The organism is Salinicola aestuarinus (assembly GCF_003206645.1).
Classification (GTDB): domain Bacteria; phylum Pseudomonadota; class Gammaproteobacteria; order Pseudomonadales; family Halomonadaceae; genus Salinicola; species Salinicola aestuarinus.
In genome coordinates, this window is the sequence record NZ_PZJP01000001.1 from 57,672 (window position 1) to 286,959 (window position 229,288).

The 229,288-nt window shown below is 64.9% G+C and carries 203 protein-coding genes and 2 pseudogenes (2 of these 205 only partly in view); 82 read left to right on the forward strand and 123 right to left on the reverse strand.

Translation table 11 applies throughout. The features are described 5' to 3' along the window. Positions 1–316 carry the 5' portion of an NAD-dependent protein deacetylase gene (locus DOM41_RS00260; protein WP_223160891.1) on the reverse strand. The gene continues 596 nt to the left of window position 1, outside the view, so 316 of the gene's 912 nt are visible here — the first part of the coding sequence; it begins with the start codon at positions 314–316; the stop codon falls past the left edge of the window. Between the two features lie 89 nt (positions 317–405). On the opposite strand from DOM41_RS00260, the gene DOM41_RS00265 reads away from it, so the two are divergent. Genes DOM41_RS00265 through DOM41_RS00275 form a run of 3 tightly spaced genes read left to right on the forward strand, consistent with a single transcriptional unit; the run spans position 406 to position 3,482 of the window. Then, positions 406–1,491, forward strand: coding sequence for a diguanylate cyclase (locus DOM41_RS00265; RefSeq protein WP_110684843.1), 1,086 nt, complete (start codon positions 406–408; stop codon positions 1,489–1,491). Positions 1,492–1,543: 52 nt separating this feature from the next. Beyond that, the gene (locus DOM41_RS00270; RefSeq protein ID WP_110684844.1) at positions 1,544–2,461 is read left to right on the forward strand and encodes a nuclease-related domain-containing protein; all 918 of its coding nucleotides are present in this window, start codon (positions 1,544–1,546) and stop codon (positions 2,459–2,461) included. A gap of 52 nt (positions 2,462–2,513) precedes the next feature. After that, complete coding sequence (locus tag DOM41_RS00275; protein ID WP_110684845.1) at positions 2,514–3,482, forward strand: sugar kinase; 969 nt, start codon at positions 2,514–2,516, stop codon at positions 3,480–3,482. 20 nt (positions 3,483–3,502) lie between these two features. Here the strand turns inward: DOM41_RS00275 and DOM41_RS00280 are convergent, their stop codons facing one another. From DOM41_RS00280 to DOM41_RS00300, 5 genes are all read right to left on the reverse strand, one after another. Next, entirely contained in the window at positions 3,503–4,039 is a 537-nt protein-coding gene (locus DOM41_RS00280) for a hypothetical protein (RefSeq protein WP_110684846.1), read from the reverse strand. A gap of 29 nt (positions 4,040–4,068) precedes the next feature. After that, a complete protein-coding gene (locus DOM41_RS00285) occupies positions 4,069–5,697 on the reverse strand; it encodes a sodium:solute symporter family protein (protein ID WP_110684847.1) in 1,629 nt (542 codons plus the stop codon). A 135-nt stretch (positions 5,698–5,832) separates the two neighbouring features. Beyond that, positions 5,833–7,896: a choline BCCT transporter BetT gene (betT, locus tag DOM41_RS00290; protein WP_110684848.1), complete on the reverse strand. Its 2,064-nt coding sequence runs from the start codon at positions 7,894–7,896 to the stop codon at positions 5,833–5,835. Positions 7,897–8,333: 437 nt separating this feature from the next. After that, complete coding sequence (locus tag DOM41_RS00295; protein WP_110684849.1) at positions 8,334–9,668, reverse strand: deoxyguanosinetriphosphate triphosphohydrolase; 1,335 nt, start codon at positions 9,666–9,668, stop codon at positions 8,334–8,336. A gap of 139 nt (positions 9,669–9,807) precedes the next feature. Then, on the reverse strand, positions 9,808–10,671 hold the full coding sequence (locus DOM41_RS00300) for an isocitrate lyase/PEP mutase family protein (RefSeq protein ID WP_110684850.1): 864 nt from the start codon (positions 10,669–10,671) through the stop codon (positions 9,808–9,810). Between the two features lie 387 nt (positions 10,672–11,058). On the opposite strand from DOM41_RS00300, the gene DOM41_RS00305 reads away from it, so the two are divergent. Continuing rightward, positions 11,059–12,168, forward strand: a complete 1,110-nt coding sequence (locus DOM41_RS00305) for a cobalamin-independent methionine synthase II family protein (RefSeq protein WP_110685197.1) — start codon at positions 11,059–11,061, stop codon at positions 12,166–12,168. Positions 12,169–12,290: 122 nt separating this feature from the next. Here DOM41_RS00305 and DOM41_RS00310 read toward each other — a convergent pair whose 3' ends face one another. From DOM41_RS00310 to glnA, 5 genes are all read right to left on the reverse strand, one after another. Then, a complete protein-coding gene (locus DOM41_RS00310) occupies positions 12,291–14,033 on the reverse strand; it encodes an alpha-glucosidase (protein ID WP_110684851.1) in 1,743 nt (580 codons plus the stop codon). 115 nt (positions 14,034–14,148) lie between these two features. Beyond that, positions 14,149–15,558 carry a nitrogen regulation protein NR(I) gene (gene glnG / locus DOM41_RS00315; RefSeq protein ID WP_110684852.1) on the reverse strand — a complete coding sequence of 470 codons (1,410 nt, stop codon included), beginning with the start codon at positions 15,556–15,558 and terminating at the stop codon, positions 14,149–14,151. A 52-nt stretch (positions 15,559–15,610) separates the two neighbouring features. Continuing rightward, positions 15,611–16,654 (reverse strand): nitrogen regulation protein NR(II), encoded by a 1,044-nt coding sequence (gene glnL, locus DOM41_RS00320; protein ID WP_110684853.1) that lies wholly within the window; start codon positions 16,652–16,654, stop codon positions 15,611–15,613. A gap of 276 nt (positions 16,655–16,930) precedes the next feature. Then, positions 16,931–17,524, reverse strand: coding sequence for a DUF4124 domain-containing protein (locus tag DOM41_RS00325; protein ID WP_110684854.1), 594 nt, complete (start codon positions 17,522–17,524; stop codon positions 16,931–16,933). Positions 17,525–17,770: 246 nt separating this feature from the next. Continuing rightward, positions 17,771–19,177 (reverse strand): glutamate--ammonia ligase, encoded by a 1,407-nt coding sequence (glnA, locus tag DOM41_RS00330; protein WP_110684855.1) that lies wholly within the window; start codon positions 19,175–19,177, stop codon positions 17,771–17,773. Positions 19,178–19,704: 527 nt separating this feature from the next. Here glnA and DOM41_RS00335 point away from each other — a divergent pair. Beyond that, positions 19,705–20,640: a polysaccharide deacetylase family protein gene (locus DOM41_RS00335; protein WP_157956803.1), complete on the forward strand. Its 936-nt coding sequence runs from the start codon at positions 19,705–19,707 to the stop codon at positions 20,638–20,640. Here DOM41_RS00335 and DOM41_RS00340 read toward each other — a convergent pair. Next, entirely contained in the window at positions 20,637–22,289 is a 1,653-nt protein-coding gene (locus DOM41_RS00340) for a methyl-accepting chemotaxis protein (protein ID WP_188112340.1), read from the reverse strand. The two genes, DOM41_RS00335 and DOM41_RS00340, sit on opposite strands and share 4 nt — an antisense overlap. Before the next feature lie 171 nt (positions 22,290–22,460). Further along, a complete protein-coding gene (locus DOM41_RS00345) occupies positions 22,461–23,015 on the reverse strand; it encodes a nucleotidyltransferase family protein (protein WP_188112341.1) in 555 nt (184 codons plus the stop codon). A gap of 266 nt (positions 23,016–23,281) precedes the next feature. On the opposite strand from DOM41_RS00345, the gene typA reads away from it, so the two are divergent. The 5 genes from typA (at position 23,282) to DOM41_RS00370 (ending at position 29,515) form a co-directional block, all read left to right on the forward strand. Next, positions 23,282–25,132 (forward strand): translational GTPase TypA, encoded by a 1,851-nt coding sequence (gene typA / locus DOM41_RS00350; protein WP_110684858.1) that lies wholly within the window; start codon positions 23,282–23,284, stop codon positions 25,130–25,132. A gap of 424 nt (positions 25,133–25,556) precedes the next feature. Beyond that, positions 25,557–26,345 (forward strand): ABC transporter ATP-binding protein, encoded by a 789-nt coding sequence (locus DOM41_RS00355; protein ID WP_110684859.1) that lies wholly within the window; start codon positions 25,557–25,559, stop codon positions 26,343–26,345. A gap of 84 nt (positions 26,346–26,429) precedes the next feature. Further along, positions 26,430–27,134, forward strand: coding sequence for an ABC transporter ATP-binding protein (locus tag DOM41_RS00360; RefSeq protein ID WP_110684860.1), 705 nt, complete (start codon positions 26,430–26,432; stop codon positions 27,132–27,134). 90 nt (positions 27,135–27,224) lie between these two features. After that, positions 27,225–28,223: a branched-chain amino acid ABC transporter permease gene (locus tag DOM41_RS00365; RefSeq protein ID WP_110684861.1), complete on the forward strand. Its 999-nt coding sequence runs from the start codon at positions 27,225–27,227 to the stop codon at positions 28,221–28,223. Continuing rightward, on the forward strand, positions 28,223–29,515 hold the full coding sequence (locus DOM41_RS00370) for a branched-chain amino acid ABC transporter permease (protein ID WP_110684862.1): 1,293 nt from the start codon (positions 28,223–28,225) through the stop codon (positions 29,513–29,515). Before DOM41_RS00365 ends, DOM41_RS00370 begins: the two co-directional genes overlap by 1 nt. A gap of 129 nt (positions 29,516–29,644) precedes the next feature. Here DOM41_RS00370 and DOM41_RS00375 read toward each other — a convergent pair whose 3' ends face one another. Then, a complete protein-coding gene (locus tag DOM41_RS00375) occupies positions 29,645–30,847 on the reverse strand; it encodes an ABC transporter substrate-binding protein (RefSeq protein ID WP_110684863.1) in 1,203 nt (400 codons plus the stop codon). A gap of 242 nt (positions 30,848–31,089) precedes the next feature. Here DOM41_RS00375 and DOM41_RS00380 point away from each other — a divergent pair, with 242 nt between their 5' ends. Continuing rightward, positions 31,090–31,389 (forward strand): hypothetical protein, encoded by a 300-nt coding sequence (locus DOM41_RS00380; protein WP_110684864.1) that lies wholly within the window; start codon positions 31,090–31,092, stop codon positions 31,387–31,389. A gap of 167 nt (positions 31,390–31,556) precedes the next feature. Here DOM41_RS00380 and DOM41_RS00385 read toward each other — a convergent pair whose 3' ends face one another. Then, entirely contained in the window at positions 31,557–31,928 is a 372-nt protein-coding gene (locus tag DOM41_RS00385) for a hypothetical protein (RefSeq protein ID WP_110684865.1), read from the reverse strand. 472 nt (positions 31,929–32,400) lie between these two features. On the opposite strand from DOM41_RS00385, the gene katG reads away from it, so the two are divergent. Next, a complete protein-coding gene (katG, locus tag DOM41_RS00390; RefSeq protein WP_110684866.1) occupies positions 32,401–34,689 on the forward strand; it encodes a catalase/peroxidase HPI in 2,289 nt (762 codons plus the stop codon). A 166-nt stretch (positions 34,690–34,855) separates the two neighbouring features. Here katG and DOM41_RS00395 read toward each other — a convergent pair whose 3' ends face one another. Further along, positions 34,856–35,749: a LysR substrate-binding domain-containing protein gene (locus DOM41_RS00395; RefSeq protein ID WP_110684867.1), complete on the reverse strand. Its 894-nt coding sequence runs from the start codon at positions 35,747–35,749 to the stop codon at positions 34,856–34,858. Between the two features lie 149 nt (positions 35,750–35,898). On the opposite strand from DOM41_RS00395, the gene DOM41_RS00400 reads away from it, so the two are divergent. The 5 genes from DOM41_RS00400 to DOM41_RS00420 all read left to right on the forward strand — a co-directional run bounded on the left by DOM41_RS00400 (position 35,899) and on the right by DOM41_RS00420 (position 41,250). Next, positions 35,899–36,612, forward strand: a complete 714-nt coding sequence (locus DOM41_RS00400) for an FMN-dependent NADH-azoreductase (RefSeq protein ID WP_110684868.1) — start codon at positions 35,899–35,901, stop codon at positions 36,610–36,612. A 386-nt stretch (positions 36,613–36,998) separates the two neighbouring features. After that, on the forward strand, positions 36,999–37,739 hold the full coding sequence (locus tag DOM41_RS00405) for a metal ABC transporter ATP-binding protein (RefSeq protein WP_110684869.1): 741 nt from the start codon (positions 36,999–37,001) through the stop codon (positions 37,737–37,739). Further along, entirely contained in the window at positions 37,736–38,620 is an 885-nt protein-coding gene (locus DOM41_RS00410; RefSeq protein WP_110684870.1) for a metal ABC transporter permease, read from the forward strand. The genes DOM41_RS00405 and DOM41_RS00410 overlap by 4 nt, the downstream gene beginning before the upstream one ends. Before the next feature lie 61 nt (positions 38,621–38,681). Further along, positions 38,682–39,869 carry a metal ABC transporter solute-binding protein, Zn/Mn family gene (locus DOM41_RS00415; protein ID WP_188112342.1) on the forward strand — a complete coding sequence of 396 codons (1,188 nt, stop codon included), beginning with the start codon at positions 38,682–38,684 and terminating at the stop codon, positions 39,867–39,869. Positions 39,870–40,029: 160 nt separating this feature from the next. After that, positions 40,030–41,250, forward strand: a complete 1,221-nt coding sequence (locus DOM41_RS00420; RefSeq protein ID WP_110684871.1) for a winged helix-turn-helix domain-containing protein — start codon at positions 40,030–40,032, stop codon at positions 41,248–41,250. 19 nt (positions 41,251–41,269) lie between these two features. Here DOM41_RS00420 and DOM41_RS00425 read toward each other — a convergent pair whose 3' ends face one another. The 8 genes and pseudogenes from DOM41_RS00425 to DOM41_RS00455 all read right to left on the reverse strand — a co-directional run bounded on the left by DOM41_RS00425 (position 41,270) and on the right by DOM41_RS00455 (position 49,186). Beyond that, entirely contained in the window at positions 41,270–43,054 is a 1,785-nt protein-coding gene (locus tag DOM41_RS00425; protein WP_110684872.1) for an ABC transporter ATP-binding protein, read from the reverse strand. A gap of 8 nt (positions 43,055–43,062) precedes the next feature. Then, positions 43,063–44,013: an acetamidase/formamidase family protein gene (locus tag DOM41_RS00430; protein WP_245391683.1), complete on the reverse strand. Its 951-nt coding sequence runs from the start codon at positions 44,011–44,013 to the stop codon at positions 43,063–43,065. Further along, positions 44,010–45,626 (reverse strand): ABC transporter substrate-binding protein, encoded by a 1,617-nt coding sequence (locus DOM41_RS00435; protein WP_110684874.1) that lies wholly within the window; start codon positions 45,624–45,626, stop codon positions 44,010–44,012. Before DOM41_RS00435 ends, DOM41_RS00430 begins: the two co-directional genes overlap by 4 nt. Positions 45,627–45,686: 60 nt before the next feature. Next, positions 45,687–46,613, reverse strand: coding sequence for an ABC transporter permease (locus tag DOM41_RS00440; protein ID WP_110684875.1), 927 nt, complete (start codon positions 46,611–46,613; stop codon positions 45,687–45,689). Position 46,614: 1 nt separating this feature from the next. Next, the gene (locus DOM41_RS17900; protein ID WP_425353262.1) at positions 46,615–47,121 is read right to left on the reverse strand and encodes an ABC transporter permease; all 507 of its coding nucleotides are present in this window, start codon (positions 47,119–47,121) and stop codon (positions 46,615–46,617) included. 222 nt (positions 47,122–47,343) lie between these two features. Beyond that, a pseudogene (locus tag DOM41_RS17905) lies at positions 47,344–47,463 on the reverse strand (ABC transporter permease); the annotation flags it as partial. Continuing rightward, entirely contained in the window at positions 47,460–48,050 is a 591-nt protein-coding gene (locus DOM41_RS00450) for an ANTAR domain-containing response regulator (RefSeq protein WP_110684877.1), read from the reverse strand. The gene DOM41_RS00450 and the pseudogene DOM41_RS17905, both read right to left, overlap by 4 nt. Further along, a complete protein-coding gene (locus DOM41_RS00455; protein ID WP_110684878.1) occupies positions 48,047–49,186 on the reverse strand; it encodes a transporter substrate-binding protein in 1,140 nt (379 codons plus the stop codon). The genes DOM41_RS00450 and DOM41_RS00455 overlap by 4 nt, the downstream gene beginning before the upstream one ends. A gap of 398 nt (positions 49,187–49,584) precedes the next feature. Between DOM41_RS00455 and DOM41_RS00460 the strand changes: the two genes are divergently transcribed. The 4 genes from DOM41_RS00460 to DOM41_RS00475 all read left to right on the forward strand — a co-directional run bounded on the left by DOM41_RS00460 (position 49,585) and on the right by DOM41_RS00475 (position 53,856). After that, the gene (locus tag DOM41_RS00460) at positions 49,585–50,229 is read left to right on the forward strand and encodes an OmpW/AlkL family protein (protein WP_110684879.1); all 645 of its coding nucleotides are present in this window, start codon (positions 49,585–49,587) and stop codon (positions 50,227–50,229) included. Positions 50,230–50,600: 371 nt separating this feature from the next. Continuing rightward, on the forward strand, positions 50,601–52,679 hold the full coding sequence (locus DOM41_RS00465; protein WP_110684880.1) for an FUSC family protein: 2,079 nt from the start codon (positions 50,601–50,603) through the stop codon (positions 52,677–52,679). Then, positions 52,669–52,884 (forward strand): DUF1656 domain-containing protein, encoded by a 216-nt coding sequence (locus DOM41_RS00470; protein ID WP_110684881.1) that lies wholly within the window; start codon positions 52,669–52,671, stop codon positions 52,882–52,884. The genes DOM41_RS00465 and DOM41_RS00470 overlap by 11 nt, the downstream gene beginning before the upstream one ends. A gap of 27 nt (positions 52,885–52,911) precedes the next feature. Continuing rightward, positions 52,912–53,856 (forward strand): efflux RND transporter periplasmic adaptor subunit, encoded by a 945-nt coding sequence (locus tag DOM41_RS00475; protein ID WP_110684882.1) that lies wholly within the window; start codon positions 52,912–52,914, stop codon positions 53,854–53,856. A gap of 38 nt (positions 53,857–53,894) precedes the next feature. On the opposite strand, the gene chrA is transcribed toward DOM41_RS00475, so the two are convergent. From chrA to DOM41_RS00500, 5 genes are all read right to left on the reverse strand, one after another. Continuing rightward, positions 53,895–55,094, reverse strand: coding sequence for a chromate efflux transporter (gene chrA, locus DOM41_RS00480; protein ID WP_280951193.1), 1,200 nt, complete (start codon positions 55,092–55,094; stop codon positions 53,895–53,897). Between the two features lie 216 nt (positions 55,095–55,310). Further along, the gene (locus DOM41_RS00485) at positions 55,311–56,621 is read right to left on the reverse strand and encodes an arsenic transporter (protein WP_110684883.1); all 1,311 of its coding nucleotides are present in this window, start codon (positions 56,619–56,621) and stop codon (positions 55,311–55,313) included. A 14-nt stretch (positions 56,622–56,635) separates the two neighbouring features. Further along, positions 56,636–57,388: an arsenical resistance protein ArsH gene (gene arsH / locus DOM41_RS00490; protein WP_110684884.1), complete on the reverse strand. Its 753-nt coding sequence runs from the start codon at positions 57,386–57,388 to the stop codon at positions 56,636–56,638. After that, positions 57,381–57,797, reverse strand: coding sequence for an arsenate reductase (glutaredoxin) (arsC, locus tag DOM41_RS00495; RefSeq protein WP_110684885.1), 417 nt, complete (start codon positions 57,795–57,797; stop codon positions 57,381–57,383). Before arsC ends, arsH begins: the two co-directional genes overlap by 8 nt. 4 nt (positions 57,798–57,801) lie before the next feature. Continuing rightward, a complete protein-coding gene (locus DOM41_RS00500; protein ID WP_110684886.1) occupies positions 57,802–58,170 on the reverse strand; it encodes an ArsR/SmtB family transcription factor in 369 nt (122 codons plus the stop codon). Positions 58,171–58,424: 254 nt separating this feature from the next. Between DOM41_RS00500 and DOM41_RS00505 the strand changes: the two genes are divergently transcribed. Then, entirely contained in the window at positions 58,425–60,110 is a 1,686-nt protein-coding gene (locus tag DOM41_RS00505) for a BCCT family transporter (RefSeq protein WP_110684887.1), read from the forward strand. 131 nt (positions 60,111–60,241) lie between these two features. On the opposite strand, the gene DOM41_RS00510 is transcribed toward DOM41_RS00505, so the two are convergent. Further along, complete coding sequence (locus tag DOM41_RS00510; RefSeq protein ID WP_110684888.1) at positions 60,242–61,450, reverse strand: pyridoxal phosphate-dependent aminotransferase; 1,209 nt, start codon at positions 61,448–61,450, stop codon at positions 60,242–60,244. 45 nt (positions 61,451–61,495) lie between these two features. Next, complete coding sequence (locus tag DOM41_RS00515; RefSeq protein WP_110684889.1) at positions 61,496–62,278, reverse strand: LamB/YcsF family protein; 783 nt, start codon at positions 62,276–62,278, stop codon at positions 61,496–61,498. Between the two features lie 192 nt (positions 62,279–62,470). On the opposite strand from DOM41_RS00515, the gene DOM41_RS00520 reads away from it, so the two are divergent. Then, positions 62,471–63,478 carry a hydroxyacid dehydrogenase gene (locus tag DOM41_RS00520; protein WP_157956805.1) on the forward strand — a complete coding sequence of 336 codons (1,008 nt, stop codon included), beginning with the start codon at positions 62,471–62,473 and terminating at the stop codon, positions 63,476–63,478. Continuing rightward, positions 63,475–64,743, forward strand: coding sequence for a Zn-dependent hydrolase (locus DOM41_RS00525; protein WP_110684891.1), 1,269 nt, complete (start codon positions 63,475–63,477; stop codon positions 64,741–64,743). The genes DOM41_RS00520 and DOM41_RS00525 overlap by 4 nt, the downstream gene beginning before the upstream one ends. Positions 64,744–64,780: 37 nt before the next feature. On the opposite strand, the gene DOM41_RS00530 is transcribed toward DOM41_RS00525, so the two are convergent. The 7 genes from DOM41_RS00530 to DOM41_RS00560 all read right to left on the reverse strand — a co-directional run bounded on the left by DOM41_RS00530 (position 64,781) and on the right by DOM41_RS00560 (position 71,630). Continuing rightward, positions 64,781–65,458, reverse strand: a complete 678-nt coding sequence (locus DOM41_RS00530; protein ID WP_110684892.1) for a GntR family transcriptional regulator — start codon at positions 65,456–65,458, stop codon at positions 64,781–64,783. Between the two features lie 65 nt (positions 65,459–65,523). Then, a complete protein-coding gene (locus DOM41_RS00535; protein WP_223160892.1) occupies positions 65,524–66,492 on the reverse strand; it encodes a 5-oxoprolinase subunit C family protein in 969 nt (322 codons plus the stop codon). After that, positions 66,489–67,259, reverse strand: coding sequence for a 5-oxoprolinase subunit PxpB (gene pxpB / locus DOM41_RS00540; protein WP_110684894.1), 771 nt, complete (start codon positions 67,257–67,259; stop codon positions 66,489–66,491). The genes DOM41_RS00535 and pxpB overlap by 4 nt, the downstream gene beginning before the upstream one ends. Positions 67,260–67,283: 24 nt before the next feature. Then, entirely contained in the window at positions 67,284–68,588 is a 1,305-nt protein-coding gene (locus DOM41_RS00545; RefSeq protein ID WP_110684895.1) for a TRAP transporter large permease, read from the reverse strand. Beyond that, a complete protein-coding gene (locus DOM41_RS00550) occupies positions 68,585–69,124 on the reverse strand; it encodes a TRAP transporter small permease subunit (protein WP_110684896.1) in 540 nt (179 codons plus the stop codon). The genes DOM41_RS00545 and DOM41_RS00550 overlap by 4 nt, the downstream gene beginning before the upstream one ends. Positions 69,125–69,201: 77 nt before the next feature. Further along, the gene (locus tag DOM41_RS00555) at positions 69,202–70,203 is read right to left on the reverse strand and encodes a TRAP transporter substrate-binding protein (protein WP_110684897.1); all 1,002 of its coding nucleotides are present in this window, start codon (positions 70,201–70,203) and stop codon (positions 69,202–69,204) included. A gap of 284 nt (positions 70,204–70,487) precedes the next feature. Beyond that, the gene (locus tag DOM41_RS00560; RefSeq protein ID WP_245391684.1) at positions 70,488–71,630 is read right to left on the reverse strand and encodes a M42 family metallopeptidase; all 1,143 of its coding nucleotides are present in this window, start codon (positions 71,628–71,630) and stop codon (positions 70,488–70,490) included. Positions 71,631–71,826: 196 nt separating this feature from the next. Here DOM41_RS00560 and DOM41_RS00565 point away from each other — a divergent pair, with 196 nt between their 5' ends. Next, positions 71,827–72,780: a polysaccharide deacetylase family protein gene (locus DOM41_RS00565; protein ID WP_110684898.1), complete on the forward strand. Its 954-nt coding sequence runs from the start codon at positions 71,827–71,829 to the stop codon at positions 72,778–72,780. A 22-nt stretch (positions 72,781–72,802) separates the two neighbouring features. Then, a complete protein-coding gene (locus DOM41_RS00570) occupies positions 72,803–73,483 on the forward strand; it encodes a YoaK family protein (protein ID WP_110684899.1) in 681 nt (226 codons plus the stop codon). Between the two features lies 1 nt (position 73,484). On the opposite strand, the gene DOM41_RS00575 is transcribed toward DOM41_RS00570, so the two are convergent. Both DOM41_RS00575 and DOM41_RS00580 read right to left on the reverse strand, forming a co-directional pair. Further along, positions 73,485–74,837, reverse strand: coding sequence for a Na+/H+ antiporter family protein (locus DOM41_RS00575; protein ID WP_110684900.1), 1,353 nt, complete (start codon positions 74,835–74,837; stop codon positions 73,485–73,487). A gap of 305 nt (positions 74,838–75,142) precedes the next feature. Further along, positions 75,143–76,798: an OpgD/OpgG family glucan biosynthesis protein gene (locus DOM41_RS00580; RefSeq protein WP_110684901.1), complete on the reverse strand. Its 1,656-nt coding sequence runs from the start codon at positions 76,796–76,798 to the stop codon at positions 75,143–75,145. Positions 76,799–77,021: 223 nt separating this feature from the next. Between DOM41_RS00580 and DOM41_RS00585 the strand changes: the two genes are divergently transcribed. After that, complete coding sequence (locus tag DOM41_RS00585; RefSeq protein ID WP_245391685.1) at positions 77,022–78,278, forward strand: alpha-hydroxy acid oxidase; 1,257 nt, start codon at positions 77,022–77,024, stop codon at positions 78,276–78,278. Between the two features lie 36 nt (positions 78,279–78,314). Here the strand turns inward: DOM41_RS00585 and gloA are convergent, their stop codons facing one another. Next, positions 78,315–78,845 carry a lactoylglutathione lyase gene (gene gloA, locus DOM41_RS00590; protein WP_110684902.1) on the reverse strand — a complete coding sequence of 177 codons (531 nt, stop codon included), beginning with the start codon at positions 78,843–78,845 and terminating at the stop codon, positions 78,315–78,317. A gap of 149 nt (positions 78,846–78,994) precedes the next feature. Between gloA and DOM41_RS00595 the strand changes: the two genes are divergently transcribed. The 4 genes from DOM41_RS00595 (at position 78,995) to DOM41_RS00610 (ending at position 84,436) form a co-directional block, all read left to right on the forward strand. Beyond that, positions 78,995–79,534 (forward strand): C40 family peptidase, encoded by a 540-nt coding sequence (locus DOM41_RS00595; protein WP_110684903.1) that lies wholly within the window; start codon positions 78,995–78,997, stop codon positions 79,532–79,534. A gap of 51 nt (positions 79,535–79,585) precedes the next feature. Then, positions 79,586–80,860 (forward strand): DUF445 domain-containing protein, encoded by a 1,275-nt coding sequence (locus tag DOM41_RS00600; protein ID WP_110684904.1) that lies wholly within the window; start codon positions 79,586–79,588, stop codon positions 80,858–80,860. A 212-nt stretch (positions 80,861–81,072) separates the two neighbouring features. Continuing rightward, positions 81,073–81,708, forward strand: coding sequence for a peroxiredoxin (locus DOM41_RS00605; RefSeq protein ID WP_110684905.1), 636 nt, complete (start codon positions 81,073–81,075; stop codon positions 81,706–81,708). Between the two features lie 184 nt (positions 81,709–81,892). Next, complete coding sequence (locus DOM41_RS00610; protein WP_110684906.1) at positions 81,893–84,436, forward strand: EAL domain-containing protein; 2,544 nt, start codon at positions 81,893–81,895, stop codon at positions 84,434–84,436. A gap of 61 nt (positions 84,437–84,497) precedes the next feature. On the opposite strand, the gene DOM41_RS00615 is transcribed toward DOM41_RS00610, so the two are convergent. From DOM41_RS00615 to DOM41_RS00650, 8 genes are all read right to left on the reverse strand, one after another. Continuing rightward, complete coding sequence (locus DOM41_RS00615; protein WP_110684907.1) at positions 84,498–84,680, reverse strand: hypothetical protein; 183 nt, start codon at positions 84,678–84,680, stop codon at positions 84,498–84,500. Positions 84,681–84,935: 255 nt separating this feature from the next. Next, complete coding sequence (locus DOM41_RS00620; RefSeq protein ID WP_110684908.1) at positions 84,936–85,955, reverse strand: histone deacetylase family protein; 1,020 nt, start codon at positions 85,953–85,955, stop codon at positions 84,936–84,938. A 132-nt stretch (positions 85,956–86,087) separates the two neighbouring features. Then, entirely contained in the window at positions 86,088–87,101 is a 1,014-nt protein-coding gene (locus DOM41_RS00625) for a 2-hydroxyacid dehydrogenase (protein WP_245391686.1), read from the reverse strand. 61 nt (positions 87,102–87,162) lie between these two features. Beyond that, entirely contained in the window at positions 87,163–88,800 is a 1,638-nt protein-coding gene (locus DOM41_RS00630) for an ABC transporter ATP-binding protein (protein WP_110684909.1), read from the reverse strand. Positions 88,801–88,818: 18 nt separating this feature from the next. Then, a complete protein-coding gene (locus DOM41_RS00635) occupies positions 88,819–89,652 on the reverse strand; it encodes an ABC transporter permease (RefSeq protein ID WP_110684910.1) in 834 nt (277 codons plus the stop codon). Between the two features lie 10 nt (positions 89,653–89,662). Next, positions 89,663–90,643: an ABC transporter permease gene (locus DOM41_RS00640; protein ID WP_110684911.1), complete on the reverse strand. Its 981-nt coding sequence runs from the start codon at positions 90,641–90,643 to the stop codon at positions 89,663–89,665. Positions 90,644–90,717: 74 nt separating this feature from the next. Beyond that, positions 90,718–92,286: an ABC transporter substrate-binding protein gene (locus tag DOM41_RS00645; protein WP_110684912.1), complete on the reverse strand. Its 1,569-nt coding sequence runs from the start codon at positions 92,284–92,286 to the stop codon at positions 90,718–90,720. Positions 92,287–92,427: 141 nt separating this feature from the next. Beyond that, positions 92,428–93,189, reverse strand: coding sequence for a class II aldolase/adducin family protein (locus DOM41_RS00650; protein WP_223160893.1), 762 nt, complete (start codon positions 93,187–93,189; stop codon positions 92,428–92,430). A 222-nt stretch (positions 93,190–93,411) separates the two neighbouring features. On the opposite strand from DOM41_RS00650, the gene DOM41_RS00655 reads away from it, so the two are divergent. The 8 genes from DOM41_RS00655 to folE2 all read left to right on the forward strand — a co-directional run bounded on the left by DOM41_RS00655 (position 93,412) and on the right by folE2 (position 101,591). Continuing rightward, complete coding sequence (locus tag DOM41_RS00655) at positions 93,412–94,113, forward strand: GntR family transcriptional regulator (RefSeq protein ID WP_110685204.1); 702 nt, start codon at positions 93,412–93,414, stop codon at positions 94,111–94,113. Between the two features lie 83 nt (positions 94,114–94,196). Beyond that, on the forward strand, positions 94,197–94,808 hold the full coding sequence (locus tag DOM41_RS00660) for an HAD family hydrolase (RefSeq protein WP_110684914.1): 612 nt from the start codon (positions 94,197–94,199) through the stop codon (positions 94,806–94,808). 131 nt (positions 94,809–94,939) lie between these two features. After that, positions 94,940–96,025, forward strand: coding sequence for a metal ABC transporter solute-binding protein, Zn/Mn family (locus tag DOM41_RS00665; RefSeq protein WP_110684915.1), 1,086 nt, complete (start codon positions 94,940–94,942; stop codon positions 96,023–96,025). 64 nt (positions 96,026–96,089) lie between these two features. Beyond that, entirely contained in the window at positions 96,090–96,926 is an 837-nt protein-coding gene (locus DOM41_RS00670; protein WP_110684916.1) for a metal ABC transporter ATP-binding protein, read from the forward strand. Further along, entirely contained in the window at positions 96,923–98,059 is a 1,137-nt protein-coding gene (locus DOM41_RS00675; RefSeq protein WP_110684917.1) for a metal ABC transporter permease, read from the forward strand. The genes DOM41_RS00670 and DOM41_RS00675 overlap by 4 nt, the downstream gene beginning before the upstream one ends. A 1-nt stretch (position 98,060) precedes the next feature. Beyond that, positions 98,061–99,191 carry a metal ABC transporter permease gene (locus DOM41_RS00680; RefSeq protein WP_110684918.1) on the forward strand — a complete coding sequence of 377 codons (1,131 nt, stop codon included), beginning with the start codon at positions 98,061–98,063 and terminating at the stop codon, positions 99,189–99,191. Between the two features lie 131 nt (positions 99,192–99,322). Beyond that, a complete protein-coding gene (locus tag DOM41_RS00685) occupies positions 99,323–100,441 on the forward strand; it encodes an N-acetylmuramoyl-L-alanine amidase (protein ID WP_188112343.1) in 1,119 nt (372 codons plus the stop codon). 238 nt (positions 100,442–100,679) lie between these two features. Further along, positions 100,680–101,591, forward strand: a complete 912-nt coding sequence (folE2, locus tag DOM41_RS00690) for a GTP cyclohydrolase FolE2 (protein WP_110684920.1) — start codon at positions 100,680–100,682, stop codon at positions 101,589–101,591. Positions 101,592–101,635: 44 nt separating this feature from the next. Here folE2 and DOM41_RS00695 read toward each other — a convergent pair whose 3' ends face one another. After that, complete coding sequence (locus DOM41_RS00695; RefSeq protein WP_110684921.1) at positions 101,636–102,313, reverse strand: GntR family transcriptional regulator; 678 nt, start codon at positions 102,311–102,313, stop codon at positions 101,636–101,638. A 146-nt stretch (positions 102,314–102,459) separates the two neighbouring features. Between DOM41_RS00695 and DOM41_RS00700 the strand changes: the two genes are divergently transcribed. The 4 genes from DOM41_RS00700 to DOM41_RS00715 all read left to right on the forward strand — a co-directional run bounded on the left by DOM41_RS00700 (position 102,460) and on the right by DOM41_RS00715 (position 106,658). Further along, a complete protein-coding gene (locus DOM41_RS00700) occupies positions 102,460–103,482 on the forward strand; it encodes a histone deacetylase family protein (RefSeq protein ID WP_110684922.1) in 1,023 nt (340 codons plus the stop codon). Beyond that, positions 103,479–104,567, forward strand: a complete 1,089-nt coding sequence (locus DOM41_RS00705) for a phosphotransferase (protein WP_110684923.1) — start codon at positions 103,479–103,481, stop codon at positions 104,565–104,567. The genes DOM41_RS00700 and DOM41_RS00705 overlap by 4 nt, the downstream gene beginning before the upstream one ends. A 2-nt stretch (positions 104,568–104,569) precedes the next feature. Further along, positions 104,570–105,868 (forward strand): aspartate aminotransferase family protein, encoded by a 1,299-nt coding sequence (locus DOM41_RS00710; protein ID WP_110684924.1) that lies wholly within the window; start codon positions 104,570–104,572, stop codon positions 105,866–105,868. Positions 105,869–105,962: 94 nt separating this feature from the next. Continuing rightward, positions 105,963–106,658, forward strand: coding sequence for an SDR family NAD(P)-dependent oxidoreductase (locus tag DOM41_RS00715; protein WP_110684925.1), 696 nt, complete (start codon positions 105,963–105,965; stop codon positions 106,656–106,658). A 42-nt stretch (positions 106,659–106,700) separates the two neighbouring features. Here DOM41_RS00715 and DOM41_RS00720 read toward each other — a convergent pair whose 3' ends face one another. Then, complete coding sequence (locus DOM41_RS00720) at positions 106,701–107,186, reverse strand: Lrp/AsnC family transcriptional regulator (protein WP_110684926.1); 486 nt, start codon at positions 107,184–107,186, stop codon at positions 106,701–106,703. A 246-nt stretch (positions 107,187–107,432) separates the two neighbouring features. On the opposite strand from DOM41_RS00720, the gene DOM41_RS00725 reads away from it, so the two are divergent. Further along, on the forward strand, positions 107,433–107,924 hold the full coding sequence (locus DOM41_RS00725; protein ID WP_110684927.1) for an Lrp/AsnC family transcriptional regulator: 492 nt from the start codon (positions 107,433–107,435) through the stop codon (positions 107,922–107,924). Between the two features lies 1 nt (position 107,925). Here DOM41_RS00725 and DOM41_RS00730 read toward each other — a convergent pair whose 3' ends face one another. After that, a complete protein-coding gene (locus tag DOM41_RS00730) occupies positions 107,926–108,813 on the reverse strand; it encodes a GNAT family N-acetyltransferase (protein ID WP_110684928.1) in 888 nt (295 codons plus the stop codon). 289 nt (positions 108,814–109,102) lie between these two features. On the opposite strand from DOM41_RS00730, the gene DOM41_RS00735 reads away from it, so the two are divergent. Continuing rightward, the gene (locus DOM41_RS00735; RefSeq protein ID WP_110684929.1) at positions 109,103–110,029 is read left to right on the forward strand and encodes a 2-hydroxyacid dehydrogenase; all 927 of its coding nucleotides are present in this window, start codon (positions 109,103–109,105) and stop codon (positions 110,027–110,029) included. 40 nt (positions 110,030–110,069) lie between these two features. Here DOM41_RS00735 and DOM41_RS00740 read toward each other — a convergent pair whose 3' ends face one another. From DOM41_RS00740 to DOM41_RS00775, 8 genes are all read right to left on the reverse strand, one after another. Then, on the reverse strand, positions 110,070–111,716 hold the full coding sequence (locus DOM41_RS00740) for an ABC transporter ATP-binding protein (protein WP_110684930.1): 1,647 nt from the start codon (positions 111,714–111,716) through the stop codon (positions 110,070–110,072). A 4-nt stretch (positions 111,717–111,720) separates the two neighbouring features. Continuing rightward, positions 111,721–112,578, reverse strand: coding sequence for an ABC transporter permease (locus DOM41_RS00745; protein ID WP_110684931.1), 858 nt, complete (start codon positions 112,576–112,578; stop codon positions 111,721–111,723). Positions 112,579–112,661: 83 nt separating this feature from the next. Next, positions 112,662–113,618 (reverse strand): ABC transporter permease, encoded by a 957-nt coding sequence (locus DOM41_RS00750; RefSeq protein ID WP_110684932.1) that lies wholly within the window; start codon positions 113,616–113,618, stop codon positions 112,662–112,664. Positions 113,619–113,721: 103 nt separating this feature from the next. Continuing rightward, a complete protein-coding gene (locus DOM41_RS00755) occupies positions 113,722–115,362 on the reverse strand; it encodes an ABC transporter substrate-binding protein (protein ID WP_110684933.1) in 1,641 nt (546 codons plus the stop codon). Positions 115,363–115,533: 171 nt separating this feature from the next. Beyond that, positions 115,534–116,808, reverse strand: coding sequence for an NAD(P)/FAD-dependent oxidoreductase (locus tag DOM41_RS00760; RefSeq protein WP_110684934.1), 1,275 nt, complete (start codon positions 116,806–116,808; stop codon positions 115,534–115,536). Between the two features lie 32 nt (positions 116,809–116,840). After that, positions 116,841–117,515, reverse strand: a complete 675-nt coding sequence (locus DOM41_RS00765) for a haloacid dehalogenase type II (RefSeq protein ID WP_110684935.1) — start codon at positions 117,513–117,515, stop codon at positions 116,841–116,843. Between the two features lie 180 nt (positions 117,516–117,695). After that, on the reverse strand, positions 117,696–119,027 hold the full coding sequence (locus tag DOM41_RS00770) for an NAD(P)/FAD-dependent oxidoreductase (RefSeq protein ID WP_110684936.1): 1,332 nt from the start codon (positions 119,025–119,027) through the stop codon (positions 117,696–117,698). A 67-nt stretch (positions 119,028–119,094) separates the two neighbouring features. Next, entirely contained in the window at positions 119,095–120,567 is a 1,473-nt protein-coding gene (locus tag DOM41_RS00775; protein WP_110684937.1) for an aldehyde dehydrogenase family protein, read from the reverse strand. A 265-nt stretch (positions 120,568–120,832) separates the two neighbouring features. Here DOM41_RS00775 and DOM41_RS00780 point away from each other — a divergent pair, with 265 nt between their 5' ends. Both DOM41_RS00780 and DOM41_RS00785 read left to right on the forward strand, forming a co-directional pair. Beyond that, positions 120,833–121,690 (forward strand): GNAT family N-acetyltransferase, encoded by an 858-nt coding sequence (locus tag DOM41_RS00780; RefSeq protein ID WP_110684938.1) that lies wholly within the window; start codon positions 120,833–120,835, stop codon positions 121,688–121,690. Positions 121,691–121,694: 4 nt separating this feature from the next. Further along, positions 121,695–123,014: an amidohydrolase gene (locus DOM41_RS00785; protein ID WP_110684939.1), complete on the forward strand. Its 1,320-nt coding sequence runs from the start codon at positions 121,695–121,697 to the stop codon at positions 123,012–123,014. A gap of 40 nt (positions 123,015–123,054) precedes the next feature. Here DOM41_RS00785 and DOM41_RS00790 read toward each other — a convergent pair whose 3' ends face one another. The 3 genes from DOM41_RS00790 to DOM41_RS00800 all read right to left on the reverse strand — a co-directional run bounded on the left by DOM41_RS00790 (position 123,055) and on the right by DOM41_RS00800 (position 126,102). After that, entirely contained in the window at positions 123,055–124,155 is a 1,101-nt protein-coding gene (locus DOM41_RS00790) for an NADH:flavin oxidoreductase/NADH oxidase (protein ID WP_110684940.1), read from the reverse strand. A gap of 250 nt (positions 124,156–124,405) precedes the next feature. Continuing rightward, the gene (gene zigA, locus DOM41_RS00795) at positions 124,406–125,605 is read right to left on the reverse strand and encodes a zinc metallochaperone GTPase ZigA (protein ID WP_110684941.1); all 1,200 of its coding nucleotides are present in this window, start codon (positions 125,603–125,605) and stop codon (positions 124,406–124,408) included. A 65-nt stretch (positions 125,606–125,670) separates the two neighbouring features. Further along, positions 125,671–126,102, reverse strand: a complete 432-nt coding sequence (locus tag DOM41_RS00800; protein WP_110684942.1) for a TraR/DksA family transcriptional regulator — start codon at positions 126,100–126,102, stop codon at positions 125,671–125,673. Between the two features lie 254 nt (positions 126,103–126,356). Between DOM41_RS00800 and phnD the strand changes: the two genes are divergently transcribed. From phnD to phnE (DOM41_RS00820), 4 genes are read left to right on the forward strand one after another with little or no spacing between them, the layout of a single operon-like run. Continuing rightward, complete coding sequence (phnD, locus tag DOM41_RS00805; protein WP_110685205.1) at positions 126,357–127,403, forward strand: phosphate/phosphite/phosphonate ABC transporter substrate-binding protein; 1,047 nt, start codon at positions 126,357–126,359, stop codon at positions 127,401–127,403. Positions 127,404–127,426: 23 nt separating this feature from the next. After that, on the forward strand, positions 127,427–128,218 hold the full coding sequence (gene phnC / locus DOM41_RS00810; protein WP_110684943.1) for a phosphonate ABC transporter ATP-binding protein: 792 nt from the start codon (positions 127,427–127,429) through the stop codon (positions 128,216–128,218). After that, the gene (phnE, locus tag DOM41_RS00815) at positions 128,215–129,033 is read left to right on the forward strand and encodes a phosphonate ABC transporter, permease protein PhnE (protein WP_110684944.1); all 819 of its coding nucleotides are present in this window, start codon (positions 128,215–128,217) and stop codon (positions 129,031–129,033) included. Before phnC ends, phnE (DOM41_RS00815) begins: the two co-directional genes overlap by 4 nt. Next, positions 129,030–129,842 (forward strand): phosphonate ABC transporter, permease protein PhnE, encoded by an 813-nt coding sequence (gene phnE / locus DOM41_RS00820; RefSeq protein ID WP_110684945.1) that lies wholly within the window; start codon positions 129,030–129,032, stop codon positions 129,840–129,842. The genes phnE (DOM41_RS00815) and phnE (DOM41_RS00820) overlap by 4 nt, the downstream gene beginning before the upstream one ends. A 205-nt stretch (positions 129,843–130,047) precedes the next feature. On the opposite strand, the gene DOM41_RS00825 is transcribed toward phnE (DOM41_RS00820), so the two are convergent. Both DOM41_RS00825 and DOM41_RS00830 read right to left on the reverse strand, forming a co-directional pair. Beyond that, entirely contained in the window at positions 130,048–131,079 is a 1,032-nt protein-coding gene (locus DOM41_RS00825; RefSeq protein WP_110684946.1) for a CNNM domain-containing protein, read from the reverse strand. A gap of 225 nt (positions 131,080–131,304) precedes the next feature. Next, a complete protein-coding gene (locus DOM41_RS00830; RefSeq protein ID WP_110684947.1) occupies positions 131,305–131,793 on the reverse strand; it encodes a pyridoxamine 5'-phosphate oxidase family protein in 489 nt (162 codons plus the stop codon). A gap of 197 nt (positions 131,794–131,990) precedes the next feature. Here DOM41_RS00830 and stpA point away from each other — a divergent pair, with 197 nt between their 5' ends. Beyond that, positions 131,991–133,268, forward strand: coding sequence for a glucosylglycerol 3-phosphatase (gene stpA / locus DOM41_RS00835; RefSeq protein WP_110684948.1), 1,278 nt, complete (start codon positions 131,991–131,993; stop codon positions 133,266–133,268). 36 nt (positions 133,269–133,304) lie between these two features. Here stpA and DOM41_RS17700 read toward each other — a convergent pair whose 3' ends face one another. The 6 genes from DOM41_RS17700 to DOM41_RS00860 form a co-directional block, all read right to left on the reverse strand. Then, positions 133,305–133,988: a methyl-accepting chemotaxis protein gene (locus DOM41_RS17700; RefSeq protein WP_245391687.1), complete on the reverse strand. Its 684-nt coding sequence runs from the start codon at positions 133,986–133,988 to the stop codon at positions 133,305–133,307. Beyond that, the gene (locus DOM41_RS00840; protein ID WP_245391688.1) at positions 133,972–135,339 is read right to left on the reverse strand and encodes a methyl-accepting chemotaxis protein; all 1,368 of its coding nucleotides are present in this window, start codon (positions 135,337–135,339) and stop codon (positions 133,972–133,974) included. The genes DOM41_RS17700 and DOM41_RS00840 overlap by 17 nt, the downstream gene beginning before the upstream one ends. A gap of 221 nt (positions 135,340–135,560) precedes the next feature. Continuing rightward, positions 135,561–137,594, reverse strand: a complete 2,034-nt coding sequence (locus DOM41_RS00845) for a methyl-accepting chemotaxis protein (RefSeq protein ID WP_110684949.1) — start codon at positions 137,592–137,594, stop codon at positions 135,561–135,563. 146 nt (positions 137,595–137,740) lie between these two features. After that, a complete protein-coding gene (gene pgm, locus DOM41_RS00850; RefSeq protein WP_110684950.1) occupies positions 137,741–139,405 on the reverse strand; it encodes a phosphoglucomutase (alpha-D-glucose-1,6-bisphosphate-dependent) in 1,665 nt (554 codons plus the stop codon). 158 nt (positions 139,406–139,563) lie between these two features. Next, the gene (locus DOM41_RS00855) at positions 139,564–139,881 is read right to left on the reverse strand and encodes an antibiotic biosynthesis monooxygenase family protein (RefSeq protein WP_110684951.1); all 318 of its coding nucleotides are present in this window, start codon (positions 139,879–139,881) and stop codon (positions 139,564–139,566) included. Positions 139,882–140,066: 185 nt separating this feature from the next. Then, entirely contained in the window at positions 140,067–141,332 is a 1,266-nt protein-coding gene (locus DOM41_RS00860; RefSeq protein ID WP_110684952.1) for a Zn-dependent hydrolase, read from the reverse strand. A gap of 227 nt (positions 141,333–141,559) precedes the next feature. Between DOM41_RS00860 and DOM41_RS00865 the strand changes: the two genes are divergently transcribed. The 6 genes from DOM41_RS00865 to DOM41_RS00890 all read left to right on the forward strand — a co-directional run bounded on the left by DOM41_RS00865 (position 141,560) and on the right by DOM41_RS00890 (position 147,564). Further along, positions 141,560–141,835: a hypothetical protein gene (locus DOM41_RS00865; protein ID WP_110684953.1), complete on the forward strand. Its 276-nt coding sequence runs from the start codon at positions 141,560–141,562 to the stop codon at positions 141,833–141,835. An 89-nt stretch (positions 141,836–141,924) separates the two neighbouring features. Beyond that, complete coding sequence (locus DOM41_RS00870; RefSeq protein WP_110684954.1) at positions 141,925–142,374, forward strand: YkvA family protein; 450 nt, start codon at positions 141,925–141,927, stop codon at positions 142,372–142,374. 482 nt (positions 142,375–142,856) lie between these two features. Further along, positions 142,857–143,591: a gluconate 2-dehydrogenase subunit 3 family protein gene (locus tag DOM41_RS00875; RefSeq protein ID WP_110684955.1), complete on the forward strand. Its 735-nt coding sequence runs from the start codon at positions 142,857–142,859 to the stop codon at positions 143,589–143,591. Between the two features lie 90 nt (positions 143,592–143,681). Then, on the forward strand, positions 143,682–145,031 hold the full coding sequence (locus DOM41_RS00880; protein WP_110684956.1) for a cytochrome c: 1,350 nt from the start codon (positions 143,682–143,684) through the stop codon (positions 145,029–145,031). A 75-nt stretch (positions 145,032–145,106) separates the two neighbouring features. Beyond that, positions 145,107–146,876, forward strand: a complete 1,770-nt coding sequence (locus DOM41_RS00885) for a GMC family oxidoreductase (protein ID WP_110684957.1) — start codon at positions 145,107–145,109, stop codon at positions 146,874–146,876. Positions 146,877–147,006: 130 nt separating this feature from the next. Continuing rightward, positions 147,007–147,564 (forward strand): gamma-glutamylcyclotransferase, encoded by a 558-nt coding sequence (locus tag DOM41_RS00890; RefSeq protein WP_110684958.1) that lies wholly within the window; start codon positions 147,007–147,009, stop codon positions 147,562–147,564. 65 nt (positions 147,565–147,629) lie between these two features. Here DOM41_RS00890 and DOM41_RS00895 read toward each other — a convergent pair whose 3' ends face one another. The 4 genes from DOM41_RS00895 to DOM41_RS17335 all read right to left on the reverse strand — a co-directional run bounded on the left by DOM41_RS00895 (position 147,630) and on the right by DOM41_RS17335 (position 150,007). Then, positions 147,630–148,556: a DUF808 domain-containing protein gene (locus tag DOM41_RS00895; RefSeq protein WP_110684959.1), complete on the reverse strand. Its 927-nt coding sequence runs from the start codon at positions 148,554–148,556 to the stop codon at positions 147,630–147,632. A gap of 121 nt (positions 148,557–148,677) precedes the next feature. Next, positions 148,678–148,998 carry a thioredoxin family protein gene (locus tag DOM41_RS00900; protein ID WP_245391689.1) on the reverse strand — a complete coding sequence of 107 codons (321 nt, stop codon included), beginning with the start codon at positions 148,996–148,998 and terminating at the stop codon, positions 148,678–148,680. Positions 148,999–149,061: 63 nt separating this feature from the next. Continuing rightward, the gene (locus tag DOM41_RS00905; protein ID WP_110684961.1) at positions 149,062–149,601 is read right to left on the reverse strand and encodes a gamma carbonic anhydrase family protein; all 540 of its coding nucleotides are present in this window, start codon (positions 149,599–149,601) and stop codon (positions 149,062–149,064) included. A 229-nt stretch (positions 149,602–149,830) separates the two neighbouring features. Continuing rightward, positions 149,831–150,007 (reverse strand): hypothetical protein, encoded by a 177-nt coding sequence (locus DOM41_RS17335; protein ID WP_157956806.1) that lies wholly within the window; start codon positions 150,005–150,007, stop codon positions 149,831–149,833. Between the two features lie 299 nt (positions 150,008–150,306). Here DOM41_RS17335 and mqo point away from each other — a divergent pair, with 299 nt between their 5' ends. Both mqo and DOM41_RS00915 read left to right on the forward strand, forming a co-directional pair. Next, entirely contained in the window at positions 150,307–151,905 is a 1,599-nt protein-coding gene (mqo, locus tag DOM41_RS00910; RefSeq protein WP_110684962.1) for a malate dehydrogenase (quinone), read from the forward strand. A 188-nt stretch (positions 151,906–152,093) separates the two neighbouring features. Then, positions 152,094–153,218 carry an SMP-30/gluconolactonase/LRE family protein gene (locus tag DOM41_RS00915; RefSeq protein WP_110684963.1) on the forward strand — a complete coding sequence of 375 codons (1,125 nt, stop codon included), beginning with the start codon at positions 152,094–152,096 and terminating at the stop codon, positions 153,216–153,218. An 83-nt stretch (positions 153,219–153,301) separates the two neighbouring features. Here DOM41_RS00915 and DOM41_RS00920 read toward each other — a convergent pair whose 3' ends face one another. Beyond that, positions 153,302–154,909, reverse strand: coding sequence for an inorganic phosphate transporter (locus DOM41_RS00920; RefSeq protein WP_110684964.1), 1,608 nt, complete (start codon positions 154,907–154,909; stop codon positions 153,302–153,304). 223 nt (positions 154,910–155,132) lie between these two features. On the opposite strand from DOM41_RS00920, the gene rhtA reads away from it, so the two are divergent. Beyond that, positions 155,133–156,026 carry a threonine/homoserine exporter RhtA gene (gene rhtA / locus DOM41_RS00925; RefSeq protein ID WP_110684965.1) on the forward strand — a complete coding sequence of 298 codons (894 nt, stop codon included), beginning with the start codon at positions 155,133–155,135 and terminating at the stop codon, positions 156,024–156,026. Positions 156,027–156,042: 16 nt separating this feature from the next. On the opposite strand, the gene DOM41_RS00930 is transcribed toward rhtA, so the two are convergent. The 4 genes from DOM41_RS00930 to DOM41_RS00945 all read right to left on the reverse strand — a co-directional run bounded on the left by DOM41_RS00930 (position 156,043) and on the right by DOM41_RS00945 (position 158,548). Further along, positions 156,043–156,645: a cyclodeaminase/cyclohydrolase family protein gene (locus tag DOM41_RS00930; protein WP_110684966.1), complete on the reverse strand. Its 603-nt coding sequence runs from the start codon at positions 156,643–156,645 to the stop codon at positions 156,043–156,045. Positions 156,646–156,830: 185 nt separating this feature from the next. Next, positions 156,831–156,983, reverse strand: coding sequence for an alternative ribosome rescue factor ArfA (gene arfA, locus DOM41_RS00935; protein ID WP_110684967.1), 153 nt, complete (start codon positions 156,981–156,983; stop codon positions 156,831–156,833). A gap of 98 nt (positions 156,984–157,081) precedes the next feature. Next, on the reverse strand, positions 157,082–157,657 hold the full coding sequence (gene mntP / locus DOM41_RS00940; RefSeq protein ID WP_110685206.1) for a manganese efflux pump MntP: 576 nt from the start codon (positions 157,655–157,657) through the stop codon (positions 157,082–157,084). Between the two features lie 324 nt (positions 157,658–157,981). Continuing rightward, positions 157,982–158,548, reverse strand: a complete 567-nt coding sequence (locus DOM41_RS00945) for a TetR/AcrR family transcriptional regulator (RefSeq protein ID WP_110684968.1) — start codon at positions 158,546–158,548, stop codon at positions 157,982–157,984. Between the two features lie 129 nt (positions 158,549–158,677). On the opposite strand from DOM41_RS00945, the gene DOM41_RS00950 reads away from it, so the two are divergent. Beyond that, positions 158,678–159,892 carry an MFS transporter gene (locus DOM41_RS00950; protein ID WP_110684969.1) on the forward strand — a complete coding sequence of 405 codons (1,215 nt, stop codon included), beginning with the start codon at positions 158,678–158,680 and terminating at the stop codon, positions 159,890–159,892. A 170-nt stretch (positions 159,893–160,062) separates the two neighbouring features. Further along, complete coding sequence (locus tag DOM41_RS00955; protein WP_280951195.1) at positions 160,063–161,367, forward strand: methyl-accepting chemotaxis protein; 1,305 nt, start codon at positions 160,063–160,065, stop codon at positions 161,365–161,367. Positions 161,368–161,740: 373 nt separating this feature from the next. Here the strand turns inward: DOM41_RS00955 and DOM41_RS00960 are convergent, their stop codons facing one another. From DOM41_RS00960 to DOM41_RS00995, 8 genes are all read right to left on the reverse strand, one after another. Continuing rightward, a complete protein-coding gene (locus tag DOM41_RS00960; RefSeq protein ID WP_110684971.1) occupies positions 161,741–162,361 on the reverse strand; it encodes an NUDIX hydrolase in 621 nt (206 codons plus the stop codon). A gap of 291 nt (positions 162,362–162,652) precedes the next feature. Next, positions 162,653–163,633 (reverse strand): class 1b ribonucleoside-diphosphate reductase subunit beta, encoded by a 981-nt coding sequence (gene nrdF / locus DOM41_RS00965; RefSeq protein WP_110685207.1) that lies wholly within the window; start codon positions 163,631–163,633, stop codon positions 162,653–162,655. A gap of 104 nt (positions 163,634–163,737) precedes the next feature. Beyond that, positions 163,738–165,909 carry a class 1b ribonucleoside-diphosphate reductase subunit alpha gene (gene nrdE / locus DOM41_RS00970; RefSeq protein ID WP_245391690.1) on the reverse strand — a complete coding sequence of 724 codons (2,172 nt, stop codon included), beginning with the start codon at positions 165,907–165,909 and terminating at the stop codon, positions 163,738–163,740. Continuing rightward, complete coding sequence (gene nrdI, locus DOM41_RS00975) at positions 165,891–166,295, reverse strand: class Ib ribonucleoside-diphosphate reductase assembly flavoprotein NrdI (protein ID WP_110684973.1); 405 nt, start codon at positions 166,293–166,295, stop codon at positions 165,891–165,893. The genes nrdE and nrdI overlap by 19 nt, the downstream gene beginning before the upstream one ends. A gap of 247 nt (positions 166,296–166,542) precedes the next feature. After that, positions 166,543–166,767: a glutaredoxin-like protein NrdH gene (gene nrdH / locus DOM41_RS00980; protein WP_110684974.1), complete on the reverse strand. Its 225-nt coding sequence runs from the start codon at positions 166,765–166,767 to the stop codon at positions 166,543–166,545. Between the two features lie 343 nt (positions 166,768–167,110). After that, positions 167,111–168,016, reverse strand: coding sequence for a phosphogluconate dehydrogenase (NAD(+)-dependent, decarboxylating) (gene gnd / locus DOM41_RS00985; protein ID WP_110684975.1), 906 nt, complete (start codon positions 168,014–168,016; stop codon positions 167,111–167,113). A 116-nt stretch (positions 168,017–168,132) separates the two neighbouring features. Further along, complete coding sequence (gene ubiM, locus DOM41_RS00990) at positions 168,133–169,353, reverse strand: 5-demethoxyubiquinol-8 5-hydroxylase UbiM (protein WP_110684976.1); 1,221 nt, start codon at positions 169,351–169,353, stop codon at positions 168,133–168,135. Positions 169,354–169,623: 270 nt separating this feature from the next. Next, positions 169,624–169,812, reverse strand: coding sequence for a hypothetical protein (locus DOM41_RS00995; RefSeq protein WP_110684977.1), 189 nt, complete (start codon positions 169,810–169,812; stop codon positions 169,624–169,626). A gap of 258 nt (positions 169,813–170,070) precedes the next feature. On the opposite strand from DOM41_RS00995, the gene DOM41_RS01000 reads away from it, so the two are divergent. The 6 genes from DOM41_RS01000 to DOM41_RS01025 all read left to right on the forward strand — a co-directional run bounded on the left by DOM41_RS01000 (position 170,071) and on the right by DOM41_RS01025 (position 176,489). Continuing rightward, positions 170,071–171,075 carry a serine hydrolase domain-containing protein gene (locus DOM41_RS01000; RefSeq protein WP_110684978.1) on the forward strand — a complete coding sequence of 335 codons (1,005 nt, stop codon included), beginning with the start codon at positions 170,071–170,073 and terminating at the stop codon, positions 171,073–171,075. A 182-nt stretch (positions 171,076–171,257) separates the two neighbouring features. Further along, a complete protein-coding gene (locus DOM41_RS01005) occupies positions 171,258–172,259 on the forward strand; it encodes a TRAP transporter substrate-binding protein (protein WP_110684979.1) in 1,002 nt (333 codons plus the stop codon). An 8-nt stretch (positions 172,260–172,267) separates the two neighbouring features. Beyond that, positions 172,268–172,825: a TRAP transporter small permease gene (locus DOM41_RS01010; protein ID WP_110684980.1), complete on the forward strand. Its 558-nt coding sequence runs from the start codon at positions 172,268–172,270 to the stop codon at positions 172,823–172,825. Further along, positions 172,822–174,105, forward strand: coding sequence for a TRAP transporter large permease (locus DOM41_RS01015; RefSeq protein ID WP_110684981.1), 1,284 nt, complete (start codon positions 172,822–172,824; stop codon positions 174,103–174,105). Before DOM41_RS01010 ends, DOM41_RS01015 begins: the two co-directional genes overlap by 4 nt. A 61-nt stretch (positions 174,106–174,166) precedes the next feature. Continuing rightward, positions 174,167–174,844, forward strand: a complete 678-nt coding sequence (locus DOM41_RS01020; protein ID WP_110684982.1) for an RraA family protein — start codon at positions 174,167–174,169, stop codon at positions 174,842–174,844. Between the two features lie 7 nt (positions 174,845–174,851). Next, positions 174,852–176,489, forward strand: coding sequence for a gamma-glutamyltransferase (locus DOM41_RS01025; RefSeq protein ID WP_110684983.1), 1,638 nt, complete (start codon positions 174,852–174,854; stop codon positions 176,487–176,489). Here the strand turns inward: DOM41_RS01025 and DOM41_RS01030 are convergent. Next, positions 176,454–177,410: a LysR family transcriptional regulator gene (locus DOM41_RS01030; protein ID WP_110684984.1), complete on the reverse strand. Its 957-nt coding sequence runs from the start codon at positions 177,408–177,410 to the stop codon at positions 176,454–176,456. The two genes, DOM41_RS01025 and DOM41_RS01030, sit on opposite strands and share 36 nt — an antisense overlap. Before the next feature lie 42 nt (positions 177,411–177,452). Between DOM41_RS01030 and DOM41_RS01035 the strand changes: the two genes are divergently transcribed. Both DOM41_RS01035 and DOM41_RS01040 read left to right on the forward strand, forming a co-directional pair. Then, the gene (locus tag DOM41_RS01035) at positions 177,453–178,385 is read left to right on the forward strand and encodes a 2-hydroxyacid dehydrogenase (RefSeq protein ID WP_110684985.1); all 933 of its coding nucleotides are present in this window, start codon (positions 177,453–177,455) and stop codon (positions 178,383–178,385) included. A gap of 101 nt (positions 178,386–178,486) precedes the next feature. After that, positions 178,487–179,314, forward strand: a complete 828-nt coding sequence (locus DOM41_RS01040) for an HAD-IIA family hydrolase (RefSeq protein ID WP_110684986.1) — start codon at positions 178,487–178,489, stop codon at positions 179,312–179,314. Positions 179,315–179,346: 32 nt separating this feature from the next. Here the strand turns inward: DOM41_RS01040 and hemG are convergent, their stop codons facing one another. The 11 genes and pseudogenes from hemG to DOM41_RS17910 form a co-directional block, all read right to left on the reverse strand. Further along, positions 179,347–180,756 (reverse strand): protoporphyrinogen oxidase, encoded by a 1,410-nt coding sequence (gene hemG / locus DOM41_RS01045; RefSeq protein WP_110684987.1) that lies wholly within the window; start codon positions 180,754–180,756, stop codon positions 179,347–179,349. Between the two features lie 127 nt (positions 180,757–180,883). Next, positions 180,884–182,233 (reverse strand): aryl-sulfate sulfotransferase, encoded by a 1,350-nt coding sequence (locus DOM41_RS01050; protein WP_110684988.1) that lies wholly within the window; start codon positions 182,231–182,233, stop codon positions 180,884–180,886. Positions 182,234–182,429: 196 nt separating this feature from the next. Continuing rightward, the gene (locus DOM41_RS01055; protein WP_110684989.1) at positions 182,430–183,035 is read right to left on the reverse strand and encodes a cysteine hydrolase family protein; all 606 of its coding nucleotides are present in this window, start codon (positions 183,033–183,035) and stop codon (positions 182,430–182,432) included. Positions 183,036–183,142: 107 nt separating this feature from the next. After that, positions 183,143–184,732, reverse strand: a complete 1,590-nt coding sequence (locus DOM41_RS01060) for an ABC-F family ATPase (protein WP_110684990.1) — start codon at positions 184,730–184,732, stop codon at positions 183,143–183,145. A gap of 266 nt (positions 184,733–184,998) precedes the next feature. Beyond that, positions 184,999–185,763 carry a glutamine amidotransferase gene (locus tag DOM41_RS01065; RefSeq protein WP_110684991.1) on the reverse strand — a complete coding sequence of 255 codons (765 nt, stop codon included), beginning with the start codon at positions 185,761–185,763 and terminating at the stop codon, positions 184,999–185,001. Positions 185,764–185,802: 39 nt separating this feature from the next. Then, the gene (locus tag DOM41_RS01070) at positions 185,803–186,867 is read right to left on the reverse strand and encodes a phosphotriesterase family protein (RefSeq protein ID WP_110684992.1); all 1,065 of its coding nucleotides are present in this window, start codon (positions 186,865–186,867) and stop codon (positions 185,803–185,805) included. Beyond that, a complete protein-coding gene (locus DOM41_RS01075) occupies positions 186,864–187,868 on the reverse strand; it encodes an ABC transporter permease (protein ID WP_110684993.1) in 1,005 nt (334 codons plus the stop codon). The genes DOM41_RS01070 and DOM41_RS01075 overlap by 4 nt, the downstream gene beginning before the upstream one ends. Further along, positions 187,868–188,647 (reverse strand): ATP-binding cassette domain-containing protein, encoded by a 780-nt coding sequence (locus DOM41_RS01080; RefSeq protein ID WP_110684994.1) that lies wholly within the window; start codon positions 188,645–188,647, stop codon positions 187,868–187,870. Before DOM41_RS01080 ends, DOM41_RS01075 begins: the two co-directional genes overlap by 1 nt. Beyond that, the gene (locus DOM41_RS01085) at positions 188,644–189,513 is read right to left on the reverse strand and encodes a substrate-binding domain-containing protein (protein WP_223160894.1); all 870 of its coding nucleotides are present in this window, start codon (positions 189,511–189,513) and stop codon (positions 188,644–188,646) included. Before DOM41_RS01085 ends, DOM41_RS01080 begins: the two co-directional genes overlap by 4 nt. 139 nt (positions 189,514–189,652) lie before the next feature. Beyond that, a complete protein-coding gene (locus DOM41_RS01090) occupies positions 189,653–190,471 on the reverse strand; it encodes a LacI family DNA-binding transcriptional regulator (RefSeq protein WP_280951197.1) in 819 nt (272 codons plus the stop codon). 57 nt (positions 190,472–190,528) lie between these two features. Then, positions 190,529–190,660 (reverse strand): annotated as a pseudogene (locus DOM41_RS17910) (LacI family DNA-binding transcriptional regulator); the annotation flags it as partial. Positions 190,661–191,065: 405 nt separating this feature from the next. Between DOM41_RS17910 and DOM41_RS01095 the strand changes: the two are divergent. Then, positions 191,066–192,025, forward strand: coding sequence for a 2-hydroxyacid dehydrogenase (locus DOM41_RS01095; protein ID WP_110684997.1), 960 nt, complete (start codon positions 191,066–191,068; stop codon positions 192,023–192,025). 242 nt (positions 192,026–192,267) lie between these two features. Here the strand turns inward: DOM41_RS01095 and DOM41_RS01100 are convergent, their stop codons facing one another. From DOM41_RS01100 to DOM41_RS01125, 6 genes are all read right to left on the reverse strand, one after another. Next, a complete protein-coding gene (locus DOM41_RS01100) occupies positions 192,268–193,845 on the reverse strand; it encodes an aldehyde dehydrogenase (NADP(+)) (RefSeq protein ID WP_110684998.1) in 1,578 nt (525 codons plus the stop codon). A 27-nt stretch (positions 193,846–193,872) separates the two neighbouring features. Continuing rightward, on the reverse strand, positions 193,873–194,709 hold the full coding sequence (locus DOM41_RS01105; protein ID WP_110684999.1) for a FadR/GntR family transcriptional regulator: 837 nt from the start codon (positions 194,707–194,709) through the stop codon (positions 193,873–193,875). A gap of 75 nt (positions 194,710–194,784) precedes the next feature. After that, positions 194,785–196,125 (reverse strand): enolase C-terminal domain-like protein, encoded by a 1,341-nt coding sequence (locus DOM41_RS01110; protein WP_110685000.1) that lies wholly within the window; start codon positions 196,123–196,125, stop codon positions 194,785–194,787. A 139-nt stretch (positions 196,126–196,264) separates the two neighbouring features. Further along, complete coding sequence (gene kdgD / locus DOM41_RS01115; protein WP_110685001.1) at positions 196,265–197,182, reverse strand: 5-dehydro-4-deoxyglucarate dehydratase; 918 nt, start codon at positions 197,180–197,182, stop codon at positions 196,265–196,267. Between the two features lie 267 nt (positions 197,183–197,449). Continuing rightward, positions 197,450–198,751, reverse strand: coding sequence for an SLC13 family permease (locus DOM41_RS01120; protein ID WP_110685002.1), 1,302 nt, complete (start codon positions 198,749–198,751; stop codon positions 197,450–197,452). A 40-nt stretch (positions 198,752–198,791) separates the two neighbouring features. Beyond that, positions 198,792–199,625 (reverse strand): amidohydrolase family protein, encoded by an 834-nt coding sequence (locus DOM41_RS01125; RefSeq protein ID WP_110685003.1) that lies wholly within the window; start codon positions 199,623–199,625, stop codon positions 198,792–198,794. Between the two features lie 166 nt (positions 199,626–199,791). Between DOM41_RS01125 and DOM41_RS01130 the strand changes: the two genes are divergently transcribed. Beyond that, positions 199,792–200,529 carry a GntR family transcriptional regulator gene (locus tag DOM41_RS01130; protein WP_110685004.1) on the forward strand — a complete coding sequence of 246 codons (738 nt, stop codon included), beginning with the start codon at positions 199,792–199,794 and terminating at the stop codon, positions 200,527–200,529. A 41-nt stretch (positions 200,530–200,570) separates the two neighbouring features. Here the strand turns inward: DOM41_RS01130 and DOM41_RS01135 are convergent, their stop codons facing one another. The 7 genes from DOM41_RS01135 to lldD form a co-directional block, all read right to left on the reverse strand. Then, positions 200,571–201,029, reverse strand: coding sequence for a universal stress protein (locus DOM41_RS01135; protein ID WP_157956807.1), 459 nt, complete (start codon positions 201,027–201,029; stop codon positions 200,571–200,573). Between the two features lie 178 nt (positions 201,030–201,207). Continuing rightward, positions 201,208–202,218, reverse strand: a complete 1,011-nt coding sequence (locus tag DOM41_RS01140; protein ID WP_110685006.1) for a dipeptide ABC transporter ATP-binding protein — start codon at positions 202,216–202,218, stop codon at positions 201,208–201,210. Beyond that, entirely contained in the window at positions 202,215–203,270 is a 1,056-nt protein-coding gene (locus DOM41_RS01145; RefSeq protein ID WP_110685007.1) for an ABC transporter ATP-binding protein, read from the reverse strand. The genes DOM41_RS01140 and DOM41_RS01145 overlap by 4 nt, the downstream gene beginning before the upstream one ends. A 16-nt stretch (positions 203,271–203,286) precedes the next feature. Then, positions 203,287–204,186: an ABC transporter permease subunit gene (locus tag DOM41_RS01150; RefSeq protein WP_223160895.1), complete on the reverse strand. Its 900-nt coding sequence runs from the start codon at positions 204,184–204,186 to the stop codon at positions 203,287–203,289. A 12-nt stretch (positions 204,187–204,198) separates the two neighbouring features. Then, positions 204,199–205,203, reverse strand: coding sequence for an ABC transporter permease subunit (locus DOM41_RS01155; RefSeq protein WP_110685009.1), 1,005 nt, complete (start codon positions 205,201–205,203; stop codon positions 204,199–204,201). 75 nt (positions 205,204–205,278) lie between these two features. Beyond that, entirely contained in the window at positions 205,279–206,868 is a 1,590-nt protein-coding gene (locus tag DOM41_RS01160; RefSeq protein WP_223160896.1) for an ABC transporter substrate-binding protein, read from the reverse strand. Positions 206,869–207,120: 252 nt separating this feature from the next. Beyond that, positions 207,121–208,257, reverse strand: coding sequence for an FMN-dependent L-lactate dehydrogenase LldD (gene lldD, locus DOM41_RS01165; RefSeq protein WP_110685011.1), 1,137 nt, complete (start codon positions 208,255–208,257; stop codon positions 207,121–207,123). Between the two features lie 299 nt (positions 208,258–208,556). On the opposite strand from lldD, the gene DOM41_RS01170 reads away from it, so the two are divergent. Then, the gene (locus DOM41_RS01170; protein WP_110685012.1) at positions 208,557–209,567 is read left to right on the forward strand and encodes an Ldh family oxidoreductase; all 1,011 of its coding nucleotides are present in this window, start codon (positions 208,557–208,559) and stop codon (positions 209,565–209,567) included. An 86-nt stretch (positions 209,568–209,653) separates the two neighbouring features. On the opposite strand, the gene DOM41_RS01175 is transcribed toward DOM41_RS01170, so the two are convergent. Both DOM41_RS01175 and DOM41_RS01180 read right to left on the reverse strand, forming a co-directional pair. After that, complete coding sequence (locus tag DOM41_RS01175; protein ID WP_110685208.1) at positions 209,654–210,517, reverse strand: glycine betaine ABC transporter substrate-binding protein; 864 nt, start codon at positions 210,515–210,517, stop codon at positions 209,654–209,656. Between the two features lie 83 nt (positions 210,518–210,600). Continuing rightward, entirely contained in the window at positions 210,601–211,506 is a 906-nt protein-coding gene (locus tag DOM41_RS01180; RefSeq protein WP_110685013.1) for a MurR/RpiR family transcriptional regulator, read from the reverse strand. A 220-nt stretch (positions 211,507–211,726) separates the two neighbouring features. Between DOM41_RS01180 and DOM41_RS01185 the strand changes: the two genes are divergently transcribed. From DOM41_RS01185 to DOM41_RS01200, 4 genes are all read left to right on the forward strand, one after another. Beyond that, complete coding sequence (locus DOM41_RS01185) at positions 211,727–213,052, forward strand: aspartate aminotransferase family protein (protein WP_110685014.1); 1,326 nt, start codon at positions 211,727–211,729, stop codon at positions 213,050–213,052. 43 nt (positions 213,053–213,095) lie between these two features. Next, on the forward strand, positions 213,096–213,668 hold the full coding sequence (locus tag DOM41_RS01190; RefSeq protein ID WP_110685015.1) for a carboxymuconolactone decarboxylase family protein: 573 nt from the start codon (positions 213,096–213,098) through the stop codon (positions 213,666–213,668). A gap of 264 nt (positions 213,669–213,932) precedes the next feature. Beyond that, entirely contained in the window at positions 213,933–214,163 is a 231-nt protein-coding gene (locus DOM41_RS01195) for a DUF2835 family protein (RefSeq protein WP_110685016.1), read from the forward strand. A gap of 416 nt (positions 214,164–214,579) precedes the next feature. Continuing rightward, a complete protein-coding gene (locus tag DOM41_RS01200) occupies positions 214,580–216,778 on the forward strand; it encodes an OsmC domain/YcaO domain-containing protein (RefSeq protein ID WP_110685017.1) in 2,199 nt (732 codons plus the stop codon). Positions 216,779–216,862: 84 nt separating this feature from the next. Here DOM41_RS01200 and DOM41_RS01205 read toward each other — a convergent pair whose 3' ends face one another. Further along, a complete protein-coding gene (locus DOM41_RS01205; protein WP_110685018.1) occupies positions 216,863–217,813 on the reverse strand; it encodes a LysR family transcriptional regulator in 951 nt (316 codons plus the stop codon). Positions 217,814–217,924: 111 nt separating this feature from the next. Here DOM41_RS01205 and DOM41_RS01210 point away from each other — a divergent pair, with 111 nt between their 5' ends. Then, complete coding sequence (locus DOM41_RS01210; RefSeq protein ID WP_110685209.1) at positions 217,925–219,097, forward strand: alkene reductase; 1,173 nt, start codon at positions 217,925–217,927, stop codon at positions 219,095–219,097. Between the two features lie 43 nt (positions 219,098–219,140). Here the strand turns inward: DOM41_RS01210 and DOM41_RS01215 are convergent, their stop codons facing one another. After that, positions 219,141–219,536, reverse strand: coding sequence for a GFA family protein (locus DOM41_RS01215; RefSeq protein WP_110685019.1), 396 nt, complete (start codon positions 219,534–219,536; stop codon positions 219,141–219,143). Between the two features lie 189 nt (positions 219,537–219,725). Between DOM41_RS01215 and DOM41_RS01220 the strand changes: the two genes are divergently transcribed. Continuing rightward, entirely contained in the window at positions 219,726–221,309 is a 1,584-nt protein-coding gene (locus tag DOM41_RS01220) for an alkaline phosphatase D family protein (RefSeq protein ID WP_110685020.1), read from the forward strand. A 95-nt stretch (positions 221,310–221,404) separates the two neighbouring features. Here the strand turns inward: DOM41_RS01220 and DOM41_RS01225 are convergent, their stop codons facing one another. From DOM41_RS01225 to DOM41_RS01235, 3 genes are all read right to left on the reverse strand, one after another. Continuing rightward, the gene (locus tag DOM41_RS01225) at positions 221,405–222,904 is read right to left on the reverse strand and encodes a sodium:solute symporter family protein (RefSeq protein WP_110685021.1); all 1,500 of its coding nucleotides are present in this window, start codon (positions 222,902–222,904) and stop codon (positions 221,405–221,407) included. A 3-nt stretch (positions 222,905–222,907) separates the two neighbouring features. Continuing rightward, positions 222,908–223,174: a hypothetical protein gene (locus DOM41_RS01230; RefSeq protein ID WP_110685022.1), complete on the reverse strand. Its 267-nt coding sequence runs from the start codon at positions 223,172–223,174 to the stop codon at positions 222,908–222,910. 218 nt (positions 223,175–223,392) lie between these two features. Further along, on the reverse strand, positions 223,393–224,301 hold the full coding sequence (locus DOM41_RS01235) for a LysR family transcriptional regulator (RefSeq protein WP_110685023.1): 909 nt from the start codon (positions 224,299–224,301) through the stop codon (positions 223,393–223,395). A 223-nt stretch (positions 224,302–224,524) separates the two neighbouring features. Between DOM41_RS01235 and DOM41_RS01240 the strand changes: the two genes are divergently transcribed. Together DOM41_RS01240 and DOM41_RS01245 are read left to right on the forward strand one after the other, a co-directional pair. Further along, on the forward strand, positions 224,525–225,754 hold the full coding sequence (locus DOM41_RS01240) for a CaiB/BaiF CoA transferase family protein (protein ID WP_110685024.1): 1,230 nt from the start codon (positions 224,525–224,527) through the stop codon (positions 225,752–225,754). Continuing rightward, positions 225,751–226,680: a hydroxymethylglutaryl-CoA lyase gene (locus DOM41_RS01245; RefSeq protein ID WP_110685025.1), complete on the forward strand. Its 930-nt coding sequence runs from the start codon at positions 225,751–225,753 to the stop codon at positions 226,678–226,680. Before DOM41_RS01240 ends, DOM41_RS01245 begins: the two co-directional genes overlap by 4 nt. A gap of 11 nt (positions 226,681–226,691) precedes the next feature. On the opposite strand, the gene DOM41_RS17915 is transcribed toward DOM41_RS01245, so the two are convergent. The 3 genes from DOM41_RS17915 to DOM41_RS01255 form a co-directional block, all read right to left on the reverse strand. Continuing rightward, complete coding sequence (locus DOM41_RS17915; protein ID WP_425353263.1) at positions 226,692–226,862, reverse strand: FAD-linked oxidase C-terminal domain-containing protein; 171 nt, start codon at positions 226,860–226,862, stop codon at positions 226,692–226,694. Then, positions 226,859–227,086 (reverse strand): FAD-linked oxidase C-terminal domain-containing protein, encoded by a 228-nt coding sequence (locus tag DOM41_RS17705; protein WP_245391691.1) that lies wholly within the window; start codon positions 227,084–227,086, stop codon positions 226,859–226,861. The genes DOM41_RS17915 and DOM41_RS17705 overlap by 4 nt, the downstream gene beginning before the upstream one ends. A gap of 958 nt (positions 227,087–228,044) precedes the next feature. Further along, a protein-coding gene (locus tag DOM41_RS01255; protein WP_110685026.1) for an FAD-binding oxidoreductase crosses the window boundary here: on the reverse strand, positions 228,045–229,288 show its 3' portion. Its footprint extends 172 nt past the window's final position; only the last 1,244 of its 1,416 coding nucleotides appear in the window; its start codon lies beyond the right edge, outside the window; it ends in the stop codon at positions 228,045–228,047.

The following is a 229,288-nucleotide window of genomic DNA, read 5'->3' on the forward strand; positions in this document are numbered from 1 at the left end:
TCTGGGTCACCAGTCGGGTGATCCGCCCCTCCCGCTCGAGCGTGGCGAGTGCACGGTGCGCCTGCCCCGGGTGAGCGCTCGCCAACGCCCGAAACCCCACCAGACTGCGCGCCCAGTAACGTTTTCGCACCTCGAGGCTGCCCATGAACTTCTGGTGACTGACCGGCGGCGGTCGTTTCCAGTCGCCGCGGGCGTCGCGATAATCGGGAATACCGCAATCAGTGCTGACCCCTGCGCCTGTCAGCACGAAGAGCTTTGGATGGCGCACAACGAAATCAGTGAGCGCCTCGACCCCCACCATCGACTCGTCAGACATGCTTTATCTCATTGATTGAGGTTAAATAACGCCACTTACACCTTCGTAACACTGATCCTTTTGCGCCCCGGCCTTGGGAGCGATGGCGAATGCCGGACACGACACTGGACCCTGAGCAGCGGCGCCGTCAGAGCGGCGCCAAGCTGGCGCGGCGACTCTACCTGCCACGCACGCTGGGCTTGATCGTCGGCGGCACCTGCGTGGCCGGCACCCTCCATACGCTGTCGACGCCGCTCTGGATCTGGATCTCGCTGGGCCTCGAGGTCGCGCTTTGGTCGCATATCGCTTACTGGCGCGCGCGCAGGCATGAATCACCCTATCACGCCGAGCGTCAGAACCTGTGCGTCGACTCGCTGCTGGTGGGCCTGTGGCTGGCGGCGATGCACTTCAGTGTTTTGCCCAGCGTCGCGTCCGCGACAATGGTCAGTCTCGACAACATCGCCGTCGGCGGCCTGCGTCTTCTCGCCATGGGCCTGGGCAGCATGGCGGTCGGCGCGCTGTTCGGCATACTGATGATCCGGCCGGAGTCGATCATTCTCGATGCCTCGCCGGAAGTACTGTTCACCAGCCTACCGCTGGTGCTGATCTATCCGCTGGCGGTGGGCTATGTCAGCTACCGCCAGGCGAGGCAGCTCGTCCGCCAGAAGCGCGCGCTGAGATCACTCAGCCGCACCGACGGCCTGACTGGCCTGCTCAACCGCCGCATCTGGAGAGCCCAGCTCTCCGCGACCCTGCTCAAGCCCTCCAAGGCCACCATCGCGCTGCTCGACATTGATCATTTCAAGCGGATCAACGACGAGCACGGGCACGATGTCGGCGATGCGACGCTTTGCAGCGTCGCCGACGCGCTGACCGAAACGTTCCCGCCACCGGCCGTGGTGTGTCGCTACGGCGGTGAAGAGTTCGGCGTGCTGTTGCCCGACACCGGGCTCGATGAGGCAGTCGCGACGCTAGCCCACTGGCAGCGTCGGTTGGCGCGCCATACGCCGCCCGACGCGCTCATGCGTATGCCCACCTGCAGTATTGGCCTTGCTGTGCGTCATCCGCGCTTCGAAGATCACGATAGCTGGCTGGTCGCCGCCGACCGCGCGCTTTACGCGGCCAAGCATTCTGGACGCGACCGAATTGAAGTATCCAGCCAGTCGGCGTCGCAGTTGGCACTCGACCTCAGCTAGAATTGCGGCATCATTCATGTCGCCTCGCGTCACACTCCAAGGACAATCGCTCATGGCCTGGTTGGAATACCTGCTGCCGCTGATTTTCCTGGCCCCACTGGGTGCCGCCGCGCTGGTCGCGATCTCGCTTCGCGACATCAGTAGTATCGAGCTGCGCTCGCCCCACAGCGGTGAGCCGATCCTCGAGATTGCCCAGCTTCACCGCAACCGGCTGGAGCGCGCTCGGGGAACCTTCTTCCTCGATGCCACGCTCGCCCCCACGCTGACGCTGATGCCGCTGGTCTACGGGATGGGCCGGATTCTCTTCGCCGAAGAGCAGAGCTGGCTCGAGTGGTCGCTCTACGGGGTCGTGAGTACGCTGCTGGCGATGATTTTCGGATTTTTGATCCTGCGGGACGTGCAACGGGTTCGTCGCCTGACCCGAAGCCTCGCCTGCGAGCTGGCCGTCGGTCAGGCGCTCGATCATCTCATCCGTCCTCAGGCAGCCCCCTACTTCGTCTTCCACGACTTCCCCGCGGACAGCTACAGCATCGACAACGTGCTGCTCACGCCACAGGGCGTTTTCGTCATCCAGACCATGGCGCGAGATTTTCCGCTGGAGCTCGACGGCACCCCCAACAAGACCGTGGCGGTGGAGTCCCAGCGGCTGCGGTTTCCCGGCTGGAGCGAGCGCCGCGCGCTCGGCAAGGTACGCATGGCAACGACATGGCTGCGCCACTGGATGGCGCGCCACACGCAGCTGACCGTGCCGGTGTTCGGCGTGCTGGTCCTGCCCGGCTGGTCGATTGACGATGAAACCGACCACCTCGGTCGCGAACGGGACCTCTATGTGCTCGACGGCGTCGACCTCGCGACCAAGCTCACGGCGATGGCCCCCGAGACCCTCGACGACGCCGACCGCCAGCGCCTGGTGGAGCAGCTCGACAAGCGCTCGCGGCGCTATCGCCGCACTCGGACTTCGCCCCGCTGACGTTGTCGCTCACGCCTCATCCTTCCCTTTCGTTTCCCATCAAGGAGAAACCATGTCCGTCTCCGACGCCCCCTTCGACGTGCTGACCTTTGGCGAAGCGATGGCGCTTTTCGTCGCACAGGAGAGCGGCCCGCTCGATGGCGTGAGCCACTTCGAACGGCGCACCGCGGGTGCCGACACCAATGTCGCCATCGGCCTGGCGCGACTCGGCTTCGGCGTTCGCTGGCTCTCCCGCGTGGGCGCAGATCACAACGGCGCCTTTTTGCAGCGCGCGCTGGAAGCCGAAGGCCTCGACTGCCGACACGTCGTCGAGGACGAGGCGCATGCCACCGGCCTGGTGTTCAAGGCGCGCGCCGTCGACGGCGCCGACCCGCATGTCGAGTATGTTCGTCGCCACAGCGCCGCGAGCTGTCTGAACCCGGCGGATGCCGATGACGTCGCTATCGACAGCGCCCGCCACCTTCATGCCACCGGTATTCCGCCGGCGCTCTCCGACAGCGCCCGGGCACTCTCGCTGACGCTGTTCGAGCGCGCCCGAGCGGCGGGACTATCGATCTCCTTCGATCCCAATCTGCGACCCACGCTCTGGCCGAGCGAAGCCGTAATGAAAGAGACCCTCAATGCGCTCGCGGCGAAGGCCGATCTGGTCATGCCGGGACTCGCCGAGGGTCGGATACTGACAGGGCTGGACACCGCCCACGACATCGCGGGTTTCTACCTGGAGCGCGGCGCAAAGGCCGTGGTGGTCAAACTCGGCCCGGAAGGCAGCTACTACCGCACCGCCGATACACAGGGCAGCGTCGAGGGCTCGCCGGTCAAGGAGGTCATCGATACCGTCGGCGCCGGGGACGGCTTCGCCGTCGGGGTCATCAGCGCGCGCCTCGACGGTCTCGACTGGCCCGCAGCCCTGCACCGCGGCAACCTCATCGGCGCGCGTCAGGTTCAGGTGACCGGTGACATGGAAGGCTTGCCGACTCGTGACGAGCTGACGGCCATGGAGCGCAGCGGCGAGGCGATCTAGCGCGGGGCCCTCTGACGGGCCTATCGACTGAATCCCGCCAGCACCGCGGGTTTGAGCGACGCCAGCGGCTCGCCGGAAACGCCGCTCAGGACGATCAGACGCGTATGGCGGCCGTCGTGATAGCCGAGCCACAGCGGCAGCGCGACCGGCCGGCACGTGGCGGGCTGCACGCGCAATCCCCAGCGCCGGGGACGCGCCAGCCGCTCCCAGAGCCAGAGTGTCTCGAAGCTCGCCGCGGTGGGGCAGTCGCCGCCGCAAAGCCAGTTCTCGTCGCCGCAGGCGGCTTCGTCGAACGCCAGTGCCTCGGGCCAGAGCAGCGCGCGGGGCGTCAGCGAGCTGGCCAACAGCCAAGCCGCGGGCGCTGGCTGCGCGGTCTCGCCGGACCGCCCGATGGCGACCGCCCACAGCGAAAGCCAGGCGGGCTCGAAGCGCGCGGCACCGAAGCGGGCAAGCCGTTGGCGAGCCCCCGACTCGTCTAGCCGGCGGGCCAGCCGCTCGGGGGCCGCAACGCTTTCATTCGCCGGGGTCGCCGCCGCCCTCTCGGCGGCGTTGGCCAAGCCGCTTCTCCTCAGGCTCGTCAGCCCCCTCATTGGGCGTTGGCCCATAGCTGCAGCGCGCCGAGGGCGGCGAGGCTGACGAAGAACCAGACGATCAGCCCGATACAGCGACGGCGGGTGACTCTGGCATCGTCGCCGATGATCCGAGCATCAGCGCTGCGCCCCTTGAGCAGGGCCTGCATGTCGGGAGCGGTCTCGTCGATCACCACGTCGGAGAGCTGCTCACGGCTCGGCGCCGGCGCGGTCAAACTCACCGCGTAGCCCACGCCCACCGATACGATTAGCCCGACCGCGTTCTGATAGAGCCAAGAGATGCCGAGCTGCGAGGCGGCCCAGACCGCGGCCATGCCGACGATCATTCCCGCCACCGCGCCCCGCCCGTTGCTGCGGTGGGTCATCACCGCCAGCAGAAAGACCCCCAGCAGCGCGCCATAGAACCAGGAGCCGATGCGGTTCACGGCTTCGATCACCGGCCCGAGGTTGCCGGCAAAAAATGCGAATGCCGTGGCATAGAGCCCCCAGAAAACGGTCGCCCAGCGAGAGGCGCGAAGATAGTGTCGCTCGCTCGCGTCGGGTTTGACGTAGCGCGCGTAAAAGTCGCGGATCGTGACTGCCGAGAGCGAATTCAGCGCGGAGTCGAGACTCGACATTGCCGCGGCGAATACCCCGGCGATCACGAGCCCGGTAATCCCTACCGGAAACGCCTCCACCACATAGCGCGGGAAGAGCTCATTGAGATTCTCCGGCGCGATGAGTCCGTGCTGCTGGTAATAGGTGGCGAGCATGACGCCGATGAACAGGAACAGCAGCATCTGCGGCACCAGCAGATAGCCGCCGATCAGTAGCGAGCGCTGTCCCTCAGCGATGGACGGGCTGGTCAGCACGCGCTGGATCTGGCTCTGATCGGTCCCGAAGTAGGCAACGTGCATCACAACGCCGCCGATCAGGCCGGCCCAGATCGAGTAGGTCACGGTGGGGTCGAGAGAGAAATCGAGCGTATCGAAGAGCCCGTTGGCGGCGCCGTACGCGAAGACGTCGCTCCAGCCGCCGGGCAGGCTGGTGACCATCAGCACCATACTCAGTATCGCGCCGAGCCAGAGCACGAACATCTGCACCACGTCGGTCCAGATAACGGCGCTAATGCCGCCGAGCACGGTATAGCTCACCGCGATCACCGCCATCAGCACGATGGTCACGTTGACGTTCCAGCCGGTGACCACCGCGAGTACGAGTGCCGGGGCGTAGAGCACCACGCCGGTGGCGAGCCCGCGCGCGATGAGAAACAGGAGCGCTGCCAGTGAGCGGGTGAGCGGACCGAACCGACGTTCGAGCAGCTCATAGATGCTGTAAATGCCGGCGCGGTGGAAGATCGGGACCAGCACCACGATCAGCACCGCCATCGCCAGCGGCACGTTGATGAAGGTGGCCAACCGCTCCAGGCCGCCGTCAAAGCCCCACCCCGGCGCCCCGATGAAGGTAATCGCACTGGCCTGGGTCGCCATGACCGACAACCCGATGGCCCAGCCGGGAATCTTCCGCCCACCAAGGAAATAGTCTTGCGTGCTCTCCTGATCCTTGCCGAAGCGCGCGCCCAACCAGGCGATCCCCGCGACGTAGACGATCAGGACGAGGGTATCTACCAGCGTGAAGTCACCCACGGCTCACCTCGCATTGTTGTTATCGACATTGCAAGCGTAGCACGCGGTCGCGTGGCCCAAGGCGGGCCTCGACCAAGGTGGGGCACCCACGAAAAACCCCGGCCAGAGGCCGGGGTGACGGAGTGACGGCGCGGATCAGGCCGGTGGCTGTTCGGGACTGTCAGGCATACTGATTGTGCTTGGGTCCTCCCGGTTCATATGCAGGAACTGCAGGTGGCGTTCGTACTGATCGAGGATGTCATCGATCACCTGTGCCTGCGTATAGCCGGTCAGATCGTAGCCCTGACTCCCCTCCAGCAGATACACCTCCAGGCGATAGTAGCGGTTGCTGCTGCGCGGGGTGCGCATGGCGAACGACGGCGTCGAGAACGGGTGCGTCCAGATCTGATAGGTAAAGTTCTGCTCGCTGCCGAGATCGACGTAGATCGACAGGTAGTCGTCGTCGTTCTGGGTCCCCTCGGAGATATCCACCTCGACGCCCTGTTTGACCAGCTCGTCACGCACCGCTTCCATCGCCGGCCGACCGGTCTCGCCCAAAAAGCGGTTGGCCTCCTTGCGATCCGGGAAGGACATCGCCCGCTTCAAGCGGCGGCGCCAGTCATAGCTCTGCTCGCGACCACCCGCCGCCATGCGCCCGGAGAGCGATCCCGACAGACTCATGCGGTGGCTATCTTCCTTGAACGCCTCGACCTTCAGCGCCTTGTAGAGGCCGGCGATCATGAAGAACAGCACGATCGAGAACGGCAACCCGGTGATCACCACCGCGCTCTGCAACGTCGAGAGCCCCCCGGCGATCAGCAGCGAGAGTGTCAAAATGCCGATGACCGCAGACCACAGAATGCGCATCCAGATCGGCGCATCGCTGTTGACGTCCTTGAGATGCGAGGTGAAGTTCGACAACACCAGCGCCCCGGAGTCGCCGGAGGTGATGAAGAAGACGATCGCCAGAATGCTGACCGCGATGGTGGTGAAGACCGGGAACGGATACGACTCCAGGAACAGGTAGATACCGCCCGGCGGATTGTCCATCACCTGCTGACCGAACTCGGAGGCGCCGTTCATCGCCATGTCGATGGCGCTGTTACCCAGAATCGACATCCAGATCATCATGAACGCGATCGGCAGCGTCAGCGTGCCGGCGACGAAGGTCCGGATGGTGCGCCCCCGAGAGATGCGTGCCAGAAAGAGACCCACGAACGGGCCCCAGGCGATCCACCAGGCCCAGAAGAAGATCGTCCAGGCGTTGAGCCACTCCGTGGGGCGATCGAAAGCATAAGTGTTGAATGACAGCGCGACGAAGTTCGACAGGTAGTCACCGACGTTCATCACCAGCGCGTTGAGCAGGAAAATCGTCTTACCCGCAAACAGCACGAACAGCAGCAGCGCCACCGCCAGCAGAATGTTGAATTCGGACAGCCGCCGGATGCCACGTTCGACCCCGGTCACCGCAGAAATCGTCGCGAAGGCCACGATCATCAGCACCAGTGCCGTCTGCGTCCAGACGCTCTCGGTGATGCCGAACATGAAGTCCAGCCCGAAGTTGAGCTGGATGACACCGATCCCCAGACTCGCGGCGATCCCGAAGACGGTGCCCAGCACCGCAGCGATATCCACCGCATGGCCGATCGGTCCGTAGATCCGCTTGCCGAAGATAGGATAGAGCGCACTCGAAATGGTCAATGGCAGGTTGTGGCGATAGCTGAAAAACGCCAGCGCCATCCCGATCAGCGTGTAGATCCCCCAGCCGGAAATCCCCCAGTGGAGAAAGGTGATCTGCATGGCGTGTCGCGCCGCCGCCACCTGGTCTGCCGGCGCGTTGGGCGCGTTGTAGAACTGGGTCAGCGGTTCGGCGAGAGCGAAGAAGATCACGCCGATGCCGATCCCCGCGGAGAAGAGCATCGCCGACCAGGAGAAGATATTGAAATCGGGTCGCGAGTGTTCGGGCCCGAGTCGAATCTTGCCGAAGCGGGAGACGCCAAGAAAGATCACGAAGACGAGGTAGATGACGACCGTGAGAAAGTAGTACCAGCCGAACGTGTTGGAGATCCAGCCTAGCAGCGCGTTGATGATGCCATTGGCCTGATCGGTGGCAATCATCGCCCACAGCGAGAAGACCACGATCCCTATGACCGAACCGTAGAAGACGACGGGATTGAGTCTGTCTTCGGTTCGGGGCTGATGATCGGGATGGTTTGTCATGCGGCTCCCATCTTGTCGGTTCGTTATTGTGATCGACGTGGCGCTCAATGATCGCGCGACGGTCCGACTGTCGCTCACGACGTCGGCGTCGATCCCGAGTGCCCACTCCGGGGGCCAGTGTCCCCGGACTGAGTTAAGTCGAGTTCCCCCTGGTTATCCAGATAAGGTTGAACGGATCACTCGCCGGGCGTCGCCAATCCTTTTTATTGATTGACCGTTTAATTAAAATACGGCGTTATCGAAATGCTTGCAACGTAGCACTGTGGGTTATCAAGACCGGGAAGAGCGACTGAGGCGAATCACGGCGCCCGAAGACAGCGCCGAGACGCTGACATGACGAGTACAGAGGCCCGGCAGGAGAGAGAGAAGGTCGTTCGACAGAAGAGACCCCGCGAGCGCGGCGCGCGTGAAGAGACAGCGCACGCCGCGCCTCGGGGTTAGTCGCCCTTGAGACGCCCACCCATCTCTTGAGCGAGTTCGACGGCGTAGTGGTCGGTCATGCCGCCGATGAAGTCGAGCATGCGACGGTAGCTTTCGTAGAGTGGCCAGGAGGGCTTGGGCGTGTTCTCGCCGATCAGCGCCAGTACGCGCTGATGCTTGAACGATGACTGCCCGGTGTGATGCAGCTCGTGGGCGGCGCCGATGAAAGCTTCGAGCAGGATGCCGAGGGTGGTGTAGGCGCCGATCTCGAGCTTCGCCTTGCGCTCGTTCTGGAAGATCCGCTCGCGGGCGAGCTGCTTGGCCGAAGCGACCCCCCAGGTCAGATCCGGATGGCAGAGTTCGAGCAGGTCCTCCGTAAGCGCACCATTGAGCAGCGCGGTCTCGTGCTGGACGAAAACCGCGCCCACCTCGTTCACCGCCCGCTCCATCGCCGCGCCACGAAGCGCGGCGATACGCCGGCGCTGGGAGACACCGGCCGCTTCCATGCCGTCGTAGCCCCGGGGCGGCTCGCCGGCAATCTGTAGCAGCACGTCGGCGACCTCTTCATAGCGCAGAATGCCCATCTCCAGGCCATCCTCGAGATCGAGCAGCGCATAGCAGATGTCATCCGCGGCCTCGACCAGATAGGCAAGCGGATGACGGCACCACTTGGAGTCGCCCACCGGCTTCATGCCGAGACGCTCGGTGACCTCGACCAGTAGCGCCTTCTCCGACTGATAGCAGCCGAACTTGCCCATCGCCCCGCCATGTTCGACGGTCCAGGGGTATTTCAGGAGCGTGCCGAGGGTCGCGGCGGAGAGCTTCATGCCACCGCGAAACTGGTTGTACTCGATCTGGGTGACGACGCGAAAGCCTTGGGCGTTGCCCTCGTAGGTGAGCAGATCCTTGCGCTGGGCCTCGTCGAGCCCATCGAGCAGGCCGCTGCCGGCGTGCTCGGTCCACTTGAACCAGTCGCGGATGGCGTACTCGCCGGCGTGGCCGAACGGCGGATTGCCGATGTCGTGCCCGAGGCAAGCGGCCTGAACGATCACCCCGAGATCCGCGGGACTCACCCAGGCGGGCAAGCGGTCACGCAGCTCTTCGCCGACGATCATACCGAGACTCCGTCCCACGCAGCCCACTTCGAGCGAGTGGGTCAACCGGGTGTGGATATGATCGTTGTCGGTGAGCGGATGGACCTGCGTCTTGCGCCCCAGACGGCGAAACGAGCCCGAGAAGACGATCCGGTCGTAATCCTTGTGGAACGGGCTGCGACCGATCTCACCGCGCGATGTCCGGGCATCGTGTAGACGAACGGGATCGAGCAAGTGCTCCCACTGCATGGCGGTCATCGGTCTCTCCAGGTGAACAACATCGGTGGCGAGCATCGACTATGCCGGCCTTGAAGCGCTTTCGAAAGCGCGTCGAGCGACGCCCGGTAAACGCCTATCGACCACCGGGCTGCCTCGTTCTTCTTGTGCCGCGCGGGGCTTACTCTTTCACGTCCATATACTCGCGCGCCCAGATCCGATACTCCTCCAGCGTCGAGTAGCGGGTGGAGAGCTGCGAGGCGTCGAGATCGTTGGTGGCGATGTCGCGCTGCTCGCGCAGGCAGTCGTAGGTCGCTTTGATCGCCGCGAAGTAGGCCGCGTGGCCGTTGACCACGACGCGCACCCCGAGCGCTGCCAAGCGAGCGCGGTCGGCAAGCGCCGGGTTGCCGTAGGTAACCAGCATCAGCGGCACGGTGAGTACCGAGGCGATTGTTTCCAGGTGCTCGAAATCACGCACGCCGACCAGGCAGATGGCATCGACCCCGGCGGCCTGATAGGCCCGCACTCGTTCGACGGCGGACTCATCATCGAGCTGGCCGGCATGCGTGCGCGCGATGACCGACATGGCCGGGTCGATCCGCGCCTCGAGGGCGGCGCGCATCTTGCCGACGCCCTCCTCCACCGGTATCAGGTCGGTGGACTTGTGGCCGTACTGTGCCGGCAGCAGCGTGTCTTCGATGGTCAGCGCCGCAACGCCGGCACGCTCGAGCTCGGTGATGGTTCGCATGACGTTGAGTGCATTGCCGTAGCCGTGGTCGGCATCGGCGATGACCGGCAGCCGGGTGACCCGGCCGATGCGCGTCGCCTGCTCGACGAATTCGCTCAGCGTGATCAAGGCAAAATCCGGTGCCGCCAATACCTGCAGCGAGGCCACGGACCCCCCGAGGATCCCTACCTCGAAGCCGAGATCCGCCGCGATACGTGCCGACATCGGATCGAAGACCGAGGCCGTGTAGTAGCAGGTATCGCTCTCCAGCAGTTCGCGAAAGGCGCAGCGGAGATCGTGCTGAGAGGGTGTCGCCATGAATGACTCCTGCAGTTGTATCAAACGAAACGGCTCTCTCGAGACTCTCACGCCGTGGCGGGTTCGGGGGATCGAAAACGCCAGGGCTGCCACCGACATCGACTCGGTTGGACAGGAAAGCGGCCGCACGGGATTCGGATTCGGCGCGACCGACTCGCGGCATTCGCCGAGACCGTGGATAGCGCCGAACGACGATTCTACCACTAACGTATTAGCCCCGGATCAGACCCGAGAGCGGCCTCCACGGTGAACATGAGTCGACTGCATGTTCGACCTGAGCGCGGTTCATTGGCGCTCGAAGGAGCGAAGCCGCATGATTAGCGGCCTCAGTATCATCATCCCGCCATGGGCGACTCGCGTGTCGCCCTGCACGTCGAGGTTCGAGTCATGTCACAACCGCATCCCCCATTCCGAGCCGATATCGTCGGTAGTTTTCTGCGTCCGGCCGCGCTCAAGCAGGCGCGCACCCAGTTCCAGCAGGGCGAAATCGGGGCGTCAGCGCTGAAATCCGTCGAGGATCGCGAGATTCGACGCGTCGTCGAGCAGCAGGAAGCGGCCGGCCTGAACGTGGTCACCGACGGCGAGTTTCGTCGCGCCTGGTGGCACTTCGACTTTCTCGAGCACCTTGACGGCGTCACCGGCTACGTCGGCGACCAGGGGATCCAGTTCCAGGGCAAGCAGACCTCGGCCAAGCAGATCCGTATCGACGGGAAAGTGGGCTTCGACGCCAACCATCCGATGCTGGAGCACTTTCGCTATCTGGCTGACGTCTCCCGCGTCACGCCCAAGATGACGATCCCCAGTCCGAGCGTTCTGCACTTCCGCGGCGGCCGCAAGAAGATCGACAGTGACGTCTACCCCTCTCTCGATGCGTTTTACGCCGACACGGCGGACGCCTATCGCGACGCGGTGCGCGCCTTCTACGACGCCGGCTGCCGCTATCTACAGCTCGACGATACCGTCTGGGCCTATCTCTGCTCGGAAAAGGAGCTTAAGGCAGCACGCGACCGAGGCGACAACCCGGACTCGCTGCAGTCGATCTACGCCGAGATGCTCAACCACGCACTGGCCGACCGGCCGGACGATCTCCACGTCGGCCTGCACGTCTGCCGGGGCAACTTCCGCTCCACCTGGATCAGCGAGGGGGGCTACGAGCCGGTGGCCGAGACGCTCTTCGGCAAGGTGAACGTCGACGCCTGGTTCCTCGAATACGACAGCGATCGCGCCGGCAGCTTCGACCCGCTGCGCTTCGTGCCCGAGGGCCATCAGCAGGCAGTGCTCGGCCTGATCACTACCAAGACCGGCCAGCTCGAGGACCCGACCGCGGTGCGCGCCCGCCTCGAGGAAGCCACGCGCTACGTCGACAAGCGCCAGCTCTGCCTGAGCCCGCAGTGTGGCTTCGCTTCGACCGAAGAGGGCAACGACCTCGCCGAGCAGGACCAGTGGGAGAAGATCCGTCTCACCGTGGATCTCGCCCGCGACATCTGGGGCGACTGATCTTGCGCATCCGCACCCTGACGCCTGTCGCCCGTATGTCGGCGCCAGAACGCCGAGCGCCGNNGGCGCTCGGCGTTGGTGGGGAGTGTCTGGCGTCATCCCGCAGCGGGTGAGGCCGAGGCTCAGCGCGCGCCGGTGTCGTCCTGGCCCATCAATGAGCCCAGCAGACGGTGCAGGAAGCCTTTGCGCTCCGGGTCGGGCTCCTGCTCGATCAGCGCCTGCGGGTCGATACTCTCGCGGGCGATATCGATGAACGCCGCCTGAAACGCCGGCAGCGTCAGCATGCCCTCGTCGAGCGATGCGGTGAAGCCGTCCTGATAGGCGAAGTCGCCGGCACCGGCGGGCAGCGTGGTAGTGCGCGTCTGGTCGGTGAGGTTGAACACCACCAGAATCGCCTGATCGCGGGAGACCCGCAGCCAGCCGAGAAGCTCGTCGTCGAAGTCGCTCAGGATCAGCGTGCCACCCAGCATCGCCGGCTGCGCCTTGCGCCAGCGCAGGAAGCGCCGCGTGGCGTTGAGCGTGCTACCGGGGTCCTCCGCCTGGCGATCCACGCTGAGCCGGCGATGGTGTACGTCCACCGGCAACCACGGCTCGGCGGTGGAGAAACCGCCACGCTCGCCGGCGGTCCAGGGCATCGGGGTGCGACAGCCGTCACGCCCCTTGTAGTCAGGCCACAGCGCCAGCCCGTAGGGGTCGACGAGGCGCTCGTAGGGCACGTCGCCCTCCGGCAGACCCAGCTCCTCGCCCTGATAGAGACACACGCTGCCATAGAGCGAACAGAGCATCACGGTGGCGAGTCGCGCGACCTGCGGCCCTCGGTGCTCGAGGTGCTCGGCGCTCGTCCAGCGCGAAACCACCCGCATGACGTCGTGATTCGACAGTGCCCAGCAGGGCCAGGCATCGACGGCGTAATACTGGAAGTGCTCGATGATATTGCGAAGCTCTCGGGCCTCGAACTTCGCATCGAAGAGATCGAAGGTGTAGGCCATGTGCAGATGGTCGTCGCCACGGGTGTACTCGACCATGCGCTCGAGGGGGCGGTCGTCGGAGATCTCGCCGACGGTCACCGTATCCGGGTACTCGTTCATCAGCGTTCGCAGCTCGGCAAGAAACCCCAGGTTTTCCGGCTGACTGATATCGAACTGGTGGCGCTGCATCGAGTAGGGATTCGAGTCGGGCACGCTCGGCGTCTTGAGTTCGCCACTCCCCAACGCCGGATTGTTCTGCAGCTCGGCGCTGTGAAAATAGAAGTTGGAAGTATCGAGGCGAAAACCATCGACCCCCATGTCGAGCCAGAAGCGGGCGTTATCCAGCTGCGCCCGGCGCACCGCCGGATTATGGAAATTGAGATCCGGCTGGCACGACAGGAAGTTGTGCAGGTAGTACTGGCGCCGCCGGCTATCGAAGGTCCAGGCGCTGCCGCTGAAGAACGACAGCCAGTTGTTGGGCGGCGTGCCGTCGGGCTTGGGATCCGCCCACACGTACCAGTCGGATTTCTGATTCTCCCGCGAGCTGCGGCTCTGGAGGAACCAGTGGTGCTGGTCCGACGTGTGGCTGAAGACCAGATCGATGATCACCTTCAGCCCCAGCTCGTGGGCCCGCTCGAGCAGCATCTGGAAGTCGTTGAACGAGCCGAACATCGGGTCGACGCCGCGATAATCGGTGACGTCGTAGCCGAAATCCTTCATCGGCGACGGGAAGAACGGCGAAATCCAGATCGCATCGACACCCAGCTCGGCCACGTAGTCGAGATTGGCGGTAATGCCCGGCAGATCGCCGATGCCGTCGCCGCGAGCGTCGAGAAAGCTCCGCGGATAGATCTGATAGATGACACTGCCACGCCACCACTGCGTCATGTCGAGCATGAGCCCTCGCTGTTACCGGTATCTATGGACGCCCGGCACCCCCTTGGCCGGACACGCAGGAACGTTCCAAGGGTAGATGCTCTCGCCGACGAAGTTAACTCAGGTGATTCCGACTTCACTCATCGGCCAGCGCCGGCAGCAGCACCTTCAGTTTACGGGTGAGGGTGTTGCGACCCCAGCCGAGCAGCTCTGCCGCCTCGCCCTTGCGTCCGCCGGTGTGCTTGAGCGCCGTCTCGATGAGGATGCGCTCGAAGTCCGGTACCGCCTCCTCCAACAGGTGCGTCTGCCCGGAGGCCAGCGCGCGATCCGCCCACTCGCGGAAAGCGTGGCGCCAGTCGTTGCTCGGGATGTCGCCTTCCTCGAGCTGGCGAAGCTCCGGCGGCAGGTCATCCACCAGCACCTCGCGGCCGGACGCCATCACCGTCAGCCAGCGACAGGTGTTCTCGAGCTGGCGCACGTTACCGGGCCACGGCAGCCGGGTCAGGTGTGTCTCGGCACTCTCGGTAAGCACCTTGGGCTCGGCGGAGAGCTCCTTGGCCGCCTCGGCGAGAAAATGCTGGGCGAGCCGCGGGATGTCCTCGCGCCGCTCGGCCAGCGTCGGCAGGTGCACGCGGATGACGTTGAGCCGGTGAAAGAGATCCTCGCGAAAGCGACCGTCGTTCACCAGCGATTCGAGGTGCTGATGGGTGGCGGCGATGATGCGCACGTCCACCTTGACCGGAACATGGCCGCCGACCCGGTAGAACTCCCCGTCAGCAAGCACCCGCAGCAGCCGGGTCTGGGTCTCTGCTGGCATGTCGCCGATCTCGTCGAGAAAGAGCGTGCCGCCGTCGGCCTGCTCGAAGCGTCCTCGGCGCTGCGCCGTCGCGCCGGTGAAGGCCCCTTTTTCATGGCCGAACAGCTCCGACTCCATCAGATCCTTGGGAATGGCCGCCATGTTGAGCGCGATGAACGGATTGCCGGAGCGCGGACTGTGCTGATGCAGCGCTTGGGCGACGCGCTCCTTGCCGGTACCGGACTCCCCGTTGATCAGCACGGTAATGTGCGACTGCGAGAGCCGGCCGATGGCGCGAAACACCTCCTGCATCGCCGGCGCCTCACCGATGATCTCGGCCGAGAGCCCCTCCGGCATCGCCGCAGGCGAGCGGCGCTCCCGCGCATGGGCCACGCCGCGGCGCACCAGCGCCAGCGCATCGTCGACATCGAACGGCTTGGGCAGATACTCGAACGCGCCGCCCTGATAGGAGGCGACGGCACTATCCAGATCCGAATGGGCGGTCATCACGATGACCGGGAGATCGGGGTTCTGCTCACGCACCTTGGCCATCAGATCGAGGCCGTCGAGGCCGGGCATGCGGATATCGGTGAGCAACACATCCGGTGGGTGGCGTTCGATCGACTCGAGGGCGATATCGGCACGCTCGAAGCTGGTCACTTCGAGATCCGGCTGAGCGAGCGCCCGCTCGAGCACCCAGCGGATGGCGCGGTCGTCGTCGACGATCACGATACGAGCGACATCTGTCATGACGATTCTCCAGCGGTAGTGGGGGTCGCGTTGCCAGCATCGCAACCGAGGGTCATGGCGACGCCTCGAGCGGTATCAGCAGGCGAAACTCGGTGGCACCTGGGCGCGAGTCGCACTCGATCAACCCCTGATGCTGATGCAGGATCGACTGGGCGATGGAGAGCCCAAGCCCGCTGCCTTCGGCACGCCCGGAGACCATCGGGAAGAACAGCGTCTCGCGAATGGGCTCGGGAATGCCCGGTCCGTTGTCGATGATCGCCACCTCGCAGACCATGCGGTGCCGATCCACGCCAAGCGTGAACTGGCGCCGAACGCGCGTTCGCAGCAGCAGGCGCGGCGACGGCGTGGCGTGCTCCTCCATCGCCTGCACCGCGTTACGGGCAATGTTCAACGTCGCCTGAATGAGCTGGGCCTCGTCACCGATCAGCTCCGGCACGCTGGGGTCGTAATCGCGCTCGAAGACCAGCTTGGCGTGCTCGGCCTCGAGCAGCGCCCGCACCCGCTCCAGCACCTTGTGGACGTTGAGCGGCTCGTGCCGAATGATGGTGTTCGGCCCCAGCATGCGGTCGACCAGATCGCGCAGCCGATCCGCCTCCTCGACGATGATCCGAGTAAACTCCGCCAGCTGCGGATCGGGCAGATCGCGCTCGAGCAACTGCGCCGCCCCGCGGATGCCACCGAGCGGGTTTTTCACCTCGTGGGCGAGCCCCCGCATCAGCGCCTTGACCGTCTCCTGACGCGCGATCAGCGCCTCCTCGCGGGAGATTCGCATCAGCCGGTCGCGCGGTTCGATCTCGACCAGCAGCTCGCGACTGGTCATCGGCGTGGCGGTGAAGTCCACCGTCACCGACTCACCGGTGGCGAACACCAGCGTCGCCTCACGCTGGGTATAGGGATGAAACTCCTCCATCGCCTTTTGCAGTACCACTCGGATCGCATCGTTCTCGCCGGCCAGACACTCGAGCCAGTGGCCGACCACACGGGGGCGACTGGCGGCCAGCAACGCCTCGGCGGCCGGGTTGAGCCAGCGCACGCGGAGGCGTTCGTCGAGCAGCACCACGGCAGTGGTCAGATGCTCCAGCAAACGTTGATACATACGTTGTTCCATCGTGGTGATCCGGCATGTTCTTCTACAGTGCAAAAACCGCGCCAGTGGGGAAAACGGCCACTGCTGCGTCACGGAGGTCAGGCCAGACGATCATGATGCACCAAAATAGCGCACTACGCGTCACCATTGAGGCGGACACGCGCCAATCAATCTCAGCCAAGAGAATGAAGTGAGGCCGGTCGAGCGAGAAACGACGCTTTATGCCGGTGCAACGACGCGTACCGGTCAGGCAGACTGCACCGCATGCGCCTCGGTGGGCGGGGCTCAGGGGCGACCGGAACGATGGGGATTCGAGGGCAGATTGACGCTGGCGCGCTGCACGTAGAGCGTGACCGGGGGCGTTGCCAGACGAACGCGACCGCTGGCGTCAACGAGCTCGGCCACCAGCTGGTATTCACCGCGGTCGAGCCCGGTCAGCGCGAAGACACGCGTATGCAGCGCCGACTGGCGGAGGGTCCCGTTGACACGTAGCTGGACGCGATCTCCCTGATGCAGTGCAGGCTCGATATCGAGCTGGACCTGAACGTTGCCCGCCTGGCCGGTCGGCAGTGTCTGCTCGTCGCTCGGCGAGGCGATGGCGAACCGCGCGTACTCGAACGCCTCCCGCGGGCCCGCGCCGCCGTCGGTTTCAGCGCTGCGTGAGGGCGCGGCAGCCGCCGCCGGGTCGACTACCGTGATGGGATCCAGCGCGAACCGCTCGCCGGCGCGCGGTTCATCGCTGAACACCACGCTGCCGTCGGCGGCGCGATGCTTGTAGACCGTCGCGGCCACCGCCGGCCCGGCCAGCAGTCCCAGGCACAGCAAGGCGATACCCGGCGCGACGATGTTCGAGTGTGCTCGATGTCCGACTCTCCGCATGACCGCTCGCCCCCTGAAGATTTTCCTGACTATCGACCGACGACGCCGTTTTCTTGCGCTGCGGCCAGCTTGCCCTCTCTATAGAGGAGTCTTAACAAAAAGAGCCCTAACAAAAAGAGCCCCGACCCCAATAGCCCTAACGAAAAGCCCTAACGAAAAAGCCCCACCGAAGTGGGGCTTTCGTTGCGCGGCCAGCGTAAGACGACTCGCTCTCACAGGTTGGCCGGCATCAGGCGCTGATCGAACTTAGACGCTGTAGTACAGCTCGAACTCGACCGGGTGGGTCGCCATGCGCAGGCGATCGACTTCTTCGTTCTTCAGCTCGATGTAGCCATCGATCATGCTGTCGGTGAAGACGCCACCCTCGGTGAGGAAGGCGCGATCGGCGTCGAGCGCTTCCAGGGCCTGATCGAGGCTGTTGGCCACGGTCGGGATCTTCTTGCCCTCTTCCGGCGGCAGGTCGTACAGATTCTTGTCCATGGCATCGCCCGGATGAATCTTGTTCTTGATGCCGTCGATACCGGCCATCAGCATCGCCGAGAAGGCGAGGTACGGGTTGGCGGTCGGGTCGGGGAAGCGAGTCTCGACACGCTTGCCTTTCGGGCTCGAGGTGTACGGAATACGGATCGAGGCGGAGCGGTTGCGCGCGCTGTAGGCGAGCATGACCGGCGCTTCGAAGCCCGGCACCAGACGCTTGTAGGAGTTGGTCGACGCGTTGGTGAAGGCGTTCAGGGCACGTGCGTGCTTGATGATGCCGCCGATGTAGTAGAGCGCCATCTCGGACAGGCCCGCGTACTCGTCGCCCGCGAACTGGTTGGTGCCGTCTTTCCAGAAGGACTGGTGCACGTGCATGCCGGAGCCGTTGTCGCCGACCAGGGGCTTGGGCATGAACGTCGCGGTCTTGCCGTAGGCGTGGGCGACGTTGTGGATGACGTACTTCATCTCCTGAACTTCGTCGGCCTTCTTCACCAGCGTGTTGAACTTGACGCCGATCTCGTTCTGGCCGGCGTTCGCCACCTCGTGGTGATGAACTTCGACGCCCTGGCCGATAGCCTGAAGCGTGTTGCACATCGCGCTGCGGATGTCGTGGAAGCTGTCAACCGGCGGGACCGGAAAGTAGCCGCCCTTGACGCGCGGACGGTGCGCCAGGTTGCCGCCTTCGAACTGACGATCCGTGGCCCAGGCGCCCTCTTCCGAGGAGATCTTGTACATCGAGCCTTCGATGTCGGTCTTGAAGTGGACCTCGTCGAAGATGAAGAACTCGGGCTCCGGACCAAAGAAGGCGGTGTCGCCAAGGCCGGTGCTGTTGAGGTAGGCCTCGGCACGCTTGGCGATGGAGCGCGGATCACGCTCGTAGCCCTGCATGGTCGCCGGCTCGATGATGTCACAGCGCAGGATCAGCGTGGCGTCTTCGGTGAACGGGTCGAGAAAGCCGGTGCCGTCTTCCGGGCGCAGAATCATGTCCGACTCGTTGATGCCCTTCCAGCCTTCGATGGAGGAGCCGTCAAACATTTGGCCGTCTTCGAAGAACTCGTCGTCGACGGCGCTGGCCGGGATCGTGACGTGCTGCTCCTTGCCCTTGGTATCGGTAAAGCGCAGATCGATCCACTTGACGTCGTGTTCTTCGATAAGGGCGAGGGTTTTCTCAGACATGTTGTCCTCCACTGTGAGCTGGGGCTCGATTCGTTGGCGAATGTCCAACACCGCTTTTTAGCATGCACCAAAGGCGATTGCCCACGTGCACAACGTTTCCCAGACAAATGCAGAGAATGTGCCAAAATGGCGCAAACCCCATTAAAAGCCTTTTAGGCAACTGATTAAAAAGCACTTTTTTTAATATCGCGAAAAACATAAACGACTGAAATGACGCATCACATCCCAAATCGATAAAGCGAGCCGGCAGACGCGCACCATAAGGACGCCTTTATTCGTTCTTCTGCACCAAAAAAATGCATCCAGACGCCGGCCGTGACGTTCGCTTTCCGCCAAACCAACGAATATCCTCGATCACAGGAATCAGGACACAGGCATTCGATCGATCATCGCTTGGTAATAGCTGCTGTATCGATAAACCGGGGTCGTAGACGCGGCAGAGTCGCGCCGCAAAGGGAGTTGCGATGGCCAGGATAGAACGCCCACAGAGTGTGGTTCAGCGTCTTCGCGGCCATTGGCGGCGCAGCGTGAGCGAACCCCTTTGGGGCCGTAGTGCGATACTTGCGATCAACCGCGTTCTCGCCAGCGAGGATGAGGCGCGCCTGCCGCATCGGCGACATTACTGTCTGGGGCCGGAGAGTCTCGAGCAGCTGATCGCAAGCCTGGCCGAGAGCGCACAGCTCGTCAGCCTGAATCACGCGCTGCAGCTACACCATGACCAGCTTCCGCGGATCGCGCTGACCATCGACGGTGGCTGGCGCGACGTCGCCACGCAGATTCATCCCACCCTCGAGCGGCTAGCCTTTCCCGCCAGCGTGTTCTTGCCCGACCCCAGCCTGCGCCAGCCATGGATGCCGGATCGTCTGTCGATCGCCGAAGCGCTGTGGCATGACGAGAGCGATCACGGACGCATCGCGGCTCGCCTGGCGGATCTGGGGCTGCCGCGCGCGCCCCACGGCGGCTGCGACGAGCGCAAGAGTCACGCCATCGACGAGTATATGGAGGCGCTAACGACGAGCGGGACGATTCCGCTCAGGGAGATCGCCGATCGCCTGTGGCGTGAAGAGTCGAGCGGGGAAGAGGGCTATGCAGGCGCGGCGCTCGATGCCTTCAGCGTGCGCCGGCTGGATCATGGAGGACTACTGCGCTTTGGTCAGCTGACCGATGTCGCGGCGCTCGCCGCCAGCTGCGATGCCCGGCGGGCGCTACAGAGCGGTCGCCAACGGCTGGCGCGGCTCTGTCGCGAGCCGCTGGCGATTCGCGCCTGCACCGACGTCGGCGACATCGGTCGACTGGACCGCTTCACCCCGCTCGACGCCGAGGCGCGCTGGCTGACGCGGACGCCGGGCTGGCTGGAGCCCGGCGTCCATGCGAAGCACCTGCCACGTTTCGTCATCGACCAGCCGCTGGCCAGCAGCTCCGGAAAGCTCTTCGACTGGCTGCTAGGGCACCTGCCGGCCTAGGCCGGCAACGCTCGGGGAGCCTCACCGCGCCGCGACGTCTCAGGCGCCGACGAGGCGGCTGTGGCATTCGACGCATCCGTATCGCCGATCTCGAACGACGCCATGGCGGCCAACAGCTGGTTCGCCTGCTCCCTCAGGGCGTGGGTGGCGCGCTGACTCTGATCCGCCATACCGGCATTCTGCTGCGTCGTGCGGTCCAGCTCGTTGACCGCGTCACCGACCTGACTCACGCCCATGCGCTGCTCCGCACTCGCCTGACTGATCTCCGCCATGAGGCTGCTCACACGGCGAATGGCCGCCAGCACATCGTCGATCGTCGAACCGGCACGATCCACCAGCTGCGTGCCGTCGGTGGTCCGTTTGACGCTGCTGTCGATCAACCCGCGAATGTCGCGTGCCGCTTCAGCGGCGCGCCCCGCCAGATTGCGCACTTCGCTGGCCACCACGGCAAAGCCGCGTCCGTGCTCGCTGGCGCGCGCCGCCTCGACCGAGGCATTCAGCGCCAGAATGTTGGTCTGGAAGGCGATGTCGTCGATCAGGCTGACGATATCGGCGATCCGATTCGACTCCTGATTGATCTCTCGCATCGTCGTGACGACCTCCGAGAAAGCTTCACCGGCGCGCTCGGCAACCGCCGCCGCCTCCGTGGCGAACTGATCCCCCTGCGCCGCGTTGTCGGCATTCTGGCGCACCGTCGAGTCGAGCTCTTCCATTGACGACGACGTCTGTTCGAGCGCCGCAGCCTGAGATTGCGTTCGCGAGGCAAGCAGGCGATTGTCCTCGTCGATCCGCACGCTCGCCGCGGCCACGGCATTGGCCCCCTGGCGCACGTCAGCCACGGTTTCGCGGAGGGTCGCCGCGGTTTTCTCAAGCTCGCCCATGATGCTCCGACCGGGGCGCGCTCGGGAGGCCACGATGTCCAGACGCCCACGCCCGATGGCCGCCGCCAGCGAACGCACCTCAGCGGGCTCGGCACCCAGCGTGCGTTTGAGCCAGAGGGTCAAGCCGGTGGCGAGTGCGATACCCAGCACCAGGGCGACACCGCAAAGGGCGATCATCAACCAGCGGAAGCCGGCCGCGACCCCGCGCACCTCCGCCACTTCCTCTTGATTGAGGGCTCCCTGATAGTCGATGAAGGCGTTGATGGCGCCGAGCCAGTCAATCAGTGCCGGGCGGGCTTCTTCGAGCACCAGCATCTGAGCCGAGTAATTGGCGCCGTTGCCACGGAGTTCGAGCACCCTGGCAATGATCGGTAGCGTTCGCGCCTGGGCGGCTTCGATCCCGGCGTAGAGCGAACTGTCTCGTTCCGTGGTATTGGCCGGCTCGGCGAGAATCGCCTGCATCTTCTGCTCGGCGACGACGAACGTCGCTCCCAGGCGCTCGATCAGCGCGAGCACGTCGGGCACCTCGCTATTGTCGACCAGCGTAAGGTCACGGATGGCGATGGCACGATCGTGGACACTGCCGCGCATATCGACGGCGTAGCGCTGTTTGACGCTATTCACGTCATTGATGTGTGACAGACCGCTGTCGATGGTCTGGACGCGCCAGACCCCGACGGCCGTCACGGTTAGCATCAACCCGAGAATGACGGCAAAACCGCAACCCAGGCGGGCGCCCAGGCTCATGTCACGCAAGATTCTGATCATTGGCGGTACCGGACTTCCTGTCAGTGAGCGAGATCGCCCCCTCACAGGACGATGGAATAGCCTTCGGCCTGCCGGCATCGATCTTGAGATTCCCCGTATTGGACATTGGTCGTACCCAATCGCCCTGCTCACTCACCAACCCGCGCCAACGCTGGCCAGAAGGGGCCATGCTCACGGCACCGGTTTCAGCATCGGCCATCGCTGGCGCCAGCCTTTTCGAGCGACGCGCTCGTGGAATACGGCGGGGTTGGCGTGTCGCGGGTTATGGCTCAGCTGCCCCGCCATCAGTGACACCAGGCCGAGTGGCGCGCTGAGGAGAAGTTCACCGTTGGCTTCCAGACGCACGGCCACGGCCGTCTCGCACTCGACCCAGAAGTGCATCGCGTGGGTCGCCGACTCATAGGGGGCATGACCCTGCCGGTGGTGCATCCTTGCCTGATTCTTTACCGACCAGGGCAGCGCCGAGCGGCGATGAAGTCGCTCGCCCAGCGCGTCGTCGCGTTCAGGGCGGGTATCGTCAGCGTCGAAATAGATCAGATCGATGTCGTTTAGCGGCGTCGACATCCCCCCGTGGAGGTGATCCCAGACCGCGTTGCGCACGAACCCCGCTGCAAGCCACCAGTCCGGCAGCGCCAGCGCTCGCGCTTCGGCAAGACGTGCCATGCGCCAGGCATCGTTGCGCAGGATCCGACGAAGGTCGGCGGCGAGGTCGTCGCGTTCAGTCATGCAGACTCCTGAAGGGGCAGCGGCTTGTCGTGACCCCGCCGGTGGCGCGGGCCAGCCGCGTGGTGACGCGAACTGACGTGAAATGGCCAGCAACCGGATAAACGGTGCTTCGAACGCACCGCACTCGACGAAAGTAGCCAGTCTCGCACCCTTGCCTGTACAATGCGCGCCCGACCCTCCTACCCGTGCCCAGGGTATGCGTCGATTCAGGCAAGAAGACGATCGACAGCCCTCGTGGGCGCACACATTTATATGGACAACGCCCCATGAGTGACAACGCTGACGCTCGCATTCAGAGCATTAGAAACATTGCCATCATCGCCCACGTCGACCACGGCAAGACGACGCTGGTCGACAAGCTCCTGAGCCAGTCCGGCACCCTGGACCGCAAGGCCGAAGGCCAGGAGCGGATCATGGACTCCAATGACCAGGAAAAAGAGCGCGGCATCACCATCCTGGCCAAGAACACCGCGATCCGCTGGAATGACGGCAACGACCGCGACTACCACATCAATATCGTCGACACCCCGGGACACGCCGATTTCGGTGGCGAAGTCGAGCGCGTGATGTCCATGGTCGACTCCGTGCTCCTGCTGGTCGATGCCGTCGACGGCCCGATGCCGCAGACCCGCTTCGTGACCCAGAAGGCGTTCGCCCAGGGCCTCAAGCCGATCGTTGTCGTCAACAAGATCGACCGTCCCGGTGCGCGTCCTGACTGGGTCATCGACCAGATCTTCGATTTGTTCGACAACCTCGGCGCGACCGACGAGCAGCTCGACTTCCCGATCATCTACTGCTCGGCGCTCAACGGCATCGCCGGCATGGAGCCGGATGCCCTCGAAGACGACATGACGCCGATGTTCAAGTCGATCGTCGACATCGTCGAGCCGCCGAAGGTCGAAATCGACGGCCCGTTCCAGATGCAGATCTCGGCGCTCGACTACAACAGCTACGTCGGCGTCATCGGCCTCGGCCGCATCAAGCGCGGCAGCGTCAAGCCGAGCCAGCAGATCAGCGTCATCACCAAGGAAGGCAACGTCCGCAAGGGCAAGGTCGGCCAGGTCATGACCCACCTGGGTCTCGACCGCGTGCAGACCGACGAAGCCACTGCCGGCGATATCGTCTGCATCACCGGTATCGAAGACCTGGCGATTTCCGACACGCTCTGCGAGCAGAGCGCGGTCGAGGCACTGCCGCCGCTATCGGTGGACGAGCCGACGGTCTCCATGACCTTCCAGGTCAACGACTCGCCGTTCGCCGGCAAGGAAGGCAAGTACGTCACCAGTCGTAACATCAAGGATCGCCTCGATCAGGAGCTGATCCACAACGTGGCGCTTCGCGTTGAGCAGGGCGAATCCGCCGAGAAGTTCAAGGTTTCCGGCCGTGGCGAGCTGCACCTGTCGGTGCTGGTCGAATCGATGCGCCGTGAAGGCTTCGAGCTGGCCGTGGGCCGCCCGGAAGTCATCATCCGTGAGATCGACGGCGTCAAACAGGAGCCGTACGAAGAAGTCATCATCGACTGCGAGGAGCAGCATCAGGGCTCGGTCATGGAAGAGCTCGGCTATCGCAAGGGTGAGCTTTCCAACATGAACCCGGACGGCAAGGGTCGTGTGCGTCTGGACTTCATCATCCCGGCGCGCGGCCTGATCGGCTTTCGCGGTCAGTTCCTGACGCTGACGTCGGGTACCGGCATCCTGACCAGCCGTTTCGATCACTACGGCCCGCTCAAGCCCGATGCCGCGGTCAAGCGCCGCAACGGCGTGCTGGTCTCGATGGTCTCCGGCAAGGCACTCGCCTACGCGCTTTTCGCCCTGCAGGATCGCGGCAAGCTGATCGTCGAGCACGGCACCGAGGTCTATGAGGGGATGCTGATCGGCATCAACAACCGGGCCGACGACATGGTGGTCAACCCGACCAAGGGCAAGAAGCTCGATAACATGCGCTCCACCGGCAACGATGAGAACATCGTGCTGACGCCGCCGATCCGCTTCACGCTGGAGCAGGCCGTGGAATTCCTCGATGACGACGAAGTCGTCGAAGTGACGCCGTCGCACATTCGGCTGCGCAAGAAGCACCTCACCGAGAACGAGCGCAAGCGCGCCGGCAAGAAGGGCTGAGTCTTCCCCCTTCCCTGCCGCTTAGTGAGATTCAACGGCCCGCCATTTGGCGGGCCGTTGTCGTTTCCGAGGGGTGTTTCCGGGATCGCCCGGCGCATGACGACCCGCGTCTCTCCCAGCGATATCGATGCCCGGGTCAACGGCCAGCGCTTTGACACGGATTGCACCGCAGCACCCAGTGAGACGGCGGAAGGGGCTGATTCCGGAGACGAAAACGGATTAAGATGAGGTCGAAGAGGGCCGTCGGTGGGGTCGACGCCCGCGTCATCGCGGCTTGCGTACGGCCAGACTGCGATCACAGCCGGCGCGCAGCACCGTACCCGAGCGCCACGCCGGCCCTGACGACTAGCCAAGTCCTAACAACTACCCAAGCCCTAACAACTAGCCAAGCCCTAACAACGAACAACGACACAGGGAAAAGCCGATGACACCCATCATCGACGTCCGCCACGTACGCAAGGCGTTCGGTGGCCTCACGGTTATCGACGACTGCTCGATTCAGGTCGAAAAAGGCTCGATTACCGGCATGATCGGCCCCAACGGTGCGGGCAAGTCGACACTCTTCAACATCATCGCCGGCAGTCTCTCCCCCGACAGCGGTGAGGTCCTGCTCAACGGCGAGGCAATCACTCACCTCTCCGCCAACCGCCGCTTCCACAAGGGCCTGCTGCGCACGTTTCAGATCGCTCATGAATTCAGCCATCTGAGCGCGCTGGAGAATCTCATGATGGTGCCGCCGGGTCAGGAGGGAGAAAACCTCTTCAGCACCTGGTTCAAGCCCGGCGAGGTCAAACGTCAAGAGACCGAGACGCGTCGGCGCGCGCTGGAAGTGCTCGACTTCGTGGGACTCTCCCACGTGCGTAACGAACTTGCCGGCAATCTCTCCGGCGGGCAGAAGAAGCTGCTCGAACTCGGCCGCACCATGATGACCGATGCCCGGGTCGTCCTGCTCGACGAGATCGCCGCCGGCGTCAACCGCACCCTGCTGGGCGACCTGATCAGCAATATCGAACGACTCAACCGAGAGCTCGGCTACACCTTCCTGGTGATCGAACACGACATGGAGATGATCGCCCGACTCTGCGATCCGGTCATCGTGCTCGCCCAGGGGCAGGTCATGAGGCAGGGATCGATCGAGGACATTCAGAACGACCCGGCGGTGATCGAGGCCTACTTCGGCGCCGACCCCGAGTCGGAGGCGGCCTCCGCCTAGCCAGACGCCAACGCCAGGCCCTACCCGACCGCCAGGCGGTCCGCTCATCAGCCAACAAGACAACAACGCAGACACGAGCCAACCATGCCTCTACTCGAAGCGATCGACGTTCACGGCGGCTACGGCGGCATGAACATCCTCAACGGCGTCGACATGACGATCGAGGCCGACGAGATCGGGGTGATCGTCGGCCCCAATGGCGCCGGCAAGTCCACCATGCTCAAGGCAATCTTCGGCCTGCTCACCATCACCGGTGGCGAGATTCGGCTCAGAGGCGAGCCGATCACCAACCTCTCTCCGCACAAGCTGGTCGAGCGCGGCATGGGATTCGTGCCGCAGGAGAAGAACATCTTCCCGAGTCTCTCCGTGGAGGAGAACCTGGAGATGGGCGCCTTTCTCAAGCCCGCCACCGCCTCTCGCCTCAAGCAGCAGATCTACGAGTTCTTTCCCCCGCTGAAGGAGAAACGCCGCCAGCCTGCCGGCGAGCTCTCCGGCGGCCAGCGCCAGATGGTCGCGATGGGCCGGGCGCTGATGAACGAGCCCAGCGTGCTGCTGCTGGACGAACCCACCGCCGGTCTCTCGCCGCGCTACATGAACGAAATCTTCGAGCGGGTGAAAACGATCACTGAGGCCGGCGTCGGCGTGCTGATGGTCGAGCAGAACGCCAAGCAGGCGCTGCGCATTGCCGACAAGGGCTTCGTGCTCGCCGCCGGCCAGAACCGCTTCACCGATACCGGTCAGGCGCTGCTCGACGATCCCGAGGTCGCCAGGAGCTTTCTGGGCGGCTGAGCCCGGGCCAAGGCCCAAGCCGACGATTCCAACGACAACGACGCTTGCAACGACAGCGATGACGCCAATGACAACGATCGAGACTTCGCCGTGAATGAGCTGATTTATTTCTTCAACTATGTGGTCGTAGCGGGCAGCGTCACCGGCAGCATCTACGCCATGGGCGCAATCGGGGTGACGCTGATCTACAGCATTCTGCGTTTCGCCCACTTTGCCCACGCCGACATGATGACCCTTGGCGCCTTTCTGGTGCTGTTGCTGACGCTGCTGTTTCCCCATGCCGGCGAACCGCTCGGCCTCCCGACGGCGGTCGTCATGCTGCCGATCGCCATGGTGCTGACCTCGCTGGCCGCGGTGGGCATCGACCGCGTCTTCTATCAGCCGCTGCGCAACCATGGCGTCAAGCCGATCGTCCTGGTGATCGCCTCGCTCGGCGTCACCCTGATGCTGCAGGGGCTGATCCGGCTCTTCTCCGGCACCGGCGCCCAGAGTCTCTACGTCGATGCGCGCAAGGAGATCTTCCGCCTCGAGGTGCCCGGCGTCACGCGGCCGATCATCCTCACCGAGCCGCAGATCATCCTGTTCGTGGTGACGATCGCCAGCGTCATCGCGCTGCATCTGTTTCTGACCCGCTCGCGGCTAGGCAAGGCGATGCGGGCGATGTCGGACAACCCGGATCTCGCCCGCGCTTCCGGCATCAATACCCGACTCATCGTCACCCTGACCTGGGTGATCGCCGGATCGCTGGCGACGCTCGCCGGCACGCTGCTGTCACTGGACGTTGCCTTCAAGCCGGATCTGAGCTTCTTCCTGCTGCTGCCGATCTTCGCCGCGGCCATCGTCGGCGGCGTCGGCCACCCCTTCGGCGCCGTCGCCGGCGGCTTTCTGGTGGGCTTTGCCGAAACGCTCGCCGTCTTCAACTGGTCGGTCCTCCTGCGCCCGCTGCGCGACAGCCTGCCGAGCTGGATCGAGCTACCCAACAACCTCGCGCTGGTCGGCACCGAGTACAAGATCGTGGTGCCGTTCTTCATCCTGATCGCGGTTTTGATCTGGCGTCCGACCGGTCTGTTCAAAGGGAAGGTGATCTGATGACGACTCCCCAGCATTCATCCTCCCGCCCCACCGTGCCCACCCGCGAGCTGGTTCTGTTCGGGGGCCTGATCGTCGTCGTGCTCGGCGTGTTCTTCGCCATGGGCGGCGCCTACGCCACGCGCATGCTGGTCGAGGCCGCCTGCTACGCGATCCTGGCTCTCGGCCTGACCATCCAGTGGGGCTACGCCGGCCAGTTCAACGCCGGCATCATGGGCTTCGTCGCCCTGGGCGGCTTCTCCGCTACCTTCTTCAGCATCCCGGTCAATCATGACTTCTGGTCAAGCGACCTGCCCGGACGTCTCGGCGGCGTGCTGCTTGCCATCGTCGCGGCGATCGCGCTGGTCGTTGCCGTCAGCCGGATCGACCGGCTCGGCGTCCCCAAGCTGGCGCGGACCCTTATCACGATTCTCGTCGGGCTGATCGCCTACCTGGTGGTCATCAGCTGGCTGCGGGAGGTCACCGGCGACATCGAATCCCAGGTCGACTTCATCGGCGGGCTGGGGCTGCCGGTGTGGGTCGGCTGGATCGTCGGCGGCCTGCTCGCCGGCGGCGTGGGCTATCTGATCGGGCACATCTGCCTCGGGCTGCGGGCGGACTATCTGGTCATCGCCACGCTGGGTATCGCCGAGATCATCAAGGCGTTTCTCAAGAACTCCGACTGGCTGACCCGCGGTACCGCCACCATCTCGCCGCTGCCGTGGCCGGTGCCCTCGCCGGGCGAGGTCGGCTTCATCACCGCCCGGGCGCTCTATCTGTCGGTGACGGTGGTGATGATCGCGGTGATCTTCTTTCTGCTCCACCGTGCCTATCACGCGCCCTGGGGCCGAATGATCCGCGCCATCCGCGACAACGAAGTCTCGGCGGCGGCGATGGGCAAGTCGATCAACCGCCGGCGTCAGGAAATCTTCGTCTTCGGCTGCGTGCTCATGGGCATCGGCGGGGCCGCGCTGACCAGCTTCACCGGCATCTTCGACGCTCAGGGCTATCTGCCGCTCAATCACACCTTCCTGGTGCTGGTGATGGTGATTCTCGGCGGGCCCGGCAATAATCTCGGCACGCTTTTCGGCGCCGTGCTGGTCTACGTGATCTGGATCATGTCCGGACCGATGGCGCTGGCACTGGCGCACTTCGTCGCCGAGCTCGGCGGGATGTGGTTCGACTGGCAACCAGGCAATATGGATAGCCAGGCGCTGCAGGCGCGGGTGTTCGTTATCGGGCTGCTGATCCTGATGGTGCTGCGCTTCGCCCCGCGTGGACTGATTCCAGAGAAAGTGGCGCACCACGACTGAGGTTCGAAACGGCGACGCGCCGACGCAACCGCAACGAAAAAACCCCGGGCCAATGCCCGGGGTTTCTTGTAGCGGCGCCGCGACCGGCAGCGAGTGATCACGCCTCTACCGGCCCTTGGGTGACGCTATTCAGTCACCAATTGGTCCCTTGGTGACGAACTGGCCGTCCTCGACTGCCATCTCGACCACGATGCCCGGTACGTCGCCGTTGTCGTCGAACTCATGGTCGCCGGCGGCGCCCTGATAATCGACCTCGGTGCCTTCGCCGATCAGGCGCTTCGCCTTCTCCCACTCCCCGGGAAGGATCGTCTCGCCCGGCGCGGTGGCCACGTCGCGCAGCGCCTGGGAGAGCCCTTCGCGGTCGGCACTGCCGTTCTTCTCGATCGCCATCGCCAGCAGGAAGGCGGCGTCATAGGACTGCGCCGCGAACACCGCGCTGGGATCGATCCCGGCTTCCTCGGCGAGCTCGGTGAAGGTGTCGGTACCCGGCGAATCCGGCGACCCCGGGCGCGTCGCGATCATCCCCTCGAGTACATCCGAACCCACGGCCTCGACCAGCGAGTTGCCGACCATGCCGTCGGCCCCGGCGAACTGTGAGAAGGCACCGCTTTCATAGGCCTGGCGCAGAATCGTTTGACCGGAGGTGTCGGCATAAGCCAGCACGACCAGTGTCTGCGACCCACTGGCAGAGAGCTGACCGATCTCCGAGCGATAGTCGGCGCGATTGTCCTCATGCGCCAGGTTCGCCGAGATCGAGCCGCCTTCGGCTTCGTAGGTCTCGGTGAAAGCGCTGTCGAGCCCCTGACCATAGTCGTTGTTGACGTAGGTGACCGCGAGGTCCTCGATCCCCTTGGAGAGCAGCAGCTTGGCGAGCTGCTCGCCCTGGAAGGCATCCGATGGCACGGTGCGGAAGACCAGATCGTCGTCATCGAGATCCGTCACCGCCGGCGCGGTGGAGGCCGGCGAAACCATTACCACACCGCCCGGAATCGCCGCGTTGTTGGCCGCAGCGATGGTCGCACCGGTGCAGAGCGCGCCAACGATCGCCGTCACCTGCTCGCTGTTGACCAGCCGGTCGGCCGCGTTGGAGGCTGCCGCCGCGTCCGAACAGGTGGTATCGCCCGACGGCATCGCCATCGTCTCGCCGTCGAGCAGCCCGCCCTGGGCGTTGACCTCCTCGACCGCCAGCTTGGCGCCGTCGAAGATCGGCGGCGTGAGACTTTCGATGCCGCCAGTGAATCCGCCGAGAAAACCGACCTTCACATCCGCCTGCGCTGCGACACCGCAGACTGAGCCGGCCGCGATGGCCAGCGCCAGAACCGTCTTTTTCATGGTGAGCGTCACTCTCTTTGTTGTGGTTCGAGGTTAAGTGTTGCTGGGTGATAATCTTGAAAGATGCATCGGATTGTTATGGATCGACACGTCGCATAGCGACGCTTTCACTCTGCTGTGCCCCCCTGAAAAAGACAAGCCTTCGTCGCCTCACCACTCCGCGATCCGGCGCATCGCGTTCGGCAACAACGCCCAATCCGCGCTACCCTTTCGTCGTCAATCACGTCGACAAGGAGAGAGCCATGCACAAGCACGTCGAATGGGATGCCCCCGGCGGCGAGAGCGTCGATAGCCACTATGCCAAGGATCCCCAGCACCGAGTCGAACCGCACCCCGGCATGATTCTCACCGCGCACTACAAGGGCGCGACGGCCCGGATCAAGGTCGAGGCGTACAAGGATGGCGTCAGCATCGGCGAGATCGCCGCGCTGATCGATGACGGCGGCACCCGCCACGACAGCCATGCCGGGCTCGAGATCGGCGACATGGTCCGCCTGCCCGACGACAAGCGCGCCTTCCAGGCCCCGGGCAACGACGACTGACCGGTCGTCGACAACGCGCTACCGTCAACGTCCCGCCAAACGAAAAAACCCCGGACCTCGAGAGGACCGGGGAAGCTGGAGGTACCGGGAAATATCGGGTACCGCTCAAGACGTTTTGCTGACTGACACCTCTCGCGCCATCAAGCGCGAGCGTGTCCCTGCGTCGATCAGTCGATGCTGGCGACGGACAATTCGACGTTGCCTTGCGGGGCACTGCCACCGTTGACGTTCTCGAGCGCCTGGCCTGCAGCAACGCTATGGCCCTGGCTGACGCGTTCCGCGTTACCGCCGGTGAGGTGCGTGCCGCGCTGAGTCTGCTCGGCCACCTGCGCCAGCGAGCGATCGGCCTCCGCGCTATGGCCGCCGCTGACGGTATCGAGTCGGTACTGTGTGGGTAACGCCTGATAGTCGGCAGTGGCCTGCGTGTTCAACGGTTCACTGAGCGCGTCGAAGGCTTTTTCGGTCATCACACTGTTGGCCTGGGCGGCAGCGGGAACTGCGAGGGCAAGCGCGAGTGCGGCGAGGATGCGATTTTTCATAATGAATCTCCAAAAGCTGTCGTTGGCGTGGCTGGTGCTGCCCAACCGATGACGCCATTTTGGAGCAAACATTATTAGGGTGTTAACGAACCACACCGAAGGCGACTATCGATACCGTTGATAGGTGGCCGTCTACGCCATCGGGATGTCGATACTCAGGAATTCCTCGCCATCATGGTGTTAGTCAGACCACCCTCTCGCACCACCCTGTCGCACTACCCTCTCGCATCGCCCTTTCTCCTCCCGCCGCTGCTGTTGCATAGCGAAAGTCGAACGCCCGCTTAGCCAGAAGTCATCGTCAAATCCCACCGCTGATTCCCAAGTTTACTTATGCTTGGAGTTCGGCCGTGATGCCAGGACGCGGACGGCGCCGCCAGCGCCACGTGGATCCTCTGCGCCTTGTCACGCCGCCTCGTCAGTACCCATGAGAGCTGCAATAGAAGTCGACTCAACGACGTTAAGGACGGACAGCATGAGCGAAGAGATCAAGATTACAGGCAAGTGTCCTTTCGCCGGGAATTCGGTGGGAGGCGTAGCCGGCTCCGAGCCCACCACCGATCACTGGTGGCCCAACCGCCTCAAGGTGGAGCTGCTGAACCAGAATTCCCCAGCCTCCAGCCCCCAGGACCCCGATTTCGATTATTCCGAGGCCTTCAATCAGCTGGATCTCGCCGACATCAAGCGAGAGATCAAGGCGCTGCTGACCTCGTCAGTGGATTGGTGGCCGTCCGACTATGGCAACTACGGGCCGCAGATGATCCGCATGGCGTGGCACTCTGCCGGCACCTACCGCATCGCCGATGGCCGCGGTGGCGCCGGCGAAGCCATGCAGCGCTTCGCCCCGATCAATAGCTGGTGGGACAACGGCAACGTCGACAAGTCCCGCCGTCTGCTCTGGCCCATCAAACAAAAATACGGTGCTGCCATCTCCTGGGCGGATTTGATCGTGCTCACCGGTAACTGCTCGCTGGAGATCATGAACTTCCCGACCTTCGGCTTTGCCGGGGGCCGTATCGACGCCTGGGAACCCGACAATCTGACCTACTGGGGCCCGGAATCCTGGTATGGCAAGAAGATCGAAGACGCGCCGCACGGCCCGTTCGAAGGCCACCCGGACCAGATGGTCAATCGCGATCTGCGCTGGACCGGCGAACCCGGTGACGAACGCTATGATCTCGAAGCCCCGCTGGCAGCCTCCAACTCGAACCTGATCTACGTCGACCCGGAAGGTTCGGCCAAGCAGGGTATCCCGGAAGACTCTGCCGCCGACATCCGTACCACCTTCGGCCGCATGGCGATGAATGACGAAGAGACCGTCGCCCTGATCGCCGGTGGTCACGCCTTCGGCAAGTCTCACGGCATGACCCCGCCGGACCAGATCGGCTTTGCCCCGGAGGGCGCGCCGATGGAAGCCCAGGGTCTGGGCTGGCACAACCCGCGCGGCAAGGGTAATGCCGAAGACACCATGACCAACGGGATCGAAGGCTCCTGGACGCAGAACCCGACCCAGTGGGACAACAGCTATCTCGAGAACCTGTTCAACTTCGAGTGGGAGAAGACGAAGAGTCCCGCCGGGTCGTTGCAGTGGACACCGGTCGACAGAAACGCCCCGCGCACGCCGGACGCGCACCTGACGGGCGTCGATCATCCGCTGATGATGATGACTTCCGACATCGCGCTGAAGGTCGACCCCGCCTATCGTCAGATCTGCGAAAAATTCCTTAACGACTTCGACTACTTCACCGACGCCTTCTCACGCGCCTGGTACAAGCTCACCCACCGCGACATGGGCCCCAAGGCACGCTATCTCGGCCCGGAAGTCCCGCAGGAAGAACTCCTCTGGCAGGACCCGATTCCCGCCGTCGACTTCGAGCTGGTCGATGCGCAGGATATCGCCGATCTCAAGAGTCGTATTCTAAGTTCCGGACCCAGCGTCTCCCAGCTGGCGGCCGTCGCCTGGGGAGCGGCCTCGACCTTCCGCACCTCCGACAAGCGCGGCGGTGCCGACGGTGCCCGCATCCGTCTGGCGCCCATGAAGGACTGGCCGGTCAACAACCCCGACGACCTCTCACAGGTGCTCGACGTACTGGAGGGCATCAAGCGCGACTTCGACGGTGCCCAGGCGGGCAACAAGAGGATCTCGCTGGCGGACCTGATCGTGCTGGGCGGCTGTGCTGCCGTCGAGCAAGCCGCCAAGGATGCCGGCGTCACCGTCGATGTGCCCTTCACACCGGGCCGCAACGATGCCACCCCCGAGCAGACCGACGAGCAGACCTTCCGCTGGCTCGAACCGGTTTCCGACGGCTTCCGGAACTTCCATCGCGACGACATCACGTACAACGTCTCGCCGGAGGAGATATTCCTGGATCGCGCCGCGCTGCTGGGGCTGTCGGCACCGGAGTGGACCGCGCTCACCGGCGGCCTGCGCGTGCTCGACATCAATGCCAAAGGCGCCTACCAGCGGCACGGGGTGTTTACCGACCGCCCCGGCGTACTGACCAACGACTTCTTCGTCAACCTGACCTCGCCGGACTTCGATTGGAAGAAAGTCGACGAAGAGGGCCTGACGTTCACTCTCGACGACCGCCGCAGCGGCCAGACTCACTTCCAGGCGACCCGCTGCGACCTGATCTTCGGCGCCAACTCCCAGCTGCGTCAGCTCAGTGAGTTCTACGCCCAGAAAGGCGGCCACGAGAAGCTCGTCCGCGACTTCGCCGCCGCCTGGAACAAGGTGATGATGCACGACCGCTTCGACGTCTGATCGCGCCTCGCGCACCACGACGTAACCGAACCCGGCGCCAGTGGCGCCGGGTTTTTTTATTCCAGCGATGAGCGCCGGCTGGTGTCGACTTCGTCACATGTATTTCACACCCCGCGAGTGCGGGGAACGGCACTTCACCGGTACCGTCGAAATCGGTATCCACGCTTCATCCCACGTCGCCGGCCAGCGTCAGCACCCACTCCCGCACCGCCTGGATGGCGGACTCGTCGCGTCGCGCCGGGGGATAAACCAGATAGAACGGTTTGCCGGGCAGTACCGGGCCGAAAGGTTCGATCAGACGACCGTCAGCTAGCTCCTCGGCGATCAGTGTCCGGCTCATCAGGGCGACACCCTGTCCGCCAAGCGCGGCGGCAATGGTGTGCGTCTCGTCGGAAAAGACCAGGCCGCCGGTGACGTCGAGAGAGGGCACCCGGGCCAACTTCTGCCACGCCGACCAGCTGAGCAGCGCCCCCGTGTAGTTGGGTGGCTCGTAATGAATCAGCGTTGCGTGGTGCAAATCATCGGAGGTGCGTATGCCCAGCGCGGGACTGCATGCAGGGACGAAGGTGTTGTCGAACAGCTTCTCGGCCATCAGACCCGGCCAGTCGCCAGTGCCATAACGAATCGCCATGTCCGCCGCCACGCCGTCCAGCGCTACCAAGTGATGAGAGATCTGCAGGTTCAAGCTGAGAGTCGGGTGAGCGTCACGCAACTCGCTTACTCGAGGAAGCAACCACCGCGCCGCCACCGCCGGGATGGTGGAGAGCGTCACATTGAAGCGCTCGGGCACGGGATGGAGACGCGCCACGGCGCTCGCCAGGGTGTCGAAAGCTTCGCTGGCCGCGGTAAGCAGTTCCTGCCCCTGAATGGTGAGTCGTAGCTGACGAGGATGGCGAATGAACAGCGCCACACCGAGATGTTCTTCGAGCTGACGAATCTGATGGCTGATGGCAGTCGGTGTCACCGAAAGCTCTGCGGCGGCCCGCTTCGCACTCAGATGACGGGCTGCCGCCTCGAAAGCGCGCAGCGCAGAAAGGGAAGGCAATTGACGGGCGGGCATGGGCTGACTCGATGGATGAGTTTTGTTTTCCGATACTGGCAAGAAATGATCGTTTGTCGCCAGTTTCACCGGGCGCTCTGATAGGCAGCGTGCTGAGGACGAATGAACCGACCTCACTCATCCACGAGTTCTCACCCAGGAGATGAACGATGACCCGACTACTGCACCTCGATGCCAGCCCGCGGCCCGGCCGATCCGGCACACACGAACATGGTTCCTTGAGCCGAAGGCTCACCCACCACTTCGTCGAACGGTGGAAAGCCGCTCGGCCCGAAACCCTGGTGATGCGGCGGGATCTGGGCGCCCAGCCGCCCTCGCTCTTGACCGTCGAGTGGATCGAAGCCGCGTTCACCCCAGAGGAAGCACAGACGCAGACCACCCGCCAGGCGCTGGCCGAGAGCGACCGCTTGGTCGACGAGCTGATCGCCGCCGACGTACTGGTGCTCGGCATACCGCTTTACAACTACAGCTATCCGGCGGCATTCAAGGCGTGGATCGATCAGATCGTCCGCCTGGGGCGGACCGTCTACTTCGACCCTACAGACCCCGAGCATTCGGTAGGCCCGTTGCTGAACGATCGCCCCCGCCATGCCGTGATTCTCTCCTCGCGCGGCGGGCACGGATTCAGCGCTGGCGGAGCGATGGCGCACATGAACCATCTCGAGCCCAGCGTCCGCACCGCCCTGGAGCTGATCGGCATCGAGCATTTCCACGAAATCGCCATCGAGTATCAGGAAGAAGGCGGCGAGCGGCTGCAGCAGTCGACCCATAACGCCCTGTCTCAGGTCGACATGCTGGTGACGGGTCTGCAGGGCATGGGCGAGCCCGCGCCCCATAGCGAGACGACACCCAGCGTAGCGTAACTCCCACTCGAAGGCTTAGGGTCAGCCCCGGTTTAAGAAACGATCAGACGAAGGCGGACGTAACCTGTCTCACCATGGGAACGACGAGCCTTGCGCCGCTTTCGAGGCAATTCTGGCTGCGGCGAGTTATCCACGGTTCGCTCTACTGCCGCCATCGAGCGGGCGATATCGCCCGCTCCTCTTCCCTCCTCATTTGTTATGTTATAACCTCTGCGGCCGATCAAGAGGCTGCTCTCATGTCACACCGTCATCGACACCGCCCCGATGGGCCGTGTCACTTTTCTCTCATGTCTCTGGGTGCCGGGCGGCGAATGCTGCTGACGCTCCCGCCGCTGCTGGCGTTGTGGCTCGCGGCCGCGTGGGCCGGCGGGCTGTTGGGCTGAGCCATGGAGCCGATTCTCACACTCGACTCCGTCTCTCTCGCCCAGGGCAACCGCATGGTGCTCGAATCGGTCGAGGGCACTTTCGCGCCGGGTAGCATCACGGCGCTGGTCGGGCCCAACGGCGCCGGCAAGAGTACGCTGGTGCAGGGCATCATGGGCGTCCTCAAGCCGATCCAGGGAAAGATCCGCTGCGCCGTGCCAAACGACCGCCGGGCCTGGCTGCCCCAGCAGCTGGCGCTGGATCTGACTTTTCCGATGAGCGTCGAGGAGCTGGTGATGACCGGCTGCTGGCCAACCCACGGCAGCTTTCGCGGCTACGGCCCGGAAGAGTACCGGCGCGGTCAGGCCATCATGCACCGCCTCGGGCTTCAGGCGTTCGAGCACCGCCCGCTGGGCGAGCTCTCCGGTGGCCAGCGCCAGCGGGCGCTGCTCGGTCGCACGCTGATGCAGAAGGCACAGTTATTACTGCTCGACGAGCCGTTCGCCAACGTCGACGCCACCACGGTGGATATCCTGATCAACGTGCTGCGTGACATGGCCGCCGAGGGTGTGTCGATCATCATCGTACTGCACGACCACGACCAGATGCGCCGCCTGGCAGATCAGGTGCTGTGGCTCGATCGCGGGCGAGCGACCTGGGTCGCACCGGCATCGCTCGATGCCGCGGAAGGCCCTTCGGCATCGGATCACGCCGAATTGGATGCCGAGTCACACTCCTCTACCGCTAGCAGGCGCCCGGCATGATCGACTGGTTTATCTCTCCGCTGACCGATTTCGGTTTCATGCGTCGTGCGTTGGTCGCTGGGCTCGCGCTGTCGCTGGTTGCGCCGCCGCTGGGCGTCTTTCTCACGCTGCGCGGCATGAGCCTGGTCGGCGATGCCATGGCACACGCGGTGCTGCCGGGCGTTGCGGTCGGTTTCCTGCTGGCGGGGTTCTCGCTGCCGGCGATGAGCGCGGGTGGGCTGGTCGCCGGGCTCGCGGTGGCAGGGCTCGCCGGCGGTGTCTCCCGCCTGACGGGCCACCGAGAGGACTCGGCGATCGCAAGCTTCTATCTCATCTCGCTGGCCGCGGGGGTGATGCTGATCTCGCTGCGCGGCTCGAGCGTCGATCTGACCCACGTGCTGTTCGGCTCGATTCTCGCCGTCGACAGCACCGCGCTGTGGCTGATCGTGGCGGTCTCCAGCGCCACGCTGCTGACGCTGGCGGCGATCTTCCGGATTCTCGTCGTCGAGTGTCTCGACCCGCTCTTTCTGCGCGGCCAGGGCGTTCGCGGCAGCGCGGTCCACGCGCTCTTCCTCGGGCTGATGGTGCTCAACCTCACGGCCGGCTTCCAGACGCTGGGCACGCTGATGGCGGTGGGGCTGATGATGCTACCCGCGACGGCGGCGCGGTTCTGGTCGAAGCGGGTCGAGGGTCTGATGGGCCTGGCGATCGCGATCGGCATTTTCTCGAGCGTGGGCGGCCTGCTGGTCTCCTACCACGCGGGCCTCCCCTCCGGCCCCTGCATCATTCTGCTGGCGGGCGTGGTCTATCTGCTTTCCGCGCTGTTCGGCCGCTACCACAGCGTCTTCGCTCGCTGGCGGCGACGGGTAGAGCCGGTGCTTCCGGCCGATTCTCACGGTTGAGCTGCATTTGAAACACCCGCGCCTTCCCGCGTTCACCACTCCCCAAGAAAAGGAAATGTCGATGTCTCGTTCACCGATTGCCGGCGTCGCACTCAAGAGCCTGATGCTGGGCACCCTGAGCCTCGGCGTTGTCGCCACCGCCAACGCTCAGACACCGCTGAAGGTCGTCACCAGTTTCAGCATTCTCGACGACATGGTTTCGACGGTGGGCGGCGACCACGTTGCGGTTACGTCGCTGGTTGGCCCCAACGGCGATGCCCATACCTTCTCGCCCAAGCCCTCCGACGCCCAGTCGCTGGCGGATGCCGATCTGGTCGTGGTCAACGGGCTGCAGTTCGAGGGTTGGATCGACCGTCTGGTCGAGGCCAGCGGCTACGAAGGCGACGTGGTCGTCGCCAGCGACGGAATCGAGACGCTGGCATTCGACGGCGAGCACGATCATGGCCACGAAGATCACGACCATGACCACGATCATGGCGACGCTCACGACCATGGCGGCGAGCACGATCACGGCGACGCTCACGACCATGACCATGGTGGCGAGCACGACCACGGCAACGATCACGACCATGACCATGGCGACGCGCACGATCATGACCACGGCGACGAGCACGATCATGACCACGGCGACGAGCACGACCACGGCGACGCTCACGGCCATGACCATGGCGACGAGCACGCTCACGAGGGCGGGCATCACCACCACCACGGCGGCACCGATCCGCATGCCTGGCAAAGCCTTGCGAACGGCGAGCAGTACGTGCGCAACATCCGCGATGCGCTGGTTGAGGTCGACCCGGACAATGCCGAGGACTATCGTGACAACGCCGAGGCTTACCTCGACGAGATGGAAGCGCTCGACGCCTCCGCTCACGAGCGTCTTTCTCAGATCCCCGCAGACCAGCGAATGATCATCACCTCCCATGAGGCGTTCGGCTACTTTGCGGATGCCTACGGCCTCACGATGCTTGCGCCGGTCGGTCTCAGCACGCTGGCCGAGCCGAGCGCCAGCGACATGGCAGAGCTGATCCAGCAGATCAACGAAAGCCATGCGCGAGCGCTGTTCCTCGAGAACATGGCCAATCCGGCGCTGATCAACCAGCTTCACGAGGAGACCGGCGTGGCGATCGGCGGCGAGCTCTACGCCGACTCGCTCACCGCGGAGGGCGAAGGCAGCACCTATCTCGGCATGTTCCAGCACAACGTCGACACCCTCGTCGGCGCGCTTCAGGACGCCGATACACAGTAGCCTCCCTCACCTCACGGGCCTCTCTCCCGGCTCGGGTCTATCTGCCAGCGGCGTCATCGCCGCTGGCAGATTGCGTTGACAGCGCGCGGGCAGGTCACGTTGCTCCAATGCTTTTCGTCGACGACACTGCCGGCACTCCTTCCGCCACCCTGTGTCGCCGATGCCCGCTATCGATCGCTCCCCTCAACGCCGACTGTCACTCGCTCAGGCCCGCCGCCTGGCGCTCCAGGCCCAGGGCTTTACCGCCCGTGCCTCGGTTCCGGTCGACCGCGGCCATCTGCGGCGGCTAATCGAGCGCCTCGGCGTGCTGCAGATCGACTCCGTCAACGCGCTGGCCCGCTCGCACTATCTGCCGTTGCAGGCACGACTCGGCGGCTACGATGCCACGCTGCTCGACGAGGCCGCCTGGGGCGGCAACCGCCACCGTGCGCTATTCGAATATTGGGGACACGAGGCCTCGCTGATGCCGCTGCCGCTCTATCCGGCAATGCGCTGGCGAATGCAGCGCGCCCGCGAGGGACACGGCATCTACAAGCATCTGGCCCGCTTCGGCGAATCGCATCGCGACCTCATTGGCCAGGTGCTGCGGCATGTCGAACGCGACGGCGCCATCCGGGCCGGCGCGATCACTACCCGCGAGGGAGCGGCCGGGCAGTGGTGGGACTGGAGCGAGGAGAAAACCGCCCTGGAGTGGCTGTTTGCCGCCGGCGAAGTGACGGTCGCGCGGCGTGTCGGCTTTGAGCGCTACTACGACCTACCCGAGCGGGTACTGCCGCGCACCGTGATCGAGGCGCCGACGCCGTCGCCGCTGGAGGCCCACCGCACGCTGCTGACCCGCGCGGCAAGCGCGCTCGGCGTCGCCACCGAACGCGACCTGCGCGACTACTACCGACTGGCCCCGCAAGCGACACGCGACGCGCTCGCCACGCTGATCGAGGACACAACCCTCACCCCCGTCGGCGTTGAAGGCTGGCGAGAGACCGCTTTTGTCGCCGGCAACCCGCGGGTGCCACGCCGGGTGGAGTCCGACGCCCTGCTCTCGCCGTTCGACTCGCTGATCTGGTACCGCGAGCGGGCCGAGCGCCTCTTCGGCTTTCGCTACCGCCTCGAGTTCTACATACCGGCGCACCGGCGCGTCTACGGCTACTACGTCATGCCGTTTCTCCACGACGGGCGGCTGATCGCCCGGCTCGACCTGCGCGCTCGCCGGCGCGAGGGCAAGCTCGCGGTACTGGCGATCCATCCCGAACCTGATGCCACGATCGATGACGCGGCCATCTTTGGCCTAGCCGACACGCTCGACCGGCTCGCCGATTGGCTGGGGCTTGAAGTGTGGTTGGCATGTCAAAGCCCGCTCTCCCGGCAACTACGCAGCCGATGACAGCGGGCCGGTCACACGCTCACACCAGGGAGAGAGAACCTGCTTCCGTGCGCGCCACGAAATGCCCCGCCTGCGGCTCAAGGTACTCGAGCGGCGTCGCCTGATAGCCGCGCGGTTTGATGGGATCCGGCACCTCACTGGCCTGTAACAGGGCGCGAAAGTCACGTTTGTGATCGACATCCGGCATTGGCACCGCCGACAGGAGCCGCCGGGTATAGGGGTGTCGTGGATCATGCAGCACCTGCTGACAGCTACCGATTTCAACGATCTGTCCACAGTACATGACCGCTACCCGGTGGCAGACCTGTTCGACCACGGCCATATCGTGGGAGATGAACAGATAGCTCAGTCCCAGCCGATCCTGCAGCGATTTCATCAGCGCCAGCACCTGTGCCTGAACCGAGACATCCAATGCCGACACCGGCTCGTCGGCGATGATGACCCGCGGCTCCAGCGACAGTGCCCGAGCGATGCAGATACGCTGGCGCTGGCCGCCGGAGAACTGGTGCGGGTAGCGCGCAGCGGCGTCGGCTGACAGACCGACCTGTTCCAGCAACTCGGCGACCCGCTGGCGTCGGCCGGCACTATCGGCCAACCCGTGGACCAGCAGTGGCTCGCCGATCAGCTCCCCTACGGTCTTGCGCTGATTGAGCGCCGCGAAGGGATCCTGAAAGATCATCTGGATTTCGCGCCGAATCGCCTTAAGTGCACCGCCCTTGAGACCGTTGAGCTCGCGGCCGTCGAGCTTCACGCTGCCGGAATAGGCCAGCATGTTCATCAGGGCCTTACCGGTCGTCGACTTGCCGCAGCCGCTTTCACCCACCAGCCCCAGGGTCTCGCCGGCCCCCAGCGCGAAGCTGACACCCTCGACGGCGCGCACTTCGGTCGCCTTGGCAAATGGCGACTGGCGCTGCACCGGAAAGCGAACATTGAGATCCCCGACCTCAAGCACACGCGGGCGCTGCGCCTGGGAAGCGAGTTCGGGAGCGGTGCCGAGTCGGGGTACCGCCGCCAGTAGCTTGCGCGTGTAGTCGGAACGCGGTGCGCTGAACAGTTCACGCGCGCCTGCCTGCTCCTCGACCACGCCGCGATTCATGACCACCACGTCGTCCGCCATCTCGGCGACCACGCCCATATCGTGCGTAATCATCAACAGCGCCGTACCCAGCTCCTGCTGCAGCTCGCGCATCAGCTCGAGAATCTGGGCCTGGATGGTGACATCGAGCGCCGTGGTGGGCTCGTCGGCAATCAGCACCTTGGGCCGACAGACCATCGCCATGGCGATCATCACCCGCTGGCGCATGCCGCCGGAGAGTTCGTGGGGGTACTGTCGAAGCCGTTTCTCGACGTGCGGCATGCGTACCGCCTCGAGTATCTCCCTCGCCCGGCGTGTTGCCCCGCCGCCTTCATCCAGCTTGTGCCGTCGAATCGTCTCTTCGAGCTGCTTGCCCACACTCATTAGCGGATTGAGCGAGGTCATCGGTTCCTGGAAGATCATCGCGATATCACGCCCGCGTAGCCGCGACATCTGGCGGTCCGGCAGCCCCAGCAGGTCGCGGTCCTGATAGAGGATCGCGCCGCTCGACAACTGCGCCACCTTGGGCAAAAGCCCCATGATCGCCAGCGACGAGAGCGATTTACCGCTCCCGGATTCGCCGGCGATGCAGAGCGTACGGCCGGCCTGCAGGTTGAAGCTGAGATCATCGACGACCCGCTGCGCGTTGCCTGTCCCGTGTGAGATATCGATCGACAGCCGTTCGACGGCCAGCACGGGCGCGTTAAGGGGGGGCTTTGACGAATTCATGGCGTCACTCACTCGAAGACGATGCGCGGCACGTAGAACGACACCACCCAGTTGGGCTGATCGACGATTTCGCTGATGCGCAGGTCGCCGCAGACCGAACAGAGCATGTAGGCCTGCTCGGCCGGCATGTTGCGCGTCTTGACCAGCCAGTCGATCGCGCCCGAAAGCGCCTGGCGCGCGCCGCTCATCAAGTCGCTGCCGATCCCGGTAAAGACCTCGTAACCGGCAGCATCGAGATGCCGCGTGACCGGCCCCGGGGTCGAGAAGCGCGGCATTGCCAGTGGCGTCTGCTTGATGACATCCAGTGTCAGCGTGACGTCCATGGCGCTCTCGAGTGCGGTGCCACACACCTCGCCATCGCCCTGCGCCGCGTGAGTGTCACCGATCGAAAACAGTGCCCCCGCCACCTCCACTGGCAGATAGAGCGTGCAGCCGACGGTGATATCGCGGATATCGAGATTGCCGCCGACACGCCGCGGCGGGACGATCGAGTGCGTTCCGGATTCCGCGGGCGCGACGCCGATCGTCCCGGCGAAGGGCTTGAGCGGTACTCGCGCGTGTTCGCCGAACGCCGCCGGTGCCAGGGTCCGGGTATCGTACTGCCACAGCGCCAGGGCGGGCGTGACGAACTGATCCGCCAGCAGGCCGAAGCCGGGAATGTTGGCCGTCCAGCCGAAGCCGGACGGGGTGAACTCCTCGATCTTGACGCTCAGGATATCGCCCGGCTCCGCGCCATCGACGAAGATCGGCCCCGTGACCGGGTTGATCCGGTCGAACGGCATCGCGGCCACTGACTCCACGGTCGATCTCGCGGTGAAGTGGCCATCGGCGGAGTCCTTGCACTCGAAGCTCAGGGTGGTGCCGGGCGCGACGTGCGCGACCGGCGTGTTGGCGTTGTCCCAACCCAGATGCGAGTGATGACCATGAATGGTCTTGATCAGCCCGTTGTCACACATCATTTCACCCAGATGTAGTCGTAGTTGACTGGCACGTGAACCGGATCGACATAGAGGGCGTCGTCGCCACCCATTCGCGCCGAATGCACGGTGAAGCGTTTCTCGTTGAAGATCGGCACCCAGGGCGCATCGTCCATCGCGGTCGTGAAGATCTCACCCCATATTCTGGCCCGCTCCTCGCGCTGGTCCGGCTCGACCATGGCATTGGCTTCTTCGGCGCGAGCGTCGAGTTCCTCGTTGCAGTACCAGGCCCAGTTCCAGCCGCCCGGCACGGCACCCTCGCAGCCCAGGATCGGCCCCCAGAAGTTGGAGGGATCGGGGAAGTCGGCGATCCAGGCCATGCCGCCGGACCAGATCATCGGTGCCTGGCTCTGCTCACCGCCGGCCGCAATGACATTCGCCTGGGCCAGCGACTTGATCTCGGCCTGGACGCCGATCTGCGATAGATCCTGCTGGATTGCCTGGGCGATGCGCGGCTGCGGATCGGTATTCATCACGTAGAGTTCGGTCTCGAAACCGTCACCGTAACCGGCCTCCTCGAGCAGCGCCCGCGCCTGTTCCACGTCGTAAGAAAGGCCTTCGTAATCGCTGTCGTAGCCCGGCATCGCGGGCGGCAGCGGCTGATTGGTCGGCGCCGCACGGCCATTGATGACCCGCACGATGCGCTCTTTGTTGATCGCCATGTTAATCGCCTGGCGAACCTTCAGATTGTCCAGCGGCGGTATCGTAACGTTCAGCGTCATGTAGCCGGTGTGCAGCTGATCGCCGATGACCATCAGCTTCTGGAACTCGGGGTCCTGTCGTGACTGCAGGAATTGAGCGGGCGGGATGCCGTCGCCGGCGATGTCGACCTCGCCACGCTGTAGCCGCAGCAGGGCCACATTGGGTTCCTGACCGATCTCGAAGTCGATCTGATCGATGTAGGGGATACCGTCGCGGTAGTAGTCCTCGTTTTTGACGAAGGTCAGACGCTGGCCGAGCGCCCAGTCGTCCAGCTTGAAGGCGCCGGTGCCCACCGGATGCTTGCCGAAGTCACGCCCCCACTCCTCGACGGCCTCCTTGGGAACCACCGACGCGAAGTTGAGTGCCATCAGATGCAGGAAGGTGGCGTCCGGGGCGCTCAGCGTGATCTCGACGGTGTAGTCGTCCGGCGTCGTGACCCCACTCAGCGTCGTGGCATCGCCGCTGGACACCGCATCGAAGCCGACGATCGAGGAGAAGAAGCCGGCGCCGGGGCTCTGCGTCTGCGGATTGATCGTGCGCTCCAGCGAGTACTTGACGTCAGCGGCGGTCATTTCACGACCGTTGTGAAACGTCACCCCCTCACGGAGATGGAAGGTGTAGGTCATGCCGTCATCGGAGATCTCGTAGCGCTCTGCGAGATCCGGCACCAGGTTGGTGGTCCCCGGCTCGTAGTCCATCAGGCCGTCGAAGAGCGACTTGATCATCGACCAGTTCTGCCAGTCGTAGCCGATGGCCGGATCCAGCGTCGCGACATCGTTCTGGTAGGTGACGATGACCTCGCCGCCCGGCTTGGGCGTTTCCTGTGCCTGAACGGCTCCGCTGATCGCGACCGCCATTGCCGTTAGTGCAAACCCCTTGAGAACCTTATGCATGTTGGCTTTTCCTTGTTGTGTCGATAGATACGCTTGCTACCGCATTGCCAGACTTCGTTGTTAGCTGTTCTTGACGTCGATGCGCGGATCGACGAGCAGCACGGCCAGATCGGCCACCAGATTGCCCAGCACGATGGCCACCGCCGACAGCGTGGTCACCCCGACGATGATCGGAATGTCCACCTGTTGAATCGCCTGCCAGGCGAGCTGACCGAGCCCCGGCCAGCCGAACACCGACTCCACCACCACCAGCCCGCTCATGAAGATGCCGATATCGATACCGATCATCGGAATCACCGGGATGATCGCGTTGGGCAGTACATGCCGGAGCAGCACGCGAACCCGAGTCAGCCCCTTGGCACGCGCCGTGCGAATAAAGTCCTGATGCAGCACCTCGATCATCGACGAACGCACCATGCGTGAGTACCAGCCGCTGCCCAGCACACCCAGCGTGATCGCCGGAAGCAGCAGGTGCTCGATTCCGCCGTAGCCGCCGAGCGGGAACCAGCCGAGTTTCACCGCAAAGAAGTAGAGCGCGAGCATGGCGGCGATGAAATGCGGCGACGAGACGCCGATGAACGAGAACGCCATCAGTGCACGGTCCAGCCCCGAGTTACGCTTGATCGCCGCGACAAGCCCCAGCGAAATACCGATCAGCAGCTCGAACCCGATACCGGCGGCCATGAGCTGTAGCGTGGGCCCGATACGGGCCGCCATCAGATCGCTGACCTGGGAGCGCTGAACGTAGGAGCGCCCCAGATCGCCATGCAGCAGCTGCCAGAGGTAGCGCAGGTACTGCTCGTAGAAGGGCAGGTCCAGCCCCAGCTGATGGCGAATGTTGGCGACCACCTCCGGCGTGGCACTGCGCCCGGCGATCTGGCGCGCCGGGTCGGCGGGAATCAGGAACAGCAGCAGATAGGTGATGAAGCTCACACCGAGCAGGATCAGTGCCGCGTAGAAAAGTCGCTTGGCGATGTACCAGGCCATGTCAGAGTCTCCCCTTCAACGTTGGGTCGAGCTCGTCGCGCAGGGCGTCGCCCACGAGATTGAAGCTCAGCGACAGTGCGACGATGGCGACACCCGGAAACAGCACCAGCCACAACGCCGAGGTGAAGTAGGTCTGACTCTCGAAGATGATGTTGCCCCAGCTCGGCATCGGCGGCTGCACGCCCACCCCCAGAAACGAGAGCGTGGCTTCCAGCAGCACCGTGGTAGAGATACCGAGTGTTGCCCAGACCAGGATGGTCGGCAGCAGGTGGGGCAGCAGATGGGAAAGCAGGATGCGCAGCGAGCTGGCACCAATGGTCCGCTCTACCGCGACGAAATCCTTGGCCGCGATGGAGATCGTCTCCGAATAGATCACCCGCGCGATCTGCACCCAGTTCACCATGGCGATGACCAGCGCCACGATCCACAGGCTGGGTCGCAGAATGGCGGCTAGCGCAATCGCCAGCAGCAGCGCCGGAAAGGACATCATCAGGTCGGTCAGACGCATTAGGATCGAGCCGGTCCAGCCGCGCACGAATCCCGCCGTGACGCCCACCAGAGTGCCGATAATCACGGCAATGCCGTTGGAGACGACGCCGATGATCAGCGACGTCCGCGCGCCGTAGATGATCCGGGACAGCAGATCACGGCCCAGCAGGTCCGTGCCAAAATAGAAATCGGCGTTGGGCGGCAGCGGCGCCCCCTCAAGGGTCAGGCCGTCGAAGAACTGACGAGTGGGATCGTAGGGGGCCAGCCAGGGGGCAAAGACAGCGGCGACCACCACGATCAGAATGAACAGCAGCGAGGCTGCCACGCTCTTGCGCTTGAGTAGCGCCATCAACAGATTCATGAGGCTGCTCCTTCCTGCGGTCGCCGATCCCGGCACTGCTCTAACAGTCTCTCGGCCGCGTCCTCCAGTGTGAGCTGCGCGTCCATGGCCTCGCCGCGCAGCCGCTCGAAGGCCTGCGACTCATCGCACGACAACGCCACCATCAGCCTGGCCACCGCGCGCGCAATGGCGCCCTGAGCACTGAGGCGCTGCGCCAACTGATGATTCGCCGCCTCCAGTGCCACGGCCTGCTGCCGCAGCGCTTTCGCCATCGCCAGCGTCGTGTAGACCGTGCTTTGAGTGATCGGCTTGTTAAGAATCGCCGTCGCCCCCAGCCGCACCGCGCGCTCAATCTGCGAAAGCGTCTGATGGTGCGTCATGGCGATGATCGGAATCCCCGCGCCGCGGACCCTGGCGAGCAATCGTTCGCTGTTGAAGTGATCGAGTTCGACGATCACGCCGCTGACCGCCTCCAGCGCACAGGGCGCATCGTCGTCGACCGCCAGCGAGCGCAGTCCCAGGCGATCGAGACTTTTATTGAGCATTGTCAGCGAGCGGACCTCGCAATCGATCAGCAGCAGGTGAGGCAGGACGTCGCTGGCGCTCATTTCACTACCTTCAGGTCGGGCACGACCGGCGCGGGTGCCGCCAGATCGTGGAATCGCACCATCGAGGTGCCGGTCAGATAGGGGTCCGCCTCGATCGCGTTCGGCTGGCGATAAACGACCTCGAAGCGTCCCGCCTGCGCCTCGGCGATGTAGTTGGGTAACGTCAGATGATTGTTGTGCGACTGCAGTGCCAGTCTTCCCAGCGGCGTCTCCTGCGGTCCGCGCTGAAGCCAGGTCAGCACCGCTTCGGGGTCATCATCGCCGATCGCTTCACAGGCGCGGGCAAGCAGCATCACCGCGGTATAGGCGCAGGTGTAGCAGCTCGAGAACCGCTGACCGTCGCCGCGCACGCGCTGCTGCGCACTGAAGGCGTTGCCGGGAACGTCAAACCACGGGCCGCTGGAAAGCAGCCGAAGATGGCTCAAATGAGAAATCGCCGGCAGCTCGCATTCGGTGAAGTTGCAGCTGAGAACCGGCAACCGCCGTCCGACCCGGGCACAGGCGGTATTGAGCTGCTCGAGAAAGAAGTAGGAAGATTCGCCAAGCAGATTGTTGAGCACGAAATCGCTATCGCTGGCCAGAATCTGCTCGATCAGAGTGGCGAAGTCGCTATCGCCGAAGTGGTAGTACTTCTCCCCGATGACCTCGCCCGCTGCGGCATCGATCAGTTCACGAGCGATACGGTTGCTTTCCCAGCCCCACACATAGTTGGAGCCGATCAATACGCCCCGTTTGCCGTAGGCCCGCAGCACGTACTCGAGCAGAGGTACCAGGTTCTGATTGGGGCTTCCCCCCAGGTAGACCACACTTTCGCTGCACTCGAAGCCCTCGTAGGGGCTGGCGTACCAGAGCAGCGCCCCCGCCCGCTCAAGATCGGGAACGATATCCTTGCGGCTCGCCGATGTGGTCGTCCCCACCACATGACGAACTCCCCGCCGGAGCAGCGACTCGACGCCATCGTGGTAAGCCTCGAGCTGGCCACGGGGATCGGCTTCATGAACGACCAGGCGGACCCCTCCCGGCTGCCGATTGACCTCTTCCACGGCGCGCAAGGCCCCCTGTCGCGCGTGTCGACTAATGCGCTGGTAGGTGCCTGAAGTGGAGTAGAGCACCCCGATGGGTAATTCCAGTGTCATGATTTTCATCCACAAAAAAAGCCCGGACGTCGAGGAGACATCCAGGCTTCATTGCCAAACGCCAATGGGCGCACTGTGCTGTTCAAGATTTACAGATCTTAGAGACCCGACTTGGTAATTAATCAATGAGAAAATCGGGCCATATTTTAAAAACTACATTAAAAACAGATATTTATTGTAAATAAAGGGCTCAATATGGCGGCGACGCCATCCTTTCATGCACCGTTTTAGATAGTTAATCGGCTCTGTGCACCAAAATAGAGCAATTCCGGATGCATCGAGAGCGACCATTGCGACAAATAACCACATACTCCATAAGGTTATTCCGGCGTAGCCTGATCTCATCGCTACCGGCCAGCGCCGGTCGATAACAACGGGATGATCAAGGAAACGCCGCCATGCCAGCACTGCCCCGCCGCTCTCTCATCGCTCTTTCGACCGTCGCTGCCCTTTTCGCCGCGGGATACCAGACCCCGGCTTTCGCCTACGGCGCGGGCGACTGGTTCACCCACATCGGTGTGGCCAAGGTGTCGCCCAAGAGCGATAACGGCGATTTCGATGCCATCGGCGTCGACAAGATCGACGTCGACGACGAGAGTGGATTCGCCTTTACCCTGGGCTATCGCTTCCTCGACAACTGGGGCGTCGAGCTACTCGCCGCTCAGCGCTTCGAACATCAGGTCAATCTCGACGGCGCCAATATCGCCTCGACCAAGCACCTGCCGCCGACCCTGACGCTCCAGTACTATCCGCTCGGCGGTACCGATGCATGGGTTCAGCCCTACGTCGGCGCCGGGGTCAACTACACCCACTTCTCCGACGAGAAGGTCGATGGCGGCAGCCTCGACATGGACGATTCCTGGGGCGCCGCGGCGCAGCTCGGCGTCGATCTGCTCATCGACGAACACTGGTCGCTCAACGCCGCCGCCTGGTATCTCGACATCGAGTCCGACACCACGGCGACGATCGGTGGTGACTCCTACGACACCACGGTGAATATCGACCCGGTCGTCGTCATGGGCGGCATCGGCTACCGCTTCTAGCCCCGCCCGAGGGCGCCGGTTCCCGGCGTCCTCATCGCGCATTGTCGACTGGCGACGCACAGCTCGACCTGTCGTCGGTCATGACTTGTCAGTGATGAGCGCCCTAGCGCGCTTGCTTTCGGCCACCCCCTGGGGTGGCCTTTTTTCGTTGGCGCTTCGCGATGATCCGGGTAGGCGAGAGAGGCGAGCGTCTCGTCGGCCCCGCTGCCGATCGCACCCCGCTCAAGAGGGCGTCGCGATGGGCGATAACCTTGTTCAGCGCCTGGCACGGCGGTGGACAGCGGCGCGCTTTGATGTAACACTTCGCAGCCTAACTTTTATTCATTTATTGTGTCCCGCGAGTGCTCGTCACTCGCGGGCTTTGGTTATTTATGAGCCGAATCACTGCCGATCACGGGTTACTGGCGCTGAGAACCGTGCTGGCCGTCTGGCTGGCGCTCTTTCTCTCCATGCGTCTGGATCTCTATCAGCCTGCCTGGGCGATCCTGGCCGTGATGATCGTCACCCTTCAGCCGGTCATGTTCACCGGGGGGACGCCGCCCATCGGCATCATCATCGGACGCAGCGTGGCGCGACTCTTCGGCACGCTGTTTGGCGCCATCGTGGGCCTGGTGACGATCGGACTCTTCGGTCAGCAGCCGATGCTCTACCTGCTCTTCTCCGGTGCCTGGCTGGCGTTCTGCCTGTACTGGGTGATCCTCGAGCCAGACGAGTATCTGGCCTATGTGATGATGCTCAGCGGCTATACCTCGACGCTGGTCTCCCTGACGGCCATCGGTACCGGGGTAGAAGACATCTGGTCCATTGCCGTGGGGCGCTTCAGCGAGACGGCCCTGGGCATTGGCTGTGCCCTGATCGTGCACGTGGCGATCGCTCCGCGTTACGGGAGTCGGGCGCTGCCGGGCGCACTGTCGGCGCTCCTCTCGCAGGCCGCTGGCGAAACGCTCGCCTGCCTCGAATCCGCCCGCCCCAGAGAGCGCCGCGATGCCGAACTCAAGACGCTGCTCAATCGGCACCAGCAGTTTGAATCACTGCGCGGCCTGACTCGGCTGGAGACTCGGCGGCTGAGCCACTTCATTCCCGCGCTGGATCGTTTCGCCAGCGACAGCCTGGCGCTGATCACGGCCGTGCGCGAACTCGAGACAGCGCTGGACCGACTGCGCGAGTGCGACGACGGCGAGCACTGGCTCGAGCCGCTCAAGGCGCAGGCGATACCCCGGCTACGCGCCATCGAGTCGGCACCCGACGCCGAACCCGCCGAGCGCCAGGTACTCGACGTGTTGGACTGGGGCGACGAGCCCGTCGAGCCACGAACCCGCGCTCGCGCCGAACTGGTGCGTCAACGGCTGGGCGAGGTGCTCTCCCTGGCCCAGCACGGCCAGCGGCTGCGCCACGCCCTCGACGACCCGGCCTCGACCCGCGTCAGGACGCTGCCGCGCAATCGGCGCCCCCGCGCCAACCACAACGAGCACTTCGTGGCCCGCTTCAATGCCTTTCGCGTCTTTATCGCCTTCGAGGCGCTGGGGGTTTTCTGGATTCACAGCGGCTGGCACTCGGGCTATCTCGCCATGATGCTGCTCGGTGTTTTCACCATGCTGTTCGCCAAGGCGCCGAACCCGGCGGCGGTGGTCTATCAGTTTCTGTGGGGCACACTCTCGGCGGTGTTCTTCGGCGGTATTCTGCTGTTTCTGGTCATGCCGGTCATCAACGGCTTTCCGCTGCTCGCCATCGCCCTTGCCGTGCCCGTGACCATCGGCACGCTGATGACCCCTCACCTGCGCTGGTCGGCGATCGGAATGTCGGGGGCGATCACCATGATGACGCTGCTCAACCTGCACTCGACGTACAATTTTTCGCCGGCGAGCTACATCAACGGGGGGCTTGCCTCGGTCATCGGCACGATCGCGGCGATGCTCACTTACTCGCTGCTGCGCCAGCGAAGCCCGGAAGAGCGCATCGATACGCTGATGCGCGCCTACTGGCGCGGGCTCGGACGGTTGCTTCGTGAACCCAGCCTGCCCAACCGCGCGCGCCTGGAGAGCCGGCTCTACGATCGACTCGGTCGGCTGATCGCCCTCGGTGGCAAGGACGACACCCTGCGCGAAGCGGTGGATCTGCACGCCTTGGCCCTCTGTGTCTGGCGCATCCGGCGACTCCTCCATGAACTGGGCCCGCACCGGCAGGCGCTGGCGGCCTGGCTTGCCGATATCGGCGAGCGGCTGGTGGCCCGGCCGCGCCACGACCCGGTGGTCTGGCGGGCGCTGGCCGATGAAGGCATGGCGTGGGTCGACACGCTGTACCGGGAGGCGAATCTGCCCATCGCCACCATTGGCGAGGTCGCCATGCTCAGCCATTTGATGCGCCAGGCCCCGGGCGCCCGGCTCGAGGCGAGCGGCGATTCGGCTACCGACAACCCTGCCACGCACGGAGAGACGTCACATGCTGGCTGAATGGTCGTTCATGGGATTCTTGCTGCCACCGCTGGCGGTACCGGTGTTACTGGCGCTCGGCGTCTATCTGTTGCTGCGCCGGCTGTTCGTGCGGTTCGGGGTCTATCACTGGTTCTGGCAGCCGGTACTGCTGGATATCGCACTTTACGCACTGCTGCTGTGGGCCGTCCTGATGCTTGGCGGCGCACTACCGATAGCAGGATGAGGATCGCTGGATGAGGACAAATCAACGATGAACTGGCCCACCGGACTTCGCAAAACGGTTCGATTGCTGCTGACGCTGCTGCTTGTCGCCGCGGCCATCGTCGCCGTCGCCGAGATATGGGATCACTACATGCACGATCCCTGGACACGTGACGGGCGCATCCGCGCCGACGTGGTCAACCTCGGCACCGATGTCGCCGGGCTGGTCGACGGTATCGAGACTCATGACAATGACTACGTCGAGAAGGGTGACGTGCTGTTCACCATCGACAAGCGGCGCTACCAGCTCGCCCTCGACGATGCCCAGGCGTCGCTCAACCAGCTCGAGCAGCAGCGCGACGAGGCCCAGGCAGCCAACAGCCGGCGCCAGCGGCTCAACGACTATGTCTCGCAGGAGAACCGTGACAATGCCCGCTTCAGCCAGGCCAGCGCCGAGGCAGCGGTGCGTGCCGCCAGAGTGAAGGTCGAGCGTGCCCAGCTCGACCTGGAACGCGCGACGGTGCGTGCACCGGTCGACGGCTACGTCACCAATCTGCTGCTACGGCCGGGCCAGTACATCAGCGTCGGTACGCAGGCGCTGACGCTGGTGGATGCCAACTCGTTCTATGCGCTCGGCTACTTCGAAGAGACCAAGCTCGACAGCATCGAGATCGGCCAGCCGGTACGAGTCCAGCTGCTCGCGAGCGACGCGCCGATCTGGGGCCATGTCGACAGCTACGCACGCGGCATCAGTGACGGCAGCCTGGGCAATCAGAACAGCGGCCTCGCCAACGTCAACGCCTCCTTCGACTGGGTCCGGCTGTCTCAGCGTATCCCGGTCCGCATCGCCCTCGACGACATCCCCGAAGGGACCAAGCTCTCCGCCGGCCTCACCGCCACCGTCTACGTGGGTAGCGACCGTGAAGCCCGTGAAGAGGCGCCCGACTGGTGGCTGTCGATCAAGCGCTGGTGGGAGAACCTGGTCAGCATGTAATGCTGCGCGTCGTGTCGGCGCCGTCTCGCGGCGCCGGGCTAGCCCCCCGTGCCCGCGCCGACCACGACGCGGGCCATCACCAGCAGGATCACCACGCCCCACGCCGGCCAGCGCCAGACGCTCAGCAGCAGAAAGCCCGTCAGCGCCAGCGCGAAGTCGATCGGGGCGACGACGCCACTGCGCCAGATCGGATCGAACAGCGCCGCGCCCAGAATGCCGACCACGGCGGCGTTGCTGCCCTGGATCAGACGCTGGGCCCGCGAGGACGCGCGGAGCCGCTCCCAGTGGGGCAGCACGCCAATCAGCAGCAGCATCCCCGGCAGGAAGATCATCACCGTGGCCAGCGCCGCCGTCGCCCAGCCCGCCCCGCCGGGTGCCAGCGAGGCACCGAGATAGGCCGCGAAAGTAAAGAGCGGCCCCGGCACCGCCTGTGCCAGGCCATAGCCGGTGATGAAGGTGGGCTCCGAGACCCAACCCGGCGCGACCACCTCGCTCTGCAGCAGCGGCAGCACCACGTGGCCGCCGCCGAACACCAGCGCCCCAGCGCGGTAGAAGGCATCCGCCACGACAACGAACCCACCGCTCCACGCCGCGGCGAGCGGCAGTCCGAGCAGCAGCGCGAGAAAGAACGCCAGCGCCGGGGCGCTCAATCGGGTAGAGAAGCCAATATCCCGGCTTTGGCTGCCCGCCGGCGCCGGCGGGCACCCGCAAAGCCCGACCGCGGCGCCGAGCACGATGGCACTGAGCTGGCCCAGCGTGCCGCCGAGCGTGACGCTGGCGAACACCGCCGCCAGCGCGATGCCTATCCGCAGGCGGTCGGGACAGAGCCGGCCGGCCATCTGCCAGACGGCATGGGCCACTACGGCAACGGCGACGAGCTTCAACCCCTGAATCAGGGCCTGTCCCCATTCGCCGCCGAGATGGGCCGCCCCCGCGGCGGCGGCCACCAACGCGATCGCTGAAGGCAGGGTGAAGGCGCTCCAGGCGATCAGTGCGCCGACCAGTCCGCCGCGGCGCCAGCCCAACGCGAAGCCGACCTGGCTGCTGGCAGGGCCGGGCAGGAACTGGCAAAGCGCAATCAGATCGGCGAAATCGCGATCGTCCAACCAGCCGCGGCGCACAACGAACGCCTCACGAAAATAGCCGAGATGCGCCACCGGCCCACCGAAGGCAGTCATCCCGAGCAGCAGAAAGGCGCGGGCGATCTCAGCCCAGCGGTGGGAACAGGAATCACGCACGGTCGACGACTCCAGGGACGATGGACTTCGCGGGCGGTCTCTTCGAGGGCGACCTTTTGACAGGCGATGTTTGACGGACGGCCCAGGTACAGGCGGATGCCTGCCGAGAATCGCCACGTTGAGGAAACGCTCGCGGCTCCCACTATCGCCTCTCCCTCGTGACGCGCCGATGACGTCCGAGGCGCCACCTTCTCTCGCAGGAAAGTCGGCAAGCCCTCAGGCGCTACCGAGCACCGGCAGCCAGAGCAGCAGCGCCACGAGGGCGGTCAAAAGGACCGGCGGCGTGATCAGCAGGCCGATCTTCATGTACTGCCCCCAGCCGATGCGATAGCCCTTGCCTGCCAGCACGTGCAGCCAGAGCAGCGTTGCCAGACTGCCGATGGGGGTGAATTTCGGTCCCAGGTCATTGCCGATCACGTTGGCGTAGATCATCAGCTCCTGGGTCATCGCCGGCAGCTCGGCGCGGTCGATCGCCAGCGCCCCGACCAGCGTCGACGGCATGTTGTTCATGATTGAGGCGACGAGTGCGGAGAGAAAACCGGTTCCTATCGTTGCCACCGTATTCCCTTGCCCCGCCAGCCACGCGAGCGCGCGAGCACCATAGTCGGTCAGCCCTGCGTTGCCGAGCCCGTAGACCACCAGATACATGCCGATCGAGAAGAGCACGATCTGCCAGGGGGCGCCTCTGAGCGCTGCGCTCACCGAAACGACCGCGCCCCGGCCGCACTGCCACCAGCGCCCGGCAATCGCCATCAACACGAGTGCTCCCGCGCCGGTGACCAGAGCGATGGGGATACCGAGCGGGGCGGTGACGAAATAGGCCAGGAGCAGCACAGCGAGCAGTGGAAAGGCGGCGCGAAAGACCAGCGGGTCGAGAATCGCCGAGCGTGGCGACTCGAGTGCCTCCAGTGCATAGCGCCGTGGAATTCGCCGACCGAAGGCCACCCAGAGCACCCCGAGCGTCGCCGCCAGCGATGCCAGATCGACGGGAATCATCACCGCCGCGTAGCGGTCGAAGCCGATCTCGAAGTAGTTGGCGCTGACGATATTGACCAGGTTGGAGATCACCAGCGGCAGGCTGGTGGTGTCGGCTACAAAGCCCGTGGCAATGATGAAGGCCAGTGCCGCCGGAGGCGGGAAGTCCAGACGCAGCAGGATCGCGATCACGATCGGCGTCAGCAGCAGCGCGGCGCCATCGTTGGCGAAGAACGCGGCGATCACCGCGCCCAGCACCACCACCAGCGGAAACAGCCGATGGCCTCGTCCGCCCCCCCATCGCGCGACGTGCAGCGCCGCCCATGCGAAGAATCCCGCTGCATCAAGAATCAGCGAGATGATGATCAGGGCCACGAAAGTGAAGGTGGCGTCCCACACGATATCCCATACCACGCCGATATCCTCGGGCTGCACGACCCCGACGGCGAGCGCCACCAGCGCCCCACCCAGCGCACTCCAGCCGATGCCCAACCCGCGAGGCTGCCAGATCACCAGAATCAGCGTGACGATGAAAATGCTCAGTGCCAGCATGAATCACGCGCCCCCTAGTGGCGGGTCTGGTTGACGCGTCGAGAGACCGCTTCGGCGCTCTCCACCCGTTCCGAATAGCGATCCGTCAGGTAGGCCGAGCGTCCGCGGGTCAACCACGTGAATTTCACCAGTTCCTCACAGACATCGACCACGCGGTGGTAGAGCGGCGAAGGCTTCATTCGCCCCGCGTCATCGAACTCGTCGAACGCCCGCGGCACCGACGACTGGTTGGGGATGGTGATCATGCGCATCCAGCGCCCGAGGATGCGCAGCTGATTGACCGCGTTGAAACTCTGACTCCCGCCGGAAACTTCCATCACGGCCAGCGTCTTGCCCTGGGTCGGGCGAACGCCGCCGAGGGCCAACGGAATCCAGTCGATCTGCGCCTTCATCACGCCAGTCATGGCGCCATGGCGCTCCGGGCTGACCCAGAGCATGCCATCGCACCACTCGGCCAGCTCGCGCAGCGTTTTCACCCGGGGATGATCCGCCTCGGCATCGTCCGGCAGCGGCAGTCCGGCCGGGTCGAAGCTTTGCACCTCGCAGCCGTACCGGCGCAGCAGACGCCCCGCCTCTTCGGAGAGCAGACGCGAAAAGGAGCGCTCGCGCAGCGAGCCATAGAGCACCAGAATCCGCGGCGGATGAACCGGGTCACCCGCGCCGGCCAGCGCCTCGAACTCGATCGGCGCCAGCGCGCCCTCATCGATATTGGGCAGGTCGTCAGGAGCGCCGGGGTGACTGGCATCGGTCGCTGGCTGATCACTCATGCGTGTCCCCATCGGCGTGCACGATCTCGCCATCTTCCTTGGTGAAGCGGGCGACCGGGTTGTCGAGCAGCGCCAGCACCCGCTCGGAGGGACGGCAGAGCCTCGCGCCCCTGTCGGTGACGACGATCGGGCGGTTGATCAGAATCGGGTGGGCGAGCATGGCGTCAATCAGCGCCTCGTCCGAGCGCGCCGGGTCGTCGAGACCGAGCTCGTCGAAGGGCGTTCCCTTCTGCCGCAACAGCGCCCGGGGCGTGATCCCCATCATCGAGATCAGCTCGACCAGGCGCTCGCGGCTCGGCGGCGTCACGAGATACTCGATCACCTGCGGCGACTCGCCGGAGGCCTCGATCATCGCCAGCGCATTGCGCGAGGTTCCGCAGTCGGGGTTGTGGTAGATCACTGTTGGCATGCCGTCACTCCCGGTTCTCTTGGCGCTCGTCGTTATCAGAAGGAAGACAGCCGCCGAGCGCTGTCAGAAAGGGGTCACAAACCTCGGAGTTGCCGTCGCAGCAGTCGCGAACCAGAAAGTTCAGCGTCTCCCGCATGCAGCCGAGATCCGCACGGTAGACGATCGAACGGCCCTGTCGACGGGACATGACCCACCCTGCCTGCGCAAGGATCGACAGGTGCGAGGAGAGCGTGTTGTGCGGGACCTCGAGATGGCGAGCGATCTCCCCCGCCGGCAGCCCCTCGGGTTCATGGCGCACCAGCAGCCGGAAGGCCTCGAGGCGCGTGGACTGGGAGAGCGCCGCGAAGCGCTCGGTGGCAATTTTCGTTTCCATATGTCGAGAATAATCGACATATATCGGTAATTCAATGCCGGAACCCTCGCCTGCCGACACCTTGACGCAGCGGTCACGATTGGCGCCGAAAGGCCAGTTACGATAGTTTTCGACACTTCGTCCGTCCGCGGCCACGAGCTCGGAGGCCCTCGCGCCTGCGTCACGGCAAGACGCCGCGCTCGCCGGCTCGCCACTCACCCACCCCTCTTCCGCCGCGTCTCGAGACACATTCCTTCATCTTTTGGGAACGAACAATGACAACGACTTCAGACCATCCCCCTTCCGACAGTCACGCCTCCGGTAGATCCGATCCGGAAACGTCAGGCAATGCCGACGGCATCCGCAAGCCCGAAGGCGCGACCAATCTGGCCGACACCGACTACATCATCGGTCAGGACAACATCGAAACCGAGGCCTTCGGCCTGCGCTTCGACCTCCACGGCAAGGTCTTCACGATCTCGGCGCTGGTGGTACTGGCGTTCGTCTTCGTCATGCTGTCGCTGCAGGATCATGTCGAGCCGCTGCTCAATGGCGTACGCAACTATCTCACCGGCAACCTGACCTGGTTCTTTCTGCTCGCGGGCAACGTCTTCCTGCTGCTCTGCATCGGCCTCGCCCTCTCCCCGCTCGGAAGAATCCGCCTCGGCGGCCCGGATGCCCGCCCCGATCACGGCTATCTGGGCTGGTTCTCGATGCTGTTCGCCGCCGGCATGGGCATCGGCCTGGTGTTCTACGGGGTCTCCGAGCCGATGACTCACTTCGCCGCCTCGCTGGAGGGCAGCGCCGCCGCCCCCCTGGCCGGGGCGCCGGGGGACGAGCAGGGGGCGATTTCGCTCGCGCTCGCCTCGACCATTTTCCACTGGACGATGCACGCCTGGGCAGCCTACAGCGTGGTCGCACTGGCGCTGGCGCTGTTCGCCTATAACAAGGGGCTGCCGCTGACCATCCGCTCGATCTTCTATCCGCTGATCGGCGACCGGATCTGGGGCTGGCCGGGGCACGTCGTCGATATCCTGGCGGTGTTCTCGACGCTGTTCGGGCTGGCGACGTCGCTGGGCTACGGCGCCTCTCAGGCAACAGCGGGACTGCACTATCTGTTCGGCACCCCCGACAACAGTCTCAGCATGGTCCTGCTGGTGATGACGATCACCGGTATCGCCCTGTTCTCGGTACTCGCCGGGCTCGACAAGGGCATTCAGCGTCTCTCGATGCTCAACATGGGGCTCGCCCTGATCCTGTTGGTATTCATGATCTCGGTCGGGCCGACCCTGACCATTCTCACGGACTATTTCCGCAACCTCGGCGCCTATGTCGAGCATCTCCCGGCACTGTCGATGCCGTTCGGGCGTGAGGACGAGAGCTTCAGCCAGGGCTGGACGGCCTTCTACTGGGCCTGGTGGTTCTCCTGGACGCCGTTCGTTGGCATGTTCCTCGCCCGCGTCAGCCGGGGCCGCACCGTGCGTGAGTTCCTGTTCTCGGTGCTGCTGGTGCCGACGCTGGTCACCGCACTGTGGATGACGGCGTTCGGCGAGACCGCCATCTACCAGCAGCTGATCACCGGTTTCCAGGGCGTGCAGGAGGCGGCACTCGAGATCAAGCTGTTCGTGATGCTCGATCAGCTACCGCTGGCAACGCTCACCTCGGTGGTCGGTATCGTGCTGGTGATCGTGTTCTTCGTCACCTCCTCGGACTCCGGCTCGCTGGTGATCGACTCCATTACCGCCGGTGGCAAGGTCGATGCGCCGACGTCACAGCGGGTGTTCTGGTGCCTGATCGAAGGCGCGATCGCCATCGCCCTGCTGCTTGGCGGCGGGCTCGGCGGTCTCCAGGCGGCGGCCATCTCCACCGGGTTGCCCTTCACGGTGGTGCTGTTGATCGCCTGTTACGCCGTGGTCAAAGGGCTGATGTCGGAGCCGAGGCCTGCGTCCAAACGGGGCTAATTTCACCTCCGAATGCGCGCGCAAGCCTGCTCGACACGACGCTGCCCNNGCCGGGCAGCGTCGTTTGTGCCAGGGTGTCTTCGACACGCTGAGGGTCTCGCGACGCCCGGCACCGCCGATCTATCGGAGGATTACGCCGCCTGCAGCGAGGCAATGGCCGCAGCGATGCGCCGGCACGCCTCCATGAGCCTCTCGGTATCGGTCGCGAACGAGATCCGGAAGTGGCCCGGCAGACCGAAGGCGCTACCCGGCACCACCGCCACCCGCCCGGCTTCGAGGAGATACCGGGCCAGATCCTGATCGTGCTCGAGAAGCTCGCCTTCCGGCGTTCGCCGCCCCAGCAGCGCCTCGCAGTTGGGGAAGAGATAGAACGCCCCCTCCGGCAGTCGGCAGCTCAGCCCATCGATCGCCGCGAGCGCGGCCAGGCAGCGGTCCCGCCGTTCGCTGAAGATGGCATTGCGCGCACGAATCTCGTCGAGCGGCAGCGCCAGTGCTGCCACGGCTGCCGCCTGCGACACCGCCGCCGGGTTGGAGGTGGTCTGGGACTGCATCACTGCCATGGCCTTGATCAGATCCGCCGGGCCGGCACCGAAACCGATGCGCCAGCCGGTCATCGCATGCCCCTTGGAGACGCCGTTGACCGTCAGCGTGCGCGATTTCAGCGCCGGTTCGACCTGGGCCAGGGTGGTGAAGGCAAAATCATCGAACACCAGATACTCATAGATGTCGTCGCAGATCACGACGACCTGAGGATTGGCGAGCAGCACGTCGGCGATGGCCGCCAGCTCGTCGCGGCGATAGCCGGCCCCGGTCGGATTCCCCGGCGAGTTGAGAATCAGCACCTTGGTCTGCGGCGTGAACGCCTCGGCGAGCTGTGTCGCGCCGAGCTTGAACCCGCACGAAGCGGGGCAGGCCAGCGCCTTCGGCGTGCCCCCGGCCAGGCGCACCATGTCCGGGTAGGAGACCCAGTGCGGCGCCGCGAAGATCACCTCGTCACCGGGATCGACCAGCGCCATCAGCGCATTGAAGATGACCTGCTTGCCGCCGGCGCCGACGCTGATCTCTTCCAGACGGTAATCGAGGCCGTTGTCGCGACGGAACTTGTCGGCGATAGCCTGCTTGAGCGCCGGCGTGCCGTCGACGTCGGTGTAGCGGGTCGTTCCGGCATCCAGCGCGGCCTTGGCAGCGTCGCGGATCGGCTCCGGCGTATCGAAGTCCGGCTCGCCCTGGGAGAGCGAGATCACATCGATGCCATCGCGGCGCAGCTCTGCGGCGCGACGGCTGATCTCGATGGAGGCGGAGGGGCGGACGACGGCGAGCCGCTGGGCGAGTTGAGTCATGGTGTTGCGTTCCCATAAACAAGTGAAGAGCAGGGTGTCGCGCGCTCAGCGCGAGGCGACGAGGTCGGCCATCGGTCGGATGGCGACGCCCGCGCTCTCGAGGCGCCGTCGCAGCGTGTCGGCCATCGCGACCGCACCGGGGGTATCACCGTGGACACAGACACTGTCGATGGCGAGCGGAAACTGCTTGCCGGAGACCGTCGTCACTGCCTGCGCTTCCAGCATGCGCAGTACGCGATCGGCGGCGGCATCCGGATCGTGGATCACCGCCCCGGGCAGCTTGCGCGAGAGCAGGTTGCCGTTGTCGGCGTAGGCGCGGTCCGCGAACACCTCGTTGCCTACCTGCAACCCGAGCGACTGCGCGGTCACGGAGGTCTGCATGCCCGGCATGCAGAGGTGGATCAGGTCAGCGTCGACGGCGCGGATCGCCCGCGAGACCGCCAGCGCCAATTCGCGATCCTCCGCCGCCATGTTGCCCAGCGCGCCGTGCGTCTTGACGTGGCGAATCGGATGGTCGACCGCCTCGGCCATCGCGCGCATCGCCCCGATCTGATAGATCAGCTGCTTTTCGAGATCCTGCGGTGTTTCGCCCTCGATGCGCCGGCGGCCAAAGCCCACCAGATCCATGAAGCTCGGGTGGGCCCCGACCTGGACGCCCCGTTCACGCGCCAGCGTCAGCGTGTCGTGCATCACCATCGGGTCGCCGGCGTGAAAGCCGCAGGCGATGTTGGCCGTGGTCACGATATCGAGCATTGCCCGGTCGTCGCCCATCGTCCATGCGGCGAAGCTCTCGCCCATGTCACAGTTGAGATCCACGCTGAGACTCATGCGTCCTCCTGAAAAATGGTTAGGGGTCAGGTTCTGAAGCGCCGGGCCGCCCACCCGCCGGGTTTCGACTATGCTATCGCCATGGTATACCAATAGTATGCAATACCGCGCCCCGGGTTTGCTGCAACGGGACGTCCACGTTTCCGGCATCATTGCCGGCGACACCGCCAACAATCATCAGGGAGAACCCGCTTGGCCGACTTCACCTGCGTCGTGGCTCAGCCCATCCACCCGGACGGCATCGCCAGCCTGCATCACGCCGATCTTCGTGTGATCGAAGCCCCCGCCCCCGACGAACGCACGTTGACCGAACTGCTGACCGACGCCGAGTCGCTGATCGTGCGCAACGCTGCCGTCACCCGCGAGATGCTCGAGCGCGCCTCGGCCCTCAAGGTGATCGGTGTCCATGGCGTGGGGGTCAACGCCATCGATGTCGACGCAGCCACCGAGCACGGCGTGATGGTGGCCAACACCCCCGGAAGCAACGCCCAGTCGGTCGCCGAGCACGCCATCGCGCTGATGTTCGCCTGCGCACGGCGCCTGCCGCTGGCCGATCGCACCGTGCGCGGGGGGGACTTTTTCGCCTTCAAGTACAACGTGCCGTTGATCGAGCTGGCCGGGCAGACCTTCGGTGTCGTCGGTTTCGGCAATATCGGCCGACGCACGGCAGCGATGGCCAAGGGGCTCGGGATGCAGGTCGTGGTGTACTCCCCCAACGCGCCGGAGGCGGATCTCGCCGCTGCCGGCGTTGGCCGCGCGTCCACACTGGATGCGCTGCTGACCCGCGCCGATGTCGTGTCGGTGCACGTGGGACTCAACGCACGGACCCGTCACCTGATCGGCGCCGCCGAACTGGCCAGGATGAAACCGGGGGCGCTGCTGCTCAATACCGGTCGCGGCGGTACCGTGGACGAGCAGGCGCTGGCCGACGCCCTGGCGTCGGGGCACCTCGGCGGTGCCGGGCTGGATGTCTTCGCCGTCGAACCGATGCCCTATAACCATCCGCTGCTGGCATTCGACAACGTCGTCGTGTCACCCCACAACGGCGGGTCTACCGCCGCCAGCATGTCGCGCACGGCAATCGCGGTCGCGCGCAACATCATCGACGTCAGCCAGGGCGGAAGACCGGCCCACGTCGTCAATGCCGATGCACTGGCCGCCGCTGGCGACGCTTCCCCCTTGCCGAGCCCGACCCCATGACAGCGGTTACCACGCGCCACGATGCCATCGATCTCGCCCTGATCGAGACGCTGTTCGACCGGCTGGCCGCGCCAGACGCCGAACGTATCGGGATTACCCGGGATGCCTACGGGCCCGGCGAGCAGCGCGCCCATGCGCTGTTCGTCGAGACCGCCGAGTCGCTCGATCTGATCATCGAGCGTGATGCCGCCGGCAACCATTTCGCCGTCTACCCGGGGGCGGATCGCGAGCGCCCTGCCTGGGTGATCGGCTCGCACCTGGACTCCGTGCCCCAGGGCGGCAATTTCGATGGTGCCGCCGGAGTCATCGCCGGGCTCAGCGTGATCGCGACATTGCGCCGGCAGAACCTCGTCGCGCCCCGAGACATCATCGTTGCGGTCTTCCGCGCCGAGGAGAGCACCTGGTTCCCCACCTCCTATCTCGGTAGTCGGGCGGCGCTGGGGCGGCTGGCGCCCGAGGTGCTGTCACTGACGCGCGCCGATACCGGTCGCACCCTCGCCGAGCACATGCGCGACTGCGGCGGCGACCCGGAAGCCGTGGCAACGGGGGCGAACTGGCTCGGCCAGCGTGCCCTGCAAGGCATGCTGGAGCTGCACATCGAGCAGGGGCCAACGCTCGATAACGAAGCACTCGCGGTTGGCATCGTCACCGGCATTGCCGGGAGCTTTCGGTATCGCGAAGCGCGCTGCTTCGGCGAGTGGGGACACTCCGGCGCCGTCGCCAAGCCCTACCGTCACGACGCACTGATGGCGTTCGCCGAGCTGGCGATGGCGCTGGAACACACCTGGGAGAAGCTGGAACAGAGGGGCGAACGCGCCACCGTGACGGTCGGACAGATCGCAACACCGCCGGCGCAGCACGCTTTCAGCAAGATTCCTGGCGAGGTCGGCTTTTGCCTCGACGTCCGCAGCGGGAGCCCTGCCGTGCTAGCCGAGCTGGAAGCAACGCTGCATGAGATCGTCGAGCGCATTGGCACCGAACGCGGCGTGCGATTCGATCTCGGGCCGCGCAGCGCAAGCTTACCGGCGCCGATGAGCGAGACCCTGACGCAGCGCTGTCAGCAGCTCGCCGTGGAGCACCGAATATCGCACTGTCTGCTGCCAAGCGGCGCCGGCCACGACGCCGCGACCTTTGCCCAGGCAGGGGTGCCGACCCAGATGCTGTTCGTGCGCAACCAGCACGGCAGCCACAATCCGCAGGAGGCGATGCGCCTGGCGGATTTCGTCGAAGGCGTCAGACTGCTGACCACGCTGGTGCAGGCGTAAGGCGCCGCGTGAGCAGCCGTCGCCAGACGACGCTCGCTCAGATGTGCGCAAGCCGACTGATGATGCTCTGGCGCACGTTGCCGATGTGCGTCTCCATCGCGGCCCTGGCACCCTCGCTGTCGCGCTCACGCAGACAGCCGAGAATAGTCAGATGCTCATGACAGCCGGGTTCGAATCGCTCCGGCACCTGGACCAGATCGAATACCCGCGTCTTCAGGCGCAGGTCGGCGACCATCCGCGCCAGCAGCCGGTTGTCGCTGGCCTCGGCGATGCCGTTGTGCAGGGCGTCGTCGACTCGGTGCATATGCTCCGAGGTGCGCGCCGCTGCCGGGGTGTCCAGCAGGGCGGTGACCTGCTGCTCCAGCACCGCGACCGCCTCCGGGGGGAGTCGTCTGGCCGCCTGTGCCGCCGAGTCGCCCTCGAGCAGCGCGCGCACGCGCAGGATCTCCATGTATTCGTGGACCGACGGCGCCTTGACCGCCAGCTGGCCACGCGCCACGCGAATCGCGAAGCCTTCGTGTTCTAGCCGGCTGAGCGCCTCGCGCACCGGGGTACGCGAAATCTCCAGCGCCTCCGCCAGGTTGCGCTCCTGCAGCAGCGTTCCCGCCGGCAGCTTGCCAAGCTGAATCATTTCGAAAAGCTGCTGGTAGGCCCGCCCCGCCAGGCTCTGGATGCGCGTTCCCTGCAATATCCTGTCGATGTCCAGCGTCTGCATCGCGTCGATTCCCTGACTGTGGATGGTGATCGTGGATGATAATGGTCGTGGCGGCGCCCTGTAACTCAGCCGGTCAGACGATCCAGGTAGGCCTGAAATGCCTCCTGACGCCCGCGCCAGAGCGTCTCGGCGTGGGCAACGTCGACCGCCTCGAAGCGCAGCCGGTCGCCGGGCTTCATCTGCCCCAGGCGCGCCAGATCGGCCCGAATCACGGTGGCGATCTTGGGATAGCCGCCGGTGGTCCCGCGGTCGTTCATGGCGATGATCGGCTGGCCGTCGCCGGGCACCTGCACGCTGCCGGTCAGCAGCGCATCGGAGACGATGTTGTGTCCGCCGGCACTGGCCAGCGCCGGGCCCGTGAGTCGATACCCCATGCGGTCGGCCAGCGTGGAAATCGTCCACTCGGCGGAGAAGAAGCGCGCCTGTTTGGCCCGAGAGAAGTGTCCGGCCTGCGGCCCGGGCACCACACGGATCGCCCGTTTTTCCCGCTGCGGCAGATGCTGCTCGCCACGCCGACCGACGCTCGCTTCACCGCCGCCCGGCGTCGCCAGCCCCAGCTGGTCACCGGCCGCCAGGGGGCGGCCGGCAAAGCCACCGATGCCGGCCCTCGCCAGCGTCGCCACGCTGCCCAGAAACGGCGCAGCGACGAAGCCACCCGCCACCGCCAGATACGCTCTCGCGCCACTGGCGACGCGCCTCACTGTCAGCACGTCGCCCTCGCGCAACCATAGCGAGCAAAAGGGGGCGACGCGACAATCGTTGTGCAGCACCTCAGCGTCGCCGGCCACCGCCACGGCGCAGTCGCCTCCCTTCATCACCAATGTGGGGCCGAGCAGCGTGATCTCGAGCGCGCCGGTATCCGGCGCATTGCCGACCAGCGCATTCGCCAGCGCCAGGCTCATCGTGTCCAGTGCCCCGGAGGGCGGCACGCCGAGATGCCCCTGCCCCTGCCGTCCACCATCCTGAAGGGTGGTCATCATGCCGGGGGCGTCCACCTGGAGCGAAGCCCCCGCTGTCATTGCCGTCTCGCTCACGTTCTCCACTCCCATCTCGGCAGCCAGTCACGTTCGGCCTGCAGGGCATGAAAGCCATCGCCATCGATCGCCTCGAAGCAGATGCTGTCGCCGGCCTCAATCAGGATCGGCGGCTCGCGCCCGGCATCGAAGGTACGCAGCGGCGTGCGCCCCAGCAGATGCCAGCCGCTCGGCGCTTCCACCGAGGACACCGCGGTCTGCTGGCCGCCGATGCTGACGCTGCCAGCCGGCGTCCAGGTTCGCGGCGTCTCCCGCCGTGACGTATGCAGCCGGTCATTCAGCCCCCCGAGGTAGGCGAAGCCCGGCATGAAGCCGATCATGAAGACGCGGTATTCCGGCGCCGTATGCAGCGCGATCAGCTCCTCGCTCGTCAGGGCGTGATGGCGGCAGAGATCGTTGAAATCGACGCCGAATTCGCCCCCGTAGACGACCGGGATGTGGAACCGACGATAGCGCCTTTGAGTGACCTTCAGCCCACCCAGCAACGTCTCCAGCGTCGCGATCAGCTCAGCCTGGGTCATCGCGCGACTGTCGTACTCCACCGCCAGCGACCGATAGGTGGGCACGATGCCGGTCACGCCGCTGAGCTGCGCCGCGGTCACCGCGCGGGCCGCGGCGTCGATCCAGCGGTTGGTCTCGACATCGATGGTCTCGCCGCAGTCGACGAGTACGCCCTGATCCGCCAACGGCACGATCGTGAACGCTGGCGTGTCAGGGCCCGGCGGCGTGTTCTGCGCGACATCGCCTATCGACGCGTTCAATGTCATGGCAGCAGCTCCTTCATGTCGACATCAACCTCGCCCCTGCAGATGATTGGGCAGCCAGGTCACGATCTCCGGCACCACCGCCAGCAGCAGCGTGAACGCCACCATGATCAGGAAAAACGGCAGCACAGCGCGGGCGATCTGGCCGATCTTCATGCCGGTAATGCCGTTGATGACGAACAAATTGAATCCCACCGGGGGCGTGATCTGGGCCATCTCCACCACCAGCACCAGAAAGACGCCGAACCAGATCGGATCGAAGCCGGCCTGGACGATCAGCGGCAGCGTGATCGGCAGCGTCATGACGATGATCGACATGCCCTCGAGCAGCGTCCCCAGCACCACGAAGAACACCAGCAGCAAGGCGATCAGCGCCAGCGGCGCCAGCTCCAGTGACGCGATGGCGTCGGCAATGGTGCGCGGCACGCTGAGAAAGCCCATCGCCACCGACAAAAACATCGCGCCGACGATGATCAGACCGATCATCGAGGTGATCTGGGCCGCGCCCATCAGCGCACTCCAGAGACTCTTCCAGCTCAGGCAGCGCTGTAGCAGGCAGACCACCAGCGCCCCCAGCACGCCCACGGCACCGGCTTCGGTGGGCGTCGCCATGCCGGTGAGCATGCTGCCGATGACGAAGCCGATCAGCAGCGCCACCGGTCCCAGCTGGACCAGTGCGCGCAGATAGTCTCCGGCGCGCAGCCCGCGCTGACGCGGCGGCAGCTGACCGGGGTTGAGCAGCGCGTGAATGCCGATATAGCTCATGAAGGCAGCCGCCAGCAGCAGCCCCGGCACGATACCGGCGATGAACATCTTCAGGATCGAGACCTGCGCCAGCACGCCGTAGATGATCATGATGGTGCTCGGCGGAATCAAAAAGCCGAGCGTGCCGGCTCCAGCCAGCGTACCGGCGGCGACCCGGGGGTCATAGCCGCGCTGGGTCAGTTCACTGGCGGTGATCCGCCCGACGGTAGCGGTGGTCGCAGCGGAGGAGCCCGAGATCGCCGCGAACAGTGTGCAGCCAAGGACGTTGGTGTGCAGCAGCCGGCCGGGAATACGATCGACCCAGGGCGCCAGCCCGTCGAACAGCAGCTGGGTCAGACGGCTGCGAAACAGCAGCTCGCCCATCAGGATGAACAGCGGCAGCGCCACCAGCTCGGCGCTGGTCGTCGAATTCCACACCGTCTGCGCGAGCAGTTTGTCCACCGGCATGAAGCCGCGGAACACTTCCAGCGAGGCGATGCCGACGCCAGCCAGCCCGAGTCCCACCCACACACCGCTGGCGAGCAGGGCCACCAGGAGCGCGGCGACGGTCAACAGGATGGCAGTCATGAGTTGGCCTCGCGTGGCGTCAGATCGTCATCCGGGGTGTGATCGAGCCATGCCGGATCGACCAGCAGCACCACGCCGCGCACGATCAGTGTCAGGGTGAAAACAATCAGCCCCAGCGCCATCAACAGTCGCGGGTAGATCAACGGAATCTGCTGCGGGGTGCTCGAGACGGTGCCGCTATGCCAAGTCTGCAGGCAGAAGCCGATGAAGGCTGCGCTGAAGAACGTGGCGATCACGACACCCAGCAGCGTTGCCAGCAGGTCGAGCCAGCGCACGCCGGCAGCCGGGAGGTTCTCTCGCAGCAGCGTGATACGGATGTGCTTCTCGTTACGCAGCGACCAGCTGCTGGCCATGAAGATGATCAGGCCGAGCAGATAGCCGCTGATCTCCCAGGTAAAGCCGAGGCTGAAACCCAGCAGATTGCGCGCCACGATCTCGGAGAGCATGAGAATGAAAAGCAGCGCCAGGGCGAGAGCGGCCAGCGCCGCACTGGCCCACGCCAGCCGGTCGCTGAGTCGCAGCAAGCGAGAGATCATCGAAGAGTCCTTGGGTCGGGCCAAACGCAACGAGCGATGGCCTTTAGGCCATCGCTCGGGGGAAGGAAGCCGCGCGCCTATTCGGCGTCGCGGGCCTCGAGATAACGCGTCATCAGCGCATCCGCCTCAGTCCCGGCGGCCTCGCGGAACTGCTGCCACTGCGGCTGAGCCGCTTCGGTCAGCTGACGTGACATCGCCGCGTCCGGTGACGACATCTGCATGCCGTGCTCGGCCAGCACCTGGGCGTTGCGCGCGTCTTCATCCTTCGAGACCTGCTGGAACTGCGGTTCCATCTCGCGAGCCAGCGTTTCAATGATCTGCTGCTGCTCGTCGGTCAGCGAGTTCCAGGCGTCGAGGTTGATCGAGACGACGTCGGGTGCGAGCTGCCAGTCAAGCTTGTTGAAGTAGTCGGTGAACTCCCAGAAGTTACCGTCGACGCCGGAGGGCGTGGAGGTGGTCACGCCATCGATGGCGCCGGAAGCCAGTGCCGGCACCACTTCGCCCCAAGGCATCTGGACCGGCGAAGCCCCCAGTGCGTCGAAGAACTCGGTGCCGTTCTTGTCGACGGTGCGCAGTTTCACGCCGGCCAGATCCTCGACCGTCTGTATCGGCTGCTGGGTGAAGACCCCCTGCCCCGGCCATGGCACGGTGTAGAGAAACTTCTGATTGAAGCGGGCGGCGACGTCTTCGTAGTACGGCCAGGCCGTGTCGCGCAGCAGTACGGCATCTTCCTCGTCGCGCGTGAGATAGGGGACGGACTCGATGCCCAGCAGCGGCGCCTCGCCAACCTGCTGAGTGAGGAGCATGTCAGCCCCCTGAACGATACCGTCACGCACGGCGGACAGCAGCTCCGGTCCCTTGAGGCCGAGCTCGCCGCCGGCGTGCACGTCGAGGATGACCTCACCGTCTGTCGCCTCTTCCACCGCCGAGGAGAACGTCTTGAGCGTCTCGGCCTGGAAATTCCCATCCGGCCAGGGGGTCACGATCATCAGCTGGGTAGCGGCGTGGGCGCTGAGCGCGCTCGCGCCGAGAACGGCTGCCGTACCGAGCACGGCAACGCGGGGAAGGATCGGCTTCATTCTGACTCCTGATTTATTGTTGTCGATCATGGGACGAACGCAGCGGTAAACCGCCATTTTTGTCGGTACTTTGGTGGAACATCTTTGGCATACCAGGTCGTCCGAGTCAAACCCCGCGGCGCAATTAGTCATTAGTCTTGGTCGTTACCCCCCTCGCTCGGTTGCGCGGTGGGTATACAAGAAGGCCGCGACTCGCGGTCGCGGCCTTCGTTGATCGGCGCGTCCGCGGCGGCGCTTCGCCCCGTCACACCTCGCCGGCCGGCGGGCGATGCCCGCCCTGGACTTCACTCGAAGTAGCTGAAGGTCTCACCGCTCTTGATGTCCAGCAGGGTGTGATAGATCAGCTCGATCACGTGCTCGACGTCCTGCTTGTGGACCATCTCGACGGTGGTGTGCATGTAGCGCAGCGGCAGCGAGATCAGCGCCGAGGCGACGCCGGAATTCGAGTAGGCGAAGGCGTCGGTGTCGGTGCCGGTCGCCCGCGAGCGCGGCAGACGCTGGAACGGGATGTTCTGGGCCTTGGCGGTCGCGATGAGCCGTTCGCGCAGCTTGTTCTGGATTGCCGGGGCGTAGCAGATCACCGGGCCGTCGCCGATCTTGTTGGCGCCTTCGCGCTTCTGCTCGATCATCGGCGTGGAGGTGTCGTGGCTGACGTCGGTGACGATGGCGACGTTGGGGTCCAGGCGCTCGGCGATCATCTGCGCACCACGCAGGCCGACCTCTTCCTGGACCGCGTTGACGATGTAGAGACCGAAATCGAGCGTCTTGCCGCGGGCCTTCAGCAGGCGCGCGACCTCGGCGATCATGAAACCGCCGATGCGATTGTCGATGGCCCGGCAGACCAGTTTGTCACCGTTGAGCACCATGAACTCGTCGGGATAGGTGATGACGCAGCCGACGTGGACACCCAGCGCCTCGACTTCATCCTTGGAGCTGGCGCCCACGTCGATGAAGATGTTGTCGAGCTCCGGCGGCTTCTCCTGCGGGCCCTGCCGCCGAGTGTGGATTGCCGGCCAGCCGAAGACGCCGGGCACGATGCCATCGTCGGTATGGATATTGACCCGCTTGGAGGGCGCGATCTGGTGGTCGCTGCCGCCGTTGCGCACGACGTAGATCAGGCCGCTGTCCGTGATGTAGTTGACGTACCAGGAGATTTCGTCGGCGTGACCTTCGATCACCACCTTGTAGTCGGCGTCCGGGTTGATCACGCCGACGGCGGTGCCGTAGGTATCGGTGATGAACTCGTCGACGTAGGGGCGCAGGTACTCCATCCACAGTTTCTGACCGCTGGACTCGTAGCCGGTGGGCGAGGCGTTGTTGAGATAGCGCTCGAGAAACGCCATGGCGTCGGCGTTCATCGGCTGGGCTTCGCCTTTGGGTGCGGGCTTGGCATTCTTGCCGGACTGCTTGTCACTACCTTTGCTCATTGCATCTTTCCTTGGCTGACGTCGCGTCGAGTCGCCATCGGGGTGAGCCGCTGACGCGACGATTCGTTGAAAAGCGTCGCTCGTGGACGAGCGAGTGGCACCAGCTTAGCAGGCTCTCGATCGCTCTGGCCCGTCGTTGGCGTCTCGTCATGACCTACGCTGATAGCCTCTTCTCGACACGGCAACGGACTGCATCATGTCTTCAACGTCAGACACCACATCTCCCGTTTCCCCCGCCACGGCGCTGCCGCCGTTGCGCCACCATCAGCGCTTCGACTACCGCCCCATCACCGACCGCGACGACTGGCGCTGGCCGGGGGAGACCGGTCTTGCGGTCTATCTCGGTTTCAACCTGGAGCATTACGCCTTCGGCGAGGGGCGCGGAGTGGGCATCGCGCCGCCGGCCCCCGAGGGTGAGCCGGACGTGCTCAACTATGCCTGGCGCGACTACGGCAACCGGGTGGGGGCCTGGCGCTGTCTCGAGCTCTTCGAGCAGCTCGGTCTGCCGGTCGGCGTGATCGCCAATACCGCGATACTCGACCACTGCCCGGCACTGCTCGATGCCTTCGCCGCGCGCGGCGACGAGATCATCGCCCACGGCCATACCAACGCCGAGCGCCAGGGTCAGATGGACGAGGCTTCGGAGCGCCGGCTGATCGCCGCGTGCCGGGCACGGCTCAAGGCGCGCTACGGCAACGCGCCGCGGGGCTGGCTCTCACCGTGGATTTCGGAGAGCGAAGCGACGCCGGATCGGCTGCGGGAGGCGGGCTTCGACTATCAGCTCAACTGGGCCCACGACGACCGGCCGACGCCGATGCGCACCGACACCGGCACGCTCTGGTCGATCCCCTACCCGCAGGAGGTCAACGACATCCCGACAATCTCCAGCCACCGCGTCTCGATGGCGGAATTCAGCACCATGATCCGCGACCAGTTCCACGAGCTTCACGAGCAGTCTCGGCGCCAGCCGCTGGTCATGGGCATCGCTCTGCATCCCTGGATCGTGGGACAACCGTTCCGCCTGCGCCAGCTACGCCACGTACTGGGCGAGCTGGCCGGCTTCGGCACGGCGGACGGTGTATGGTGGACAACGCCCGGCGGCATTGCCGGCCACATGGCACAACTACCCTCGCCAAGCGCCCGGCGCTGACAACCCAACAAGAGAGCGGACGATGGCGTTCAAGCCCATTCCGATACAGGCCTTCGCACTGCTATTCGTGGTCGCTGGCGCCACCGATGCACTGATCTACCGTCACAGTCGCGACCTGCTGGCGGTGTACATGACCGGCAACACCTCCCACGTGGGCCAGCACCTGGCGACTCAGGACTGGCTGGGTGCCCTGCCGCTACTGGCGGTCATCGCGACCTTTTTCGGTGCGACCGTCGCGGCGGCCTGGATCGGTAACCGGGTCGGGCCGTGGCGTGCCACGTGCGTGATGCTGATCACTGCGGGACTGATTGGGGTGGCGGCCCCCATCGCCATCAACGACGGCTATAGCCTCGCCACCGTGCTGTGGATCGCGGCGGGAATGGGGGCGCTCAACCAGGTGAGCGCAAAGGAGTCGGGGGTGACCTTCCTGACCGGCACGCTGGTGCGTACCGGCCGCGCGCTGGCCGCCGGCGATTGGCTCGCGGGGCGCGACGGCCTGATGCGCTGGGTCGCGCTGGTCGTCGGCGCGGCGATTGCCACCCTGCTCGACGAGTGGATCGCCGAGCGCAGCCTGCTGTTCATCGTGGCGGCGCTGCTGCTCGGCGCCGCCCTCACCGCCTGGAACGCCCTCGCCCACCGCCAGACGGCGCGTCTCCACGCCATCGCGACCGCAAGCGCGGCCGACTCGCACGCGGGGTGCTGAGTCAGAGCACCATCGCCGCGACCCAGCCGAAGACCAGGAGTGGCACGTTGTAGTGCAGGAACGTCGGCACCACGCTGTCCCAGATATGGTCGTGCTGGCCATCGGCGTTGAGACCGGCGGTGGGACCGAGCGTCGAGTCCGATGCCGGCGACCCGGCGTCACCCAGCGCGGCGGCGGCGCCCACCAGGGCGATGGTCGCCATCGGCGAGAAGCCGAAGTTGAGCGCCAGCGGTACGTAAAGCGAGGCAATGATCGGAATGGTCGAGAACGACGAACCGATACCCATGGTGATGAAAAGCCCCACCACCAACATCACCAGCGCCGCCAGCCAGCGGTGATCGCCGATGACTTCGGTGGAGCCGGCGACCAGGCTCTCTACCGCGCCGGTCGCCTGCATCACGCTGGCAAAACCCGCCGCCGCGATCATGATGAAGCCGATCTGCGCCATCATCCGCATGCCTTCGGTGAACACGCCATCCTGTTCGCGCCAGCGAAAGACACCGCTGACCGAGAGCAGCGCGAAGCCGAAGAGCCCGCCCAGCACCATCGACCCGGTGTAGAGCTGCACTCCGACGGTGCCCACCAGCGCCGCGACGAGCGAGAGCTTCTGCCACCTCTTCAGCCGCCCGTCGGCGACGACTTCGGCGACACTCTCCTCGCCTTCCTGGCTCACCGACAGCGGCCGATCGGCGTAAGTCCGCTTGCGTCGATAGCTGAAGAACACCGCCGTCAGCAGCCCCAGCGCCATGCCGCCGATGGGAATCGCCATCGCCAGCGGCACCTGGGCCGCCTGAACGTCGAGGCCGTTGGCGTTGAGATTGGCCAGCAGAATGTCATTGAGAAAGATAGCGCCAAAGCCGACCGGCAGCAGCATGTAGGGCGCGGTGATACCGAAGGTAATAACGCAGGCGACCGCACGACGATCGAGCTCGAGCCGATTCATCAGCGTCAGAAGCGGCGGCACCAGAATCGGAATGAAGGCGATGTGCACCGGAATCAGGTTCTGGGAGCTGACCGCTGCCAACCCCAGTGAACCCAGCAGCGCCAGGATGATGGGACGCCGCTTGAGCTTGCCTCCACCGTCGAGATCGAGCCGCTCGACCGCACCTCGGGCGAGCCACTGGGTAACGCCCGAACGCGACAGCGCGACGGCGAAAGCGCCCAGTACCGCGTAGGCGATGGCGACCGTGGCCCCATTGCCGAGACCGTCGTTGAACGCCTCGAGGATGTCGTCGAGCGGCATGCCGGCATACCAGCCCCCCACCAGCGCCGCCACGATCAGTGCGAACACGACCGATACCCGCGCCAGACTCAGCGTGACCATTACCAGAATGGCCAGAACCACCGCATTCATTCGTTGCCCCTCGTTCCCGTCACTGTTGTTGGGTCGTGACGACCTGCCGTCACGACGTATGGACTCTCGCTCGCCGGTTCACCAACGATGCCAGGCACCGCGTTGTCATCGGTCGCGAATTCACGAAGCCGCCGATGATATCGCCCCCGGCGCTGAACGCCAGGGTTTGTCGCGAAAGTCGCCGCTTGACGGTCCCGGAGGCAAAAAAAACGGGGCGGCCAGGTAGGCCGCCCCGTGGGGACGAAGGGGGGCTGCCCGCTACGCGGCCCCGGTCCTGTCATGCGATCAACCGTCTCGCCTCGCCCTCAGCCGTTGGCGGCCGGATGCGGTGGATACTCACGCTCGCTGGGGGCGGGCGGGAAGTACTGGTAGAGCCAGGTCTCGCTGATGATTTCGTCCTCGGCGTTCAGGCTCAGACGCATGTTGATCGGATCGGTGGAATCCGAGGTCGGATACCAGTCGAACTGAATACGAAAGCCCTCGATCTCCTCGACCCACAGAATCTGGGGCTCCTCCGCCCGCCCTTCAGGGACGTCGAGCTGGGTGTGCACGTTGATCTCGTTGTCGTAGAGGTGCTTGAGATCGCCGCCGACGAAATCCACCGCGATGCGCTGTGCCCACGTCTCCGGGTAGTGCTCACCCGGCGCCCACCCCTCGGGGAAACCGCCGATACCGGTGAAGGTCTTGCGCACGCGAGCCAGATCGGTGCGCGTCGGGGGCAGCGCGCTCCAGTAGAGCTTGTAGGCGTAGTGCAGCGCCTGGCCCGGCTCGACGGCCTTCTCCGGCTTCCAGAACGCGACCACGTTGTCCATGGTCTCGCCCGTGGTCGGTATCTCGAGCATCTGCAGCGCGCCGCGGCCCCACTGCCCCTGTGGCTCGACCCAGAGACTCGGCCGCTTGTGGTAGTTGCCGATGATGTCTTCGTAGCTCTCGAAATCGTGATCGGTCTGCAGCAGGCCGAATCCCTTCGGGCTATCGTCGTCGAACGTGTTGAACTGCACCCGCGGCGGATTGTTCAGCGGCCGGCAGACCCATTCGCCATTGCCGCGCCAGATCGACAGACGGTCGGAGTCGTGAATCTGCGGATGGAAGGTGTGGCACATGTCGCGCTGCTGCGTGCCGCAGCTGAACATGCTGGTCATCGGCGTGATGCCGAGCTGGGTGATCGACTCGCGCGGATAGAGATGCTTGTCGATCTCCATGACCACGCGCTCGTCTTCGCAGTGAATGATGAAACGATAGGCACCGGCGAGGCTCGGCGAATCAAGCAGCGCATAGGCGGTGAAGGTCGTCGATCCCGGCTCGGGGGTCTCGAACCAGAAGCGGGTAAAGGCCGGGAACTCCTCCTGCTTGCCGTCGGCATAGGTGTTGACCGCCACGCCGCGCGCCGAGAGACCGTACTGGTAGGTATCGTCGACGGCGCGGAAATAGCTCGCCCCCAGAAAGGAGAGGATGTCGCGTTCGGTGAGCGAGGGCGCCTTGAAGACGCGAAACCCGGCAAAGCCGAGATCGCTCTGCCCTTCGAGCTGGGAGGCGTCAATCTCGGCGCCGGAGTAGTCGAACAGTTCGGGCCGGAAATGGATCTCCCGCGCCCGGCCCGAGTCGCCGTCGATGGCGTACATTCGCACCGGCTGGTTGAACGCCATGCCGACGTGGAAGAACTGGATATCCAGCGGCCCGTCCATGTCGTGCCACAGCGAGTGATCCGGGTCGTAGCCGATGGCGTTGTACTGCTGCGGCGTGAGATTGGCCAGCGCCGGCGGCAGCTGCTGGACGGTGCTCTGATAAGGCCTCGATCCGAGATCCTGCGCGTACGTCTTGAGCCAGTCGAAGCTGAACGCTTCGGACTCGCCATCGGCGATGTTGCTCGAGGCCTGCGCTGCGGCGAACAGGGGAGCCGACGGCAGGCCATACCAGGCGGCCAGCGCGATGGCGCTTTTCAGAACACGTCTACGATCCATTGACACACATCCTCTGTGAATTGCCGTCGATTTCGCAGCATACCCGATCCCGAAAGGGCAGGCTGCAAGGAAACAAACTCCGCTGTCAGACGCCTGCCACGGCGTAAGGTTCAGCCGTGCCGTCCAGCCAATAGCGCCGCAGGGGCGCTGGCAGAACGTCGTCGCGGAATAGAAAGCATGCTAACGTTGTCGCTCCCTCCGCTGGATTGACGAGAGACGTCCCGTGAAACGCCGTTATCTGTCGCACTATCTTTGGCGTCGTGCACAAAGCATCGACGAACTGGCGGGAATGGCCCGCCGCCGCCTGCCCGCCTTTGCCTGGGAGTACGTTCACGGCGGCGCTGAAGATGAGATCACACTGGGTGACAACCGCCGCGCCTTCTCCGCCTGGGGATTTCAGCCCCGCACGCTGGTCGACGTCGAGGACCGCAACAGCCAGACGACGTTACTTGGCCAGCCGGCGGCAATGCCGCTGGCCATCGCCCCCACCGGCTACAACGGCATGTTGTGGAAAGACGCTGACATTGCCCTGGCCCGGGCGGCCGCCTCACGCAATATCCCCTTCACCCTGAGCACGGTCTCCTGCAACAGCCTCGAGGCGGTCGCGGAGGCGGTACCTGACGCCCGTCTATGGTTCCAGCTCTACGTGCTCGACGATCAAGCCGTGCGCGACGACATGCTGGCGCGAGCGCAGGCCGCCGGGGCCGAAACACTGCTGGTCACCACCGATACGGTCGTGTTGGGCCGTCGCGAGTGGGACGCCCGCAGTTTCGTCAACCCGCGCCGCCTGGGACTGCCGTATCTCGTCGATACGGCGCTGCACCCGCAGTGGGCGTGGCGCGCGCTGTGGCCGCAGGGGCTGCCCACACTCGGCAATCTGATGAAGTATCTGCCGAAGGAGCAGCAGAGTGCCGCCAGCGCCGCCTCCTTTATCAATCAGCGCATGAGCCGCCGGCTGACCTGGGAGACGCTGACGGAGATTCGCGAACGCTGGCCGGGAAAACTGCTGATCAAGGGCATCACCAACGCGACGGACGCCCGGGAGGCGAAGCGAATCGGTGCCGACGGCGTGGTGGTTACCAATCATGGAGGGCGTCAGCTCGACGGCGCGCCGGCGACACTCGACGCCCTGCCGGAAGTCGTCGACGCGGTCGGCGAGGACCTCCACGTCCTGCTCGATAGCGGTATCCGCCGCGGCAGCGACATCGCCAAGGCGGTGGCTCTGGGGGCAGAGGGCGTGCTCTGCGGCCGCGCCACGCTCTACGGGCTGGCACTCGGTGGTGAGGCGGGGGCCGCGCACGCGCTGGATCTGCTGCGCGACCAACTGCATAACCTGATGGCCCAACTGGGCCGGCCGACGCTGGACCAGCTCACGCCGGCATGTCTGCGCCGCACGCCCTACGTGGCCGTCGGTAGCGACGCGCCAAACCGCTCCGGCAGCCGCTCACCCGCGGGCGAGTCGCCGGGCGACCTCCCCTGACCCCGCGAGCGGCCTCGTCGACGGACTCGGGGGCTATTACGCCCCCAGCCCTCTCGACAGCGACGGCTGGACGACCTCGATCCAGTAGCCATCGGGGTCCTTGACGAAGATCACGTTCTTCATCTTGCCGTCGTTCGAGCGCTTTTTGAATTCGACACCATTGTCGTCGAACCAGCGCTCGGCGCTCTCGATGTCCGGGACTGCGAAACAGATGTGTCCAAAGCCCTGAGGCTCGGCATTGCCGTCGTGGTACTGGAGCTCGGGATCGTTCTCGCTGCCCCAGTTATGAGTCAACTCGAGCACGCCGCGACGGCCAAAGGTGTAGGCCGTGCGTTCGCCGTCATCGGCCGGGATCTCCTCAGCATCGGCGTGAGCGAGGAAATAGAGCGTGAACTGCATCTCGGGAAAGTCGAGCTTGCGCAGCAGCTGCATGCCGAAGACCCGGGTATAGAACGCCAGCGATACCTCGGGATTCTTGGCCCGCAGCATGGTGTGGTTGAGCACAAAACCCTGGGTTTCGCTCGGCACGGGCTTCACGCCACTGACCTGCGCTTCGGAGTGCGCCATGGGGAAATCTCCTTGAAGTGATCGTTCGGTCCGCCCCACATGGGGGCGGCGGCCGCGCTCTCAACCCGTCACGGAAGACGCGAGCGCTTTTTCCCTGCCGGGGCCTGCTCTACACTCGAAGCGTATCCGTCGGCCAGGACCTGCGCCTCATGTCGTTAGCCGTGCTCTCCGTTTCTCGTCTGTCGCGACGCTGGCAGACGCCTGACACGCCTCGTTTGTCGATGCTCGCCGTGCTGCTGGGGCTACTGCTGCTCGCCGGCTGCAGCTCGCAGAAGACTATCGTCACCCGCGATGCCGGCCCGGCGATCGACGGCGACAACCTCTCGATCAATCGCATTCTGGTGATGTCGGCGGCGAAAGATGCGCTCGGCACGCCCTATCAGTGGGGCGGCACGTCGCCCGCCGGCTACGACTGCTCGGGGCTGACACAGATGGCCTACGCCAAGATCGGCGTTCAGCTGCCGCGCACCTCCAATGACCAGTATCACTCGCTCGACGAGATCGACGTGGCGCGGCCCGGCGATCTGCTCTTCTTCGGCGCCGGCAGCCGCGCGACCCACGTCGGCATTTACATGGGGGACCGGCAGATGATCCACGCCCCGGGAAGCGGACGCACCGTCACCGTCTCCTCGCTGGACGTGCGCTACTGGAAACGCCACTACCTGGGCGCAGCGGCCCCCACCCAGTAATCGCGTGAACGCCGCGCGAGCACTGCCGACACTGTCAACAAGGCCCATCGCTTGTCCGCATCCGCACCCGATCGCCGGCGCATTGCCGGATTCTGTCTGCTCGCCGCCGCCGTGCTCTACGTGGTTGGCGTGGGCCTCGAACGCACCCACCCCGCCTTCGCCTGGCTGACTGCCTTCGCCGAGGCCGCACTGATCGGCGGCATTGCCGACTGGTTCGCCGTCACCGCGCTCTTTCGCCATCCGCTCGGCTTGAAGATCCCGCATACCGCGATCGTGCCACGCAACCGGGCGCGCCTGGGTCGCAGCCTCTCCACCTTCATTCGGGAGAACTTCCTGGATGAACAGTACGTCCGCGACAGCGTGGCGCGCTTCGACGTCGCCACCGCACTGGTCGACTGGCTGTCGCGCCCCACGCGGCGACAGGCGCTCGCCCAGCGCCTCGCCGCGGCGATCGCCAGTGCCCTCTCCGCCATGCGTCAGGACGCGGCGCGGGGGTTTCTCACCCAGGCACTGCGTCATCAGCTGGGGCGGCTGGATACCTCTCGCGTGCTGGCGTCCTCGCTCCAGGTGCTGGTCGCGGAGCGCCGTCACCAGGCGCTGCTCGACGACAGTCTGGCGCGGCTGTCCGCCTGGCTTGCCGTGGAGGAGAATCAGGAACGGGTCAAACACTTCATCACCGACACGGTCTTCCGACTGTTCAACCCGCGGGTAATGGGTCGGGAAGTGAGCCTCAACCGGCTGGCCGGCTGGCTGATCCGCGAGCGGATCGTCGAGCAGAGTGCGCAGCTGATCCAGGCGGTGAGCGACGACCCGGATCACCCGCTGCGCCGCCACTTGGATACCCAATTCGCGCGTCTGATCGAGGAGGTGCGCAGCGACCCGGCGCTACGCGATCGACTCGACCGCCTGCGTGACGATCTGCTGGCCAACGAGCGTCTGGCCGACTGGCTCGGTGCCGTCTGGGAAGACGTGATGACGTGGGTATCGCGGGATCTGGCGAGCAGCGACTCGGAGATCGAGGACTACCTCGAGCGCTTCATCGGCTGGTACACCGATTCGCTCGCCGAGGACGCCGCCGCGCGCCAGTGGCTCAATGACCAGGCGCAGGCGGTGATTCCGCCGCTGGTCCAGCGCAGCGGGCCTCACGTCGATGCCTGGATCGAACGCTACCTCGACAGTCTCGACAGCGACGAGATCGTTGCCCAGATCGAGAAGAACGTCGGCAACGACCTGCAGTACATCCGTATCAACGGCACCCTCGTCGGCGGGCTGATCGGCGTCATCATTCACGGTCTCACCACGCTTTCACTGCTGGCCGTCGGCTGAAGGCAGCCCTCGGCCCGACCGTTTCCGAGACAGCCCCTGCGCGAGAAGCGCCACCGCAGCGACGGCTACCCTTGAGAAATGCCGACGCGGGCACCACGTTGAGAGACGTGGCATCGCAAGCCCTGCGGCTGACGATGCAAACCGACGCCTACCCGGCCGATCGACGCAGACGCACGGCCAGGTCAGTCCAACTGCGTTACAAGGAGAGAGTCATGGCGCTTCAGCTTGGCGATACCGCCCCGGATTTCACGCAAGAGAGCACCGAGGGCAAGATCGATTTCCATCAGTGGGCCGGCGACAGCTGGGTCATTCTCTTCTCCCACCCGGCGGATTTCACACCGGTCTGCACCACCGAGCTCGGTGAAGTTTCCCGGCTCAAGCCGGAATTCGACCGGCGTAATACCAAGGCGATCGGGCTCTCGGTCGACCCGCTGGAGGACCACACCCGCTGGGTCGGCGACATCGAAGAGACTCAGGGCTGCGGGCTCAACTTCCCGCTGCTGGCCGACGCCGATCGCTCGGTGAGCGAGGCGTACGGGATGATCCACCCCCAGGCCAGCGGCACCAATACCGTGCGCTCGGTCTTCATCATCGACCCGGCGAAGAAGGTGCGGCTCACCATCACCTATCCGCCGAGCACCGGCCGCAACTTCGCCGAGATCCTGCGCGTCCTGGACAGCCTCCAGCTGACCGACGGCTACAAGGTCGCCACGCCCGTCAACTGGACTGACGGTGACGACGTCATCATCGTGCCCTCGGTGAACGACGAACAGGCGAAGGAACTCTTCCCCAACGGCTGGGACGAGAAGAAACCCTATCTGCGCGTCACCAAGCAGCCGAACAAGTAGCCAACCCGGCGAGATGCCGCCGGCCAATGGTCGACGGCACCCCGTATGACAACGCCCGCGCTCTCCGGAGTGCGGGCGTTGTCGTATCGGGGGCGGGTCAACGACACGCCGCGGTGACACAGCCCTGTCGATAACCAACTGTTACCATTGACCTCTCTTCGACACGCGGCATCAAGAGTCACCTATGTTCAACGATCTCCCGATCCATCGCCTCATGCAGCGAGGGTTGCTGTGCTGCAGTCCCGACACCCCGCTCTGCGAAGCCGCAAGTCGCATGGCCGAACGCCACTGCAGTTCGATCCTGATCATCCAGGACGAGAGGATCGCGGGCATCTGGACCGAAAACGACTGCCTGGACGTGGACTTCGACGCCCCGCTGTCGCTTCGGCGACCGGTGGCCGAGGTGATGAGCCGCTCAGTGGCCCGGGTCACCGCCGATGCCCGCGTCGCCGAGGTCACCGAGCGCTTCTCGACCCAGGCGAGCCGCCAGATCGTGGTGGTGGATGCCGACGACAAGCCGGTGGGCATCGTGTCGCGGACCGATCTGGTCCGCAATCAGGGGCTGGAGTCCTACCTGCGACTGCGGGAGGTCGACACCGCCATGCACCGCTCGCCACTGATTCTGGCCGGAGAGCAAACGCTGGGGGCGGCGGCACAGGCCATGCGGGACGACGCCCGCGATGCCGCCATCGTCCGCTGCGAGGGTGACGAACTCGGGATCATCACCGAGCGCGACCTGGTGCGCTTCGTGGCGCGCCACCCTGGGGTCACACTTCTTGGGGCGCTGGCGAGCCGGCCCCTGCTCACCGTGAAAAGCGACGACGTACTGCTGCGCGCCCGTGACCTGCTGATCGATCATCGCGCGCGTCATCTGGGCGTGCTCGACGCCGATGGAGACGTGGTCGGGCTGCTCGGCTTCGACGACATGCTCAATGGCGCCGAGCAGTTCTACGTCGAGGATCTGCGCGACGCGCTCGACAAGCGCGATGAGGCGCTGGAGCTGTCGCGTCGCAATCTCCAGCTCGCGCAGCAAGTGATCGACTCCTCACTCGAAGGCGTCATCATTACCGATGCCAGGGCACGCATCGAGTTCGTCAATCCGGCCTTCACCCAGATGACCGGCTATACCCTCGCCGACTGCGTCGGGCATACCCCGGCGATACTCTCCTCCGGGCGTCACGACGCCAACTTCTATCGCGACCTCTGGGCGACGCTTCAGGCGGAGGACGGCTGGCGCGGCGAGATCTGGAACCGGCGCAAGAGTGGTGAGCTCTATCTCGAGCTTCTGACCATTACCGCCATTCGTAACGATCAGGGAGAGATGACCCACTATGCCGCCCTGTTCAGTGACATCACGCACCTGCGCGAAAACGAAGAGCGTGTCAGGCGGCTGGCCTACTACGATGCCCTCACCCAGTTGCCCAATCGGCGTCTGCTCGAGGATCGGCTGTCGCTGGCGATTCGTCACGCCCATCGCCATGCCGAGCGACTCGCGGTCATCTTCATCGATCTGGATCACTTCAAGCAGATCAACGACACCCTGGGTCATGCCGCCGGCGACGAGCTGCTGCTGCAGGTCGCCCAGCGCCTGGCCGACGGCCTCAGCGAGGACGATAGCCTGGCGCGTCTCGGCGGCGACGAGTTCATCGCCGTGCTGCCCAATATCGACACGCCGGAAGACGCCCTGCACACCGCGCGACGCCTCAACGACGCCATCCGCGCGCCGTTTCGGCTGGGCGAGGAAGACTTCCGCGTCGGCTGCAGCCTGGGAATCAGTCTGTATCCGGACGACGGCGAGACGGCCGAAGCGCTGATGCATCACGCCGACGCGGCGATGTATCGGGCCAAACACGAGGGGCGTAACACCTACCGCCTTTACCGCGCCGATCTGCACACCCAGCATGACCGCCGGTTAACGCTGGAGAGCGCCCTGCGAGACGCGGTGGAGACGGGAGAGGGATTCGAGGTTCACTATCAGCCGCTGTTCGATCGTGACAGCGGCGAGCTCTGCAGTGCCGAAGCGCTGATGCGCTGGACTCCGCCCCGGCTGGGCAGCATCTCCCCCGGCGAGTTCATTCCGCTCGCCGAGAGCTCCGGGTTGATCCTGCCGATGGGCGAACGGCTGTTCGCGAAGGTCGCCGCCCAGCTCAAGCGCTGGATCGACGCTGGCCTCGACCCGGTACCGATCGCCATCAACCTCTCCGCCCGCCAGTTCTGGCAGCGCGAACTGGTCGAGTGGATTCACGCCCAACTGGTCAATCACGACATTGCGCCCGACCTGATCACTTTCGAACTCACCGAGAGCACGCTGCTCGACAAGCAGCAACAGGCCGTCAGCGTGATTCGGGCCCTGCGCTCTCTGGGCTGCAGCGTGGCCATCGACGACTTCGGCACCGGCTACTCTTCGCTGAGTTACCTGCAGGACTTGCCCATCAACACGCTCAAGATCGATCAGCGCTTCGTCCAGTCGCTCACCGGCGGCGGCCACCGATGCCAGGGGAGCCAGGCGATCCTCGCCGCCGTCACCGGACTGGCTCAGGAGCTCGAGCTTACGGTCGTGGCAGAAGGCGTCGAGACGCAGGCCCAGTTGATGGCGCTGGAGCGCTTCACGATCCACCGGATCCAGGGATTTCTGACCGGCCGGCCGATGCATGCCGAGGCGTTTGCCAAGGCGCTACTGGCCACCCGCCATCGCTGTACCGCCAGCGAAGACGTCGTCGATCATTGAGACACAGGGCTACGGCAGCGGCGATACAGAGGGCGAACCGACCGCCACAAGCAGGACGACCCTAGTAGCGAGAGTCGTGCTTGAGCGGCTTTTCCGGCGTCCGGCCGAGCCGCGGCGCTCGCTCGGGCGTCGGCGGCCACAGCGCCGGATGCGACAGCATCAGCAGCACCCGCACCCAGTGCGCCAGCACATAGATGACAAAGGCCATGAGGATCAACGCCTTGATGCGCCCGGAAATCTTCACGCTGCGGCTCCTGGAAGAGGGAGGTGGGGAGGAGTGACGTCCACCATAGGACCACGCAACTGTGACGAGAAATTGAAGACGTCGATAACGTGTATACGGCGGCTCGATACCGGTAGGTACGCAAGGCCCAGAGTATCGGCCGCGGCGCGAACGACTTGAGGCCCTGACGCGCCATTTTTATCGGTTCGGTGCCCTCCTCCGGGGCCGCGAACGACAGCACGACATCTCCCCCGGTGTCCGTCAGGGCGCGAGGCGCTATCGACCCAGCAACCCCTCGAAGAAGCTCACCGCATTCTCTTCCAGCCCCTCGAGATAGTAGCCCCCCTCCTGCACCACCAGGGTGGGCAGATCGAGGGCCGCGATATCGTGGCCCAGCCGCTTGAAGCCCGGCGTCGAGACGGCCACCTTGGCCTGCGGATCCCGCTCGTGGATGTCGAAACCCAGCGAGAGCACCAGGGCATCCGGCTCGAACAGTCGAATCGCCTGGCACGCCTCGGCGAGCCGCGCGAAGAACACCGACTCCGGCGAGCCGTGGGGCATCGGCAGGTTGAGGTTGTAGCCAAGCCCCGCGCCGCGGCCACGCTCGTCCTCGAAGCCGCTGACCCCCGGATAGAAGTTGGTCGTGTCACCGTGAATCGAGATGTACATCACGTCATTGCGTTCGTAGAAGATCTCCTGCACGCCCTGGCCGTGATGCATGTCGGTGTCCAGCACGACGACCCGGGGGTAGCGCGAGGTCAGATGCTGGGCCGCGATGGCGGCGTTGTTGAGAAAGCAGAAGCCGCCGGCGGAGTCGATCCCCGAATGGTGGCCGGGCGGGCGCGACAACGTATAGGCCATGCGCTCGCCGCCGATCAGCGCCTCGGCCCCCGCGACCGCGCTCTGTGCCGCGCCGTAGGCCGCCTGCCAGGTATGCTCGCCGACCGGGGCACTGCCATCGGCCAGATAGCGCGCGGCTTCGGCGAGAATGCCGCGCAGGGCGTTGGGCGAGCGCACGAAGATATTGGAGATCACCTCTTCGCCCCAGTCCTCACCCAGCTCATGCCAGCGGCGGTGAGCGCTCTCGAGAAAGCGCAGATAGGGCAGCGAGTGCACTGCCCGCAGCGGCGCGACGCCACGATCCTCGGGGGTCAGCACCTCGAAGTCGAGGCGCTTCGCCGCCGCCAGCAGCTGTTCGGCGCGATCCGGCACCTCCTGCGGCGTCCGCATCTTGCCGCGGGAGAAGTAGGTCTGCGGCTGGTGCAGCATCTGATCGACATGAAAGAAGGTCTTCATGGGATTGTCCTTGTTGTCGCGTCCAAATCGAAGGCCGGCTGCCCTGTCACGCAACCGCGACCGCCTGTTCCGCAACGGTTAACGACTGTCTCGCAACCGGTCTCGCTCCGTCCTGCTCGCTCTCCCCGCCGCTCAGTAGCCAGCGTCGCGGTCGACGAGACTGGCGGGACGTTCGCCGACATCGAGACCGGCGAGCGCGGTCGCCGCCTCCTGCGCGACCTGAGCGGGGGTGGAATCGCAGGCGTCGTGGGGGGTGACCACGATCTTGTCGTGGGTCCAGAAGGCATGGGTCGACGGCAACGGTTCGACGGCGAAGACGTCGAGCGAGGCGCCGGAAAGCTGCCCACTGTCGAGCGCGGCCAGCAGATCGGCCTCGATGAGATGCTCACCGCGACCGACGTGGATCAGTGCCGCACCTGACGGCATCCGGGCGAAAAGATCGGCATTCAGAATGCCGCGGGTTTCGGGGGTGAGCGGCAGCAGGGTAATCAGAATCTCGCTGCGAGCGGCGAGCTGCGAAAGCCCTTCCTCACCATGGAACCCTTCGGCGCCGTCCGGCAGGTTGCGCCCGCTGCGCGAATAGACCCCGACATCGTAGCCCAGCGCCAGCAGCGCCTGGGCCACCGCCCCGCCCATCTTGCCGGCACCGAGCAGACCGACGCGCACATCGCGGGCGTCGCGCTTGGGCCGGCGCTCCCAGTGGGTCCGGCGCTGATTGGCAAGATAGTCGCCGAAGCGACGGTGGTGCCACAGCACGTGCCAGGTCACGAAGCCCGCCATCATCTGCCCCTGCGCGGTGCCGGCAATGCGCATCAGCGGGACATCCGCCGGCAGGCTGGCGCTGGCCAGAATCCCGTTGACGCCGGCGGCGATGGAGGAGATCAGCCGCAGGTTGGGAAACGGCGTGAAAGCCGTATCGTCCGGATCCCACGCCAGCGCGAACGTGACCGATGCCGGGTCCTCGATCGCCTCGGGAAACGCCAGCCGGATATGTGGCGCGTGTTTCGCGAACGCGTCGACGTAGGTCGCCATGATCTCAGGGTCGCCCAGCAGCACGCCCTGCACGGGGGCCGCCGGAGCATTTGCCGCTTGCGAAGCGGCGGTTTCGGATACGTCACTCGCCATCGTCTGCATCACTGCCTTCATCAGTCGGAATCGGGGTTTCGGCGCGCGTCTTGCCGGTCATGGTCGGCACTGGCGACTCGCGTCACACCGCCTCGGCGGTCGCGGGCGCCGCCTCGTCGTGGTTCTGCCGGCCGGGGATCGCCTCCAGCAGCTCTCGGGTATAGGCGTGCTGCGGCGACAGGAATATCTGCCGCGCATTGCCGTGCTCCACGATGCGCCCCTTCTGCATCACGATGAGGCGATCGCAGATCTGGGCCGCCACGCGCAGATCGTGGGTGATGAACAGCAGCGACAGCTCGAACTCCCGCTTGAGCCGATCGAGCAGCGCCAGTACCTGCGCCTGGATCGACACGTCCAGCGCCGAAACCGCCTCGTCAGCGACGATCAGCTGCGGGTCCAGCGCCAGCGCTCGGGCGATGCCGATACGCTGACGCTGCCCACCGGAGAATTCATGCGGGAAGCGCTCGGCGGCGCTGGCATCGAGTCCGACCGTGTCCAGCAGCTCACGGGCCTGCGCCATCGCCTTGGCCTTTGGCACGCCGTTGGCGATCGGGCCCTGGGCGATCGCCATCCCCACCTTGATACGCGGGTTGAGCGAGGCGTAGGGGTCCTGAAAGACCATCTGAATGCGCTGGCGATGCTCACGCAGCTCATTGCCGGTGAGCGCGCGCAGATCGACATCGTTCAGGCGGATCTCGCCGCGATCCGGCGTATTCAGCCCGACGATGCAGCGTCCGAGCGTCGACTTGCCGGAGCCCGACTCCCCCACGATGCCCAGCGTCTCGCCGCGGCCGAGCGCGAACTCGATGCCATCCAGTGCCACCACCTCGCGCTTGGGCTGGAACCAGCCGCCGCTGGAGCGATAGACCTTGTCGAGCTGTGTCACCGAGAGCAGCGGCTTGATGTCGCCGGCGGCTCGCGCCGGGGGCACCGCGTCCCCGGGAATCGCCTCGATCAGCGCCCGGGTGTAGTCATGCTGCGGCTGCTCGAGCACCTCTCGGGCCTGCCCCATCTCGACGATCTTGCCCATGCGCATGACGCAGACGCGATCGGCGATCTCGGCGACCACGCCGAAGTCATGGGTGATGAACATCACCGCCATGCCGCGACGGGTCTGCAGATCCTTCACCAGATGAAGAATCTGCGCCTGGGTGGTGACATCCAGCGCGGTGGTCGGCTCGTCGGCGATCAGCAGCTCCGGCTCGAGCGCCAGCGCCATGGCGATCATCACCCGCTGACGCTGGCCGCCGGAGAGCTCGAACGGATAGGCGCGCAGCGCCGACTGAGGGTCCGGCAGGCGCACCTCCTCGAGCAGTTCCAGTGCGCGCTCACGACGTGCCTTCGGCGTCAGCAGACCGTGGGCCTCGAACACCTCGGCGATCTGCTCGCCGACACGCATCAGCGGGTTGAGCGCCGTCATCGGCTCCTGAAAGATCATGCCGATACGTCGCCCGCGCAGCTCGCGGTGCTCGATCTCCGAAAGCGTCAGCACGTCCTGACCGTGAAACAGCGCGCGCCCCTGGGCCACGTCGACGCCCTGCGGCAGCAGTCCCATGACGGCGTTGGCGGTCATCGACTTGCCGGAGCCGGACTCGCCGACCACGCACAGAATCTCACCGGGATTGAGGGTGTAGCTGACGTTGTCGACCGCATAGAGGCGATCGGCACCCTGCGGCAGTGACAGCGCCAGGCGCTCGATACGTAGCAGTGGCTCACTCATGATCGATCTCCTGTCGGTTCAGCGGGCACGGGCGAGCTGAGGATTGAGCGCATCGTCGAGCCCTTCACCGACCAGATTGAGGGCCAGCACGGTGAGCAGGATTGCCACCCCTGGAATCACGGAGAGCCACCAGGCCTGACGCATGACCGTGCGAGCCGCGCCGATCATGTAGCCCCAGGACATGGTGTCCGGGTCGCCCAGGCCGAGAAACGACAGCGACGACTCCAGCAGGATCGCGGTGGCCACCATCAACGAGGCGAGCACGATCACCGGCGACAGCGTGTTGGGCAGAATCTGCTTGATGATGATGTCGCGGTGAGTCTGGCCGACGAGCCTCGCGGCCTCGACGTACTCGCGGTGCTTGATCGACAGAAACTCCCCCCGAACCAGCCGGGCCACCGGTGGCCAGCTGACGATGGCGATCGCCAGCACGATCGATACCGTGCTCGGCTCCATGATCGCCACCAGCACGATCGCCAGGGCGAAGTTGGGGATGGTCTGGAAGAACTCGGTGAAGCGCATCAGGGCGTCGTCGATCTTGCCGCCGAAATAGCCGGCCAGCGCCCCCAGCGGCACGCCAATGGAGAGTGCGACGACGGTCGAGATCAAGCCGATCAGCAGTGACACCCAGGCACCGTGGGCGAGCCCGGCGGCGACATCGCGACCCATGGTGTCGGTTCCCAGCGGGAAACCTGCGACCTCGCCGGGGGCGAGAAACGGCCGCTGCACCATGCGCCATGGCGAGTCGGGATAGAGGAACGGCGCCAGCAGGGCGAGCAGGACCACCAGCGCGAGAATGATCAAGCCGATCAGCGCGCCGCGGTTCTGAGCGAAACGTTTGAAGAAATTCATGCAGCCTCCTTTACGCCGCGCTCTGCTTGATGCGCGGGTCGGCGAGTCGGTAGATCACATCGGTCAGCATGTTGAACAGAATCACCAGCAGCGCGCAGAAGAAGAAGATGCCGAGCAGCAGGTTGTAGTCGCGCTGCATCAGCGCCTCGTACATCAGTCGGCCGATGCCGGGCCAGGCGAAGACCGTCTCGGTGAGCACGGCGCCGCCGACCATCTGCCCCGCCTGCAGTCCGGCCAGCGTGATGATTGGCAGCAGCGCATTGCGCAGGATGTGCCGCCGCTGGATCACCCCGGGGGCCAGCCCCTTGGCCCGCGCCGTCTTGACGAAATCCTGCTGCGACACGCTGAGCATCGAGGTCCGCGTCATGCGCGTGTAGACCGCCATGAAGAAGAGCCCCAGCGTCACCGCCGGCAGAATCAGGTGCAGTGCCACGTCACCGGCATGGGCCAGACCGGTATAGCCGGCGCCGACGGTGGCGTAGCCATAGGCCGGCAGCCAGTCGAGCACCACCGAGAAGACCAGTACCGCCATCATCGCGACCCAATAGAGCGGGGTGGCATAGAACAGCAGCGACAGCCCCATGATGAGTGAACCGGAGGGCCGCTTGACCCGCATTGCGGCGAGCGTGCCGGCGAGGATGCCGAGCGACAGCGAGATGAAGAAGGCCGCGCCGGTCAGCATCAGCGTTGCCGGCAGACGCTCCAGAATCAGGTCGAGCACCGGCATCTGCTGGCGGTAGGAGTAGCCGAAGTCCAGCGTCAGCACCCCGCCCATGTAGCGCCAGAGCTGCACCGGCAGGGGCTGGTCGAGGCCAAAGCGCTCTCGCAGATCCTCGAGGAACTGCTCGTCGGTCGCACCGGCTTCGCCGGCCATGACGGCCGCGGGGTCGCCGGGTGCGGCGTGTATCAGGAAGAAGTTGAAGACCAGGATCGCCAGCAGCACGATGACCGCCTTGCCGACGCGACCCAGTATCAGGGAGAGATAGGGCATGATTCCGTCCTCGCCGAGGGGACCGCCGGCCGAACCTGGCCGCCGGTCATTCCCGTTTTGCCGTCAAGCGTCGCTTAGTGTTCGATCCAGGCGTTCTTGAAGCCGTCGTTGAGACCGATGCTGGTCGTGATCAGGTCATGCACATTGCAGCGATAGACGGTCGGCTGGGCCAGTTCCATGATCCACGCCAGCGGCACATCCTCGTGAAGAATCTGCTGCACCTCGGCGTACATGGCCTGGCGCTTGTCGACGTCGTTCTCGACGGCGGCGTCGGCGAACAGCTGATCCACCTTCGGGTTCTCGTAGCCTTCGACGTTGTTCCAGGGCGAGCCCTTGGCGATGTTGTCGGAGTCGTAGGTGCGCGCAATGCCGAGTGACGGGTCGCCGTACTGGAACAGATAGGTGAAGGCGATATCGTAGTCCCAGTCGCTGATCTTCTGATTCCAGCCGGCGACGTCGGAGGATTCGGTTTCGATATTGATCCCCACGTCCTCGAGATTCTGACGCACCGCCTCGCTCCAGCGGGTCCAGGTCTCGCCGTAGGGCAGCGGCAGCAGCCTCACCGGTTCGCCGTCGTAGCCCATCTCGTCGAGCAGCGCCTCGGCGCGATCCGGGTCGTAGGGATAGGGCGTCAGGCTGTCGTCGTGCGCGGGCAATGAGGCGGTGAACGGTCCGTTCGGCACATTGCCCAGCCCGTTCCAGAGGACATTCTTGGCGAAGTCGCGATCCAGGGCGTACATCACCGCCTGCCGGAAACGCTTGTCCGCCGTAGGTCCCTCGCGGTTGTTCAACCAGAGCATCGCGAACGGATTGAAGTACTCGTTGCCCGCCTCGGTCAGGCAGCTCCCTTCCATCTCGGAGAGACGCGGTAGATCGAAATTCTCCACCGAGCCGGCCGGCATGATGTCCAGGGTGCCATTCTCGTAGGCCGCGGCGCGGGAGGCGGCATCCGGGATCACGTGCCAGTAGATCTTGTCGAGATAGGGCTTGCCGGCTTCGTAGTAGTCCGGGTTCTTGTCGAGCTCGATCACCGAACCGCGATCCCATTTGGCGAACTCGAACGGGCCGGTACCGATCGGATGGCGGTTGGCCGGATTGTTGTAATAGTCGGTCCCTTCGTAGAGGTGCTTCGGCACCATCGGCAGCGTGCCGACCTCGAAGGCCTGAATGAAGGCCGGAAACGGCGTTTCCAGCGTGAACACGACCGTCGAATCGTCCGGCGCCGTGACGCTATCGACGTGCGCAAGCACCGCCCGGGTACGCGGGTTGGTCTCACGCATGAAGTCGACGGAAAACACCACGTCTTCCGCGGAAAACGGTTCGCCGTCGTGCCAGGTGACGTCATCGTGCAGCGTGAAGGTGTAGGTCAGGCCGTCGTCGCTGATCTTCCAGGACTCGGCCAGCTGGGGCATGGGTTCAAGGTCGGCGTCATAGCGCAGCAGCCCCTCGAAGATATTGCCGGCCACGCGCTGGGTCGGCGCGTTCTGCACCAGCGGCAGCATCAGGCCCGGGGGCTCGGGCTGAATCGCGACGTTGGCAACGCCGCCCGCCTGGGGCGTCGACTGGGCCAGTACGGGGGCGGTCAGGGTAACCAGTAAAGCGGCCACCGACAGGCGGCCGGGCACGGACGATAGCAGGGTCATGGCAGATCTCGTCATTATTGGATTTGTCGAATCTTCTACCGCTGTGGCGGTGGCGCGGTCCCGCCACCTTGTCTTGCTGTCTTCTCGATACACCGGCTTTGTTGTCTTGTTATGGCGATGTACCGGGCGAAGACGCGGGCATCAGCCCTCGAAGTCAGGCTGAATCCGTTTCAATAGACGCAGATAGGCCTCCCACTCGGTGTCGCGCTGGCCCGTGTCGTGATCCGCGTCCCACTTCTCGTACTGCTGCGCGGTATATTCGGCCAGCGCGGGGTCAGGATGGCGAATCTTCATACCGCTCGCCATCACTGCCAGCTGCGCCTGGCAGCTTCGCTCCAGGTTGTGCATGCGCTTGAACGCTTCGCCGACCGTGCGCCCACAGACCAGCATGCCGTGATTGCGCAGCACCATGACCGACTTGTCGCCGAGGTCCGCAACCAGCCGCTCACGCTCATCCAGATCCAGCGCGATCCCTTCATAGTCGTGATAGGCCGTGCGGCCATGGAACTCCATCGCCCACTGGTTGAGCGGCAGTAACCCCTCTTCCAGGCAGGAGATGGCGACCCCGGCCACGGAGTGCGTGTGCAGTACGCAGTGCACGTCGGGGCGGGCAGCGTGGATCGCGCTGTGAATGGTAAAGCCCGCCTTGTTGATGCCGGCGCCCTCCGGATCGTCGACCACCTTGCCGTCGAGATCGACGGTGACCAGATTACCGGCAGTGACCTCCTCGAAGCGGTAGCCGTAGGGGTTGATCAGGAAATCTTCCCTGTCCGCCTCGGCGCGCGCCGAAATATGCGTATAGATGCTGTCGTCCAGGCCGAAGTGGGCAATCAGCCGGTAGGCCGCTGCCAGATCGCGTCGCGCCTCGGTCACCGCCGAAGGCTTCGCGGTATCGGTCGCCATGTCCATCATCGCTCTCCTGTCGTGAGTCGGCGCAGATGCCGCCGACACGGGGTCTCGTCACTGCCTCTTTCAGCTAACCTAGCAGGTGCCGATACAAACTGTCGACACTCGACAGTCGACCATTAGCCGGATTTGCGCGATGATCGCGGCGAGACGATGATGCCCCGCCGTGCCCGTCGCCACGCCGCCGCGACCGCCAGCCTCAATCAGGACAGGGACGCCATGACCACGAGCCCCCGCGGATTTGCCACCATTCAGCAGCGCGATCTCGTCAATCAGATCGCCGACATGCTGACCGAAGCCCTGCTGAAGGGTGATTTCGCCCCCGGCGCCCACATGGCCGAGGCGCAGCTTGCCCGCGACTTCGGGGTGAGCCGGGCACCCGTCCGCGAGGCAGCCCGCCTGCTCGAGAGTCGCGGCATGCTGGTGTCGCAGCCGCGCCGTGGCTTCTTCGTTCGCACCTTTACCGCCCAGGAACTCGACGACGTCTACGAGCTGCGCCTGTGTCTGGAGCGCCATGCCGCGGGCCAGCTCGCCGGTCGGCTCACGACGGAGATGGAGAACGGGCTACAGGCCCAGCTCGAGCGGATGCGCCAGGTGGCGAGAGAGGGTACCGCCCTCCAGCAGATCGAGGAGGATGTCGCCTTTCACCGCAGGCTTTGCCAGTTCAGCGGCAATCAGCGGCTGCTCAAGGTCTACGACGAGCTGTGTCACGAGATGCGCTTCTCGATCCTGCTGGTCGGCCAGCTCTACGACGACCCGCTGAAGGTGGCCGATACCCACGAGCCGATCATCGACGCGCTTCGCAGCCGCGACCCGCGCGCCTGTGAAGCGGCGCTCGACTACCATATCGGTGTCGCTCAGCAGCGCGTGGTCGCGATGTTCCGGGCGCGTGAGAGAGACGCGTCGACGCCGCCGGACTAGTCGATCAGCTCGCCGTCGGATGAGGGACAGCGGCGTCGCCTCTCGGCTAGGATAAAGAGATCTTCGCTACTGGCTCCGAGATCATGCCAACGCCCCCGCTCGCCGCGCTGACCCACTGGGTCTTCGACATGGATGGCACGCTGACCGTCAGCGTGCACGACTTCCCCGCCATTCGACGGGAACTCGGCATCCCCAACGACACCGACATCCTGCACCATCTGGAGACGCTGCCCCTCGCCGAGCGCCGGGCGAAGCACGCCTGGCTGCTCGAGCACGAGCGCGAGCTGGCGATGCGCTCTACCGCCGCGAACGGGGCGGTCGCGCTGATTCGCGAGCTCTGTCATCGCGGCTATCGTCTCGGCATTCTGACCCGCAACGCCAAGGAGCTGGCGCATATCACGCTGGCAGCGATCGGGCTCGACGACTGTTTCGCCCCCGCGTATGTCCTCGGCCGAGACGAGGCCGAGCCCAAGCCGGCCCCCGGCGGTCTCGAACATTTCGTCGCTCGCTGGACGGTCGCTCCTGGCCGCGTCGTCATGGTCGGCGACAGCCACCTGGACATGGCCTGCGGTCGTGCTGCCGGCACCCAAACGCTGCTGGTCAACGACACCTCGCCCCGCGCCCTGGCGCAGGCCGATCACCTCTTCGACGACTGTCGCGCGCTGCTCGACCACTTGCAGCCCGACAGCGCCTGATGGGTGCTGCCGCGCGGTGGAATCAGCGGGCGGCCACGTTCGCCGTTGGCTGGGCGGCGGTCTCTTCACACCCGGATAAACCGGTGCTATAAAGTGAAACCAGAGGAATACTAGTTAACCTTGGTGAAACTATGCATCGCACAGTCTTCTCTGCTCTGTTCGTGCTCGTGGCAGCGTCAGTTGCCCTGCTGAGCCCGAGTGCGCCGGCACAGACGTCTCCCGCCGGTGACGACGCCACTCGAACGTCAGTGGAACCGCTGGCCGTGGTAGCAACGGTCGGCATGGTCGGCGAGATAGCCCAGCACCTCGGCGGCGACTGTGTCGATGTCACCACGCTGATGGGCTCCGGCATCGATCCGCATCTCTATCGCGCCAGCGCCGGCGACGTCCACACGCTGCGGGATGCGGACTTGATTCTCTACGCCGGTCACTCGCTGGAAGGGCAGCTCGGTCAGGTACTCGGTCGCTTCGGCGAGATGAAGCCGACCCTGGGGGTGGCGGAGGCGTCGATCGACCGCGAGTCACTGATCCATACCGAGGATGCCTACGGCATCGACCCGCACCTGTGGATGGACGTCGGTCTGTGGTCGCGTCTGGTGCCCACCATCGCCGAGGCGATCAGCGAGCAGCGCCCGGCGTGCGAGACCGCGATCCGCGCCAACGCGACCGCCTACGCTCGCGAGCTCGACGCTCTCGACGCCTGGATTCACGCCAGTATCGCCACCATCCCGGCCGAGCAGCGCATCCTGGTCACCGCTCACGACGCCTTCAACTACTACGGCCGGGCCTACGCCATCGACGTGGTGGGCATTCAGGGCATCAGCACTGAGACCGAGACGGGAATCGCCGATATTCGCAACATGGCGAGCGTCGTTGCCGAGCGCCAGATCCCCGCCGTCTTCGTCGAGACGACCATCAACCCGCGTACCATTCAGGCGGTGATCGACGCCGCCCAGCGACAGGGACAGCAGGTCGAGATAGGCGGCGAGCTCTACTCCGATGCCATGGGCGATACCGGCACCGCCAGCGGCACCTATATCGGCATGCTCTACGCCAACACTCGGCGTATCGTCGCCGCCCTTGGCGGAGAAACGCCGCCGCTGCCCGCGGCGCTCGCGGACTGGGCGACTCGCTGGCATCTCGATGCGACCGCCGTCGACGACACCTCGGCCAAGCCGGTCGACACCGAGCGGGAATCGGCCACCGGCGACGCCTAGACAGCGCGCCGGGGCCCAGTCCCGAACCGATGGCGTCACGCCGCCAACCCTGAGGAGCCAGACGATGCCGCTCGGCCTGCATGAACCCGACCTCGCCCTGCACGTCGAAGATCTGACCGTGAGCTACCAGAGCAAACCGGTGCTTTGGGACATCGACTTCGATATCCCCCCGGGGGTGATGGCGGCCATCGTCGGCCCCAACGGCGCCGGCAAGAGCACGCTGATCAAGAGCATCCTGGGGCTCACCCCGCCGATCGCCGGCCACGTCACGCTCTTCGGCCGGCCCTATCGCGCCCAGCGCAAACGGGTGGGCTACGTGCCGCAACGCTCGAGCGTCGACTGGGACTTCCCCACCACCGCGCTCGATGTCGTAACCATGGGACTCTACGGCCAACTCGGCTGGCTGCGCCGTCCCCGCAAGGCCCATCGCCAGCGCGCTCGGGAGGCGCTAGAACAGGTCGGCATGCAGGACTACGCCAATCGCCAGATCAGCCAGCTCTCCGGCGGCCAGCAGCAGCGCGTCTTTCTTGCCCGCGCGCTGATCCAGCAGGCGGACATCTACTTTCTCGACGAGCCGATGGCCGGCGTCGATGCGCCGACAGAGCGCGCCATCGTCGACATCCTGCGCGGGCTGCGCGATGCCGGCAAGACGGTGATCGTGGTCCACCACGACCTGCAGACGGTGCGCACCTACTTCGACTGGCTGCTGATTCTCAACGTGCGGGTCATCGCTCAGGGGCCGGTCGAAGCGATCTACACCGCCGATAACCTGCGCAAGGCGTACGGCGGGCAGATCGCGCTGCTGGAGAGCACCGGCACCGCCACCCCCGTCGTCGACGCGGCGCAGGCCGACGCTAGCGAAGCGCCCCACGCCCCTGCCTCGGGACGTGAAACACCATGAGCGTCCACGCCCTGCTGACCGACTACACGGTGCAGAACGTCATCCTCGGCGCGCTGATGCTGGGGTTGGTCAGCGGCATGCTGGGTAGCTTCGCGGTCCTGCGCAAGCAGAGCCTGCTCGGCGACGCCCTCTCCCACGCCGCACTGCCCGGGATCTGCCTCGGTTTTCTCGCCGCCGGCGCCCGCGAGCTCGGCGCGATCATGCTCGGCGCCCTGCTCGCCGGCGCGCTCGCCGCCCTGCTGGTGCTGCTGCTCACCCGCTACAGCCGGCTCAAGACCGATGCCGCCCTGGGCATCGTGCTGAGCACTTTCTTTGCGCTCGGCGTGGTCCTGCTGACGCATATCCAGGGCACCAACAACGCCTCTCAGGGCGGGCTCGACGCCTTCCTGTTCGGGCAGGCGGCGGCAACGCTGCGCGGCGATCTGGTGATCATGGCCGGGGTGACGCTGCTCTCGCTGATCCTCGTCACCGGGCTCTGGAAGGAGTTCAAACTGGTCTGCTTCGACCCCGGCTTCGCCCGCGCGCTGGGCATGCCGGTGCTCGCGCTGGAGGTGACGCTGACGGTCATGATCGCGCTGGCGGTGGTGGTCGGCCTGCAGATCGTCGGCGTGGTGCTGATGGCGGCGATGGTCATCGCACCGGCGGTGGCGGCGCGCCAGTGGTGCCGGCGACTCGAGACCATGGTGCCGTTGGCCGCGCTGTTCGGCATCGTCTCGGGCATCAGCGGCGCGCTGGTCAGCACCCTGGGACGCGGGCTCGCCACCGGACCGCTGATCGTCATCAGCGTCTCGCTGCTCGTGGTGGTGTCGCTGCTGTTCGCACCCCGCCGCGGCATGCTGTGGGAGCTCATTCAACGCAGCCGCCAGCGCCGGCGACTGCGCCACCAGCAGCTGTTGACCACGCTCTATCGTCTCGCCGAACGCCACGGCGACCACGACTTCCAGAGCGAACAGGGGCTGCTCGACAGCTACCACCGCACGCGCACCCGGGCGGCGCTCGCGCGCCTGGAGAAACGCGGCTGGGTCGAGTCCCGCCAACAGCCGCCGCAGAACACCACGCACTGGGCGCTGACCGGTACCGGCCGCGACGAGGCAGCGCGGATTCTCGCCAGCCTGAACACGGGGAGCGACTGAGATGCTGATGGCGCTGTTCAACGATCCCGCGGTGATGATCATCGCCGTCGGCGCGCTGGTGGGCATCGCCGCCACTTTCGTCGGTACCTTTCTGGTGCTGCGCGGCACCAGTATGCTCGCCGATGCCATCGGTCACTCGATCGTCTTCGGCATCGTGGTGGTCTGGCTGGTCGCGCACCAGCAGAGCGGCCCGCTGCAGATCATCGGTGCCGCACTCACCGGTATCCTGACGGTGTTTCTCACCGAGCTGCTGGTCAGTTCGCGCCGGGTCAAGCAGGACGCCGCCATCGGTCTGGTGTTTCCGCTGCTCTTCTCCATCGGCGTGCTGCTGCTCAATCTCTACGCCGGCAACGTGCATATCGACACCCACACCGTGCTGCTCGGCGAGATCGGTTTCGTCTGGCTGGATACGGTCGACGTCGGCGGCTACCCCGTTCCCCAGTCGCTGCTGTCGATGGCCGCCATGGCGCTGATCAACGCGCTGTTCGTCGGGGTCTTCTTCAAGGAGCTGAAGCTTGCGACGTTCGACGCCGCCCTCGCCAAGGCGCTCGGCTTCGCCCCGGGCCTGCTCTTCTACACCCTGCTGCTGCTGACCAGTGCCACCGCCGTGGCGGCCTTCGATGCCGTCGGCGCGGTGCTTTTCGTCGCCTTCGTCATCGTCATCCCCTCCACCGCGTATCTGCTCACCGACCGGCTCGCACTGATGCTGGCCATCGGCGTGGCCGTCTCGCTCGCCTCGAGCGTCATCGGCTACGCCCTGGCCGTCATGCTGGATGTCTCCATCGGCGGCATGATGGCCGTGGTCACCGGCGGTTTTCTGCTCGCGGCGTTTCTGGCGGGCCCCCGCTACGGCATCGTCGCGCAGGCCGCCTCGCGCCGCCGTCAGCGCCGACTCAACGAGAGCCGGACGCTGGCAGTGCACCTCTACAATCATGAAGACGAGCCCAACCAGGGCGAAGAGAACGTCGCCCGCGCCCTGCGCGAGCACCTGCTCTGGAGCGGCGAGCACGCCCGCAACGCCATCGTGCGCGGGCTCGATCAGGGGCATATCGTGCGCGACGGTGAGCTGCTGCGACTCACGCCCCAGGGCCGGGAAATCGCCCGCGAGATTCTCGAACCCGCCCGGCGGTGAGCATCGGTACGACCTGTCTCGCAGGCCGCATTGCGCTGTCTACCCTTGAAATGGTTATGTTATAACGTTAGCGCGCAAACGTTATCACTCATTACCGGATTGTCACCATGGATAGAAGGCGCTTCATTACGATGTTGTTGGCCACTTGTTTACTGCCGAGTTTCCCGGCACTGGCCGCTTCTTCACTGGCCCGCTACACACTCGATGAAACAGGGGGCGGCGCGAGCTTCGTCATCGAGCTCGACGGTCGCCCGGAGCATCATGTGTTTACGCTCGACCACCCACCTCGCGTCGTCATCGATCTGCCGAACGTCTCCCACGTCACGGCCCCCTCGGTGGCACACCAGGGCACCGGGCTCGTGCGGCGGGTCCGTACCGGCGAGCGCAATGGTGGTATTCGCATCGTGCTCGATCTTGAGACGGCCAAATCTCCACAGACCCGCATGCGCCGGCTGGACGACGGGCACTCGCAACTCATCGTGAGCATCGACGACCCCGATCCCCTGATGGCGGCGGTCACCGCCGAAGCGCAGAGCCATGGTCAGCCACGCAAGGCCATCATCGAGGTCGACGCCGGCCACGGCGGTAAGGACCCGGGGTGCATCAGCGCCGACGATCACTACGAGAAGTTCGTCGCCATGGGCGTGTCCGACGCGCTCAAGGAAAAGCTGAACGAAGACCCGCGCTTCGAGCCTTCGCTGACCCGCGACAGCGATATTTTCATTCCGCTGCACCAGCGTGTATTGATGGCCCGCAATCACCACGCCGACCTGTTCGTCTCGATCCACGCCGATGCCGCCCCCTCGCAAAGTGCCTCGGGTGCCTCCGTTTACATTCTTTCCGAGCATGGAGCGAGTTCGGCGATGGCGCGCTGGCTGGCGGAGAGCCAGAACAATGCCGACCGCTACGCCTCGACCCGTGACAGCAATATCTACTCGGACGATCCCGAGGTGCAATCGGTGCTGGTGGATCTCTCCATGCGCGGGACGAACATCGCCAGTCAGAAGCTCGCCACCGAAACGCTGGATTCACTCTCTCGCGTCACGCGACTGCATAACCATCGCATCAACAAGGCCGCGTTCGCGGTGCTGAAATCCCCCGATATCCCGTCAATGCTGGTCGAAACCGGGTTCATGTCCAACCGAGATGACAGCCGTCGACTCCGCCGCCCCGAGCACCAGCAGGAACTGGCCGACGCGTTGCACAGCAGTATCGCCAGCTATTTCGACAACAACCCCTTGAGAACCTGAGCGGGTCCCCGAGCCGGCCGATGGCGCCGGCTCACTTCTCCGCTCACTTACCCGCTCCCTTACCCGCTCATTCCCCCCTCAATCGCCATTGGCGTGCCGCCCCTGGGTGCACGGTGCCATCGTCCTTTCGCCGTCGATCGAGCGCCGATCCCCACACCGTCAGGGCGCGGGACGATTGCGATCAACCCTCATCAAAAGTTATGTTATAGAGTAACACTTTTGAGCAGATCGACCCGCAATGACCCCACTCTCAGCACTACCCGATGTTGCCATCCAGCGCGACGATCACTCACACGGCCCGCGGGCGCTGCAGCGTGTGGGCATGCAAGGAATCGCCTGTCGCATTCAACTCGCCGGCGGCACCCGGCTCAACGCCTACGCGGATGTCGGCGTCGATCTCGCCGCCGGCCATCGGGGCATTCACATGTCCCGGCTCTATCGTCTGATTGATGCCCTGGAGGATACGCCGCTGGATGCCGACACCTGGTCCGCGCTGGGCGAGGCGCTGCTGGCGAGCCAAGGAGAGATCAGCCAGCGACTGCACCTCACGCTTCACGCCGAGCTGCCGCTGCGCCGCCAGGCCCTGCTGAGCGAGGCAAGCGGTTGGCGCCACTACCCGATCACCCTGGGTCTGAGCGGCGAGCGCGGCGCGCTCCACACGACGCTGGGTATTGCCCTGACCTACTCCTCCACCTGCCCCTGCTCGACCGCACTGGCGCGGCATGCCATGGCACGGAAGTGGCGAGAATGGGCTCAGGACAACCCGCAGGCGAGTGCCGACCCGGAGAGCGTCGCCGAGTGGATCGAGCGTACCGGGTACTTTCCGACACCGCACAGCCAGCGAAGCCGCGCCGATGTCTCGCTGCGCCTCAGCGCCACCGCCCCGTTCGACCTCGCCTCACGTATCGACGCTTTCGAGCAGTGCCTCGAAACACCGGTGCAGACGCTGGTAAAGCGTGCCGATGAGCAGGCCTTCGCCGAGCGTAACGGCAACAATCCCATGTTCTGCGAAGACGCCGCGCGACGCCTGGCGCAGCACTGCGACACGCTGGCCGATGTGGTGGGGTATCGCATCGATATCGAGCACGCCGAAAGCCTGCACGCTCACGACGCGGTGGCCCGCGCCGAGTGGAATTTTGTCGAGGACTAGCGCGGGCGGCGAGCAGGTCAGTCGAATAAGTCGGTCGGGGTGCCCTAGCCCCGGTCCGCGTGCCGCGAGGCAAGAAACTGCACCATCATGGCGTAGCCATCCTCGATATCGCGGCGGATCGCCTGTCGAGCGGCCTCGGGGTCGCGCGCATCCAGCGCCTCGAGAACTTCCCAGTGATGCTGAATCGCCACGCGCTCGGAGAAAGCGCGGTAGGCCAGCGCAATCACCGGGCCGGCACGCATCCAGAGGCTGTCGATGAAGCGCTCGAGCATCGGCGAATCCGCCGCTGCCGCCAGCGCGAAGTGGAACTGCTGATTGAGTCTCATGGCGTGTGCCATGTCGCCATCGGCGATGGCTCGCTGATTGTCCTCGACCTGCTGGCGCAGCGTCTGGACACCGGCGGCGTCGATATTGGCTGCCGCCAGCGCCCCGGCCATTCCCTCGAGCTCCAGCCGCAGCCGGTAGATCTCGTCGTACTGCGCCACATCGATCAGCGGTACGCGGATGTCACGGGCGGTCCGCATCTCCAGCCCCTGCTCCTTGCAGAGTCGCAGAATGGCGTCGCGCACCGGGGTCACGCTGGTCCCGAACTGCTCCGCCAGCTCCCGAATGCGCAGGCGGTCGTCCGGCTTCAACTGTCCGCCGATCAACGCATCGCGCAGATGCGTATAGACGCTCCCACCAAGCGAAGCCGGTTCCACGCTGGAAAATCGATGCTCCATGATCTTTTCCCGTCCATCCTTGAGCTGTGGTCCAAATGGCGCAGTCTACCCTGTGGACTACGACGTGGGCAGTCGCGTGACTTCTCTCGACAACTTGTGATGCATCATGTATCTCTTACTCTTTCCGTGGTTTCCAGGAGTTTTGCGTGCACGTCTTCTTCAGTGATAGTCACCGCAAGCATGATCCCCACTTCTTCGTCGTCCGCGGGCAGGTTCGGCGCAGCAACGAGCAGCCGGAGCGCGCCGAGCGCCTGCGCCGGGCAGCGGCAAGCGCCGGTCACACCCTGGTCGCCGCCGACGCTTTCGACCGCGAGCCGCTGGAGCGCGTGCACACGCCGCGCTATCTCGACTTCCTCGAGCAGGTGCACGAGCGCTGGTTGACGCTGGAGGACCGCAACCCCGATGAGGTGGTGGCCAATGTTCATCCCTTTCCCGGCGAGCCCTGCACCTATCCCGAGCATCTGGTCGGACAGGTCGGTTTTCATCTCGGCGACATGGCCGCCTCGATCGGCGCCGGCACCTGGCACGCCGCGGTGGGGGCCGCGCACTGTGCGCTAAGCGCGGCGCGTCACGTCCAGGCCGGCCATGGCACGGCGTACGCGCTCTGCCGCCCGCCGGGACATCACGCCTACGCCGAGCGCGCCAACGGCTTCTGCTATCTCAACAACGCGGCCATCGCGGTGAGCGAGCTGCGCCGCCAGCATGCGCAAGTGGCGGTGCTCGATATCGATGTGCATCACGGCAACGGCACCCAGGGCATCTTCTACGATCGCGACGACGTGCTGACGGTCTCGCTGCACGCCGACCCGCACTACATGACGCCCTTCTTCACCGGCCACGCCCACGAAACCGGGCGCCACGCCGGCGAGGGCTACAACCTCAACCTGCCGCTGCCCAAGGGGCTCGACACCGCGGGATACCTGCACTCACTGACACACGCCCTGACGCGTATCGCCGAATTCGCCCCCGGTGCGCTGGTCGTCTCGCTGGGTCTCGACGCCTATGCCAACGATCCCTATCAGGGGGTGTCGGTCACGACCGAGGGCTTTGCCCAGATCACCCGCCGAATCGCCGAACTGGGGCTGCCCACGGTGCTGGTGCAGGAGGGCGGCTATCTGTCCGATGCGCTCGGCGACAACCTCATCAGCGCGCTGTCGGGGTTCGAATGACGACGCCTCAAGCAGACCCGTCCCCGAGCGTCCTGGAGGCGCCGTCGCTGTCGGTATCGACGGAGACCGCGACGCGGGTGCTGAAGACGCGTTTCGCGATCGAGGCCTCGCTGACGCCGCTCACCGGGGAGCGCGATCGCAACTTCCGCGCCACCACCGCGGACGGCGAGGTCTATCTGCTCAAGTTCACGCATCCGGCGGAGCGACATGCGGTGAGCGATTTTCAGGTGCGGGCATTGATGCACCTGGCCGAGCGGGACCCGACCCTGCCGATTCCCCGCGTACAGCGTGATCGCGACGGCGATCCCACCCCGGCGCTGCGACTCGACGACGGTCAGGTCAGCCGCGTGCGGTTGTCGACCTTTCTCGCCGGTGAACCGCTCGCCGACCGCGTGGCCTCCCTGCGTTTTCAAGCCACGCTCGGTGACTGGCTGGCGCGACTCGACGACGCGTTGGCGGACTTCGACCACCCGGTGCGCGACCTGTCGATGCCGTGGGATCTCCAGCACGCCGATGATCTACTGCCCCAGACCGAGACGCTCGATGACGACGACGCCCGACTGCGCATCCGCACCCTGCTGACACGTTTTGGCGAGCAGCTGCGGCCACGCCTGGCAGCGCTGCCGCGTCAGCCGATTCATAACGACCTCAACGGTCACAACGTCCTCTACACGCCCGCGGCGGACGATGAGAACGACCGCCCCGAATGGCCGGCGGCGATCATCGACTTCGGTGACATGCTGTTCGCGCCGCGGGTGGTGGATCTGGCGGTCGCGGCGGCGTATCAGATGAAGGATGCCGAGGACCCGCTGGCGGGTGCGCTGGCGCTGATCGCCGGCTACCACGCGCGCGCGCCGCTGAGCGCGGCGGAGTGCGAGCTGCTGCGTGGGCTGATCGAGACACGGCTGGCGATGGCGATCACTGTCTCCTCCCACCGCGCCAAACGCTATCCGGACAACGCCGAGTATCTGCTGCGCAACACGGCAGCTTCCTGGCGCGCTCTGGATCACTGCCTGGCGCTGCCCGAGGCGACCTTTCAGCGGCGTCTGAACGATGCCCTCAACCGCTCACGTTCGGGAGAGTGACCATGCAGGAGCCCGCCCTTACCGGTCGTGACGATGCCGTGGAGTCGGCACTGCTCGACCGCCGCCAGCGCCTGCTCGGCGCCTCGTACCGGCTGTTCTACCGCCAGCCCTTCCACCCGGTGCGGGGCGAAGGCGTCTGGCTCTTCGATCGCCACGGCGCGCCGTATCTGGACGCTTACAACAACGTCGCCTGTGTCGGGCACTGTCACCCGCGCGTGGTGGAGGCGATCGCGACGCAGGCGGCGACGCTCAACACCCACACCCGCTATCTCCACGAGACGATTCTCGACTGCGCCGAGCGGCTGATCGACTCCCTGCCGGCGCCGCTCGAGCAGATGGTCTTCACCTGCTCGGGCAGCGAAGCCAACGATCTCGCCGTGCGCATGGCGCGGGCCTTCACCGGAGGTGAAGGCCTGATCGTCACCGAGCTCGCCTACCACGGCGTGACCCAGGCGATCGCTGAAGCCTCGCCCTCGCTGGGCGTCAAGGTGCGACTGGGGAACACGGTACGTACCGTGCCCGCGCCGGTGGACCGTGGCGACGGCGCGGCGGCGATGGGCAAGCGCTTTGCCGCCGGGGTGCAGGCGGCCATCGACGACCTCGCCGCCCACGACATCCGCCCCGCCGCGCTGCTGCTCGACGGGGTCTTCTCCAGCGATGGCATCATCACCGGCCCCGAGGGCTTTCTCGCCCCGGCCATCGCGGCGATTCATCGTGCCGGCGGGCTCTACATTGCCGATGAAGTGCAGGCGGGCCTCGGCCGTACCGGCGTGATGTGGGGCTTTCCCCGCCATGGCGTGAGCGCCGACCTGGTCACGCTCGGCAAGCCGCTGGGCAACGGCCATCCGGTGGCGGGCGTGGCGGGACGACGCGACGTCATGGATCACTTCGGTGAGACAGCGCGCTACTTCAACACTTTCGGGGGCAATCCGGTGGCCTGCGCCGCCGCGCTGGCGGTACAGTCGGTGATCCGGGACGAGGGCATCGCCGACAACGCCGCCGCGGTCGGCGCCAAGCTTCACGCAAGCCTGGGCCAACTGGCGGCTGCCCATTCCCGGCTCGGGGACGTCCGCGGGTCGGGCCTGCTGGCGGGCGTGGAGGTGCTCGATCGCCAGGGCGGACCGGACGCTGGCCTGGCGCAGACGCTGGTCGAGGGTCTACGAGCGCGCCGCGTGCTGATCAGTGCCACCGGCCCCCACGGCAACGTGCTCAAGATCCGCCCTCCACTAGTGTTCGGCGACGCCCACGTCTCGACGCTGGGGAACGCGCTCGAGGCGAGCCTCGCGGCATCGACTCCGTGACAGCAACGTACAGGCCGCCTCCGGCACAGCGACTGTCAACCGATCCACCTTCGATGTATCCGCCCGCCTCGCGGGCGTGACAAGGAAAACCAACATGTCCTCCACCGCCCCCGTCGCCATGATCAGCGGCGCCAATCGCGGCATCGGTGCCGCCATCGCCGACATCCTTCACGCCGCCGGCTGGCGCGTCAGCCTGGGCTGTCGCACCCCGCCGGCCGAGCAGCCGGCAAGCGACGGTTGGCGGGTCTGCCACTATGACGCGCTGGACGCCGACAGCGGCCGTGCCTGGGTCGAGGAGACCGTGCGGGCATTCGGACGGATCGACGCCCTGATCAACAACGCCGGCATCCTCAGTCGTTCATCGGTGCTGGAAGCCGACGGCGAGGAGTTCGATCGCATCATGGCGGTCAACGTCCGCGCGCCGATGCTCTTGACCCAGCAGGCGTGGCCCCATCTGGTCGCCGCGGAGCAGGGTAAGGTGGTCTCGGTGGTCTCGCTCTCCGGCAAGCGGGTGAAGTCGGCAGGCTCCGGGCTCTACGCCATGAGCAAGTTCGCGGCGCAGGCGTTCGTTCACGGTCTGCGCCACTGCAGCGCCGAGACCCGCGTGCGCGCCACGGCCATCTGCCCCGGCCCGGTGGATACCGACATGGCCGTAGCCGGCGGCCTGGACGGCGACGACATCACCCAGCCGGCCGACGTCGCCCGCGTGATCCGAATGGTATTAGAACTGCCGCCTTCCGCCGCCATTGCCGAGGTGCCGATCAACTGGCAGGTCGAAAGCACGGTCTGATGGACCCGCGCGCCCGATCCGTCGCATGCCCTCGCCGCCGACTCATTCGGTGGCGGGGGTGAACAGGCGATTGAGCGGCAGGTGGGGGCTGGCGAGCGGGGATTTGATCACGATGTAGTTGAAGTATTTCTCGATGCCGAGGTTCTGCTCGACGAGGTTCTCGATCAGCGCCTGATACTCCGCGATCCCTCGGGTGACGAACTTGAGCAGGTAGTCGAAGCCACCGGAGACGAGGTGACACTCGACGCACTCCTCGACTTTCTCGACCGCCTGCTGAAAGCGATCGAAGTCGATCTGGTGGTGACTGGACAGCGTCACCTCGGTAAAGACGGTCACGATCTCATCGAACTTCGCGAGATCGATGAGCGCCGCGTAGCCGGCGATATAGCCGGCCGTCTGCAGCTTCTTGACCCGCATCAGACAGGGGCTGGGAGAGAGGTGAACGAGTTCCGCCAGCTCGACGTTGGTGATGCGCCCATTCTTCTGAAGCTCGGTCAGAATTCTCAGATCGGTGCGATCCAGCTTCATGCGTCCCCCAAAGTTCAATACCGGCCGAGCGTCATCGCTTTCGAGCCTGCCCGCTGCCGAGGGTTACCTTCCAGTCAACGCTGACGACGGCGTCACTCGAAGATTCGACCCGGGCTTGCCCACCCCGAAACGATATTGAAAACTGCAGGCGTTGGAAACGTCACCCAGCCATGCCGAAAGCCCGGGTCATGCCAAAAGCACACGCCATGTCAACGCCACGGATCCCCTCAGGAGCGACCCCGATTCATGACAGTTAAACTCGATCGTATCGATGTCGCCATCCTGACCGAGCTCCAGCGCGACGGGCGCGTTGCCAACGCCCAGCTCGCCAGCCGTGTGGGCCTCTCGCCCTCTCCCTGCCTGTCTCGCGTCAAGCGCCTGCAGGAAGCGGGTTACATCGAGGGGTACAGCGCGCGATTGAGTCTCGCCCGGCTCGGGGCATCGGTGACACTCTTCGTGGAGGTGACCCTCGACAATCACCGCCGGGACAGTTTCGAACGTTTCGAGGCTGCGATCTCCGCGGCTCCCGAAGTGATGGAGTGCCATCAGGTCTCCGGCGGCTACGACTACCTGCTACGCATCGCGGTCCCTCGCCTCTCCGAGTTTCAGCAGCTGATGGAGTCCTGGCTGAACCGGGAGATCGGCATTGCCCGCTACGTGAGCTATGTGGTGACGAAAACGCCGCTCAACCGGGTCGAGGTGCCCCTGCAGCACCTGCTCAACGACGAGCCCCACTAGCTCAGCCGAGCGTCTGCGCCGCCAGTCCGTAAGTTCTCACCGCCCCCTCGCCACCGCGCGGCGCCCCCATGCGCATCTGCGTGACCGTGTCGTAGAGACCCAGCCCGGCGCTGGCGAGGAAATCGGCGAGCATCGGGCTCTCGCCCGGCGTATCCAGCCGCAGGAACTCCCCGCGGTGATCGGCCATGAAGGGCGCGATCAGCGTCATGGTCATCCTTTCGTCCTCCGCGACCACGGGGCCGATGACGCGCCCCCGGCCGAAATCACGAATCAGCGCGAAGCCGACGATCTCATCGTCGCGCACGGCCACGCTGCCGTTGCCGGCTTCCATCAGTGTCGTCAATACCGTCTGGCGCTCGGCACCGAAGGCGGAGAGATCGAGCGCGCGAAGGGCTGCGGCATCCGCCGGCGTGACGGGTCGAATCCTGACGCCGGGCGCCTCGTCGAACGCGGGGCATTCGCGCACGACGCCCTGATGCTGATAGACGGTCGCCACCGGCGTGAAGCCGCTGCTCTTGTAGAGCCGGTAGGCCGGACGCGTCGCGTTGAGACGCAGATCGCGCCCCTGGCAATCGGCAAGGATGCGATCCAGCAACCAGCGTCCTGCACCGTGGGTCTGGAGGCGCGGCGCGGTCATCATCATGCCGATCATGGCGAAATCCGGCCCCATCTCGAAAAACATGCCGGAGGCCAGCACGCGCTCGATGTCGTCCATCGCCAGGTAACCGCGCCCCAGCGACATCAGCAGCTCCAGATCGCGGGGGCGATGCGGCCAGTACACGTTGACGGTGAGCTGGTGCATCCGCTCGAGATCGCCGTCCTCGAGAGGACGCGCCCTGGCAACGTAGGCATCCACTTTCTGGGTTTTGGAGACTTCGCTCGGGGTCATGGCAGCTCCTCGAGAGACTCGACCGGTCCGCGCCATCAAGCGCGCCGGCGTCGAGCCCGCGGTGGATAGTCGATGTCATTCAAGCACGCGGAATCGGCGTCAGTGTAGCGGTTCGAGGCCCGAGTCACCGGCCGTCTCCGACAACAGTGGAATCTGCGTTAAATCTCGATAATTCGGTCGTTTTTCGACGCTCGCAACGCCACAACGACAGTCGTGACGGCGGCATTGCCTTACTCTGGATATCCGGCCTGACCCTGGGCCACGAACTCACCCTGTCGAGGAGAGACTGATGGCACTGCTCTACAAGTCGGACCCGGTGCGAGGTCGCCGCTGGCGCGCTCTGTTCGCCGAGCACGCCCCCGATATCGAATTTCGCGAGTGGCCGGATATCGGCGATCCCGCCGATATCCACTACCTGCTGGCCTGGCAGCCCCCGGCGGCGATCGCCACCTGTCTGCCCGAGCTGGAGGTGCTTTTCGCCACCTCCGCCGGCGTCGACCAGTTCGATGTCTCGACGCTACCGTCGACGCTCCCCGTGGTGCGCATGCTTGACCCTGCCATCGAGCAGGGGATGGTCGAATACGCCCTGTTCGGCACGCTCTGGCTGCACCGTCAGATGTACGACTACACGCGTCAGCAGCGTGAGCGGACCTGGCAGGCGCACTCTCTGGTGCCAGCCGCCCAGCGTCGCGTGGGCATTCTAGGGCTGGGGCATCTCGGCCAGGCCATCGCGTCACAGCTGGGCAGCCTCGGTTTCTCGCTCAGCGGCTGGTCACGCCGCCCGCGCGAGGTCGACGGTGTCACTTGCTACGCCGGCGGTGAGACGCTGGATCGTTTCCTCGCCGACAGCGACATTCTGATCTGTGTGCTGCCGTTGACCGAGGCGACACGCGGCATCCTGAACCGGTCACTGTTCGCCAAACTCCCCGCAGGGGCCGCGCTGATCAACATAGGCCGCGGTGAACAGCTCGTCGATGCCGACCTCATCGAGGCGCTCGATACCGGTCGGCTTTCGGCGGCGGTGGTCGACGTCGTCGGCGAGGAACCGCCGGCGTCCGACCACCCTTTCTGGCAGCACGAGCGCCTCCTGCTCACCCCGCACATCGCGGCCATGACGCAGCCGGAGACGGCCTTCCCCGTTCTGCTCGACAACATTCGCCGTCACCAGCGTGGCGAGCCGATGAACGGCGAAGTGGACCGCCGACGCGGCTACTGACCGCGAACCTGCCGAGGCGACGGCGCGGCGTGCGCCTGACTCACGCCGTTGCCTCGGCGCGCGACAGCGGACGGCTCTCGAGCCACCCCTGACGCAGCTCCGGGACCGAACCGATGAGCTTACGGGTGTAATCATGCTTTGGCGCCGTGAGCACGGCGTCGCAGCGCCCGGCCTCCACGCATTCGCCATGATAAAGCACCATCACGTCGTCGCAGAGCGCGCGCACGGTAGAGATATCGTGGCTGATGAACAGATAGGTGACGCCCAGCTCGCGGCGAAGCTCCGCCAGCAGCTCCAGGATGGCGGCCCCGACCACGGTATCCAGCGCCGAGGTCACCTCGTCGCAGAGAATCAGGTCCGGCTCGGCCGCGAGAGCCCGGGCGAGGTTGACGCGCTGCTTCTGTCCGCCCGAGAGTTCGCCGGGTTTTCGATCGAGCAGCGTGCGCGGCAGCCGAACCCGATCCATCAGCTCCTCGACCCGTGCCTTGCGGGCACTACGGTCGAGATCGAAGTAGGTCTGCAGCGGGCGGTCGAGCAGTCGACGCACTGTATGCGCCGGATTCAGCGCGTTGTCGGCGCTCTGGAAGACCATCTGGACGCGCCGAAACTGCTCGCGCGTCCGCCCTCGCAGCGTCGTCGAGAGCTCCCGCCGATCGAACTGGATCGCTCCCTGTGACGGCGCCACCAGCCCCGCCACCGCGCGGGCCAGCGTCGACTTGCCCGAGCCCGACTCGCCGATGATGCCCATCGCCTGCCCTTTGGCGAGCTGAAGATTGATGTGCTCGAGCACCACGTTCTCCGGCCGGCCGTCGCGATGACGACTGCCGTAGCCCACCTGGAGATCGTCGATGCGGAGCAGCTCCTCGCCCCGCTCACCCGCGGAGGGCGAAAGCTGGGCGTGTGGCCGCGCCGCCGCTAGCAGACTGCGGGTGTAGTCGTGGGATGGCTGCTCGAGAATACGCGCGGTGGCGTTCTGCTCCTGGGTTTCGCCGTTCTGCAGTACCAGCACCTGATCGGCCATCTGCGCCACCACCGCCAGATCGTGGGAGACGTAGATGGCGGTGGTGCCGCGCTCGCGCATCACCTGCTTGAAGGCGCGCAGCACGTCGATCTGGGTGGTCACGTCGAGCGCCGTGGTCGGCTCGTCGAGGATGACCAGCGCCGGATCGGTGATCAACGCCATCGCCGCCATCACGCGCTGCAGCTGACCGCCGGAGACCTGGTGCGGGTAACGATCCCCGATCCGGTCCGGTTCGGGAAGCGCGAGGTCATGAAACAGCGACACCGCTTTCTCCCGTGCTGCCTGACGACTCATCACGCCATGGATCAGTGCGCCTTCGGTGACCTGTTCCATCAGCGTGCGGGAGGGGTTGAAGGCAGCCGCCGCGCTCTGGGCGATATAGGCCACCCGATGCCCCCGCAGGGCGCGCGTCTGGGTGGCATTGAGCGACAGAATGTCGGTCTCGCCGAGTTGCACGCTGCCGCCCGCGATGCGACAGCCGCTGCGGGCGTAACCGAGCATGGCCAGCGCGATGGTCGTCTTGCCCGAGCCCGACTCGCCGATCAGTGCCAGCACCTCCCCCGGTGTCAGGCTGAAGTCGATGCTGTCGACGATGGTCCGCTCTTCGCCGCCCGGGGGCGTGGCGCAGATCGTGAGATCGCGCACGGTGAGTGATTCTCCCAGCATGTCGTCACTCCTTTTGCGTATCGCGGCTTTTCGACAGACTGTCGATCAGCAGGTTGGCACCGATGGTCAGCGTGCCGATGGCCAGCGCCGGGGCAATCACGGCAAGCGCGCCCTGACTCAGGCCGCCGATGTTCTCTCTTACCAGCGAGCCCAGATCCGCCGCCGGGGGCTGGACGCCGAGCCCGAGAAAGCTCATGCCGCTGAGCAGCAGCACGATAAAGACGAAGCGCATCCCCATATCGGTGAGAATCGACTGGATCATGTTGGGCATGATCTCGAACGCCGCGATATAGAAGCGGCCCTCGCCCCGCGTCTTTGCCACCTGCACGTACTCGAGCGTGGCCAGATTGGTCGCCAGACTGTGAGCGATGCGGAATGCCCCGGGGGCATAGCTGAGCACGGCGGCCACGATCAGCAGCGGGATGGAGGTGCCGAAGGCAGAGACCATCACCAGCGCCATCATCTTGCTGGGGATCGAGATCAGGGTATCGAATACGCGACGCACGCACTCTTCCAGCCAGCGCGGCAGCAGCACGGCCAGCATGCCGAAGCCGGCGCCCACCAGGCTCGAGAGCAGCGCCGCCGCGACCGCCAGTCCCACGGTATAGCGAGCGCCGGTCAGAATGCGGCTCAGCATGTCGCGGCCCATGTAGTCGGTCCCCAGCCAGTGAGCAGCGCTGGCCCCGCCGTAGATCGTGTCGGAGACGAACGCGCCCATCGGGTAGGGCGCAAGCAAGGGACCGAAGAGGGCAATCAATACCCAGCTCCCGAAAAGCCCCAGGCCGATCCAGCGTGTCAGCTTCAGCGCTTGCTTGTTGCGCTTGGCTGGCACGGAGATTGGTAGGCGCGTGCCTCTGACCATGCGACGCTCAGGACGGGAGGATCGAGGAGACGCCGACGAATGGCGCGACTTCGACGGGCGATGGGGCATGGCTTGTGTCTCACTCATCGGTTTCGCAGCCTCGGGTTGGAGAGGATCGCGCAGAGGTCGGCCACCATGACCAGAATCAGGTAGGCACCGCAGAAGAGCATGGCGCAGGCCTGAACCAGCGCCAGATCCCGATTGGACACCGCATCGACCATGAGACTGGCGATACCCGGGTAGTTGAAGATCGTCTCGACGATGATGACCCCGCCCAGCAGGTAGGAGAGGCTGAGCGCGACCGCGTTAGCGATCGGCCCCACGGCGTTGGGCAAGGCGTGGCGCAACACCCGACGCACCGGGGGCACCCCTTTGAGCCGGGCCATTTCGATGTAGGCACTATCGAGCTGGTCGATCAGTGCCGCGCGAGTCATGCGCGCCATCTGGGCGATCAGCACGCAGCAGAGCGTCAGTACCGGCATCGCGTAGATGCGCACGAAGTCGCCGAGACTATCGACGGTGGAGACATAGGAGAGCGCCGGCAGCCACCCCAGATGCACGGCGAAGATCAGTACGGCGAGCGTGGCCACTAGAAACTCGGGAACCGCCACCATCGAGAGCGTGACGACATTCAGCGCACGGTCGACCTTGCCGCCGCGACGCATGGCGGCCACCAGCCCCATCGTCAGCGCAATGGGCACGGAGATCGCCGTGGTGATGGCAGCCAGCAGCAGCGAATTGGGCAGGCGGTCGTTCATCAGCTGCGCCACCGAAGTGGCGTTACTCGCCGACATCCCCAGGTCGCCGGTCGCGAAACCGCTGAGCCACTGCCAGTAGCGCACCAGCGGCGGCTGATCGAGACCGAGCTCGGCGCGCAGGGCAGCGACCTGCTCCGGCGTGGCGAACTGCCCCAGAATCTGCTGCGCGGTGTCACCCGGCAGCAGCGACGTAATGGTGAATATCACCAGCGACACCAGAAACAGCGTCACCAGACTCGAGGACAGGCGTCCCAGTACCAGTTTGGGCATGGCGTTACGCATCTTTCGCCTCCAGCTTGGCGCCGGCAGCGCGGCGTGAAGCACGCATCGGTCGCGCGCTTCATCCCCCGCCGGCACGAGACATCAGTGACAGGACCAGCGTGTCTTACGCGTTCCACCAGACATGTTCGGCAAACATGTAACCCATGAAGCTGCCCAGCGGCACCGTCCGATCCATGCCGCCGATGCGCGAATCAAAGCCTTCGAGATCGCTCAGAAAGACCGGAATACCGATCCCGCTGTGGTCATGGATCAGGGTCTGCATGTCGGCATACATCTGCTGGCGCTTGCTGGGATCGGGCTCGCTGCGCGAGGCGACCAGCAGCTGATCGAACTGCGCATTGCTCCAGCCGGACTCGTTCCAGGGCGCACCGGAGGCGAAGAACTGGGACAGCAGAATGTTGGCGGTAGGGCGCGGGTTGATGTTGCCGAAGCCCAGCGGATGCTTCATCCAGTGGTTGGACCAGTAACCGTCCGCGGGCACCCGATTGAGGTTCAGATTGAGCCCGGCCTGCGACGCCGACTGCTGCAGCAGCTGGCCCATCTCTTCGGAGTAGTTGGCCGCCGGCGAGACGACCAGCGAAGTACGGGCGCCGGCCACGCCCGCCTTTTTCAGCAGGGACGCGGCACGCTCGGGGTCGTACTCTCGCTGCGGCAACCCGTCGAAGTAGTAGGGCGAGGAGGGAGCGATCGGCTGATCGTTGGCGATCTCGCCGTAACCGCGAAGCGCGACGCGCTTGATCTGTTCACGATCGAAGAGATATTTCATCGCCTCGACGAATTCAGGCCGGCTACCCGGCTGCTGATCGACACGCATGATCAGATCGGTGTAGTTACCCGAGTTGGTCGCCTTGATCTGGCTTCCTTCCATTTGACCGATGCGGTCCGCGTTACGCCCCGAGAGGTTGTTGATCATCTGGACGTCGCCGGAGAGCAGCGCATTGACCCGCGCCGACTCGTCGCTGATCCCTACCGTTTCGATCGCGTCGAGATAGGGACGCCCCTCGCGCCAGTAATTCTCGTTGCGAACCGCCACCGAGCGCACGCCGGGGGCAAACTCCTGGCAGGTGAAGGGGCCGGTGCCGATACCCTGGGAGAAATCGGTGGTGCCGTCGGGCACGATGACCAGATGCGACACGGCGAGCAGTGCCGGCAGCTCGATATTGGGGGAAACGAGATTGAACTCGACGCGCTGCTGGTCCACTCGCCGCACGCTCTCGATCTGCTCGACCATCGAGAGGACCTTGGAGCCGACCACCGGCTCCTTGTGGCGCATGATCGAGTAGACCACGTCCTCTGGCGTCAGCGACTTGCCATTGTGGAAGGTGACCCCCTGGCGGAGCGTGAAGACCCAGTGCCCGCCGTTGTCGGTGGTCTCAAACGTCTCCGCGAGGCAGGGCTGGGGATGCAGCTGTTCGTCGAACTGGGTCAGGCCGTTATAGAAGGTGAAGGCCCGCACGTAGTCGATCGCCGTGGCGCCCTTGGCCGGGTCCAGCGTTTCGGCGGCCGAGGAGGAGTGCGCGGCGACGCGGATCCGCCCCCCGCGTTTGGGCGTGCCCTGCCCGGCCGCGTCGGCCGCGAAGGCGCGGCCGACGCCGGGCAGGCTGCCGGCACCCGCCATCAGCACGCCTGCAGCGCCCAGCATCTTCAGCGCGTCGCGACGCGAGAGACCGCGCTGCATGGCACGATAAACCTCGAGACTCTGCTCTGGAGAGACGAGTCGATCATCGTTCTTGTCGTGTTTCATGAGCCTTCTCCTTCTGCCTGAAATTGTTATTGCATTCGGAAACAGCGCTGCATCGTCGGTGGGCTCTTCCACCGTCCTGATTGTTCGGTCTCTCTGTCGACTTCGCCGCTGCGGCGCGGGTCATGCGGGCCGCCAGCCACGCGTTGTCGCGTTCGACGTCGACGTGACAGCTCAGCGAAGTCGGTCCTGCAGTCGGTACCAGCCGCCGACCAGCGGCAGGAACCAGGGTTTACCGAAGTGGCCGGGAATCGCGGGCCACTCCTCGCTTTGCCAGGGCGTGTCTCGGCGGTGCCCCAGCATCATCTCCGCCATCATGCGGCCCATGTGGACCGACATCTGTACGCCGTGACCGCTGAATCCCATCACGTAGTACATGCCGTCGTGGCGCCCCGCGTGCGGTAGTCGGTCGCGACTCATGTCGACCAGACCGCCCCAGCAGTAATCCAGCTGCGTGGCACTCAGCTGAGGAAAGGTCTCGCGAAGGCCGCGGCGCAGAATCTCGCCGCTCTTGGCATCGGATTGGCTGCCCGACATGGCAAAACGGGCGCGACCGCCGAACAGCAGACGATTGTCGGGTGTCAGCCGGAAATAGTGGCCGACGATACGACTGGTCACGCAGGCCCGTTGGTTGGGAATCATCTGCTGGCACTGCTCGCTGGCGAGCGGTTCGGTGACGACGATGAAGCTGCCCACCGGTGCCAGACGGCGACGGAACCAGTTCAGCGGTCCGACCTGCGATGCCCCCGTCGCCAGCAGTACGTTATCGGCGTGGAACTCACTGCCGGGCGTGGTCAACCGGTATCGCTCGCCCTCGCGTTCGACGCCGGTCATGGGCGTGTGTTCGAACAGGTGAGCGCCATGCCTCACCGCGGCATCGGCCAGACCGGCACCGAAGCGTCCGACGTGCATCTGACCGCCGTTTTTCTGCCACAGCGCACCGTGGAAGAGGGGCGAATCCACTTCCCGGCGCGCCTCTGCCTGCGACAGCATGGCAACGTCGGGATCGACGTCTCGCCGAATCGCTTCATAGGTGCGCGCCAGCTTGTCGTAATGCTCCGGCTTCGCGGCGAGCTTGAGCTTGCCCCGGCGCAGGTAGTCGCAGGCGATCTCTTCTTCCTCGATCAGCTGTTCGACCGAGGCGACGGCATCGCTGTAGCTGCGGTAGTGGCGCGCCGCCCGCTCGCGACCCAACTGGTCGACCATGGCGGCATAGTCCTGCGCCACCCCGGTATTGCACTGCCCGCCGTTGCGCCCCGAGGCCTCGCCGACCACGCGCCCCGCCTCCAGCAGCGCCACGCGGGCGCCCTCCCTGGCCAGGGTGCGAGCCGCCGCGAGACCGGTAAAACCACCGCCGATGATCGCCACGTCGTAGTGACCCTCGGGGGGGTGGTCGCGCCCCCCGCTGAAGGCTGGCGCCGTATCCAGCCAGTAGGACTCGAGTTTCATGGGCGTCCTCCCTTCAGGGGTTGCTGGATCGATTAGAGACCGACCAGTGCAGGCAGACCGCGGATGTCGGCGATCTCGGTCGCGCCGTAGCCCTGACAGAAGCCTTCATGATGGCGGGCGACGAAGGCCTTGTTCTCGATCCCCATGACATGCGCCGACATCAAGTCGTAGCGAAAGCTCGACGACACGTGGAGCAGTTCGTCCGGCCGGCAATCCAGGGTGTCGATCATCGCTTCGAAAGCGGCCAGACGCGGCTTGTAGATCTTGAAGGTGTCCGCGGTGAAGACCTGATGGAACGGCACCTCGAGCTTGCGGACGTTATCCATGATCTGGCTGTCGTCGGCGTTGGAGTAGATCACCAGCGGAATCTTGTCGGCGATCTTGGCAAGCCCCTCGATCACGTCCGGGTGCGGCCCCCAGGTCGGGACTGCCTCGTAATAACGCATCCCCTCGTTGTCGCGATACTCGACGCCCCAGCGCTGGCAGGTCCGCTCCAGCGCGGCACACAGGACTTCCGAGTAGGGCTTCCAGGGCCCCAGCACTTCATCGAAGCGGTAGGCGCCGAAGGATTGGATGAAGGCCTCCATGCGCGCGGCATCGGGAATACGATCGGCAAAGAGTTCGCGGGTCAGGCTGCCCATCTGAAAGTTGGTCAGCGTGCCGTAGCAGTCGAAGGTGATGTACTTCGGGCGCATGATGTCGCTCATGGTGTCTCGTCCTGTGTTGTCGTGCCGGGATCGGCGAGGCTTGTTGTGGACGTCGACCCCGCTGGGGCCATGGATTCATTACATCACTCACTCACCAACCCAGGACGCTGAAACCCTGCCGCTCACTGGTACAAACCACCCTTTTTCGAGGCGCGAACAGCACAGCCTGCGGCAGTCGCCCTACATCATTTCGGGCTGGCGAATCCGGCTTCCCTTGGCGAAGCGCTCGAGATGGTAGGGTGCCGGGTCCACCACCGGCGTCGCCCCGGTGACCAGATCCGCTGCCAGCTGCCCCGCCGCGGGGCCGATGCCGAAGCCATGCCCGCTGAACCCGGAGGCGATGGTGAAACCGGGGATGGCGTCCACCGGCGAGATCACCGGCACCATGTCCGGCGTAGTGTCGATCATGCCGCCCCAGGCGCGGGCGATATGCACTCCCTTGAGCGCGGGGTACTCCGCCTGCAGTCCCGCCAGCGCCGCTCGCGCCTGCGCCATATCGGGGGCGGGGTCGAGAATGCGCTGCCGCTCGAACGGGGAGACCTGGTCAAACTCCCAGCGCCCGGCGGCCTCGGGGCCGCGGAAGAAGGAGCGCCCGGCGCGGATCTGCAGCTTCTTGGCCAGCTTGCTGCGATAGGCGGCATAGAACTTGGTCGCGTAGCGCAGTCCCTGCGGGCTGATCTCGACGCGACCGAAGCCGGGCATCGCCAGCGTGTAGCTACCGTCCAGACGCCGCCGCAGCGCGACCTTGGGGGTGGTGAGACAGCCCGGCGTCACCTCGGGACCGGCGGTGGTCTGCAGCGTCGTGCCCATGATGTTGGCCGCGGGTAGCTCGACCCCGTGACGCCGGCAGAAGCGCGAGCTCCAGGCACCGCCGGCGCAGATCACGCTCGCGGTACGGATCAGCCCGCGCTCGGTCCACACGCCGCTGATGCGCCCGGCCGTCATGTCCAGCCCTCGCACGGCGCAGTTCTGGTGGATATAGGCCCCACGCTCCCGCGCGCCGGCCGCGATCGCCGGACAGGCCATCGACGGTTCGGCATGGCCGTCGGTGGGAGACCAGACGCCGCCGATCCAGCGCGACGTCGTACCGGGCGCCTTGTCGTGCGCCTGTTCGGCGGTGAGCAGCTGACTGTTAAACCCGTGCGCGCGGGCCTTCTCGCCCCAGGCTTCCCATTTGGCCAGGCTGGCAGGATTGTCGGTGGTATAGACGATACCGCTGCGCCGGAACCCCACGTCGCGCCCGATCTCTCCGGACAGCGCCTCCCAGCGGTCGAGACTGTGCATCGCCAGAGGCAACTCGAACATGTCGCGGTTCTGCTGACGCACCCAGCCCCAGTTGCGGCTGGACTGCTCGCCGCCGATCAGCCCCTTTTCCAGCAGCGCCACCGAGACACCGCGGCACGCCAGCTCATAGGCCGTCGTCGTGCCGACGATGCCGCCACCGATGACCACTACATCGACCTGCTCGGGAAAGTTGGCGCTGTCATCGACTGCATCCACATTGACGAACATTCGCTTGCTCTCTTGAAGGTAATTGTCATGGGTCGCGGCAGCCGAGCCACCGCGACGTGGCCCGGCGCTATCCGTCGATGCCGATCAGCACGCTTTTGTGATGCAGGTTGGCCTCGAAGGCCGCCCGCCCGAGATCGCGACCGATGCCGGAGCGCTTGTAGCCGCCTGTCGGCAGAATGTAGTCATTGCTGCGCCCGTAGCGATTGACCCAGACGGTACCGGCGCTGAGCCGCCGCGTCGCCCGCAGCGCGCGGCTGATATCCGCGGTATGCACACCGGCCGCCAGGCCGTAGACCTCGTGTTCCGCCAGCGCCAGGGCCTCCTCCTCGGTGTCGAACGTCTGCACGCTGAGCACCGGGCCAAAGATCTCCTCTTCCACGGCGGGATTCCGAGCACTCTGGACCTGCAGAATGGTGGGTCGATAGAAGCCGCCCGCGGCGGTGTCGAAACGCCCGCCGCCTGCCACCACGTCGGCGCCCGCCTCGCGGGCACGAGTGACGACCGACTCGATGCGCTGCATCTGCCCCTCGGAGACGATCGGCGAAAACCGCGTCCCGCTCTGCCAGGTCAGCCCCGGCGTCAGCGCGTCGAAGCGTGTCTGCAGACGTTCGAGCATCGGTTCGAGCAGCGAGCGCTCGATGAGCAGCCGAGAGCCCGCCACGCAGACCTGACCGGCATTCCCGGTGATCGCCGCGGCGAGCGTGTCCGCGGTCCGCTCGATATCGGGAATGTCCGCGAACACCAGCTGCGGACTCTTGCCACCCAGTTCCAGGGTCACCGGCTTGGGCCCGGTCTCTGCGCAGGCGCCCATGATGTGGCGCCCGGTGGCGGTGGAGCCGGTAAAGGTGATCTTGGCCACATCGGGATGGCGGCACAGCGTATCGCCGGTGGTGGCGCCGTTACCCTGGATCACGTTGAACACCCCGGGCGGCATCCCGGCATCGATCGCCAGTGCCGCCAGCCGCACCGCGGTGAAGGGCGTCAGCTCCGACGGTTTCAATACCACGGTATTGCCCGCCGCCAGTGCCGGGGCCACTTTCCAGCAGGTCATGCTGAGCGGGAAGTTCCAGGGGGCGATCGCGCCGACCACACCGAGCGGCTCGGCAATCTGCATGCCCAGGCTAGCGTGGCCGGTCGCCGCCACCTCACCCCCATGCTTGTCGGCGAACTCGGCGAAAAAGCGGATGCCTTCGGCGGTGTAGGGGACGTCCCAGGCCCGCGCCTGATCGATGGGCCGGGTCGATCCCAGCGCTTCCAGCGCCGCCAGATAGTCGATGTCCGCGTCGATCAGATCGGCCCATCGGCGCATGACGCGGGCCCGCTCGCGGGGCGGTTGGCTTGCCCAGCCGCTCGTCTGAAAGGCCCGTCGGGCGCTGGCCACGGCCTCATCGACACGTTCGGCGTCCGCCATTGGCAGCTCTGCATAGGGCGCCGCGTCCGACGGGCGGGAGACACCGAGTGCCCCCGGCCCGCGCACGAGCGCCGCGTGAATGTAGTGTCCGTTGGGAATCTCAATGCGGTCGGGATCGAAGCTCGCCATGATCGGCCTTAGCGTTGGGAGAAGGGACGCCCCCAGCGCGGCAAGGGCCAAGCACCAGGGGGGACGGATGACTCCATCCTAGGGCGAAAGCCCCAGCACAGGGTGCCGACTCGCCCGCCGCTGAACGCAGGTGATGCGTCAAAAGAGCGGCACACCGGGGGAATCTGCCGAATCCTTGTCATCCAGCGATCCGGCATGGAATTGCGCGGACAACGCTCAGTAGAGTGACTCGCCTAACTGCCGTCGACGACAGGAGAACGCCGAGATGAACCGCCTTTCGACCGTGGAGACCGCCCTCTCCTCCCGTGATGCCACGCTGGGCTACCGACGTTTCGAGACGGCGGATCTCGACGACGCCCTGACGCTGTCGCAGCGTCTGGGCTGGCCGCATCGCCGTGAGGACTGGGCGCAGATGCTGGAGGTAGGCAGTGGACTGGCGCTGCGCAGCGAGACCGGCGCGCTGGTCGGCACCGGCTTCTGTATCGACCAGGGGGCCATGGCGACCCTCGGACTGATCGTGGTCGACGACGCCTGGCAGGGGCGCGGCCTGGGGCGCGAAATGATGGAGCGACTGATGCAACTGGCCGGCGAACGCCCCGTGTCACTGGTCGCGACCACGGCCGGCGCCCCGCTCTACCGCAAGATGGGGTTCGAAACCTGTGGTCTGGTCTGCCAGTACCAGGGGGTCATCGAACCGACGGCGGGGCCGACATCGCCGGCGCTGCGGCGATTCGGCCCAGAGGATCGCGAAGCGCTGCTCTCGCTCGCCCCCGATAACGCGGTCCATGGACTCGCGGTGAACTCGGCGCTTGAGGGCGTCCTGCTGGATAACAGCGGGGAGATCGAAGGCGTCGCACTCTGGCGCGCCTTCGGTCGCGGATACCATATTGGCCCGGTCCTCGCCGACTCCGCATCAACGACCCGCGCGCTGATCGAAGCGCTGCTCGCCGCCCATCCCGGCGACTTCGTGCGTCTGGATCTGGTCGACCCGCCCGCTGACGATACCTGGCTGCAGGCTGCCGGGTTGCGCTGTGTCGATCGCGTCGAGCAGATGCATCGCGGCACACTGCCCGTGACCGACGGCCCGCGACGCGCGGGCCTGATGACGCAGGCGATGGGGTGAGCGCATGCCGGATTCGCTGACCCACCTGATCGACGACCTGCTGCCCGCCGTGATCGACTGGCGGCGGGATTTTCACCGCCACCCGGAGCAGGGCTGGACCGAGTTTCGCACCGCCAGCCTCGTCGCCGAGCGGCTCGAGTCACTCGGCTTCACGGTCCATCACGGTGACGCAGTGGTCGACCGCGACGCGCGGCTGGGCGTCCCCGACGGCGCAACGCTTGATGCCGCGCTGGCCCGCGCCAGAGAACAGGGGGCGATCGAGCGCTGGCTCCCGGCCATGGCCGGTGGGCTGACCGGCGTGACCGGCATCCTGGATACCGGCAGGCCCGGGCCGACGACCGCCTTTCGGTTCGACCTTGATGCCCTGCCGATCACGGAGAGCGGCGATGCCACGCACAGTCCCGCCGAGCTGGGCTTTCGATCGCGCAACGAAGGCTCGATGCACGCCTGCGCCCACGACGGCCATACCGCGCTCGGCCTGGGCCTGGCAACGCTGTTGCAGCGCCTCGAAGCCACGCTGACGGGACGCCTCAAGCTGATCTTCCAGCCCGCGGAAGAGGGAGTCCGCGGCGCCGGGGCGATGGTCGCCGCCGGCGTGGTCGATGACGTCGACCACCTGGTTGCCACCCACCTCGGCCTCGGGCAGCCACCGGCGACGCTCGTCTGCGGTGCCGACGGATTTCTCGCGACCACCAAGCTCGACGCCACGTTCCGGGGACGCGCCGCGCATGCCGGCGGCCAGCCGGAAAAAGGCCGCAACGCCTTGCTGGCCGCCGCGCAGGCGGTTCAGGGGCTTCACGCCATCGCCCCCCACGCGGACGGCCCCTCGCGGCTCAACGTCGGTCGACTCGAGGGCGGCAGCGGGCGCAACGTGGTTCCCGACTCGGCCATCATGCAGCTGGAGACCCGCGGCGCGACCACCGCCATCAACGACTACGTCGAAGCGCGTGCCCGAGAGGTTCTGGAAGGCGCGGCCCGCATGCAGGGGGTCGAGGTCGCCGTCGAGCGCGTCGGCGCGGCGGTCGAGTGTCCCTCGAGCCCGAACTTGATCCACCGGATCGCCCACACCGTGGAGCGCCGCCTCCCGTCGATGCAGCTGATCTGTCCGGACAAGACGCCCGTCGGTTCCGAAGACGCCACGCTGCTGATGCGCCGAGTGATCGAGCGCGGCGGCGAAGCCGCCTATCTCATCGTGGGCACCCGGTTGGCGGCCGGCCACCATCACCCCGCGTTCGATTTCGACGAGGCCACACTACCGAGCGCCCTGGAGATCCTCGCCAGCGCCGCACAGGCGCTCAACGGGCAGGCCGCCGCCGACAGCTGAGGCGAGCGACCGGCCCCGTCGCTCGCGCGAAACACTCGACCTAGCCGAACAGCCCTTTCAGCTGGTGCGGCTGGCTGCGCAGATACTGCTTGGGGGCATGCACCGTCGCGCCCAACGTGGCGGCGGCGTGCCATGGCCAGCGCGGGTTGTAGAGCATGCCGCGAGCCAGCGCGACGGCGTCTGCCTCACCGCTGAAGACGATGCCCTCGGCCTGTTGCGGCTCGGTGATCAGACCGACGGCGATGACGGCCATCTCGACCTCCTGCTTCATGCGCCGGGCGAAGGGCACCTGATAGCTGGGGCCCACGTTGAGCGTCTGGCGCGGGTCGAGACCGCCGCCGGAGCAGTCGATGAAGCTGCAGCCGCGGGCATCGAGCGCCTTGGCCAGTGCCACGCTCTGCTCGAGATCCCAGCCGCCCTCGACCCAGTCGCTGCCGGAGATGCGGATACCCACCGGCTTCTCCGCCGGGAAGACCTCGCGCACGTCGTCGAAGATCTCGAGGATCAGCCGCATGCGATTTTCGAGGCTGCCGCCGTAGGCGTCCTCACGCTGATTGGAGAGCGGCGAGAGGAACTCGTGGAGCAGATAGCCGTGGGCGGCGTGGAGTTCGATCAGGTCCAGCCCCAGACGCTCGGCGCGCTGGGCCGACTCGACGAAGCTCGCCCTGAGCGCCTTGATGTCGTCGAGAGACATTTCACGCGGGGCGCGCTGGCCTGCCTGATAGGCGACGGCGGAGGGCGCAACGGTCTCCCAGCCGCCCTCGTCGAGTCCGAGCTGCTCGCCCCCCTCCCACGGCGCGCGGCAGGAGGCCTTGCGCCCGGCGTGACCGAGCTGAACACCAATGGGCATCGGCGAGTGTTCGCGTACGGCCGCGAGGGTCTGCGCCATGGCGTGCTCGTTGGCGTCCGAATAGAGACCGACGTCGCCGGGGGTAATGCGTCCTTCGGGCGCCACACTCGCCGCTTCGATCACCAGCAGACCGGCACCGGAAAGCGCCAGATGGCCGAGATGCATCTGATGCCAGTGGGTCATGTTGCCCTCGCCATCGGCGGAGTACTGACACATCGGCGAGATGACGATGCGATTGGGAAGCTCAAGCTTGCCAAGCGTCAGTGGCGTGAACAGTTTCGGGGATGACATGAAGACTCTCCTGAGACCAGAGTGGGATGCCGGGGAATGTAGTCGGCTAATAATTGTTTAGCAACATCACTCCCTCTCGCTGATCGCCTCTCACGCGCTTTCCCTGTCTGCCTCCCTCTTCCTGCTTCCCCGTCGCCCATAAAAAACCCCGGCCAAGGGCCGGGGAAGCTTCTGGTGGAGACCAGTCCACAGAACCGATGCCGTCGCGCCTTCTGTCTCCTGGCGGTCCCGAGCGGCGTGTCAGACGGGCCTAGGCCGCTTCCTCCCAGGCGGGAAAAGGGTCCGGCAGGGTCATCCAGTAGTCCCTGCCGAGTGCGGTCTCTTCTTCACTGAGCAGGCAGGAGTCGAGTCGAGCGCGGATATCGGCGACGTCGAGCCCTTGGCCGATAAAGACGAGTTCCTGGCGCATATCGCCAAAGGGTTCCTGCCATTTTTCGAGAATCGCCTCGCGATAGTCGGGATCTTCTGGCCAGCTCGTCTCCGGTACCGCACGCCAGAAAAGGCCGGCAAAACCGTGGTGGGCGATGCCGCCGGCCTGGCTCCATTGACCGGCGAACTGGGGCCGGCTGGCGAGCCAGAAGAAGCCTTTCGATCGCAGCAGTTTGCCGCCGCCCCAGTCGCCGTGCAGCAGCGCGAAGAAACGCTCGGGATGAAAAGGGCGACGCGCTTCAAAGCTGAAGCTCGAGATGCCGTACTCCTCGGTCTCCGGTACGTGCTCGCCGCGCATCTCCTTGAGCCAGCCGGGGGCGCGCTGAGCGCGTTCGAAATCGAAGCGTTGGGTATCGAGCACGCGCTCGAGAGCAATTTCACCGTGCCGAATGGGGAGGATTTCGGCCTCGGGATTGAGCGTGGCGAGTACCGCTTTCAGTTCGGCGAGCCGCTCGGGCGCGACGAGATCGGTCTTGGAAATCAGCAGTACGTCGCAGAATTCGATCTGATCGACCAGCAGATCGGCGACGTTGCGCTCGTCGTCCTCGCCGAGACTTTCACCCGCCTCGGCGATCGATTGCGCGTCATAGTACTGGGTCAGAAAATTGACGCCGTCGACGACGGTCACCAGCGTGTCGAGACGAGCCACATCGGAGAGGCTGCGTCCCTGCTCGTCGGTGAAGGTGAAGGTCTCCGCGACGGGCAGCGGCTCGGAGATACCGGTGGACTCGATCACCAGATAGTCGAAGCGACCTTCGTCGGCGAGGCGCGCCACTTCCACCAGCAGGTCTTCCCGCAGGGTGCAGCAAATGCAGCCGTTGCTCATTTCGACAAGCTTCTCGTCGGCGCGATTGAACCCCACTTCGCGCTCGACGAGCTCGGCGTCGATGTTGAGCTCGCTCATGTCGTTGACGATCACCGCGATACGCCGGCCATCACGGTTGTTGAGCAGATGATTGAGTACCGTCGTTTTACCGGCGCCGAGAAAGCCGGAAAGAACGGTCACGGGTAGCGGGGTCATGCGAATCTCCTGAGTGCGACGTTGAGCGACTCGCCGGCGAGCGGCCGCTATCTTCAAGCGACGCTTCACGCCGAACGCCGCTTGGCGTAATGGTGCTCGCGCTGTTCTTGGCGCTCCTTGGCTTCGAGACAGAGCGTGGCAGTGGGACGTAGCAGCAGCCGGGGAAGACCGATCGGCGCGCCGGTCTCCTCGCAGTAGCCGTAGTCGCCGTCGTCGAGCTTTCTCAGCGTGGTGACGATCTTGCGTAAAAGGCGCGTCTCACGCTCGGCCTGGCGCAGCGCTAGGCCGAGCGCCTCCTCATTGGCGGCGAGATCGGCATCGTCGCCGTCACCTCGGCTCTCGACGATGGTGGCGCGCGTCTGCTCGAGCGTCGTTTCCAGCCCCCACCGCTCGGCTTCGAGCCGCGCGCGAAAGAACGTCATCTGCGCATCATTCATGTAGTCGCTCGCGGGCATCGCCAGCAGTTCGGCATCGCTTTCGATGGTGGCAATCGGCATCACGGCTCCCCGTTCCAACTCGAACGATGTATACGTTATAACATAACAAATAAGAGTCAAACGTTTTTTCGATGCGCGAAAGCGAACCCGTGATGTGCAGTAGCGAAGGTCTAATGCGCTTCGTCTCCGATTTCTCGCAGTATGTGACAAAGCCGTGACACTCGCGGATGACGCTCGATCACGGCCGGTATGAAGCAAGACGAATGCGCTACAACAAAACGATTTCGAATCGCCCTGCCGCCGGAGTTCTCGCCATGCGCTGTCTCTCTCGCCTTTCTCCTCGCTTGCTCTCTCGCCAGACGCTGACCGACGCCCTGCATCAGCCCGCATCGCGGGCTATCGGCGCTCTGACCGCGCTGGCACTGGGTTGCGGTCTGGCCGCGCCGACGCTCGCCGCCGACGACTGCCCCAATCGCGGTCAGCTCGCGCCGATCTACTGCGACGCCGACGGCGATCTGGTCGCGGATGCCCCGAGCGATCCCTCGCAGTATCTCGATCCCGATCCGCTGGTCTTCGCCTACACGCCGGTCGAGGATCCGGCCATCTACGCCGATATCTGGGAACCGTTCATCGACCATCTGCGCGATGTGACCGGCAAGGACGTGCGCTTCTATGCGGTGCAGTCGAACGCCGCCGAGATCGAGGCGATGCGCAGCGGGCGCATTCAGGTCGCCGGCTTCTCGACGGGACCGACGCCGTTCGCGGTCAACCTCGCCGGTGCCGTGCCGTTCGCGATCATGGGCAGTGAAGAGGGGGAGTTCGGCTACACCCTGCAGGTCTACACGCGCAAGGACAGCGGGATCGACGCGCTCACCGATCTGGCAGGCAAGCGCGTTGCCCACACCTCGCCGACGTCCAACTCCGGCAACCTGGCGCCGCGGGCCCTATTCCCCGAGCAGGGAATCACGCCGGATGACGATTACGAGGTCGTCTACTCGGGCTCGCACGATCAGTCGATGCTGGGCGTGGTCGCGGGCGACTACGATGCAGCGCCGGTCGCTTCCGAGGTGGTCGATCGCATGGCCGAGCGGGGGCTGTTTGATCCCGACGAGGTGAAGATCGTGTTCGAGTCCAAGCGTTTCCCCACCACGTCGTATACCTACGCCTACAACCTCGACCCCGAGCTGATCGAGAAGATTCGCGAGGCGTTCTTCAGCTTCAACATGGCGGATACGGAGCTTGGCGAGGAGTTCGACGGGGTGAGCAAGTTCGTGCCGGTGACCTATCAGGAGGATTGGGATGTGATTCGCGAGATCCAGAAGGCCAACGGGGTCGTCTATTCCCAGGAAAACGTCGAGTAACGCGTCACGCCAGAGGGCAAGCCATGCTGCGCATTCAGAATCTGGTCAAGCGTTACGGCCACGGCGAACCGGTATTGCGCGGACTCGATCTCGACGTACCGGGTGAGTCCGTGGTCTCGATCATCGGCGCTTCCGGGGCGGGCAAGAGCACGCTGCTGCGCTGCATCAATCGCCTGGTCGAGCCCAGCGAAGGCAGCATCGAGCTCAACGGGCTGGAGCTGACGTCGCTCAAGCGCGAGCCACTGCGCAAGGCGCGCCGGCGCATCGGCATGATTTTCCAGGGATTCAACCTCGTCGACCGACTGACGGTCATGGAGAACGTGCAGTGCGGCCGGCTGGGTTACATCCCCTACTGGCGCGCGGCGTTGCGCAAGTATCCCGCCGAGGATATCGAGCGCGCCTATCACCTGATGGAGCGGGTGGGGATCGCCCACTATGCCAACCAACGTGCCGATGCCCTCTCCGGCGGGGAGCGTCAGCGGGTGGGCGTGGTCCGCGCGCTGATGCAGCAACCGGAGATCCTGCTCGCCGACGAACCCACCGCATCGCTGGACCCGGTCAGCTCACGCCAGATCATGGAGCTTCTGCAGACCCTCTCCCAGGAGCTGTCGCTGCCCGTGCTCATCAATATCCATAACGTCGCCGAGGCGCGGGAGTACACCCAGCGCATCGTCGGCATGCGCTTCGGCAAGCTGATCTTCGACGGCGAGCCGGCGGATCTGGATCAGCAGGCGATGGACGCCGTCTACAGCGGCACTTCGGAGACCACGCAGGCGGCGTCCGACTCCGCCCCGATGCCGATGGTGACGCCATGACCGACGCCGACGCCAGCCGCGTACCCGACTCCCGGCGTCACTGGCAGAAGCCACCGTTCATCGCCAATCCCTGGCTGCGATGGGGGGTGGTGCTCGGGCTGTTGCTTTATGCCGTCTGGGCGATCTCCACCCTGCCCTTCGATCTCGATCGGATCAGCCAGGGCATGACACGCGCCTCGCGGATCTTCTCCGGCGCCTTTCCACCGAATTTCGCTCGCTACGAGCTGTTGATCGACGGTTTTCTGGAGAGCCTGCAGATCGCGATCCTGGCGACGCTGCTGGGCCTGATACTCAGCGTGCCGATCGCGTTCATGGCGGCGCGCAACATTGCAGCGACGCCGATCTACCTGCTGGGTCGCGGCATCATCATCGTGTCGCGCAGCTTCCACCCGGTCATCGTGGCGATCCTGTTCGTCAAGGCGGTGGGCTTCGGCCCGGTGGCGGGCATTCTCACACTGACACTCTATTCGATCGGCTTCGTTGCCAAGATGCTCGCCGAGCGCATCGAGGAGATCGACCGCGGCCAGGTCGAGGCGCTGCGTGCCAGCGGCAGTCGCTATATCGGCGTGCTTCAGTTCGCGGTGCTACCGCAGATCATGCCGCGCCAGATCGGTCTCGGCATCTATCAGCTCGACAGCAACCTTCGCGCCTCCGCCGTGGTCGGCATCGTCGGCGCCGGAGGCATCGGCTCGACGCTGATGAACGCTTTCGGCCGCTACGACTATGACTTCGCGCTGGCGATCACGCTGGTGATCATCGGCGTGATTCTCGTCAGCGAAGCGATCAGCGGCCGGATCAGGAGAAGCATCGGATGACCTCACCCACCTCTACAAGCGTCGCCGAACGCACCTGGGCCCGCTATACCCCGCAGCAACGCTGGAAGCGCTTCGCCACGCTGCTGGTCGTGACTGCCGCCGTGGTGTGGGCGGTGGAGAGCATCGACATCATCTGGCCCTGGGTATGGGACGCGCCGGCCCAGGTGGGCGATCTGTTTGGCCGCATGGTGCCGCCGGACGTGAGCAACCTTCGGGCCATCCTCTGGGCGCTGGTGGAGACGCTCAACATCGCGACGATCGCCACCTTCGTGGCGGTCTTCGTGTCGCTGCCGATCGCCTATATCGCTGCCCAGAACACCACACCCAACCGTTTCACCCTATGGCTGGGGCGGTTCATCCTGGTCTCGAGCCGTTCGGTGAACACGCTGATCTGGGCGCTGCTGTTCGTGGCGATCTTCGGCCCGGGGGTGCTGGCCGGCATCATCGCGATCATGTTTCGCTCGATCGGTTTCCTGGGCAAGCTGCTGGGCGAAGCGATCGAGGAGATCGACCGCCGCCCGGTCGAGGCACTGGAAGCGACCGGGGCCTCGCGGGCCAAGGTCGTGCTCTATGCCATCGTGCCGCAGGTGATCCCCACGTTCTTTGCCGTGGGCATTCTGCGCTGGGACATCAATCTGCGAGAGTCGACCGTACTCGGTCTGGTCGGTGCCGGGGGCATCGGTGTGATTCTGCAGGGCGCGATCGATACGCTGAACTGGCCGACCGTGGCGACGATCCTGCTGGCGATCGTCGTGCTGGTGGTGCTGGGCGAGGCACTGGCGGCGTGGCTGCGGCGCAAGGTGATCTGAGCCGCGCCGTTATCGGCGACGGCGGGCGAGCGCCCGCTGTCAGGCCGCCGCCAGTCCGGCCGTACCAACCCTGGCGGCACCCACGCTGACGACACCCACTCTCACCCTACACACGCTGACGACACCCACTTTGGCGGCACCCGCGCGGGATAGTCGCTCCCGCGCTGGTCGTTGCTGAAAGGCACGCGCCGTTGCCCAAACGGCGCTAGCCGTTCGCGGACGAGCCGGGTCGAATACGCTTCAGCCAGCGCTGTTTGGCATAACGGCGCAGATTACTCACGTTGTCCGTCTCGTCGACGATGTCCTGCCCGAGAATCGTCTCCAGCACGTCTTCCATGGTGATCACCCCGACCCAGCTCCCGTGGTCGTCGTAGACCACGCGCATGTGGTTGTGATCCTTGAGCATCGCGGTGAAGACGTGCTCGACGCTGTCGGTCTCCTGCACGTCGGAGACCGGATGCATCAGGACCTTTAGGGTCTGCTCGTTCTCGGCGTGATAGGTCTCGGACTTGTGGACATAGCCTATCGCGAGTTCGGCGCCATCCATGACCGGAAAGCGAGTGAACTGCGTGCGACCGTAGTGTTCGTCAAACTCGGAGACCGTCATGTCGGGGGGGACGGTCTCGCACACGGTCCGCGGCGTCATCACCTGTTTCACCGGGATCTCGTGGAGATTGAGAATATTGGTGATGGTGCGAGTCTCATCCGCCTCCAGCGCCTTCTTCTCCAACCCGATCCGTGCCAATGCCTTGATCTCGCCGCGCATGTCGACGTCGTTTTCGTCGGACTTGGCAATACGGTTGGTGATCATCTCGGAGAGCCAGATGAACGGCAGCAGCACCCAGACCATGAATCGCAGCACCCTGGGCAGCATCGGCGCCAGCGTTCGCCAGTAGGTCGCGCCGATCGTCTTGGGAATGATCTCCGAAAACACCAGGATCGCGAATGTCATCAGCGCCGAGGCAATGGCCACGTGAGCATCGCCGAAAACGACCGCCACCTGCGCACCGACACCGGTCGCCCCCACGGTGTGGGCGATGGTATTGAGAGTGAGAATCGCGGCAAGGGGCCGGTCGATATTGCTCTTGAGATCGTTGAGCGCGTCGTGAAGCTTGGGCCGGGTGTCCTGGACCTGAGCGATATAGCTCGGCGTCAGCGACAGGAGCGCAGCCTCGAGCACCGAACAGAAGAACGAGAAGCCAATGGAGAGAACGACGAAGGCCGTTAGGAGGAGCATGAGGGGTCGCTGTGTCGCTAATGAGCACTATTTATCGCGACTCGCGATGCGTCTGTCAATCGCCCCCTACGAAGGGGTATGAAACGGGCAACGCTGCCCGCAGACAACGGCGCTTCAGCGCCAAGCGGCTCGCTCCAGAAGAGCGAGCCGCAGGGAAGGTGCCGGGAAGTGGCGAGGGTCGCTCATTCTCGTGGAGGTGGCGACTCGCCACGCAGCGGCCCGGCGTTACTGGCCGAACTTCTCGTTCTCGCCCATGTCCGGCTTGTGATCCTTCTTGACGTTCGACTTGGCGATCTCGTAGAGCTGGAACGCCTTGCTCTCCTTCGACTGCCAGTGCTCGCCGAAATCGATGTCGATCTCCATGATGGCGATGTCGGGATCCTCGCGGCCACCATCGAACCAGGCGGCCACGAACGGGTTCCAGTACTTGTCGATCAGCTCGCTGTCGCTACGCAGGCGGGCCTTGCCGGACATCGACACGTAGGTACCATCCTTCTGCTCCGAGAAGGTAATGCAGACGTCGCGGTCCTCTTCGGCTTCGAACGACTTCTCGGCGCTGCGCTTGGTGTAGAACCAGAGCGTGCCGTCATAGGCATCCTGAACCAGATGCATCGGCCGCGCCCGCGGTACGCCGTCATCCAGCGTGACCAACATGCCGACCTTGATCTCCTCGATCAGGCCCCAAATCTTCTGCTTGTGTTCCGGACTGGACATTCGTGCCTCCTCCTGTGGCTGTCTCGCGGCTTCCTGACGCGAGCCGCCGACGGCTCGCGCGCCGACCCCTTGAGACTAGTCGCGCCACTGCGCACGAGCAAACCCCCGGCTGATCGGTGGGCGTCGACTCTCCGCTGCCGTCCACAAGGTCCCGCCCCGCGCTCGCACCCGTCGTCGGGGTCGCTATACTTTCACGCATGACGACATCGACCGCTTGTTCTCAACGCAAACCACGCACGCCCTACTCCCTCGATCACGCCGCACTGCTCGATGCGCTGACCGACATCGACGATCTGCTGATCATTCAGGACCTCGACGGCGTCTGCATGGGCTTGGTGAGTGACCCGCTGACGCGCACGCTCGAGCCACGTTATCTGGAAGCCGCCGCCACTCTGGACGGTCACTTCTTCGTGCTGACCAACGGCGAACATATCGGCCGGCGCGGCGTGAACGGCATCGTCGAGGCGACGCTCGCCCCGACACACGCTGCGGGGCGCTACCTGCCGGGACTCGCGGCCGGGGGCGTGCAGTGGCAGGGGCGCAGTGGCGACGTCTCGCATCCCGGGGTCACGGATCGCGAACTGGCTTTTCTCGACGACTTCGTCGGCCAGGCCGAGCGCTTCCTCGACGCGCGTCTGAGTCAGATGCCGGACGCGCTGCCCCCCGACACTCGCCGCAAGCTGATCGAAAGCGCCGTGCTCGACAACCTCGCCTCGCCGACGCTCAATCTCAATGTCTTCCGCCGCCACTGGCAGGACGCACCCGAGCGCTACGGTGCGCTGCAGCGAGATGTCGCCGACTTTCTTCAGGCAACGCTCGAGGCCGCCACCGAAACCGGACTCGACGGGTCATTCTTCGTTCACTACGCGCCCAACGCCGGCCGCGATGACACCGGGCGGGAGCGGCTAGTCGAAGGTGACGGGGAGCAGGCGGGCACGACGGACTTCCAGCTGATGCTGCGCGGCGCCGTCAAAGAGGCAGGTGTCCTGGTGATCCTCAACCGCTATTACTACCGCCACACCGGTCACTATCCGCTGGGCGAGGGGTTCAATGTGCGGGAAGCGCCGACCGACGTCGAGGCGCTGGTGGCCCTCGCCCGCGACCACTTCGACCCGTCGCGCATGCCGACGATCGTCGGCGTGGGCGATACGGTGACCTCTTCGATGAGCGGCGGCGCCTACCGGCGTGGCGGCAGTGACCGCGGGTTTCTGACGCTGGTTCAGCGTCTCGGAGAGACCTTCGACGTCGACAACCGGGTGCTCTATGTCGACAGCAGCGGCGGCGAAGTGCAGCGCCCGGGAGTCGATGTCGCACGCCTTCGTCACTCAGAACCGACCCGGGATATCTGGCCGGGCCTCGCCGGCATCACTGATCCCGACGACGCCCTGACCTTCGACGTGCTCTTTACCCAAGGGCACGCCGAGTACGTCGACTTTTTCTGCGAGCTGGCCCGGCGTCGCCACGCCCGGCACTGATCGAGCGGCCGGCCACTCTCTGGCCGACCGAGCCCGCTAGAACGTGGCCGGGGCTTTCTGCCGCGCGTGTCCCGCCGAGGGACCGATCGTCGGGCGGCGCAGTGGCACCGACGGCTCGTCTCCTTCCACCGGCGCGGTACCGGCCAGCTTGAACGCCCCCACGGTCTGCGCCAGTCGCAGCGCTTCCTGCTCCAGCGAGGCGGCAGCCGCGGCCGTCTGCTGCACCATGGCCGCGTTCTGCTGAGTGACGCTGTCGATCTCGACCACCGCCTGATTGACCTGGCCGATACCCTGACTCTGTTCCGTCGTCGCCGCGGTGATTTCGCCGAGCACGTCGGTCACGCGAGTGATGCTGGCAACGATCTCGTCCATCGCCGCTCCCGCCTGCCGCGCCCGCTCGGCGCCGAGACGGGTTCGACCGGAAGAGTTCTCGACCAGCGACTGGATCTGCTGCGACGCCTCTGCGCTGCGTCCGGCCAGCTTGCGCACCTCGTCCGCCACCACGGCAAAGCCACGCCCGTGCTCGCCGGCTCGTGCCGCCTCCACCGAGGCGTTGAGCGCCAGCAGGTTGGTCTGGAACGCAATGCCGTTCATCGTGGTCACGATCTCGGCGATCTGGCGTGACGAGGCGTCGATGTCATCCATCGTCTCGACCACGCCAGCGACGACCTCGCCGCCGCGGCGCGCGGCCTCGGTGGCGGAATCAGACAGCTGATCCACCTGACGTGCGGACTGGGCGGTGNNNCGACTCGCTGCTGGCTCGTACCCGCAACATGACACCGTGCATCTTCTCGGCGAAGGCGTTGAACTGGGTCGCGAGTTCCGCGCACTCGTTGCGTCCCCGCACCGGTAGGCGTTGGGTAAGGTCACCGTCGCCGGAGGCGATCTCACGCATCCGGTCGGCGAGTTGCGCCAGCGGCCGGGAAACGCTGCTGCCGAGCAGCCAGGCCAGTACCAGGCCGACCAGAATAGCCCCCGCGCCGACGGCAAGCATCGCCAGGGTGTTGGTCTCGCGCTGGTCGGCGAGCTCGGCGCGCATGTCGAACAGCCCGGCCATGACCACGTCTTCCGGAAGCTCGATGGTCAGCACCCAGGGGGTTCCCTCGGTATCGCCGACGGTGAACGGCCAGAGCATCTGGATGCTGCCGTCGACGCGCTCGAGAAGGGGCTCTCCGCTCTGCGCCCGGCTAAGGCGCTCGCTGGCGTCGGCGTCGAGCCGGCTTGGCGCGGCCTCGCCGATCGCTTCGGGATTGCCGGTATCGGCCGTCACGACCCCACCCGGGGCCACCAGCGTCCAGGCACCGGCACCGTCATACAGCGACTGGCTGGCATCGCTCAGCAGCGACTGCACGAAGTCCACCGAGAGATCGACGCCGGCCACACCGCGGAACTCGCCATCGACCAGAACCGGTACGTTGAACGAGGTGACCATCAGCGTCTCGCCGTTGTAGTCGAAGGGGTGCGGGTCGACAAGACAGGTCGTCAGCGTCTCCCGCGGGCAGAGATAGTACTCGCCCTTGCGGATACCGCCGGGGATGAGCGTTTCGCTCTCCATGGAGCTGCCCAGTCCCAACACGGCGATGTCACCAGTCGCCGTGCGATACCACCACGGCATGAAGCGGCCATCCTCGCCGAACCCTTCGTCCTCGCGACCGGTGTAGTAACGGTCGCTGCCGAAGGCATCGGGCTCCCAGCCGATGAAGGCGTCAAGCAGATCGGGGTTGTCGATGACCGTCTGGCGCACGATGTTGGAGAGCTCGCTACGTCCGAGCATCAGCCGCTGCTGCCCGTCGTCGTCCACCTCGCCCATCAGCGCGTTGGTGTTGGCCAGCCCGCGCGCCAGTGCCAGAGCACTGGCGAGCCGGGTCTCGATGTTCGTCGCTTCGCGATCCGCCACCGCGTTCAGACGTTCTCGAATGCTGGTTTCGATCAGCGACTGGGTTCGTGCATCGACCAGCGCCTGGGAGCGCGCGTCCGCGAAAAAGGCATAACTCACCAGCGCCACCACCACCAGCGCGATCGAGCCGCCGACGAGCAGTGCCACCAACGTTCGAATGGACTTGAAGTGCATGCGATTTCTCCGCAAGGACACGGCCGATGGCAAGATGTCGTCGGCGAATGACGCAAATATCGCCCGAAAGGCGGAAAACTGTAGGCAGTCGCCGGCGGCGGATGCCACCGGCGAAGGGTGTCTGGAGAAGAGTGTCTGGCTAGGAATAGCCGCCCACCGTGACCGGGGACGGCCAGGGCCCCTTGCAATGCGCACTACGGCGCTTTCTCGGGGCCAGGGTGCTAGAACGTGGCCGGGGCTTTCTGACGCGCGTGTCCCTTAGAGGGACCGATCGTCGGGCGGCGCAGTGGCGCCGACGGCTCGTCCGCTTCCACCGGCGCGGTACCGGCCAGCTTGAACGCCCCCACGGTCTGCGCCAGTCGCAGCGCTTCCTGCTCCAGCGAGGCCGCAGCTGCAGCCGTATGCTGCACCATGGCCGCGTTCTGCTGGGTGACGCTGTCGATCTCGACCACCGCCTGATTGACCTGACCGATGCCCTGACTCTGCTCCGTCGTCGCCGCGGTGATCTCGCCGAGCACGTCGGTCACGCGAGTGATGCTGGCAACGATCTCGTCCATCGCCGCTCCCGCCTGCCGCGCCCGCTCGGCGCCGAGACGGGTTCGGCCGGAAGAGTTCTCGACCAGCGACTGGATCTGCTGCGACGCCTCGGCGCTGCGTCCGGCCAGCTTGCGCACCTCGTCCGCCACCACGGCAAAGCCTCGCCCGTGCTCGCCGGCTCGTGCCGCCTCCACCGAGGCGTTGAGCGCCAGCAGGTTGGTCTGGAACGCAATGCCGTTCATCGTGGTCACAATCTCGGCGATCTGGCGCGACGAGGCGTCGATGTCATCCATCGTCTCGACCACGCCGGCGACGACCTCGCCGCCGCGACGCGCGGCCTCGGTGGCGGACTCAGACAGCTGATCCACCTGACGCGCGGACTGGGCGGTGNNCGACTCGCTGCTGGTGCGGACTCGCAGCATGACGCCGTGCATCTTCTCGGCGAAGGCGTTGAACTGGGTCGCGAGCTCCGCGCTCTCGTTGCGGCCCCGCACCGGTAGACGCTGGGTCAGGTCGCCGTCGCCGGAGGCGATCTCACGCATCCGGTCGGCGAGTTGAGCCAGCGGCCGGGAAACGCTGCTGCCGAGCAGCCAGGCCAGTACCAGGCCCACCAGAATAGCCCCCGCGCCGACGGCAAGCATCGCCACGGTGTTGGTCTCGCGCTGGTCGGCAAGCTCGGCGCGCATGTCGAACAGTCCGGCCATGACCACGTCTTCCGGAAGCTCGATGGTCAGCACCCAGGGGGTTCCCTCGGTATCGCCGACGGTGAACGGCCAGAGCATCTGGATGCTGCCGTCGACGCGCTCGAGAAGAGGCTCTCCGCTCTGCGCCCGGCTGAGGCGCTCGCTGGCGGCGGCGTCGAGCCGGCTCGGCGCGGCCTCGCCGATCGCTTCGGGATTGGCGGTATCGGCAGTCACGACCCCACCCGGGGCCACCAGCGTCCAGGCACCGCCACCGTCATACAGCGACTGGCTGGCATCGCTCAGCAGCGACTGCACGAAGTCCACCGAGAGATCGACGCCGGCCACGCCGCGGAACTCGCCATCGACCAGAATCGGCACGTTGAACGAGGTCACCATCAGCGTCTCGCCGTTATAGTCATATGGCGCCGGGTCGATGATACAGACGCTCAGCGTCTCCCGCGGGCAGAGGTAGTACTCACCTTCGCGGATGCCGCTTTCCAGCGTGTTGCTACTCTCCATCGTCTCGCCCAGCGGCAGCACCGCGACTTCACCGTCGCCACTGCGGTACCACCACGGCATGAAACGCCCGCCCTCACCGAATCCCTCATCCTCGCGCCCGGTGTAGTAACGGTCACTGCCGAAGGCATCGGGCTCCCAGCCGATGAAGGCGTCGAGCAGGTCGGGGTTGTCGATGACCGTCTGGCGGACAATGTTGGAGAGCTCGCTACGCCCGAGCATCAACCGCTGCTGCCCGTCGTCGTCCACCTCGCCCATCAGCGCGTTGGTGTTGGCCAGCCCGCGCGCCAGTGCCAAAGCACTGTCGAGCCGGGTCTCGATGTTCGTCGCTTCGCGATCCGCCACCGCGTTCAGACGTTCTCGAATGCTGGTTTCGATCAGTGATTGGGTTCGCGTATCGACCAGCGCCTGGGAGCGCGCATCCGCGAAAAAGGCGTAACCCACCAGCGCCACTACCACCAGCGCGATCGAGCCGCCGACGAGCAGTGCCACTGAGGTTCGAATGGACTTGAAATGCATACGACATCTCCGCGAGAACGCAGCCAGCAACGAGATATCGCTGGCGAGTCACGCGAATATCGCCCGGGAGGCAAAAAACTGAAGGGAAATTAAGGAATCGGCTTGGCGAAAAAGGCCAACAGACGAGACTGCCGGCCGTCCGGACCTCAGCCCGCCAGCACCTCGTCGACCAGCGCCTTGGCCTCCTGCTGAATGCGCTCGAGATGCGCCTGCCCTTCAAAGCTTTCGGCGTAAATCTTGTAGACATCCTCGGTGCCGGAGGGGCGCGCGGCGAACCAGCCGGCGTCGGTGACCACCTTCAATCCGCCGATGGACGCCCCGTTGCCGGGCGCTTCGGTCAACTTGCGGGTGATGGGGTGACCGGCCAGCGTCTCGGCGGTCACCTGCTCTGGGGAGAGCTTGCCCAGTTTCGCCTTCTGCTCGCGGTTGGCCGGCGCATCGACACGCTCATAGACCGGCGAGCCGTAACGCTCGGTCAGTGCCTGATAGCGCTCGCCCGGATCCTTGCCGGTAACGGCGGTGATCTCCGCGGCGAGCAGGCCAAGAATGATGCCGTCCTTGTCGGTCGACCACGGCTTGCCGTCAAAGGTGAGAAACGACGCGCCGGCCGACTCCTCGCCGCCGAAACCGAGACTGCCCTCGATCAGGCCGTCGACGAACCACTTGAAGCCCACCGGCACCTCGACCACCGTCCGGCCCAGCCCCTCGGCGACGTAATCGATCATCGACGACGACACCAGCGTCTTGCCGATCCCGGCGGTGTCGCTCCACTTCGGACGATGGGTGAAGAGATACTCGATCGCCACGGCGAGGTAGTGATTGGGGTTCAGAAGCCCCGTCGAGCGCGCAACGATGCCGTGGCGGTCGTGGTCGGTATCGCAGGCGAACGACACATCGAAGCGATCCTTGTTCTCGATCAGCCCGGCCATGGCCGAAGGCGAGGAGCAGTCCATACGGATCTTGCCGTCCCAGTCGACGCGCATGAAGCGGAACGTCGGATCGACCGTAGTGGAGATGACCTCCAGCGGCAGGTCGTACTTCTCCGCGATTCGCGGCCAGTAGTGGACGCCGGCGCCGCCCAGCGGATCGACGCCGAACGTGAGCCCGGAGTCGCGAATGGCGGCCATGTCGATCACCGACTCGAGTCCGGCGACATAGTGCTCGATGTAGTCGAAGCGCTGGGTCGTCGGCGCGGCGAGCGCTTCGGCGTAGCCCACGCGCTTCACCCCCTCGAGGCCGGCGGCGAGCAAGGCGTTGGCACGCTCCTGGATCCACTGGGTGACACCGGTATCCGCCGGGCCGCCGTTGGTCGGGTTGTACTTGAACCCACCGTCCACCGGCGGGTTATGCGACGGGGTGATGACGATGCCGTCGGCCAGAGCGTCGGTGCGCCCCTGGTTGTGAATCAGAATGGCGTTGGAGACCGCGGGCGTCGGGGTGTAGCCGACATCGCCACCGGTCGCTTCGTTACCACCATCGATGCGGGTCTCGACCTCATTGGCGGCGAGCACCTGCAGCGCGGACACGAAGGCGGGTTCCGAGAGCGCATGGGTATCCATGCCGATAAACAGCGGCCCCGTGATGCCCTGGGCGTCGCGGTAATCGCAGATCGCCTGGGTGGTAGCGAGGATGTGCCACTCGTTGAAGCTGGTCTTCAGCGAGGAGCCGCGATGACCGGAGGTACCGAAAGCCACCTGCTGGCCCGGGTCGCTCGGGTCCGGACGCTCGCTGTAATAGCGCGCCACCAGACGCGGTACGTTGGCCAGGCTCTGCTCGGTGGGTAAGCGTCCTGCTTGGGAGTCGATACTCATCACGGAATCCTTTGGATGGCGGCTGGGGATGACGGACGTGGGTGAGACGCTCGGTCGAGTCGGCGGGGCCGACACCCGCGTCTCAAGACGCGTCACGCCGGGCCCTTGGCCTTATAGCAGACCATTATCGCCCCGGCAGCGGCAAGACCGCCACGCCATCAGCGCGGGTACTCACGTTCGACGTAGGCGATGCGCACGCGATAGGCCGCATACCAGCGCTCGCGACCGAGCTGCCGGGCGTGGCGGTGATCGATATCCTGCTTCCACGCGGTAATCGCGTCGCGGTCGCGCCAGTAGGAGACGGTGATGCCCAGCGTCTCCCGCGCCGACTCCACGCCCAGAAAACCGGGGCGCTGCGCGGCCAGCTCGAGCATCCGCTCGGCCATCGCTGCGTAGCCTTGCGTGTCGTCGCTCATGAGCGAGGTAAAAATGACCGCGTAGTACGGCGGCTCGGGGGTAGCGGCAAAAGCGGACATGCAACGGCTCACTGGCAACAATCGGCAGAGTACCGGCCCGCGCGCGGCGTATCCGGTTCGAGGCGGCGCCCGAATCGGCGCCGCCGACGATCTTCGGCCAAACTGTGACGCTCGGCAATCGGGCTCGGTCACCAAAGGGGGCGCCGCCCCGGCTGGCACTCAAGACCTGGGACCTGGCGCTGGGCCTAGGTGGCCTTGCCCGCCAGCTCGAGCGTGGCATGCAGCAGAACGTTGGCACCGGCGGTCACATGCTTGGGCGCCGCGTACTCGCTTTCGTTGTGACTGATGCCGTTCTCGCAGGGGATGAAAATCATCCCCGCGGGCGCGACGTCGCTGATATAGACAGCGTCATGCCCGGCACCGCTGACGATCTCGCGGTAGGCGCATTCGTGGGCTTCGGCTCCCCGCCGCACGGCATCGATGCAGCCGGCGTCAAAGAACTGCGGCGGGTAGTCGGCGGTGGGTGTGACCTGGGTCTCGAGTCCCGTGTCGCGCTCGATGGCTGCCAGCGTATTCTGGAACTCACTGACCATCGAGGCGAGCGTCTCGACGTCACGGTGGCGCAGATCGACGCTCAGCGTGACCTGCCCCGGAATCACGTTGCGCGAATTGGGCGAGACCTGGAAAGCACCGACAGTGCCCCGCCCATCCGGGCCGTGCGCACCGCCAATACGATTGACCGCCTCGACGACGCGGGTGGCTCCCAGCAGCGCGTCCCGGCGCAGATGCATCGGCGTGGGCCCTGCGTGGGCTTCCATGCCGGTGATCGTCACATCGAACCACTTGAGCCCCAGCGCCCCGGTCACCACGCCGATCGTCTTTTCCTCGTCCTCCAGAATCGGGCCTTGCTCGATATGCGCTTCCAGGTAGCCGGCGAAGCGACGCGGGCAGTCGGCATCGCGGCCGACCTGGCCGATCGCGTCGAGCGCTTCGCCGACAGTGATGCCATCGCCATCGGTTCGCCCGCGCGCCGCCTCGAGCGAGAGCTTACCGGTGAACACACCGGCGCCCATCATGCAGGGGGCGAACCGACAGCCCTCCTCATTGGTCCAGGCGACCAGCTCGATCGGCCGCTCGGTCTCGATGTCCAGGGCGTTGAGCGTGCGGATCACTTCTAGCGCCGCCAGCACGCCGAAGCATCCGTCATACTTGCCCCCCGTGGGCTGGGTATCGATATGGCTGCCGATCACGACCGGATCGGCGTCGCTCTGGCGGCCAGCACGCCGGGCGAAAAGATTGCCGATGGCGTCGGTACGCACCCTGAGGCCCTCGGCCTCGCACCACTGGGTCAGCAGCGCGCGCCCTTCGCGGTCGAGCTCGGTCAGGGCCTGGCGGTTGCAGCCACCCTTGGGCGTGGCGCCGATGACCGCAAGCGCCATCAGGCGCTGCCAGAGGTGTTCGCCGTCGACGGTGGTGCGGGTAAGGGGCTGATCGTTCATTGCCGTAGTCATGCGATTGTCCTTGTTATGGCACGCGTGGATGAGACGGTCCCCGGAGACGGGATAGCGAGTCTCTCCCGTCTTCAACGCCGGGTTGTCTGCGTCACCAACCCATGATGCATCAAATTTCTTCGTTTTGCGTTTGAGCCCATCGCGGGTGGCAACTAGCTTCAGAGCTCGGGACGCATGAAGCGACCCGCTGACGACAGCGTCAGCTATGTTCACAAGGAGTCGATGACATGGAAATCCTGATTCACAACGACGGCATGAGCGCCGAGGAATTTCACCAGCTCGCCGGTGGCGAAACGGGGGACGCGCTTCGCAAGACCGCGAAGAACTATCTCGGCAGTCAGAACCTGTCCGAGAACCAGGTCAAAGAGATCAAGAGCGCCGGCGGCGATGAGTATGAAGCGCTGATCCGGAAGATGACCGAGCATGCGCTCAACGTGGTCAATCTGCCGCTCAACGCCTCGCTGCGCCTGGAGATCGACTTCGACGGTGGCCGCACCGCCTGATCAAGGCCCAGCGGCCGACGCCATGCGCACTAGGCGTCGGCTGCTCGGCTACCTAGACTGATGGCACCGCCTGACGACGGAGCCGGACCATGAAGCGCTTCTTTCGCCCCTCTCGTGATATCGCCCACACCGATGTCCTCCCCCTCTCCACCGATAGCCCTGAATCCGTCGCCAATGATTCCCTGAAGGAGGAGACGCTCGCCGCCCACCGCGGGGCGTTCAGCGATGCGCGATTCTGGCGCAAGCTTGCCGATTTCGGCAGTCGCGCCGGCCACGAGGTCGTGCGCAAGGCCCTGCAGCTCTATTTCGTGCTCAAGCGCCCTGACGTGCCCTTCTGGGCCAAGTCGACCATCATTGGCGCCCTGGGCTACTTCATTTCGCCACTGGATGCCATTCCCGACGTCATCTTTGGCGCAGGCTACGTCGACGACGCCAGCGTTCTGGCAGCGGCCCTGGTGGCGGTCTCGATCTATATCGACGACGAGATCAAGCAGCAGGCCGACGCCGTGCTGACCCGCTGGTGGCCAGACGGTGAGTGAGCACTTGCTTTGTCAGTCTCGTGCTGCCTTTGATGCGCGCGCCAGCTAGCGACGGATCGCCCCTGCCTCACGCTCTCCTCGACTCTTCTCAATCCCTGCTCCCGCTACAGACACGATACGCCGCTAGAGGCTCGCCCGGGGACCACAGGTGACGACCGTCTAGCACATCGACAGCGCGACTAAATGCTTCTAAAACAGAAATTTAACAACTCATTCACACCTTTAGATCATGCATCGCCGATGGCGCACTTCTTTTTGTCGACAAACGGCCTGATCGTCATAGCCAAAAAGCCTATATCTAGACTAAAGTAGCGCCCCCGTAGCTCTGTATCGATTTGCCTGCTTACTATCGATGGTATCGCAATCACCGTGCCGTGCCTCAGATTCGATGAGTCATCACAGGCATTTCGTCAGGCGTCTGGCCGCGCCTCAGTCCGAGCTGCCACCTGACCCAGACCGTCGACAAGAAGGACACAGCACTCATGGCGTCCCAACCTGACAACGCCTCACGGCGCGCTTTTCTTCGCAACTCCTTCATGATGATCCCGGCCGTTAGCATCGCCGGCGGCGTCTCCCTCACGGCCGAAGCCGATGAGCCTGCACCCAACCTGAGCGAGTATCAGCCCGCTTTCTTCAATGACGAAGAGTGGTCGTTTCTGCTCGCGGCCTGCGATCGTCTGATTCCCGGTGAAGCCGCCGGCAAGGGACCGGGCGCACTCGATACCAACGTGCCGATCTTCATTGATCGCCAGATGGACTCCCCCTACGGCCACGCCGATCGCTGGTACATGGAAGGCCCCTTCGTTCTCGACGGTTCCCCCGATCTCGGATTTCAGTACCCCTACACGCCGCGCGACGTCTACCAGAAAGGCATCGCGATGACGCAAGCGTACTGCCAGCAGCAGCATGGCCAGCGGTTCGAGCAGCTCGACGGTGACACTCAGGACACCGTGCTGCAGGCACTCGAGGCCAACGAGGTCGATTTCGCGAGCTTCGGCGAGACACAGAAGCTCGAGGCATCCGAGTTCTTCTCCAGCCTGCTGGCGAACACCAAGGAGGGGTACCTCGCTGACCCCATCCACGGCGGCAACAAGCACATGGCCTCCTGGAAGATGGTCGGATTCCCGGGCGCGCGCGCCAGCTACCGCGACTGGGTCGATCAGCACAACGTCGAATATCCGCTGGGCCCCGTCAGCCTGACCGGCGAACGCGGCTGACTTGGAGAGCACCTGACGCCGCGCCTGAACGGTCCCTGGATCGTTCGCGCCGCTCTCCCCTCAGCAACCGTGAGAACAAGGAATGCTACCGTGACTGCAAGACATCTGATTCCGCTGCTCGCCGGCAGCGCTTTCGCACTGGCCGCACCGGCTTTCGGGGCCACTGACGACACCCTCGAGCGCGGCGCCTACCTGGCGCGGGCCGGCGATTGCGTGGCCTGCCATACCGCCCCGGGCGGCGAAGCGTTCGCCGGTGGTCTCCCCATCGAAAGCCCCTTCGGCATCATCTACTCGACCAATATCACGCCGGACGATGAGCACGGTATCGGCGGCTATACCGAAGAGGAATTCGCCGCTGCCCTGCGCGACGGCGAGCGAGCCGACGGCGCCAACCTCTACCCGGCGATGCCCTATCCGTCCTATGCCAACCTGACCGACGACGACGTTCACGCGCTGTATGTCTACTTCATGCAGGGCGTGGAGCCGGTGGCCGAGCAGCCGCCGGAGACTGATCTCGGCTTCCCGTTCAACCAGCGCTGGGGCATCTCGGCCTGGAACTGGCTCTTTGCCGATCAACCCACGTTCACGCCCAGTGCCAGCAATCCCGAGCTGACCGAACGCGGACGTTATCTGGTTCAGGGGTTGGGCCACTGCGGAAGCTGCCACACACCGCGCGGCTTCGCCGAGCAGGAGACAGCGCTCGACGACTCCGACAGTGACTACCTCGCCGGTGCCAATCTCGGCGAGTGGTGGGCGCCCTCGCTGCGAGGCGGTTCGGGTGGCGATGGCCGCGGCGTCGAAGGCTGGGACACCCAGGCGATCGTCGACTATCTCAAGACCGGCCGTAACGCCCACGCCACCGTGGGCGGCGAGATGACCTCGGTCATTGCCCACAGCACCTCGCATCTGACCGACAAGGATCTGACCGGCATCGCGCAGTATCTCAAGTCGCTACCGGCCAATCCGGCGGCCGAGGATGCGCCGAGCGCCCAGGATCGTCAGCGGGCGACCAACGAGACCGAAGCACACCTCACCGCCGCCAAGAACCTGAGCGACGGCGAACGCCTCTATCTCGACAACTGCGCGGCCTGTCACTTCAACGCCGGTCAGGGCGCCGAGCGCGTCTTCCCGCCGCTCAACGGCAACGCGCTGGCCAATGCCGATAACCCGAGCGGTCTGATTCACACCATCCTGGCGGGCGCCAAGCCGCCGGCGACGCCGACCATCCCCGCGCAGCTCCCCATGCCTGGCTTCGCCTGGCGCCTCTCCGATGACGAGGTCGCATCGCTTGCGACGTTCGTTCGCGGCGCCTGGGGCAATGACGGCGATGCGGTCAAAGCCGAGCAGGTGGCCGACGTGCGTGACGAGCTCGGCGACGCGCCGCTCAACAAGGCCGTCGACCGCGAAGGCGAGCTGAACCAGACCGACGGCGAAGACTAATGACAGACAGGTCGCCCGAGAGGCGACCTGCATGGCGCGCCCCGATGCGCGCCGACAGGATCGAGGAGTTAACACATGGCTAAGCAACAACCGCGGGTCGATGCGGTCATCGTCGGTCTCGGCTGGACCGGTTCCATCATGGGCATGGAACTGACCGATGCCGGGCTCAACGTGCTGGCGCTGGAACGCGGCGAAGACCGCACCAACGAGGATCTCGCCTACCCGAAGCCGGCGGACGAGCTTCAGTACGGCATCCGTCACACCATGATGCAGAAGCCGAAGCAGGCCGCTGTCACGATTCGCCGGGATCTCGACGAACGTGCCCTGCCGCAGCGCAAGCTGGGGGCTTTCCTGCCGGGTAACGGCGTGGGCGGTGCCGGGGCCCACTGGACCGGCGTGCTGATTCGTCCGACACCGACCGACCTGCAGCTCAAGACCTTCGCCGATCAGGCCTTCGGCAAAGGCGTGCTGCAGGACGACATGCAGATCCAGGACTTCGGCGTCAGCTGGGACGAGCTCGAACCCCACTTCACCTTCTTCGAGAAGGTGTGCGGTCAGTCCGGCACCACCGGCAACCTGAACGGCCAGATTCAGGAGGGTGGCGATCCCTTCGAAGGCCCGCGCAGCGAGCCCTATCCACTGCCGGCGCTGCAGGACACCCAGAACACCGAGATGTTCGAGAAAGCCGCCAAGCAGCTGGGGTATCACCCGTTCCCCAACCCCTCGGCCAACGTCTCGCGAGCCTGGACCAATCCTTACGGCATGCAGCTCGGGCCGTGCAACTACTGCGGTTTCTGCTCGCGCTACGGCTGCCTGAACTACTCCAAGGCCTCGCCGCAGACCTGCATCCTGAATGCGCTCAAGCAGCGCAGCAATTTCGACTATCGCACCAACGCCAACGTCACCCGTGTCGAGCTGGCCGCGGACGGCAAGACTGCCACCGGCGTCACCTATGTCGATAACGACGGCGAAGAGGTCTTCCAGCCGGCGGACATGGTGATTCTTGCCTCCTATGCGCTCAACAACGTGCGTCTGATGCTCAACTCCGGCATCGGCCAGCCGTACGATCCGGTGGCGCGCACCGGTACCGTGGGACGCAACTACTCCTACCAGGTTGGCGGCGGCATCCACTGCTACTTCGATGACATCGAGTTCAACCCGTTCGCCACCGCGGGGGCAACCGGCAAGATGTTCAACGACTTCTCGCCGGGCAACTTCGACAGCGCCCAGTACGGTTTCATCGGCGGCGCCAAGATGCACTCGTCACAGGCCAGCGGCACGCCGATCAAGACGCCGCTGCCAAAGGACGCGCCGAGCTGGGGCCAGGGGTACAAGGATGCGCTGCAGAAGCATTACGGCCACCACATGAAGCTGTCGATGACCGGCAGTGTCATGTCGTATCGCTCCAACATGCTCGATCTCGACCCGACGTGGAAGGATCCGTACGGCATGCCGCTGCTGCGCATGACCTTTGACTGGAAGCGCAACGAGCATCGCCTGTCTGCGTTCATGCGCGACCGTCTGCGCGAAATCGCCGACGTGCTCCAGCCGGACTATCGCGACGAGAGCTTCAACCTCGAAGGCTCGCACTTCAAGGTGACAAGCTACGTCTCGACCCACAACGTCGGCGGCGCGGTGATGGGCACCGACCCGAGCACCTCGGCGATCAACCGTTACCTGCAAAGCTGGGACGTGCACAACGTCTTCGTGCCGGGCGGCAACGCCTTCCCGCAGAACTTCCAGTCCAACCCGACCGATCTGATCGGCGCCCTGACCTACTGGTCGGCCAAGAAGATTCGCGAGGAGTATCTGCAGAACCCGGGGCCGCTGATGTCGCGCGCGTAACGCACCATCGGTACTCACCCAGACGAAGGCGCCCAGGTGGCGCCTTCGTCGTTTCTGGCCTCGCCTCGCTTGAGAAACCCGATGACGGGTCGCATATTGGCGGGCTCCCCCTACCCAAGACCGAGCGCCCATGTCTTTCGATACCACCTCCGACAACCGCCGCATGACCCACTTCGACGCTCACGAGTCGGTGTGGCTGTTCGGCTATGGTTCGCTGATCTGGAAGGCGGACTTCGACTACCTCGAGCGCCGTCCGGCGTCGATCGGCGGCTGGACACGCCGCTTCTGGCAGGGGTCTCACGATCATCGCGGCACCCCCGACTCACCGGGGCGCGTGGCCACGCTGGTGCCGGCGGCGGAGGCAATCTGCCATGGCATGGCGTATCGCATTTCGCCGAGCCTGTTCGCCCAGCTCGATCATCGCGAAAAGAATGGCTACCTGAGGGTGATCACGCCGATGACCTTCGAGGACGGTCGTCAGGCAGAAGGCGTGGTCTATCTCGCCGGCGAGGATAACGCCGCCTATCTCGGGCCGGCTGCGCCGGACGCGATTGCCCGACAGATCGCGACATCCCACGGCCCGAGCGGACCCAATCGGGACTACCTGCTCAACCTGGCCCAGTCCCTACGCGAGCTTGGGGTGGATGACGACCACGTCTTCGCGCTGGAGCGGGAGCTGCTGCGCTGAGGTGCCATCTCCAGGCGCGTCTTAGCGACGACTCGCGTCAGGCAGCCCCCATTCCGCATCAGAGGCTAGCTTACGAATTTGCGCTTGAGTCCCTTCGCCCCTTCGACGACAGCAAGGAGCACGCCACCGGCGACAAGCCCGGCCACGAAGTTGAGCAGCATCGGCGTCAGCGGCTGGATGACCACGCCCACGCCCGGCAGGTCACTCGCCGCGGCGATGTGCTCGATACCGTGGTGCAGAAACGGAATGCCGTGGGTCAGAATGCCGCCACCCACCAGAAACATCGCGATGGTGCCGACGATGGAGAGCAGCTTCATCAGCCAGGGGGCAGCCTTGAGAATGGCGTCGCCGGTGACCTGGGCGGCGCGCGAACCGCGCTCGGATAGATAGAGGCCCAGATCGTCGAGTTTGACGATGGCCGCGACCAGTCCATAGACCGCCAACGTGATCACCACGGCGATGATGGCCAGTACGACAACCTTTTCGGTAAAGCTGGCCTCGGCCACGGAGCCGAGCGTGATGGCGATAATCTCGGCGGACAGGATGAAGTCGGTACGAACGGCTCCCTTGATCTTGTCGCGCTCGAAGGCGAGCCGCTCCTCGCGGGACTCCAGCTTCGCCGCCTCGCGCAAGGCCGCCTTCTTCTCGGTGTCGTCGTGGAGGAACTTGTGGGCGAGCTTTTCCGCCCCCTCGTAACAGAGATAGGCCCCGCCCACCATCAGCAGCGGCGTGATCAGCCAGGGCGCGACGATGCTGATCAATAGCGCAGCCGGCACCAGGATCAGCTTGTTGCGAAGCGAGCCCTTGGCCACGGCCCACACGATAGGCAGCTCTCGACTGGGGCGAACGCCGGTGACCTGCTGAGCGTTGAGCGCAAGGTCATCTCCCAGCACGCCGGCGGTCTTCTTCGCCGCCACCTTGGTCATGACGGAAACGTCGTCGAGCAGCGTGGCAATATCATCGAGCAGAGTGAGCAGACTACCGGCGGCCAAGGGCGAGACTCCTGGAGTTCGACATCCAAGCGTTGTCGCACCGCTTCCCGGGCGAGGCGATAACGCGAATCCGCCGCTTTTCACGTCGGCGTCGCTGCGCAGCCTAGCCGAGTTTCACTCATCAGGTATCGATGATTTGCGCAAGCGCCTGGCGAAGCGCCGCTTCACTATCCGGACGCACGCAGCGCGCCAACTCTTTTCCGTCGCAAAGAAAGATCAGCGTCGGCCAGCGCTTGACGCCGAAGGCACGGCCCAGCGGGCGCCCCTTGCCATCCTCGACGCGGTAGTGCGTGACGCCACGGCCCGCAAGCGTTCGCTCAATGAGGGGGTCGGCGCTTTGACACCACGGACACCAACCGACGCCGAACTCGACGATCACCGGCCCCCTGGCTTCGCGGAGTGTCTCGAGATCGGGCGCATCGGCGGAATAGGTCACTGTCACAACGATTGCCTCTTGGACCGGTCAGCCGGCGGTGGACAGTTATCGCTCGGGTGACGCCGAGGCTCACGCGTCGTCGTCCAGGCGACGAAGCCCACTCGCGAAAGCGCGCCAGCGCTCGATGTAATGTGTAGCGGAGGCCCTTAGCCCCTCGATCGCCGCGTCATCGAGCGTGCGGATCGCCTTGGCAGGGGCGCCGACAATCAGCGAATTGTCAGGAAAATGCTTTCCCTCGGTGACCAGCGCATTGGCGCCAATCAAACAATTGGCGCCGATAGTCGCACCGTTGAGAACGGTCGCGCCCATACCGACCAGCGTGTTGTCGCCGAGCCGGCAGCCATGAAGGATCGCGTGATGTCCCACGGTGCAGCCGTCGCCGATGTGGAGTTCGAAGCCAGGGTCGGTATGCAGCATGCACCCTTCCTGAATGTTGCTCCTCTCACCGATGACGATGCGGTCATTGTCGCCGCGGATCACAACGTTGAACCAGATGCCCACGTCGTTACCGATTTCGACACTGCCGATCACGTGGGCACCGGGGGCAATCCAGCGGTGTCCGGCCTCGGGCAGCTGAGGGTGACGATCCTGGTAGGCATAGAGCGGCATCCGAATTCTCCGTGGGGTGGGTCTGCTACAGCGTCGATCCCTTCAAGTGATCTCACCAGCCGACTTTAGCCCTACGTCGAGCGCTCGAGGCTGGCACTGGCCGGCTGGCGTTCGATGCCTTAGGACCTCGACGGCGCCACAAGGAAAATCCACAGCCCCACGGGCACGGCCCCGGGTGCTGCCGGCAGCGCCAGGACCCGGAGCCATTCGGTGATCGGCCGGCGAGAGACTATCGCGCCGGGTCTTCGCCTCGGGTTTCACCGTCGGTGAAGGACGTGGTGACACTGCTCGCCCCCTGGGAATTCAGGGTCTGGCTGGCCTCGCTCTCTGCGGCGAGGGAAAACGGCAGGATGGCGGAAACGACGATGGCTGCCAGCATGGAAAACAGCTTGTTGAAGACTTTCATGGTCTCCTCCTGAAGGACGCATCAATATGCGGCGTTTTGTCGCAACACTTAGTTAGCATGCTAAATTGAAGCACGATCGTCAAGTTTCCGCTCACGACTCATGGACACCGCCGGCGCCGAATGATTCTCGACGCCTGGTTTTTCTCCCGTCGCTGCCTGACCTGTCAGCGCACGCACGGATGCGGCGAGATCTGGACACGGGTCTTTCTTTGCACGAACGTGGCACTCGCGAGGCGACGTCATTAGACTAAGGGCAATCGCGTTCGCGCCTGTCCGTATCCATCAGACAGAGAACCTTCATGAAATTGCGTCACGGCATTACGTTCTGCTCACTGCCCAACCCTGAGGCAGCAGCGGCATCCGGCGACACCTACGCCGATGTGGTTCTCATCGGGGGCGGCACCATGAGTGCCACGCTCGGTACCCTGCTCCAGTCACTGCAGCCGGACTGGAAGATTCGACTTTTCGAGCGCCTCGACCAGGCGGCCGAGGAGAGTTCGAACGTCTGGAACAACGCCGGCACCGGTCACTCCGCCTTTGCGGAGATGAACTACACCTCGCCTCAGCCGGATGGCAGCGTCGACATTCAGCGCGCCATCAGCATCACCGAGCAGTTCGAGGTCTCGCGTCAGTTCTGGGCGAGCCAGGTCCGGGAAGGCGTGCTCTCCGATCCGCGGTCATTCATCAATACCGTGCCGCATCTGAGTTTCGTCTGGGGCAAGGAGCGCGTTTCGTTCCTCAACGCCCGCTTCGAAGCCATGCACAAGAATCCGCTCTATGCCGGTATGGAGTACTCGGAAGAACCCGAGAAGATCTCCGAGTGGATTCCATTGGTGATGACCGGGCGTGATTCCCGCGATCCCGTTGCGGCGACTCGTATGCCGGTCGGCACCGAGGTCAATTTCGGCGAGATCACGCGCCAGATGATGGGCTCGCTCGCACGGCACGATAACTTCCAGCTCGATGTCGATACCCAGGTTCGCGACCTCGAGCGCAACGACGATGGCACCTGGCGGGTGACCGTCGCCAACACCAGCGATGGCAAGAACGAGCGCAGCGTCAACGCGCGCTTCGTCTTCATCGGTGCCGGGGGTGCGGCGCTGCCGCTGCTGCAGAAATCCGACATTCCCGAAGCCAAGCAGTACGGTGGCTTCCCGGTGGGCGGACAGTTTCTCTACACCACCAATCCGGAGGTCGTCGCCAAGCACGACGCCAAGGTCTACGGCCTTGCGCCTGCCGGCTCACCGCCGATGTCAGTACCGCACATCGACAAGCGCATTCTGGACGGCACGCCGGCGATCATGTTCGGCCCCTTTGCCACCTTCTCCAGCAAGTTTCTGAAGAACGGCTCCTGGACCGACCTGATGCGCTCGATTACGCCGAGCAACCTGTGGCCAATGACCAAGGTCGGGCTGGATAACATGGATCTGGTCCGCTACCTGATCAGCCAGCTGCGGATGTCCGAGAGCGATCAGTTCAAGGAGCTGCAGGGCTACTACCCGGAGGCGGATCGCGACGACTGGAAACTCTGGACCGCCGGACAGCGCGTCCAGACGATCAAGGACGTCGAAGGCAAGGGTGGCACGCTGCAGTTCGGTACCGAGCTCGTCACCGGCGCCGACGGCTCGATGGCCGCGCTACTCGGCGCCTCGCCAGGCGCATCCACCGCGCCGTCGATCATGCTGCAGCTGCTCGAAAAAGCCTTCCCCGAGAAGGTCGCAAGCCCCGAGTGGCAGGCCGAGCTCAAGCGGCTGATCCCCTCCTACGGCCGCTCCCTCTCCGAGAACCCGGAGCTACTGCGCGAGGCGCGAGCCCACTCCCGTGAGCACCTTGAGCTCACCGAGCCCGAGCTCGACACCAACCCGTCGAGCGGCGAAACGCCCTTGCCGCAGAGCTGATTCGGCTCTCCGAGTCGAATCGATGGCGACCGCCTGCTCGGTATCAACGAGCAGGCGGTCGTCGTTAGAGGCGCTGTTTTAACCAACAGGTTGTACGACATACGACCTTTGCGGCATTTCCTCGAGTTCCGCCAGGCCATAGTCTCGTCGAGCCAGAACCCGCCGCGGTTCGTCACGAGGGTATCGTCATGAGTCAGTCCGAACGTCCTTCACCATCGCACGTCGCTGCATCGGGCACCGACGCCTCGAGCGGCACTGCGCCGGGGTTGCTGTCCCGCCGTCGCCTGCTGCAATCCAGTGCCGTTCTCTCGGCAGCCGCGCTCGTCGGGGTACCGCGCGCCCAGGCGGAGTGGGAACCCTCGCTTCGCTACCCGGACGCCAATATCGAGGTGCTCGACCCGGCTTTTCTCGACTACCGGCTTTTCAATGCCAGCATCGAACGGCTGGCGACAGGCTTTCGCTGGCTGGAAGGCCCGGTGTGGTTCGGTGATGGTCGCTATCTGATTGCCAGCGACATCGCCAACAATCGGCTGATCCGGTGGGACGAAGTCACTGGCGAAGCCGCCACCTTCCGTTCCCCTTCCAACTACTCCAACGGCAATACCCGCGACCACCGCGGACGGCTGATCACCTGCGAAGGGTCGATCGGGCGGCGCGTCACCCGGACCGAGTACAACGGCCAGATCACCGTGCTGGCCGATCAGTATCAGGGCAAGCCCTTCAACTCGCCCAACGACGTGGTCTGCACCCGCAACGGCGACATCTGGTTCACCGATCCGCCGTTCCAACTCGGAAACAATTATGAAGGCCGCGTTGTCGAGCAGGAGCTGCCGGCAGCCCTCTATCGGATCGACGCCGAAACCGGCGAGGTAACGCAACTGCTCAACGATATCGCCGGCCCCAACGGGCTGGGGTTCTCCGCCGACGAGAGCCGTTTCTTCCTGGTAGAGGGACGCGCCAAACCCAATCGCATCCTGTGGGAGTTCAGCCATCAGGACGGTGAGCTCAGCGGCAAGACGAAGCGAATCGAAGCGCAGAACCACGGTGCGATCGACGGTTTCGCCATCGACGTTCACGGCAATATCTGGGCGGGATGGGGGAGTAGCGGTGCCGTGGATGGCGATCCAGAGGCGCTAGACGGCGTGCGAGTCTTCGATCCTACCGGCAAGGCCATCGGCCACATTCACCTGCCGGAGCGCTGTGCCAACGTCTGCTTCGGCGGCGCGATGGGCAACCGCCTGTTCATGGCCAGCAGTCACTCGCTCTACTCACTCTTCGTCAACAGCCAGGGGGTTGGCTTCGACCTCGGCTGATTCGCTCGCGGCGCCGACGACATGTTGCTGTCGCCGGCGCCTGTCTCGCCCTGGGCACTGTCAAGGTCAGGCACGGTGGGGGGTCAGCCCCACAGCGTGCGCAATGCCACGAAGGCGAGCGCCGCCAAGAGTGCGGCCGCGGGCAAAGTGATCACCCAGGCCAGCGCAATGGGTCGCATCAGCTTCCAGTTGGTCTGGCGGTTGACCAGACCGATACCGAGTACCGCACCGATCAGAATGTGGGTGCTGGAGACCGGCAACCCGAGAATCGAGGCCAGCATTACCACCGCCGCCGCGGCAAGCTCCGCTGAAAAGCCGGAGGCGGGGTGAATCTTGGTGAGATTGTGCCCGACCGTCTGGATCACCTCCTTGCCGATGAACCAGAGCCCGGCGATCAGCGCCACGCCGAAGGCCAGCATCGCCAGAGGCGGTATCGACGCCTCGCCCTGAATGCCACCGGTTCGCAGCACGTCGAGAATGGCCACGAACGGTCCGATGGCGTTGGCGATGTCGTTGGAGCCGTGGCTGAACGCGAAACCGGAGGCGGTGAAGACCTGCATCCAGCTGAACATCAAAAACGTCGAGCGATCCAGAGACTCGCCCTTGAGCGTCTTGGCGAAGATGAAGGTTGCCATCCACACCGCAGCCCCGATCATCCCCATGATCAGATAGTTATGGAGCGTGCTCAGGCCCAGGTTGACGTTGGTCAGCCCCTTGAAGAGCAGCATCGCCACAATGACCATGGCCCCGATCGCCGCCACCATGGGTACCCACGCCTCGAGCGCCCGGTGAGAGTGAACCTCGCGCCGTTTGGCCTCGATCGACTGCATATCGCGGTAGTACTCGGACTCCAGCTCCTGCGTGTCGAAATCACCGTCGTTGATCGTCTGCATGTCCCGCGCCATCGCCTGGGTGTAGGAGATCTTCTGGATCTCCGACAGGCGCTCGAAGCGTGCCTTGTGAAGCTGCCGGTGCTCACGCTTTTGTTCACGAATCTCATCGAGCTCGCGTTTGGCGTCGTCGTTGTAGGAAAGAATGTGGCGCTTGATCAACGAATAGAGCAGATAGGAGCCGAGCCCGCCCAGTGCCGGCGACAGTACCCAGGAGATGGCGATCTGCCCGACTTGCCCCCACTGCACCAGCCCGAGGGCAGTGTCGGTACCGCTCATCAATACGCCAAGCGTCAGCGAGGCACCCACGATCGCGCCAATGATGGAGTGCGTCGTGGAGACCGGGAACCCCTTGTGCGAGGCAAAAAGCAGCCAGAGCGCGGCGGCAATCAGCGCTGACATCATGATGTAGACGAAGTCCGTCGGTGCGACCTGGATACCGCCCAGGTCGACGATGCCGCTGCGGATGGTCGAGGTCACCTCGCCACCGGCAATCAGCGCGCCGCTGACCTCGAAGATCGCCGCCACCACCAACGCCTGCTGCACCGTCAGCGTACCGGCCCCCACGCTGGTGCCGAAGGAGTTGGCGACATCGTTGCCGCCGATGTTGAACGCCATGAAGAGGCCAAACAGCGTTGCCATCACGAACAACATCGGCCGCTCGCCCTGGATATAACCAAGCCCCCAGAACAGGAAGTAGCCCCCCGTGGCTAACAGCAGAATGGCAAAGAACAGGCTGAGTCGTGAGAAGCCGAACGGCGAAAAGCGAGAATCGGGATTGCCGGATGCATAACTTTCCATCTCTACTCCCTCGCGCAATAGGGGCTGGGCGCCACCCCTGTGGCGGGCCTTGTCCCGCAGAGTAGAGGGCAGAGCATGACAGTAAGGTGACCCGTGTGAGAGGGGCCAGCCTTGTTTGGACTAACGACCGTTCGTACACTTTCCGATCTTGTTCTCGTCTCGACGACAGCGCGCCGCTCCCGGGCGCCACCGTCGTGCTACGCATCCAATGGTTGGAGGTGTCATGTCAGTCGCGATTCACGGTCTCGTCGCCCGGTTATGGCCGGTCGCGATGCTCGTCGTCGCCATGGTGTCGATTCAGAGCGGGGCCTCGCTCGTGCAGTCGCTGTTCCCGACCATCGGCGCGACCGGGGCGACGTCGATTCGCCTGATTCTGGCCTCGATCATGCTGTTGGCGGCCTTCCGCCCGTGGCGCCGTCCGGTAGCGAGACGTGCCTGGAAGATGCTGATCCTTTACGGCGTCTCTCTCGGCTGCATGAACTTTCTGCTCTACCAGGCGATCGAGTCGGTCCCGCTGGGTATCGCGGTAGCGCTGGAGTTCACCGGGCCGCTCGCCGTGGCGGTCTTCTCCTCGCGACGCCGGCTTGACCTGCTGTGGGTGGCACTGGCGGTGATCGGACTCGCCCTGCTGCTGCTGCTCGGCGACGAAGCCAGCGGCTCGATCGATCCCTACGGAGCGACCTGTGCGCTCGGTGCGGGGGTCTGCTGGGCGCTCTACATTCTGTTCGGCCAGCGCGCAGGGGCGGTCAATGGCGCCCAGAGTGCGGCCATTGGCGTCACCATCGCCGCCATCGTGATCGCACCAATTGGTCTGATCGATGCCGGCAGCGCCCTTCTCTCGCTCGACATCCTGCCGATCGCACTGGGCGTTGCGCTGCTCTCCACCGCCATCCCCTACACGCTGGAGATGATCGCGATGTCGCGTATGCCGACACCGGTATTCGGCACGCTGATGAGTCTGGAGCCGGCCATCGGCGCGCTCTGCGGCGTCCTGTTCCTTAGCCAGCATCTGGGCGAGCTACAGTGGTCGGCGATCGCGCTGATCGTCGTCGCCTCCATCGGCACGACACTGGCGACTAGCCAGCGGCCCGGGATCGAGGCGCCCGTTCCGGACTGACGCCTCGAGCGGGGCGTCAAGCCGCGACGCCGAGTGTCTGGCAGTGACGGCGGGCGTGGCTTTGAAGCGTCTCGCAGCGCCGTTCGACGTCCCCACGCGCCTCGGCACTCAGGCCTTCGAGGTTTGCCTTAACCCCCACCAGCAGTGCCTCCATGCCGGCTTTGACCATGAGGGCGCCGGCAGCGGTATCACTCTCGAGCATCGCCGCGGTCTCATCGAGCGACGAGACCGCGAGCGACAACGCTCGCTCGCAGCACGCCGCCGCGGCCAGCGGCACCTCGATCGACGCCGTCCGGGCGGCGTCGAGTCGCGTCGGCTTCTCCTCGTCGTCGTCATCGAGCCGTTTGGCCGCCAGCCACTCGGAGAAGGCGACAGCATCCTCGTCGACGGCCACGGCAAGCTCACGATAGAGCGCGTCACCTCGGGCGATCAGATCGGCTGTCTCGGCGTCGTCCTGACGCTTGCTGGCGGTCAACCGCAGCCCCTTGAGGACGAGAGAGAGCCCGAGGCAGGCACCGACCGCCGCTGCCGCCCCGCAGCCGGGAGTGGGGCGCTTCTCCACGGCCTGCTGGAATTCTGCGAGTGAGTCGTGCCATAGCGAACGTGAGTCAGTGGACATGGGACATCTCCAGGGAGAACGGCAAAGGGCCGTGGTTAGCCTAGCGGCCAGTGACCCGATGTGCCGGAGGTCGGGACGTGTCGGTGATGGCGGGAACAGTGAAAGGCAAAGACCGGCAGGAAAGCCGTCAAAGGCGTGCAGCGCCGACGAGGGGGAGACGATGCAGCGCTATGGCGAAACGGCCCTCAAGCCGCTTGGCGATAGCCCCGCATCGGGCCGCCTCGGCCCTTGCGGCTGTAGCTGCCCTTGCCCTTCTTGGGCTTTTGCTGCTGCTGACGAAACTGCGGCGTTTTGAGCGCCGCCTTGAGCGCGTTGTCGCGTATGGGGTGCGAGGCCATGGGCCCTCCCGTCGATCAATGAGTCTTCAAACGCTGGCCACGTCTGTGAGTGGCCGAGGAGGAGATGGGGAGCTTGCGGCGCGACTTCAACCGCGGCGTTAGCCTGCCTGGAGCACCAGGTGGTCATAGAGCACGGCGCAGCCGATCGCGATCAGCACCACGCCACCGGCGATCTCGGCGCGCTTGCCGATGACATTGCCGATCACCCGCCCCAGCAGAATGCCGAGCGTGACCATGAGGGTGGTGGCGATGCCAATGGCGGTGGCGGCAGCGATGATGTTGACGTCGGCGAAGGCTAGGGTCACGCCGACTGCCATCGCGTCGATGCTGGTGGCGACAGCGGTCGCCGCCAGCGCCCAGAACGAGGGCCGAGTCGACGATCCTCTGCACCGCTCACCGGCAGGCTTGAGTCCTTCCCAGACCATGTGACCGCCAAGCCCCCCCAGCAGGATGAACGCGATCCAGTGATCCCACTCGGCCACGAACTGTACGGCGGCCATGCCGATCGCCCAGCCGATCACCGGCGTGATGCTCTCGATGACACCGAAGATCAGGCCGATTCTGAGCGCCTCGGGGAGACGCGTGCGGACCAGCGACGCGCCCTTCCCGATCGAGGCGGCAAAGGCGTCGGTCGACATCGCGAACGCGAGTAGCGCAAGAGAGGCAGGGTTCATGAGTTCATCCAGTCGGCTCGATTGCCATGACACGCGCGCCGCCCGACTTCGCGTCGCCGCGTCGATGGTCTCGCCAACCGGAATCGGTGTAAGCGCCACGGCAATCGGGCCGAGCATGTTGACGCAAACGCCGTCCATGACCGCAGGGCGGGTGGACGACCGGCTACTCCCCAAAGAGAGTGAGACTATAGGCAAAGCCCTTCGGAAATTCAATAAATCATTGAATTAAAAGAGGAAAATACACCTTGGTTAACGGTTGCAGGCGACGTTAATCAAGTTAAGGTCGGTTCATCTTTGATGGCCGGGTTAGGGACCAGGTCAAGTTTAACGGGACGCCGGCGCGCCCAGCGTGGCACCGATCCAGATCGTCAGCCGGTCGCGCGTGGCGCCGGCGGGGTCATAGAGCAGGCGATAGGTCATGGGGGCGATGATGCCATCCATCAGGGTGGCCACCTCGGGAGCCGATTCCTGGCGATCGTGAGCTCTCGCCACCAGCGCGACCATGATCGATTCATTGTAGCGGTAGCAACACGCACGCCGACTCGGATCCGCGCTGGCCATGATGTCATTGAGCGCTTGCTGCCCGGGGGCCGATCCCATTTCGTCGAGATACTGCTCGCCCCACGCCTGCAGATCGCCGGCGAGCGTACCAGTGTCCGGCGGCTCGCCTTCCGGGCGCAGCCGGGAGAGCGACACATCCGCCATCAGCTCGGCCAGATCGCCCCAACGTCGATAGATCGTAGAGGGCGTCACCCCCGCGGTTGCGGCGATGAGCGGCACGCTGAGCGACTCACGTGGCTCGGTCGCCTCGAGGGTCTTCACCGCCTGGTGAACCGCCTGTTGCACGCGGGCGCTGCGCCCGCCGGGCCGGAGCCCCGTGTTTTCCGTCATGCTCGCCCCGCTCTTTTTCCATCCTCGACTACGATGCCCCCTCGTGCTCGAACGCAAAATATTTGCGTTATGCACGCGCCCCACTCAGACTGCCATTAACGCAAAATATTAGCATTAACGGACGCTTTCATGTCTTCGCCCTCTCGCTTCGGTGCCAGCGCACCGTCGGCCGAACCCTATCCCGCACCGCGGCAGGGATCTCTGGTCTACTACTCCCTGCTGATGGTGACATTTCTGGCCGCGTCGAGCGCCCCCACGCCGCTCTATCAGCTGTATCAGGCCAGCTGGGGATTCTCCACGACGTGGCTCACGCTGGTCTTCGCAAGCTATATCTTTGCCCTGCTCGCCTCGCTGCTGATGACCGGATCGCTGTCCGATCACCTGGGCCGACGACCGGTGGTGGCCGCGGCCATCCTGGGGGAGATAGTGGCACTGGGCCTTTTCGTGACGGCTGACGACCTCGCCTGGCTGCTGGCGGCGAGGATCGTACAGGGGGTCGCCACTGGCGTTGCCACCAGCGCCCTGGCGGCCGCTCTGCTCGACAGCGACCCGACCCGGGGGCCGCTGATGGCCAGTATCGCGCCACTCTCCGGCATGGGCGTAGGCGCACTGCTCGCCGGCGTGCTGGTGACCTATCTGCCGGCCCCCATGCAAGGCGTCTATCTCTTGCTGCTGGTGCTGCTGATGATGCTCGGTGTCTGGCTCCTGCGCATTCCCGAAGGCGTCACGCCCCGCCCGGGAGCGCTGGCGTCGCTGCGTCCTCACGCGAGCATACCGTCGCCGGTGAGAAAGCCCTTGCTGCGCGTGGCGCCGGCAGTCGTCGCCTCCTGGGCACTCGGTGGTTTCTCGCTGTCACTCGGGCCCACGCTGGTGGAGACGATCAGCCATTGCCAGAGTCCACTGATCGGTTCGCTGATCACCTTCCTGCTGCCGTTCGTTGGCGGGATCAGCGTCATGGTGCTGCGCTCGCGCCCCTCCCGGCTCGCCGTACTCCTGGGCACCGCCTGTATCGTCGTCGGCATGCTGGGACTGCTGCTGGGCGTGGCGCTCACTCGAATCGACATTCTGCTCGGTGGCACGGCCGTGGCGGGGATCGGTTTCGGTGCCGCGTTCATGGGGGCGCTGCGCATCGTCATGCCGTTGGCGCCGCCGACCGAGCGCTCAGCGCTGATGGCGGCGTTCTACGTCATTTGTTACCTCTCGGCGAGCCTGCTGGCACTGATCGGCGGCATCGCCACCCAGCACGTCGGGCTGTTGCCGACCACCTACGTCTACGGCAGCGGGGTGGCGCTACTGTCACTGATCGCGTTCGTCGCGACGCTCTCGCAGCGCCAGGCGATTTGACCCATGGCTCGGAACGCGAGGCATCGGGCCTGAAACGCTATCCCAGAGAGCAGGCACTCTCTGGCCACGGCGCGTCAGGTTGTCTCACCCCAGGGATTCGGCATCAAGTCGAGCAGATGGCAGCCGATAGTGTCGACTCGGCGCTTGTCCCTTCAATAGCGGGTGGACCCATGAAACGATTCGACGACATGACGGTAAAAACGAGCTGGCTGCTAGTGCTGGTTGCCTTCACGCTGCTGGTGCTCGGCATGGCCGGCCTCGCCGCCTACGCCGTGCACGATGCGGCCTCGACGACGGCGGGGATGGACCCGGCGCGAGCGGAGTGGTTCAACGTGGGGATTATTGCCGGCGTCATCGCCACGCTCGTCCTCGCCGCGATCGTGCTCTGGGGCGTCAGCGTCAATGTCATTCGCCCGCTCGAGCGCCTGATGACCCATTGCGAACGGCTGGCCGAAGGGGATCTCTCGCACCCCGTCGAGAAGCGCGGCAACAACGAGATCGGTCGGCTGTTCAAGGCCCTTGGACAGACCCAGGCCCACCTCTCCAACACCGTCGGTGACGTGCGCCGGGCCTGCACCAGCGTCCACGACGGCGCCGCCGAGATCGCCCGCGGCAATACCGACCTCTCCTCACGCACCGAACAGCAGGCGGCCTCCCTTGAGCAGACTGCGGCCAGCATGGAAGAGCTCACCTCTACCGTTCGCCAGAATGCAGAGAACGCCGCCCAGGCCAACCAGCTGGCGGACGATGCCAGCGCCGTCGCCAACCGCGGTGGCGAGGTGGTCAGCAACGTCGTCGACACGATGCACGAGATCAGTCAGCAGTCGCACCAGGCCGTAGAGCTTCTCGACGCCATCGACTCGGTGGCGTTCCAGACCAATATCCTGGCCCTTAATGCCTCGGTCGAGGCTGCCCGCGCGGGCGAGCAGGGTCGCGGTTTCGCGGTCGTCGCCAACGAGGTGCAGACGCTGGCCAAGCGTTCGGCCGATGCCGCGAAGGCGATCCGCGATCTGATCCAGCGCTCCGCCGAGCGCGTGGAGAGCGGCGCCGAACTCGCCGACAAGGCGGGTACCACCATGGGGGATATCGTGACATCGATCACTCGCGTCAACGAGATCATGCGGGAGATCGCAGCGGCCTCCGAAGAGCAGAGCCACGGGATCAGCCAGGTGGACCAGGCCGTGTCGCAGATGGATCAGGTGACCCAGCAGAATGCGTCGCTGGTACAGCAGGCGGCCGGTGCCGCCCGCGCCCTCACGCAGCAAGCGGACGAACTGCAGACGACGGTGGCGGTATTTCGGCTGGCCGACTCCCCCGAATCGCCGGTCACTCAGGCGCTGCAGCGGCCGGCGATGCGCGTCGCGCCAGCACCAGGCGCCCCCACCCGACCCTCGCATCGGACGACGCCGCAGACCCAGTCCACCGGGCAGGACGCACGCACGCCAGCAACGGTCGACGAGTGGGAATCGTTCTAACGCATCGGGGCAGGCTCTCCTCGCAGGCCCTCGATGGCCCGCCTTCCTCCCGGCGGCAGGGAGGCGCATCGCCGGGCGGCACGCTGACCCGCCAGCGCGGCGATCGCAGCCGGTCACAGGCTTACAGCAGTCACTCCACCGGCAGCCTGGAGATGAACCAGACGAAACCCCGCTCCCACCAGCGGGTATGCAGCTCACCGCTCGCACCAGCGGGTATGCAGCTCACCGCTCGCATGAGAGACGCCTCCGGCATTGTCGTTATCGCGACGCCAGTACCGATATACCCGTGGCCAGCCCGGGGTACAAGCGCTACCGCATCAAGTCACACGACGACCGGGGCGCGATGAATCAGGCAGTCAGGTGGAGAGTCGGATCAATCGACGATCGCGGGCCGACTCGGCGCGGCGAGGAAAGCAAAGGCATCGGCAATGTCACGGGCGATGACCCGGGGCTCGGAGAGCGGCGGTAGCGCATCCGGTGCGAAGTAGGCCGCGTCGAGGACTTCGTGACCGGGGTCGAGGGGCTTGGCGTCGCGACGCTCGCAAAGAAAGAAGAGCTTGTAGAAGTCGAGAACGTCCGGGGGATAGGCGTGCCGTGCCTTATGGCGGATCGCATAGAGTCGATCGACGGCGACCTCCACTCCCGCTTCTTCCCACACCTCCTTGACCGTGTTGTCCGCCGCCGAGACGCCCACTTCGGCGTAGCCACCGGGCATCGTCCAGCGGCCATCGGTTTTTTCCTTCACCAGCAGGATCCTGCCATCGTCGATGATCGCCCCGCGCACGTCGATCTTGGGGGTGACGTGGCCGTGGCCCTCGCCGAGCGCCAGCGCCACCCGCTCGACGGGCGTCTCGCCGAGAGACGCCATCATCTGGCGCGAGAGGTCACCGATCTCTTCATAGCGCTCGCGGTCGAACGTGTCCCGGCAGTAGTGAAGGCCGGTATCGGCCAACGCCGAGAGCCGCTTGGCCCAGGACAGCCATTGATCTTCCATGGTGACTCCCTGTAATTGGATGACAGCAGATGCTCGCCCAAAGACTAACAACTGTGGCGACCGCCGTCAGATGGCGGGGATAGCAGAGACGACAAGGCCCTTCCGTGGAAAGGGCCTGGGCGAGTCCGAAACGGTGCCAGCGAATCAACCGGCGCCAGGCGCCTCGTCGCGCTGACGGTGGTCGTCATGCAGGCCTGCACGCGATCCGCGCGGCAGGCATAAAAAAACCGCCCCTGGGGGCGGTTTCCTGTCGGCCGGGTTCGGCCAGCGCAAGCGGTGGCTCGACGCGGTTCAAAACGCCCAGTCGTCGTCTTCCGTACTCACCGTCTTGCCGATGACGTAGGAGGAGCCGGAACCGGAGAAGAAGTCGTGGTTCTCGTCGGAGCCGGGCGAGAGCGCGGCGAGGATCGCCGGGCTGACGTCGGTGACGCTCGCCGGGAAGAGCGCTTCGAAGCCCAGGTTCATCAGCGCCTTGTTGGCGTTGTAGTGGAGGAACTTCTTCACGTCTTCGGTGAAGCCGACGTCGTCGTAGAGCGCCTCGGTGTACTTGACCTCATTGTCGTAGAGCTCGTGCAGCAGCTCGTAGGCGTAGATCTTGATCTCTTCCTGGCGCTCCGCCGGCAGCTTCGCCAGCTGCTGCTGGAACTTGTAGCCGATGTAGTAGCCGTGAATCGCTTCGTCGCGAATGATCAGACGGATCAGGTCGGCAGTGTTGGTCAGCTTGGCGCGGCTGGACCAGTACATCGGCAGATAGAAGCCGGAGTAGAACAGGAACGACTCGAGGAAGGTACTGGCGACCTTGCGCATCAGCGGATCGTCCGAGCGGTAGCGCTCGAGGATCAGGTCGGCCTTCTTCTGCAAAAACGGGTTCTCCTCGCTCCAGCGATAGGCGTCATCGACGTCGCGAGTGGCGCAGAGCGTGGAGAAGATCGAGCTGTAGGAGCGAGCGTGGACCGACTCCATGAAGCTGATGTTGGTGATCACCGCCTCTTCGTGCGGGGTGACCGCATCGTCGATCAGCGCCGGCGCACCGACGGTGCCCTGGATGGTGTCGAGCAGGGTGAGACCGGTGAACACGCGAATGGTGAGCTGCTGCTCCTGCTCGGTCAGCGTGTTCCAGGACGGAATATCGTTGGAGAGCGGAATCTTCTCCGGCAGCCAGAAGTTGCCGGTGAGCCGGTTCCAGACTTCCAGGTCCTTGTCGTCCTGTAGACGGTTCCAGTTGATCGCATCGACCCGGCTCAGACGGCGGGTGGCGGCACTAGTCGGCATATCCATAAGAGTGTTCTCGTTCGGTTGGCACCGGGAAGACGAGGATTGGCGCCTCGTTGTCCCGGTGCGTTCACGCAAAGTCGATCGTGATCAAAGAGCCGTCGTTACAGCGAGCAGGAGACGCAGCCTTCGACCTCGGTCCCCTCCAGCGCCGCCTGTCGAAGGCGGATGTAGTAGATCGTCTTGATCCCTTTGCGCCAGGCGTAGATCTGCGCGCGGTTGACGTCGCGAGTGGTCGCCGTGTCGCGGAAGAAGAGCGTCAGCGACAGGCCCTGGTCGACGTGCTTCGTCGCCTCGGCATAGGTGTCGATGATCTTGTCGGGGCCGATCTCGTAGGCGTCCTGGTAGTACTCCTGATTGTCGTCAGTCAGGTACGGCGCCGGATAGTAGACACGCCCCAGTTTGCCTTCCTTGCGGATCTCGACCTTCGACGTCACCGGGTGGATGCTCGACGTCGAGTTGTTGATGTACGAGATCGAACCGGTCGGCGGGATCGCCTGAAGGTTACGGTTGAACAGCCCGTGTTCCATGACCGATGCCTTCAGCTCGCGCCAGTCTTCCTGGGTCGGGATGGCGATGCCGCTCTTCTCGAACAGACCGCGCACCTTGTCGGTCTTCGGCAGCCACGCCTCGTCGATGTACTTGTCGAAGTACTCGCCGCTGGCGTAGGTCGACTGCTCGAAGCCGGCGAAGCGCTGATTGCGCTCCATGGCGATGCGATTGGACGCGCGAATGGCATGGAACGCCACGGTGTAGAAGTAGAGGTTGGTGAAGTCCAGCCCCTCTTCAGACCCGTAGAAGATGTGCTCGCGAGCCAGATAGCCATGCAGGTTCATCTGCCCCAGGCCGATGGCGTGGGACTTGGCGTTGCCTTCGGCGATCGACGGCACCGAGGTGATGTTGCTCATCTCGGAGACGGCGGTCAGGCCGCGAATGGCGGTCTCGACGGTGGCACCGAAGTCCGGCGAATCCATCGCCTTGGCGATGTTGAGCGAGCCTAGATTGCAGGAGATGTCTTCGCCGATCTTGCGATAGCCGAGATCGTCATCGTAGTCGGTCGGCGTGTTGACCTGCAGAATCTCCGAGCAGAGGTTCGACATGTTGATCCGGCCGTGAATCGGATTGGCGCGGTTCACCGTGTCTTCGAACATCAGGTAGGGATACCCGGATTCGAACTGCAGCTCGGCGATGGTCTGGAAGAGCTCGCGGGCGTTGATCTTCTTCTTGCGAATGCGACCGTCGGCGACCATCTCCTCGTACTTCTCGGTGACGCTGATATCGCCGAACGGCACGCCGTAGATGTGCTCCACGTCGTAGGGCGAGAACAGGTACATGTCCTCGTTGCGCTTGGCGAGCTCGAAGGTGATGTCCGGCATCACGATGCCGAGCGACAGCGTCTTGATACGGATCTTCTCGTCGGCGTTTTCCCGCTTGGTGTCGAGGAACCGCAGGATGTCCGGGTGGTGGGCGTTGAGATAGACCGCTCCGGCACCCTGACGCGCCCCCAGCTGGTTGGCGTAGGAGAAGGCGTCTTCGAGCATCTTCATGATCGGAATGATGCCGGAGGACTGGTTCTCGATGCGCTTGATCGGGGCACCCGCTTCACGCACGTTGGAGAGCGAGAACGCCACGCCACCGCCGCGCTTGGAGAGCTGCAGCGCCGAGTTGATCGAGCGCCCGATGGACTCCATGTTGTCCTCGATGCGCAGCAGAAAGCAAGAGACCAGCTCGCCGCGCTGCTTCTTGCCGCAGTTGAGGAAGGTCGGCGTCGCCGGCTGGAAGCGGCCGTGCAGAATCTCCTCGACCAGATGACGGGCCACGGCCTCGTCACCGCGCGCGAGCGACAGCGCTACCATGCAGACGCGATCTTCGAAGCGCTCGAGATAGCGCTTACCGTCGAAGGTCTTCAGCGTATAGCTGGTGTAATACTTGAACGCGCCCAGAAAGCTCTGAAAGCGAAACTTGACCGCATAGGCCTGATCGAACAGCGCCGACACGAAGGCGAAGTCGTACTGATTGAGGACTTCCCCCTCGTAGTATCCCTCTTCCACCAGATAATCGAGCTTCTCCTTCAGCGAGTGAAAGAACACGGTGTTCTGGTTCACGTGCTGGAGGAAATACTGACGCGCAGCCTCGCGGTCCTTGTCGAGCTGCAGACGGCCTTCGGCGTCATACAGGTTCAACATGGCGTTGAGCGCGTGGTAGTCGAGACTCTTGGCGTTGTGGTCGGCCGCGGGTCGCGTTGCCGCCTCTTTTTCTATGCTGAGCGTTTCCAAAATTCGTTCACCCCTGCAATAACGCGATGGACATCGTCGGGCGTGCCCATCAGCTCAAAACGGTAGAGATACGGCACCCGACACTTCTCGGCGATCACTCGCCCGGCCAGTCCGAACGCGGCACCGAAGTTGGAGTTGCCCCCACTGATGACGCCGCGGATCAAGGATCGATTGTGCGCGTCGTTGAGAAACCGGATGACCTGCGGTGGCACCGAACTCATCGGGTCGCCGTCGCCGTAGGTCGGCACGATCAGGATGTAGGGTTCGTCGACGCGAAGATCGGGCTCGCTGCGGCTCAACGGAATCCGTTCGGCCGGCATGCCCAGCTTTTCGACGAAGCGCCGCGTGTTGCCTGATTTGGTCGAGAAGTAGACCAGCTCAGCCATGACGGACTCCTGAGTTCCTGCGCGATGGTCGAGCGGTGATCCACTATCGTCACGCCCGACGGAAGAAAACGTGGCTATCTGAAACGTCGGGTCTAGCGACCCGTTATCAGAGAATCTGTCTCTCCGAGTCGGCGCGCGTCACGCCATCGACTCGGAGAAGGTGCCGCTGTGTACGAAAGGCGAATCGCTTGAAAAACGCCTCGCGTGTCCGGAGGCGTTCGGCGATCCGTGACAGCGGCAGCGCTGGTCAGGCGACCAGCGTGTTGATCTTGTCGGGACGAAAGCCGGCCCAGTGATCGTCACCGGCGACCACGACCGGCACCTGGCGGTAACCGAGATCCTGCACGCGCTGCATGGCGGCACTGTCCTCAGTCAGGTCGACGATCGTGTAGTCGATACCCTGCTTGTCCAGCGCGCGATAGGTGGCGTTGCACTGAACGCAGGCAGGCTTGCTGTAGATCGTGATGCTCATGATAGTCACTACCATCCGTAGAGTGGGAAAACGGTCGGCAAGAGAGGCCGAGCGTCGGCCTGGAAGGGCGTGGTATCACGATACCGTCGTCGCGCCCGCCGACAATGAAAAGCACTATATATGGTAGCCGATCATTTTTCCAAGCATAGATGTGGTCTTTTGCTGTGATCTTCCTGTGGACAAAATTGAGCCTTCCTGCAGCCCGCATCGCTGCGCGGCTCTCGCCATGTCAAGCTCGAAATCGTCACGCCCTGGATACAAAAAAGCGCTCGCCGGCTTGTGCCGAAGAGCGCTTTTACCCCCTACATGTTGTGTTCGGCGCAAGCCGCCTGCGGGAGGGAACTCAGTCTTTCTTGATGGCGTGACCGCCGAATTCGTTACGCATGGCCGAGAGCAGCCGATCGGCATAGGAGTCGTCTTCCCGCGAGCGCAACCGCTCGAGAAGAGACAGCGTGATCACCGGCGCGCTGACGTCGAGGTCAATCGCCTCGTTGACCGTCCAGCGCCCCTCGCCGGAGTCCGAAACGTAGGGCGCGATGCCGTCGAGCGCCGGGTTCTTGTCCAGCGCGTTGGCGGTGAGATCGAGCAGCCAGGAGCGTACGACGCTGCCGTGGCGCCAGATCTCGCTCACCTGATGCAGGTCAAGACCGAACTCCGCCTTGCGCTCCATGATGGCGAAACCCTCGGCGTAGGCCTGCATCATGCCGTACTCGATGCCGTTGTGGACCATCTTGGTGAAGTGTCCGGCACCGCTCGGCCCGACGTGTCCCCACCCCTTGTCGGCGGCAGGCGCTAGCGTCTCGAACAGCGGCGTGAGCGATTCGACGACTCGCGTCTCGCCACCGACCATCATGCTGTAGCCTTCGGCAAGCCCCCAGACGCCGCCACTGGTGCCAACGTCGACCCCGTGCAGTCCGGCCTCACGCAGGCGCTCGCCACGTCGGACCGTATCCTTGTAGAGCGAATTGCCGCCATCGATGACGATATCGTCCGCTGACAGCAGCGGCTCGAGTTCGTCGATCAGTTGATCGACCAGCGCCCCGGCGGGAACCATCAGCCAGACAATGCGGGGCGACGGCAGTGCCTCGACCGCAGACTTCAACGAATCGGCGGACTCGATGCCCTTCTGCACCGCACGCTCGAGCGCCTCCTGACTGGGATCGTGCCCCACCACGCGATGACCGCCGCGCACCAGACGCTCTGCCATGTTGGCGCCCATGCGCCCCAGCCCAATCATTGCCAGATCCATGAAAATGCCTCCGAAGTCCTTGGAGAGTGTGGCCAGCGCGGGTGGCAACAACAACGCAGCCCTGCGCCATCCACCGAGTCAGAGCCGTCATCGGCTCGCGTCGTAAACAGTCAGCGTCAATCGATGGCGCGCGTCAGGTGGCTGGCGATGAGGCGGCGCACCGGCCAGGCAGCGTCACCAGCTCTCAGCAGCGCCTTGCGCAACCACTGCGCCCGACGGCGGTCGTCGGTATAGAGACCGACGATCGCCATGGTCGCGGCGAACAGCGGGCCCGTGGCGAGACGCTGCTCGCGCTGATAGCGAGACAGCAGTGTGGGAGTAGCGATGTCGCGAGCCGCGGCACGCGCGTCACCCACCAGACCCGCCAGCCGCCACAGCCCATCGACACCGAGATTGAAGCCATGGGCCGTGACCGGATGCATCCCCACGGCAGCATCACCCAGCAGCGCCTGACGCCGCCCGGCGAAACGTTCGGCGTAGACGCTGGCGAGCGGGTAACGGTGCCACTCGGCGTCGGGCTCGGCCTTCGTCATCGCGCCGAGACGGTGGTCGAAGCGACGCGTGATATCGGCGTCGAACGCTTCCTGGGACAGACCGAGCTGCGCCTCCATGTCGCTCGGCGACAGCGTGAGCACGACCGACGAGCAGTGGGTATCGACCGGCAGCAGCGCCAGCGTCTGGCCATGGCCGAACCACTCCCAGGCGGTCTGATCATGGGCCTGCTCATGATTCATCCGGCAGACCAGCATGTGCTGGCCATGCTGATAGGTGTGGGCGGCGATGCCCATCGCCCGCCGGGTCGCCGAAAAGCGTCCGTCCGCAGCGACCAGCAGCCCCGCCCTGACCCGTTCGCCGCTGGCGAGCGTGATGTCGACGCCCGCGTCGTCGTCGGCGAAGCGTTCGAGTTCCACGCCATCGCGCCAGAAAATCCCGTCGGCTTCGGTCTCGTCGAGATCGTCCAGCGCCGAGTAGGCCGCACGGCGAATCACGTGATTGGGCACCAGGCAGCCCAGCGGCTGATCCGGCACGCCGCCCGGCGCAATCTGCATCGCGAACAGCGACTCACCGTCGAACACCTTGGCACCGCGCATGCGGGCGCGCTCACTCTCGGGGATACGCGGCCAGACATCGAGACGCTCCAGGATCTGCTGGGTCGCGCGGGTCAGGGCGATCTCGCGACCGTCGCTAGCGGGGGACGCCAGCGCCGAGCGCGGTTGGCGGTCGATCAGCATCGCCGTGACGCCGCGCCGTGCCAGCGCATTGGCGAAGATCAGCCCGATCGGCCCGGCGCCTACGATAGCGACATCGATTTCAGTGGCAGGATTGGTGTTTGGCATGGTCCATCGTCCCTGGCGCGAGGCTCGCCGGATCGACCGTAGGTCAGTCTGAAAAGCGTCCGCGCGCGTGCGCTTTTCAGAGAGAACGGAGATGACCGACGGGTCGTGAAATAGTGAAAAAGCCTACCGGAAAAGCGCGCCTCGGCGAAGCGGCTCGCCGGGCCCGCATCGACCAGAGTCCCCCCTCCGCGCGTCTATCGACCGGACGACGAACAGGAGCGGCGCCGAAAACGGCGCCGCTGAGGAGATCGACGCCAACCTCGCGTCATCTTAATGCTCTTCTTCCTGAACCCGGGTCTGCCCCGTCTTGTCCTTGAAGATCTTCTCCTCGAATTCGACCTCGAGGTTCTTGTCGCCCTTCTCGAACAGACGATGATACTCGAGCCCGCTGAAGCTGAGTTCGAGGCTGTCGTCGTACTCGTCGAGCAGTCGCTTGAATTCACCTACGGTAATGATCATGACGCCTCCTTCTAACCACGAATGACCGGCTTCCTTTCCCGGCTCTTCCTCTAGCCTAGACCATTCATCGGCAACGTCACGAAGCACGATTCGCGTGCGCATCGCGACTGTCGAGCGCTTCACCGCTTGGACGCCATGCACCGCGTGAGCCAGACTGCCACTATGCCGATTCGCTCACGCACCACCCGATCCGGCCCCCCTCGCGCATCGCGCCGAGCGCCGATCCGGGCGCTTGCTCACCCCCCTGCCTCGCGATGGATGTTGGCGAGCCTGCTCGCGCTGACGCTGGCCGGCCCCGGGCTCGCCCAGCCGTCGTCCGCTACCCTGAGTGCGGGAGACCGCGAGCGCATGATCGATCAGGCCGCTGCCCTGCCCCGCAGCCATACCCTGATAGTGGCAGTGGACGGCAACACGGTGATCGACGAGGGCTTTCGCGGCCACTCGACGGACGCCACCGCCAATATCAAGTCGCTTTCGAAGACCCTCCTCTCGGCACTGATCGGTATCGCGATCGAGCGCGGCGTGATCGAAAGCGTCGATCAGCCCATCGTCGAGCTGCTGGGTAACCGCGTGCCTGCCGGCATCGATCCTCGCGTCAAAACCATCACCGTGGGCCAGCTTCTCTCCATGCAGGCGGGGCTGGAACGTACCTCCGGCGCCAACTACGGCGGCTGGGTCGCGAGCCCCAACTGGGTGAGCGACGCGCTCACCCGCCCCTTTGTCGCCGAGCCCGGCGGGCGCATGCTCTACTCCACCGGCAACAGCCACCTGCTCTCCGCGGCACTCACTCAAGCGAGCGGGCGCAGCACCCTGACACTGGCTCGGGAGTGGCTGGGCGCGCCTCTGAACATCGCCATTCCGCCATGGACCCGCGACCCGCAGGGCATCTACTTCGGCGGCAACGAGATGGGGATCACGCCGCGGGCGCTGTTACGGATTGCCGAACTGTACCGTCAGGGCGGCTCGCTCGACGGTCAGCGCGTGCTGCCCAGAGCGTGGGTCACGGCGTCCTGGCAGCCGCGCACCCACTCGTTCTTCAACGGCCACGACTATGGCTATGGCTGGTTTCTTACCGAGCTTGACGGGGAGCGCGCCTACTACGGCTGGGGCTACGGCGGTCAGCTCATCTACGTCATTCCCTCGCGGCGTATGAGCGTGGTGATGACCTCCGATCCCACTCCGCCATCGAACGGTAGCGCCTACACCGCCCGCGTCGAGGCGTTGATCAGCGACATGATCGACGCGATGCGCAACGACGGATAACGCCCGGCCCGGGCCTGCCGCTGAAAAAACCGCTTATCCCTCCCCAAAGAAAAATCGATTGGACGCTACGTTCGAGAATCGATTTCCTCTGATCAACGCGACTCACTCCACACGTCCGGGCACAACGGCTGTGCCGAGCGCACGTCGGGCAACGATTCCAAGTACAAAACAGAGAGCGCCCCATGCAACGAACGATTCTGGCTACCGCCTTTGCCGCGGTAACCGCGGCTTCGATGACGACTGCCGTTCAGGCCGACACCTGGCGCATGGCGACCAAGATGCCGGTGGACAGTCCCGAAGGGCAGTTATTCCAGCACTTTGCCGAGCGCGTCGACGACTATACCGACGGTGAGCTGACCATCCAGATGTTCCCCAACGAGCAGCTCGGCAAGGAAGATGCCGTGCTCGAGCAGCTGCAGTCAGGCGTGGTCACTATCTACGCCGAGAGCTTCGCCTTCATGAAACGCTGGGAGCCACGGCTGGCGTGGGTGGTCGCACCCTTCGCCTTCGACGACCAGGCGCACTGGTCACGCTTCATGAACTCCGAACTGGTGGATGGCTGGTTCGCCAGCGCCGCCGAACAGTCCGGCATCGTGCCGCTTGGCGATCCCTCTGCCATCATCCGCGGCCCCTACCGCGTGCTGGTTTCCAACACCCCGGTCAACTCTCTGGACGACGTGGCGGGTCTGAAGATGCGCATGCCCGCCAATCAGCTATTGATGAAAACGTGGGACAACCTCGGCGCGCAGGTGATGACGCTGCCCTGGACCGAGGTCTATCAGTCGATCTCCAAGGACATCGTCCAGGCCGTCACCAGCCCGGCCTCGATGGTGGAAGCGATGCGTTTCAACGAGGTCGCCCCGTTCATCGCCCGCACCAACGAGTACTATCAGTCGGTCGGTTTCATGACCAATCAGGCCGCCTTCGAGGCGCTGGATGAAGAGACTCGCGAAGGCCTGATGCGTGCCTACCGCGAGACCGGGCAAGAGAGCCAGACGGCCATGGCCGAGATTGCCAGTGCCAGCCTCGAGCGCATGCAACACAACGGGGTGACCTACACCGAGCTGGACACGCAACCCTTCATCGATCGCACACGCGAGCGCTACCAGCGCCTGGATGCCGAGGGTGAGCTGCCGGACGGCTTCCTGCAGAGCGTGCAGGACACCCGCACTGCTGCGAAGTGAGCGATTCAATGCGTGATGCTCTATCGCCGCTGCGACGCTGCGTGGCGCTGCTGGACCGCGGTCTCTGGACGCTGGGCGGCCTCTGGCTGGGGATCTGTAACCTGTGTCTGCTGGGAATGCTGATGCTGACCGCGGCGACCTTCCTGCTTCGCCCCTTCGATGTCTCGGTCTGGTGGTTCTGGCCCTGGACGATGGTGCTATTCATCTGGCTCAGCTTCTTCGGCTTCTTCGCCATTCAAGTTCGCCTCAAGGACGTGCGTATCGACTTTCTGGTCAAGCGCCTCGGCCGAACGGGTGATCTCATCAGCCGCCTGCTGGCCGATGCCGTGGCACTGGGGGTCTGCCTGATCCTCCTCCAGCAGTCTGCCACCGTGCTCGCCGCGGCCGCCGGCTACGTCGAGGGCGTGATACTACCCGGCGGTGAGGAGCTGCCGCGTCAGGCGCTCTTCATCCCCCTGTTTCTCTCCTGCTCACTGGTCGCGCTGACTGCGCTGGTGGATATCGCCAAGCTGTGTGTCGGCCTGCCCGAGAACAGGGCGCCCATCCATCCGGAGGTCGCGCCATGATCTATGTGCTCTTCGGCGTCTTTCTCGTCCTCATTCTCCTGCGGGTCCCGATCTCCATCGCCATCGGCGGTGCGGTGACACTCGCCTTTCTCACGTCCGACTTCTCGACGGCGCTGCAGATCATTCCCCAGCAAATGCTGGAGGGCGTCAACAAGGCCTCACTGACCGCCGTGCCCTTTTTCATCATGGCCGGAAACCTGATGAACGTGACCGGCGTCACCGACCGTATCTTCGCCTTCGCCAACGCGCTGGTGGGGCACTTCCGGGCCGGACTGGCACAGGTCAACGTGCTCTCGTCGATGATCTTCGCCGGCATTTCCGGTGCTGCGGTGGCCGACTGTGCCGGGCTCGGCGCCATCGAGATCAAGGCGATGCGCGAGCGGGGCTACCGCGCCGACTTCTCGGCGGCAATCACCGTCGTCTCCTCGGTGATCGGGCCGCTGATTCCGCCTTCGATCGGCCTGGTGATCTACGCCTTTCTGGCGCAGGTATCAATCGAACGCATGTTCCTCGCCGGCCTGATACCGGGGCTGCTGGTGGGGCTTTCGCTCATGCTCTATCTGCGCCTGCGTGCCACCCGCGAAAACTTCCCCGTTCAACCGCGCGCCTCGAGGCGTGACGTTGTGGCGTCCGGCAAGCACGGCTTTCTCGCCCTGCTCGCCCCCGCGATCATTCTCGGCTCGATCATGACCGGTGTCGTCACCGCCACCGAGGCCGGCGTATTGGCCTGTCTCTACTGCATGGGCCTGGGACTCTGGTATCGCGAGCTGACCTGGAAGACCTTCCGCGAAGCGCTGACCGACACGACGTCGATGACCGCCGTGATCATGATCATCATCGCCTTCTCGATAGCCATGGGCTGGATACTGGCCATCGAACAGGTGCCCCAGCAGATCGCCGAGCAGATGTTTGCGATGACCGAGAATGCCAACGTCTTCCTGCTGCTGTTGCTGGTCTTCATCGTCCTCGTCGGGTGCGTGGTCGAGGGCGTGCCCGCCAAGCTGATTCTGGTGCCGACGCTGCTGCCGGTGATCGATGCCTACGGTATCGACCGCGTGCACTTCGGCATCATCATTCAGCTCGGTCTTCTGCTCGGGATCGCCACACCACCCATGGGCATCGGTCTCTACATCGTCTCCAACGTCGGCCGGGTGCGCTTCGAAGACGTAACGCGGGCCGTGCTGCCGATGCTGATCCCGCTCGTTCTGGTACTGCTGCTGGTGACCTTCGTGCCCGGCATCGTGACCTTCCTGCCCGACTGGATACTGGGGCCGTCGTGAGCGACGACGACCGACGGGTAACGACATTTCCGACGACACTCCTAACGACAAGGCCAATGACATGAGTCAGCTCAGCTACAAGATCAATCCCATGCCCGAGCCGATCGCCGCCGACAAGCTCGCGCGACTTGCGCGGCTCGAAACCGCGACGCTCGGCCACTTCTATCACTTCGGTTTTGCCGCCCCGGAGATAGCGCCAGTGCTGGAGCAGAAAACCGTCGTCGGCACCGTCTGTACACTGGCGATTCCCGGACTCGACAGCACCCTGCTGCACCACTGCCTGGGGCAGATGGGGCCGGGGTATTTTCTCGCCGTCGATCGCCTCGGGGACCGCAAGTACGCCTGCTGGGGCGGTGGTGTCACGCGAATGGCGGCGTCGATGAAGATCGCCGGTGGCTGCGTCGATGGCCCGCATACCGATACCGCGGAGATTCGCGAGCAGGACTTCCCAATGTGGTCCCGTGGCGCGTCGCCAGTGACCACACGGCTCTACAACACGGGGGGCGGTTTCAACATTCCGGTCTCGATCGGCGGGGCCGCCGTGCTGCCGGGCTACGCGGTGCTGGCGGACGAGTGTGGCGTACTGTTCATCGCCCCGGAGGATCTCGATGCCGTCCTTGAAGCCGGTGAAGCCAAGACTGTCAAAGGGCTCAAGAACGAAGCACGCGTCAGCGCCGGGGAGCGTCTGGGCGACCTGACCGGTGCGACGCGCATGATCGAAGACACGTTGGCGAACTGAGGCATCCATGGCCACGAACAGACTTCAGGCAGATATCGACAACTGGACGCTGACCACGCCCGCGGCCCGTTCGCCTCAAGGCGTGGTGGCGTCGCAGCATCGGCTAGCGGCGCAGGCCGGCGCCGCTCAGCTCGATGCCGGCGGCAACGCGATCGACGCCATCGTCTCCACCGCCTATGCCCTCAACGCGGTCGAACCCTGGATGTGCGGGCTGGGCGGGTCGGGATTCATGGTGATCTGGCTGGCCAAGGAGCAGCGAGCGGTGGCACTGGACTTTCAGGGCACGCTCCCTGGCGGCATCCAGCTCGACGACTACCCGCTCGACCCTGACCGACCGCCGACGCCGATGGGCTTTCCCGGCGTGGTCGACAACGCCAATATCGAAGGCTACCGCTCGATCACCGTGCCCGGCGCCGTCGCCGGGCTCGAGCATGCGCTGTCACGATTCGGCAGCCGACCGCGCCGCGCGGTCATGGCGCCAGCGATCCAGCTTGCCGAACGCGGGCTCTTCGTCGACTGGTTCACCAGCCTGCAGATCGGCGTCTGCGCCCGCACGCTCGCTCGCGACCCGGTGTCGGCGTCGATCTATCTACCGGGCGGCCACCCGGCCCTTCCGGAGAGCCGAATCCGGATTCCCGGGCTCGCCGAGACTCTGGCGGAGATCGCGGACCAGGGCGCCGACACCTTCTACCGCGGCGCGCTGGCGGATCGAATGATCGCCGACCTGCAGGCCGGCGGCTCGCGGCTATCACGGGAGGATCTTGCCGCCTACGAGGTGTTCGAATACGAGCCGATGGCGGCCGAGCACCGCGGCTATACGCTCTACACGCCCGGCGAGGTTTCCGGCGGGCGACGGCAGCGCGAGATGCTCGCCCACACTCGTGCGTCGATGCCGACCCCGCCCGAGGCGCCAACGCCTGAGAGCTGGCTTGCCTATGCCGAGGCGCTGGAGCAGTGCTGGCGAGAGCACAAGATTCGCAACGGCGTGCTGTCGTCGACCGACGGCGACCGGGATGGGGAGAACGGTGCCTGCACCTCGTCGATGTCCTCGGTGGACGCCGACGGCAACATGGTCGCGCTCACCTACACCCTGCTCAATCGCTTCGGCTCCGGCGTCACGCTCCCCTCCACCGGCATGCTGATGAACGACAGCGTCAGTTACTTCGACCCGCGCCCGGGCTATCCGACGACCATGGCCGGCAACAAGCGCATCAACTCGTCGAACATGTGCCCTACGGTCGCGGTCAAGAATGGCGAGGCACGCTTCTCGATCGGTGCCTCCGGCGGCAACCTCATCATGCCGGCGGTGACGCAGGTAGCAGCGCTGATGACCGATTTCGAAATGCCGCTCGAAGCCGCCGTCCACCACCCGCGGCTCGACGCCAGCTTCCGCGACTCGATTCGCGTCGACCCACGCTTCGACCCGGCGACACTCACGCGACTCGGTGAGCGTTTCGCCCTCGAGATCAGCCAGCAGACGGTGTTTCCCAAGCTCTACGCCTGTGTGTCGGCGGTGTCGCGCGACCCGGCCACAGGGGAGTGCGTGGGCCTCAATGACCCGACCCAACCGATCGGTGGCGGTGCCGCGCCGGCACCGTTCGCCATCGACTCACTCGGTGACGGCGGCCCGGTGGTTCGCCCCTGAGCCGACGGCGGGCAGGAAGCGCGCATAGTCGCCGTGCTCGCGACACCAGCGCTCGGCGGCAGCGCTCGCCAGCGCGAGAATCTCGTCGATGAACGGACGTCGGGCGTCGTTGAGATGCACACAGCGGATTTCCAGCGGCGCCAGCGCCGTGGTCGTCGGCAGCTCGATCAGACGGCCACTCGCCAGATCCTCCTCGACGACCGCCAGCGGGATGGCCGAGGGTCCGAAGCCCTGGCGCAGCATCTCGACGATCATCGGCAGCGAGTTGGCGTAATGCCGCGGCCCTTGGCCAAGCTGCTCCTCGTGCACGTAGTCGGCGATCGGCGAGAACAGCGGCGACGTTCGCGGATAGAGGATCAGCGGCATCTCCCGGAGCTGATCCGGCGTCTTCGGGGTCACGGTATCGGCTACCCCATCGGGCCGGGTCACCCAGCCGACGCGGTATTCGACACCAAAGCTGTCCGCGACCGGCGAAAGGCCGGCATCGCTAGAGAGAAAAGCCGCATCGATGGCCCCGGAGGCGATCATCGGCCGTAACTGGTAGTTGGCCGAGGCGTGCAGATCGACCATCACTTCGGGGGCGTGGCGGCCAATGTCGGCGCGCAGCCTGGCGCCCCAGGTCAGCGCCGCCGGGCCCGTCATGGCGATCGACAGTCGCTGGCGCTGACGCTGATTCAGGCGACCGTTCATCGCCTCGCGCAGGTTGAGGAACTGCTCGGCATAGCTCGCCACCGAATGGCCGGATTCGGTCAGCGCGAAGTCGGCGCCGCGACGCTCGACGAGACGCGTGTCCAGCATCTCCTCAAGACCGTTGATGCGTGCCGACACGGCGGGCTGAGTCAGGCTGAGGCGCTCGGCGACGCGCTGGTAATTACCCAGTTGGGCCAGCCAGTAGAAGGCTTCCAGCTGTTTGAAATTCATTCGCGGGTAACCCGTTCATTGTTATCGTCAGGTAGATGAATCATGACCATTATCGTGTCTCACCCCTCTCCCGAGAAGATCGACTGGTGGATCGAACAGCTCACGCCGTTGCTGCCCGGCTGGACGATCCGCTCGATTCATGACCCCGGCGAGCCACAATCAGTGACCTACGCGGTGGTCTGGAAGCCCGCCACCGGCGCCTTCCTCCCCTTCCCGAAACTGAAGGCGATCGTCTCGCTCGGCGCGGGCATCGATCACGTGCTGGCGGACGCCGAGCTGCCGCGACAGCTCCCCATCATCCGCACCGTGGGCGAAGACCTGACCCAGCGCATGCGCGAATACGTGGCGCTCCACGTGCTGCGTCATCACCGCGACATGCCGGCGATCAGCGCCAATCAGAGCAACACGGAGTGGCAGCAGCTCGTCGTCCCGCCCGCCACCCGACGCACCGTCGGCATCATGGGACTTGGCAATCTCGGCGGTGCGGCAGCCAAGACGCTGGCCGGCCTCGGCTTCGAGACGCTCGGCTGGTCGCGCAGCCGGCGAGAGATCGAGGGGGTCACCTCCTTTGCCGGCGACGCCGAACTGGATGAGTTCCTCGGGCGCTGCGAGATTCTGGTCTGTCTGCTGCCGTTAACCGCATCGACGACCGGGATGCTCGACGCCGCGCTGTTCGACAAGCTCCCCGAAGGCGCGAGCATCATCAACGCCGGGCGGGGCCCGCACCTTGTCGAGACCGACCTGCTCGCCGCGCTGGATTGCGAGCGGCTCAGCCACGCCACGCTGGACGTCTTCGCGGTCGAGCCGCTGCCCCGGGAGCACACGTTCTGGTCACATCCCCGCGTCACGGTAACGCCCCATATCGCCTCGCTGATCGATGCACCGACCGGCAGCCGTATCGTGGCCGCCAATCTGCAGCGCTTCGAGCGCGACGGCCGGGTGGCGGATCAGGCCGATGCCGCCCGCGGTTACTGAACCGGCGTCAACGCGCCCGCCAGGACCTCACGAGTTGCTAAACTGGCTGTGAATAAGACAAACCGTTTCGAATTATCCACAGGCGGATGCCAAGAGGTGCCATGAGCAGCAGCAAAACAGGCGGCAAGACCCAGGCCAAAACCGAGGACAATACCGCGACTCGGCGCAACATCCAGTCCTGGCTAACCGACATGGACGGTGTGCTGGTTCAGGAGGGCAAGGCGATCCCGGGGGCCTCGGATCTTCTCGATCAGTGGCGAGAGCGGGAGGTTCCGTTTCTGGTACTGACGAATAATTCGATCTATACCCCGCGGGATCTCAGCGCCCGGCTCGAATACAGCGGTCTGATCGTGCCGGAGGACAAGATCTGGACCTCGGCGCTGGCCACCGCCGCCTTCCTGCGCGATCAGGCACCGGGCGGCTCTGCCTTTGTCATCGGCGAGGCGGGGCTGACCACCGCCATTCACGAAGCCGGCTTCATTATGACCGATACCCAGCCGGATTACGTGGTGCTCGGCGAGACCCGCTCCTACTCCTTCGAGGCGATCACCAAGGCGATCCGGCTGATCAACGACGGGGCACGCTTCATCTGCACCAACCCGGATGCCACCGGCCCCAGCGCCGAGGGCGTGCTGCCGGCGACCGGTTCGGTCGCCGCGCTCATCACCGAAGCGACCGGTCGCAAGCCTTACATCGTCGGCAAGCCCAACCCGATGATGTTTCGCTCCGCGCTCAACAAACTGGGCGTCCACTCCGACGGCACCGGCATGATCGGGGATCGCATGGACACCGATATCGTCGCCGGTATCGAGGCGGGCATGCATACCGTACTGGTGCTGAGCGGCATCTCCGATCAGGCAGAGATCGAACGCTATCCGTTCCGGCCCAAGGAGATTCTCTCCTCGATCGCCGACCTGGTGGACAAGTAGCGCCGCGGCGGGCATCGGTCCCGCCGCGCTGCTCAATGCTCGGCGAGCGTCTCGCCGAGCAGCCGCCCGTTCTCCAGACAGTCGCCCACCGCGATGCCGCCACGCCAGTTGCCGACCAGGTGCAGCGTGGCATGGTGTTCCAGCGCCGCATCGAGACGTTCGATCCGCTCGAGATGGCCGAGTTCGTACTGCGGAATCGCCTGCGGCCAGCGCACCACCCGACGCCATACCGGCTCGCCGCGAATGCCGAGCACATCGCGGAGATCCTTGATCACCTGCGCGGTGAGCGCCTCGTCATCGCCCTCGGCGGCTTGCGGAGATTGGCGGCCGCCGATGAAGACGTTGAGCAACTTGTGCCCGGCGGGCGCGCGGGCGGAGAAGAGCGTCGAGGGAAAGAGCGCGCCGAGCGTCAGGCGTTGCTCGACGCGCGGAATCAGCACGCCGAAGCCGTCGAGGGGGTGGTCGATATCGTCGTCGCGAAAGCCGAGCGCCACCGCGTTGACCGGCGGATAAGGGATCGCCTCGAGTGGTTCGGCCAGCGCCGGGTCGAGCGGGCGCAGCAGCTTCGCCGCGATGGGCGCGGCCACCGCCAGCACCAGCCGCTCCCCGCGCCACTCCTGGCCGCTGCGATCCGTCGCGACCCAGCCCGCCGCGTCGCGACGGACGCTTTCGATCTCGCAGCCGGTCTCGAGGGTGGCATTCGGCTGCGCCTCGATGCGCTCGCCCAGGCGTTCGGCCAGGCGCTCCAGCCCGCCCGGGAAGCTCACCAGTTGGCCGCGCCACTCGGCGGGCACGGCGGAGGGGTTGCGGCGAGCCTGACGTAGCCGCGAGAGGCCGCCGACGATCAGCGAGCGGTGCTCGCGCTCGATCGCGGCCAGACGCGGCATCGCCGCCTGAACCGACAGTTTCGACGGATCACCGGCATAGACGCCCGAGACGAAGGGGTCGACCATGCGTTCGAGCACGCGGGGCCCGAGGCGGCGCTCGACGAACGTCGCCAGCGACTCGTCAGCGTGCTTGGCGCGGGGAAGAAAGGGCTCACGGGCGAGCCGCGCCCAGCCAGCCAGGCCGATCAACGGCGAACGCAGCGCCTGCGCCGGGGTCATCGGCAGCGCCACCGGCTTGCCGTCGAGCACGACATAGCGCTTGTTGGCGATACTATTGGCAGGCTCGGCCTCGTCGAGCAGGCCGAGATCTTCGAGCAGCGCGTAGAGCGGCGGTTTCATGATGACGGTGTTGGGGCCGTGTTCGATCTGCCATTCGCCGTCACGTTCGCTTCGGATGTTACCGCCGACCCGCTCGCCGGCCTCGAGCAGTGTCACGGCCCGGCCGCGTTCGGCGAGCGTTCGCGCCGCCGCCAGCCCCGTCGCCCCGGCACCGACGATCAGCGTCGAGCCGCCTGTCGGTCCCGCTGCCCCTTCCCTTTCACCTTCACTGCGCATGACATCTCATCCCGTCTTCGATGCCCGCAGTGTATGCCTCGCGGGCCAGCCCCGCATCCGCCGGACGGGCACCGCCGCTGCGACACCCCGTCGCCGGCACGCGATCGACGGGGGTCGCTCGGCAACGTCACTCTCCCGGCGAACAGCCCGGGGCGGCAACGTAGCGCTCGCAGTCCGGCGTCACCGGGGTTTCGTCGCGCGGGGTGCCCGTCGGCGCCCAGTCGTAGTCGACGAGCTCGGCGCGATAGACCTGATTGGTGACGTAATCGTCATCCGGCATCGACTTGCCGAAGAAGGGGCTGACGTACTCCCACACGATCTCGCCGTCCGGCGTGACCTGAAAAAGCCGACCGTTCTGCCCCTCGTCGATGAGCGTGTTGCCATTCGGCAAGCGCCGGGCGCTTGAGATGAACGAGCTGTAGAAGCTGTAGGGCGAGCGGCCGGACGCATTGCCGGTGTACTGCCACACGATCTCATGGGTCTTGGGGTTGACCTCGATCACCCGAGAGGAGGAGAAAAAACCCTGCCGCGCCGGGGGGAAACCGGCGTTGCCCTGATTGTCGAAAATCAGCAGATTGCCCGCACCCGGCAGCCCCTCGGGGATCAGGTGGGTGTCGTGGGAGCCGACGGTCTGATCGATCTCGCGGCCGAGCTCACCGTTGAGAGAGAGCGCGGGAAAATCCGGACCGATGCGCCAGACAATCTCGTCACTGTCGCGATCGACAATGAAAGTGACGTTGGCGTTGCGCGAATTGACCAGGATATTGTCGGGTTTGAAGCGCTCGTCGCCGGCCTCGAACCAGCGGTTCGGTCCCAGCGGCGAGGCGGTATTGAAGTGCAAGAAATCGGGGTCCTTCGATGTCTTCAGCGAACGCATCCCGGCATCCGAGAAGCCCATCTCGCTGATATGGTCACCGGTCAGCCATTGCCAGACGACCTGGCCCTCCGGGTCGACCTCGACCAGACCATTGTCGATCACCTCGTAGTCAAAGCCGTTCAGCTCGCGCCTTTCGGCGGTCATTACCAGCGTGTTGCCGTTGGGCAGCCGGCGCAGATCGTGGTGCTGATAAACCGGCGATGCCTGGCTCCCCCAGTGCCAGTGAACCTCGCCCTCCCAGTCCACCTCGGCGACCGACGCATTGGTCAGGCCATTCCCGGGGCTTGCGTGCTCGGGCAGCGTCTCGACACGCGCCTGCTGAACCAGCAGATGGCCCGCCTCGCCGTCGGCCTGTGCCGCCGATAGCGGTACCGGCGGGAATCCCTCGAACTCCCATCGGTGGACCTCGTTGCCGTTCATGTCGATCAGATGGGTCTTGCGGTCACCACCGGGGAAGAGCACGTAGCCGCTATAGGCCCGCTCGGGATCATAGATCGTGGTACCGGTGGCAAAGCTGCTGGGGAGGGCCTGGGCCGTCGTCGCCGACAGCGCCAGGATGGCGGCCGAGGCCGCCAGGGTCAGGGGTCGCATCCGTTGCATCACGGCTCATCGCTCCTTCGTCGCATCTCACGGGATCCGATCGGCCTCGGCATCTGGCCGCAGCCGATCCGCGATGACGGGGCGTCATCGCTATCGATGAAGCGATAGACCGCGCCGATGACAATTCGATCCCCGGCAGGACGATTACGCGCGCCGTTCGTGCCGGGACTCCCGCTCCCCCGAATCGTCGGTCGACTCAGGGCAAGCGCTGAAGAAAGTCCTCGGCCGAGATTGGCTTGGAGAACATCGGATAGTCGTAGGCGATGGCAGCGTCGTGCTCTGCCTGGCTGGTCGCAGCCACACAGTCGGTCAGCGTCAGGACATCGAAGCCGCGCTCGTAGCCGGTGCGCATGGTCGATTCGACGCAGCAATTGGTCAGAAAACCGGCGAGCACGACGGTCTCGATCCCCTTGCTGCGGAGAATGAAGTCGAGGTTGGTAGAGGCAAAGGTATCCAGGCCACGCTTGCCCTCGATAACGATATCGCCGGACTGTGGCGCCAGCGACTTGCAGATCTCGGCCCCCCACTCGCCCTTGATGAAGGCCTTGCTCTCGACCACACCCGCCAGAATGCCGTACGGATGCGCGGTGATTTCGGCATAGCCCGGGGCGAAGTGAATCGGCGCGTGGAGAATGGCAACACCCGCGTTGCGGGCCTTGGCGACGACACGCTGGGTGTTGACCAGCATGTCGGTACTCGTCATCACCGGCTTGACGGCGTCATGCAGCACGCCGCCTTCGGTGGTGAAATCGTTCTGGAACTCGATCAGCACGATCGCGCTGTTGCGAGGATCGATGGTCATCGTGAACACTCCTGGAGGCAGGACCGGCGCCGGGTGGGTGACCGGGCGCAGGGAAGGAACCCAGTCTCAGCCTAGCCGATGGCGAGGCCGGCGGCGGTCTCATCTCCTCAGCCGTAGACGCCCTGGCTGCGTAGGTAGTCGTCGTAGCTGCCGCTGAAGTCGACGATACCGTCGTCCTTCATCTCGATGATGCGAGTGGCCAGCGAACCGACGAACTCACGGTCGTGGCTGACGAAGATCAGCGTGCCGGGATAGTTCTCCAGCGCCAGGTTGAGCGCCTCGATGGACTCCATGTCGAGGTGGTTGGTGGGCTCGTCCATCACCAGCACATTGGGCTTTTGCAGCGCGAGCTTGCCGAACAGCATCCGCCCCTGCTCGCCACCGGAGATCACCTTCACCGACTTACCGATATCGTCGTTGGAGAAAAGCATCCGCCCCAGCGCGCCCCGCACGGTCTGTTCACCCTCGGTGGTCCACTGGCGCATCCACTCGAAGAGCGTCTCGCCGCTTTCGAAATCCTCGGCGTGATCCTGGGCGAAGTAGCCCACCTCGGCGGCGTCGGTCCATTTCACTTCCCCGGCATCCGGCGTCATCGCCCCGGTCAGACAGTTCAGCAGCGTCGTCTTGCCGATGCCATTGGGGCCAATGATCGCGACCCGTTCGCCGGCTTCCACCTGCAGGTCGAAGCGCTTGAACAGCACGTTGTCGCCCCACGCCTTGGAGAGCTTCTCCGCGTTGAGCGCATGGCGATGGATCTTCTTGGTCTGATCGAAGCGGATGAAAGGGCTCACGCGCGAAGAGGGTTTGACCTCGTCGAGCTGGATCTTGTCGATCTTGCGCTGACGCGAGGTGGCCTGCTTCGCCTTGGAGGCGTTGGCCGAGAAGCGGCTGACGAACTGCTGCAGCTCGGCGATTTCGGCCTTCTTCTTGGCGTTCTCCGCGTGCAGGCGCTCGCGCGCCTGTGTCGCGGCAGTCATGTACTCGTCGTAATTGCCTGGGAAGAGGGTCAGCTCGCCGTAGTCCAGGTCGGCCATGTGAGTGCAGACGCTGTTCAGAAAGTGCCGGTCGTGGGAGATGATGATCATCGTCGAGCTGCGCGAACGCAGGATCTCTTCCAGCCAGCGGATGGTGTTGATGTCCAGGTGGTTGGTCGGCTCGTCGAGCAGCAGCACGTCCGGATCGGAGAACAGCGCCTGCGCCAGCAGCACGCGAAGCTTCCAGCCCGGTGCGACGACGCTCATCGGCTGCAGATGTTGCTCCAGCGGAATCCCCAGCCCGAGCAGCAGCTCGCCAGCACGCGCCTCGGCGGTATAGCCGTCGAGCTCGGCAAAGCGCACCTCGAGATCGGCCACCTTCATCCCGTCCTCTTCGGACATCTCGGCCTGGGAGTAGATGCGCTCACGCTCGGCGCTGACTTGCCACAGCTCCTCGTTGCCCATGATCACGGTATCGATCACCCGCTCGTCCTCGAACGCGAACTGATCCTGACGCAGCTTACCCAGACGCGTGGTGGCGTCCTTCATGACTTGGCCGGCGCTCGGCTCCAGATCGCCGCCCAGAATCTTCATGAAGGTGGATTTGCCGCAGCCGTTGGCGCCGATCAGGCCATAGCGGTTGCCCTGACCGAATTTGACGGAGACATTTTCGAACAGCGGCTTGGCGCCGAACTGCATGGTGATATTGGCGGTAGAGAGCAAAGCGCGGGATCTCGAGGGAACGACATGAATGGGCCTGCGACCGTGCAGCGGCATCGGTCAGGGCGGTCGCGTATTGTACGCGTGCTCGGCGTGCGCCGTCATCGTATCCGCCGGCCGGCGTGTCAGGAGCTCTTGCCTATAAGGAGTGGCCCGGCGAGACGCGAGGCGTCACGCCGGGCATCGCCGGACACAGCGTGTCGCTGCTGGCGTCACGAGAGTCACGGTGCTCAGGTTGCGCATCTTGTCTGAGCACCGTGCGGTCTCTATCAGCGCGTGGCCAGCCAGCCCAGGAGGTTTTTCCACAGCGTGGCATAGCCGGACCACTCGCAAAAATCCGACGATAGCCAGTGAGGTGCAATATCCGAAGTCCAAGCCGCCGTGCGACCGGCGCCATAGTGCCCCACGACTAGCAGCGGATGGCCGCCCTGATCTTCTGGCAGCTTGGCCAACACTTCGGCGCCATCACGCACCTCGACTTCATTGATACCGAGAACCGGTGGCCAATTGCTGCCGGGCAGCCCTGCCATGACGGGATGATCGGGCTCGCAAATCTCCGCGACGGCGCCCTCGGGGATTTCGATGCGATCGTCCCACGGGAGGCAGGTCACCGGTAGTGTTTCCTCAACCGGCGTCTTGCGCCAGCGAGCCTTGCCATCGATGCCCTGAAACGAGAAGTAGCCGCCCATCATGACCAAGTTGCCTCCTCGCTCGACCCATGTTTTGAGCATGCGCAGGCGATTCGGTACGCACTTCGAACGTAGCCAAACGTCCGACGGCAGCAAGAAGGTATTGGCACCAATATCGGACAGGATAATGACGTCGTAGGCATCCAGCGCCTCGATCTCGAAAGGGAACTCCTCCGCTGCCGCGTGAGCGGTCATATAGTCGACCTCGACCTCGCTGCCCTCTAGCGCTTTGAGCAGCGGTGTTGCGCCGGTGTGAAAATGCACCGATCCGAACTGATCGAACCCCTTGAAGTGCGTTTCGGAAGTGGTCCAGCTTTCACCGACGAGAAGTGCTTTAGTGCCCATGTGATTGTCCTTTTTGAGAGTCAGGGTCTTAAATACTGGCTACATTGCAGCGTCAAAAACGCGTCTAGGGTTGGTCACCATCAAGGCGTCCAATACCGCTTGATCTAGACCGTGGCGCTGAAGCCGAGGCAGAAAGTGCTTAGTTACGTAGGCGTAACCATTGCCGCCGTAACGGGTCAGCATCATTTTCACGAAGACGTCGTGAGACAGGAGAAGACGATCAAGAAAACCTTGCTCGATGAGTCCAACGATCGCGCGGGCCACCTCATCATCCGAAGGGCACTGGACGCCTTGATCGGCGTAGAAGAAATCCATACCGATCATGTCGAATTCCAGAAAGGCCCCTCGCTGCGCCAGCGTCGCTTGATAAACCGCATCAGCGTGGGAGGGATTCATGTGGCATAGCACGGTATGGCGAAGATCACCGCCCTCTTCCTCGACAATATCCAGCACCTGGTGAGCCAGCCGACACCAGCCGGGAAGATGCACCATTAGCGGCAGCCCCGTCCGTGCCTGGGCCCGCACCGCTCCACGTAGAGACCGCCTTTCTTCGTCGGTGAAATGCTCGGAAACACCGATCTCGCCAATCAGCCCAATACGCGCGCCGGTACCGTCGACCCCATTCAACGCCTCGGCCACAATCCCGTCGGCAATTTCATCGATTGTCAGTTGCTTGACCTGTTCAGACATCGAGTCAGCCAGATAGTGGCCTCCTCCCATAACGATCTGAACTCCGGTGGCATCGGCGATACGGCGTAGCTTCAATGGGTCGCGGCCAATGCCGCTGCAGGTCGGGTCGACGATGCTTCGGCCGCCGACGGCGGCAAACTGCTTCACCTCGTCGATGGCAAGCTCCAGATCGTCCAGCGCGATGTTGTGCTTGCTGACGAAGGGATCCTGGCGAAGCTCCGACAGTAGCTCGATGGACACTGGCGCCTCCGCCAAGTACTGCCGCTCTAGATCCTGGGGTGGGTGCCACCAGCATGAACAATCATTCTGCAGATGCTCGTGCATCAGGGTGTGCCCAAGGTCAGCCGCGGTAATCGGCCCGTTGACCGTCATCACCTTGCCGGAACCCACGTGACCGGGAGAAAGTTCCTTCATGCCGTTTTCCTCTTGCCAAGTCGCCAGCGGCGGTCGAACAGACGCGTGTTCATCCAAATCGCCACCAGGATGATCGTGCCGGTGACGATCTGGGTGAAGAAGGGCGAGATATGCATCAGGATCAATCCATTACCAATGACGGCGATGGTCATGGTGCCGAGCACGGTTCCCAGCATTGACGCCTTGCCGCCCTGTAGCGCGGTGCCGCCCAGCACCACGGCCGCGATCACCTGCAGCTCAAAACCCTGGGCGGCGTTGGAGGAGCCAGAACCCAGCCGGGCAGCCAGCAATATTGCCGCCACCGCGCAGGCGATACCGGCCACGACGTAGACCGACGCCAGCACCCGCCGAGCGGGCATGCCCACTCGACGCGCTGCTTCCATGTTCGACCCCACCGAAATCACCTGACGGCCGTAGGTGGTCCTGCGCATCACCACGAATCCGAGAACGGCGACAAGCACGGCCAACAGGGCGGGAACCGGCAACCCTACGATTTCGCCACGGCCCAGCCAGAAAAACCCTCCAGCATCCCGAATGGGGATCGAATAGCCCTCGGTCATGAACAGAGCCGCCCCGCGCAGAATCGACAGGCCCGCCAGCGTCACAATGAAAGCCGGGATGCCCTGATAAGAGATGAACCATCCCTGTACCCCTCCGATCAAGGCGCCCATGAGCAGCATCAGCATGATGGCGATCGGCCAGCTCACCCCAGCCGCGATGACAATCGCGACGGTGGCATTGATCAGCGCCACCATCGAACCGACCGAGAGATCGATACCCGAGGTAGCGATCACCAGTGTCATCGCCACCGCCACGATCAAGATCGGCGCCGCCTGACGCACCACGTTAAGCAGGTTGCCCGACGTCAAAAAATTCGGGTTCATAGCGCTGAAGAACGCAAGACATAGCAAGAAGAAGAGCGCGATCGAAAGGACCTGGGCGTGCTCGGATACGAGGTCAGCCAGCCATGAGCCACTCTGGCGCTCGGTGTAAGTGGCCATCAGTGACCTCCCTTGCCGACCACCAGGTCGACGAGTTCTTGAAGGTTGGTGTCCTCGATCATGCGTTCGGCCACCTTGGTGCCCTCGTACATCACGGCGATGCGATCGCAGACGCGGAACAAATCCTGCATGCGGTGAGTGATCAGCACCACTGCCACGCCCTTGGCCTTGACCCTGTTGATTAGCTCCAACACGGCTTCGACCTCCGCCACGGCCAGCGCCGAGGTCGGCTCGTCCATAATGAGTACTCGCGGCTGAAAACTGGCGGCACGGGCAATGGCAATCGCCTGACGCTGTCCCCCCGAAAGGTTCTCCACCTTGGCGGTGAGACGCGGAATACGGATTTCCAGTGCCGCCAGCATTCGATCGGCTTCAGCGAGCATCCGTTTTTGATCGAGGAACGGCCCGCGCTTTAGCTCCCGCCCCAGGAAAAGATTGCCTACGACATCGATGTGGTTACACAACGCAAGATCCTGGTACACCATCTCGATGTTCAGCTCCCGCGCTTCCAGCGGATTCGTATAGTGAGCCGGCCGGCCATCCACCTTAATGGCACCCTCGTCGGGCACGTAGGTGCCTGCGATCACCTTGGAAAGTGTCGACTTGCCCGCGGCGTTGTCACCGATCAACCCGAGACACTCACCGGGGCGAATGTCCAGATCGACCCCACGCAAAGCCTGATGCGAGCCAAAGGTCTTGTGAATATCGTGGAGACTGAGGATCGGGACAACATCGGCCGCCGCAGAATCATGGGGCTGAGCAAGGGCTGCGGCACTCATCGAAACAGCTCCCGGAACGCATCGACATTCTGCTGTGTGACGATAGTGACCGGCACCGCGATCTGTGGCTCGACCTCACTGCCGTCAGTCACCGTATTCAGGGCCTCGATGGCCGCTGCCCCCATGGCAGCAGGGTCCTGCTGAATAACCCCTTTCACGTACCCCTGATCGATGCCGTCGATGGCCTGCTGGGTTAGATCCCAGCCGTAGAGCGCAATATCGTCCTGCTTGCTCTGACTCGCGACGGCGGCGATGGCGCCCATCAGCGCCGGCTCACCAGTCGCGTAAATGGCATCGAGGCCCGGGTTGGCGATCATCAGATTCTCCGCGGCGGTTAGCGCAAGGTCCTGAACGTTCTGGCCGTCGACGGTGTCGACCACCTCGACGCTGGCATCGAGTGCATTCACGAAGCCATCCCGACGCACGTTCTGGATGTAGGCATTGAGCGCGCCCACGACCCCCAACCGTGAGCCAGCCTCGACGGTGTCGTCGTAATACTTGGCCAGCGTTGCCCCGGCCTTAGCGTTATCGACACCGATCTGGGCCTTCTGAGGTCCTTCCGGTAGCACCGCGTCGATGGCGACGACCGGGATACCGGCGGCGTCAGCCTGCTCGACCGCTGACATGATCCCGTTGACATCAATCGCCACCACGGCAATGCCATCGACTCCTTCCTGTATATAAGTCTCGACCGCACTGTTCTGATCCGACGCCACGTTGTTGGCGTTGAATATCAGCAGCTCAGCACCGAGCGCCTTAGCGGTCTCTTCCGCGCCGCGGTTTATCTCATTGAAAAACAGCGCCTGCTGGTTGGTCTGCACTAGCGCGAAGGTTTTCGACGCTTGAGCGATTCCGGGAAGCGCCATTAGGGCTAGCGCGCCTGACACTACAATTGCGCTCAGAGTCCGACGCGTGTGTGGTGAAGTCATGTCATTGCCTCTTTGTTGGATTTGTTTCATTGATTGAGGTCGAGTCGATGATGATCAGTGGGTGGATTTAGCCACCTCAAGGGGGCGGCGCTACGGACTGCCGCTCGATCAAAGTGACGGGGAGAAGCGTTTCGTTTGAAGGGGGTGCGGGCGTCATTGGCTCCGCGTCGAGTAGCAGCGCCAGCGCATACTTCCCAAGGTCGCGCACTGGCTGGCGTACGGCCGTGACGGGGGGAGCAAATAGATGAAGAGGGCCGACATCGTCGAATCCTACGATGGAGACATCCCGTGGAATCGAGAGCTCGGAGTCACCTAGCGCCTCGTAAAGTCCGATGACCAGCTCATCAGAGGTGGCGAAGATGGCGGTAGGTCGGCCGCGCCCTCGAGAGATAAAAGCGCGCCCGGCTTCCCGGCCAGCTTCGAATGAGTAATCACCGCGGGACCGCTCGATCAGGACATCGTCCGCAGCGACCTCCCTCATGCCGCGCTCGAAGCCTTGATAACGCCGTGCCCCACTGACCATTTGATCGACGCCACCAACGAACAGAACGTGACGATGCCCAGACTCGGCCAGATGTCGACCGGCGAGATACCCACCCTGCTCGTTGTCACAGAAGAGCTTGGGCACGTGAGCCCCCACCACATCTTCATCGACGACAACGCAAGGGCCGGCACTATTGAGCTTCTCTGCGAGCGCGGGATTGGCGACGTGATTGGTCACGAAGATCAAGCCGTCCACATGCCCCTGACGAATAAGGTCAAGGTAGGTAGCTTCACGTTCGGGGCGATTCAGCGTCGCATGCAGTGCGAGTGACAGCCCCCTGCTGTCGGCTTCGGTTTCGACTGCTGCCACGAGCGTCGCGAAAAAAGGCGTGGAGATATCGGGCACGACCAACGCGATCGTATCGGACCGACCGAGACTGAGCCGACGGGCGTGGGGATTGGGTACATACTCGAGACGCTTGATGGCGTCGTCGATGGCCTTCGCGGTGCGTGCCGGTAGCTGCAGCGAGCCGTTCAAATATCGCGATACCGTCGCCTTCGAGACCCCGGCAGCTTTCGCCACGTCATGCAGATTTGCCACTGCCGCTCCCCCGCCAAGAATCTAGTAAACCGATTTACTTAACCTGCCACCTGCTCGATGAGTTGTAAAGAGTCTTATTCGACATTTTTACAACGCATTGATTATTAATTATTAATTCTGCAATAAAACGCCAACTTCCTCAGCGGTCATCCCCATGCAGGTACATCCTAGAACCGCAACAGGGTGTTGATTGGCTGGGCGATGCCGGTGAATTCTCCGAGGCCGGCTTCGTATCGCAACGCAAAGAAACCCACTGACCAGACCGACAGCTATCTACGACTAAGGCATAACGTCCTGTGGGCGCGAGGCCGCCTTTGTACGATGTATGATCTACCATCGCCGATCACCCAACGAGTGGTCGTTTTGGGCGGGCCAACCGCCTCGTTCGCTGACTGGAGTTGCCCCATGAAAGAGACGATCGTTGTCGTGCACGAGCTCTACCCCGAGCTGCTCGACTCGCTGAAACAGTCGTTCGACATCGTGCACTTCACGCGGCTCGCCAACGATGACGACCGCGCCCGCTTTCGCGAAGCGATGAGCCACGCGGTGGCTTTCATCGGGTCCAACGTGCCCTTCGACCGCGCGCTGATCGAGCAGTCGCCGAAGCTCAAGGTCGTGGCAAGCGTTTCCGTCGGCGTCGACAACTACGACGTCGAGACGCTCAAGGCCCACGACATCGTGCTGACCAATACGCCGGAAGTGCTGACCGAAGCGACTGCCGACACCGGCTTTTTGCTGCTGATGATGGCCGCTCGCCGTGCCGGCGAGATGAATCGCATGGTGGTCAACGGCGACTGGAAGGCCTCTCTCGGCCGCGATCAGTTCGGCGTCGATCTCAAGGGCAAGACGCTGGGCATCGTCGGCATGGGGCGCATCGGCCAGGCGGTGGCCAAGCGAGGTCACTTCGGCTTCGACATGCCGATCCTGTTCCAGAACCGCTCGGCCAAGCCGGATGTCGAGCAGTCGCTTGATGCTCGCCAGGTCGAGCTCGAAGTGCTCTTCCGCGAGGCGGATTTCATCTGCGTCACCGTCCCACTCTCCGCCGAGACCGAAGGCCTCGTCGGCCGCGAGCTGCTGTCGCTGACCAAGCCCCAGGCGATCTTCGTCAACATCGCCCGCGGCAAGGTGGTGCGGGAGCAGGAGCTGATCGAGTGCCTGCAGGACGGGACGCTCTACTACGCCGGGCTGGACGTCTTCGAGAAGGAGCCGCTGCCGGCGGATTCGCCGCTGCGCACGCTGGACAACGTCGCCTGCCTGCCGCATATCGGCTCTGCAACGCATGAAACCCGCAACGCCATGTGTGATCTCGCCGCCGAAAACCTGCTGAACGTGATCGCCGGCAAGGCCGCCGTCACGCCGGTCTAGTCAGCAAGAGACGAAACTGGCGCCCCGAACGACGCCGGCATCGCTCTTGGAGCGGTGCCGGCGTTATTGCATCGGGCCGTGGTGTCCAGACACCCTGCCGGCGAGCGTAGCGCCCGAGGCGTAATGCCCCGCTGGGCTCCCCAAGCAGGCGATTCGAGCGTTCAGCGACCACGAAAAAGGCCGCCCCGAGGGGCGGCCTTCGTTTCTCGCGACGCGGCACTCAGCGTCGGTGCGTCCAGCAATCAGCTCTCGCGCTTGCCGTCGACCAGGCGGCTCAGGTCGAGCGGGTTGCTCTCCTTGATCGCTTCCGGCAGCAGGCCGTCCGGTAGGTTCTGATAGGAGACCGGACGCAGGAAGCGATAGATCGCCGCCGTGCCCACGGACGTGGTGCGCGAATCGGACGTCGCCGGGAACGGACCGCCGTGGACCATGGCATCACACACTTCGACGCCGGTCGGCCAGCCGTTGACCAGGATACGCCCCGCTTTGCGCTCGAGCGTCGGCAGCAGCTTGCGGGCGGCTTCGAGGTCGGCGTCGTCCATCTGCAGCGTGATGGTCAGTTGGCCTTCCAGATGCTCGGCAACCTTCTGGAGCTCGGCTTCGTCGGCGCACTCGACCACGAGCGAGGTGGCGCCGAAGACTTCGCCCTGAAGCGCTTCGTCGGCCAGGAAATCCTGTGCGGAGGTTTTGAACAGGCCCGTTTGGCACTGGTTCGGACCCTCGCCCTTCTCGCCGCGGGCGATCTCGGTGGCCTTGCTGCTGCCAGCGAGCGCGCCGACACCGTTTTCGTAGGCGTCGAAGATGCCCGGCGTCAGCATGGTCTGCGCCGCGCTGCCCTTGACCGCTTCACCGGCGGCAGCAACGAACGCGTCCAGTTCCGGCCCCTTGAGCGCGATGACCAGTCCCGGGTTGGTGCAGAACTGTCCAGCGCCCATGTTGAGCGAGCCGACAAATGCCTTGCCCATCTCTTCGCCGCGCGCCTTGAGCGCTGCCGGCAGCGGGAAGACCGGGTTGATCGAGCTCATCTCGGCGTAGAACGGGATCGGCTCGGGGCGCGACTGGGCCGCTTTCCAGAGGGCCAGACCCCCGCTGCGCGAACCGGTGAAACCGGCCGCCTTGACCCGGGAGTCGGTCACCAGAGCGGTACCCACTTCGCGGCCGGAGCCGAACATCAGCGAGAAGACGCCTTCCGGCAGATCGCATTTCTTGACCGCGGACTGGATCGCGCGGCCGACCAGCTCGCTGGTGCCCGGGTGGGCAGCGTGGGCCTTGACGATCACCGGACAGCCGGCCGCCAGCGCGGAGGCGGTGTCACCACCGGCCACGGAGAAGGCCAGCGGGAAGTTGCTGGCACCGAAAACGACGACCGGGCCCAGGCCGATCTGACGCTGACGCAGGTCGACCCGCGGCATCGGCTGACGATCCGGCAGGGCCGGGTCGACGCGCACGTCGAGCCACTCGCCGTCACGCACGACGCGAGCGAACATGCGCAGCTGACCGCAGGTACGGCCGCGCTCGCCCTGGATACGCGCCTGGGGCAGGCCGGACTCGGCAACGGCACGCTCGATGAGATCGTCACCGATCGCTTCGATCTCGTCGGCAACGGTTTCGAGGAACTTGGCACGCGCTTCGAGGGAGGTTTCGCGGTAGGTATCGAAGGCGCTCCACGCCAGTTCGCAGGCACGCTCGACTTCCGCTTGCGTGCCGCCCGCGTAGCTCGGGTCGAGACGCTCGTTGGTGGCCGGATTGATCGCCTGGATCGGATCACGGCTGCCCTTGACGGCCTGCTGGCCGATTAGCATTTCACCTGTCAGATTCATCTTGCCTCCTGCAGTGAGTGAGTCTTCTTACCTGCCTAGTGTAGACCAGGCCTGAGTAGCGCTTGCGCCGTCGCTTCGTGAAGCGTTCGACGTAGTGGCGTCGGCCTCGGCGGCGAGCGCCGAGTACATCGCATGGGGCCGGTCGAAATGCCGGCGCATCGCGGCGAACGCCACCTCGGGGCGTTGTGCCTCGATCGCCTCGAGCACGGCCTCATGTTCCTGCGCGATACGTTCAAGGTAATCCCCAACCGCGATCAAATCCATTTCCCCCTTGAGCAGCTTGGCGCGGGGAATGGCTCCTTCGTTGAGCGGCTCGTAGATCGCCAGGAAACAGGGATTATGGGTCGCTTCTATCACCGCATTATGAAAGCGGTAATCCTCTTCGCGCGCCTGCCGACCGGTCTCGGAGGCACGACGAAACGCGTGATTCGCTGAGCGCAACGCCTCGATATCCGCGGGTGTGCGCCGCTCGGCGGCCAGCGCCGCGGCGCGCGGCTCCAGGCTCGAGCGCAGCTCCAGCACCATCAGGATTTCGGCGGCAGTGGTCGCCCGAATCTGATGGTGCTGGCGCTCACGGGGTGTGAACCGGACGACCCGGGTACCGATCCCGCGCTGGGTCTCGACCAACCCCTGCGAGCGGAGCAGTGCGATCGCCTCGCGCACCACTGTGCGGCTGACCCCAAAGAGATCACACAGGCGCGTTTCCGTCGGCAGCTTCTCGTGGATCGCAATGCGTCCCTCGGCGATGACCGACTCGAGCTGCCGCGCGATCTGGCGCGACAGGCTTTCCTGCGGCGAGATGCGCTGGAACGCGAAGTCGCTCGACAGCAGCGCGGTATCCAGCGGTGCCGGTTCTTGATCCATGTGAGAGATCGCCTCAGACGTCATTCACGACGCCGTTGCCTGATCGGGGTCTCGCCGACGACAGTCACCTTCGACTCAGCGCACTAGCGCCGGCCGCTTGGGATCGAAGGTCCAGCCATCGACGAGATACTGCATGGCGGTGGCATCGTCACGCCCGCCCGCGGGCAACTGCTGGTAAAGCGCGTTGGCGCGTTCGATCGCTTCCATGTCGATCTCGATGCCCAGTCCCGGCGCATCGGTCACGGCGACGTGGCCGTCGACGATCTCCGGCGGGTTGCGGGTCAGGCGCGCGTCGCCCTCCTGCCAGATCCAGTGTGTATCCAGCGCGGTGGTTCGACCCACGGCAGCGGCCCCGACATGCGCGAACATCGCCAGCGAGATATCAAAGTGGTTGTTGGAGTGGGAGCCCCAGGTCATACCGTGATCCTGGCAGAGCTGGGAGACGCGCACGGCACCGGAGAGCGTCCAGAAGTGCGGGTCGGCGAGCGGAATGTCCACCGACCGCAGCATCAGCGCGTGGGCCATTTCGCGCCAGTTGGTGGCGACCATGTTGGTCGCGACCGGCAGCCCCGTTGCATGGCGGAATTCCGCGAGAATCTCTCGCCCGGAGAACCCTTGCTCGGCGCCGCAGGGGTCCTCGGCGTAGGCAATGATGCCGTGGAGATCCTTGCACAGCCGGATCGCCTCCTGCAGCGACCACGCCCCGTTGGGGTCGATCGTGACCCGAGCCTCGGGGAACGCCTGGTGCAGCGCGGTCACCGCCTCGATCTCCTGCTCGCCGGGCAGCGCCCCGCCTTTCAACTTGAAGTCCTTGAAGCCGTAGCGATCATGGGCCGCCTCGGCCAGTTCGACCACGCGCTGGGGCGTCATTGCCGCCTCGTCACGCTGGCGATACCAGTCGTGGCTGGCGCCTTCCGTCCCTCGGCGATAGTCCAGCGGTGTGGCGTGGCCATCACCGATGAAGAACAGATAGCCCAGCACCTCGACGCGGTCGCGCTGCTTGCCATTGCCCAGCAGCTCTGCCACCGGTACGCCGAGAAACTTGCCCATCAGATCGAGCAGCGCCGCTTCCAGTGCCGCCACGGCGTTGATGCGCAGTTCGAAGGTCCAGGAGCCCTTGCCAAAGTCCTCGAAGTCGGCGTTCTGCCCCGCACTCTGGAGTGACGAGATCATCGAGCGCAGCTTGGCGATTGGCTGCCCCACCACCCGTGAGCGTGCCTGCTCCAGCGAGCGCTGAATGGTCTCGCCACCCGGGGCTTCGCCGACGCCGACATGGCCTGCGCTATCCTCGAGCAGCACCAGGTTACGCGTGAAGTACGGGGAATGAGCCCCACCGATATTGAGCAGCATGCTGTCGCGGCCGGCGACGGGAATCACCCGCATCTCGGTGATCGTCGGCGTAGAGGGGGTCGGCATGAAGATATCTCCAAGGCCTCGGCATCCCGGCACGGGATCGTGAACGGGGTGCCGCAAGAGAGTCGGAGCGGCAGAAGGCCGCCGTCGGAGCCGAAAGTGCCCCGTCGCAACCGGCGGGGCACTGGCAGGCGTGAACGCCTTAGAGGGTCTTGGCTTTCTCGACCAGCTTCTCGAGCGTTTCACGCTCCTGAGCGCTGGGCATGCTCAGCGGCGCACGCACGTCGCCGCCGGGATAGCCGACGATGCTGGCACCGGCCTTGATCAGGCTCACCGCGTAGCCCGGCGTGGTGTCGCGAAGCGTGATGAACGGAATGAAGAACTCACGGGTCGCTTTGGCGACGAACTCGCTGTCGCCGGCGCGCAGCGCCTTGTAGAACTTCACCGCCATGGCCGGAACGAAGTTGAAGACCGCCGACGAGTAGGTGCTGACACCGATGGCCAGATACGCCTCGGCGATGATCTCTGCGGTCGGTACGCCACCGACGTAGGCGAGACGATCGCCCAGCGTCTTGATGGTCACGTTGAGGGTCTGCATGTCGCCCTTACCATCCTTCAACCCCACCAGGTTGGGGCAGCGATCGGCCAGCGTCTTGACGCCGTTGACGCCGAGGTAGCCATTGGCACGGTTGTAGTAGATGACGCCGAGATCGGTGGACTCGCAGACGCTGATGGCGTACTCGGCAATGCCCGCCTGGGAGCACTCGGTGAGGTACGGCGGCATCAGCAGGATGCCGTCGGCGCCGGCTTCCGCCGCCGCCTGGCACTGCTGCTTGGCGAGCTCGGCACTCTGGCCGGCACTGGCGATGATCGGCACGTGGCCACCGATGGTGTCGACAGCGATCTTCACGATCTCGCGATACTCGTCGATGGTGATGTTGAAGAACTCGCCTGTGCCGCCGGCGACGAACAGCGCCGAGACCTCGTAATCCTTCAGCCACAGCAGACGTTGGCGATAGCTTTCGGCATCGAACTTGCCGTTCGCGTCGAAATCGGTCACCGGAAAGGAGAGCAGGCCATCAGTGATGGAGGCTTTGAGCGCTTCTCTGGAAAAATTCACCTTGATTCCCTCGTCGTGGATTAGCGAACGCCTGGCAAACAGGCCGAAGGCTCGCCGCCGCAGCCGCTATCGGCGCTGCCCCGGTCGGCCTAAACGATGTCTCGCATGTTGTCATACATCATACCGGAGCGGCTTTTAGACCTTAGCCGCATGTCGATGTCATCCCCCCACTCCGGTTAGCGCCGACACAAAAAAGGCGGCTTCTAGGGAAGCCGCCTCTTTCGACGTCTTTTCGTGTGCGGCGCGTCTATCGCGCCGTGGCGCTGCCTAGAACACGAACGCCAGCAGCAGGTTGAAGATCATTGCCGCGGCAAAGCCGAGTGGCGCGGCGCGGAAGAGCAGTTTCGGCAGCAGCCCGGCGCGTGCCTGGTCATCCGGGCAGGAGCCGAGAATCAGGCTGCCGCCGGAGGAGAACGGCGAGATCGAGGTCGCCTGGGCGCCGACGACGATGGCAATGAAGATGATCATCGGGTCGATGCCGAGCGTCGTCGCAAGCGATGGGACCAGCGGGAACAGCGCCGGCGTCACCACGCCCAGGGTGCTCGCGAACAGCGACATCAACGCGGCGGCGACGCCGAAGGCGACCGGGACGAGAACCGGCGGGATGCTGGTGCCGATCCAGGCGCCGAGCAGATCGATGGTGCCCGCGGCGATCGCGACCTTGATCAGCATGCCGACCCCGCAGATCATGATGATCGTGCCCCACGGCAGCGACGCGATCGCCTTGCGCTCGTCGCCGAGCTTCATCAGCAGCGCGATCACCGAGAAGACGCTGGCAATCAGGGCAATATTGACCTTGGAGTTGATGAAACCCACGGTGGCGTTGTCCGGCAGCATCAGGCTCGCGATCGGCGGCAGCAGGACCGTCGCCATCATGATCAGCGTGAGCGTCAGCGTCTTCTTCTGATTCCCGTCCAGCGGCGTCGGGCGTTCAATATGATCGAGGCTCGCCATCGCCGTACCGCGCCGACGATTGACCAGAATCAGGCCGGATAGCACGACGATCGGCACGATCAGCGTGCTGGCGAAGATACCGAAACTGTTGATGAAGGCGGTATTCTCGGGAATGCCGGAGCTGGTCATCAGCGTACGGAAAATGATGCCGCTCTGACTGGAGACGAAGTTCGCCCCCGACAGTGCACCGTAGTTGACCGCCATGGCGCCGACGATCAGGTTGAGCCCCGAGCGGTTGCAGAGCAGCAGCGTGATCGGCGCCATGAACGCCAGTACCGTGTAGTAGCCGGCGCCCAGCGCGGAGATGACCGTCGCCGCCAGGAAGATCGCGAACGGCATCAGGCTCGGGAATCGCCGACAGCGATACATCAGATGCTCGGCCAGCTTCTCGAGGGTGCCATTGACGATGGCAAAGCTGTAGAACAGACAGACCGAGAAGATGATGAAGAATATCTTCAGCGGCCACATCGCAATCACCTCGGACGGACCCAGTCCAAGGCCGAAACAGCCGATAAGATAAGCGAACGCAATCGCGAACAGACCGATATTGATACGGGTCCGGTAGCCCAGAACGATCGAGACGACGATCGCCCCGATCACGACAAGACTCATCATGCTGACTCTCTCCTTGCGTTAAACGTCTTGCCTGCGCCGGTCATGCCGTGCCGCCGAGTTTGAACAGACGTGCGGGGTTGTCCACCAGCACTCGCTGGCGTTCGGTGGTGTCGGGTAGCAACGTTGCCAGCAGCGCGAACTGCGCCTCGAACGTCGTTTCGTGCTCGAACCGCGTATGCGGCCAGTCGCTGCCCCAGATCAGACTATCGCCGTGACCGTAGGCGTCCTTTAATCGTTCGATCGACGCCCGCGCCTGCGCAGGCGTCGAACGGCTGCGGTAGGTCGCCGAGAGCTTGATCCAGATATCGTCGAAGGCAAGCCTCGATAGAAAGGTGCCGTGAGCGAGGTTTACCGGATCGATCTCACCGCTTGGCAGCCCGAAGTGATCGATGACGACGCTGACGCCGGTCTCCAGGATCGGCGGCAGAATGTGCTCGAGATCGTCCAGGCGTCGCTGGATCTCCACCGACCAGCCGCGTCGGGCCATGTCCGCGAAGAACGACTGCCAGCGTGGGGTGGCGTAGTCTTCGAGCTCTCGGCCGACGAGATTGAGGCGAACCGAAACGATCCCCGCCTGCGCCAGGTCATCGAGGTATTCGGGCTCAATGCTCGGGTCGAGCACGGCAGTTCCGCGAAGCCGCTCCGGATGACGCCGCAGCGCCTCGAGCAGGTAGCGATTGTCCGTGCCTAAGAAGCTAGGCTGAACCAGCATGCCGTGGGAGAGTCCGCCGCGATCCAGATGACCGAGATAGGTATCGACGGTGGCATCATAATTCGGCGCATAACGTCGATCATTGGCGAATGCCAAGGTTTGTTCGAAGATATGGGCATGCGAATCGACGCCAGTGATCGTATGGGTGAGAGTCGAACTCATGAATTCCCCGGGTCGCGTTGAAATCGCGGCGCCGGTAGCGCCGAGCGATCAAGATAAACCTACAGTCATTTATATGAATTTTGGAGTGCTACCTTATCTGCTTTAGCGCCGCTGCGGGGGCGTCTAAGACTAAAGTCGGTACCGGGGCATTACTTTAGGGGACACCATGAAGCGAACGGGACTCAAGATGGATTCGCGACTGCCGCTCTATCAGCGTCTGCGAGACGACATGCTCGCCAAGATCGCCTCCGGCGAATGGTCGCCGGGTGGCGCCATCCCGACGGAGACGGAGCTCACCAAGCACTACGGGGTCGCGGTCGGCACGCTGAGAAAGGCCGTGGATACGTTAGTGCAGGACGGGTTGATGGAGCGCAGCCAGGGCCGCGGCACCTTTATCCGCCGTCCCAACTTCGAAGGGTCGCTCTTTCGGTTCTTTCGTCAGCTGGACGCCCAGGGCGAGCGCCGCATTCCCGAAGGTCGGGTCCTTTCGCGTGAGAGGGTCGTCCCTGCGGAAGACGTGGCGGCGGCATTGGGTCTCGAAACGGACGAGGAGGCGATCCGAGTCGAACGGGTGCGCGAGCTCGAGGGCAGGCGCATCTATCATGAAGAGATCTGGCTGCCGGCTTCACGCTTTGCCGCCCTGATGCACATCGAACCGGCCGACTTCGGCAATCTGCTCTACCCCTTTTACGAGAGCGAATGCGGCCAGCTGATCGGCTCGGCCAATGAGACGCTGACTATCGTCGACGCGTCGTCGGCAACCGCCCAGGCACTGGAAATCGATACCGGCGCGGCCGTGGTACAGGTCGAGCGACTGGCGCTCGGCTACGACGGCACCCCGCTGGAGTATCGACGTTCACGGGGGGATGCGAAGACGTTTCGCTATCAGGTCACGCTCGCCTGATCGCCGGCGACGTCGCAACCGCGACGCCGCCGGCAGGGGCGTTATTCGGCGTCCGTCTGCGGCGCATGAAGCGTGATCACCAGGCAAGGCGCCAGATCCATCACTTTCTTCGACACGCTGCCCACGAACAGGCTCTTGAGATTGCCGAGGCCGCGGCTGCCCATGACGATACACTGGGCATTCAGCTCGCTCGCTTTCTCGGCGATCACGGTTTCCGCCTCGCCATATTCGATGTGATAGTCGATCGCGCCGTCGGCATTCCCGAGGGCCTGCCACGCCTCCTCGAGCAGGCGAAGCCCGCGGGTTTCGTCCGGCTCCTCGGAGGCGGCCATCGGCGGCACCCCCACTATGGCACCGAGATGCTCATCCGCGGGCGGCGGTTCCGGCACGTGCAGTAGATGCACCGCCGCGCCGCTGGCACGCTGCATCAGCGCGGCATGTTCGAGCGCCCGGCGCGCGCTTGGCGAACCATCCATGGGAACCAGTATCGGCTGGGGCATGGCCATCACTCCTTCATCGTGCGTTGGCCTCTAGCCTAGCCAATCATGATGCCAACGAAAGCGGTGAATGGGCTGGGAAACGACTCGCCGCGGCGCGCGCCCAGCGCTGCGGCGCCACCAGGCGTCACTCGCCGTAGTGGCACCGCAACGACCGACCTCGCATCAGCCCCCCAGCGCCCTACCTCGCCTCAGCAACGGCGTGCTGAGCGGTCGCCTGATCGACGTGGATACACGCGACCTCGACCCCGTCGACGACGGTCTCGAGCGGCGGGTCGATCTGCGTGCATTCGTCCGTTGCCAGATGACAGCGTGGGGCGAACGGACAACCCGGCGGCGGGCTGAGCGGTGACGGCGGTTCCCCCTTGAGCTTGACCCGCTCGCGCTGGCGATTGGGGTCGGCCACGGGCGTCGCCGAGAACAGCGCCTGGGTGTAGGGGTGGCGCGGCGTGGTAAACACCTCCTCCGCCGGCCCGGTCTCTACCGGCTGACCGAAGTACATCACGATCACGTCGTCGGCGATGCGGCGCACCACCGAGAGATCGTGAGAGATGAACACGTAGGCCAGCCCGAACTCGTCCTGAAGATCCGCCAGCAGGTTGAGTACCTGCGCCTGAATCGACAGATCCAGCGCCGACACCGGCTCGTCGAGCACCAGGATGCGCGGGTTGAGCATCAGCGCGCGAGCGATGGCGATCCGCTGCCGCTGGCCGCCGGAGAACATGTGCGGATAGCGGTCGGCGTGCTCGGGTCGCAGCCCCACCTTGGCGATCATCTCCAGTGCCTTTTCGCGTCGCTCGGTAGCGCTCATCTCACGGCGATTGAGCCGCAGAGGCTCCTCCAGCATTGTCGCCACGGTCTTGCGCGGATTGAGCGAGCCGTAGGGGTTCTGGAAGATGATCTGCACCTCGCGGCGCAGCTCGGCGGGCGGACGCTGACCCTCTTTGAGCGAGACGTGGTGGCCGCCGATGGTGAGCTCGCCACTGGTGGGCGGCTCGATCATCGTCAGGACGCGGGCCAGCGTCGACTTGCCACAGCCCGACTCGCCGACCACCGCCAGCGTCTGGCCGGGATAGAGCTCGAAGCTCGCCTCATTGAGCGCCTTCACCGTGGCCGGCTTGGAGAAGGTGCCGCCCTTGACCTGATAATGGCGCGTGAGATGACGTGCGCTGAGTACGGCGTCACCGCTCATGGGCGCACCTCCGATTGGCTGGCGTCCGAGTCGCTGGGTGCCGGCGGCAGGTCGCCCGGCGACACGTCGTCCGGCGTGGTGGCATCGCCAGGGCTTCCCAGCGGGTAGTGGCAGAGCGTACGCGCCGGGTCGCCCGGCGAGGCGACCGGAGCGACCTCGCGGCAGTGCTCGGTCACGTACTGACAGCGCGGGTTGAACAGGCACCCCGTGGGCCGGTCGTGCTGGCCGGGCACCACGCCGGGGATGGTCGGCAGGCGATCCTGACCGCTGGCGCGCTCCGGCAGCGCCGACAGCAGCGCCTCGGTGTAGGGGTGACGTGGACTGGCGAAGAGCGACTTCACCGCCTGCTTCTCCACCTGCCGTCCGGCATACTGGACGATCACGTTCCTGGCCGTCTCTGCCACCACACCCATGTCGTGGGTGATCAGAATCAGCGCCATGCCGGTCTCTTCCTGCAGCTTGAGCAGCAGCTCGAGAATCTGCGCCTGAATGGTGACGTCGAGTGCCGTGGTCGGCTCGTCGGCAATCAGCAGGCGTGGATCGCAGGAGATCGCCATGGCAATCATCACGCGCTGACTCATGCCGCCGGATAGCTGGTGCGGATACGCCTTGATCCGTCGGGCCGGGTCGGGGATACCGACCTGGGCGAGCAGGTCGAGGGCCCGCTCGTGGCGCTCCTTGCGATTTCCGCCCTTGTGCTGCTTGATCATCTCGTCGATCTGGGTGCCGACGGTGAAGCAGGGGTTCAGGCTGGTCATCGGCTCCTGAAAGATCATCGACATCTCGCCCCCGACGATCCGACGGCGCTCGCGGGCGCTCAGTTGCTGAAGATCACGCCCGTCGAACTCCATCCTGTCTGCGGTGACCTGAGCCGTCCACGGCAGCAGCCCCATGGTCGCCAGCATCGAAACCGACTTGCCGGAACCGGACTCGCCGACGATCGACCACACTTCGCCGCGGTCGACGCGGATATCCACGTCCTCCACGGCGGCAAACAGCCCGCTGCTCGTCTGGAAACGAACGCTGAGGCCTTCGATATCGAGTAAAGCCATGTGAAGTCCTCCGGCGTTATGAGCGTTTCATCTTGGGGTCGAGCGCGTCGCGCAGGCCGTCACCCATCACGTTGATCATCAATACCGTCAGCAGGATCACCAGCCCCGGGAAGGTCACCGCCCAGTAGGCGCTGCCCATGAACTCGCGGGCATTGGCGAGCATCGCGCCCCACTCGGGCGTCGGCGGCTGTACGCCCATGCCGAGAAAGCCGAGTGCAGCGATATCCAGAATCGCGGTGGAGAACGACAGGGTCGCCTGCACGATCAGCGGCGCCATGCAGTTGGGCAACAGCGTATTGAACATCAACCGCATGTGCCCGGCGCCCGCCAGTCGGCTGGCGATGACGTACTCGCGGCTCTTTTCGCCGATCACCGCCGCCCGGGTCAGGCGCACGAAATACGGCAGCTGCACCAGGGCGATGGCGATCATCGCGCTGGTCAGGCCGGGACTCAGGATCGCCACCAGCCCGAGGGCGAGCAGCAGGCTCGGAAACGCCAGTACCACGTCCATGACACGGGTGATGATGGTCTCGACCCATCCACGGAAATAGCCCGCCAACAGGCCGAGGAAGATGCCGCCGATCATCGAGAGCAGCACCACCATGGCGCTGATCGAGAGCGAGTAGCGCGCACCGAAGATCAGCCGCGAAAGGATGTCGCGACCCACGGCGTCGGTGCCCAGCAGATAGCGCCAGCTCCCCTCGTCGTGCCAGACCGGCGGCACCAGCAGCGCCGAGCGGTCCTGCATCGCCGGATCGTGCGGCGCGACCCAGGGAGCGAACAGCGCCACCAGCATGATCAGCGTGATGAAGATCAGCCCGGTGAGCGCGCCACGGTTGGTACTGAAGTCCTTCCAGAACGAACCCAGCTGATAGCGGAAAGTGCCGGGTGCAGCGGGGGTGGAGATTGCAGCCATTGTCATGCCCCCTTAGTGGCGAATGCGCGGGTTGATGACGCCATAGGCCACATCCACCAGCAGATTGACGATCATCACGATGAACGCGATCAGCACCAGACCGCCCTGCACCGAGGGGTAGTCACGCCGCGAGATCGCATCGATCATCCACTTGCCGATACCGGGCCAGGAGAAGATCGTCTCGGTGAGGATGGCGCCGGCGAGCAGCAAGCCCACCTGCAGCCCGATCACCGTGACCACCGAGATCAGCGCATTGCGCAGGGTGTGGACCATGATCACGCGGAAGTTGGAGAGCCCCTTTGCGCGCGCCGTGCGCACATAGTCCTCGCCCAGCACCTCGAGCATGGAGGAGCGGGTCTGACGCGCGATCACCGCCAGCGGAATGGTCCCCAACACGATCGATGGCAGAACCAGATGGTGCAGGGCCGAGAGAAACGCGTCCCAATTTCCCGCCAGCAGCGTATCGATGGTCATGAATCCGGTGACCGAATCGATGAAGTACATAAATGAAATTCGCCCGGAAACCGGCGTCCAGCCCAGCGTCCCGGAGAAGAACATGATCAACAACAGCCCCCACCAGAAGATCGGCATGGAGTAGCCGGTGAGGCTGACACCGACGACGGTGTGATCGAGCAGCTTGCCGCGCCGAGTCGCCGCGAGCACGCCTGCCGGCAGGCCGATGATCACCGCGAAGGCGAGGGCAAAGAGCGAAAGCTCCAGCGTGGCCGGAAAGCGGCTGAAGAATTCACCGGTGACCGGCGAATGCGTGACCAGTGAATCGCCGAGATCGCCTTGCAGGAGCCCCTTCAGGAAGTCCCAGTACTGAACGACCAGCGGTCGGTCGAAGCCGAACTGCGCCTGCAGCTCGGCATAGCGCGCCGCGGAGATACCCCGCTCGCCCGCCATGAGAAGAATCGGGTCGCCCGGCAACAGGCGAATGAAAGCGAACGCCACGATGGTGACGCCGATGAAGGTCGGCACCAGCTGCGCCAGCTTGACCAGTAGGAATCTGAGCATATTGGAAGTCTGGCTAGTCACGCGCGGGCGCGAAGCGGCTGTCAGGGCCGCTTCGCGCACCACGAAGGGAGGGAGTTACTCTTCGATGTCGACGCCTTCGAAACTATGGCCACCGAGCGGATCGACCGTATAGCCCGTCACGTCCTGACGAAGCGGCATGAAGACCGTGGAGTGGGCGATGGTGTTCCAGGGCGCCTGCTCCTTGAAGATCACCTGAGCCTGCTCGTAGAGCGCGGCGCGTTCGGCCTGATCGTCCAGCGTTTTGGCTTTCTGAATCAGCTCGTCGAACGGCTCGTAGCACCACTGGGAGCGGTTCGCGCCACCCACCCCGTCGCAGCCGAGCAGCACGCCGAGGAAGTTGTCCGGGTCGCCGTTGTCGCCGGTCCAGCCGAGAATGACCGCACCGTCGCGATCCTCGTTCTTGGAGCGCTCTAGGTACTCGCCCCATTCGTAGGTGACGATGTTGGCGGTCACACCGACCTTGGCCAGATCCGACTGCATCAGCTCGGCAGTCCGCCGCGCGTTGGGCATGTACGGCCGTTGAACCGGCATCGCCCACAGATCCATCTCAAGGTCCTCGACGCCGGCGTCCTCGAGCATCTGCTGGGCCTGCTCGGGATCGTAGGGGTCGTCTTCGATGTCGTCGTTGTAGCCCCACATGGTCGGCGGAATCGGGTTCTTGGCGACTTCGCCCGCGCCCTGGAACACCGCGTCGATGATCGCTTCCTTGTTGACGGCCATGTTCAACGCCTTGCGCACCTCGACCTGATCGAACGGCGGTTGCTGGGTGTTGTAGGCGAAGTAGGCGACGTTGAGTCCCGGCTCCTCGAGCACCTGAATGTCGTCGGCGCTCTTCATCGCGTCGACGTCGGACGGATTGGGGAACGGCATCACGTGGCACTCGCCGGCCCGCAGCTTCTGATAGCGCACCTGGGCGTCGGAGGTGATCGCGAACACCAGATTGTCGATCGGCTGCTGGCCACGGAAGTAGTCCGGGTTGGCCTGATAACGGATCGCGGCGTCTTCACGGTAGTCGACGAACTGGAACGGGCCGGTGCCGATGGGGCGCTGGTTGGCCTGCTCCGGATTCCCCTGCTCGATCAGCTGCTCTTCATACTCCTTGGAGTGGATCGAGGCGAAATCCATCGCGAGGTTGGCGATGAACGGCGCTTCCGGACGGGTCAGATGGAAAGTGACGGTGTGGTCGTCGACCTTCTCGATCGACTCGATCAGTTCGCCCATGCTCATGGCGTTGAAGTACTCGAAGCCACCGTTGGCGAGCTTGTAGTACTCGTTGTTTTCGTCCATCTGGCGCTCAAAGGTCCAGATGACATCGTCGGCAGTGAGGCCGCGGCTCGGGGTGAAGTAGTCGGTGGTCTGGAATTTGACGTCGTCACGCAGGTGGAAAGTGACCTCGAGTCCGTCGTCGGAGACCTCCCAGCTCTCGGCCAGTGCCGGTTCGACCTCGGTGGTGCCCGGGGTGAACTGCACGATGCGGTTGTAGACCGTTTTGCTCGAGGCGTCGAAGGTTGTCCCTGCCGTGTAGAGCGAGGGATCGAAGCCTTCCGGAGAGCCTTCCGAGCAGTAGACGAGAGTTTTTGCCATTACCGGAGTGGTGGCCATTACCGCGGCCGCCACGCTAGCGGCCAGTAACGTCTTTTTCATTATCATTCTCCGCACAGCGCTTGCTGTTATTGTGATGTCTGGCTTGTGGCCAGTGGTCAGTGTCGCACCTGCTACCGATCGCGGACGACCGGCAATCGCGACAGAGTAGAGCGATCCGTCGCGCAAGATCAATCCGGCAATGGCGTTAGATCGTTGTATCTGGTCGCAATCACCCATCCATCGTCGTCGATTTCGTGTTTCGCCACCGACGTCGAGCGCCCCGGCAACCTCTCGGCTTGCGCCGGCACGGGATCAGGCCGGTACCAGCGAATCCGGGCCGAGATCGGCGATCGAGCGGGTGCTGGTCAACGTCATCGCCACCCGCATCTCCTTTTCGAACAGCTCGAGCATGTGGGAGACACCGGCCTCTCCTGCCGCGGCCAGCGCGAAGAGCCAGGCGCGACCGAGCAGCACGCTGTCGGCGCCCAGCGCCAGCAGTCGCACCACGTCGAGCCCGTTGCGCACGCCGGAGTCCGCCAGCACGGTGAGATCGCCGCCCACCGCCTCGGCAATCGCGGGCAGCGCCCGCGTGGTCGACAGTACGCCATCGAGCTGACGCCCGCCGTGGTTGGAGACGACGATGCCGTCGGCACCGAAGCGCACCGCATCGCGGGCGTCCTCGGGGTCGAGAATCCCCTTGATGATCATCGGTCCTTTCCAGAACTCGCGGATCCACTCCAGATCCTTCCACGAGATGGCCGGGTCGAAATTCTTCGCAAGCCAGCCGATATAGTCCTCGAGCCCCGTCACCTGGCCACGATATTCCGAGACGTTGCCCAGATCGTGCGGGCGCCCCTTGAGCCCCACATCCCAGCTCCAGAACGGATGCGTCGCCGCCTGCAGCATCCGCCGCTGGGCGGCGAACCTGCCGCTCATGCCGGAGTGCGCATCACGATAGCGCGCGCCAGGCGTGGGCATGTCGACGGTAAACACCAGCGTGCGCACCCCCGCCGCCCACGCTTTCTCCAGCACGTGCTGCATGAAGCCGCGGTCCTTGAGCACGTAGAGCTGGAACCAGATGGGACGGCTGGAGGCGCGGGCGACCTCCTCTACCGGGCAGACCGATACCGTGGAGAGCGTGAACGGAATGCCCTTCGCCGCCGCCGCCCGCGCCGCCTGCACCTCGCCGCGCCGGGCGAACATGCCGGCCAGGCCGATCGGCCCCAGCGCCACCGGCATCGGCAGCCGCTCGCCGAACAGCTCGGTCTCCAGCGACAGTTCGGACATGTCCTTGAGCACCCGCTGACGCAGCGCGATCTCGGAGAGGTCGTCGACGTTGCGCTTGAGCGTGTGCTCGGCGTAGGAGCCGCCGTCGGCGTAGTGAAACAGAAACGGCGGCAGGCGGCGCCGGGCGGCGCGGCGGTAATCGGTGGCGGCGGAGATGATCATGGCGTGACTCGTCGGCCTGAGGGAGACGTTCTCGGTCGTTGCCGTATCGACTGACCTCAGCGATGACGACGCAGGCGGCAAGCCCGGAACGTCTCCAAGCTACGCGTCAGCCGGCGCCGGCTCCATGCGTTGCGCCTGCTTCTTTCGTCGTAGGCGCGCCGGTCGTATGACTGCCTCGCGCTCGACCTTGGTCTAACGGGCGACAACCTCGAGACCCGTTACCCTGTCTCGCCACGCCGCTGGCGATGCCTGTGGCGCCGACGCCATGCCCTCCCGTTCCATGCCATCCCGAGTGCTTCATGTCCGAGACCGTCACCCTCACGCTTTCAGAGGCCGACTCGCTGAGCCGGCGCATTCTGGCCGACGCCGGCTTCAGCGACGCCCATGCCGAGGCGATCACCCGCAGCGTCGTCGCCGCCCAGCGCGACGAGTGCCACTCCCACGGGCTCTATCGGCTGCTCGGCTGCGTGGAGGCGGCGCGCAAGGGCGCCCTCGAGACGCGTCTCGCCCCCGAGGTGATCGATCAGGCTCCCGGGATCGTGCGCATCGACGCCCGGCACGGCTGTTCGCTGCTCGCCTTCGAGCAGGGCAAGGCCGCGCTCCAGGCCAAGGCGGCGCAGAACGGCATCGCCGTGCTCGCGATCAACCGCTGCTTTCACTTTTCCGCGCTCTGGTCCGAGGTCGAGGCACTAGCAGAACTGGGGCTCGCGGCCATCGCCATGAACCCGACGCAGGCCTTCGTCGCCCCCGCCGGCGGCGTGCAGGCGCTGCTGGGGACCAACCCGTTCGCTTTCGCCTGGCCGCGCCCGGGCGCACACCCCTACGTCTTCGACTTCGCCACCAGCGTCGCCGCCCGCGGCGAGATCGAGCTTCACCAGCGCGCCGGTGACGCGATCCCCGAGGGCTGGGCCGTGGCTCGCGACGGCGCCCCCACCAACGACCCGACCGCCGCTCTCGAGGGTGCCATGCTGCCCTTCGGCGGCCACAAGGGCTCGGCGCTCTCGACCATGATCGAGCTGCTCGCAGGCCCGCTGATCGACGACGCATTGAGCTTCGAGACTCAAGCCGCCAACGACGCCGGCACCGGCCGACCGCATCACGGCGAGCTGATCATCGCGCTGTCGCCGAAGGCCTTTCTCGGCGAGCGCACTGACGGCCAGCTCGATCACGCCGAGCGGCTCTTCGAGCGAATTCTCGACCAAGGCGCACGGCTGCCCTCCCAGCGCCGGTTCGAAGCACGGGAACGCAGCCACCAAGCGGGCGTGACGATCCCGGAACCGCTGTATCGGGATCTGGAAGCGCTGACCTAGCGCGGACGCTCAGCAAGCGTGAACGCCCGCCAAGCGCTGAGGGAACGCCGGATAAGCGTGAACGCCCCGCCAGCGTTGAGGGAACGCTAGGCGTCGTCGCCGGCGGCGAGCCAGCCGTCGACCTGATCGCGGTTGGCATCGAGCCAGGTTTGCGCACCGTCGACCGGGTCGCCCACGGATTCTATCTCCGACATCAGCTCGCCGAGACTCTCGTCGCTCATGTGCCAAGCGTCGAGCACCGCCGTCAGCCAGGGGTCGTCGGCAGCGAACCCTTCGCGGGAGAACCAGTAGATGGTATCGCCGTCGCCATAGACCTTCTCCGGGTCGTCGAGATACTTGAGATCGTAATCGGCAAACGCCCAGTGCGGATTCCACAGCGTAACCACGATCGGTTCTTGGTTCGCGTAGGCGCTGCCGAGCGCCGACATCATCGCCGGTTCCGAGCTGTTTACCTGCTCAAGCGGCAGTTCGTAGGTCTCGATGGCGTCGTCGGTCATGCCGGCGATCGCCGACCCCGGGTCGATGCCCAGAATGGTCGGACGGCCCTGATACTCGAACTCGTCGGCACGCTCGCCAAGTTCACCGATGCTGTCGATATCGACGTAGCTCGGCACCACCAGTCCCAGGCCGGTGCGGTCGTACCAGGCGTCGTGAACCTCGAGCGTCTCCTTGTAGGGTGCGAGAAACGCCTTGTCGGTATACGGCAGCCACAGCTCGAGCGACAGGTCGATATCGTCCGCGGCCATCCCGGCGAAGAGTGCACTCTTGCCGACGTTGGCAAGCTCGATGTCGTAGTCGTGATTCTCGAGCACGAGCTTCCACAGATTGGCGACGGCGATGTTCTCCGCCCAGTTGTTGGTGCCGAGCGTCAGCGATTTGTCCTGCGCCTCGGCCACGCCCGTCGTGGCCAGAAGCGCCCCGACGATCCAAGGGGTCACGGTCGCTTTCATCTGCATCGCTCCTTTATCGTGTTGTATTCGGATCATGCTGTTTACCTACCGCCACCGAGCCTGACTAACCTGCACGGCAGAGCTCACTCCCGGCGATCGCTGCCGTGAGTCGACTCGACGAAGGTATCGAGATGCGCCAGCTGTTCATCCATCGACGCGAGCCCGGCTCGGGTCGTCTCGGTATCGGCTTCCGCCAATAGAGCGCACAGCGCCTCGGAGACGGCGAGCGCGGGCGTAAGGGTATGAAAGAAGCTATCGCCGCCCGTCGGACAGACGAGGACCTGCTCGGCGAAAGTGGCCAGTGGCGAGACGGGGCTGTCGGTCACGGCGATCACGCGACAGCCTCGCTCGCGCGCCCAACGGACGAGTGCCAGCGTGTCGGCGGTGTAGGGATGGACTGAAAATGCCAGCAGTACGTCTCCGGGCTGAGCTCGACTCAAGGCGTCACCGCCAGTGCCACCCGGGGCGTCGAGATGCACCGAACGCTCGCCGAGCAGCGACAGCACGTAGTGAAAATGCCAAGCCAAGGCATGACATGAGCGGCGCCCCAGCACGTAAACACGACGCGTCCCCGCGAGCAGCGCCGCGCTATTGCCGATCGCTTCAAGCATCTCCGGGGCACGTAGCCGCTCGAGCTGGTCGCCGAGGGACCCCAGCCGTCGATCGGCTCGCGACGCAGCGCTCCCCCCGGCCGCGTCCCGCGACGCCAGGCCGGCCGCGAATCCACGTCGGCGTGGCTCCTGGCCGCCAAGACGCACCGCCTGGGCGTAGCCGTCGCGCAGCTCTTCATATCCTGCCAGCCCCAGAAACTTCGCCAGTCGCGTCATCGTCGCCGGCTTCACACCGGCGTGGCGCGCCAGCTCGCGCATCGATACCAGCGCCACCTCGTCCGGATGCTCGAGAATATACCGCGCCGCTTGGCGCAACTGGGGCGACATCGTCTCGAAACTGGCAACGATCGATTCTCGCAGCGTCTCTCTATCGACCATTCATCGTCTCCTCGAACCCGCCGACCGGTCTTGCGTTTCGATCCTCGGCGGTCACTGTGCCGTCGCCCGTGGCATCGACCACGAGTTCGCGTCGCCAAGGTCGAGGATGAAACACATATGATTTATTTGGATCTTATTAACACATAGAGATTCATATGTTGCAAAGATGTCGGCGTTCCCTCATCGTCGACCGTATCCCGCGCCTTCGGAGCCTTCGCCCGTGTCCCGTATTCTGCATCGCCGCATCGACGCTTCCCTGCCCCACGCCGTGAGTGCCGAAGGGGTCACCATCACCGCCGCTGACGGCAAGCGCTATCTCGACGGCTCCGGCGGCGCGGCGGTCACCAGCGTGGGGCACGGCCACCCGGAGGTGCTCGCGGCCATGCGCGAGCAGCTCGACCGCCTCTGCTACGCCCACACGGCGTTTTTCACTACCGAGGCGGCAGAGTCCCTCGCCGAGCGGCTGGTCGAACTCGCGCCCGGCGGGCTGAATCACGTCTATCTCGTCTCCGGCGGTTCGGAGGCGGTGGAAGCGGCGCTGAAGATGGCGCGGCAGTACTGCGTCGAAATCGGCGAACCTGCCAGGCGCCATATCATCGCCCGACGTCAGAGCTACCACGGCAATACGCTCGGCGCGCTCGCGACCGGCGGCAACGCGCTGCGTCGGGCGCCGTTCGAGCCGCTGCTGCCGGAAACGCACCACGTCTCGCCCTGCTACGCCTATCGCGATCAGCGCGATGGCGAAATGCCCGAGGCCTACGCCGCCCGCCTCGCCGAAGAGCTGGAAGCCGAGATTCTCGCCCTCGGCGCCGAGAACGTGATGGCGTTCGTCGCCGAGCCGGTGGTGGGGGCGACGCTCGGCGCCGTGACCGCCACCGCGGACTATTTCCGGCGCGTGCGCCGGATCTGCGACCAACACGGCGTACTGCTGATCCTCGACGAAGTGATGTGCGGGATGGGGCGTACCGGCAGCGTCTTCGCCTGCGAGCAGGAGGGCGTCACGCCGGATATCGTCACCATCGCCAAGGGTCTCGGCGGCGGCTATCAGCCGATCGGCGCGGTCATGCTCTCCGAGCGGATCTTCGACGCCTTCGCTGGCGGTTCGGGGTTCTTCCAGCACGGGCATACCTACCTCGGTCACCCGATGGCTGCCGCGGCGGCGAACAAGGTGGTGGAGATCATCGCCCGGCCCGACACGCTCGCCAACGTGAATGCCATGGGCGAGCGGCTGCAGCGCGGGCTCGAGCAGGCGCTCGGCGATTCGCCCCACGTCGGCGATATCCGCGGCCGCGGGCTCTTTCGCGGTATCGAGCTGGTCGCCGACCGCGAGACCAAGACGCCCTTCGACCCGGCACGCAGGCTTCACGCGCGGATCAAGGCCGAGGCGATGGCGCGAGGGCTGATCTGCTACCCCGCCGGCGGCACCCTCGACGGCGTGCGTGGCGACCATGTCCTGCTCGCACCGCCCTACGTCATCGGCGCTGCCGACATCGATCGGATCGTCGAACGCCTCACCGATGCCATCCACGCCGCGATCGGCAAGTGACACCGGAATTCCGTCTTGTGCCACCCGTACTGGAGCGCCGCCAATGACCGCCCCCCGCCATGACTCCCCCTGTCCACCGCTGGCCGACGCCGACTGGCCGGAGACGATCGCCGATCTGCGCGCGGGCTTCGCCGGCTCGCTCAACGTCTACCGCACCATGGCGCACCGCCCTTCGCTGCTCAAAGCCTGGGCACCGCTGCGCCGCCATCTGGTCGAGGCCAACGCCTTGGGTCCGGCGCTCAGCGAAGTCGCCATCCTGCGCGCCGGCCACCGGCTGCAGTCCGCCTACGAGTGGGCGCACCACGTCAGCCGCGCCCGCCAGCTCGGCTTCGACGACGCCCGGATCGAATCGATTCGTCACATACCGCAAGGGACGGACGCCCTGATCGTCGGCGCCGTGGATGCCCTGCTCGACCGTCACGCCCTCGGCCCCGATCAGGAGGCCGAACTCGCCGACGCCATCGGCCGCGATGCCGTCTTCGACCTGATCGCACTGGTCGGTTTTTACTCGGTGCTGGGCGCACTGCTCGAGACCTACGCCACACCGCTCGATGAGCGCATTCAGCAAGAAGCAGAGGGGGCGCCGGCGCTTTTTGCGCTTGCCACCGCTCTGTAAAACCCAACAGGACACGAAGGTGCCTGCTAGGCGACAAAACACGCGTTTCCTACCGACACGTGACACCTTCGGCGCTATCAAACTTCTGTCGTTATCAAACCTCTGTCGTTGCGCCGACGGACGGGCCCCGTGCTCGGCCGTGGATCCGCGAGACGACAACCTTCCCAGGCCACCACCATGGTCGAATAGCCGGCCACACCGCACGCTTTAAAGTCGAGTGAGCGCCCGCCGATAGTTCCAGGATGATCTCTACCGAAGACCGCCATGCCCCACGTCGACATTTCACTCTCGCTGACGCTCGATGAGTGCCGTCACTACTACGCCGGCCACGCCGACTGGATCGATGCGCGAAGCCTCGATGGCCGCCGCGTGCGCTTTCCCGCGCGGGCGCTGCACCGCATCGTCGGGCCGGAGGGGGTGCACGGGGTGTATCGGCTGGTATTCGATGAGACAGGCCGATTTGAAAAGCTGTATGGCTTGGGGAACCTGAGATAATCCCTTTTTGGGAGAACCATAGCGAAACAAGCAAGAGTATTGATTGCCAATTGAGCACTCGAACCCCCAAAGCGATAGGGCGTTTGAGCACCCAGAGTCCAGAAAACACCACCAGAGAGTCATAACTTATAGGTTACAGCGATAAATCCCGGTTTGACGGGATGCACTTTGACTATCAGTGGGCAAACAACCGCAAAACCAAACGTTGGTTATCGCTGAAATCTGCGTGTCAGCTATTACTGTTTTCACCTTCCTCTTAATCGCACCGATTTAAACAATTGGGATGTTATTCGAAAGAAAGAATCCGACCGCAGGGTTTACCCCTCCCCCAAGACATCCCCTGCCCAAACCCGGATAATGGCCGCCATTCGGCTCGCGCTTGCGCAGCCCTGCCACTTGCCAACCCGGTCTACCCTATGGAAATCAAGGTCAACTATCTCGACAACCTGCGCCAGGAGGCGAAGTTCGACGACTTCACGGTGCTCACCGACCAGCCGATCCGCTACAAGGGCGACGGCTCGGCACCGGGGCCGTTCGACTACTTCCTCGCCTCCACGGTGCTCTGCGCGGCCTACTTCGTGCGGGTCTACTGCAACGCTCGCGAGATTCCCACCGAGAACATAAGGCTTTCGCAGAACAACATCGTCGATCCTGAGAACCGCTACAACCAGATCTTCCGCATTCAGGTCGAGCTGCCGGCGGAGATCTCGGACAAGGACCGCACCGGCATTCTGCGCTCCATCGAGCGCTGCTCGGTCAAGCGGGTGATCCAGAACAACCCCGAGTTCCAGATCGAGGCGGTGGACAACATCGACGAGGACGCCCAGGCGCTGCTGATGGGCGGCGCACTCGACAAGGACGGCGGCGAGGGCGACGGAACCTGGATCGAGGGCAAGGACTTGCCGCTGGAGCAGACCATCGCCAACATGACCGGCATCCTCGAGCGGCTCGGCATGAAGATCGAGATCGCCTCCTGGCGCAACATCGTGCCCCACGTCTGGTCGCTGCACATTCGCGATGCGGCGTCGCCGATGTGCTTCACCAACGGCAAGGGCGTGACCAAGGAGGCCGCGCTCTGCTCGGCACTGGGCGAATTCATCGAGCGCCTCTCGTGCAACTTCTTCTATAACGACCAGTTCTTCGGCCGCGAGATCGCCGATGCCGAGTTCGTCCACTATCCCAACGAGCGCTGGTTCCAGCCAGGGCCGAACGATGAGCTGCCGGCGGAGATTCTCGACGATCACTGCCGCGCACTCTTCGACCCGGAGGGCGAGCTCAGAGGCTCGCATCTGTTCGATACCAACTCCGGACGCACCGACCGCGGCATCGTCTCACTGCCGTTCCAGCGCCACTCCGACGGCGAGACGGTGTGGTTCCCGTCGAACCTGATCGAGAATCTGTATCTCAGCAACGGCATGAGTGCCGGCAACACCATTGCCGAAGCTCAGGTGCAGTGCCTCTCGGAGATCTTCGAGCGGGCGGTGAAGCGCCAGATTCTGGAAGAGGAGATCGCCCTGCCGGACGTACCGGACGCCGTGCTGGCGCAATACCCGTCTATCAGCGAGGGCGTGAAGGCGCTGGAAGCGCAGGGCTTTCCGGTGCTGGTGAAGGATGCATCATTAGGCGGGCGCTTCCCGGTCGCCTGCGTGACGCTGATGAATCCGCGTACTGGCGGCGTTTTCGCCTCCTTCGGCGCCCACGCGAGCCTTTCGGTCGCCATCGAGCGCAGCCTCACCGAGCTGCTGCAGGGGCGCAGCTTCGAAGGCATGGACGACCTGCCGGCACCGACCTTCAACGCCCAGGCAGTGGCGGAGCCCAACAACTTCGTCGAGCACTTCATCGACTCCTCCGGGGTCGTCTCCTGGCGCTTCTTCAGCGACAGCGCCGATGTCGACTTCGTCGAGTGGGACTTCTCCGGCACGACCGCGGAAGAGACCGCCAATTTGTTCGGCATCCTCGAAGCGGAGGGGCTGGAAGCCTACGTCGCCATTCATGAAGACCTCGGCGCGCCGGTCTGTCGCATCCTGGTGCCGGGCTACTCCGAGGTCTATCCGGTGGAGGATCTGGTGTGGGACAACACCAACATGGCGCTCAATTACCGCGACGAGATTCTCAACCTGCATGCGCTGGAGGACGAGGCGCTCGCCGACCTGCTCACGCGACTGGAGGAGAGCGAGCTCGACGAGCAGATGAAGATCGTCACGCTCATCGGCATCGAGTTCGACGACAACACGGTGTGGTCAGAGCTGACCATCGCCGAGCTGAAGCTGTTGATCAGCCTGGCGCTGGGCCAGTACGAGGACGCGCTGGACCGCGCGCAGATGTTCCTGCAGTTCAACGACAACACCCGCGACCGCGGCCTGTTCTATCAGGCGCTCTCGGCGGTGCTGGAGATCGCACTGGATGACGATCTCGACTTCGCGGACTACCAGCGTAACCTCACCCGCATGTTCGGCGAGGAGAAGATCAACGCCGCCGTCGGCTCGGTCAACGGCGACGTGCGCTTCTACGGCCTCACGCCTACCAACAGCGAACTGGACGGCATCGACCGGCACCAGCGCCTGATCGAGAGCTACAGAAAGCTTCACGCCTGGCGCGCGGCGAACGCCCACTGATCTCACGATACGCGCCACCCGGCAACTCGCCGCTCAAAGCCGCCTCTCAGGGCGGCTTTGTCGTCATGGGCCGCGAGCGGCGAATTATCCGGAGATGCGCTCGAGTTTCTCGATCATCCACTGATGAATCGCGCTCTCCTGGGTGCGCGGATGCCAGGCAACGGCAACCTCGAAGGTCGGGGTGGCAAAGTCGACCGTCAGCGCTGCCACCTTGGGATTGGGCAGCAGCCGAGAAGGGTAGAACGCGATCAGGTCGGTGGTGTAGAGCACGTCCGGTGCCGCCTTGAAGGTCGGCACGGACATGACGATGTTACGCTCCAGCCCCTGGCTGGCAAACCACTGATCGTGGGAGCCCTTGAGCGCCGAACGCGACGGCGAGACCACCAGTTGCGGCAAGGCGGCGATCTCGTCGATCGAGAAGGCGCACCCGTGCAGCGTCGACTCGCTGCTGGCGATACACAGGTGACGGTCGTCGAAGAGCGTGAGGTAGGGCAGCGAATCCGGCAGGAAGTCGGGAAACGAGAGCACCAGATCGAGCTCGCCGGCCATCAGCTTCTGCTCGACGCGGTCGGTCTCGAAGGGCTGCACGATCAGCTTGAGCAGGGGCGCCTGCTGACGCACCTCACGCAGAAACGCCGGCAGGATCGCCTGCATCGCGTAGTCGGTCGCGCTGAGCGTCACCACCCCCTGGTAGGTGGCGGGGGTAAACTCGCTCGGTTCCAGCAGCGAGTCGATCTCCTGAAGAATCCGGCCGACCCGTTCGCCGAGCGCGAGCGCGAGCGGCGTGGCACTCATGCGATTGCCCTGCCGCAGAAAGAGTCGGTCGTCGAAGAGTTCCCGCAGCTTGCGCAGCTGCTCGCTGATGGCCTGCTGGGTCAGGCCCATGTCGGCCGCCACGCGGGAGAGATTACGCTCGCGCAGCAGCGCCTGAAGCACCCGGAGCTGCTTCAGGTCGAGCCGGTTGAGTCGTCCGGCGCGGCTTGCGCTTCCGGCCGGCTGCCGGGCGCTGTCGCCCCCCTCTTCATCACCACTCATATTGGTAACCTTTACAACAAAACCTTGTTTCAAATGGTAGCTGCGACTCCCTAATCTCCCCACATCAAAATCGACCGAGACGCGGTGGACCCGATTCGCCGGCGCAACGACATGAGTGGGAAGACTATGGATAACGCAGCACTGTTCGAATCGGTCCGTCTTGGGCCGTTTACCCTGAGAAACCGCATCGTGATGCCCCCGCTGACGCGCTCGCGCAGCAGCCAGCCAGGCAACGTCCCCAACGCGTGGATGGTCGAGTATTACGCCCAGCGCGCCGGCGCCGGGTTCATGGTCACCGAGGGTACGCAGATCGAGCCGCGCGGCCAGGGCTACGCCTGGACGCCGGGCATCCACTCCCAGGCGCAGATCGAGGGCTGGAAGGCGGTGACCGAGGCCGTTCACGCCCGCGATGGCGTCATCTTCTCTCAGCTCTGGCACGTCGGCCGGGTATCGCACCGCTCACTGCAGCCGGGCGGCAAGGCACCGATCGCGCCTTCGGCGATTCGCGCCGACTCGGTCAGCGTCTTCGTCGAGACCGCGCCGGGCGAAGGCATGCTGACCGAGCCGAGCGAGCCCGACGCGCTGACCACGGCGGAAGTCGAAGAGCTGGTGGCACTCTACGCCCAGGCCGCACGCAATGCCCTGGCAGCCGGCTTTGACGGTGTCGAGCTGCACTGCGCCAACGGCTATCTGGTCAACCAGTTCATCTCCGAGCATACCAACACTCGCAGCGACCGCTACGGCGGGAGCCTCGACAATCGCCTGCGCTTTCTCGAAGAGATCGTCGAAGCGGTCGCCGGCGTGTTCGGCCCCGAGCGCGTTGGGGTTCGCTTCTCGCCGCTGTTCGAGAGCACCGAAGAGGATCGCGTCTATCTGGGGCTGGTCGAAAGCGATCCGCAAACCACCTATGTCACGGCGATCGAGCGACTCGAGCAGGCAGGTGTCGCCTACGTGTCGCTGGCCGAAGCGGACTGGGACAATGCCCCGGACCTGCCGGAGACCTTCTACCGGGCCGTGCGCAAGACCTTCTCCGGGCGCCTGCTCTACGCCGGGCGCTACACGCCGGAGAAAGCGCTGTGGATGCGCGAGCAGGGTTACGGCGATCTCTTCGCCTTCGGCCGCCCCTTCATCGCCAACCCGGACCTGCCCGAACGGCTCTCCAACGGCTGGCCGCTGAACGATGTCGACCCGGCAACGATGTACGGCGGCACCGACGTCGGCTATATCGACTATCCGGTTTACGCCGAAACCCCTGCCGACGTCGACAGCGAAGCCCCCGCCTGAACTCGCGATGCGTGACTCGTGCCGACCGCCGGCGCCCCGGGCGTCAGCGGTCGGCCGGATGGTTCACGCCGTCGTAGACCACGACCTCGCCCAGATCATACGGATTGACGCCCTCGAGGCAGCCGATGTTGTAGCCGTACTCATTGGGGGTCGAGCGACGCCGGTGATGGGTGTAGATACCGCAGTATCCGCAGAAGTAGTGCTTCGCCGCCAAGGTATTGAACTGGTAGCAGCGCAGCGCGTCCTCCCCCGCGATCAGATGCAGTGCCGTCAGCGGCACGCCTGATGTGATCGCCCCCTTGCGCCGGCATAGCGAGCAGTCGCAGCGGTGCGGATCGACCACGCCGTCCGGGAGCTCGAGTTCGAGCACCACCGCACCGCAATGACAGTGCAACCGGTGGCGCGATTGGATCTCGGTGTTGCCGATACGTTTGATCATGCGCGCTCTCTCCTTTGCTTACCGTCGAATGTTGACGCCGCACGCCGGGCGCATGCGCCCTCATGTCAGCCGTTGCCGTTCGCTGACGGTCGGCGCCCGGTCCGACGACGACACTTCATCCAAGCGTCATCGACGGCGAATAGCCTGTTCTTCTCGAGTTTCGCCGATTCGCGCGAAGAGGAGTCCAGCATGACACAGCCACACGATTCACTGACACGACGTCGTTTCCTGACCACCAGCGGACAGCTTGGTGCCGGTCTGGCAGGAATGGGGCTATTCGGCGCACCGGCGATCGTGCTCGCCGAGGGCCGGCGCCCAAGCGTCGAAGGCGGCGTGATGAGCGGCGACGTCATGGCCGACCGCGCCATGCTCTGGGGACGGGCTAGCCGGCCCTCGCGCCTGTGGGTCGAGATCGCTGACAACCCGGCATTTCGCGGCGCCCGCCGACTTTCTCCCATCGACGTGCTGCCGAGCAGCGATCTGATCGGCAAGATCGACGCCACCGGTCTCGGCGGCATGGAGCAGGTCCACTACCGCGTGCGGTTCGCGGCCTACGGTGACGAGCGCGCGCTGAGCGAGCCGGTCGTGGGGCAGTTTCGCCTGCCGCCGACCACGCCACGCAACCTGCGTTTCGTCTGGTCCGGCGATGTGGTCGGTCAGGGTTGGGGCATCGACGAATCCCGCGGCGGCATGCGGACCTGGGAAACGATGCGCCAGCTCCAGCCGGATTTTTTCATCCACTCCGGCGACAGTGTCTACGCCGACGGCCCGCTCGAGTCAGAGGTTGAACTGCCCGACGGCGGCGTCTGGCGCAACGTCGTCACGCCGGCCAAGCAGAAGGTGGCGGAGACGCTGGCCGAGTACCGCGGCCAGCACGCCTACAACCATCTCGATGCCAACTTCCGCCGTTTCGCCGCCGAGGTGCCCATGCTGGCGCAGTGGGACGACCACGAGACGGTCAACAACTGGTATCCGCAGGAGCTTCTCGACGACGACCGCTACACCGAGAAGAACGTGGCGCTGCTCTCGGCTCGCGCCCGGCAGGCGTTCGTCGAGTACATGCCGATCCGCATGCCCCCCGAGGCACCGCAGCGCATCTACCGGCGCTTCTCCTACGGCCCGGGGATGGAAGTCTTCATGCTCGACATGCGCAGCTATCGCGGCCCCAACAGTCCCAATCGGCAATCGAATGCCTCGGAGGCAACGGCGTTTCTCGGCGAGAATCAGTTCCGCTGGCTGCGACAGGCGCTGAATGACTCCACCGCGACCTGGAAGATCATCGCTGCCGACATGCCCATCGGCATGGTGGTCGCGGACGGTGACCATTTCGAGGCGATCGCCAACGGTGACGACGGCCAGCCGCTCGGCCGCGAGCTGGAGATCGCCCGGCTGCTGCAGGCGATTCGCGACGACGATATCGCCAACGTGGTCTGGTTCACCGCCGACGTGCACTACACCGCCGCGCATCACTACGCCCCCGAGCGCGCCGCATTCAAACGCTTCAAGCCCTTCTGGGAGTTCGTCAGCGGCCCGCTCCACGCCGGCACCTTCGGCCCCAGCGAGATGGATGCGACCTTCGGCCCGGAGGTGGTCTTTCACAAGGCCCCGCCCGAGGGCCAATCGAACCTGCCGCCCTCGGCGGGCTATCAGTTCTTCGGGCAGGTGGACCTCGACGGCGAGAGCGAGTCACTGACGGTGCGGCTCAAGGATAGCGACGGCCACACGCTGCACACGCAGACGCTCACCCCCGAGGCTCGCACCGCCAACACCTGATCGACGCCGCACTGGCGGGTCAGCGATGAGGGCCCCGAAGCCGCGCCGGGATTCCGCTGACATCTCGCGCGCGGCCGATATGGCGAGACCAACGGTCAGTAGCGAAAGCCGATGACCTCACGCGCATGCGCTCGCTTCTCTTCCGAGGCCGCCGACATCAGGGTGCCGCCCACGCAGATGGCGAGGTTGAGCAGCAGTCCCCACAGGCCACTGTAGACGCCCAGCGGACGCAGACCGATGAAGGTGAAACCGGCCGCCAGCAGCGCTCCCACCAGCATGCCGATGAAGACCGCGCGTTCATTGAGGCGTGTCCAGTAGAGCCCGAGCACCAGCGCCGGCGCCGTCTGGATCAGCAGCTCGAACTTGAGTACGAAGATCTGATAGAGCGTGGCGGGCGGATACCAGGCAACGATCACCAGAATCACCACGGCTACCAGCCCCACCAGCTTGCCGACCAGCACTTTCTGATACTCGCTGGCGTCGGGGCGCACGTAGCGACCGTAGAGATCGTTGGAGACGATCGACGAGAAGGTCAGCAGCACCGAGTCGGCGGTGGAGACGATCGCCGCGATCACCCCGCCGAACAGCAGCACCATCGCCCAGTAGAAGAACGCATTCTGGTTGGCGAGCGCGTTGGCCATGACGCCCACCAGCTGCTCGGACTCCGCAGTGGTCAGCCCCGGGAAGGCGGCGATGCCGATGATGCCGACCATGAACACCACGCCGGCGGTCAGAAACGGCATGTAGGCCATGCGGATGAACGAGCGTTTCAGCGTGGCCTCGCTCTTGGCAGCGAAGATGCGCTGCACCGCGTGGGGATAGATCGCCGCGCCGATGCCCACCAGCACCAGAAGACTGAACCAGCGCGTCAGCGCCGGCCCCTCGGGCGGTGCGAGCCGCTCCGGCGTGGTGGCCTGCATCAGCTCGGCGGCGCTACCGAGGCCACCGAAGTAGTAGAGCGATCCGAACAGCAGCGTAAAGACACCGAACAGCAGCGCCAGCCCTTGGATGGTGTCGGTCCAGGCGACCGAGCGCATGCCGCCCAGCCAGCTGTAGGCGACCATGATGACGATGAAGAAGATCACGCCGACCTGATAGGGAATGGTACCGCCCGTGAGCCCCGCCACGCCCTGGCCGATCGCCACGAACTGCTCCAGCAGATAGTTGGCGAGACCGTAGAGCATCAGGGTGGCCGCCAGAATGGCCACACGCCGCGAGCGAAAGCGCAGCGCGATCCAGTCCACCGGTGTCAGCAGACTGAAGCGTCGGCCCAGCGCGTAGAGCCGCGGTGCGAACAACAGATACACCATGATGATCATGATGAAAAACGGCACCGAGACGAGGTACTGATACCCCATGCGATACGCGGTGGGCGGATAGCCGATGACCGTGTTGCCGCTGTACTGGGTGGCGAAGAAGGTGAAAAACAGCACCATCACGCCCAGTCCGCGACCGCCGAGGTAGTACTCGTCCAGACTCTCGCGCATGCCGCGGTTACGCAGAAAGGCGTAAAGCCCCACGCCGAGCATCAGTGTGCCGTAGAGCGCCAGCACCAAGATGCCCGACCAGCCGCTGAAGGCAAGTTCCACTTCCATGGCTCAGGCCTCCCCGTCGCGGTTAGGGTGATCTTCCGAGGTGCCGTAGCGCTCGTCGCTGTCGGTGTGCCATTGCGTCATTACCACCCAGGTAATGAAGACCGACAGCGCCAGCGATGCCACCAGCACGATGATCGCCCACAACGGCACGCCCAGAATCAGCGGCGTGGTCATGCCGGCGGGAAAGTACCAGGGGTTGATCAGCGCGAAGAGCAGCGCAAAGCCGATCCACACCCGGCGCTTGCGCACCGGCTCGCTCATTCGGGGCATGTCGTTCTCCTTCCACGGGCGGTGACCTGGCGACGCGTCGACGTTCACGGCGTGCCGTCAGCGGTCACGATCGGCGTCACCGGTCACGAATAGTTTGGAAGGGACTCTATCCAGCCGCGCGGCACGCTGGATATTGATGATTGATCAAGCGCGCCTTCGCCGATGGCGAAGCAATACGACCTTGGTCGCAGGCCAACACCCGACCCCACCCAGCGGGGTCAGGCGATGTCGTCGCGTCCGCCGCAGCGCATCAGGTGATCGACCAGTTGCCGGGCGATCACCGGCAGCGCCGCCACGTCACGCACTGCCAGGTACAGCTCGCGCGCCGCCCAGTCGTCGGTCAGCGGTAACGTGGCGAGCCGCAGGCCGTGACGTACCGCACCCACGGCGCGCTCGGGCAGGATGCCGACGCCCATGCCGCGATCGATCATGCGACAGATGCCCTCGAAACTGCGCACCTGGATCCGCATTCGCAGCGGCCGGTCGAATCCTCGCGAGCCCCGCTGCAGCAGCGCCTGCAGCGCGGTGTCCTGCTCCAGGCCGATGAAGTCGTTGTCGAGTGCATCGAACAGCGCCACCTGGGATCGCGCCGCCAGCGGGTGATCCGCCGGCGTGACCAGTACCAGCCGGTCACGTCGCCAGGGACGCACATCGAGCCCCTCGGCGTTCACATGCCCGGCGTAGAGGCCGATATCGGCCAGACCGTCGCGCACCGCGCCGATGATCTCGTGGCTGACCCGCTCGCGCAGGTCGATGCGAATCTGGGGAAAGCGCTCCATGAAATCGCCCAGATCGTCGGGCAGGAACTCGATGATCGAGGAGGTATTGGCGTGCAGGCGGATATGACCCTTGATCCCGATGCTGTATTCGCTCATGTCGGCATCCAGGCGCGACAGGTCGTTCAACATCTGGTGGGCGTGGTGCAGAAAGGCGTGGCCCGCCGCGGTCAGCTCGATACCGCGCGGGCGGCGGTAGAGCAACGAGATACCGAGCTGTTGCTCGAGATCGCTGATGCGCTTGCTGACCGCCGCCAGCGCCAGGTGTTCGCGCTCAGCGGCCCGGGTCAGGCTGAGCTCGTCGGCGATCGCCACGAACAGGCGCAGGGTGACGAAATCGAGGCGTTTCATGGTGCTCTCCGGCAGTGGGCCGTCTTCTCCGCCGCGAGGGCGAGGGTAGTGACTGGGGTTAAGACAGTGACGATGACAGTGGCGATGGCGTCTGCGACGACACCGGGGGCGCCATTGTGTCAGCGTCTTCGCCGTCTGCGAACGCTGCCTTGGTCAATCTCCAATTGAAGCGACGCCACGGCCTCGGCCATGCTCGCCAACAGATCCTTTGGGGAGAGCCGCCATGACGACCGCCGACCAGACCGCCGCACTCGCCGGTTTGAAGGTGCTGGAACTGGGCCAGCTGATCGCCGGCCCCTTCGCGACCAAACTGCTCGGCGAGTTCGGCGCCGATGTCATCAAGATCGAACCCCCCGGCAGCGGTGACCCGCTGCGACGCTGGCGCATCCTCGAGGAGGGCACTTCGCTGTGGTGGCACGTGCAGACCCGCAACAAGCGCTCGCTGTCGCTCGACCTCAGAAGCGAGGAGGGTCAGGCGATCGTGCGCCAGCTGGCGGCCGAGGCGGACATCGTGGTGGAGAACTTCCGCCCCGGCACACTGGAGAAGTGGGGGCTGGGCTGGGAAGCGCTGAGCGAGCTGAACCCGGCGCTGATCATGGTGCGCATCTCCGGCTACGGCCAGACCGGCCCCTACCGTGACCGCCCGGGGTTCGGCGTGATCGGCGAAGCGATGGGCGGACTGCGCTACCTGACCGGCCAAGCCGGCGAGCGGTCGGTGCGGGTCGGCGTCAGCCTGGGTGACTCGCTCTCGGCGCTATACGGGGTGATCGGTGCCCTGCTGGCCCTGCAGGAGCGCCACCGCAGCGGCCGCGGCCAGTACATCGACGTGGCGCTCTACGAATCGGTGTTCGCCATGATGGAGAGCCTGATTCCCGAGTACGATGGCGCCGACGTGGTGCGCGAGCCCGGCGGCAGCGCATTGCCCGGCATCACCCCGTCGAATGCCTACCCCTGCCAAGACGGCGAACACGTATTGATCGCCGGCAACGGCGACAGCATCTACAAGCGCCTGATGCAGGCAATCGGCCGCGACGACCTTGCTCAGGACCCGGCGCTGGCGCATAACGATGGCCGCTCGCAGCACGCCGAGCGCATCGATACGGCCATCGCCGAGTGGACCGCCCGGCACGCGCGCGATCACGTACTGAGCGTGCTGGAAGCCGTCGGAGTTCCCTCGGGCTACCCCTACACCGCCCGCGATATCGTCGAGGACCCGCACTATCGGGCCCGACAGATGATCGAGACCATCACCACCGAAACCGGCCGCCAGCTCAAGGTGCCCGGCGTGATGCCCAAGCTGAGTCGCACCCCCGGCCGGGTGGGCGGCGGCGGCCCCCGGCTGGGCCAGCACACACGGGCGGTGCTCGACGAACTGGGTATCGACGCCGACACCCAGCGCGCCCTGTTCGAACGCGGCGTGCTGCACGAGAGCGATAGCGAGCAGGCCTCATGACGTCACGCGTTCATCTCAACGAAGTGGCACCCCGCGACGGCCTGCAGATCGAGCCCCGTTGGCTGCCGACCGCGGACAAGATCGCACTCATCGACGCGCTCTCGGCCACCGGCGTGGCGGCCGTCGAAGCCACTTCCTTCACCTCGCCGAAGGCGATCCCCAACCTGGCCGACGCGCACGAGGTGATGGCCGGCATTCAGCGTCGCGCCGGGGTGCGTTACGTGGCGCTGGTGCCCAACCAGCGAGGCGCCGAGGGCGCGCTCACGGGCCATGCCGACGAGATCAACCTGGTCATGTCGGCAAGCGACAGCCATGGGCTGGCCAACCTGCGCATGACGCCATGGCAGTCGCTCGAGCGCTTCACGCCGCTGGTCGCCATGATTCGCGAGCGTGCTCCCGCGGTGCGCATCAACGCCTCGCTCTCTACCGCGTTCGGCTGCCCCTTCGACGGCGCGGTGCCAGAGTCGCGGGTTCTCGAGATCATCGACCGTCTCGCCGCCCTGGACGTCGATGGCGTCACTCTCTGCGATACCACCGGCATGGCCAATCCGCGTCAGGTGGGCGCGCTCTGCGAAGCCGTCATCGCACGGTATCCAATGCTCACGCCGACCCTGCACGTCCACAATACGCGCGGCATGGGTCTGGCCAACGTGCTCGCAGGCTGGCAGGCCGGCATCCACCATTTCGATGCGGCACTCGGCGGGCTGGGCGGCTGCCCGTTCGCGCCGGGGGCCAGCGGCAACGTCTGCAGCGAGGATCTGGTGCACATGTTCGAGGAGATGGGCGTCGACACGGGCGTCGACCTGGATGCGCTCATCCGCGTCGCAGAGACCCTGCCCGATCTGCTCGGCCACGACGTGCCCGGCCAGGTGGTCAAGGCCGGACGGGGCGGACGTCGCTATCCGCTGCCGCCCGGTATCGGCTGACGCCGGACGCGCTACACCAGTTTGCCCGGATTCCTGATGCCCAGCGGATCGAGAGCCTGCTTGATCGCACGCATTACCACCCAGCCCTCACCGTGCTCGGCCTCCATGTAGACACGCTTGCCGGTACCGATGCCGTGCTCGCCGGTGCAGGTGCCGCCAGCGGCCAGGGCGCGCGCGATCAGGCGCTGCCACCGAACTCCTGACGCAGCTCGGCCATCGTCTCGGCCTGCTCCGTCACCCCGGCGTGAGTGCCGTGAAACTCGAGAAAGAGCGTCGGCTTCTCGGCGTAGTCGAGGTGCGAGAAGCGGTTGACCGCGCGCATCGCGAGCGCGTCCATCAGCTCGATCCGGGCCATGGGGATGCCGTACTGGATCGAGGCGATGACGGTAGATGTTTCGTGGAACACCTATAGGATAAAAATGCGCCACAAGTTCGCCGGGTTCAATGTGCTCGGCGATGCTTGAAGCGGCGATGGTGCTGATGCGTAACCTTGGCGCCGCCATCAGGTCCGGCAGGGCGGTGACGCTGGGCCACGCGCCCCGAACGTCAAAAGAGAACATCGCCCTCGACGAGCAATCGATTGAAAGGAGGGTTAGCATTTATGGGGTGGTTAAACGAAATACGCCCGCGCGAGGCGGGCGTATTGGCAACGAAACGCGGACACGAATCGTTGCGACCTGAAGATCGCTTCAGAATGCCAATTCATCTTCGCTCAACTCATCGTTGAGTGCAAACCATCTAATTGATGCCATTAAAAGCCGGTCTTGTTTGCTTCGGGGCTTCGCCTTCATGGAGACGAGGCAACCTTTTTTGTATCTGAAACGCGACGATTTCGAGCTTGACATGAAAAAAGCCGCGCAGCGATGCGGCCTCTAGGAAGACGCATTTTTGTCCAAAGGAGTATCACAATAAAAGGACACATCTAGGCTTGGAAAAAGCAACCGCTACCATATAGAGTGTTTTCAACGGCTTGTCGGTCGGGGCGGACACCCCACCGGTACCGACAAGAATCACTAACCCAAGCGCCTGAAGATCGCTTTAGAATGCCTCCGATCTACACCCCTACGTAATGCCGGAGTAGGGAGAAGGGCGCCCCGACTAAGGGAGCAAACGCCAATGACTAGCGCGGAACTGTCATATGCGTTCGGGGCCGCAGGTATCACCTGTAGCCTCATCGCCTACTACCTCCAGGTCTATTCTTGACCTAACCACAGGCCCCGGGGATATGGCTCGGGGCTTCTAATGCTAATCCCACGCGTACTAAAAGCCCCCGGTTTAACCGAGGGCTATTTATAGCCTTCCTAACAATAACTCATCTACGATCAAGCTCCTTGGGAGTCATGCTCTTTGAAAGGCCGGACGCGCTACACCAGCTTGCCCGGATTCATGATGCCCAGCGGGTCGAGGGCCTGCTTGATCGCACGCATCACCGCCCAGCCCTCGCCGTGCTCGGCCTCCATGTAGACACGCTTGCCGGTACCGATGCCGTGCTCGCCGGTGCAGGTGCCGCCGGCGGCCAGGGCGCGCGCGATCAGGCGCTGATTGAAGGCGGCGAGCGTCGCCATCTCCTGTTCGCTGTCGCGATCCACGGCGACGACCAGATGGAAGTTGCCGTCGCCGACATGGCCCAGCAGCGGCGCGATCAGGCCACACTCGGCGACGTCCGCCTGGGTCGCCTCGATGCAGGCGGCGAGTTCGGAGATCGGCACGCAGACATCGGTGGCGAGAAACTCCATCCCCGGTCGCAGCGCCTTGGCCGCGTAAGCCGCTTCATGTCGCGCCTGCCACAGCGTCTGGCGCGCCTCCTCCTTCGTCGCCCAGGCGAAGTCGCTGCCACCGAACTCCTGGCACAGCTCGGCCATCGTCTCGGCTTGCTCCGTCACCCCGGCGTGAGTGCCGTGAAACTCGAGAAAGAGCGTCGGCTTCTCGGCGTAATCGAGGTGCGAGAAGCGGTTGACCGCGCGCATCGCGAGCGCGTCCATCAGCTCGATCCGGGCCATGGGGATGCCGTACTGGATCGAGGCGATGACGGTATCGATGGCGCCGGCGACCTCCTCGAACGCCACCGTGGCGCTGGAGATCGCCTCCGGCAGGCCGTGGAGCTTCACCGTCAGCTCGGTGATGATCCCCAGCGTCCCCTCCGCCCCGATCATCAAATGGTTCAGGTCGTAGCCGGCGGCGGACTTGCGCGCCCGGCTGCCGGTCTTCACCACGCGGCCGTCCGGCATCACCACCGTCATCGCCAGCACGTTCTCGCGGATGGTGCCGTAGCGCACGGTGTTGGTGCCGCTGGCGCGGGTCGAGGCCATGCCGCCGAAGCTGGCATCCGCCCCCGGGTCTACGGAGAAGAACAGACCCGTGGCGCGCAGATCGGTGTTGAGCTGCATCCGCGTGACGCCGGGCTGCACGGTGGCGTCCATGTCCTCGGCGCGCACCTCGACGACGGCGTTCATCTGCCCCAGATCGACACAGAGCCCGCCCTGACCGGCAATCACCTGCCCCTCGATGGACGTGCCCACCCCGTAGGGAATGACCGGTACGCGCTGCGCCGCGCAGGCGCGCACGACAGCGGCCACCTCCTCGGTGGTGTGCGGAAAGCAGACGGCAT

Excerpts from the sequence above, each read along its gene's own strand:
- DOM41_RS17335 (WP_157956806.1), bottom strand. The coding sequence starts at position 150,007 with ATGAAAGTCTTCAACAAGCTGTTTTCCATGCTGGCAGCCATCGTCGTT.
- DOM41_RS00525 (WP_110684891.1), top strand. The coding sequence starts at position 63,475 with ATGACAGCGGTTACCACGCGCCACGATGCCATCGATCTCGCCCTGATC.
- DOM41_RS00385 (WP_110684865.1), bottom strand. The coding sequence starts at position 31,928 with ATGAAAAATCGCATCCTCGCCGCACTCGCGCTTGCCCTCGCAGTTCCC.
- DOM41_RS00905 (WP_110684961.1), bottom strand. The coding sequence starts at position 149,601 with ATGCCGCTCTATGCCTACCAGGATCGTCACCCTCAGCTGCCCGAGGCC.
- DOM41_RS01105 (WP_110684999.1), bottom strand. The coding sequence starts at position 194,709 with ATGGATCAAGAACCGGCACCGCTGGATACCGCGCTGCTGTCGAGCGAC.
- DOM41_RS00455 (WP_110684878.1), bottom strand. The coding sequence starts at position 49,186 with ATGACACTGGAATTACCCATCGGGGTGCTCTACTCCACTTCAGGCACC.
- DOM41_RS01210 (WP_110685209.1), top strand. The coding sequence starts at position 217,925 with ATGAGTGGGAAGACTATGGATAACGCAGCACTGTTCGAATCGGTCCGT.
- arsH (WP_110684884.1), bottom strand. The coding sequence starts at position 57,388 with ATGAGTGATCAGCCAGCGACCGATGCCAGTCACCCCGGCGCTCCTGAC.
- glnG (WP_110684852.1), bottom strand. The coding sequence starts at position 15,558 with ATGACAGATGTCGCTCGTATCGTGATCGTCGACGACGACCGCGCCATC.
- hemG (WP_110684987.1), bottom strand. The coding sequence starts at position 180,756 with ATGCGCAGTGAAGGTGAAAGGGAAGGGGCAGCGGGACCGACAGGCGGC.
- DOM41_RS00930 (WP_110684966.1), bottom strand. The coding sequence starts at position 156,645 with ATGTCCACTGACTCACGTTCGCTATGGCACGACTCACTCGCAGAATTC.
- DOM41_RS00485 (WP_110684883.1), bottom strand. The coding sequence starts at position 56,621 with ATGCTGGCACTGAGCATTTTCATCGTCACGCTGATTCTGGTGATCTGG.
- DOM41_RS00645 (WP_110684912.1), bottom strand. The coding sequence starts at position 92,286 with ATGACCCTGCTATCGTCCGTGCCCGGCCGCCTGTCGGTGGCCGCTTTA.
- DOM41_RS00695 (WP_110684921.1), bottom strand. The coding sequence starts at position 102,313 with ATGGAGCATCGATTTTCCAGCGTGGAACCGGCTTCGCTTGGTGGGAGC.
- DOM41_RS00515 (WP_110684889.1), bottom strand. The coding sequence starts at position 62,278 with ATGAGTCTCAGCGTGGATCTCAACTGTGACATGGGCGAGAGCTTCGCC.
- DOM41_RS01150 (WP_223160895.1), bottom strand. The coding sequence starts at position 204,186 with ATGGCTGCAATCTCCACCCCCGCTGCACCCGGCACTTTCCGCTATCAG.
- DOM41_RS00885 (WP_110684957.1), top strand. The coding sequence starts at position 145,107 with ATGGCTAAGCAACAACCGCGGGTCGATGCGGTCATCGTCGGTCTCGGC.
- DOM41_RS00715 (WP_110684925.1), top strand. The coding sequence starts at position 105,963 with ATGTCCTCCACCGCCCCCGTCGCCATGATCAGCGGCGCCAATCGCGGC.
- DOM41_RS00270 (WP_110684844.1), top strand. The coding sequence starts at position 1,544 with ATGGCCTGGTTGGAATACCTGCTGCCGCTGATTTTCCTGGCCCCACTG.
- DOM41_RS01180 (WP_110685013.1), bottom strand. The coding sequence starts at position 211,506 with ATGGTCGATAGAGAGACGCTGCGAGAATCGATCGTTGCCAGTTTCGAG.
- DOM41_RS01195 (WP_110685016.1), top strand. The coding sequence starts at position 213,933 with ATGCCCCACGTCGACATTTCACTCTCGCTGACGCTCGATGAGTGCCGT.
- nrdI (WP_110684973.1), bottom strand. The coding sequence starts at position 166,295 with ATGGCTGAGCTGGTCTACTTCTCGACCAAATCAGGCAACACGCGGCGC.
- DOM41_RS00410 (WP_110684870.1), top strand. The coding sequence starts at position 37,736 with ATGATCGACTGGTTTATCTCTCCGCTGACCGATTTCGGTTTCATGCGT.
- DOM41_RS01205 (WP_110685018.1), bottom strand. The coding sequence starts at position 217,813 with ATGAGTGGTGATGAAGAGGGGGGCGACAGCGCCCGGCAGCCGGCCGGA.
- lldD (WP_110685011.1), bottom strand. The coding sequence starts at position 208,257 with ATGATCATCTCCGCCGCCACCGATTACCGCCGCGCCGCCCGGCGCCGC.
- DOM41_RS00530 (WP_110684892.1), bottom strand. The coding sequence starts at position 65,458 with ATGCAGACGCTGGACATCGACAGGATATTGCAGGGAACGCGCATCCAG.
- DOM41_RS01100 (WP_110684998.1), bottom strand. The coding sequence starts at position 193,845 with ATGAATCTGACAGGTGAAATGCTAATCGGCCAGCAGGCCGTCAAGGGC.
- DOM41_RS00760 (WP_110684934.1), bottom strand. The coding sequence starts at position 116,808 with ATGAAACTCGAGTCCTACTGGCTGGATACGGCGCCAGCCTTCAGCGGG.
- DOM41_RS00680 (WP_110684918.1), top strand. The coding sequence starts at position 98,061 with ATGCTGATGGCGCTGTTCAACGATCCCGCGGTGATGATCATCGCCGTC.
- phnD (WP_110685205.1), top strand. The coding sequence starts at position 126,357 with ATGCGCTGTCTCTCTCGCCTTTCTCCTCGCTTGCTCTCTCGCCAGACG.
- DOM41_RS00675 (WP_110684917.1), top strand. The coding sequence starts at position 96,923 with ATGAGCGTCCACGCCCTGCTGACCGACTACACGGTGCAGAACGTCATC.
- DOM41_RS01095 (WP_110684997.1), top strand. The coding sequence starts at position 191,066 with ATGAAAGAGACGATCGTTGTCGTGCACGAGCTCTACCCCGAGCTGCTC.
- DOM41_RS00355 (WP_110684859.1), top strand. The coding sequence starts at position 25,557 with ATGACACCCATCATCGACGTCCGCCACGTACGCAAGGCGTTCGGTGGC.
- phnE (WP_110684944.1), top strand. The coding sequence starts at position 128,215 with ATGACCGACGCCGACGCCAGCCGCGTACCCGACTCCCGGCGTCACTGG.
- nrdH (WP_110684974.1), bottom strand. The coding sequence starts at position 166,767 with ATGAGCATCACGATCTACAGCAAGCCTGCCTGCGTTCAGTGCAACGCC.
- DOM41_RS00920 (WP_110684964.1), bottom strand. The coding sequence starts at position 154,909 with ATGGAAAGTTATGCATCCGGCAATCCCGATTCTCGCTTTTCGCCGTTC.
- pgm (WP_110684950.1), bottom strand. The coding sequence starts at position 139,405 with ATGAGTATCGACTCCCAAGCAGGACGCTTACCCACCGAGCAGAGCCTG.
- DOM41_RS01065 (WP_110684991.1), bottom strand. The coding sequence starts at position 185,763 with ATGGGCACTAAAGCACTTCTCGTCGGTGAAAGCTGGACCACTTCCGAA.
- DOM41_RS00640 (WP_110684911.1), bottom strand. The coding sequence starts at position 90,643 with ATGCCCTATCTCTCCCTGATACTGGGTCGCGTCGGCAAGGCGGTCATC.
- DOM41_RS00295 (WP_110684849.1), bottom strand. The coding sequence starts at position 9,668 with ATGACCGCCATGCAGTGGGAGCACTTGCTCGATCCCGTTCGTCTACAC.
- DOM41_RS01240 (WP_110685024.1), top strand. The coding sequence starts at position 224,525 with ATGACGACCGCCGACCAGACCGCCGCACTCGCCGGTTTGAAGGTGCTG.
- glnA (WP_110684855.1), bottom strand. The coding sequence starts at position 19,177 with ATGTCTGAGAAAACCCTCGCCCTTATCGAAGAACACGACGTCAAGTGG.
- DOM41_RS00670 (WP_110684916.1), top strand. The coding sequence starts at position 96,090 with ATGCCGCTCGGCCTGCATGAACCCGACCTCGCCCTGCACGTCGAAGAT.
- DOM41_RS00550 (WP_110684896.1), bottom strand. The coding sequence starts at position 69,124 with ATGATCTCTCGCTTGCTGCGACTCAGCGACCGGCTGGCGTGGGCCAGT.
- DOM41_RS01170 (WP_110685012.1), top strand. The coding sequence starts at position 208,557 with ATGTCCGAGACCGTCACCCTCACGCTTTCAGAGGCCGACTCGCTGAGC.
- DOM41_RS01020 (WP_110684982.1), top strand. The coding sequence starts at position 174,167 with ATGAGTCAGCTCAGCTACAAGATCAATCCCATGCCCGAGCCGATCGCC.
- DOM41_RS01030 (WP_110684984.1), bottom strand. The coding sequence starts at position 177,410 with ATGAATTTCAAACAGCTGGAAGCCTTCTACTGGCTGGCCCAACTGGGT.
- DOM41_RS00685 (WP_188112343.1), top strand. The coding sequence starts at position 99,323 with ATGTTGTTGGCCACTTGTTTACTGCCGAGTTTCCCGGCACTGGCCGCT.
- DOM41_RS01135 (WP_157956807.1), bottom strand. The coding sequence starts at position 201,029 with ATGCCCCAGCCGATACTGGTTCCCATGGATGGTTCGCCAAGCGCGCGC.
- DOM41_RS00620 (WP_110684908.1), bottom strand. The coding sequence starts at position 85,955 with ATGAAGACCTTCTTTCATGTCGATCAGATGCTGCACCAGCCGCAGACC.
- rhtA (WP_110684965.1), top strand. The coding sequence starts at position 155,133 with ATGTCAGTCGCGATTCACGGTCTCGTCGCCCGGTTATGGCCGGTCGCG.
- DOM41_RS01155 (WP_110685009.1), bottom strand. The coding sequence starts at position 205,203 with ATGCTCAGATTCCTACTGGTCAAGCTGGCGCAGCTGGTGCCGACCTTC.
- DOM41_RS00830 (WP_110684947.1), bottom strand. The coding sequence starts at position 131,793 with ATGTCCAGTCCGGAACACAAGCAGAAGATTTGGGGCCTGATCGAGGAG.
- DOM41_RS00405 (WP_110684869.1), top strand. The coding sequence starts at position 36,999 with ATGGAGCCGATTCTCACACTCGACTCCGTCTCTCTCGCCCAGGGCAAC.
- DOM41_RS00605 (WP_110684905.1), top strand. The coding sequence starts at position 81,073 with ATGGCGCTTCAGCTTGGCGATACCGCCCCGGATTTCACGCAAGAGAGC.
- DOM41_RS00890 (WP_110684958.1), top strand. The coding sequence starts at position 147,007 with ATGTCTTTCGATACCACCTCCGACAACCGCCGCATGACCCACTTCGAC.
- DOM41_RS00665 (WP_110684915.1), top strand. The coding sequence starts at position 94,940 with ATGCATCGCACAGTCTTCTCTGCTCTGTTCGTGCTCGTGGCAGCGTCA.
- DOM41_RS00560 (WP_245391684.1), bottom strand. The coding sequence starts at position 71,630 with ATGAGCAAAGGTAGTGACAAGCAGTCCGGCAAGAATGCCAAGCCCGCA.
- DOM41_RS01120 (WP_110685002.1), bottom strand. The coding sequence starts at position 198,751 with ATGATGAGTCTTGTCGTGATCGGGGCGATCGTCGTCTCGATCGTTCTG.
- DOM41_RS00870 (WP_110684954.1), top strand. The coding sequence starts at position 141,925 with ATGAAGCGCTTCTTTCGCCCCTCTCGTGATATCGCCCACACCGATGTC.
- DOM41_RS00800 (WP_110684942.1), bottom strand. The coding sequence starts at position 126,102 with ATGCCGATTGCCACCATCGAAAGCGATGCCGAACTGCTGGCGATGCCC.
- folE2 (WP_110684920.1), top strand. The coding sequence starts at position 100,680 with ATGACCCCACTCTCAGCACTACCCGATGTTGCCATCCAGCGCGACGAT.
- DOM41_RS00575 (WP_110684900.1), bottom strand. The coding sequence starts at position 74,837 with ATGAATGCGGTGGTTCTGGCCATTCTGGTAATGGTCACGCTGAGTCTG.
- DOM41_RS00450 (WP_110684877.1), bottom strand. The coding sequence starts at position 48,050 with ATGAGCGCCAGCGACGTCCTGCCTCACCTGCTGCTGATCGATTGCGAG.
- arfA (WP_110684967.1), bottom strand. The coding sequence starts at position 156,983 with ATGGCCTCGCACCCCATACGCGACAACGCGCTCAAGGCGGCGCTCAAA.
- zigA (WP_110684941.1), bottom strand. The coding sequence starts at position 125,605 with ATGACCCCGCTACCCGTGACCGTTCTTTCCGGCTTTCTCGGCGCCGGT.
- DOM41_RS00545 (WP_110684895.1), bottom strand. The coding sequence starts at position 68,588 with ATGACTGCCATCCTGTTGACCGTCGCCGCGCTCCTGGTGGCCCTGCTC.
- DOM41_RS00395 (WP_110684867.1), bottom strand. The coding sequence starts at position 35,749 with ATGCCCGCCCGTCAATTGCCTTCCCTTTCTGCGCTGCGCGCTTTCGAG.
- DOM41_RS01040 (WP_110684986.1), top strand. The coding sequence starts at position 178,487 with ATGAGCAGCAGCAAAACAGGCGGCAAGACCCAGGCCAAAACCGAGGAC.
- mqo (WP_110684962.1), top strand. The coding sequence starts at position 150,307 with ATGAAATTGCGTCACGGCATTACGTTCTGCTCACTGCCCAACCCTGAG.
- betT (WP_110684848.1), bottom strand. The coding sequence starts at position 7,896 with ATGACAAACCATCCCGATCATCAGCCCCGAACCGAAGACAGACTCAAT.
- DOM41_RS00955 (WP_280951195.1), top strand. The coding sequence starts at position 160,063 with ATGAAACGATTCGACGACATGACGGTAAAAACGAGCTGGCTGCTAGTG.
- DOM41_RS00310 (WP_110684851.1), bottom strand. The coding sequence starts at position 14,033 with ATGCTCGACATGACGCAGTGGTGGCGTGGCAGTGTCATCTATCAGATC.
- typA (WP_110684858.1), top strand. The coding sequence starts at position 23,282 with ATGAGTGACAACGCTGACGCTCGCATTCAGAGCATTAGAAACATTGCC.
- DOM41_RS00440 (WP_110684875.1), bottom strand. The coding sequence starts at position 46,613 with ATGGCCTGGTACATCGCCAAGCGACTTTTCTACGCGGCACTGATCCTG.
- DOM41_RS00635 (WP_110684910.1), bottom strand. The coding sequence starts at position 89,652 with ATGAATTTCTTCAAACGTTTCGCTCAGAACCGCGGCGCGCTGATCGGC.
- DOM41_RS00780 (WP_110684938.1), top strand. The coding sequence starts at position 120,833 with ATGAACCGCCTTTCGACCGTGGAGACCGCCCTCTCCTCCCGTGATGCC.
- DOM41_RS00580 (WP_110684901.1), bottom strand. The coding sequence starts at position 76,798 with ATGGATCGTAGACGTGTTCTGAAAAGCGCCATCGCGCTGGCCGCCTGG.
- DOM41_RS00595 (WP_110684903.1), top strand. The coding sequence starts at position 78,995 with ATGTCGTTAGCCGTGCTCTCCGTTTCTCGTCTGTCGCGACGCTGGCAG.
- DOM41_RS00430 (WP_245391683.1), bottom strand. The coding sequence starts at position 44,013 with ATGATGTGTGACAACGGGCTGATCAAGACCATTCATGGTCATCACTCG.
- DOM41_RS01220 (WP_110685020.1), top strand. The coding sequence starts at position 219,726 with ATGACACAGCCACACGATTCACTGACACGACGTCGTTTCCTGACCACC.
- DOM41_RS00960 (WP_110684971.1), bottom strand. The coding sequence starts at position 162,361 with ATGGAAGATCAATGGCTGTCCTGGGCCAAGCGGCTCTCGGCGTTGGCC.
- DOM41_RS01190 (WP_110685015.1), top strand. The coding sequence starts at position 213,096 with ATGACCGCCCCCCGCCATGACTCCCCCTGTCCACCGCTGGCCGACGCC.
- DOM41_RS01055 (WP_110684989.1), bottom strand. The coding sequence starts at position 183,035 with ATGACCATCGATCCTCGCAACAGCGCGATCGTGCTGATCGAGTTCCAG.
- DOM41_RS01010 (WP_110684980.1), top strand. The coding sequence starts at position 172,268 with ATGCGTGATGCTCTATCGCCGCTGCGACGCTGCGTGGCGCTGCTGGAC.
- DOM41_RS00995 (WP_110684977.1), bottom strand. The coding sequence starts at position 169,812 with ATGATCATTACCGTAGGTGAATTCAAGCGACTGCTCGACGAGTACGAC.
- DOM41_RS01015 (WP_110684981.1), top strand. The coding sequence starts at position 172,822 with ATGATCTATGTGCTCTTCGGCGTCTTTCTCGTCCTCATTCTCCTGCGG.
- DOM41_RS01075 (WP_110684993.1), bottom strand. The coding sequence starts at position 187,868 with ATGGCCACTTACACCGAGCGCCAGAGTGGCTCATGGCTGGCTGACCTC.
- DOM41_RS00505 (WP_110684887.1), top strand. The coding sequence starts at position 58,425 with ATGACAACGACTTCAGACCATCCCCCTTCCGACAGTCACGCCTCCGGT.
- glnL (WP_110684853.1), bottom strand. The coding sequence starts at position 16,654 with ATGTATCAACGTTTGCTGGAGCATCTGACCACTGCCGTGGTGCTGCTC.
- DOM41_RS17900 (WP_425353262.1), bottom strand. The coding sequence starts at position 47,121 with ATGCGTCTGACCGACCTGATGATGTCCTTTCCGGCGCTGCTGCTGGCG.
- DOM41_RS00875 (WP_110684955.1), top strand. The coding sequence starts at position 142,857 with ATGGCGTCCCAACCTGACAACGCCTCACGGCGCGCTTTTCTTCGCAAC.
- DOM41_RS01025 (WP_110684983.1), top strand. The coding sequence starts at position 174,852 with ATGGCCACGAACAGACTTCAGGCAGATATCGACAACTGGACGCTGACC.
- DOM41_RS00610 (WP_110684906.1), top strand. The coding sequence starts at position 81,893 with ATGTTCAACGATCTCCCGATCCATCGCCTCATGCAGCGAGGGTTGCTG.
- DOM41_RS01160 (WP_223160896.1), bottom strand. The coding sequence starts at position 206,868 with ATGAAAAAGACGTTACTGGCCGCTAGCGTGGCGGCCGCGGTAATGGCC.
- DOM41_RS00770 (WP_110684936.1), bottom strand. The coding sequence starts at position 119,027 with ATGTTCGTCAATGTGGATGCAGTCGATGACAGCGCCAACTTTCCCGAG.
- DOM41_RS00460 (WP_110684879.1), top strand. The coding sequence starts at position 49,585 with ATGCCAGCACTGCCCCGCCGCTCTCTCATCGCTCTTTCGACCGTCGCT.
- ubiM (WP_110684976.1), bottom strand. The coding sequence starts at position 169,353 with ATGCCAAACACCAATCCTGCCACTGAAATCGATGTCGCTATCGTAGGC.
- phnE (WP_110684945.1), top strand. The coding sequence starts at position 129,030 with ATGACCTCACCCACCTCTACAAGCGTCGCCGAACGCACCTGGGCCCGC.
- DOM41_RS00510 (WP_110684888.1), bottom strand. The coding sequence starts at position 61,450 with ATGACTCAACTCGCCCAGCGGCTCGCCGTCGTCCGCCCCTCCGCCTCC.
- DOM41_RS00380 (WP_110684864.1), top strand. The coding sequence starts at position 31,090 with ATGCACAAGCACGTCGAATGGGATGCCCCCGGCGGCGAGAGCGTCGAT.
- DOM41_RS01000 (WP_110684978.1), top strand. The coding sequence starts at position 170,071 with ATGTTGGCGAGCCTGCTCGCGCTGACGCTGGCCGGCCCCGGGCTCGCC.
- DOM41_RS01175 (WP_110685208.1), bottom strand. The coding sequence starts at position 210,517 with ATGAAAGCGACCGTGACCCCTTGGATCGTCGGGGCGCTTCTGGCCACG.
- DOM41_RS00735 (WP_110684929.1), top strand. The coding sequence starts at position 109,103 with ATGGCACTGCTCTACAAGTCGGACCCGGTGCGAGGTCGCCGCTGGCGC.
- DOM41_RS01225 (WP_110685021.1), bottom strand. The coding sequence starts at position 222,904 with ATGGAAGTGGAACTTGCCTTCAGCGGCTGGTCGGGCATCTTGGTGCTG.
- DOM41_RS00825 (WP_110684946.1), bottom strand. The coding sequence starts at position 131,079 with ATGCTCCTCCTAACGGCCTTCGTCGTTCTCTCCATTGGCTTCTCGTTC.
- DOM41_RS01080 (WP_110684994.1), bottom strand. The coding sequence starts at position 188,647 with ATGAGTGCCGCAGCCCTTGCTCAGCCCCATGATTCTGCGGCGGCCGAT.
- DOM41_RS00660 (WP_110684914.1), top strand. The coding sequence starts at position 94,197 with ATGCCAACGCCCCCGCTCGCCGCGCTGACCCACTGGGTCTTCGACATG.
- pxpB (WP_110684894.1), bottom strand. The coding sequence starts at position 67,259 with ATGACATTGAACGCGTCGATAGGCGATGTCGCGCAGAACACGCCGCCG.
- DOM41_RS00500 (WP_110684886.1), bottom strand. The coding sequence starts at position 58,170 with ATGGAAACGAAAATTGCCACCGAGCGCTTCGCGGCGCTCTCCCAGTCC.
- DOM41_RS00765 (WP_110684935.1), bottom strand. The coding sequence starts at position 117,515 with ATGAGCGACATCATGCGCCCGAAGTACATCACCTTCGACTGCTACGGC.
- DOM41_RS01035 (WP_110684985.1), top strand. The coding sequence starts at position 177,453 with ATGACCATTATCGTGTCTCACCCCTCTCCCGAGAAGATCGACTGGTGG.
- DOM41_RS01110 (WP_110685000.1), bottom strand. The coding sequence starts at position 196,125 with ATGCCGACCCCCTCTACGCCGACGATCACCGAGATGCGGGTGATTCCC.
- DOM41_RS00415 (WP_188112342.1), top strand. The coding sequence starts at position 38,682 with ATGTCTCGTTCACCGATTGCCGGCGTCGCACTCAAGAGCCTGATGCTG.
- stpA (WP_110684948.1), top strand. The coding sequence starts at position 131,991 with ATGACGACATCGACCGCTTGTTCTCAACGCAAACCACGCACGCCCTAC.
- DOM41_RS00345 (WP_188112341.1), bottom strand. The coding sequence starts at position 23,015 with ATGACTGAACGCGACGACCTCGCCGCCGACCTTCGTCGGATCCTGCGC.
- DOM41_RS00300 (WP_110684850.1), bottom strand. The coding sequence starts at position 10,671 with ATGGCGACACCCTCTCAGCACGATCTCCGCTGCGCCTTTCGCGAACTG.
- katG (WP_110684866.1), top strand. The coding sequence starts at position 32,401 with ATGAGCGAAGAGATCAAGATTACAGGCAAGTGTCCTTTCGCCGGGAAT.
- DOM41_RS00655 (WP_110685204.1), top strand. The coding sequence starts at position 93,412 with ATGACCACGAGCCCCCGCGGATTTGCCACCATTCAGCAGCGCGATCTC.
- DOM41_RS01245 (WP_110685025.1), top strand. The coding sequence starts at position 225,751 with ATGACGTCACGCGTTCATCTCAACGAAGTGGCACCCCGCGACGGCCTG.
- arsC (WP_110684885.1), bottom strand. The coding sequence starts at position 57,797 with ATGCCAACAGTGATCTACCACAACCCCGACTGCGGAACCTCGCGCAAT.
- DOM41_RS00625 (WP_245391686.1), bottom strand. The coding sequence starts at position 87,101 with ATGAAGGCAGTGATGCAGACGATGGCGAGTGACGTATCCGAAACCGCC.
- DOM41_RS00400 (WP_110684868.1), top strand. The coding sequence starts at position 35,899 with ATGACCCGACTACTGCACCTCGATGCCAGCCCGCGGCCCGGCCGATCC.
- DOM41_RS01235 (WP_110685023.1), bottom strand. The coding sequence starts at position 224,301 with ATGAAACGCCTCGATTTCGTCACCCTGCGCCTGTTCGTGGCGATCGCC.
- DOM41_RS00650 (WP_223160893.1), bottom strand. The coding sequence starts at position 93,189 with ATGGCGACCGATACCGCGAAGCCTTCGGCGGTGACCGAGGCGCGACGC.
- nrdF (WP_110685207.1), bottom strand. The coding sequence starts at position 163,633 with ATGCCGACTAGTGCCGCCACCCGCCGTCTGAGCCGGGTCGATGCGATC.
- gloA (WP_110684902.1), bottom strand. The coding sequence starts at position 78,845 with ATGGCGCACTCCGAAGCGCAGGTCAGTGGCGTGAAGCCCGTGCCGAGC.
- DOM41_RS01085 (WP_223160894.1), bottom strand. The coding sequence starts at position 189,513 with ATGGCGCTTCCCGGAATCGCTCAAGCGTCGAAAACCTTCGCGCTAGTG.
- DOM41_RS00630 (WP_110684909.1), bottom strand. The coding sequence starts at position 88,800 with ATGAGTGAGCCACTGCTACGTATCGAGCGCCTGGCGCTGTCACTGCCG.
- DOM41_RS00755 (WP_110684933.1), bottom strand. The coding sequence starts at position 115,362 with ATGAAACACGACAAGAACGATGATCGACTCGTCTCTCCAGAGCAGAGT.
- DOM41_RS00435 (WP_110684874.1), bottom strand. The coding sequence starts at position 45,626 with ATGCATAAGGTTCTCAAGGGGTTTGCACTAACGGCAATGGCGGTCGCG.
- DOM41_RS00950 (WP_110684969.1), top strand. The coding sequence starts at position 158,678 with ATGTCTTCGCCCTCTCGCTTCGGTGCCAGCGCACCGTCGGCCGAACCC.
- DOM41_RS00720 (WP_110684926.1), bottom strand. The coding sequence starts at position 107,186 with ATGAAGCTGGATCGCACCGATCTGAGAATTCTGACCGAGCTTCAGAAG.
- DOM41_RS00325 (WP_110684854.1), bottom strand. The coding sequence starts at position 17,524 with ATGCGGAGAGTCGGACATCGAGCACACTCGAACATCGTCGCGCCGGGT.
- DOM41_RS00340 (WP_188112340.1), bottom strand. The coding sequence starts at position 22,289 with ATGATCAGAATCTTGCGTGACATGAGCCTGGGCGCCCGCCTGGGTTGC.
- DOM41_RS01215 (WP_110685019.1), bottom strand. The coding sequence starts at position 219,536 with ATGATCAAACGTATCGGCAACACCGAGATCCAATCGCGCCACCGGTTG.
- DOM41_RS00565 (WP_110684898.1), top strand. The coding sequence starts at position 71,827 with ATGTCTTCAACGTCAGACACCACATCTCCCGTTTCCCCCGCCACGGCG.
- DOM41_RS00865 (WP_110684953.1), top strand. The coding sequence starts at position 141,560 with ATGGAAATCCTGATTCACAACGACGGCATGAGCGCCGAGGAATTTCAC.
- DOM41_RS00265 (WP_110684843.1), top strand. The coding sequence starts at position 406 with ATGCCGGACACGACACTGGACCCTGAGCAGCGGCGCCGTCAGAGCGGC.
- DOM41_RS01140 (WP_110685006.1), bottom strand. The coding sequence starts at position 202,218 with ATGAGCGGTGACGCCGTACTCAGCGCACGTCATCTCACGCGCCATTAT.
- DOM41_RS01230 (WP_110685022.1), bottom strand. The coding sequence starts at position 223,174 with ATGCCCCGAATGAGCGAGCCGGTGCGCAAGCGCCGGGTGTGGATCGGC.
- DOM41_RS00710 (WP_110684924.1), top strand. The coding sequence starts at position 104,570 with ATGCAGGAGCCCGCCCTTACCGGTCGTGACGATGCCGTGGAGTCGGCA.
- DOM41_RS00785 (WP_110684939.1), top strand. The coding sequence starts at position 121,695 with ATGCCGGATTCGCTGACCCACCTGATCGACGACCTGCTGCCCGCCGTG.
- DOM41_RS00470 (WP_110684881.1), top strand. The coding sequence starts at position 52,669 with ATGCTGGCTGAATGGTCGTTCATGGGATTCTTGCTGCCACCGCTGGCG.
- DOM41_RS00360 (WP_110684860.1), top strand. The coding sequence starts at position 26,430 with ATGCCTCTACTCGAAGCGATCGACGTTCACGGCGGCTACGGCGGCATG.
- DOM41_RS00730 (WP_110684928.1), bottom strand. The coding sequence starts at position 108,813 with ATGACCCCGAGCGAAGTCTCCAAAACCCAGAAAGTGGATGCCTACGTT.
- DOM41_RS00745 (WP_110684931.1), bottom strand. The coding sequence starts at position 112,578 with ATGGTCAGAGGCACGCGCCTACCAATCTCCGTGCCAGCCAAGCGCAAC.
- DOM41_RS00420 (WP_110684871.1), top strand. The coding sequence starts at position 40,030 with ATGCCCGCTATCGATCGCTCCCCTCAACGCCGACTGTCACTCGCTCAG.
- DOM41_RS00370 (WP_110684862.1), top strand. The coding sequence starts at position 28,223 with ATGACGACTCCCCAGCATTCATCCTCCCGCCCCACCGTGCCCACCCGC.
- DOM41_RS00860 (WP_110684952.1), bottom strand. The coding sequence starts at position 141,332 with ATGACTACGGCAATGAACGATCAGCCCCTTACCCGCACCACCGTCGAC.
- DOM41_RS00475 (WP_110684882.1), top strand. The coding sequence starts at position 52,912 with ATGAACTGGCCCACCGGACTTCGCAAAACGGTTCGATTGCTGCTGACG.
- DOM41_RS00790 (WP_110684940.1), bottom strand. The coding sequence starts at position 124,155 with ATGTCATCCCCGAAACTGTTCACGCCACTGACGCTTGGCAAGCTTGAG.
- DOM41_RS01130 (WP_110685004.1), top strand. The coding sequence starts at position 199,792 with ATGAAGCGAACGGGACTCAAGATGGATTCGCGACTGCCGCTCTATCAG.
- DOM41_RS01200 (WP_110685017.1), top strand. The coding sequence starts at position 214,580 with ATGGAAATCAAGGTCAACTATCTCGACAACCTGCGCCAGGAGGCGAAG.
- DOM41_RS00570 (WP_110684899.1), top strand. The coding sequence starts at position 72,803 with ATGGCGTTCAAGCCCATTCCGATACAGGCCTTCGCACTGCTATTCGTG.
- DOM41_RS01145 (WP_110685007.1), bottom strand. The coding sequence starts at position 203,270 with ATGGCTTTACTCGATATCGAAGGCCTCAGCGTTCGTTTCCAGACGAGC.
- DOM41_RS00375 (WP_110684863.1), bottom strand. The coding sequence starts at position 30,847 with ATGAAAAAGACGGTTCTGGCGCTGGCCATCGCGGCCGGCTCAGTCTGC.
- DOM41_RS00725 (WP_110684927.1), top strand. The coding sequence starts at position 107,433 with ATGACAGTTAAACTCGATCGTATCGATGTCGCCATCCTGACCGAGCTC.
- DOM41_RS00275 (WP_110684845.1), top strand. The coding sequence starts at position 2,514 with ATGTCCGTCTCCGACGCCCCCTTCGACGTGCTGACCTTTGGCGAAGCG.
- DOM41_RS00915 (WP_110684963.1), top strand. The coding sequence starts at position 152,094 with ATGAGTCAGTCCGAACGTCCTTCACCATCGCACGTCGCTGCATCGGGC.
- DOM41_RS00425 (WP_110684872.1), bottom strand. The coding sequence starts at position 43,054 with ATGAATTCGTCAAAGCCCCCCCTTAACGCGCCCGTGCTGGCCGTCGAA.
- mntP (WP_110685206.1), bottom strand. The coding sequence starts at position 157,657 with ATGAACCCTGCCTCTCTTGCGCTACTCGCGTTCGCGATGTCGACCGAC.
- DOM41_RS00750 (WP_110684932.1), bottom strand. The coding sequence starts at position 113,618 with ATGCGTAACGCCATGCCCAAACTGGTACTGGGACGCCTGTCCTCGAGT.
- DOM41_RS00740 (WP_110684930.1), bottom strand. The coding sequence starts at position 111,716 with ATGCTGGGAGAATCACTCACCGTGCGCGATCTCACGATCTGCGCCACG.
- DOM41_RS01005 (WP_110684979.1), top strand. The coding sequence starts at position 171,258 with ATGCAACGAACGATTCTGGCTACCGCCTTTGCCGCGGTAACCGCGGCT.
- DOM41_RS00555 (WP_110684897.1), bottom strand. The coding sequence starts at position 70,203 with ATGAAGCCGATCCTTCCCCGCGTTGCCGTGCTCGGTACGGCAGCCGTT.
- DOM41_RS00855 (WP_110684951.1), bottom strand. The coding sequence starts at position 139,881 with ATGTCCGCTTTTGCCGCTACCCCCGAGCCGCCGTACTACGCGGTCATT.
- DOM41_RS01070 (WP_110684992.1), bottom strand. The coding sequence starts at position 186,867 with ATGAAGGAACTTTCTCCCGGTCACGTGGGTTCCGGCAAGGTGATGACG.
- DOM41_RS01050 (WP_110684988.1), bottom strand. The coding sequence starts at position 182,233 with ATGCAACGGATGCGACCCCTGACCCTGGCGGCCTCGGCCGCCATCCTG.
- DOM41_RS00705 (WP_110684923.1), top strand. The coding sequence starts at position 103,479 with ATGACGACGCCTCAAGCAGACCCGTCCCCGAGCGTCCTGGAGGCGCCG.
- DOM41_RS00775 (WP_110684937.1), bottom strand. The coding sequence starts at position 120,567 with ATGGCGAGCTTCGATCCCGACCGCATTGAGATTCCCAACGGACACTAC.
- DOM41_RS00465 (WP_110684880.1), top strand. The coding sequence starts at position 50,601 with ATGAGCCGAATCACTGCCGATCACGGGTTACTGGCGCTGAGAACCGTG.
- phnC (WP_110684943.1), top strand. The coding sequence starts at position 127,427 with ATGCTGCGCATTCAGAATCTGGTCAAGCGTTACGGCCACGGCGAACCG.
- DOM41_RS01125 (WP_110685003.1), bottom strand. The coding sequence starts at position 199,625 with ATGAGTTCGACTCTCACCCATACGATCACTGGCGTCGATTCGCATGCC.
- DOM41_RS00305 (WP_110685197.1), top strand. The coding sequence starts at position 11,059 with ATGTCACAACCGCATCCCCCATTCCGAGCCGATATCGTCGGTAGTTTT.
- gnd (WP_110684975.1), bottom strand. The coding sequence starts at position 168,016 with ATGGATCTGGCAATGATTGGGCTGGGGCGCATGGGCGCCAACATGGCA.
- DOM41_RS00945 (WP_110684968.1), bottom strand. The coding sequence starts at position 158,548 with ATGACGGAAAACACGGGGCTCCGGCCCGGCGGGCGCAGCGCCCGCGTG.